General features: G+C 48.5%; 187 protein-coding genes, 5 tRNA genes, 1 other RNA gene, 1 pseudogene and 1 CRISPR repeat array (2 of these 195 running past the window's edge). Of the genes and pseudogenes, 73 read left to right on the top strand and 121 right to left on the bottom strand.

Going from position 1 to position 230,686, the window contains the following annotated elements; all coding sequences use genetic code 11:
- From J2S36_RS07055 to dacB, 10 genes are all read right to left on the bottom strand, one after another.
- Positions 1 to 26: the beginning of a PH domain-containing protein gene (locus tag J2S36_RS07055; protein ID WP_309956893.1), read on the bottom strand. It extends 472 nt beyond the left edge of the window; 26 of the gene's 498 nt are visible here — the first part of the coding sequence; the start codon lies at positions 24 to 26; its stop codon lies beyond the left edge, outside the window.
- Between the two features lie 143 nt (positions 27 to 169).
- Positions 170 to 718, bottom strand: coding sequence for a DUF3180 domain-containing protein (locus tag J2S36_RS07050; RefSeq protein ID WP_309956891.1), 549 nt, complete (start codon positions 716 to 718; stop codon positions 170 to 172).
- Entirely contained in the window at positions 711 to 1,727 is a 1,017-nt protein-coding gene (gene folK, locus J2S36_RS07045) for a 2-amino-4-hydroxy-6-hydroxymethyldihydropteridine diphosphokinase (protein ID WP_309956889.1), read from the bottom strand. The genes J2S36_RS07050 and folK overlap by 8 nt, the downstream gene beginning before the upstream one ends.
- 4 nt (positions 1,728 to 1,731) lie before the next feature.
- A complete protein-coding gene (folP, locus tag J2S36_RS07040; protein ID WP_309956888.1) occupies positions 1,732 to 2,559 on the bottom strand; it encodes a dihydropteroate synthase in 828 nt (275 codons plus the stop codon).
- Between the two features lie 85 nt (positions 2,560 to 2,644).
- The gene (gene folE, locus J2S36_RS07035) at positions 2,645 to 3,235 is read right to left on the bottom strand and encodes a GTP cyclohydrolase I FolE (protein WP_309956885.1); all 591 of its coding nucleotides are present in this window, start codon (positions 3,233 to 3,235) and stop codon (positions 2,645 to 2,647) included.
- A 103-nt stretch (positions 3,236 to 3,338) separates the two neighbouring features.
- Complete coding sequence (gene ftsH / locus J2S36_RS07030) at positions 3,339 to 5,327, bottom strand: ATP-dependent zinc metalloprotease FtsH (protein WP_374717347.1); 1,989 nt, start codon at positions 5,325 to 5,327, stop codon at positions 3,339 to 3,341.
- Positions 5,328 to 5,769: 442 nt separating this feature from the next.
- Positions 5,770 to 6,342: a hypoxanthine phosphoribosyltransferase gene (gene hpt, locus J2S36_RS07025; protein ID WP_309956884.1), complete on the bottom strand. Its 573-nt coding sequence runs from the start codon at positions 6,340 to 6,342 to the stop codon at positions 5,770 to 5,772.
- Between the two features lie 72 nt (positions 6,343 to 6,414).
- Entirely contained in the window at positions 6,415 to 7,551 is a 1,137-nt protein-coding gene (gene tilS / locus J2S36_RS07020; protein ID WP_309956882.1) for a tRNA lysidine(34) synthetase TilS, read from the bottom strand.
- A gap of 3 nt (positions 7,552 to 7,554) precedes the next feature.
- The gene (locus J2S36_RS07015; RefSeq protein WP_309956880.1) at positions 7,555 to 8,598 is read right to left on the bottom strand and encodes a zinc-dependent metalloprotease; all 1,044 of its coding nucleotides are present in this window, start codon (positions 8,596 to 8,598) and stop codon (positions 7,555 to 7,557) included.
- Between the two features lie 95 nt (positions 8,599 to 8,693).
- Entirely contained in the window at positions 8,694 to 10,076 is a 1,383-nt protein-coding gene (gene dacB / locus J2S36_RS07010; protein ID WP_309956878.1) for a D-alanyl-D-alanine carboxypeptidase/D-alanyl-D-alanine endopeptidase, read from the bottom strand.
- Positions 10,077 to 10,354: 278 nt separating this feature from the next.
- On the opposite strand from dacB, the gene J2S36_RS07005 reads away from it, so the two are divergent.
- Positions 10,355 to 10,861 carry an inorganic diphosphatase gene (locus J2S36_RS07005; protein ID WP_309956876.1) on the top strand — a complete coding sequence of 169 codons (507 nt, stop codon included), beginning with the start codon at positions 10,355 to 10,357 and terminating at the stop codon, positions 10,859 to 10,861.
- 349 nt (positions 10,862 to 11,210) lie between these two features.
- Here J2S36_RS07005 and J2S36_RS07000 read toward each other — a convergent pair whose 3' ends face one another.
- Positions 11,211 to 12,575: a C40 family peptidase gene (locus J2S36_RS07000; RefSeq protein ID WP_309956874.1), complete on the bottom strand. Its 1,365-nt coding sequence runs from the start codon at positions 12,573 to 12,575 to the stop codon at positions 11,211 to 11,213.
- Positions 12,576 to 12,781: 206 nt separating this feature from the next.
- On the opposite strand from J2S36_RS07000, the gene J2S36_RS06995 reads away from it, so the two are divergent.
- The gene (locus J2S36_RS06995; protein WP_309956872.1) at positions 12,782 to 13,930 is read left to right on the top strand and encodes an alpha/beta hydrolase; all 1,149 of its coding nucleotides are present in this window, start codon (positions 12,782 to 12,784) and stop codon (positions 13,928 to 13,930) included.
- Between the two features lie 166 nt (positions 13,931 to 14,096).
- Here the strand turns inward: J2S36_RS06995 and J2S36_RS06990 are convergent, their stop codons facing one another.
- Positions 14,097 to 14,486: a CsbD family protein gene (locus J2S36_RS06990; protein WP_309956871.1), complete on the bottom strand. Its 390-nt coding sequence runs from the start codon at positions 14,484 to 14,486 to the stop codon at positions 14,097 to 14,099.
- 174 nt (positions 14,487 to 14,660) lie between these two features.
- Positions 14,661 to 17,411 (bottom strand): pyruvate, phosphate dikinase, encoded by a 2,751-nt coding sequence (ppdK, locus tag J2S36_RS06985; protein ID WP_309956869.1) that lies wholly within the window; start codon positions 17,409 to 17,411, stop codon positions 14,661 to 14,663.
- A 326-nt stretch (positions 17,412 to 17,737) separates the two neighbouring features.
- On the opposite strand from ppdK, the gene J2S36_RS06980 reads away from it, so the two are divergent.
- Positions 17,738 to 18,922 (top strand): MFS transporter, encoded by a 1,185-nt coding sequence (locus J2S36_RS06980; RefSeq protein ID WP_309956868.1) that lies wholly within the window; start codon positions 17,738 to 17,740, stop codon positions 18,920 to 18,922.
- A gap of 104 nt (positions 18,923 to 19,026) precedes the next feature.
- Here J2S36_RS06980 and J2S36_RS06975 read toward each other — a convergent pair whose 3' ends face one another.
- From J2S36_RS06975 to J2S36_RS06960, 4 genes are all read right to left on the bottom strand, one after another.
- Positions 19,027 to 21,555 (bottom strand): ATP-dependent Clp protease ATP-binding subunit, encoded by a 2,529-nt coding sequence (locus tag J2S36_RS06975; protein WP_309956867.1) that lies wholly within the window; start codon positions 21,553 to 21,555, stop codon positions 19,027 to 19,029.
- A 127-nt stretch (positions 21,556 to 21,682) separates the two neighbouring features.
- A complete protein-coding gene (gene dtd / locus J2S36_RS06970) occupies positions 21,683 to 22,165 on the bottom strand; it encodes a D-aminoacyl-tRNA deacylase (protein WP_309956866.1) in 483 nt (160 codons plus the stop codon).
- Between the two features lie 135 nt (positions 22,166 to 22,300).
- Entirely contained in the window at positions 22,301 to 23,515 is a 1,215-nt protein-coding gene (gene ygfZ, locus J2S36_RS06965; protein ID WP_309956864.1) for a CAF17-like 4Fe-4S cluster assembly/insertion protein YgfZ, read from the bottom strand.
- Positions 23,516 to 23,579: 64 nt separating this feature from the next.
- Entirely contained in the window at positions 23,580 to 24,359 is a 780-nt protein-coding gene (locus J2S36_RS06960; RefSeq protein WP_309956863.1) for a hypothetical protein, read from the bottom strand.
- A gap of 216 nt (positions 24,360 to 24,575) precedes the next feature.
- On the opposite strand from J2S36_RS06960, the gene ispE reads away from it, so the two are divergent.
- The 3 genes from ispE to J2S36_RS06945 all read left to right on the top strand — a co-directional run bounded on the left by ispE (position 24,576) and on the right by J2S36_RS06945 (position 28,258).
- The gene (gene ispE / locus J2S36_RS06955; protein WP_309956861.1) at positions 24,576 to 25,571 is read left to right on the top strand and encodes a 4-(cytidine 5'-diphospho)-2-C-methyl-D-erythritol kinase; all 996 of its coding nucleotides are present in this window, start codon (positions 24,576 to 24,578) and stop codon (positions 25,569 to 25,571) included.
- A gap of 110 nt (positions 25,572 to 25,681) precedes the next feature.
- On the top strand, positions 25,682 to 27,568 hold the full coding sequence (locus J2S36_RS06950; protein WP_309956859.1) for an ABC-F family ATP-binding cassette domain-containing protein: 1,887 nt from the start codon (positions 25,682 to 25,684) through the stop codon (positions 27,566 to 27,568).
- A 129-nt stretch (positions 27,569 to 27,697) separates the two neighbouring features.
- Positions 27,698 to 28,258 (top strand): MarR family winged helix-turn-helix transcriptional regulator, encoded by a 561-nt coding sequence (locus J2S36_RS06945; protein WP_309956858.1) that lies wholly within the window; start codon positions 27,698 to 27,700, stop codon positions 28,256 to 28,258.
- Between the two features lie 144 nt (positions 28,259 to 28,402).
- Here J2S36_RS06945 and J2S36_RS06940 read toward each other — a convergent pair whose 3' ends face one another.
- Positions 28,403 to 29,614 (bottom strand): ABC transporter permease, encoded by a 1,212-nt coding sequence (locus J2S36_RS06940; protein ID WP_309956856.1) that lies wholly within the window; start codon positions 29,612 to 29,614, stop codon positions 28,403 to 28,405.
- 4 nt (positions 29,615 to 29,618) lie between these two features.
- Positions 29,619 to 30,602: an ABC transporter ATP-binding protein gene (locus J2S36_RS06935; protein WP_309956855.1), complete on the bottom strand. Its 984-nt coding sequence runs from the start codon at positions 30,600 to 30,602 to the stop codon at positions 29,619 to 29,621.
- 216 nt (positions 30,603 to 30,818) lie between these two features.
- Here J2S36_RS06935 and J2S36_RS06930 point away from each other — a divergent pair.
- The 4 genes from J2S36_RS06930 (at position 30,819) to J2S36_RS06915 (ending at position 33,255) form a co-directional block, all read left to right on the top strand.
- Positions 30,819 to 30,889, top strand: a tRNA-Gln gene (locus tag J2S36_RS06930).
- Between the two features lie 57 nt (positions 30,890 to 30,946).
- The gene (locus J2S36_RS06925; RefSeq protein ID WP_309956853.1) at positions 30,947 to 31,189 is read left to right on the top strand and encodes a hypothetical protein; all 243 of its coding nucleotides are present in this window, start codon (positions 30,947 to 30,949) and stop codon (positions 31,187 to 31,189) included.
- Between the two features lie 134 nt (positions 31,190 to 31,323).
- The gene (locus J2S36_RS06920) at positions 31,324 to 32,304 is read left to right on the top strand and encodes a ribose-phosphate diphosphokinase (protein WP_309956851.1); all 981 of its coding nucleotides are present in this window, start codon (positions 31,324 to 31,326) and stop codon (positions 32,302 to 32,304) included.
- Between the two features lie 375 nt (positions 32,305 to 32,679).
- The gene (locus tag J2S36_RS06915; RefSeq protein ID WP_309956850.1) at positions 32,680 to 33,255 is read left to right on the top strand and encodes a 50S ribosomal protein L25/general stress protein Ctc; all 576 of its coding nucleotides are present in this window, start codon (positions 32,680 to 32,682) and stop codon (positions 33,253 to 33,255) included.
- Between the two features lie 178 nt (positions 33,256 to 33,433).
- Here J2S36_RS06915 and rsmA read toward each other — a convergent pair whose 3' ends face one another.
- Positions 33,434 to 34,459 carry a 16S rRNA (adenine(1518)-N(6)/adenine(1519)-N(6))-dimethyltransferase RsmA gene (gene rsmA / locus J2S36_RS06910; protein ID WP_309956848.1) on the bottom strand — a complete coding sequence of 342 codons (1,026 nt, stop codon included), beginning with the start codon at positions 34,457 to 34,459 and terminating at the stop codon, positions 33,434 to 33,436.
- A 175-nt stretch (positions 34,460 to 34,634) separates the two neighbouring features.
- The gene (locus J2S36_RS06905; protein ID WP_309956846.1) at positions 34,635 to 35,897 is read right to left on the bottom strand and encodes a resuscitation-promoting factor; all 1,263 of its coding nucleotides are present in this window, start codon (positions 35,895 to 35,897) and stop codon (positions 34,635 to 34,637) included.
- 242 nt (positions 35,898 to 36,139) lie between these two features.
- Here J2S36_RS06905 and J2S36_RS06900 point away from each other — a divergent pair, with 242 nt between their 5' ends.
- The gene (locus J2S36_RS06900; protein WP_309956844.1) at positions 36,140 to 37,492 is read left to right on the top strand and encodes a citrate synthase; all 1,353 of its coding nucleotides are present in this window, start codon (positions 36,140 to 36,142) and stop codon (positions 37,490 to 37,492) included.
- 30 nt (positions 37,493 to 37,522) lie between these two features.
- Here the strand turns inward: J2S36_RS06900 and J2S36_RS06895 are convergent, their stop codons facing one another.
- Entirely contained in the window at positions 37,523 to 38,470 is a 948-nt protein-coding gene (locus J2S36_RS06895) for a TatD family hydrolase (protein ID WP_309956842.1), read from the bottom strand.
- Positions 38,471 to 38,609: 139 nt separating this feature from the next.
- Positions 38,610 to 40,412: a methionine--tRNA ligase gene (gene metG, locus J2S36_RS06890; protein ID WP_309956840.1), complete on the bottom strand. Its 1,803-nt coding sequence runs from the start codon at positions 40,410 to 40,412 to the stop codon at positions 38,610 to 38,612.
- A gap of 135 nt (positions 40,413 to 40,547) precedes the next feature.
- On the opposite strand from metG, the gene J2S36_RS06885 reads away from it, so the two are divergent.
- On the top strand, positions 40,548 to 41,699 hold the full coding sequence (locus J2S36_RS06885) for an isochorismatase family protein (protein WP_309956838.1): 1,152 nt from the start codon (positions 40,548 to 40,550) through the stop codon (positions 41,697 to 41,699).
- A gap of 85 nt (positions 41,700 to 41,784) precedes the next feature.
- On the opposite strand, the gene rsmI is transcribed toward J2S36_RS06885, so the two are convergent.
- Entirely contained in the window at positions 41,785 to 42,615 is an 831-nt protein-coding gene (gene rsmI / locus J2S36_RS06880; RefSeq protein WP_309956837.1) for a 16S rRNA (cytidine(1402)-2'-O)-methyltransferase, read from the bottom strand.
- Between the two features lie 234 nt (positions 42,616 to 42,849).
- Here rsmI and J2S36_RS06875 point away from each other — a divergent pair, with 234 nt between their 5' ends.
- From J2S36_RS06875 to J2S36_RS06860, 4 genes are all read left to right on the top strand, one after another.
- The gene (locus J2S36_RS06875) at positions 42,850 to 43,194 is read left to right on the top strand and encodes a DsrE family protein (protein WP_309956836.1); all 345 of its coding nucleotides are present in this window, start codon (positions 42,850 to 42,852) and stop codon (positions 43,192 to 43,194) included.
- A 159-nt stretch (positions 43,195 to 43,353) separates the two neighbouring features.
- Positions 43,354 to 44,769, top strand: a complete 1,416-nt coding sequence (locus tag J2S36_RS06870; RefSeq protein ID WP_309956834.1) for a L,D-transpeptidase — start codon at positions 43,354 to 43,356, stop codon at positions 44,767 to 44,769.
- 186 nt (positions 44,770 to 44,955) lie between these two features.
- On the top strand, positions 44,956 to 45,102 hold the full coding sequence (locus tag J2S36_RS06865) for a hypothetical protein (protein WP_309956832.1): 147 nt from the start codon (positions 44,956 to 44,958) through the stop codon (positions 45,100 to 45,102).
- A gap of 3 nt (positions 45,103 to 45,105) precedes the next feature.
- Positions 45,106 to 46,596 carry a DUF1846 domain-containing protein gene (locus J2S36_RS06860; protein WP_309956830.1) on the top strand — a complete coding sequence of 497 codons (1,491 nt, stop codon included), beginning with the start codon at positions 45,106 to 45,108 and terminating at the stop codon, positions 46,594 to 46,596.
- 35 nt (positions 46,597 to 46,631) lie between these two features.
- Here the strand turns inward: J2S36_RS06860 and J2S36_RS06855 are convergent, their stop codons facing one another.
- The 4 genes from J2S36_RS06855 to J2S36_RS06840 all read right to left on the bottom strand — a co-directional run bounded on the left by J2S36_RS06855 (position 46,632) and on the right by J2S36_RS06840 (position 51,586).
- On the bottom strand, positions 46,632 to 47,915 hold the full coding sequence (locus J2S36_RS06855) for a class I SAM-dependent methyltransferase (protein WP_309956828.1): 1,284 nt from the start codon (positions 47,913 to 47,915) through the stop codon (positions 46,632 to 46,634).
- An 83-nt stretch (positions 47,916 to 47,998) separates the two neighbouring features.
- On the bottom strand, positions 47,999 to 49,252 hold the full coding sequence (locus J2S36_RS06850) for an oligosaccharide MFS transporter (protein ID WP_309957510.1): 1,254 nt from the start codon (positions 49,250 to 49,252) through the stop codon (positions 47,999 to 48,001).
- Between the two features lie 86 nt (positions 49,253 to 49,338).
- On the bottom strand, positions 49,339 to 50,223 hold the full coding sequence (locus J2S36_RS06845; protein ID WP_309956826.1) for a hypothetical protein: 885 nt from the start codon (positions 50,221 to 50,223) through the stop codon (positions 49,339 to 49,341).
- A gap of 133 nt (positions 50,224 to 50,356) precedes the next feature.
- On the bottom strand, positions 50,357 to 51,586 hold the full coding sequence (locus tag J2S36_RS06840; RefSeq protein ID WP_309956824.1) for a molybdopterin molybdotransferase MoeA: 1,230 nt from the start codon (positions 51,584 to 51,586) through the stop codon (positions 50,357 to 50,359).
- A gap of 215 nt (positions 51,587 to 51,801) precedes the next feature.
- On the opposite strand from J2S36_RS06840, the gene J2S36_RS06835 reads away from it, so the two are divergent.
- The 3 genes from J2S36_RS06835 (at position 51,802) to mscL (ending at position 53,690) form a co-directional block, all read left to right on the top strand.
- Positions 51,802 to 52,419, top strand: coding sequence for a 5-formyltetrahydrofolate cyclo-ligase (locus J2S36_RS06835; protein ID WP_309956822.1), 618 nt, complete (start codon positions 51,802 to 51,804; stop codon positions 52,417 to 52,419).
- Positions 52,420 to 52,514: 95 nt separating this feature from the next.
- Positions 52,515 to 53,279: an SAF domain-containing protein gene (locus tag J2S36_RS06830; protein WP_309956820.1), complete on the top strand. Its 765-nt coding sequence runs from the start codon at positions 52,515 to 52,517 to the stop codon at positions 53,277 to 53,279.
- A 21-nt stretch (positions 53,280 to 53,300) separates the two neighbouring features.
- The gene (mscL, locus tag J2S36_RS06825) at positions 53,301 to 53,690 is read left to right on the top strand and encodes a large conductance mechanosensitive channel protein MscL (RefSeq protein WP_309956818.1); all 390 of its coding nucleotides are present in this window, start codon (positions 53,301 to 53,303) and stop codon (positions 53,688 to 53,690) included.
- Positions 53,691 to 53,788: 98 nt separating this feature from the next.
- Here the strand turns inward: mscL and J2S36_RS06820 are convergent, their stop codons facing one another.
- From J2S36_RS06820 to J2S36_RS06780, 9 genes are all read right to left on the bottom strand, one after another.
- Complete coding sequence (locus J2S36_RS06820; RefSeq protein WP_309956817.1) at positions 53,789 to 54,154, bottom strand: hypothetical protein; 366 nt, start codon at positions 54,152 to 54,154, stop codon at positions 53,789 to 53,791.
- Positions 54,147 to 58,751 (bottom strand): hypothetical protein, encoded by a 4,605-nt coding sequence (locus tag J2S36_RS06815; protein WP_309956815.1) that lies wholly within the window; start codon positions 58,749 to 58,751, stop codon positions 54,147 to 54,149. The genes J2S36_RS06820 and J2S36_RS06815 overlap by 8 nt, the downstream gene beginning before the upstream one ends.
- 272 nt (positions 58,752 to 59,023) lie before the next feature.
- A tRNA-Arg gene (locus J2S36_RS06810) sits at positions 59,024 to 59,096 on the bottom strand.
- Between the two features lie 199 nt (positions 59,097 to 59,295).
- Positions 59,296 to 60,219: a universal stress protein gene (locus tag J2S36_RS06805; protein WP_309956813.1), complete on the bottom strand. Its 924-nt coding sequence runs from the start codon at positions 60,217 to 60,219 to the stop codon at positions 59,296 to 59,298.
- A 252-nt stretch (positions 60,220 to 60,471) separates the two neighbouring features.
- Positions 60,472 to 61,224, bottom strand: a complete 753-nt coding sequence (locus J2S36_RS06800) for a C40 family peptidase (RefSeq protein WP_309956811.1) — start codon at positions 61,222 to 61,224, stop codon at positions 60,472 to 60,474.
- A gap of 162 nt (positions 61,225 to 61,386) precedes the next feature.
- A complete protein-coding gene (locus J2S36_RS06795; protein WP_309956809.1) occupies positions 61,387 to 62,136 on the bottom strand; it encodes a metal-dependent transcriptional regulator in 750 nt (249 codons plus the stop codon).
- 399 nt (positions 62,137 to 62,535) lie between these two features.
- A complete protein-coding gene (locus tag J2S36_RS06790; RefSeq protein WP_309957508.1) occupies positions 62,536 to 64,017 on the bottom strand; it encodes an NCS2 family permease in 1,482 nt (493 codons plus the stop codon).
- 112 nt (positions 64,018 to 64,129) lie between these two features.
- On the bottom strand, positions 64,130 to 64,924 hold the full coding sequence (locus tag J2S36_RS06785) for a DUF3027 domain-containing protein (RefSeq protein WP_309956807.1): 795 nt from the start codon (positions 64,922 to 64,924) through the stop codon (positions 64,130 to 64,132).
- Positions 64,917 to 65,432: a cold-shock protein gene (locus J2S36_RS06780; RefSeq protein WP_309956805.1), complete on the bottom strand. Its 516-nt coding sequence runs from the start codon at positions 65,430 to 65,432 to the stop codon at positions 64,917 to 64,919. Before J2S36_RS06780 ends, J2S36_RS06785 begins: the two co-directional genes overlap by 8 nt.
- 303 nt (positions 65,433 to 65,735) lie before the next feature.
- On the opposite strand from J2S36_RS06780, the gene J2S36_RS06775 reads away from it, so the two are divergent.
- From J2S36_RS06775 to J2S36_RS06755, 5 genes and pseudogenes are all read left to right on the top strand, one after another.
- Positions 65,736 to 67,625: a TPM domain-containing protein gene (locus tag J2S36_RS06775; RefSeq protein WP_309956803.1), complete on the top strand. Its 1,890-nt coding sequence runs from the start codon at positions 65,736 to 65,738 to the stop codon at positions 67,623 to 67,625.
- Positions 67,626 to 67,729: 104 nt separating this feature from the next.
- Complete coding sequence (locus tag J2S36_RS06770; protein ID WP_309956800.1) at positions 67,730 to 68,485, top strand: PspA/IM30 family protein; 756 nt, start codon at positions 67,730 to 67,732, stop codon at positions 68,483 to 68,485.
- Positions 68,486 to 68,647: 162 nt separating this feature from the next.
- Positions 68,648 to 68,761, top strand: a pseudogene (locus tag J2S36_RS06765) (NYN domain-containing protein); the annotation flags it as partial.
- Between the two features lie 863 nt (positions 68,762 to 69,624).
- Complete coding sequence (locus tag J2S36_RS06760; RefSeq protein ID WP_309956798.1) at positions 69,625 to 70,365, top strand: response regulator transcription factor; 741 nt, start codon at positions 69,625 to 69,627, stop codon at positions 70,363 to 70,365.
- 12 nt (positions 70,366 to 70,377) lie between these two features.
- Positions 70,378 to 71,988, top strand: coding sequence for a sensor histidine kinase (locus J2S36_RS06755; RefSeq protein WP_309956796.1), 1,611 nt, complete (start codon positions 70,378 to 70,380; stop codon positions 71,986 to 71,988).
- Between the two features lie 24 nt (positions 71,989 to 72,012).
- Here J2S36_RS06755 and J2S36_RS06750 read toward each other — a convergent pair whose 3' ends face one another.
- Positions 72,013 to 72,708 (bottom strand): lysophospholipid acyltransferase family protein, encoded by a 696-nt coding sequence (locus tag J2S36_RS06750; RefSeq protein WP_309956794.1) that lies wholly within the window; start codon positions 72,706 to 72,708, stop codon positions 72,013 to 72,015.
- Between the two features lie 11 nt (positions 72,709 to 72,719).
- Positions 72,720 to 73,538 (bottom strand): SDR family NAD(P)-dependent oxidoreductase, encoded by an 819-nt coding sequence (locus tag J2S36_RS06745; RefSeq protein ID WP_309956791.1) that lies wholly within the window; start codon positions 73,536 to 73,538, stop codon positions 72,720 to 72,722.
- Positions 73,539 to 73,799: 261 nt separating this feature from the next.
- On the opposite strand from J2S36_RS06745, the gene J2S36_RS06740 reads away from it, so the two are divergent.
- Positions 73,800 to 75,143 (top strand): HD domain-containing protein, encoded by a 1,344-nt coding sequence (locus J2S36_RS06740; protein WP_309956790.1) that lies wholly within the window; start codon positions 73,800 to 73,802, stop codon positions 75,141 to 75,143.
- A 116-nt stretch (positions 75,144 to 75,259) separates the two neighbouring features.
- On the opposite strand, the gene groL is transcribed toward J2S36_RS06740, so the two are convergent.
- From groL to J2S36_RS06725, 3 genes are all read right to left on the bottom strand, one after another.
- Complete coding sequence (gene groL, locus J2S36_RS06735; protein WP_309956788.1) at positions 75,260 to 76,882, bottom strand: chaperonin GroEL; 1,623 nt, start codon at positions 76,880 to 76,882, stop codon at positions 75,260 to 75,262.
- Positions 76,883 to 77,167: 285 nt separating this feature from the next.
- Positions 77,168 to 77,833: a LytR C-terminal domain-containing protein gene (locus J2S36_RS06730; RefSeq protein WP_309956787.1), complete on the bottom strand. Its 666-nt coding sequence runs from the start codon at positions 77,831 to 77,833 to the stop codon at positions 77,168 to 77,170.
- A gap of 14 nt (positions 77,834 to 77,847) precedes the next feature.
- Entirely contained in the window at positions 77,848 to 78,153 is a 306-nt protein-coding gene (locus J2S36_RS06725) for a DUF3263 domain-containing protein (RefSeq protein ID WP_309956785.1), read from the bottom strand.
- Between the two features lie 189 nt (positions 78,154 to 78,342).
- Here J2S36_RS06725 and J2S36_RS06720 point away from each other — a divergent pair, with 189 nt between their 5' ends.
- Positions 78,343 to 79,053: a uracil-DNA glycosylase gene (locus J2S36_RS06720; protein WP_309956783.1), complete on the top strand. Its 711-nt coding sequence runs from the start codon at positions 78,343 to 78,345 to the stop codon at positions 79,051 to 79,053.
- A gap of 258 nt (positions 79,054 to 79,311) precedes the next feature.
- On the opposite strand, the gene J2S36_RS06715 is transcribed toward J2S36_RS06720, so the two are convergent.
- A complete protein-coding gene (locus J2S36_RS06715) occupies positions 79,312 to 79,728 on the bottom strand; it encodes a YbaN family protein (RefSeq protein ID WP_309956781.1) in 417 nt (138 codons plus the stop codon).
- Between the two features lie 86 nt (positions 79,729 to 79,814).
- On the opposite strand from J2S36_RS06715, the gene J2S36_RS06710 reads away from it, so the two are divergent.
- The gene (locus tag J2S36_RS06710) at positions 79,815 to 80,105 is read left to right on the top strand and encodes a hypothetical protein (RefSeq protein ID WP_309956780.1); all 291 of its coding nucleotides are present in this window, start codon (positions 79,815 to 79,817) and stop codon (positions 80,103 to 80,105) included.
- Between the two features lie 2 nt (positions 80,106 to 80,107).
- Here J2S36_RS06710 and J2S36_RS06705 read toward each other — a convergent pair whose 3' ends face one another.
- Positions 80,108 to 83,584: a beta-N-acetylglucosaminidase domain-containing protein gene (locus J2S36_RS06705; RefSeq protein WP_309956778.1), complete on the bottom strand. Its 3,477-nt coding sequence runs from the start codon at positions 83,582 to 83,584 to the stop codon at positions 80,108 to 80,110.
- Between the two features lie 236 nt (positions 83,585 to 83,820).
- Here J2S36_RS06705 and J2S36_RS06700 point away from each other — a divergent pair, with 236 nt between their 5' ends.
- Positions 83,821 to 87,225, top strand: coding sequence for a leucine-rich repeat domain-containing protein (locus J2S36_RS06700; protein ID WP_309956775.1), 3,405 nt, complete (start codon positions 83,821 to 83,823; stop codon positions 87,223 to 87,225).
- A gap of 137 nt (positions 87,226 to 87,362) precedes the next feature.
- Here J2S36_RS06700 and J2S36_RS06695 read toward each other — a convergent pair.
- The 3 genes from J2S36_RS06695 to J2S36_RS06685 all read right to left on the bottom strand — a co-directional run bounded on the left by J2S36_RS06695 (position 87,363) and on the right by J2S36_RS06685 (position 90,793).
- A tRNA-Thr gene (locus J2S36_RS06695) sits at positions 87,363 to 87,435 on the bottom strand.
- A 179-nt stretch (positions 87,436 to 87,614) separates the two neighbouring features.
- Positions 87,615 to 88,454 carry a DsbA family protein gene (locus J2S36_RS06690; protein ID WP_309956773.1) on the bottom strand — a complete coding sequence of 280 codons (840 nt, stop codon included), beginning with the start codon at positions 88,452 to 88,454 and terminating at the stop codon, positions 87,615 to 87,617.
- 371 nt (positions 88,455 to 88,825) lie between these two features.
- Positions 88,826 to 90,793: a serine/threonine protein kinase gene (locus J2S36_RS06685; protein WP_309956771.1), complete on the bottom strand. Its 1,968-nt coding sequence runs from the start codon at positions 90,791 to 90,793 to the stop codon at positions 88,826 to 88,828.
- Positions 90,794 to 91,049: 256 nt separating this feature from the next.
- Here J2S36_RS06685 and J2S36_RS06680 point away from each other — a divergent pair, with 256 nt between their 5' ends.
- On the top strand, positions 91,050 to 92,174 hold the full coding sequence (locus tag J2S36_RS06680) for an ABC transporter ATP-binding protein (RefSeq protein WP_309956769.1): 1,125 nt from the start codon (positions 91,050 to 91,052) through the stop codon (positions 92,172 to 92,174).
- Positions 92,175 to 92,392: 218 nt separating this feature from the next.
- Positions 92,393 to 93,664: a DUF4032 domain-containing protein gene (locus J2S36_RS06675; protein WP_309956766.1), complete on the top strand. Its 1,272-nt coding sequence runs from the start codon at positions 92,393 to 92,395 to the stop codon at positions 93,662 to 93,664.
- A gap of 58 nt (positions 93,665 to 93,722) precedes the next feature.
- Here the strand turns inward: J2S36_RS06675 and recR are convergent, their stop codons facing one another.
- The 4 genes from recR to ffs all read right to left on the bottom strand — a co-directional run bounded on the left by recR (position 93,723) and on the right by ffs (position 98,467).
- Positions 93,723 to 94,340 carry a recombination mediator RecR gene (gene recR / locus J2S36_RS06670; protein WP_309956764.1) on the bottom strand — a complete coding sequence of 206 codons (618 nt, stop codon included), beginning with the start codon at positions 94,338 to 94,340 and terminating at the stop codon, positions 93,723 to 93,725.
- 12 nt (positions 94,341 to 94,352) lie between these two features.
- Positions 94,353 to 97,166 (bottom strand): DNA polymerase III subunit gamma and tau, encoded by a 2,814-nt coding sequence (locus J2S36_RS06665; protein ID WP_309956762.1) that lies wholly within the window; start codon positions 97,164 to 97,166, stop codon positions 94,353 to 94,355.
- A 95-nt stretch (positions 97,167 to 97,261) separates the two neighbouring features.
- On the bottom strand, positions 97,262 to 98,314 hold the full coding sequence (tsaD, locus tag J2S36_RS06660) for a tRNA (adenosine(37)-N6)-threonylcarbamoyltransferase complex transferase subunit TsaD (RefSeq protein ID WP_374717346.1): 1,053 nt from the start codon (positions 98,312 to 98,314) through the stop codon (positions 97,262 to 97,264).
- 58 nt (positions 98,315 to 98,372) lie between these two features.
- Positions 98,373 to 98,467, bottom strand: an RNA gene (gene ffs / locus J2S36_RS06655) — signal recognition particle sRNA small type.
- A gap of 186 nt (positions 98,468 to 98,653) precedes the next feature.
- Here ffs and J2S36_RS06650 point away from each other — a divergent pair.
- The 4 genes from J2S36_RS06650 to J2S36_RS06635 all read left to right on the top strand — a co-directional run bounded on the left by J2S36_RS06650 (position 98,654) and on the right by J2S36_RS06635 (position 100,127).
- Positions 98,654 to 98,741 (top strand) — tRNA-Ser (locus J2S36_RS06650).
- A 155-nt stretch (positions 98,742 to 98,896) separates the two neighbouring features.
- Positions 98,897 to 99,031 (top strand): hypothetical protein, encoded by a 135-nt coding sequence (locus J2S36_RS06645; RefSeq protein ID WP_309956758.1) that lies wholly within the window; start codon positions 98,897 to 98,899, stop codon positions 99,029 to 99,031.
- 108 nt (positions 99,032 to 99,139) lie between these two features.
- Positions 99,140 to 99,544 carry a DUF3644 domain-containing protein gene (locus tag J2S36_RS06640; RefSeq protein WP_309956756.1) on the top strand — a complete coding sequence of 135 codons (405 nt, stop codon included), beginning with the start codon at positions 99,140 to 99,142 and terminating at the stop codon, positions 99,542 to 99,544.
- Positions 99,545 to 99,551: 7 nt separating this feature from the next.
- Positions 99,552 to 100,127, top strand: a complete 576-nt coding sequence (locus J2S36_RS06635; protein ID WP_309956754.1) for a hypothetical protein — start codon at positions 99,552 to 99,554, stop codon at positions 100,125 to 100,127.
- 542 nt (positions 100,128 to 100,669) lie between these two features.
- On the opposite strand, the gene J2S36_RS06630 is transcribed toward J2S36_RS06635, so the two are convergent.
- Positions 100,670 to 102,685 (bottom strand): OPT family oligopeptide transporter, encoded by a 2,016-nt coding sequence (locus J2S36_RS06630; protein ID WP_309956752.1) that lies wholly within the window; start codon positions 102,683 to 102,685, stop codon positions 100,670 to 100,672.
- Between the two features lie 279 nt (positions 102,686 to 102,964).
- Between J2S36_RS06630 and J2S36_RS06625 the strand changes: the two genes are divergently transcribed.
- Entirely contained in the window at positions 102,965 to 103,420 is a 456-nt protein-coding gene (locus J2S36_RS06625) for a pyrimidine dimer DNA glycosylase/endonuclease V (RefSeq protein WP_309956750.1), read from the top strand.
- Here J2S36_RS06625 and J2S36_RS06620 read toward each other — a convergent pair.
- Complete coding sequence (locus J2S36_RS06620) at positions 103,413 to 104,486, bottom strand: phosphotransferase enzyme family protein (protein ID WP_309956749.1); 1,074 nt, start codon at positions 104,484 to 104,486, stop codon at positions 103,413 to 103,415. The two genes, J2S36_RS06625 and J2S36_RS06620, sit on opposite strands and share 8 nt — an antisense overlap.
- 401 nt (positions 104,487 to 104,887) lie before the next feature.
- On the opposite strand from J2S36_RS06620, the gene J2S36_RS06615 reads away from it, so the two are divergent.
- From J2S36_RS06615 to J2S36_RS06585, 7 genes are all read left to right on the top strand, one after another.
- Positions 104,888 to 105,895 carry a siderophore ABC transporter substrate-binding protein gene (locus tag J2S36_RS06615; protein WP_309956747.1) on the top strand — a complete coding sequence of 336 codons (1,008 nt, stop codon included), beginning with the start codon at positions 104,888 to 104,890 and terminating at the stop codon, positions 105,893 to 105,895.
- A gap of 138 nt (positions 105,896 to 106,033) precedes the next feature.
- Positions 106,034 to 107,035 carry an ABC transporter permease gene (locus J2S36_RS06610; RefSeq protein WP_309956745.1) on the top strand — a complete coding sequence of 334 codons (1,002 nt, stop codon included), beginning with the start codon at positions 106,034 to 106,036 and terminating at the stop codon, positions 107,033 to 107,035.
- Complete coding sequence (locus J2S36_RS06605; protein WP_309956743.1) at positions 107,025 to 108,119, top strand: iron chelate uptake ABC transporter family permease subunit; 1,095 nt, start codon at positions 107,025 to 107,027, stop codon at positions 108,117 to 108,119. The genes J2S36_RS06610 and J2S36_RS06605 overlap by 11 nt, the downstream gene beginning before the upstream one ends.
- Positions 108,116 to 108,871, top strand: a complete 756-nt coding sequence (locus tag J2S36_RS06600) for an iron ABC transporter ATP-binding protein (protein ID WP_309956741.1) — start codon at positions 108,116 to 108,118, stop codon at positions 108,869 to 108,871. Before J2S36_RS06605 ends, J2S36_RS06600 begins: the two co-directional genes overlap by 4 nt.
- Before the next feature lie 271 nt (positions 108,872 to 109,142).
- A complete protein-coding gene (ahpC, locus tag J2S36_RS06595) occupies positions 109,143 to 109,706 on the top strand; it encodes an alkyl hydroperoxide reductase subunit C (RefSeq protein WP_309956739.1) in 564 nt (187 codons plus the stop codon).
- 34 nt (positions 109,707 to 109,740) lie between these two features.
- Entirely contained in the window at positions 109,741 to 111,312 is a 1,572-nt protein-coding gene (gene ahpF, locus J2S36_RS06590) for an alkyl hydroperoxide reductase subunit F (RefSeq protein WP_309956737.1), read from the top strand.
- 358 nt (positions 111,313 to 111,670) lie between these two features.
- Positions 111,671 to 113,320: a BCCT family transporter gene (locus J2S36_RS06585; RefSeq protein WP_309956736.1), complete on the top strand. Its 1,650-nt coding sequence runs from the start codon at positions 111,671 to 111,673 to the stop codon at positions 113,318 to 113,320.
- A 179-nt stretch (positions 113,321 to 113,499) separates the two neighbouring features.
- Here J2S36_RS06585 and J2S36_RS06580 read toward each other — a convergent pair whose 3' ends face one another.
- The 7 genes from J2S36_RS06580 to J2S36_RS06550 all read right to left on the bottom strand — a co-directional run bounded on the left by J2S36_RS06580 (position 113,500) and on the right by J2S36_RS06550 (position 119,838).
- The gene (locus J2S36_RS06580; protein ID WP_309956734.1) at positions 113,500 to 113,952 is read right to left on the bottom strand and encodes a type III secretion system chaperone family protein; all 453 of its coding nucleotides are present in this window, start codon (positions 113,950 to 113,952) and stop codon (positions 113,500 to 113,502) included.
- Between the two features lie 43 nt (positions 113,953 to 113,995).
- The gene (locus J2S36_RS06575) at positions 113,996 to 114,436 is read right to left on the bottom strand and encodes a type III secretion system chaperone family protein (protein ID WP_309956731.1); all 441 of its coding nucleotides are present in this window, start codon (positions 114,434 to 114,436) and stop codon (positions 113,996 to 113,998) included.
- Between the two features lie 282 nt (positions 114,437 to 114,718).
- Entirely contained in the window at positions 114,719 to 116,401 is a 1,683-nt protein-coding gene (gene ptsP, locus J2S36_RS06570) for a phosphoenolpyruvate--protein phosphotransferase (protein WP_309956729.1), read from the bottom strand.
- Between the two features lie 6 nt (positions 116,402 to 116,407).
- Complete coding sequence (locus J2S36_RS06565; RefSeq protein WP_309956727.1) at positions 116,408 to 116,662, bottom strand: HPr family phosphocarrier protein; 255 nt, start codon at positions 116,660 to 116,662, stop codon at positions 116,408 to 116,410.
- Positions 116,663 to 116,798: 136 nt separating this feature from the next.
- Positions 116,799 to 117,257: a PTS sugar transporter subunit IIA gene (locus J2S36_RS06560; RefSeq protein ID WP_309956725.1), complete on the bottom strand. Its 459-nt coding sequence runs from the start codon at positions 117,255 to 117,257 to the stop codon at positions 116,799 to 116,801.
- A 151-nt stretch (positions 117,258 to 117,408) separates the two neighbouring features.
- Entirely contained in the window at positions 117,409 to 119,004 is a 1,596-nt protein-coding gene (gene nagE, locus J2S36_RS06555; RefSeq protein ID WP_309956723.1) for an N-acetylglucosamine-specific PTS transporter subunit IIBC, read from the bottom strand.
- A 3-nt stretch (positions 119,005 to 119,007) separates the two neighbouring features.
- Positions 119,008 to 119,838 (bottom strand): PRD domain-containing protein, encoded by an 831-nt coding sequence (locus tag J2S36_RS06550; RefSeq protein WP_309956721.1) that lies wholly within the window; start codon positions 119,836 to 119,838, stop codon positions 119,008 to 119,010.
- Positions 119,839 to 120,234: 396 nt separating this feature from the next.
- Between J2S36_RS06550 and J2S36_RS06545 the strand changes: the two genes are divergently transcribed.
- Together J2S36_RS06545 and J2S36_RS06540 are read left to right on the top strand one after the other, a co-directional pair.
- Positions 120,235 to 121,368 carry a zinc-binding dehydrogenase gene (locus J2S36_RS06545; protein WP_309956719.1) on the top strand — a complete coding sequence of 378 codons (1,134 nt, stop codon included), beginning with the start codon at positions 120,235 to 120,237 and terminating at the stop codon, positions 121,366 to 121,368.
- A gap of 423 nt (positions 121,369 to 121,791) precedes the next feature.
- Positions 121,792 to 123,459, top strand: coding sequence for an MFS transporter (locus tag J2S36_RS06540; RefSeq protein ID WP_309956717.1), 1,668 nt, complete (start codon positions 121,792 to 121,794; stop codon positions 123,457 to 123,459).
- Positions 123,460 to 123,530: 71 nt separating this feature from the next.
- Here J2S36_RS06540 and J2S36_RS06535 read toward each other — a convergent pair whose 3' ends face one another.
- The 5 genes from J2S36_RS06535 to J2S36_RS06515 form a co-directional block, all read right to left on the bottom strand.
- Complete coding sequence (locus J2S36_RS06535) at positions 123,531 to 123,830, bottom strand: hypothetical protein (RefSeq protein ID WP_309956715.1); 300 nt, start codon at positions 123,828 to 123,830, stop codon at positions 123,531 to 123,533.
- A 471-nt stretch (positions 123,831 to 124,301) separates the two neighbouring features.
- Positions 124,302 to 125,165, bottom strand: a complete 864-nt coding sequence (locus tag J2S36_RS06530) for a sugar phosphate isomerase/epimerase family protein (protein WP_309956713.1) — start codon at positions 125,163 to 125,165, stop codon at positions 124,302 to 124,304.
- Positions 125,166 to 125,232: 67 nt separating this feature from the next.
- Positions 125,233 to 126,219, bottom strand: coding sequence for an inositol 2-dehydrogenase (gene iolG / locus J2S36_RS06525; RefSeq protein WP_309956711.1), 987 nt, complete (start codon positions 126,217 to 126,219; stop codon positions 125,233 to 125,235).
- Between the two features lie 58 nt (positions 126,220 to 126,277).
- A complete protein-coding gene (locus tag J2S36_RS06520; RefSeq protein ID WP_309956709.1) occupies positions 126,278 to 127,357 on the bottom strand; it encodes a transaldolase family protein in 1,080 nt (359 codons plus the stop codon).
- 235 nt (positions 127,358 to 127,592) lie between these two features.
- A complete protein-coding gene (locus J2S36_RS06515) occupies positions 127,593 to 128,363 on the bottom strand; it encodes a GntR family transcriptional regulator (protein WP_309956707.1) in 771 nt (256 codons plus the stop codon).
- A gap of 245 nt (positions 128,364 to 128,608) precedes the next feature.
- On the opposite strand from J2S36_RS06515, the gene iolC reads away from it, so the two are divergent.
- From iolC to J2S36_RS06490, 5 genes are all read left to right on the top strand, one after another.
- Entirely contained in the window at positions 128,609 to 129,595 is a 987-nt protein-coding gene (iolC, locus tag J2S36_RS06510; protein ID WP_309956705.1) for a 5-dehydro-2-deoxygluconokinase, read from the top strand.
- Entirely contained in the window at positions 129,595 to 130,452 is an 858-nt protein-coding gene (locus J2S36_RS06505; RefSeq protein WP_309956703.1) for a Cgl0159 family (beta/alpha)8-fold protein, read from the top strand. Before iolC ends, J2S36_RS06505 begins: the two co-directional genes overlap by 1 nt.
- A complete protein-coding gene (iolB, locus tag J2S36_RS06500) occupies positions 130,449 to 131,345 on the top strand; it encodes a 5-deoxy-glucuronate isomerase (protein ID WP_309956701.1) in 897 nt (298 codons plus the stop codon). The genes J2S36_RS06505 and iolB overlap by 4 nt, the downstream gene beginning before the upstream one ends.
- A complete protein-coding gene (gene iolD / locus J2S36_RS06495) occupies positions 131,342 to 133,228 on the top strand; it encodes a 3D-(3,5/4)-trihydroxycyclohexane-1,2-dione acylhydrolase (decyclizing) (protein ID WP_309956700.1) in 1,887 nt (628 codons plus the stop codon). Before iolB ends, iolD begins: the two co-directional genes overlap by 4 nt.
- Before the next feature lie 288 nt (positions 133,229 to 133,516).
- The gene (locus J2S36_RS06490) at positions 133,517 to 135,010 is read left to right on the top strand and encodes a CoA-acylating methylmalonate-semialdehyde dehydrogenase (protein ID WP_309956698.1); all 1,494 of its coding nucleotides are present in this window, start codon (positions 133,517 to 133,519) and stop codon (positions 135,008 to 135,010) included.
- Positions 135,011 to 135,262: 252 nt separating this feature from the next.
- Here J2S36_RS06490 and J2S36_RS06485 read toward each other — a convergent pair whose 3' ends face one another.
- The 4 genes from J2S36_RS06485 to J2S36_RS06470 form a co-directional block, all read right to left on the bottom strand.
- A complete protein-coding gene (locus J2S36_RS06485) occupies positions 135,263 to 137,566 on the bottom strand; it encodes a LamG-like jellyroll fold domain-containing protein (RefSeq protein WP_309956696.1) in 2,304 nt (767 codons plus the stop codon).
- A 19-nt stretch (positions 137,567 to 137,585) separates the two neighbouring features.
- Entirely contained in the window at positions 137,586 to 138,434 is an 849-nt protein-coding gene (locus tag J2S36_RS06480; protein ID WP_309956695.1) for a carbohydrate ABC transporter permease, read from the bottom strand.
- A 1-nt stretch (position 138,435) separates the two neighbouring features.
- Complete coding sequence (locus J2S36_RS06475) at positions 138,436 to 139,071, bottom strand: carbohydrate ABC transporter permease (RefSeq protein ID WP_309956693.1); 636 nt, start codon at positions 139,069 to 139,071, stop codon at positions 138,436 to 138,438.
- Positions 139,072 to 139,504: 433 nt separating this feature from the next.
- Positions 139,505 to 140,869, bottom strand: a complete 1,365-nt coding sequence (locus tag J2S36_RS06470; RefSeq protein ID WP_309956692.1) for an ABC transporter substrate-binding protein — start codon at positions 140,867 to 140,869, stop codon at positions 139,505 to 139,507.
- A gap of 528 nt (positions 140,870 to 141,397) precedes the next feature.
- Here J2S36_RS06470 and J2S36_RS06465 point away from each other — a divergent pair.
- Positions 141,398 to 142,174 (top strand): FadR/GntR family transcriptional regulator, encoded by a 777-nt coding sequence (locus tag J2S36_RS06465; protein ID WP_309956690.1) that lies wholly within the window; start codon positions 141,398 to 141,400, stop codon positions 142,172 to 142,174.
- A gap of 92 nt (positions 142,175 to 142,266) precedes the next feature.
- Here the strand turns inward: J2S36_RS06465 and J2S36_RS06460 are convergent, their stop codons facing one another.
- From J2S36_RS06460 to J2S36_RS06410, 11 genes are all read right to left on the bottom strand, one after another.
- Entirely contained in the window at positions 142,267 to 143,052 is a 786-nt protein-coding gene (locus J2S36_RS06460; RefSeq protein ID WP_309956688.1) for an aldose epimerase family protein, read from the bottom strand.
- Positions 143,053 to 143,118: 66 nt separating this feature from the next.
- A complete protein-coding gene (locus J2S36_RS06455; RefSeq protein ID WP_309956686.1) occupies positions 143,119 to 144,654 on the bottom strand; it encodes an alpha/beta hydrolase fold domain-containing protein in 1,536 nt (511 codons plus the stop codon).
- A 385-nt stretch (positions 144,655 to 145,039) separates the two neighbouring features.
- A complete protein-coding gene (locus tag J2S36_RS06450) occupies positions 145,040 to 146,224 on the bottom strand; it encodes an N-acetylglucosamine-6-phosphate deacetylase (protein WP_309956685.1) in 1,185 nt (394 codons plus the stop codon).
- Between the two features lie 139 nt (positions 146,225 to 146,363).
- Positions 146,364 to 147,143 carry a glucosamine-6-phosphate deaminase gene (gene nagB / locus J2S36_RS06445; protein ID WP_309956682.1) on the bottom strand — a complete coding sequence of 260 codons (780 nt, stop codon included), beginning with the start codon at positions 147,141 to 147,143 and terminating at the stop codon, positions 146,364 to 146,366.
- Positions 147,144 to 147,293: 150 nt separating this feature from the next.
- Entirely contained in the window at positions 147,294 to 147,989 is a 696-nt protein-coding gene (locus J2S36_RS06440; RefSeq protein WP_309956679.1) for an N-acetylmannosamine-6-phosphate 2-epimerase, read from the bottom strand.
- An 81-nt stretch (positions 147,990 to 148,070) separates the two neighbouring features.
- Positions 148,071 to 149,051, bottom strand: coding sequence for an ROK family protein (locus tag J2S36_RS06435; RefSeq protein ID WP_309956677.1), 981 nt, complete (start codon positions 149,049 to 149,051; stop codon positions 148,071 to 148,073).
- Positions 149,044 to 149,961 (bottom strand): dihydrodipicolinate synthase family protein, encoded by a 918-nt coding sequence (locus J2S36_RS06430; protein ID WP_309956675.1) that lies wholly within the window; start codon positions 149,959 to 149,961, stop codon positions 149,044 to 149,046. The genes J2S36_RS06435 and J2S36_RS06430 overlap by 8 nt, the downstream gene beginning before the upstream one ends.
- A gap of 9 nt (positions 149,962 to 149,970) precedes the next feature.
- The gene (locus J2S36_RS06425) at positions 149,971 to 150,780 is read right to left on the bottom strand and encodes an ABC transporter ATP-binding protein (protein ID WP_309956673.1); all 810 of its coding nucleotides are present in this window, start codon (positions 150,778 to 150,780) and stop codon (positions 149,971 to 149,973) included.
- 2 nt (positions 150,781 to 150,782) lie between these two features.
- Positions 150,783 to 152,846: a dipeptide/oligopeptide/nickel ABC transporter permease/ATP-binding protein gene (locus J2S36_RS06420; RefSeq protein WP_309956671.1), complete on the bottom strand. Its 2,064-nt coding sequence runs from the start codon at positions 152,844 to 152,846 to the stop codon at positions 150,783 to 150,785.
- A 6-nt stretch (positions 152,847 to 152,852) separates the two neighbouring features.
- Positions 152,853 to 153,833 (bottom strand): ABC transporter permease, encoded by a 981-nt coding sequence (locus J2S36_RS06415; protein WP_309956669.1) that lies wholly within the window; start codon positions 153,831 to 153,833, stop codon positions 152,853 to 152,855.
- A 122-nt stretch (positions 153,834 to 153,955) separates the two neighbouring features.
- Positions 153,956 to 155,527, bottom strand: coding sequence for an ABC transporter substrate-binding protein (locus J2S36_RS06410; RefSeq protein ID WP_309956667.1), 1,572 nt, complete (start codon positions 155,525 to 155,527; stop codon positions 153,956 to 153,958).
- A gap of 70 nt (positions 155,528 to 155,597) precedes the next feature.
- Between J2S36_RS06410 and J2S36_RS06405 the strand changes: the two genes are divergently transcribed.
- A complete protein-coding gene (locus J2S36_RS06405) occupies positions 155,598 to 156,377 on the top strand; it encodes a FadR/GntR family transcriptional regulator (RefSeq protein WP_309956665.1) in 780 nt (259 codons plus the stop codon).
- A gap of 119 nt (positions 156,378 to 156,496) precedes the next feature.
- On the top strand, positions 156,497 to 157,666 hold the full coding sequence (locus J2S36_RS06400; RefSeq protein ID WP_309956663.1) for a sialidase family protein: 1,170 nt from the start codon (positions 156,497 to 156,499) through the stop codon (positions 157,664 to 157,666).
- On the opposite strand, the gene J2S36_RS06395 is transcribed toward J2S36_RS06400, so the two are convergent.
- Positions 157,663 to 158,145, bottom strand: coding sequence for a PaaI family thioesterase (locus J2S36_RS06395; protein WP_309956661.1), 483 nt, complete (start codon positions 158,143 to 158,145; stop codon positions 157,663 to 157,665). The two genes, J2S36_RS06400 and J2S36_RS06395, sit on opposite strands and share 4 nt — an antisense overlap.
- 73 nt (positions 158,146 to 158,218) lie before the next feature.
- The gene (gene aroD, locus J2S36_RS06390) at positions 158,219 to 158,965 is read right to left on the bottom strand and encodes a type I 3-dehydroquinate dehydratase (RefSeq protein WP_309956659.1); all 747 of its coding nucleotides are present in this window, start codon (positions 158,963 to 158,965) and stop codon (positions 158,219 to 158,221) included.
- 174 nt (positions 158,966 to 159,139) lie between these two features.
- On the opposite strand from aroD, the gene J2S36_RS06385 reads away from it, so the two are divergent.
- Positions 159,140 to 159,742, top strand: a complete 603-nt coding sequence (locus J2S36_RS06385; RefSeq protein WP_309956656.1) for a hypothetical protein — start codon at positions 159,140 to 159,142, stop codon at positions 159,740 to 159,742.
- Positions 159,743 to 159,759: 17 nt separating this feature from the next.
- Here the strand turns inward: J2S36_RS06385 and J2S36_RS06380 are convergent, their stop codons facing one another.
- Both J2S36_RS06380 and J2S36_RS06375 read right to left on the bottom strand, forming a co-directional pair.
- Entirely contained in the window at positions 159,760 to 160,452 is a 693-nt protein-coding gene (locus J2S36_RS06380) for a response regulator transcription factor (protein ID WP_309956654.1), read from the bottom strand.
- 37 nt (positions 160,453 to 160,489) lie between these two features.
- Complete coding sequence (locus tag J2S36_RS06375; protein ID WP_309956652.1) at positions 160,490 to 161,758, bottom strand: sensor histidine kinase; 1,269 nt, start codon at positions 161,756 to 161,758, stop codon at positions 160,490 to 160,492.
- 257 nt (positions 161,759 to 162,015) lie between these two features.
- On the opposite strand from J2S36_RS06375, the gene phoU reads away from it, so the two are divergent.
- The gene (phoU, locus tag J2S36_RS06370) at positions 162,016 to 162,702 is read left to right on the top strand and encodes a phosphate signaling complex protein PhoU (protein ID WP_309956650.1); all 687 of its coding nucleotides are present in this window, start codon (positions 162,016 to 162,018) and stop codon (positions 162,700 to 162,702) included.
- A 319-nt stretch (positions 162,703 to 163,021) separates the two neighbouring features.
- Here phoU and J2S36_RS06365 read toward each other — a convergent pair whose 3' ends face one another.
- On the bottom strand, positions 163,022 to 167,944 hold the full coding sequence (locus J2S36_RS06365) for a S8 family serine peptidase (protein WP_309956647.1): 4,923 nt from the start codon (positions 167,942 to 167,944) through the stop codon (positions 163,022 to 163,024).
- Positions 167,945 to 168,279: 335 nt separating this feature from the next.
- Positions 168,280 to 168,352 (bottom strand) — tRNA-Lys (locus J2S36_RS06360).
- Positions 168,353 to 168,620: 268 nt separating this feature from the next.
- Here J2S36_RS06360 and J2S36_RS06355 point away from each other — a divergent pair.
- Positions 168,621 to 169,364: a CDP-alcohol phosphatidyltransferase family protein gene (locus tag J2S36_RS06355; RefSeq protein ID WP_309956645.1), complete on the top strand. Its 744-nt coding sequence runs from the start codon at positions 168,621 to 168,623 to the stop codon at positions 169,362 to 169,364.
- A 137-nt stretch (positions 169,365 to 169,501) separates the two neighbouring features.
- Here J2S36_RS06355 and J2S36_RS06350 read toward each other — a convergent pair whose 3' ends face one another.
- On the bottom strand, positions 169,502 to 170,446 hold the full coding sequence (locus J2S36_RS06350; RefSeq protein ID WP_309956644.1) for a hypothetical protein: 945 nt from the start codon (positions 170,444 to 170,446) through the stop codon (positions 169,502 to 169,504).
- A 101-nt stretch (positions 170,447 to 170,547) separates the two neighbouring features.
- Between J2S36_RS06350 and murJ the strand changes: the two genes are divergently transcribed.
- The 4 genes from murJ (at position 170,548) to J2S36_RS06330 (ending at position 173,677) form a co-directional block, all read left to right on the top strand.
- Positions 170,548 to 172,236 carry a murein biosynthesis integral membrane protein MurJ gene (murJ, locus tag J2S36_RS06345; RefSeq protein WP_309956643.1) on the top strand — a complete coding sequence of 563 codons (1,689 nt, stop codon included), beginning with the start codon at positions 170,548 to 170,550 and terminating at the stop codon, positions 172,234 to 172,236.
- A gap of 125 nt (positions 172,237 to 172,361) precedes the next feature.
- Positions 172,362 to 172,799: a phage holin family protein gene (locus J2S36_RS06340; protein WP_309956640.1), complete on the top strand. Its 438-nt coding sequence runs from the start codon at positions 172,362 to 172,364 to the stop codon at positions 172,797 to 172,799.
- Positions 172,796 to 173,167, top strand: coding sequence for a DUF3618 domain-containing protein (locus J2S36_RS06335; RefSeq protein ID WP_309956638.1), 372 nt, complete (start codon positions 172,796 to 172,798; stop codon positions 173,165 to 173,167). Before J2S36_RS06340 ends, J2S36_RS06335 begins: the two co-directional genes overlap by 4 nt.
- Before the next feature lie 246 nt (positions 173,168 to 173,413).
- Entirely contained in the window at positions 173,414 to 173,677 is a 264-nt protein-coding gene (locus J2S36_RS06330; RefSeq protein WP_309956636.1) for a DUF3073 domain-containing protein, read from the top strand.
- 169 nt (positions 173,678 to 173,846) lie between these two features.
- Here J2S36_RS06330 and J2S36_RS06325 read toward each other — a convergent pair whose 3' ends face one another.
- The 4 genes from J2S36_RS06325 to J2S36_RS06310 form a co-directional block, all read right to left on the bottom strand.
- Positions 173,847 to 174,188, bottom strand: coding sequence for a sterol carrier family protein (locus tag J2S36_RS06325; protein WP_309956634.1), 342 nt, complete (start codon positions 174,186 to 174,188; stop codon positions 173,847 to 173,849).
- Between the two features lie 77 nt (positions 174,189 to 174,265).
- Entirely contained in the window at positions 174,266 to 175,603 is a 1,338-nt protein-coding gene (gdhA, locus tag J2S36_RS06320; protein ID WP_309956632.1) for an NADP-specific glutamate dehydrogenase, read from the bottom strand.
- Between the two features lie 149 nt (positions 175,604 to 175,752).
- A complete protein-coding gene (locus J2S36_RS06315) occupies positions 175,753 to 176,700 on the bottom strand; it encodes a phosphoribosylaminoimidazolesuccinocarboxamide synthase (protein ID WP_309956630.1) in 948 nt (315 codons plus the stop codon).
- Between the two features lie 287 nt (positions 176,701 to 176,987).
- Positions 176,988 to 178,838, bottom strand: a complete 1,851-nt coding sequence (locus J2S36_RS06310) for a phosphoenolpyruvate carboxykinase (GTP) (protein ID WP_309956629.1) — start codon at positions 178,836 to 178,838, stop codon at positions 176,988 to 176,990.
- Positions 178,839 to 179,374: 536 nt separating this feature from the next.
- Between J2S36_RS06310 and J2S36_RS06305 the strand changes: the two genes are divergently transcribed.
- Positions 179,375 to 180,376, top strand: a complete 1,002-nt coding sequence (locus tag J2S36_RS06305) for a hypothetical protein (RefSeq protein ID WP_309956628.1) — start codon at positions 179,375 to 179,377, stop codon at positions 180,374 to 180,376.
- Between the two features lie 170 nt (positions 180,377 to 180,546).
- Here the strand turns inward: J2S36_RS06305 and J2S36_RS06300 are convergent, their stop codons facing one another.
- The 8 genes from J2S36_RS06300 to J2S36_RS06265 form a co-directional block, all read right to left on the bottom strand.
- The gene (locus J2S36_RS06300) at positions 180,547 to 181,830 is read right to left on the bottom strand and encodes an adenylosuccinate synthase (RefSeq protein ID WP_309956627.1); all 1,284 of its coding nucleotides are present in this window, start codon (positions 181,828 to 181,830) and stop codon (positions 180,547 to 180,549) included.
- Positions 181,831 to 182,211: 381 nt separating this feature from the next.
- Positions 182,212 to 182,502, bottom strand: coding sequence for a sulfurtransferase TusA family protein (locus J2S36_RS06295; protein WP_309956626.1), 291 nt, complete (start codon positions 182,500 to 182,502; stop codon positions 182,212 to 182,214).
- Positions 182,503 to 182,689: 187 nt separating this feature from the next.
- Positions 182,690 to 183,733 carry a YeeE/YedE family protein gene (locus J2S36_RS06290; protein WP_309956624.1) on the bottom strand — a complete coding sequence of 348 codons (1,044 nt, stop codon included), beginning with the start codon at positions 183,731 to 183,733 and terminating at the stop codon, positions 182,690 to 182,692.
- Positions 183,734 to 184,632: 899 nt separating this feature from the next.
- A complete protein-coding gene (gene fbaA, locus J2S36_RS06285) occupies positions 184,633 to 185,676 on the bottom strand; it encodes a class II fructose-bisphosphate aldolase (protein ID WP_309957506.1) in 1,044 nt (347 codons plus the stop codon).
- 77 nt (positions 185,677 to 185,753) lie between these two features.
- Positions 185,754 to 186,515, bottom strand: a complete 762-nt coding sequence (locus tag J2S36_RS06280) for a TraX family protein (protein WP_309956622.1) — start codon at positions 186,513 to 186,515, stop codon at positions 185,754 to 185,756.
- Between the two features lie 69 nt (positions 186,516 to 186,584).
- Positions 186,585 to 187,448 (bottom strand): sugar ABC transporter permease, encoded by an 864-nt coding sequence (locus tag J2S36_RS06275; RefSeq protein ID WP_309956621.1) that lies wholly within the window; start codon positions 187,446 to 187,448, stop codon positions 186,585 to 186,587.
- On the bottom strand, positions 187,448 to 188,848 hold the full coding sequence (locus J2S36_RS06270; RefSeq protein WP_309956619.1) for a carbohydrate ABC transporter permease: 1,401 nt from the start codon (positions 188,846 to 188,848) through the stop codon (positions 187,448 to 187,450). Before J2S36_RS06270 ends, J2S36_RS06275 begins: the two co-directional genes overlap by 1 nt.
- A 168-nt stretch (positions 188,849 to 189,016) precedes the next feature.
- The gene (locus J2S36_RS06265) at positions 189,017 to 190,255 is read right to left on the bottom strand and encodes an extracellular solute-binding protein (RefSeq protein ID WP_309956617.1); all 1,239 of its coding nucleotides are present in this window, start codon (positions 190,253 to 190,255) and stop codon (positions 189,017 to 189,019) included.
- A 697-nt stretch (positions 190,256 to 190,952) separates the two neighbouring features.
- Here J2S36_RS06265 and J2S36_RS06260 point away from each other — a divergent pair.
- Positions 190,953 to 192,665, top strand: coding sequence for a glycoside hydrolase family 13 protein (locus J2S36_RS06260; protein WP_309956615.1), 1,713 nt, complete (start codon positions 190,953 to 190,955; stop codon positions 192,663 to 192,665).
- 13 nt (positions 192,666 to 192,678) lie between these two features.
- Here the strand turns inward: J2S36_RS06260 and J2S36_RS06255 are convergent, their stop codons facing one another.
- On the bottom strand, positions 192,679 to 193,155 hold the full coding sequence (locus J2S36_RS06255; protein ID WP_309957551.1) for a hypothetical protein: 477 nt from the start codon (positions 193,153 to 193,155) through the stop codon (positions 192,679 to 192,681).
- On the opposite strand from J2S36_RS06255, the gene J2S36_RS06250 reads away from it, so the two are divergent.
- Both J2S36_RS06250 and J2S36_RS06245 read left to right on the top strand, forming a co-directional pair.
- Positions 193,100 to 194,413 carry an FAD-dependent oxidoreductase gene (locus J2S36_RS06250; RefSeq protein WP_309957504.1) on the top strand — a complete coding sequence of 438 codons (1,314 nt, stop codon included), beginning with the start codon at positions 193,100 to 193,102 and terminating at the stop codon, positions 194,411 to 194,413. The two genes, J2S36_RS06255 and J2S36_RS06250, sit on opposite strands and share 56 nt — an antisense overlap.
- A gap of 123 nt (positions 194,414 to 194,536) precedes the next feature.
- A complete protein-coding gene (locus J2S36_RS06245; RefSeq protein WP_309956613.1) occupies positions 194,537 to 194,821 on the top strand; it encodes a ferredoxin family protein in 285 nt (94 codons plus the stop codon).
- Positions 194,822 to 194,879: 58 nt separating this feature from the next.
- On the opposite strand, the gene J2S36_RS06240 is transcribed toward J2S36_RS06245, so the two are convergent.
- Complete coding sequence (locus J2S36_RS06240; protein ID WP_309956611.1) at positions 194,880 to 195,602, bottom strand: TrmH family RNA methyltransferase; 723 nt, start codon at positions 195,600 to 195,602, stop codon at positions 194,880 to 194,882.
- Between the two features lie 32 nt (positions 195,603 to 195,634).
- Positions 195,635 to 196,402 (bottom strand): SDR family NAD(P)-dependent oxidoreductase, encoded by a 768-nt coding sequence (locus tag J2S36_RS06235; protein WP_309956608.1) that lies wholly within the window; start codon positions 196,400 to 196,402, stop codon positions 195,635 to 195,637.
- Positions 196,403 to 196,635: 233 nt separating this feature from the next.
- Here J2S36_RS06235 and J2S36_RS06230 point away from each other — a divergent pair, with 233 nt between their 5' ends.
- Positions 196,636 to 197,451 (top strand): exodeoxyribonuclease III, encoded by an 816-nt coding sequence (locus J2S36_RS06230; RefSeq protein WP_309956606.1) that lies wholly within the window; start codon positions 196,636 to 196,638, stop codon positions 197,449 to 197,451.
- A gap of 44 nt (positions 197,452 to 197,495) precedes the next feature.
- Here J2S36_RS06230 and J2S36_RS06225 read toward each other — a convergent pair whose 3' ends face one another.
- Positions 197,496 to 198,359 (bottom strand): serine hydrolase domain-containing protein, encoded by an 864-nt coding sequence (locus J2S36_RS06225; protein ID WP_309956603.1) that lies wholly within the window; start codon positions 198,357 to 198,359, stop codon positions 197,496 to 197,498.
- Between the two features lie 129 nt (positions 198,360 to 198,488).
- Between J2S36_RS06225 and J2S36_RS06220 the strand changes: the two genes are divergently transcribed.
- Entirely contained in the window at positions 198,489 to 198,854 is a 366-nt protein-coding gene (locus J2S36_RS06220; RefSeq protein WP_309956601.1) for a hypothetical protein, read from the top strand.
- Positions 198,855 to 198,893: 39 nt separating this feature from the next.
- Here the strand turns inward: J2S36_RS06220 and J2S36_RS06215 are convergent, their stop codons facing one another.
- The 5 genes from J2S36_RS06215 to J2S36_RS06195 all read right to left on the bottom strand — a co-directional run bounded on the left by J2S36_RS06215 (position 198,894) and on the right by J2S36_RS06195 (position 203,243).
- The gene (locus J2S36_RS06215; RefSeq protein WP_309956599.1) at positions 198,894 to 199,040 is read right to left on the bottom strand and encodes a hypothetical protein; all 147 of its coding nucleotides are present in this window, start codon (positions 199,038 to 199,040) and stop codon (positions 198,894 to 198,896) included.
- A 72-nt stretch (positions 199,041 to 199,112) separates the two neighbouring features.
- Positions 199,113 to 199,856: a type I-E CRISPR-associated protein Cas5/CasD gene (gene cas5e / locus J2S36_RS06210; RefSeq protein WP_309956597.1), complete on the bottom strand. Its 744-nt coding sequence runs from the start codon at positions 199,854 to 199,856 to the stop codon at positions 199,113 to 199,115.
- Positions 199,853 to 200,908, bottom strand: coding sequence for a type I-E CRISPR-associated protein Cas7/Cse4/CasC (cas7e, locus tag J2S36_RS06205; protein WP_309956595.1), 1,056 nt, complete (start codon positions 200,906 to 200,908; stop codon positions 199,853 to 199,855). Before cas7e ends, cas5e begins: the two co-directional genes overlap by 4 nt.
- Before the next feature lie 39 nt (positions 200,909 to 200,947).
- A complete protein-coding gene (casB, locus tag J2S36_RS06200) occupies positions 200,948 to 201,607 on the bottom strand; it encodes a type I-E CRISPR-associated protein Cse2/CasB (protein ID WP_309956591.1) in 660 nt (219 codons plus the stop codon).
- Positions 201,608 to 201,626: 19 nt separating this feature from the next.
- A complete protein-coding gene (locus J2S36_RS06195; protein ID WP_309956589.1) occupies positions 201,627 to 203,243 on the bottom strand; it encodes a type I-E CRISPR-associated protein Cse1/CasA in 1,617 nt (538 codons plus the stop codon).
- 257 nt (positions 203,244 to 203,500) lie between these two features.
- On the opposite strand from J2S36_RS06195, the gene J2S36_RS06190 reads away from it, so the two are divergent.
- Genes J2S36_RS06190 through cas2e form a run of 4 tightly spaced genes read left to right on the top strand, consistent with a single transcriptional unit; the run spans position 203,501 to position 208,181 of the window.
- On the top strand, positions 203,501 to 204,166 hold the full coding sequence (locus J2S36_RS06190) for a type I-E CRISPR-associated protein Cas6/Cse3/CasE (protein WP_309956587.1): 666 nt from the start codon (positions 203,501 to 203,503) through the stop codon (positions 204,164 to 204,166).
- Positions 204,167 to 204,223: 57 nt separating this feature from the next.
- The gene (cas3, locus tag J2S36_RS06185) at positions 204,224 to 206,869 is read left to right on the top strand and encodes a CRISPR-associated helicase Cas3' (RefSeq protein WP_309956585.1); all 2,646 of its coding nucleotides are present in this window, start codon (positions 204,224 to 204,226) and stop codon (positions 206,867 to 206,869) included.
- Positions 206,866 to 207,855, top strand: a complete 990-nt coding sequence (gene cas1e / locus J2S36_RS06180; RefSeq protein WP_309956583.1) for a type I-E CRISPR-associated endonuclease Cas1e — start codon at positions 206,866 to 206,868, stop codon at positions 207,853 to 207,855. The genes cas3 and cas1e overlap by 4 nt, the downstream gene beginning before the upstream one ends.
- Positions 207,855 to 208,181: a type I-E CRISPR-associated endoribonuclease Cas2e gene (cas2e, locus tag J2S36_RS06175; protein WP_309956581.1), complete on the top strand. Its 327-nt coding sequence runs from the start codon at positions 207,855 to 207,857 to the stop codon at positions 208,179 to 208,181. Before cas1e ends, cas2e begins: the two co-directional genes overlap by 1 nt.
- Positions 208,182 to 208,187: 6 nt before the next feature.
- Positions 208,188 to 209,193: a CRISPR direct-repeat array (repeat unit 29 nt; unit sequence CTCTTCCCCGCACACGCGGGGGTATTTCC).
- Between the two features lie 230 nt (positions 209,194 to 209,423).
- On the opposite strand, the gene J2S36_RS06170 is transcribed toward cas2e, so the two are convergent.
- Positions 209,424 to 210,614, bottom strand: coding sequence for a hypothetical protein (locus J2S36_RS06170; RefSeq protein WP_309956579.1), 1,191 nt, complete (start codon positions 210,612 to 210,614; stop codon positions 209,424 to 209,426).
- Between the two features lie 240 nt (positions 210,615 to 210,854).
- Between J2S36_RS06170 and J2S36_RS08625 the strand changes: the two genes are divergently transcribed.
- Positions 210,855 to 211,097, top strand: a complete 243-nt coding sequence (locus J2S36_RS08625) for a helix-turn-helix domain-containing protein (protein ID WP_374717333.1) — start codon at positions 210,855 to 210,857, stop codon at positions 211,095 to 211,097.
- A 46-nt stretch (positions 211,098 to 211,143) separates the two neighbouring features.
- On the top strand, positions 211,144 to 211,386 hold the full coding sequence (locus J2S36_RS06165; RefSeq protein WP_309956577.1) for a hypothetical protein: 243 nt from the start codon (positions 211,144 to 211,146) through the stop codon (positions 211,384 to 211,386).
- A gap of 214 nt (positions 211,387 to 211,600) precedes the next feature.
- On the opposite strand, the gene J2S36_RS06160 is transcribed toward J2S36_RS06165, so the two are convergent.
- The 4 genes from J2S36_RS06160 to clpB all read right to left on the bottom strand — a co-directional run bounded on the left by J2S36_RS06160 (position 211,601) and on the right by clpB (position 220,663).
- Complete coding sequence (locus J2S36_RS06160; RefSeq protein WP_309956575.1) at positions 211,601 to 212,551, bottom strand: class C sortase; 951 nt, start codon at positions 212,549 to 212,551, stop codon at positions 211,601 to 211,603.
- A 338-nt stretch (positions 212,552 to 212,889) separates the two neighbouring features.
- Positions 212,890 to 214,359, bottom strand: a complete 1,470-nt coding sequence (locus J2S36_RS06155; RefSeq protein WP_309956573.1) for a SpaH/EbpB family LPXTG-anchored major pilin — start codon at positions 214,357 to 214,359, stop codon at positions 212,890 to 212,892.
- A 59-nt stretch (positions 214,360 to 214,418) separates the two neighbouring features.
- On the bottom strand, positions 214,419 to 217,430 hold the full coding sequence (locus J2S36_RS06150) for a CshA/CshB family fibrillar adhesin-related protein (RefSeq protein WP_309956571.1): 3,012 nt from the start codon (positions 217,428 to 217,430) through the stop codon (positions 214,419 to 214,421).
- A gap of 536 nt (positions 217,431 to 217,966) precedes the next feature.
- Complete coding sequence (clpB, locus tag J2S36_RS06145; protein WP_309956569.1) at positions 217,967 to 220,663, bottom strand: ATP-dependent chaperone ClpB; 2,697 nt, start codon at positions 220,661 to 220,663, stop codon at positions 217,967 to 217,969.
- Positions 220,664 to 221,067: 404 nt separating this feature from the next.
- Here clpB and J2S36_RS06140 point away from each other — a divergent pair, with 404 nt between their 5' ends.
- Positions 221,068 to 223,248, top strand: coding sequence for a choice-of-anchor M domain-containing protein (locus J2S36_RS06140; protein WP_309956567.1), 2,181 nt, complete (start codon positions 221,068 to 221,070; stop codon positions 223,246 to 223,248).
- An 87-nt stretch (positions 223,249 to 223,335) separates the two neighbouring features.
- Here J2S36_RS06140 and gluQRS read toward each other — a convergent pair whose 3' ends face one another.
- Positions 223,336 to 224,328, bottom strand: coding sequence for a tRNA glutamyl-Q(34) synthetase GluQRS (gluQRS, locus tag J2S36_RS06135; RefSeq protein WP_309956565.1), 993 nt, complete (start codon positions 224,326 to 224,328; stop codon positions 223,336 to 223,338).
- 20 nt (positions 224,329 to 224,348) lie between these two features.
- Complete coding sequence (locus J2S36_RS06130) at positions 224,349 to 224,984, bottom strand: hypothetical protein (RefSeq protein ID WP_309956563.1); 636 nt, start codon at positions 224,982 to 224,984, stop codon at positions 224,349 to 224,351.
- 233 nt (positions 224,985 to 225,217) lie between these two features.
- Between J2S36_RS06130 and ybaK the strand changes: the two genes are divergently transcribed.
- Complete coding sequence (ybaK, locus tag J2S36_RS06125) at positions 225,218 to 225,733, top strand: Cys-tRNA(Pro) deacylase (RefSeq protein WP_309956561.1); 516 nt, start codon at positions 225,218 to 225,220, stop codon at positions 225,731 to 225,733.
- Positions 225,734 to 225,830: 97 nt separating this feature from the next.
- Here the strand turns inward: ybaK and J2S36_RS06120 are convergent, their stop codons facing one another.
- The 6 genes from J2S36_RS06120 to dnaK all read right to left on the bottom strand — a co-directional run.
- A complete protein-coding gene (locus J2S36_RS06120; RefSeq protein ID WP_309956559.1) occupies positions 225,831 to 226,460 on the bottom strand; it encodes a GNAT family N-acetyltransferase in 630 nt (209 codons plus the stop codon).
- The gene (locus tag J2S36_RS06115) at positions 226,420 to 226,695 is read right to left on the bottom strand and encodes a type II toxin-antitoxin system TacA family antitoxin (RefSeq protein ID WP_309956557.1); all 276 of its coding nucleotides are present in this window, start codon (positions 226,693 to 226,695) and stop codon (positions 226,420 to 226,422) included. Before J2S36_RS06115 ends, J2S36_RS06120 begins: the two co-directional genes overlap by 41 nt.
- Before the next feature lie 211 nt (positions 226,696 to 226,906).
- Positions 226,907 to 227,431, bottom strand: a complete 525-nt coding sequence (locus tag J2S36_RS06110; RefSeq protein WP_309956555.1) for a heat shock protein transcriptional repressor HspR — start codon at positions 227,429 to 227,431, stop codon at positions 226,907 to 226,909.
- Positions 227,432 to 227,499: 68 nt separating this feature from the next.
- On the bottom strand, positions 227,500 to 228,513 hold the full coding sequence (locus J2S36_RS06105) for a DnaJ C-terminal domain-containing protein (RefSeq protein ID WP_309956552.1): 1,014 nt from the start codon (positions 228,511 to 228,513) through the stop codon (positions 227,500 to 227,502).
- A gap of 6 nt (positions 228,514 to 228,519) precedes the next feature.
- Positions 228,520 to 229,161, bottom strand: coding sequence for a nucleotide exchange factor GrpE (locus J2S36_RS06100; protein WP_309956550.1), 642 nt, complete (start codon positions 229,159 to 229,161; stop codon positions 228,520 to 228,522).
- Between the two features lie 156 nt (positions 229,162 to 229,317).
- Positions 229,318 to 230,686 carry the 3' portion of a molecular chaperone DnaK gene (gene dnaK / locus J2S36_RS06095; RefSeq protein ID WP_309956548.1) on the bottom strand. Its footprint extends 512 nt past the window's final position, so 1,369 of the gene's 1,881 nt are visible here — the last part of the coding sequence; its start codon lies beyond the right edge, outside the window; the stop codon is at positions 229,318 to 229,320.

The raw sequence follows: 230,686 nt of genomic DNA, 5'->3' as shown, positions 1-230,686 counted from the left end.
ATTTGTGCCCCAAGCGGTGCGCGCATTTCTTTCCTCAGATCTTTCTTCACATTAAAGCATGGATAATCAATGCTTCTGAACCACTCTCAGTATACCCGAAGGCTCCCTCCAATTTTCTGTGCAAGCCCGACATCTCATTAAAATTCCTGCTCAACAGATTCAAAAAACTCTAAATCGGTGCCGATTCAGCTCGCAATCCTGACGAGCTGGCACCAGAATCATCATCCGAAAAATGCACAATACACCAACGTTCAGCCAGCCAACCAGAAAATAGCAGCAGCGCAGAACCAAATGATGCAAGTGAAAAATGTAAAATCTGGGTACTCAGAAAAGCCGTCGTCCCCTGCCTTGCATATGAACACACCACTCCGCACATTAAACCGAGCATCACTGCGCCAGTGCGCGAAGCAGCCTGACTCAACAACCAGATCCGACCAGCCCGCAGCGGATCAATTGCACGTTTCCGTGCCTGATATGCGCGCACAAGCCACCCTTGCCACAGTACAAATCCGGCAATACAAAGCGGTACTGCAAAACTCCAGATTGGAGTCATAAACGGCATATTGCCGGAAAGAATCCACGAATCCACAAAAAAGAAAGAGCTGATCAATGTGATCAGCACCAAAAGCAGCAAGAAAGATAAAGACGTCGGGCGTACTTTATTTTTCGGCTGCTTCCCATCTTTTTGCGGCAAATCATCTGCACGAAGATCAGACATATTCACTCATTTCACCAGAATTTTGCTGCGCATCATCAATCTGTGCATCACTTTTCGCACCAAGATAATATTCTTCGATCCAGTGCGCGAGATTCTCGATCCCACCAGGAACAAGAAAATCTTCAGTACGTTCGATCTCTTGCTGCGCAAGTAAGGGAAGCAACCGTGCCACAGACTCGTCTGCGATCATCGCATTTGGATTGATCTCATGCCAGGGTGCAAGTACAAAACGACGCATTTTCGCACGCGGATGCGGCAATATTAGTTCCGGATCGACAGCGGTAAAATCACTCGCAATCAAATCAAGATCAAGGGTCCGCGCACCCCATTTCTCATTCCGATCGCGCCCATGCGCTGCCTCGATCTCTTGCAGAGTATGCAATAGCCGCAAAGCTCCAAAATCATATTCCACTTCCATCACCGCATTATAATAATCCGGCTGCGGCGCCTGCCCCGGTGCAAGGATCGGTGCAGAACGATAAATTGCAGAAGCCCCAATTACATCTGCGCAATGCGAATATATTTCCAGAAATGCATCCTGCAAATGTTTTACCGGATCTTCCAGATTTGATCCAAGCGCAATCACATAACGCCGTTTTTTCTCCCGAATTATTTCACTTTCAAAACTGACGGTAGCACTCACATCAGCAAACTCATGCTTTATTGGCGCTGCCGGTTTATGCACCGTTACACTGGCTTTTCGAGCGCCTTTTGTGATTACCGCAGTTGCGATATCGGCAGCCAGAGTTTCAATCAATTGCGCATGTCCGCCTTTTATTCGTGCCACTACCAAGTCGGCTACATCGGCATAAGAGATCGTATCCGAAAGCTCATCGGCAGTACGTGAAGCATTTATTTGCCCAGGATCACGCAAATCTTGCGGATCAGGCAAGGCCACCACATATTCCACATCAGTCACAAAAGGCTGTGATTGCTGCTTTTCAAAATCCAAAACTCCATGCTTCCCAAGCGCACTCACACCTGTAAGCCGCAGTGTCACTTCATGCATGATTTCACCCCAGATCCGACGGCAAAACCGTTTGTAAATCCATCATTTTGATCGCATTGATCGCCTGCCGCGTCGCTTCCACATTATGTACCCGCACTGCCCAAACGCCAGCACCCGAGATCGCACCCCGAATCTGCGAAAGCACCCCAGAAACTGTGCCTGTCGCAAAATCACGTGCTGCAGCAGGTAAATCAGCTCCTGCAAGTGAAGCAAGAAAACGCTTCCGCGAATGCCCAATCAGGATCTTATGCCCTAAATCAAGATATCGTTCAGTTGCACGTAAAATCTGCCAATCCTGCATTCCCAGTTTTGCAAAACCAAGACCCGGATCAAGCACGATTCGCTCCGGAGAAATCCCTGCAGCAACTGCCAAATCACGGCGTGCCAGCAACTCTGAAATCACTACGTCGTTGATTTCGCCGTGATACTCTGCAAAAGAATTCATTTGCGCAAAGCTTCCGCGCGAGTGCTGCAAAATATATTTACAGTCAAGATTTGCAACAGTCGCAAACATTTGTGCATCAATTTGCCCGCCACTGACATCATTCACGATCGCAGCTCCCGCTTCCACTGCTTTCTGCGCAGTGTACGCATGGTACGTATCCACTGAAACTTCGCACAGCGGCGCGAGTGCACGCACTACCGGCGCAATCCGCTCCCATTCTTCATCCGCACTTAAAGCTTGCGCACCTGGACGAGTAGACTCGCCCCCAATATCAATGATTTGTGCTCCCTGCGCCAGTAATTCCTGGCCATGATCGATCGCGCACTGCGCATCTGCCCATTTCCCACCGTCAGAAAATGAATCCGGCGTAACATTCAAAATCCCCATAATTTTCATTTTTTGTTCCTACCTTCACTCTCACTGTGGAAAATTTTCTGATCCAACTGACGGCATTGCCATCGATCACAGCTACTCAGTGCCGCGCCATGATGAGACTCATCGCTTCTGCCCGAGTAGCTTGTTTGCGCAACACTCCACGCACAGCCGATGTGACGGTTCGTGCACCTGGTTTGCGCACTCCACGCATCGACATACACAAATGCTCCGCTTCGATCACTACGATCACTCCCTGAGCGTGTAGCCGTTCGGCAAGTGCATCGGCGATTTGGGTCGTAATCCGCTCCTGTACTTGCGGACGGCGTGCAAAACCGTCCACGAGCCGAGCAAGTTTTGAAAGTCCGGTAACTTTCCCATCACTGCCGGGAATATATCCGACGTGCGCCACCCCATGAAAAGGCAGTAAATGATGCTCACACATCGAAAAAACGGGAATATCCCGCACTAAGACGAGTTCTTGATGGTCGATATCGAATGTCTTTTCCAACACCTGCGCAGGATCCACAGATAAACCTGCAAAAATTTCGCGATAGGAACGCGCAATTCGTTCAGGTGTTTGCTGTAGACCGTCCCGGTCTGGGTCTTCCCCGATCGCGATCAGCAAACTACGAATCGCATCACGTACGCCTTGTGCATCATATTTTGATTTCGGATACTCGTCCATCATCGCCTCATTTCTGCCAGATCTCTTCCATCCTCTGCAATTCTTAGAATATTGTGCACGGCACTATCCGGTTGAGCGCCTACTGTGCCGAACACAATCAGTGAGATCACAGATCAATGCTCCCCGCATTGCCTGCGGTGTTGGCAGCATCATCACCCGTCTTCTCCTGCGCCAGCGCATCTGCAGAATCTTGCGGCAAATCCGAATGACGATGCTTCCCCCGCTGTGGATCTTCCGGAAGTGGAATCGGCGGACGTGTTGACACCGGGCGCGACTGCGCTGAAAGCCACTGTTCGCGGGCTGGAGCTTTTTTGATTTCTGTGAACAATTCAGCTAACTCATTTTCCAGCACAGTCTCTTTTTCGAGGAGCAAAGCAGCCAGTTTATCGAGCACATCACGATTCTCATTCATCAACTGCCAGGCCTCTTGCATCGCCACATCCAGCAAAGCCTGCACTTCATCATCAACCACTTTTGCGAGTTCATCTGAATGCATTCGCTGGCCGCCGCCACCCATCCGGGTCATTGGGTCAGAATCATCTGGAGTCAAACGGACGCTCCCCACACGAGCGCTCATACCGTATTCCATCACCATCTCGCGAGCAATCTTCGTTGCCTTTTGAATATCATTCGAAGCACCAGTGGTTGGATCGTGGAAAACGATTTCTTCTGCGATCCGTCCGCCCATCGCATACACCAACTGATCAAGCAGTTCATTGCGTGAAGTGGAGAATTTATCTTCTGTGGGCATCACCATCGTGTACCCGAGCGCACGACCACGCGGCAGGATCGTTACTTTCGTGACTGGATCAGTATGATTCAAAGCCGCTGCAGCTACTGCGTGCCCGCCTTCGTGATATGCCGTCATCCGCCGTTCAGCTGGATTCATCACTCTAGTACGGCGTTGTGGCCCAGCAATCACTCGATCAATTGCTTCATCTACATCATCTGCATCAATTCTTTCATGCCCGCGCCGAGCTGCCAAAAGCGCAGATTCATTCAGCAGATTCGCAAGATCCGCACCCGAGAATCCAGGTGTGCGGCGCGCGATTGATTCAAGCGAAACCTCTTTATCAAGTGGTTTACCATCTGCATGAACTTCCAAAATTCGCAAGCGCCCCTTCAAATCTGGCGCATCCACACCAATCTGCCGGTCAAAACGGCCCGGCCGTAAAAGTGCCGAATCAAGCACGTCCGGACGGTTCGTTGCCGCAATCACAATCACATTCGTGCGTTCATCGAAGCCATCCATCTCTACCAACAGCTGATTCAGCGTCTGCTCACGTTCATCGTTTCCGCCGCCGACACCAGTGCCGCGATTGCGCCCGACGGCATCAATCTCATCAACAAAGATAATTGCCGGGGCACTCTTCTTTGCCTTTTCAAATAAATCACGCACGCGCGATGCACCAACGCCAACAAACATTTCCACGAATTCAGATGCAGAAATATGGAAGAACGGCACGCCCGCCTCACCAGCTACCGCCTTCGCCAACAATGTTTTACCAGTACCTGGAGGGCCATAAAGCAATACACCGCGAGGGATCTTCGCTCCCATTTTGCGGAATTTCTCTGGTGTATCAATAAATTCTTTGATCTCCCGCAGTTCTTCAACAGCCTCATCCACGCCAGCTACATCTTTGAACTTCACCTTTGGACGGTCAGATTCAAAACCGTCCTTCTTTACCTTCCCAAATTCCGTCATCCGCCCTTGTAGCCGCGGGAATAAAATAAAGAATGCGCCAATCAACAGCAACACTGGCAAGAGCAGCGAAAATAAGGATCCCAGGAAAGACTGCTGCGGCACTACAGAATTGTAGCCATTTTTAGTATCAGCATCGCGTACAAGCTGCGCGATCTCTTCCGACTCCGGATCTACATATTGAAACTGTACGCGTTTCGTAGGAGTCAGCTTTTTCCCTTCCCCATCAGTGGGAGTGAAGGCTTTATCCAGCTGTATTTGCACGATCTGCGAACCGTCAGTGATTTCCAGACTATGAATTTTCTGCGAGGCGAGAATTTCTTTACCTTCAGAAGTTTTGATCGTAGTGAAAGCAAACGGATTAAAAAGCCAGTAAAGCACAAGGCTGATCATGAAAAGCAGACCGATAAAGCCAAAAATCCGGGAACGTTTGCGCGCCTTTATTTCAGCTTCCGTTGGCTGGCGTTTTTCATCATTATTTTGCGTCAGGAACGGCAGATGCTCGCCTTTCTTTGGCGGAGCAGCATTGCCCATCCGATTAAATTCTTCCAAACGCTTCCGCTTTTCATCACGACGGCGTGCACGGCGTTCTTTCCGAGTTTGTTTCGCCGGATCATTTTGCTCGTCAGCAGCACGATTTTGGCTTTGCTGTTCTTTTTCTTCGCTCAATTCTTCATTCTCCGTATTCGCCGCGCTTCTCGTACCCAGCTTCAGTTTTCCATGCTTTCCCTGCCAGACACTGAGTTCTGCGGAAAAGCTGGATCCTGGTACAGCCAGTTTCGCGGCGAAGCTAGCTATTTTCTGGAAATATTTCTTAGGCTGATTGACTATGCGCTCAATCGTTATTTACAGATTCAGGAGCATAAACATGCGGAGCAAGCACTCCAATAAAATCTAAATGACGGTAATCTTCGGCATAATCAAGCCCGTAACCCACCACAAATTCATTTGGAATATCAAAACCGACGTAATCTACATCCACATCCACTTTCAATGCGTCAGGTTTCCGCAAAGCAGTTGCGATTTTTACTGATGCAGCCCCGCGGGCTTCCAGATTCTCTTTCAGCCAGGCGAGTGTCAGACCAGAATCAATGATATCTTCCACAATCAGCACATTTCGCCCTTGCACATCCTCCCCAAGATCCTTCAAAATCCGTACTACACCCGAGGATTTTGTGGATGCACCGTAGGAAGAAACTGCCATCCAATCCATTTTTGCAGGTACTGAAATTTCGCGGGAAAGATCAGCCATCACCATGATCGCGCCTTTCAGCACACCCACCAGCAGCAAATCTTTGCCATCATAATCGCGGGAAATATCCGCCCCCATCTCGCCCAATCGTGCAGCTATTTCATCCTTTGTGTAGAGCACTTTTTCAATGGCATTGCGGGTGTCTTGCAATTGCATTTTTTGCCTCCGTTTGGCTTGAAAGGGATCTTGACATTCTTTGCAGCGTACTGATTTGCTTTTGCATCACAGCTAACTGCGCGGTATGAATTTCAAAATGTGCTGATTCTTCACCGCACATACACCGGGCAAATCAATCTTGAGATTGTTTTGACGGTTTCGCACAAGTCTATCAAGGCGATCGAGATGCCAGAAAACCAGTTCCCCACCTCTTCCGCCACTAGCCAAAAATGCGGTGCGCAATACCCTGGTACGGATTGCGCGTGGATAATTTTCCAGTTTGAGACATGAAATTTGAATCGTCCTTTTTTCTGGCACAGACGGGGATTGCTGCATCCTATCTTCAGTCTCCACCGTCTGTGCCCATGCCTGTTGCGCATATGCATCAAGAGCTGCACCATCATCTTGCAGGATCCGTGCAGTGCGCCCGAGTGCTTCCACTACACCTTCAGCAAGTACATCTTCCAGCAGCGGAATCACTTCGTGTCTGATTCGTGCCCGACGCAGTGGATCTCCGGCAGCCGTCCGCCACGGTCCATCAAGATGATTGCTCGGATCTTCCACATACGTGATCGCAAGTTCCTGGCAAATTGTCTGCAATTGTGAATGTGTAAAATCCAAAAGTGGCCGCAGCATGGGCACGTCCGGAAAAATTGGGAGCGCTCCAGCACGCGGCATCCCCGCAATCGAACGCCCGCCAGAGCCGCGCCCCAGCCCAAGCAGCACGCTCTCTGCCTGATCATTGCGATTGTGCCCAAGGAGCACTACTGCTGGGCGAGTATTTCCGCTGCGCGCCCCCAATTCACGAGCCACCTGGGCGAGCGCCTGATATCTTCCACGGCGGGCAGCACCTTCAGGACCTTCCCGATACTGTGCTGTTTCAGTTTGCAGCGTGGGCAAACTTGCGGCACCCAAAGCTGGATCCAACTGGCTAAGTGAAATCACTTGCGCCCTGATTCCCATCTGCGTCAGCCGTTGCTGTACTTCAGCTGCTTCCTGCGCCGATTCACTGCGAATCCCGTGATCTACCACGACGGAATGCAACTGGAGCAAATTCTCACGTGCTGCGTATTGTGCGCTTGCTGCCAGAGCCATCGAATCCGCACCGCCAGAGACGGCGAGCACCACTGGTGCACCAATAGCAAAAGCGGAAAACTCTGCGCGCAGTGCATTACGGGCAGCTGCGACAAGCGGATGCGGTCCAGCCATCGATTACGCTTCACTTCCGATTCGCGCAGTGTGTTTCATCCGCTCGATCCATAATTGCGGCTGCGCAAACTCATCGTTATCTGGCAGATTTGCTGCACCTTCCCAAATCTTGTTAAATACTTCCATTCCAGCATTCGCCACAACGTATTGCGTAAAATCTTCACCGCGCCGATATTGAGCTATTTTCCGCTCAAAACCAAGCACTTTCGTCAGCTTCCGCTGCAGCCATGAGCTACCTTTACGTTTCTCAGCCAATGCTTTGATGATCGCATCCCGGCTGGGGAGCACAGCGATTGGAAGAGCATTCATCACATACTGTGCATGCCCTTCCAAAATGCTCATGACATTCTGAATCTTTTCGATTTCTGCGCTTAGCAGCTCGTCTTCATCTGCTTCGCCAAGACTCAACGCGCATTGCATCCGCTCCAGCAAATACCCGCGCAACCATTTTGCATGAATAAATTGCACTGCGTGGGTCAGTTCGTGCACGCTCACCCAGAGCGCCAGATCGCGACGGTCAAGATCGTATTCATTGCGAAACTTTGCAATATTTGGTGCCACAAGCATCAATTTCGCTGCAGCATCAAGGCTTTCCGTTTTTGCAGATACACCAGAGTGTGCGGCATCTTTTGTAGCTACACTTGCAGCTAGATCCACACTCGCATCCGCTAGTATCGTTTGCCCAAGCAGATCAGCGAAGGGATCAAACTGACCAAGAACTTTCGTGGCAGCAAAACTGAGTACGCTCCCAATTGCTACTTGCCCTGCTCTCCGCACTTGCTGCTGCCCCGTCCATGCAATCAATGAATCAGTGAATCGCCCTACTTCAGATGCCCACTTTGCGCGATCTAAAACGAATACCGGCACCTGTTGCGCCAGCTCTGCAGCCTGCGCCAACCCGGTAATTTCAGCTACGAATCGCGGAGCTCGTTTGGCTTGTAGCTGCAGTTCGGCTACGGTAGCCGCAGCCTCATGCCGAGCCGCGTTCGGCCCAGGGCTGACGAGATATCTGGTAATACTTTGTGCAATCTGCGCGCTCGAATCCATATGGCTAGTCTACCGCCTTCCACGATGAATGATACGAAAAGTTCATGGCTGGAGAAATTCACCTGAAACATTCTTACTAAGACTCGCATGCAAGATCAGAGCGCAATAATCTGCGCAATTGCGTGATCCACCAGCGGACGCAATGCGTACGCACCCCCGTCAGGCACTGTATCGATCATGATTACAAAAGTTAATTGCCGCCCAGAATTTGTGTAAAGGAATCCCGCCATTGACGTTACGGAACCTAACGAACCCGTCTTCGCCCGTACTTTTCCGCCAATCGGCAAATTGGTAAAGCGCTCCCGGAGAGTACCGTCAAGTTTTGCGATGGGTAAAGCCGGAAGCAGTGCCGCGCAGCTTTGATCCGTGCATTTCGCAATGTACTGTAAGATTTCTTTTCCGAGTTGGGCGGTAATTCGATTTTCTTCCGATAGCCCTGAAGCATCCGCTAAGTGCACACCGTCAGTATTTAACCCTAACTGTGCCAACTCTTTGCGCACCGCCTGCGCACCATTGCGGAAACTTCCCTGCTGCCCTGTTTTCACCGCGATCATCTTCCCCAGCGTTTCTGCCAGCGTATTATCCGAATTTAGGAGAGTAAGATCCACAATTTCACGGATTGGTGCGGATTCTACCTTTGCCAGTAGCTTTGCTGTTTTGGGCGCAGGAGCAAAATTACTTGCAGCTACTTCAATCCCGTTATTGCGCAGCAGATTCGTAAATTGCCTTAAAACCTGTTGTTTGGGTGAGCCAAGATATTGCTCAGATTGCTGCAGATTCCGATTTATTGCAATCGGGCTTGCTTCCATGACCCATCGCTTTATATCTGCCTCTGCTCCAGCAAGATAAGTTTCGTCCGCAAAAATTGTGGTATCCAAAGCTAGATTTATTTTTTTGATGCCTTGCGCTTGCAATGCGCGCACCGTTTCTTGCGCGAGATCGCCTAAGCCGGCTCGCCCAATAACTTGCTGTTTCTGCCCTGATTCAGCTGCCAAGAGCACGTCACCACCGGCAACGAGGTACAAGGTACCATCAGCATATTTCGTTTCTGTCGCAAATTTATCGTTTGGATCAAATACGCTCAGCGCTGCGACGGCTGTGAGTAGTTTATTTACTGATGCTGGCGTAGTCGGACGTTTTGCCGAAATTTCAGCTAATGTTTCACCGCTTATTGTATCTGCCACGAGTGCTGAAATTTTTCCGGTCATTTTCTCGTTTGTTGCTAAATCGTGCAGAATCTGTGAAATTGCTTGTGAATCAGGAATCGGCGCATCAGGATCCATTTGCGGTACTGAAATATCTTTTTCTGGAAAATTCGAGTTCCCGTCATAATCCGGATAAGGCTGCGCCGCGTTTTGTGGTTCTTTCAGCGTGAAGAATCCGGGCACTAAATCTGCCACATCGCCACAAATATACACTCCAATCAGTGCGAAGAGCGTCACAATCAAGACGCGAAGTTTCTTCACTGGCCGTGTCATTTATCTAGCTCACATCCTTCAGATAACTTTTCTCCCCAATAAAAACAGTGAAAAACCGCGAAAAATAGCGAAATGCAAATATTCCCAGCGGAGAAAACTGCTTCCCGCACGCACGTGCATGTATCGGAAGCGATTCTCGTAACTGCTTTTCAGTTTCCAATGTAGACTGATACTAAATTACACTACTGCCAAGTTGAAATATTGGATTACGAAAACGCAACCCAAAAAAATCAGTTTCAAGGCAGATTCGTTCGCATCAAATTTTCCGAGGAGGCCGCATGGAGTTCGACGTCACCATCGAGATCCCAAAGGGTAACCGTAATAAATACGAGCTTGATCATCAGACCGGGCGGATCCGGCTTGATCGGATGCTTTTTACTTCTACTCGCTATCCCGATGATTATGGGTTTATTGACGGCACGCTTGGAGAGGACGGAGATCCGCTTGATGCACTCGTTCTTCTTGATGAATCCACTTTCCCTGGCTGTGTGATCCGTTGCCGTGCACTTGGAATGTTCCGCATGTCTGACGAAGCCGGTGGTGACGATAAGGTGATTTGCGTACCCGCTGGAGATCAGCGCGCATCCTGGCGCACCGAAATTGAAGATGTTTCGGAATTCCACCGGCTTGAAGTACAGCATTTCTTTGAAGTCTATAAGGATTTGGAACCAGGAAAGTCTGTGGAAGGCGCACACTGGGTTGGGCGTGAAGCAGCCGAAGAAGAAATTCGGCGTTCTTACCAGCGCGCAAAAGACACCGGCTACTACGATCAGCTACATGGTTAAAATTTCAGCTTTGGCAGTTGCAGCTGTGTTGGTGAAATAATTTACAGATCACGCCGCGCTTTGTGGTGCTTTGGTGAAATCAGCAGTTAAGTTGTGGGGGCAAGATCAGGTTTTTCTTGCCCCCACAATAATTTTTCGTATCGCTGCTCTCAGCTTCTGCAAGATACTCCTGCACTAAACCCGTCGTGAAGCAGCTAGCTTTTATTTTGTACACCGCGTATTTTTCGCTGCTCGTTTACTACTTCGCACCCAAATCAGCGTCACGATCACTACGAATCAGCGCAATCCGATCCAGTGTTAGCCCCGCGCATCAAAACTACACAATTAACACTGAACCCAGCGGTTAAAATCAATCAAGAATCCGGAGATATCTCGGGCTGCCATAATTTGATGAAACGGTAGTGCCAAGCGCCGGAGTATTTGCAGCCACATTCTTTCCGTTACCCACATAAATCCCTACGTGACCGGGCCACCACATCAAATCACCTGGCCGTGCCTGCGAAGCCGGCACTTCACGATGCTTAAATGCAGCATATTGCGCGCCCGAGGTACGCGGTAGGCTCACGCCAAAATGACGGAAAACGAAGCTGGTAAAACCTGAACAATCCCAGCCTTCAGGAGTGGTACCTCCCCACACATAAGGTCGCCCAGTATATTGCGTAGCAAATGCAACAATTTGTGCACCCGTACCTGAATTGCGCGGCGCAGGAACATCCTGTGGCTTTTGCTTTGCAGCAGCTTCCGCTGCACGGGCCGCCGCTGCTTTTCTTGCGGCTTCCGCCTCACGTGCCGCTTCCGCCTCACGTGCCGCTGCTGCTTGCTGTGCCGCTGCTGCAGCTTGCCGTGCAGCCTCGGCCTGCCGCGCAGCTTCCGCCCGCTGCTGCGCCTGATCAGCCAAATTCACTGCTGGTGCCGTGTTTTCTTGCGGAGTTTGCCCAATCTTCGCATTAGCAATCTGCACAGCATTTGCTTCAGCTTTTGCCACGACGGCTGCTGCCTGCGCATTTGCTTGCTGCGCCCGAGTAGCTTCCATTTGCTCAACACGTGCACGTTCAGCAGCAAGATCACTATTTCGCTGCTTCGCAAGTTCAGCTACGAGTTTTTCACGCTCTGCTTTCGCAGATGCAAGCTGTTTTTCTACATCTGCTGCTCTCTTTGCGACGTCCGCAGTAGCCTTATCCGCAGCACTGGCATGCTCAGCCTGCTCTGCAGCAGCTTTTTCAGCCTTCTGCTGCAGCGATTTTGCCACCGTCTGCATTGCCTGCAAACGCCCGATCTTCGCATCAGTTGAATCAGCTAACTGATTGAATGCATGCGAACGTGCCGTGGCTTCATGCAGATTGTCAGCTCCGAAAAGATAATACGTATTCGTCAGCGAGCCGGCACTATCCCGGTACATTGCCTGCGCGATACCGCCCAGATCCTGTTTCGCTGCATCAACCTGCGCAATCGCATCCTGATACTTTTCCTGTGTCGTAATTGCCAGATCAAGCGCAGCAATCATTTCTGCATTTGCGGTGATCTCTGCCGCACGTGCAGCCGCCAGCTCTGCTTGGATCTGCGAGCTTTGCGCAGCGAGATTCGTTAATTGGAGTTCGATTTGTGCCACGCTCATCTCTCCAGCGCCCGGCACAGAAGATGCGCTGGATTCCAGTGATAGTGCAAAAGCAAAGGCGCCAGTAAATGCGAGCAGTTTCTTCGTAACTTGCTTCACGAATCTCCTCCAGATTTTTCTTTCCCGTCACACATCCCACAAGCACAGAACGCCAGCGACACGCCGAGAATTAGCAGAATTTGAAAACCCTACAAAAGAGCGTACATCACAATTTTATAAATGTGAACACTTAAACCAAATTTCACATTTGTAACATCTGACTCATTATCCACGCAGAATAGCGAAAAAGCTGGCAGAATTGACTCATGTACCAGCACGACGCAAATCAACAAATACAATGGCAGCCCGACATCCTTGGACCAGGCTTTGAAATGACGCAATGCGAGCTGCACGCAGATTCCGAAGGGCGAAAAATCACCACTATCGTGCGCCACAATCCCGCCAATGATCCCCAAGCCGAATGCTTTGCACATAACGGCACCACAGCGCAAAATTACAATTCCATCAACCCCGCCCCCAACACGCTGAGCACAACGACGCAAAAACCACGATTTGCGTTCCTTGCAATTCACGGTTGGAACGATTACTTCTACCAAGTTGAGCTGGCGCGAGCAATCTCCGCTTTCGGCGGTAAATTTTACGCAGTTGATTTAGCAAAATACGGACGCTCACATCTACCGCATCAAATGTGGGGATACACTACAGATTTAAGCGATTACGACGAAGATATCCACGCAGCACGCGATGTGATCTACCGTGAACTGCCATCCGATACACCATTAATCCTCTACGGGCACTCCACCGGCGGACTCACTACAGCACTTTGGGCGCACCGCCACCCAGGCGCACTTACCGGGCTGCTCCTCAATTCTCCGTGGCTCGAAATTCAAGCCGCTACCGTCTTACGGCAAGCAGGGCAACCCGCAATTGAAATCATCTCCCGCCTCGATCCAACCACGATCATCCCCAGTAATGACGATGGCTGCTATCAGCGCTCACTCACTGGAAACCATTTATCCGACCCATCATCCGCATCGGAAATAGATCCAGAATCTGATCCGTTTTTCACCGACGGCTGGAAACCAGATCTCAACTATCGGCATTACCCTTCCTTCCCGGTACGTGCCGGGTGGCTGAATGCGATTTTGCGCGGTCACGAGCAAGTAGCGGCAGGACTCCAAATCACCGCACCGATACTTACACTCACCTCTGATAGTTCATACTTCGGCAATGGTGAATGGGATTCACGTTACCTCAGCACAGACGGCGTGCTCCGCGTAGATCAAATTTGGAAGCGATGCCTGAATCTTGGCAATTCACTCACCTTAGAAAAAATCCCTGACGCGATCCACGACGTCACATTTTCACGCTACGCTGCACGCGCACGCGCATTTAACGTGATTGCAAAATGGGTGAATGCGATTTTGCCACCACACCCCGTCAGCCAGCAATAAAATCCATTTCGCCAACTACAGCGAGGAAAAGCATTTTCGGATGAAAATAGTGTGGCAGCCACAGCGCACCAAAACGCCCCAACTGCCACACTAAAACTTTATCTGCAAATCACGTTTTTACGTTTTCAAACCGCGATTCAACAACGCAAAAATACGAAAGTACCAGTTACTTTTCGGCTTCGTCTTTTCCGCCAAAAATCCCCTTCACTTTTTCGATCCCTGCTTCCAAATTCGCCTGCACCTGTTCACCAGCATCAGCCAGGGCACCTTTTACCCCCTCCAGCTTCTCGCTTGCCTGATTCAAAAATTCCGCGCCTTTGGCTTCAAGCTTATCTGCCCGACCTTCAGCTTCAGTATCCGCATCGCCAGTAAACGCACCAAGCTTTTCCTTAGCACCGCCCAAAAATTCATTTGCTTTATTCTTCATCGTATCGTCGAAACCCATGAGATTTCCCCTTTCCTTGCGCCATTCCTGCACAATAAACAGATCATGACGGCATTCGCTTCGCTTTCTGCCAAGATCTAGCAAAACCCAGACCCTGGTAAATAACTTCATTTTTCATGATTCCAGATTGCAACCGGCGGTGAAGAAAATTCACCAGAGAGCAAAATTCGCTGCAAAATCACTGACGGGCAGCTCCTCCACATTCAGAAAAACTGCCCGTCAAATGATATGCCTTCAACTCCGCTCAAAGCTCACCGCTGCCCACAGCTGAGAGCCAGCGGGGAATCAAGCAGTAGTAGCACGATCACCGCCACTGCGCGCCAATGCAAGTTCAGATTCATTTGCAATCGCTGCACGCCCAGCTTCCAACCGGGCCACTGGCACCCGGTAAGGCGAACAAGAAACATAATCCAATCCGATCTCTGCAAAGAAATGGATCGAAGCCGGATCGCCGCCATGCTCACCGCATACCCCCAGCTTCAGCCCCGGCTTCGTCGAACGGCCTTTCTCCGCACCAATCTGCACCAGTGCGCCCACACCGTGAGTATCGATTGATTCAAACGGTGAAGTACCAAAGACGGAAAGGTCAAAGTACTCATTGAAGAAGGAGCTCTCCACATCATCGCGCGAAAAACCCCAACCCGTCTGCGTTAAATCATTCGTCCCAAAGGAGAAAAAGTCAGATTCATGCGCGATATCTTCAGCCGTCACAGCAGCACGCGGCAGCTCGATCATATTACCGATCGGAATATTGATCTCAATCCCCGCTTCTGCAGCCACTTCCGCAATGATCTGGGATGCCAGATCACGCACTACCTGCATCTCACGCACCGAACCAATCAACGGAACCATGATCTCCGGACGCGGATCCTTCCCCTGCTGCCGCAAAGCCACATACGCGTTCGCGATTGCACGCACTTGCAATTTGATCAAGCCTGGCAGCTTCAATCCCAGCCGGACACCGCGCAAGCCAAGCATTGGATTCTGTTCATGGTTTGCCTTCACAGCAGCTAAGAGATCCCTCTCAGCTGCAGTTACTGTTTCCCCACGCGCTTCCTTCACTGCCAACTTTACGGACAGCTCGGTCAAATCAGGGAGGAACTCATGCAGTGGAGGATCAATCAATCTTACCGTCACGGAATGCCCATCCATTGCCGCGAAAATCCCAATAAAATCGCCTTCTTGCAGTGGCACCAATGCTTTGAACGCGGTTTCCTGCTCAGCCTCATCTTTGGCGAGAATCACTTGCTCGATTAGCTTCCGGCGATCACCTAAGAACATATGCTCAGTACGGCAAAGCCCAATACCTTCTGCCCCGAAAGAACGTGCCAGTGCCGCATCTTCCGGATTATCAGCATTCGCACGCACCACCAGATCCCGTTTGGAATCAGCATGGGTGAGAATCTGATGTACTGCCTGTACAAGTTCCTGCGTATCAGCATCTTCGGCAGCCGCCAGACCCGCATCAAGCCCCTTGGAAATATAAGTCATTACCGGTGAATCCGTCACCGCTACCGCACCTGCAAAAATCTCGCCGGTAGTACCGTCGATCGCAATCACATCTCCTGCATGCAGTGTCCGATCCTGAGACTTCACATAAACCGTGCCAGCTGCCTCATCAATGAGTAAATCGTCAGCACCAACCACACAGCAGCGGCCCATGCCACGTGCCACTACTGCCGCATGTGAAGTCTTCCCACCGCGCGCCGTGAGCACACCAGAGGCAGCAACCATACCTTCCAGATCGTCCGGATTCGTCTCAGAACGGACGAGAATCACCTGCACCCCCTCAGCGGTACGCGCTACAGCCTGCTCGTTATTTAATACGATTTCACCGACGGCAGCACCAGGAGACGCTGGCATCCCCTTTGAAAGCTGCGTCTTTTCCGCTTTCTTATCGAATTGTGGGAAAAGCAGCGAAGTAAGCTGCTCACCCGTCACACGAGTAACGGCCTCATCGCGTGTGATCAGACGCTCCTGCACAAGCTGTTCGGCAATTCGGAAAGCCGCAGCAGCAGTACGCTTCCCTACACGAGTCTGCAGCATCCACAGCTTGCCCTGCTGAATCGTAAACTCGATATCGCACATATCACGGTAATGCGTCTGAAGCTTATCCATGATCCTGAGCAACTCGTCATAAGAATTTTTGTCTAGTTTTTCCAGATCTGCCAGCGAAAGCGTATTGCGGATTCCTGCCACCACATCTTCGCCTTGCGCATTCTCCAGGTAATCGCCATATACCCCAGAATGCCCAGTGGAAGGATCGCGGGTAAAGCACACACCCGTACCAGAACCTGCACCCATATTTCCAAAGACCATCGTCTGGCAGTTCACTGCCGTGCCAAGTGAGTTTGGAATGCGTTCACGGCGACGGTACAGCCGAGCACGATCAGTATTCCAGGAACGGAAAACTGCCTCAACTGCCAGATCCAACTGGGAGCGCGGATCTTGCGGAAAATCTACGCCAGTTTCCCGCTTCACGATTTCTTTATATTCAACCACGAGTTCTTGCAAATCTGCAGTGGTCATCTCCAAATCTCCGGTATACCCTTTCCGAGCCTGCAATCCATGCAGCGCATTCGCAAAAAGATCACCGTCAATATCCATTACCGTCTTGCCAAACATCTGAATCAAACGCCGGTAAGAATCCCACGCAAAGCGTGCATTTCCAGATTGCTCTTCCAAACCCTGCACTGAATTATCGTTCAAACCGATGTTTAGCACGGTTTCCATCATCCCCGGCATGGAGAATTTTGCGCCCGAGCGTACCGACATCAGCAGCGGATCAGCCGGATCACCAAGACGTTTCCCCATCATATTTTCCACATTGCGGATAGCTGCCGTCATTTCCACATCGAGAGTTTCTGGCACTTCCCCCTGCCCAAGATATGCCCGGCAAGCTTCAGTAGTAATCGTGAAGCCCGGAGGCACTGGCAGGCCAAGATTCGTCATTTCTGCAAGGTTTGCACCTTTACCACCAAGCAGATCCTTTTGATCCTTATCTCCTTCGGAGAATGCGTAGACATATTTCGTCATCAATATTCCCTTCGTTGGGCATAGCAGACGGCGCGATTTCGCCACTCTGCAACTTTATATTCTCACCGAAAGTGTACCGCGTTATTCAGCAAGTCACATAGTTAGGACTTAAGTCAATGCAAGAGCTACATCCAAAACTGTGTTTTAGACCCACGGCACCTGGGATTTTCACCGCACTTCCAGCTTTCGCGCGTGATCCCCAAATAAATCAAATAGACTTTCAATACAAGTATTTCCATGCCATAATCAACGCATCATTTGTATCCAATGCAAATTCAAAATTACTACATTGCAGATACCAACCTAGAAAGCGCTCGCACTTCACTATGACGATACTTCTCGCTGTTGTCTATGCTTCATTCATTTCACTTGGTTTGCCTGACGCAATCACAGGTGCTGCATGGCCGCAAATCGCGCAAGATCTCGGCATCGACGCCGCAGGTGCTGGGCTGCTTTCACTACTCATCTCCACCGGCACGATCATCGCCTCTTTCACATCCGGATTCCTCCTAAAGCGTTTCGGGACGGTAAAAGTTTCGATTTTTTCCGTTTTTCTCACGGCAATCACCTTGCTCGGTTTCGCCTTTGCGCCATCATTCATTTGGCTTGGGGTACTCTGTTTCCCGCTCGGACTCGGCGGAGGCGCAATCGATGCAGCAATAAATTCTTTTGCTTCACTGCACTATTCAGCCAAGCACACCAATTGGCTCCACGCATTTTGGGGAGTTGGCGCAGCGGCTGGTCCACTGATTGTGAGCTTTTGGCTCAACTGGCAGCGAATGTGGCGACCAGCTTATTTGAGCATCGCAATTTTGCAGTTTATTTTATTGATCACTTTGATTGCCACGCGTGGCACCTGGCAAATTGCTGACGAAGAAAGCATTGAACACCCACAAGTCAACGCGCCGCCGGCAAAAGATTTACCGTTGTGGAAACTGCCTTTACTTTTCCCGATCCTGATCGCATTTGCTGCTTATTGTGGCTTCGAACTGACAGCAGGTGTCTGGGCGGCTACTTTTCTGGTGCAGTATCACGGCTTGGATGTTTCACTGGCAGCAGCTGGCGCTTCAGCTTTTTACCTTGGGATCACTGGCGGGCGCTTCCTTTCTGGCTTCGCCACGCTGCGCATCAACAATGCTTATCTACTGCGAATTGGCTCAGTACTAATCACCGTGGGCACGCTGATTATTGCAATTACCCCGATCGCTCTGCTTGCAATCGCCGGACTCGTAGTCTTGGGCGTTGGCTGCGCACCAGTTTACCCGACGATTATCAAAGAAACTTCGCGGCGTTTCGGCGTTGAAAATACACAACGCGCGATGGGGCTGCAAATGGGGTTTGCGTATGTTGGCTCGCTGACGATGCCACCAATTACCGGATTATTGATGACGCATTTTTCGCCGCTTGCACTACCAATAGCGATTTTCAGTGGAATTGCGATAATGGTGAGCTGTAATGAATTTGTCGAACGCCAGGTGCGTACACGGGAAAACAAACTTTCAGCAAATTAAAGTTGCGATAAATAAATTTGCAGGCGTGCACACCAGAAATTTTCCTGGTCTGCACGCCTGCAAAATAGCGAACGAACTGTGGAGCGATTTACGCTGCACTACCCTTAAAGTGTTTCTTCAGACATTTCCTTCTTCGGTTTTACCGGAGCCACTCCTTCTGGCAGCTGATAATCCGAATCCTGCCCAGCGAAAGTGAAACTCATTGGAATATCGTCTTGATCAACATCAATCACGATCGTCTGCCCGGCCTTAAACTCACCATAAAGCAGCTTCTCCGAAAGCACATCTTCGATATCACGTTGGATCGCACGGCGCAGCGGACGCGCTCCCAGCACTGGATCAAAACCACGATCTGCCAGTAACTGCTTTGCATCTTGCGAAATTGCCAGGCTCATACCCTGATCTTGCAAACGTGCATCAAGCCGCGACATCATCAAATCTACGATCTGCAAAATTTCTTCCCGCTGTAGCTGTGGGAAGACGATAATATCATCTACACGATTCAAGAATTCTGGACGGAAGTGATTCTTCAACTCCTCGTTTACCCGATTCTTCATTCGCTCATAGGAGGTACCGGTATCAGCATCAAATTGGAATCCGGTACTTACCCCTCTCGCGATATCTTTCGCGCCAAGGTTGGTGGTCATGATAATAATCGTGTTCTTGAAATCAACGATACGCCCCTGCGAATCCGTCAACCGCCCCTCTTCAAGAATCTGCAACAGTGAATTGAAGAGATCTTGATGTGCCTTTTCTACTTCATCAAAGAGCACGACGGAGAACGGCTTCCGCCGCACCTTTTCGGTGAGCTGACCGCCTTCTTCAAATCCAACATACCCTGGAGGGGCACCAAAAAGCCGTGAAACCGTATGCTTTTCTTGATACTCAGACATATCAAGCGTAATCAAAGCGTCTTCATCGCCAAATAGGAATTCCGCAACAGCTTTCGCTAATTCCGTCTTACCCACACCAGTAGGACCAGCAAAAATGAAAGAGCCTCCCGGGCGATTTGGATCTTTCAACCCAGCCCGCCCACGTCGAATCGCTTGCGAAACTGCCTTCACTGCCTCTTCCTGCCCAATCACACGCTTGTGCAATTCTGCTTCCATACGCAGCAGCTTTGCAGATTCAGCTTCCGTCAACTTAAATACCGGGATGCCCGTGGTCATTGAAAGAACTTCCGCGATTAAATCTTCATCTACTACCGAGATGACGTCAAGATCGCCTTCTTTCCATGCACGTTCGCGCTCGGCACGCTGCTCAGAAAGCTGCTGCTCCTGATCACGCAAGCCGGCAGCTTTTTCAAAATCCTGCCCTTCAATCGCAGCTTCTTTCTCCGTGCGAACCTTCGCGATTTCTTCATCAAGTTCGCGCAATTCATCAGGAGCCGTCATCTTCTGGATCGCTAATCGCGCACCAGCTTCATCAATCAAATCAATGGCCTTATCCGGCAGAAAACGGTCGTTGATATAGCGATCAGCCATTGTGGCAGCAGCTTCCAGCGCTTCATCAGTGATCGTCACTCGATGGAATGCCTCATACCGATCACGCAAGCCTTCAAGGATCGCGATAGTTTCTTTCACTGTTGGCTGCTCAACTTGAATTGGCTGGAATCGCCGTTCAAGCGCTGCATCTTTTTCAATATACTTCCGATATTCATCAAGTGTGGTTGCACCGATCACCTGCAGTTCACCGCGTGCCATCATTGGCTTCAGCAAAGAAGCCGCATCAAGTGAGCCCTCTGCCGCTCCAGCCCCGACAAGTGTATGGATCTCGTCAATAAAGATAATAATATCGCCGCGGCTCGTGATCTCTTTCAGGATCTTCTTGATCCGATCTTCAAAATCTCCACGATAGCGGGAACCAGCCACAAGTGAGCCCATATCAAGAGAGTAAAGCTGTTTTTCCTTTAAGGTTTCCGGCACGTCTCCACCAGCGATCGCCTGCGCTAAACCTTCCACTACAGCCGTCTTGCCTACGCCTGGCTCACCAATCAATACCGGATTATTCTTGGTACGACGGGAAAGCACCTGCATTACGCGTTGCGTTTCAAGATGCCGCCCAATCACGGGATCCAATTTATTATCCCGGGCAAGCTGCGTAAGATTGCGCCCAAACTGATCAAGAATAGTGGAACCTGATTTCACACCTTCACGCTGCGATCCAGCACCCACGCCCACAGCTTCTTTTCCGCCCTGATATCCCGAAAGCAGATTCGTCACCTGTGTACGTACCTTGTTTACATCAGCCCCCAGCTTTGCGAGCACTTGCGCCGCTACGCCTTCCTGCTCACGGCACAAGCCAAGCAGCAGGTGTTCTGTACCAATATAAGAATGCCCCAGCTGCAGCCCTTCACGCATCGCATACTCAAGTACTTTCTTCGCACGCGGAGTAAACGGGATATGCCCGCTTGGCTGCTCCTGACCTTCACCGATGATCTCTACTACCTGCTCGCGAACTGCATCAAAAGTAACATCTAAAGATTCGAGTGCTTTAGCTGCTACCCCTTCACCTTCTTTGATCAAACCGAGCAACACATGCTCTGTACCCAGGTAATTATGCTTGAGCGAACGTGCCTCTTCTTGCGCCAGTACAATCACCCGCCGAGCGCGGTCAGTAAACCTCTCAAACAATCTTTGCTCCTCATATTTTTGCGTGGATCGAAGTAATCTGTCTTAAACAATAGCTATCTGCAACCGATGGTTGATAACCATTTCGCCACTGGCGTGATATCCCTGCGCTATCTCCTGTTTCGGATTGTCAGCATTCAAAAAGGATCGTGAACGGGCCGTCGTTGATCAACTGCACATCCATCATCGCCCCAAACTCGCCCGTCTCCACTTTTACACCGCGAGCGCGAATTGCAGCTGCTAACTGATCAAAAATTGGGCGAGCAAGCTCCCCTGGAGCTGCATGTGACCAGCTTGGTTTCTTCCCTTTCTTCACGTCAGCATAGAGCGTGAATTGGGATACTAAGAGCACTTCTGCCGCTGCATCCACCACGCTCCGCCGATTTGCCGGAATATCCTCATGATTTACATCCCGCAATAATTTCAGTTCACAAATTTTCCGGGCAATTTTTTCAATCTGCTCCACTCCGTCTTCATGAGTGACCCCTACCAGCACACACAATCCTGCAGCAATCTGCCCTACTATGCGCCCTGCTTTTTCGCTATCTTGCGGCATATTTTCATCCCAGACCGTGACGGAAGCCTGTTTCACCCGTTGGATTACGATTCGCATGATCTCCTATTTCCCAGATTGTGCAAACTCTTTGTTCGATCCTAGCGCTGGCGTGCGATCATTTACGTATTTTTCACTGCGTGAGATGAATTTTCACACCATTGCCATGCATCCTTGATTTCGTCAATCACCCGATCATGATTGGCGACGATGCCCCAGAAATTCATTTCCTGGACGCTGCGCTGGAGAAACGGAAGATTTCCCATTATGCGTCACAATTTCTACCTGGGTAGCCAAAATCGCGGGAGCTTGCGTAGTTTCGGCAAAGGACCCATCTGCCTCTGGCATTGCCGCACCAATCGTGAGGATCGCATGCGGATCCACTGCACGCTTGATCAGCGCCAGCCCAATCGGTCCTTCTTCAGAATCACGCACAATAGATGTGAGCGTGCCTACTTTGCGCTTCCCACAGAAAATCGGCGCTCCTGCTTCCGGTAGTGGATCTTCTGGGGCTTCGATATAAAGGTACGTCAGACGGCGCGGCGGCTTTCCGAGATTCACCAGCTTTGCTACCGTCTCTTGCCCGCGATAGCAGCCCTTTTCGAGATGCACAGCACTGCGCAGCAGATCTAATTCGTGCGGCAATACTCGCTCGCGCATCTCGTTGTTCGGACGCGGACGCCAAGCACGGATCCGCGCCGCTTCCCAGGCGATCAAACCGGCAGGCTGCCAGGCTTCACGCATCGCTGCGAGAAGATTTTGACGCAATTGTGAGCGATTGGAAAAAGCAAGCATCGTACGGCGCAGCTCTGCGCCAGGATGAGATTGTGCAGCTACCCCATAATGTGCTCCGCCAGGAATGACGGCTGGCCAAGGATCTTCCCAAGCAAATACTGATTGTGTGCGGAGATTTTCTGGCACTTGCGCAAATTGCGTACCAAATCCGATAACCGCAAAGTCGTGTATTTGAATTTCCACCCGCATCATGAATTTCATTTGCGCTAAAAACTCTGCCAATTCCGCTGCTCGCCCAGAATCGAGCAGCATCCAGACTCGTTCCCCATCATCAATCACCGCGGCAGCATGTTCGATGTGCCCATACGGGCTCAACACAAGCATTTCGGCACTTTGCCCAGTAGCTAATTGCGTGAAAGCGCAAGTGGTCAGGGCATGTAGCCATTTCTTCCGATCAGCCCCAGAAACACTGAGAACTTCCAGGAAGCTTAAATCTGTAAAGCCCTTTCCGGAAATCAATTCAGCTTCTTCCCGGAATGGATTTCCATAATGTGCCGGGACGGACGATCCATGATCTGCAACTCCGCCCGCGATCAACGGGGAGAATTCCAGCTCCGTCACGTCTGCAACCAGCTGTGCGCGATGCATCTGGTCAGTATTTTTCGTCAAATCCATACTTTAAGGTTAGCGAAGGATTTCCAACTCAGGAAAAGTTGCGCTAAAAGGATAAAACGTATTTTTAACCGAGGATCATCACTGTAGCTTGTGCAATAAAACCAATTGCAGCAGTCGGCAGCGCGATATAAGCAAGTACCGGGAGCGCTGCAGGAGTGCGATACACCGAATTAAAAGCCTCAAAAGAGAGACGATAAGCAACAGCCACCACGACACCTGCGATCGCTCCTACTGAAAGATACACATCTAAGAGGTAGGCGATCCCGATCCCGAATGTAAGCGCATTTATTAGGCTCACCACAAATACAGAGCGCGTAGTAAAAAGGCTGATCAAACTCACTACACCAATCACTGCCGAAAAAACGAGGACAACTTGTTTGCCAAATTCTGAGGTGACCGTTTGCGTCCAGAAAGTTGCACTTAAAATCAGAATCATGCCCAGATAGCTGCCTGAAATCTGTTCTAAGCGCCGCAATGCACTTTGCTTGCGAAACATTTCTTGCACAAAGGCGAGCAGTATCCCTATCCCAGCAATCAACGCGATCCAGTGTATGTCACGAAATATTGCCGCCAACACTCCCAGCAATGCAATCAGGATCATCCCCAATTGCGAAGTTTTTTGGCTCGGAAGCCCAATCAAACTTGCCCAGCCCAAGATCAGCAATCCAATCACCAGCAGGTTCAAGACAAGCACAGCCGGCCAGAAGAATGCCGCACCAAGGCCAAGCAGCAACGCAAAACACATCCCAGCAATAGCCAGCCAAATATTTGCGCGAAAAATCCAGACCTTTGCAGTGGTAATCGGCCACTCATCAGGCTGCTGAAATAAATTCTTTGGAGTCACGGCTCCATTTTGCCATGTTTTGCTCAGTTCCCGAAAGAACACAAGAATCTGGATCATCTGCGGATTGCGTGCAGATGTTTTTCCGCGCGCGTTTAGATATCTTGGTGCTTGTCTTGTAATTTCGCTTTTTAGCAAAACGCATTTATAGAATATAGGGAATCCCAAATATTTGATCGGCTCAAGCAGAAGTTCAGCAGAAACCAGAAAGCACGCCATATGAACTTAAAACTACATCAAAGCGTAAAAGCTTCCGCTCCGGCAAAAGTTAATCTCGCATTACGTGTCGGCGCTCTCCGCCCTGACGGCTTCCATCCACTAGACACCGTATTTGAGGCACTCGATATCTTTGATGATGTGGAAGCACAGCCCACCGAAAATGCTGAATTGACGATGGAGATCCACGGTATTGGAGAAAATCTTCCGATTGACGATACGAATCTGGTGATTCGCGCCGCGAAACTGCTGCAACAAAAAACATCTGTACATCATGGCGCACATTTGGTGGTGACGAAAAGGATCCCGGTGGCTGGCGGGATGGCTGGCGGATCAGCAGATGCTGCCGCTACACTGATCGCGCTCAATGCACTCTGGCAGCTCAAACTTTCGCAAAGCGAGTTGATCGAGATCGGCAAAGAGCTCGGCTCTGATATTCCTTTCGCACTGCTTGGCGGTATCGCACGAGGGATTTCACGTGGAGACGAGCTTACGCCGATTATCCCGAAAGCAATGCATGGATGGGTGATTCTCACCAATCCGGAAGGACTTTCCACCCCGCAAGTATTCCATAAATTCGATGAAATGTATCAAGATACCGCGCCCAGCTCTCCGCAGAGCACTGCACCTGTGATAGCTGCATTAGCTACTGGCTCAGTGAGCGCATTGATCAAAGTACTCGAAAATGATCTCTGGCATCCAGCAGCAGCACTTCGCCCTGATTTAGCCAAAATTGTCTGTAAAATAGATGCGATTTTCGCTCCCTCCGGAAACGACTCCACGGCTCCTGATCAGACGGAAAACCCCATCCAAGATGCCGCAGATAAATCCGCAGCGAGCCCCCGGATCGGCAGGATTCTTTCCGGCTCTGGCCCGTCAATCGCAATTTTGTGCGAAGTGGCGCAAGTAGCTGAAATTGCTGCACTAATGCGCACCACCTTCCCTGAACTGACGGTAGTGAGTGCAATGGGCCCGGCAGCCGGCGCACATCTGCGTTAAACTCCGTAATATGTAGTATCGTAAATTCCCGCACTACATTCCACTGCTCCGGCAGTTTCCGCAAATACGCATTTGCGGCAAATCTTCACAAACAAAAGAGCAACATCCAAATGGCACATATTCTTAATATTGAAGACGTCAGCATCACTCTTGGCTCACGCCCAATTCTTGGGCAAGTAAATCTTTCACTTGCAGACGGCTCACGAATTGGCGTTGTCGGGCCAAACGGTGGCGGAAAATCTACGCTGCTGAAACTCATGATGCGTCAGCTCACCCCAGAAAATGGGCGCGTTACAATGGCTCACGGCACGCGTTTTTCCTACCTCACGCAAGCCGATTCACTCGATCATGAAGATCCTGTTGAAATGGCGATTCACGGGGATGCGCAAGCTTTTGAGTGGGCTTCCCAAGCTGAGGTGCGTGAAATTCATGACGGCCTCATTCCAGACGTACCATTGACGAAAAAAGTTGGTGAACTTTCCGGCGGGCAGCGCCGAAGAGTCGCCTTAGCCGCCGCGCTATGTACGCCAGCAGAAGTACTGGTACTCGACGAGCCAACAAATCATCTCGATCTTGAAGGCGTTACTTATCTTGCAAAGTATTTGCAGCATCGTTTTGCACGCGGGCAAGGAGCACTCGTAGTTGTTACTCACGACCGTTGGTTCCTCGATGCCGTCTGCACACAGATGTGGGAAGTTGTACCGGGAGATGACGGACCTGGCGGAAAAGCTCCGCGTCCAGGGCATGTGGAAGTCTATGAAGGCGGTTATGCCGCATATATTTTGCAGCGCGCCGAACGCGCCCGATTGGCACAGCAAGCAGCCGAAAAGCGCGCTAATCTGCTGCGCAAAGAACTCGCCTGGCTCCGCCGTGGCGCCCCAGCCCGCACTTCCAAACCAAAATTCAGAATTGAAGCTGCCAATGAATTGATTGCTGCCGAGCCACCTCCGCGCGATTCACTAGAATTGGCGAAAATGGCAACGGCACGGCTGGGGAAAGATGTGATCGATTTGCTGAATATTGATTTTTCTTGGCCAAACGCCACTTCTCCCACACTCCAAGATGTCACGCTCCGCCTTGCACCTGGCGAGAGGATCGGTATACTCGGGCGAAATGGTGCTGGAAAATCGTCATTACTTGGTTTGCTCAACGGCACTTTAGAACCCAATCGCGGGAAGATCAAACACGGGCAAACGGTAAAGCTGGCAACGCTCTCGCAAGAAACAAAAGAACTCGATGAAATCGGGCATCGTCGCGTAGTTGAATCAGTGCAGGATATTGCCACGCATGTGATTGTGGGAAAGCATGAAGTAAGTGCCGGGCAACTTGTTGAGCGGCTTGGTTTCACTCGCGAGCGCGCCTGGACGCGTGTGGCTGAACTTTCCGGCGGAGAGCGCCGTCGGCTGCAGCTGCTGCGTCTGCTGGTGAGCGAACCGAATGTTTTGCTTTTAGACGAGCCAACAAATGATCTTGATACCGATACCCTTGCAGCGATTGAAGATTTGCTTGATTCCTGGCCTGGAACTTTAATCGTTGTCTCTCATGACCGCTATCTGCTTGAGCGCATCACTGATCACCAGATCGCCGTCATCAATGGAAGTATTCGCGATTTACCGCGTGGCGTCGATGAATATCTTGAGCTTTCTGCAGCGCTGGATTTAGCTGCCGCGAAACACGAGGATACAAAGCGGGAAGATCAAGCACAGCCGGCTATCGAAAACGATCCCGCAACGGACGCAAGGATTACTGGAGCAAGAACGAAAGATGCCGCGCGAGAGCGTCTTGCCCGCAAATCCCTTGCCCGCGCAGAGCGAAGAATCGCGAAACTGAACCAGCAAAAAGCACAACTTGGGGCAGCACAAACAGAGCTTGCGATGAGTGGAGATTATGAAAAACTTGCGGAAATTGGCCGTGAGATCGCACAGATCGATTCGCAAATTGCAGATCTCGAATCGGAATGGCTGGAGGCAGCTGAAGAAGTTGAGCACTGGAGTTAGCCAGATACTTTACGCATTGGCGCAGCTGCAAAAAAATACATGCACTATTGCATTTCATCTGCCACTAAAGCTATCTTGAGTATCAGGATATCTTTTCTCAACACTTAGAGAATCAGGAAGTTTCACGCGATGGCGCTCAATCACGAAGAAGTTCATGAAATAAATTCCACAAATCCTACTGCTGACGAAGTTGACCATATCGTTGCTGCTTGGGAACAGCAACGACCTGATTTTGATGCTCGCCCGCTTGCAGTTTTTTCGCGGCTGCTCCGCTTAGGACGCTTCGTCGAACAGATTCGCCGTTCCATTTTCGGAAAATACAGTCTGGAAACTTGGGAATTTGAAATGCTTGCCGCTTTGCGTCGGACAGGCGCCCCGCACCAGCTCACTGCAGGGCAATTGATGAATGAAACTCTTGTTACGTCAGGCACGATCACAAACCGCATAGATCAAATGGAGAAACACGGATATGTGGTGCGTAACCGCGACGAAAAAGACCGCCGTGTTGTGTACGTGAAAGCTACCGCAGCGGGAATCGCCGCGATCGATGCTGCGATGAGCGCACTCTTGGCTGTGCAGCATGAACTTTTAGCACATTTTTCTGCCGATGAAGAGGCAGAGCTGCGCGCAGGGATCAAAAAATTACTAGAAGTGGTGGAGCAAAACGAAGCTGGAAAAGCCAATAAATAACAGCTGTGCACAAGGATGAGAAACTTGCACGATGGAGCCGTCAGGTTTGGCTCATTCCCAGCCCTGACGGCTCCACCAGTATTTGTTAATTAGATTTTCACCTGCGTAAAGCAGAGCACTTCAGCTTTCTGCGCTGTGGATCAATTATTTCCCAGAAAGCGCCTGCCGGAGAGTAACTCGCTTCCCCATCCGGAGAATTGAATTCTCGTAAATCCTGCCAGCAACTGCAGCAAATAGCGGCACACTGACGAATGAAATCCCTGCCGCCAAAACGAGTTCCCAAATTTCTACGGATTCGTACGCCTGACGCACCGGCATAATGAAAGAAGAGAAGCCCGGAATCGTTGAAAACACTTTCGTCCAGATCGAATCAGGCGCAGCTGGCACAAGGAACATTCCCAGATAGAACGGGATTATCATCAGCAGCATCAATGGCGTAATAATCCCGCCCAAATCTTCCTGCCGTGAAACCATCGAAGACACACCACCAGCAAGTGTCGTGAAGGTGAAGAATCCGAGCAAGAGCCAGATGATCATCCAAATCAGAATCGTACCCACCTCAATACCATGCCAAAGACCAGCAATATTCAGCGAAACGAAGATTGCAACCAGATATAGAACGAGCTGGGTCAAGGCAAATAAGCCGATGCCAATAATTTTTCCGAGCAGCAGCGTGCGCGGGCGTACCGCGGAGAGCAAAATCTCGACCACGCGAGAGCTTTTCTCTTCCACAATTCCCACCGAAAGGGTCGAAAGGCTCGTCGTCACCGCAAAAAAGAGCAAAAATTGCGCGACCAAAGCAGTAAAGTAGCCCACCGGATTTTCGATCATTAAGTTCCCTGATCCGGTCACTGTCTGGACTGGAATATCCATTGCTGCAGCAAGATTTTCCGCTTGCTGCGGCGTGATTTCACCAGCGATCTGTTGCACCTGACTGAAGGTAACAGCCTGCCCGATCAGCTTGATTGCGCTACTGTCGATGAAATTTTCACCGTATCTGATTATTTTTGGCTCTTGCAAAGTGCCAGCAAGCACGAGAGATACTCCGTCCTCCTCGCGATCAGCAATTTCGGTGAGCCACTTACCGTAGTCGGGTTGTGATTCAATTACTTCACTGGCGATCAAACCGGTATCGTTGAGGACTTTTTCAAAGCTCTCCATCTCCGGCGCAAGTGCCACTTTCACAATGGCTGCTTTATCCGGCTGCGACGTAGCATCATCATTTTCCTGATCAAGGAAATATTTCCCAGCGAACCCACCGCCAAGAATCAGCAAAATCGTAATCAGCGTGCTGATCACCTGCGCCTTGGTGCGCATCAAAACTTTATATTCACGAGCGATAATATGCTTCAGCATCTTTTCACTTCCCTCCAAACAGCCCAGCGAAACCGCGCTTCCGCTTTTGCGTTTTCGCCAATTCGCGTGCATCTTCCGTATTTGGCACCGTCACCACATTGGAAAAGAGCTCCGTCAAATGAGGCCGATAATGATCGAAATTGCGTACTGGAGCAATATCAAGAACTGCCCGCAAGACTTGCTGTTCACTCATCCCAGCAGGCAATGTAACCCGCAAAATATTAGCTTTCTCAGGACGAACGGCGATTTGCGTGCCGAGCCTTTGCAGCACGGTTTCAATTGCCGGCACGTCTTGCGGATCGACGGTGATGTCATAAATCAAATCTTCGGTACGGCGCAATTCTTCGATTGTGCCTTCAGAAACTATTTTTCCAAGCGAACAGATTCCCACACGATCACAGATTCGCTCTACAAGATCGAGCTGATGCGAGGAGAAAAGCACGGTTGCTCCCTGCGCTACTTTTTCGCGCAGCACTCGGCTCATCGTATCTACAGCTACCGGATCAAGACCGGAGAAAGGTTCATCTAGTACCAGATAATCCGGATTATGGATCAGGGCTGCCGAAAGCTGCACCCGCTGCTGATTTCCCAGCGAAAGTGCTTGCACCTGATCGTTTCGACGGCTTGCTACACCGAGCCGTTCGGTCCAGTAAAGCGCAGCCTTCCGGGCATCTGCACTGCTCAATCCCTGCAGTTTACCAAGATATTCGAGCTGCTCTTGCACCTTCATCCGAGGATACAAACCGCGCTCTTCGGGCATGTAGCCAAAACGTTTCCGCGTGGCAAAATCAATTTCTTTGCCGTCGCAATATGCTTTGCCTGAATCTGCCTTCAATACCCCCAGCATGATCCGCATGGTAGTAGTTTTACCGGCACCATTTGAGCCTACAAAACCAAACATTTGCCCCGTATGCGCGGTAAAACTCATCCCATCTAATGCTTGTGTCTGCCCAAAAGTTTTATATAAAGAAGCTACTTGTAGGGTCATTCCTCCCCCTGAATGTAATTTGCGAAAACGGCTTTGCCACCAAACATCCTACTAGCTCTGATACGGCTAATAAAGTGTATAAATTAATTGTCCCCCCCCCCACATTGCTGTCAAGCATTGAAAGCGCAAAATCCCCCAGGGCACGCAGTTTAACATTTATCACAGCCGTGCCAATTGGAAATTTATGGTGGATAGCTGGCAGAATAGGTGCAGTGATCCCCCATGGTGTAATGGCAACACAGCGGTCTTTGGAACCGTTATTCGAGGTTCGAGTCCTTGTGGGGGAGCGAAAATGCAGGATTCACGGCATTCGATGTACGGCGCTTTTCCGTTTGGAGGATAGTGTGGCAGCTCTGATCGCTTCACTCTCGTTGCGGATGCGCCGTTTTTCTTTTCTCGCTCTCTCGCCGTATTTCGCACTCACACTCCGCAATGCGCGAATGCAGCAATCTCGGTTATTGCATGATTTATTTGTAAGCCCTGCGTTTGGCTCACAAAAATTCCACGAATTTCTTTCTTCACTCCAAATTCTGGAAAAATTGAAGATAAAAATGAAACTGCCGATGTTTCGGATCGGAAAGCAATAGGCTTAGTGTTAGCAGCCTGGAGCAATCCGATCTTCTGCTTTTGATTTTTCACAGATCATTGATTGTTCTCAGCTCTAACGCAAAGAAAATATTAATCAGAATCTAAAGATAATCGAAAGAATGGGAAGCACACGATGACGGGAATCCACACTTCCGGAGAGAAGCATCTTGTACTGGCTTCAGGCCGCGCACATCCAGAGCTCGCAAAAGCCGTCGCGAAAGAACTCGGCATCGATCTCCTGCCAATTACGGCATACGACTTTGCGAATACCGAAATTTACGTCCGCTTTGACGAATCAGTCCGCGGCACTGACGTGTTTATTATGCAGGCGATGGCATGCCCGATAAACAAGTGGATCATGGAAACTTTAATTATGGTGGACGCAGCAAAACGCGCTTCCGCGAAACGAATCACTGTGGTGATGCCGTCATTCCCGTATGCACGCCAGGATAAAAAGCATAAAGGGCGCGAACCGATCTCTGCACGGTTGATGGCTGATTTATTCAAAGCGGCTGGTGCTGAGCGGATCATGTCTGTTGATTTACACGCTTCGCAGACACAAGGTTTCTTTGACGGCCCGGTTGACCACTTATGGGCGATGCCAACTCTCGTTGAGTATGTGCGCACCCGTGTCGATCCTGCTAATTCTGTGATCGTCTCCCCTGATGCTGGCCGTATCAAAGTTGCAGAGCAATGGGGTAAGCGGCTTGGTGGTGTGCCGCTTGCGTTTGTGCACAAGACGCGCGATATTACACGTCCAAACCAAGCTGTGGCGAACCGCGTAGTTGGTGATGTTACTGGCCGCACGGCAATTATCGTTGACGATATGATCGATACGGCAGGCACAATTACCGGCGCTGTAAATGTGGCACTTGAAGCTGGCGCAAAGGACGTGATCGTAGCAGCTACGCATGGCGTACTTTCCGACCCAGCCGTGCAGCGGCTTTCCGAATCTGGGCTGCGTGAACTGGTAGTGACAGATACTCTTCCAATCGGCCCGGAAAAGCGTTTCGAGCAGCTCACTGTGCTTTCGATCGCCCCCGTGATTGCGCATGCGATCGAGGAAGTGTTCAACGACGGTTCCGTCACGTCACTCTTTGACGGCGCATACTGAGAATAATTCGATTTCCTTTTGCGCACAGCAGCGTTGCACACGCTACTGGCAACACATTTTTACAACCTGAGATCCAAGCCCGAGGAAGTTTGAAGTTTCTTGTGCGCAAATCTGTTATGCATTTGCGCACAAGAAACTTCTTCGGGCTTGGTTTTCTTTACACAGCGAGCTAGACCGAGCTAAACTTATCGAGTTGCCTCGGCGAGGGAACCGCAGAAATCTGAGAAATTTCCGTTTCGCACGGATCCAAATTGCTGCAAGTGCACGATCTGAAAAAAGGTTGGCATGTTCCGTTATCGACGCGGTTGTCTATATCTTTTCGGATGTAGCCTCCGTTCGAGGCCGTTCAATTAGATTCGAAAAGGAGATAACCAAATGGTAGATACTATTCAGGCGCAAGTTCGCAAAGCATTTGGGAAGGGCGCTTCCCGTCAGCTTCGTCGCGATAACCGCACCCCAGCCGTACTTTATGGTTCAGATCAAGCTCCACTGCACATCCATTTTGATGCACATGAGATTTTTATGCACGTGCGTTACAACGCGAACGCATTGCTGAAGATCGATGTTGCGGGCGCTACCGAACTTGCTTTGGTAAAGGATATTCAGCGTAACCCACTTTCCCGGATCATCGAGCACATCGATTTCTTGCGTGTGAAAGCAGATCAGAAGGTTGAAGTTAATATCCCAGTGATTCTTGAAGGCGAACCTGTAGGCAATGCAGTCGCTTCAGTTGAATTAATGACGATCGACGTTGCAGTGCCAGCTAATGAAATTCCTGAGCATATTGTAGTAAATGTGGCAGGTCTGGAAGACGGCACCACGGTTCGCGTAGCAGATTTGCAGCTCCCAGGAGATGTGGAAGCACTTTCTGATAGCGAAGAGCCGGTGGTAGTAGTTGCTGTACCACAGCTTGATGTACCTGAAGCTGAAGGCGAAGCAGCAGCCGAATAATCCTGCACCGCGCTTGGCGAAAAACATCTTTTATTTTGGGGTAGATCTGCACAATTGCGATCTACCCCAAAACTGATCTCAGTGAATCCAGCATTAACTACGGCTTTCGTGTTTTGTCAGTCTTTGTTTTCGATCTACGTTGAAACTATTTTCAACTTCTGCCACACCTATTTTGTTCCTACGAGCATTTCGCAATTTGCACAAATTCATCGATCGTGAGTGTCTCTCCCCGTCGCTTTGGATCAATTCCTGCAGCTACCAGGATCTCTTCGGCGCGCACTCCAGACCCTGCCCAACTACTCAAGGCAGCACGCAAAGTCTTCCGCCGCTGTGCAAACGCTGCATCGATCACTGCAAACACAGCCTCCCGCGCTACCCCCTCAGGATGCGCACCACGCACAAAGTGCACGAGAGCCGAATCCACATTCGGCACCGGCCAAAACACATTCCGCGAAATTTTCGCACCACGCCATAAGCGCCCATACCAGTTTGCCTTTACTGACGGCACACCATACGTCCGCGAACCTGGCTCAGCAGCAAGCCGGTCAGCCACTTCTGCTTGCACCATCACAGTAAAACTTTCGATACTCGGCAAAACTTCTAAAAGCGTAAGCAAAATCGGCACAGCTACGTTGTATGGCAGATTCGCGACCAGCTTTCCCGGGTGATACTTTTCGCTCGTGCAGGCAGCAGGCACAGCCAGGCTTTCTTCCCCTGACACTTCCAACGCATCAAGCAGGCGCACCGCAAAATTATTGGCAGCAGCCGGCATATTATTTTTGACGGTTGCTGCAATTTGCCCTGCAAGCAGTGGATCAATTTCCACGGCAGAAACCAAGGCTCCCGTTTCTAATAACGCAAGCGTGAGTGATCCGAGCCCTGGACCAATTTCGAGCACCAGATCACCTGCGCGCACCCCGGCATCACGAACGATCCGGCGGACGCTCGCAGCATCATGGACAAAATTTTGCCCGAGAGTTTTAGTTGGGTGTACGCCTAATTTTGCCGCCAATTCACGAATTTGCACTGGTCCAAGCAAAGTTCCGGAAATAGACTGCGAATTTGCCGCAGTTGCGACCTCGTGTGCGCGCCGCTCTGCAGCTTCGTTACCGGCAGAGTTTTGCTTTCCATCCCGATTGCGATTAATGCCAGTATTTTCCGTCAACCCATTACCGTCAGTGCCGATCATAATTCGCTTCATCATATGCAAAATCTTACCTGATCCAAAAGAAAAGAATCTGCCCGCTAGGCGTTGTCAGCAAAAGCGCAAATATTTGCGCTCCAACCAACATCACATAGCTGGCAGACTCCCACAGCTGCGCATCACTGCATCATCAAAGACGATCGGCATGGCAGATAAAAGCAGGATCGCAAGGTATTTAATACCAGCCACGCGCCTTTGAGTGCCCCCAGGCACCACACGGGCTGCCATAGCGTCCTTGAATATAACCGAGGCCCCAACGGATTTGCGTCTCCGGGTTCGTCTGCCAATCAGCACCTGCACTCGCCATCTTTGAGCCAGGAAGCGACTGCGGAATTCCATAAGCCCCAGAAGAACGATTCATCGCGTGTGCATTCCAGCCAGATTCCCGCTGCCAAAGCGCATCCAGGCACGAGAACTGCGCCGCATCCCAGCCGCGCGCATTCACCATCTGCTGCGCAATTGCCCGTGCTGAGCCAGGGCTTGGAGCTGGCCCTGATGGCGGAGCCGCAATTTCACGATCAGCACTCTGTGCTTCTTTCGTACCGATCTTCGTCACCTGATCCACACGCACAGCAGTGATTGCTTCAGCCACAATATCGCGGCTAATTTCCTTGCCATCACGGTATTTCACAGTGAAAGTGCGTGTGCCTTTCCCGTCCACTCCTGGCGTTACAATCTTTTTCTCACCCTTGGGCAAAGATGCATCTGCTTCATCTTTATTTACAAACTTATCGACGAATTCTTCGGTGAAGGTTTCATACTTGATCCGCGCAATTTTCACGATCATTCCCTCAGCAATTTTCGCGCTCAAAGGCAGTGAAACCGCATCATTTTTGCCAAGCTGCACCTCAGCATTTTCCAGCGCTTTCGCAATCGTCATTCCCGAGAAAGCGGAATGAGTCGTCGTTTTACCGTCAGCAACCACTTTGTATGAGATTTTCTCGACGGCACGCGTATTTGATAAATCCGGATTTACCGATGCAGAAACGGCAGCTTCCGACATCGCTGCATGATCAAATGAATAAGCAGCAGCTGCAATACTGAAAATTGAAGTGGCAGCAACAAGAGCCACTACGATTGCTCGCGCATTTTGAAACAACCCCGGCTTTACCAACATTTGCGTTTCAAATGCCTGCGAAGTTACCAGATTTTCGTTCATATATTCGGCGAAAACTTTATTCGTACTGAGAGCAGAATGAGTTGGATCGGTTACGCCTTGGGGTAGCACTTCCAGCATTGCAGTGCTGCTACCATCTGCCAAAGCAGCATTTTGCAGATTTTTCCTTGCGTGCTCCTGCGTCTTTGCGGCAGCACGTTCAGCTTCCCGCCGTGCGCGGCGTGAACCGGGCTTCACTTCCGCAGTTTGCATCGCGAGCCGAAGCTGGTTTGCAGCTTCATTCTGCGCTTCGCTATTCAGCTGTGCATTGTGTTTTCCCAAAATTTTCTCCATATACTCATGCTGATAAATCACTGAAATACAGCACCCGTTATGTTTCCTAGACTTATTGTAATCAAATCGTTACATACCTGTTAATCCAATGAGAGCGATCCCACTCTAAATTCGGATAATCATCAGTAGCTCCGCAATTAATCCCAACTATCCGGATCAAATTTAAAAATCAATTTCCCACCCATTGATAAGCACCCCAATTACCACACCGCAAGATTTAGACTGGAATCATGAGCAATATGCATCCAAAAGATTTTCTCGCAGAAACGTCAAATCTCCCACCAGCAAATCTACACGCTACCGAAACCGTTACTTTCAGCTATGCCGGCAACACCCACACGCTGCCAATAATCACTGGCACCGAAGGTGAACGCGCAATCGATATTTCTGCATTACGCCAAAAAACCGGGCTGATCACATTTGATGACGGTTACGGAAATACTGGCTCATGCCAATCAAAAATCACCTATATCGACGGTGAAAATGGGATCCTGCGCTATCGCGGGATCCCCATCGAGCAGCTTGCTGCGCATTCCTCTTTCATCGAAGTAGCAGAGCTACTGATTTTTGGCGAACTCCCAGATCCGGCAGACCGGGCACAATTTCGCGAACTCCTCACCGAAAATTCCTCATTGCATCGTGATATGCGGAAACTTTTTGACGGATTTCCAGCAGATGCGCATCCGATGGCGATCCTTTCTGCCGTCATCAACGGCCTGCAGGCATACGATTTGCCTGAAATTGGAATTGCTGACGATGCCGCCTTCCGCCGCGCTGCTGCACTCCTAATCTCAAAGGTGCGCACAATCGCAGCAGCAGCTTATAAAGCACACCTCGGCGAACCGCTCGTATATCCACGTTACGATTTAGCATATGCAGAAAACTTCCTGCACATGATGTTCACCCAACCGTATCGCGAATATGAGCCATCTGCCGAAGCAGCCCACGCATTAAATATGTTCCTGATTTTGCATGCAGACCACGAGCAAAACTGCTCTACCTCAACAGTGCGCATGGTTGCTTCTGGAGGGGCGAATCTCTACACCTCACTCTCTGCTGGTGTGGCAGCACTTTGGGGGCAGAAGCATGGCGGAGCAAATATGGCTGTCATTGATATGCTGCAACAAATTCATGACGGTGAATTCACGCCAGCAAAATACGTAGAAATGGCGAAAGCGAAAAATTCTACGGTGCGCTTGATGGGATTCGGGCATCGGGTTTATCGAAATTTCGATCCGCGCGCAAAAATTCTCAAGCAAGCTGCAGATGAGCTGCTCGAAAAAATGCAGATCACTGATCCGCTCTTAGACATCGCACGCGAAGTTGAAACCGCAGCACTCGCCGACGACTACTTTGCAGAGCGAAAACTCTATCCCAATGTAGATTTCTACTCGGGGATCATTTTGCGCGCACTCGGGATTCCACGCGATATGTACACAGTGATGTTTGCAATCGGGCGCACACCTGGCTGGATTGCAAACTGGAAAGAAGTAGCAGATCAGCCAAACCAACGGATTTACCGCCCCCGGCAAATTTATATTGGCGATCCGCAACGTGATTGGCAGCCGCGCGAATTACGCTGATTCCCGCTCCCGCATACACCTGGAAACAGCTTAAATTCCATATACTGCAAAAGTATTTCGATTTAAGATCTCACACCATTTTTCCAGCGGATACCCGCGCTGTTGCGCCATAAATCCGGCAGTATAAACACACCCCCAGACAGCATTTGGATGCCCCCGATACGGTACGGGGGTAAGATACGGAGCATCTGTTTCGATCAGGATTAACTCATCGGGTAGGGAATCGAAAGCGTGTTGCAACTGCGTATTTACCGGGTATGTGATTGGCCCGGCGAAGGATGCATACCAGCCATTTTCAGCACAGATTTCGGCAAGCTTTACATCACCTGAAAAACAATGGAAGACGGTTTTCTCCGGCGCTCCATCACGTTGCAAAATTTCCACAACATCAGCGTGCGCATCACGATCGTGGATCTGCATTGGTTTACCAAGCTCTTTCGCAAGCTGCAGGTGCGCCCGGAATGATTCTTTTTGCGCCGCTTTTCCGGCTTCTCCCGTGCGAAAATAATCAAGACCAGTTTCTCCAACCGCAACTACTTCCGGCTCCTGCGCGATCTGTGCCACTTGCGCAATCGCATCATCCAGCGAAAACTCGCGATGATGCACTGCAAACTCGTGCGTCAATCCGTCAGGTGATGCAGCCGAAATCCCAGCATGCATCGCAGCTTCATTCGGATGGATCGCAATTGCCGCCCAAATATTGGGCACACGTTTTGCCAGTTCTAAAGTATGCGCGAACTCAGGAATTTCGCAGCCTGACGTGATCGCGCCACGCACCCCGGCATCAGCCATCCTGGCAAGCAGTGTCCGCTCAAGTACCGGCATCAGAATTCGGCCTTCGGGATCATAGCGCTGCTGTAATTCACCGCCAGAAGCAGGCGCAGGATCAGCGCCGATATGCGTATGGTTATCAATGATCGGGACGGATAACGGACGCTCAGGGAGCAGCGGCAAATATCGTTTCTTATTCTTCCCCACTGTATTTCTCCTTTCACCCCAAACTGCCAACGCATTCCAGCACTGGCTCTCGCTTCGCCGCCCTCATTTCGCACTATCTGCGCAGATACCGCCCGCAAGCAGGATCTGCGCAAGTCGGTACGAGAATCGTGAACAGAATTTACAATCCCAAGCGGGCAAGCTCTTCGGCAATCACCGAATCATCAAGCTTCTGGAATGCCGGCTTTGGCTTCGTAATTGGCGTACCCGGCTGCACGATGCGCCGCTCCCATTTTCGTACATGTGCGTAATCACCAGTAATAATTGGGAATTTATGGCCCGAATCGAGATCTTCAGTCTCTACCAGTTGCGGCATCGGCGCAATCGTGCCGTCTCCCCCAAGAATCAAATCGATCGCATTTGCAGAGTGCGGTAAGAATACGCACATCATCGTATTCAAATCCGAGACTGCCTGAATCAGTGTATTTAACACGGTGCCAAGCCGTGCACGCAGCGCCTCGTCCTTCATCTTAAACGGCTCCGTCTTTGATACGTAACCATTTGCTTCACCCACTAAACGCATGATTTCAGTGAGTGCGGCACGCTGCTGATGATTCGCAATATAATTCCCGACGGTTACAAAGCCAGCATTGACCGCATCGAGAAGATCCTGATCAATCTTTTCAAGTTGCGCAGCAGGTGGAATTTCCCCAAAATTCTTTGCGATCATTGCCGCAGCACGATTTACAAGATTGCCCCAGCCAGCAACCAGCTCAGAATTATTACGGCGCACAAACTCTTCCCAGGTGAAATCAGCATCGGAAGTTTCTGGACCAGCAATGGAAATAAAATAACGCAACGCGTCTGGCTGATAACGCGAAAGCACATCACGTACATAAATCACCACAGACTTTGAAGAGGAAAATTTCTTCCCTTCCATCGTCAGAAATTCAGAAGCCACTACTTGCGTCGGCAAATTCAGCGCACCAAATTCGCCCGTCTTTCCACCTTGATTTCCTTTTCCGTTATATGCAAGCAACTCTGCCGGCCAAATCTGAGAATGGAAGACGATATTATCTTTGCCCATGAAATAGTACGTTAGGGCTTCTGGATTTTGCCACCATTGCTTCCAGTCTGCAGCAGATCCAGCACCTGCAAGCTCACGCCGCCGCGCCCATTCGATCGAAGCTGAAAGGTAGCCGATCACGGCATCAAACCAAACGTAAAGCCGCTTATTGGGTTGGTCTTCCCAACCTGGCACCGGAATCCCCCAGCTAATATCACGGCTCATCGCCCGCGGACGGACGTCCTCCAACAAATGCTTTGAGAAAGAAATTACATTCGGACGCCATTTTCCATCTTCTTCTACCTGATCCAGCCAATCGCGCAAAGCATCAGCAAGCGCAGGCAAATCAAGGAAATAATGCGCTGTGGTCTTAAATTCAGGCGGCAAACCGGAAACCTTCGAGAGCGGATTCAGCAAATCTTGTGGATCAAGCTGATTCCCACAGTTATCACACTGATCCCCTCGGGCACCATCAGCTTTACAAAGCGGGCAAGTGCCTTCGATATAGCGATCAGGCAATGTATTTCCCGTCTTCGGATCAATTGCGACAGGAGTTTCCTGCACCACCATATAACCGTTATCACGGCAGCCAACGAAGAGTTGCTGGACTACACGCTCGTGGTTCACCGTAGTGGTACGAGTGAATAAATCATACGAAAGCCCGAGATTCACCAAATCTTCAACGATGATCCGATTATTTTGATCAGCTAATTCTTGCGGACTGATCCCAGCTTTATCTGCAGCTACCATAATCGGCGTGCCGTGCTCGTCTGTACCCGATACCATCAACACATCGTGCCCAGCCATTCGCATATACCGGGAAAACACATCAGATGGCACGCCGAAACCTGCCACATGACCAATATGACGCGGGCCGTTCGCATACGGCCAAGCTACTGCAGAAAGAATTTTAGACATACTTCTAGAGTACGGCGTAACTTTCGATGAGGCGAATTTTTCCAGAAAAATAGCACACAAGAGCACAATCGTTACAATAGTGACTAGCACATTTTACAAGCTGCAGAAGCGGCAAGAACCAGAAAGGATCCCCCGATGAATCAAGAGAAACGCGCATTACTGATCGTGGATGTGCAGCCAACTTTCTGCGAAGGCGGTGCGCTTCCCATCATCGGCGGAAATGATGTAGCACGTAAAATTGCTGATTTTGTGACGGAAAATGCCAGTGAGTACGAACTGATTGTCACCACACAAGACTGGCATATCGATCCCGGTACACATTTTTCCGAGAACCCAGATTTTATTGATACTTGGCCGCCGCATGGGGTTGCAGGCACTCCAGAGGCAGATTTGCATGAGGAAATCGCCGCGCTGGCTTTCGATGACGCAGTGAAAAAAGGCGAGTACACTGCCGCTTATTCCGGCTTTGAAGGAAAGAATGAGAGTGGAGACACACTTGAGGAAATTCTGCGCACGCACGAGATTCAGGCAATTGATATTGCCGGGCTGGCAGAATCGCATTGTGTAAAAGATACTGCACTGGACGCGCTGCGGCTCGGTTGGCCGGTGCGGGTATTTTCGGATCTGACGGCACCTGTATCTGCCGAACTTGGGGTTGCTGCGCGTGCAGAGATGGATGAAGCTGGAATTGAACAGCTTTCCACCGCGGATGCATTTGGTTTTTACGAGGAAGGAGAAGATACTCCAATACCGGGTGACGATATTGCAGGAAGCTCTGCCGGTTTTACTTTTGGGAGCGTTGATTCCTGGAGCGATGACACCGATGATTCCTGGGATGATTTCTCCAATGATGATTCCGAAGATTTTTCCAATGATCCCGATCACCGCTGGAACGATGCAGATACGTGGAATGCGGACGATGCCGTCTGGGATGATCTAGACACAGATTGGGAGCAAGATCCGCTGTATGACCCCGATAGGGAAAATTTTGCGGAAGCTGAAGCTGATCCGTCAGTTGCTTCTGTCGCAGCAGAAATAGCGGCAGCTGTAGGCCGGCAGCCAATGCAATCTACCTCCTTGCAAAAGGAGCCGCAGCTTACGGAATCTGCGGCAGTGAGCTGGCCCGGGATGCCTGCAGAAGATCTTTCCGCACTCGACGATTTCGCCGATGCAGATTTTGATTTGACCGATTTTGATCTTGATTTTGATCAGCAGATCGATTTTTCTGCTGAAGTTTCAGATGACGATTTTGATTTTTCAAATATTGACTTTCGCCCAGGGCAGTAAATTTAACACACCTGAAAATATCCGCATCAGCTCATAAACTGATTTAAGAAGGCTATAGTGCAGCATGAAAAAATCTCATGCTGCACTATTCTTGCGCCAACGCTGCTTTGAAAAGTGCATTTTTCCGCACACCATTTTTCTGTGCAATGTATGCTGCAGCATCTTTTAATCGCAGCCCAAGCGCAGCCAGCTCATGCACCTGCGGCACCAAAGCCGAAAAATCTGCAGCTGCATTTGCCTCCGCTGGCGCACCTGCAATCACGAGGACGATTTCGCCGAGCACTTCTTTACTTTGCGCCCATTTTAGTAGTTTTGAAAGATCGCCACGAATTACTTCTTCATGTACTTTAGTTAATTCACGGCAAACTGCACCGTGGCGGGAGGTACCAAAAATATTTGCCATCGCCAGGAGCGTTGCTTCCAGTCGGCGTGGAGATTCAAAGAAAATCATTGTGCGCTGCTCATCTACCAGCGATTCCAAAGCTTGTTTGCGCTCGCCGTCTTTCCGAGGCAAAAATCCTTCAAAAGTAAATCGATCTGATGCAATTCCCGAGATCGCTAAAGCAGTAACTGGCGCAGACGGACCGGGGATCACAGTAAATTCTATTCCAGCTTCCGCGGCAAGTGCAGCCAGACGAAATCCCGGGTCAGAAATTGCAGGCATTCCCGCATCGCTTACCATCACTACATTTTTTCCAGCTTCCGCAGCGGAGATCAACTCCGGAGCTTTCACCGCTTCAATGTGATCATGATAAGCAATCACAGGCGCATGGATTTCTACTTCCAGCCGTCTTACCAGATTTAGCAGCCTGCGTGTATCTTCGGCAGCAATAAGATCCGCCGCCGCAAGCGCCTGCTTCAATCGCGGTGAGGCATCGGCATCATTTCCAAGTGGTGTACCGGCAAGAATGATCATGAATTTATCGTCTCATAATTTTGCAACATCACCCAGATTTTCCGCCCAAACCGTAACTATTACGTAAAGCAGGAAGTATTTCCTGGCAAGACGGATCCGCGATAATGCGCGAAAAAGGGAACTAGTTACAGCGTGTGTAAAATCTTTTGCAGCAATCAATATCAACTCAAGGCTTTGGTCCTAAACGTGTTATGATGGGCGTTATCGAATCATCAAGCAGCAAAGGAGCCGATGATGTCTGAGTTAAAACTGGTTTTTCACGTGAATGAAAACGACCGCTGGCCATTCACACTGCGTTCCGTGGGAAATTTGATCCATTCTGCCGCATCTGGGAAAGCCGTCGTAGTAGTAAATGGAAGCGCGGTACGTTCATTTTCACAACTTGAACTTGAACCAAAACTATTTGCAAAAATTGCCGCACTTGCAGCAGCAGGCGTGCGTTTTGCACTCTGCGAGGTGGCTTTGAATGAGCGGCAAATTAAGCGCGAACTGATCCCAGATTACGTGGAAACGGTCCCTGCAGGAATTGTGGAAATTGCAAAACTCCAGCAAAGTGGCTATGGATATGTGAAAGCTTAAGCACATATTTCTTGATCCTCTGTTTTCCGAAACAAAGCGCACAGCGAAAATACTGCAATATTTAACGAATTGGCGAATACCACACTCAGCGAGCTGAAATAAACTGCAAAATAAGGGAAAATTAACACTACACAACACACGCAGATTATTTGGAGCAGTATGTCGCGGCGAAAGATTGCAGTTATTTCCACAATTTCGGGATTCGCAATATTGATTTTCCTCCTTGCAGGTTATCTGCTTTATTTTTGGCTTGGCGGGCGCGCTCTTCCAGGAATGAAGGTTGGCAAAGTAGATGTCTCAGGAAAAACTGCATCGGAGATTTCCGCCGATCTCAATACGGCTGCTGCAACTGAAAAAATCAATTTCACAGGCGCGAATTTAGATGGCAATTCAGCTAAGTTAAACGAAATTGGGATCACTCTCCAAGCATCCGAGGTAGCAGCTGCAGCTCTCGCCCCAAATAGTTCTTTCAGCTCTTACTTCACGATCCCGTTTACTGGAAAAACGATTGAGCCAAAGCTTGAAATCGACAAAGAAAAACTTAATGCATCCGCTGTAGCACTCGCCGCAAAATCCACAGGCGCAAAAACCGTCGTAGAACCAAAAATTTTAGTTGCAGGCGAGGGATTCAAAATTCAAGCCGGAGAGTCTGGTGCTGGGATCGATCCGCAGATTTTCCATACAGCCGCCCAAGAACTTGTCGAAACTCAAAAATCTGTAGCTGCAAAAGTAAAACTCTCCGAGATCAAACCAAAATACACCGTTGCTGATCTTGAACGCACTAAGGCAGAAGCTGAAAAGCTGCTCGCCACCGAAGTGAGCGTAACTGCAGAAGGTAAAACCGTCAGTGCTGATACCAAAACTAAAATCGGCTTTATTACATTCAACGAGAATAAAGCCGAAGTAAACGAAGCCGCAATGAAAGAATGGCTCACCCAGGTAGCTGCGCCACACAACCAGGAAAAAATTACTGGTACCCGAAATGTAAACGCGGCTGGGCAAGTACTCGAAGTAGTAACTGCAGCACATGCTGAAAAGAATGTAACCAATTTCGATGCAGCGCTCAAAACTTTGCAAGCAGCCTTTAGCGCAAAGCAGCCGGCGAAAACCACACTTGATGTGCATATCAGCGAAGAAACCTGGACAGATCGCATTATTGCACGGGGCGCAGAACACCTCCCCTATAAGGCTACTGAAGGGGAAAAGTGGATCGATGTAAATCTTTCTACTTTCAAAATGACAGCTTATGAAGGCGCTACCCGTGTGCGTGGACCAATCACAGTAGTAACAGGCGAAAAGGGTGCCGAAACCATCACCGGCAAATTCAAGATTTGGCACAAAACCAAAACACAGTCGATGCGTGGAACCCATCAAGACGGATCAAAATACGACATCAAAAACGTTCCGGCAAATATGTTTTTCCACGGCGATTACGCAATCCACGGCGCTCCTTGGTGGGGGCCAAACGAGTGGGGTTTCCAAGGATCAAACGGTTGTGTGAATACTCCCGTACCTGATGCGAAATGGCTCTTTAACTGGGCACCTATCGGCACAGTGGTAGTCACACACTACTAAAACCGAGCTAACTTTCCCGGATTTTTCGCGCATTTCTGATACTTTATCAGCTCACCTCAGCAACAAGGGGTGACACGTGCAAAATTCTAGTTCATTTTTTCACTACTTCGTACACTGAAATCCGGTGATTATCCTCTCCGCGCCACGCCTTTCGTAATCGCAAATACTTCCGGCATACTTTATGGAATGAAGCGCGGGAATGCGCTGAATCGTGTATTTGATGCAGCAGAAAATCAGCATCAAATACACGATGCGCAAGGCAGGCCCGGCTTCCCAACAGGGCTCGCCTCTCTTAGTGTGAGCCATCAACTACTAGCTCAGAATTGGGAGTAATCAGTGCATCAAATCGGTTTCGATCGGGAAAAATATATCGCCATGCAATCTCAGCACATCAAAGCACGGAGAGATGAAATCGGCGGAAAGCTCTATCTTGAAATGGGTGGAAAGCTTTTCGACGATATGCATGCATCGCGTGTATTGCCAGGATTCACCCCAGACAATAAAATTGCGATGCTGGAGCAGCTGAAAGATGAAATCGAAATTCTTATTGCCGTCAATACAATGGATCTTGAGCGGCAAAAAATTCGCGCTGATCTTGGCATTTCCTATGAAGACGACGTACTTCGCCTGGTAGATGTATTCCGCGAGCGCGGTTTCCTCGTAGAAAATGTGGTCTTGACACGTGCAGATACGGATCCGCGAATTGCACGCGAATTCCGCGAGCGCTTAACTAAACTGGGCTTAAAAGTCACTTTCCACTACACGATTGCGGGATATCCTACCGACTCAAAGAAAATCGTCTCTGATGAAGGGTTTGGGAAAAACGAATACGCACACACTTCGCGTGATCTGGTGATCGTCACCGCGCCAGGCCCTGGCTCAGGCAAACTTGCAACTGCGCTCTCACAGGTTTATCACGAACATCAGCGTGGCGTAAATGCAGGGTATGCAAAATTTGAAACATTCCCAATTTGGAATCTGCCGCTCGACCATCCCGTCAATATTGCATATGAGGCAGCCACCGCAGATTTGGATGATGTAAATCTTATTGACCCATTCCATCTTGAAGCGTACGGCAAGAAATGCGTGAATTATAACCGCGACGTCGAAGCATTCCCATTGCTCGCCAAACTGCTGACGAAACTCACCGGATCTTCACCGTATCAAAGCCCAACAGATATGGGTGTGAATATGGCTGGCATGTGTATTTCGGATGATGAAGTATGCCGTGAAGCATCGAAACAGGAAATTATTCGTCGTTATTACAAGGCGCTCGTAGAAGAAAAAATCAATGATACAGCTCCCCTGCAGTCCACCCGGATTGCCGTGATTATGAGCAAACTTGGTCTTGAACCGGAATATCGCCACGTGGTAGAACCAGCATTGCAAATAGCACAAGCGACGGATGCGCCAGCTTCCGCGATCGAACTCGCTGACGGCACGATCATTACTGGGAAAACCTCCGCGCTGCTCGGCTGCTCAGCAGCGATGCTCCTCAATGCACTGAAGCATCTGGCAGGTATCGATGATGCGGCAAAACTGCTTTCACCTGATGCGATTGCGCCAATTCAGACTTTGAAAACAAAGCATCTCGGCTCACAAAATCCACGATTGCACACTGACGAAGTGCTCATTGCACTCTCTGTATCAGCAGAAAATTCACAGGATGCACGCGCAGCTCTCAGCAAGCTCGCTGAGCTGCGCGGCTGCGATGTACATACCACCACTGTGCTTGGCAGTGTAGATGAAGATATTTTCCGCAATCTTGGCTGTTTAGTCACTTCCGAGCCGAAGCGTTCCAAGAAAGGGCTCTACTGGAAACGCTAAGTTCAGTGCGCGTATCTGCGGCGAGCTGGAAGACCTTATTTCGCCGCGCGTAAGACTGTGAATTTCGAGTTCCGCGCTAACTCGACCACATTCACAAATCGCTTTTCCAGCTCTGGCCGATAACGCAAATGTGAATTGTGCACGAAATAGATTATTCCACCCTGGTGTAACTTTGCTTGCGCAGCATCAAGTAAATGTTGCACCAGGGTGGGATCTATTTCAGTGCCCTGATGGAAAGGCGGATTGAGAAGTACCACGTCGATCGAATCGTCTGTAATCGAATGTGCTGCATCATCCCAGGAAATAAATGCACGGCGATCAAGGATCTCACTCAACATTGTCAGATGCGTAGCAGTGATCGCATCAGCAGAAATATCTGTATCGTAAATTTTTACCCGTGAAAATACGTCAGCGAAAGCACGTGAAATCAGACCATTTCCACAGCCGAAATCAAGCATCGTAAATTCATGCTGCCGTGCCTGCTGCTCGCGTTTATTTGCTTTGACGGAGCTAGCTTTTCCAAAAAGCGCGAGTAAATCTGAGATCGCGTGAGTCGCAAGAAACTCGCCGCCGCGATCAGCCTTCGCACCTGAAAAAACTCCGCCAACTCCGAAAAGAACAGCATTTTGCGTGAAACCAGGGAGTGTAAATTCGCCTTTTAGCGGCTGATAAGCTGGCGCATCCGCTAAAATTTCACGCCCGATAAGGCAACGGAATTTCCCTTTCCCGCGCGAAGCATGTACATCTGCGAAAACCTCACCTAATACTCCATTTTGCTGCGGTGTCATATGCTTATTATTACCTCCAGCAATAAAAACTATCCCGCGCTGTTTCGGATCATTTTCCGGCTGTAAATTCTTTGTCGCAAAATTTGCTGCAGCAACGCTCCCCAGCTCTTCTCCGGCAGTATTTTCCCAAAGCGCCACCTCACGTAGCGAACGCACAAAATACCTCAGTTCTGCAAGCGATTTCGGTAATTCACTAAGCACGACATCAATCTCTGCTGGCATAATTCGACCATTAAAACCTGCACGCGCATCGGCAAAGAAAATATCGAGCTGGATTTCGGTTTCATACCCGGCAGCAAATACGCGGTCTTCCACGCCGGCTGCATCTGCGATATCGAGTGCAGCGAATGTTTGTAATACATCGCGCGAGCCAATAAACAATCGGGAAGCAGGATTTTTGCGTAAATGCTGCACTGCAAATTCCGTCAGTTCTCCGTGTGGATCAAGAAAAATGGCGATATCCCGCACCCCACTAAAATTAGCTGTTTCAGCCAATGCCACATCACAAATTAGTTTGCTTAAAGTATGCATTATTTCCTTCTGACTCTTTACTGCCGGCGATACGAAGTCATCATACTTCAGCAGTTATCTAAGCAAAAACGGAGCTGCGACCTTCATTTAGAGACTCGGCGCGGATCGTCAGCAAAAGCGAATAACGCCAAGAAAAATCCAAGCAGCATCGCGCAACCGAAAATTACGAAGACTCCTTGATAACCAATTGCATCCCGCAGCATCCCAAACGGCTGCGAAAGCAAGATATTGCCAATATACGAAGTTACGTAAAATCCCACCAGGTACACTGTCGCAGTGAGGCGCAAATCAAAATTATGCGTAATAAAATCCATTAACCCAAGCACGATGAGCGGCACCATTAAAGCATGGAAAATTTTCGTCAGCATAATTAGCGCCACAGAAGTTGCTGTAGCCGAACCGAAGACGATAAACGCCATCACCAATGCCGAAGCTAAAAGAGTACGTTTCGCACCAAATCGGGCAATCACAAAAGGCACGATCGACATCAGTAAGGCTTCGATTCCGGCTTGTACTCCAATAAAAATACCAAATATTTTCTGCCCAAGAGCTTCGTCCAAAAAATGATCCGTATAAAAATCTGGAAACATCTGTGATTCGTAAATTTGATAGACGCTCCAAGTGAGCAATGCGAATCCGACCACTGCCCAAAAATTTCGGTTGTAAATCAATTCCCGTATCGCTTCAGATGTAGCCGGGGGCGTCTGAGCAGGTGTTGCTGCCTGGATTTGATTCGGCAGCTCTTGCGGCGGAATTTCAACTTTCCAGAAAAGCTGCACGATCAGGAGTATCAACCCTAGTAGTGAGGATGCCCAAAAAACCATCAATGGATCAATCGTGAAGAGAAAGCCAGCACTGACCAATGCCACTGCATACCCCACCGAACCCCACATCCGCATGTGACCGTAAATTATTCCGGTGCGCACACAGAAACGACCAAAATATGCTTCAATGATCGCCATCGCTCCGGCAAATGCAATCGCAAAGAAAGCAGCACCCACAATCACCCCGGCGGCAAAATTGTATTGCAGCAGCGGCCGCAGGATCCAAGTAACGAACGGACCATTCAATGCTGCAAGAGCAGCTACAAAAATTAGAATCTGCCGCCGCAAACCGAGCCGATCCTGAAGCGCACCATAACCAAAAAGTACGCACACTGAAGCAATTGCATAAATTGAAAAGAAAATCCCAACTTGTGCGCCAGTGAGCATTATCCCGCCCGCTTTGGAAGTCAGCCAAAGTTGGAAAAATCCCCACCAAATCGCCCAGGAAGTGAAGAGCAGGAAGAAGCTCATCGCGCCATAAGCATACTTCATCTTTGCCGCCTGCGCTCTCATCACGACGCTTCCTTTCAAGTGTTCAGTTTTCAATTTTCAAATCAGTGGAAATTCGCAGATCCGGCTGCTGCCACAGATTCATTTGGCTAAGCGCGCCGACGGGCAAGGAGTGCATCAAGTGTGGTGCCACCACCGAGCAGATCCACGCGAGTTTGCTGTTCCTCCCGCAAGGCAGGTGCTTGCTCTGCTGCGGGCAACTGGGATTTGGCAAAACGTTCACCGATCCGTTTCGGACGATATGGTATTTGCGGATGATGTTGCGCTACCGAAATCGCTGCCGCCGCATACGGAGTAACTTTTCGCTTTTGGATCTTTTCTTTTACCGGGCGCTGATAAGTTTTCCGTACCGACTGCTGCACAAGTGAATTTTTTCTTTGCACCTCGTTAGCCGGAGAATCCATCACCATATTGCGAGAAGAACTTTCTGACTTCGCTTGCGATCGGATCACCCGATTTCCAGTTTTTTGCAGATCCGTTACGCTGTTTTGCCTCATCGGCTTGGGTCTGTGTGCTGTAGTAGCAGGGTTGCGTGTACCTGCCAGATCTTTCTCAGCCAAGGGGAAACTATTTCGCCCAGTATTGGGGCGCGCAATTTTCGGCTGCACTTTCCCATTTGGAAGCCCGGCAGTTTTTCTGCCAGCTGGCGGCAAGGTGCGCGTTCGCATTGAAGATCTCACTGCTTGCGCTGTTGCTTTTTGATGAATCTGCTTTTTCGCATCCGCGCTCATCAGTTTGCGTTCTGTGTAATAGATTTTTCCGCGTTCTGCGTGTGGCTGATGGTTTGCATTTAATCCCTGGAGATGTGAATTTCGCACTGCTCGCTGCGGCGTATCAAGCATCCGCAGCTCAGCCGAAAAACGTTCATCGATGACAGTTCGCGTAATAATTGCGCGACGGCGATTAAGCATTGGAATCACAGAAAGTAGCACAAAGCTGACTGCTATCGCAAATGCAATTCCTTCTCCACCCATACTCTTTAACGTATGCAATATACCGCGCAGTTGACATTACAAATCAAGGCGTGTTGCACCTATTTTGTGATTGTTTCCGAATCCCTATTACTCAATTTTCACATTATTCACATCAGCCCCACCGATGCGGTGATCACTGATCAATCACGATACAATCGACGCTCTCTCCCGCAGCTACCAGGCGTGTACTTGCAGAAAGCAAAATCAAACAATTTGCGCGTGCCATTCCCGTCAGCAAAGGACGACCCGGCTTCCCAATCGGTTCAACCGTGTATCCATGCCCCGGAGTACCAGTCACCCGCGCTTGCACATACTCTTCCTTCCCAAACGGAGATTCCCAGCCTTGCGCAATTTTTGCCCTCACAGTACGGCGTTCAAGATGCTGATATCCAGCCATTTGCCGCAGCGCAGGACGGATAAATACTTCAAATCCCGTCAGCGCAGCCGTAGGCGATCCAGGCAAACAAAAAATCGAAGTATGATCGATCCGCCCAACACCAAACTGCCGCCCCGGAAAAATGCCGACATGATCAAAACGTACTGTGCCTAAAGGCGCCAACACTTCCTTTAACGTATCTCCTCCACCATAGGAAAGCCCGCCAGTAGTAATCACAATATCTGCCCGCACAAGCTGATCTTCGATTGCTTCACGCAAGATCCGCGCATCATCAGGCACAGCCCCCACGCGGAAAACCTGCGCACCCGCGCCTGCAGCAGCACTGGCAAGCGCATGTGAATTTGCATCATAAACTTTCCCGCGCACTGCAGGCCGACCTGGCTCCTGCAGCTCATCACCGATCGCAAGCACTACTACTCGCGGCTTTGGACGCACCAATACCGTGGCATGCCCAGCCGAAGCAAGCACTGCTACCTGGCGCGAAGCGATCCGCACTCCTTGCCGTAAAATAACTTCTCCCGCAGCCAAATCTTCCGCATGCGTGCGCACATTTTCGCCAGCTTGCAATTCCACATTGATCTGCACCCGTGCCTCTCCGCCATCAGTATATTCAATTGGCACTACCGCATCTGCACCTTCAGGCAGCGGCGTACCCGATGCAACCTTGATTGCAGTTTTTTCCACGATCGAAACCGGCTCAGTATAATTCGCACGCACTTTTTCCAATACCGGTAAACTAAGCGGATTCACATCAGATGCACCACGCGTATCTTCTGCCTGCACAGCATACCCATCACGCCCTGCAAGATTCATTTGCGGCACATCGACTAAGGACACCACATCCTGCGCCAAAATGCAGCCAATTGCATCCGTAAGTGAAACTTCAAAGGCAGGAAGTACTTTTGCCGCCGCGAGGCACTCTTGCTTTTGCTCTGCCACCGTCTTCATTGAAATCCCCTTAAACATCGCCTTTTACTTGCGGCGATTTTACTTTTGCGTGATGACTTTTACCTGCTCTTTCTCCGCAAGCAGATCCACCGCATCTCCGATATTCATTTTCGTATTTACAGCATGAAATACCCTACCGTCAGTTTATGCGGGAAACTTTGCAACTTCCAAAGACGCATACCCTATTGGCGAAATATCTAATTTCTCTCCAAGGAGCGTGAGATGATTTTGCTATGTCAAATGATTTGCCGAATTTCTTAGATTTTACTGATCTCGAAGCGGAAGATGCAAAACAGGTGCTTCGCGCAAAGGTGCGCAAAGCACGCAATGAACGCAGCGAAACCGAAAAAACCATGTACGCTGAGCAATGGGTCGAGACGGTCCTTGAATACGTAAAAGACTACAAACAAGTAGCAGCATTTGTGTCAGTTGCAAACGAGCCGCCAACCCATGAACTCTGTAAAGCGATTGCCGATTCAGGAAAAACACTCCTCCTGCCGAAACTGGGGCCTGGACTCACCCGCGCATGGGGATATTTCCAAGGGCTGGACGATTTACATCAACTGGCTCCAGGGCGTCCGCCCGAACCATCTGGACCAGCTTTCGATAATGATGTACTGCAAAATGTGGAAGCAATGATTGTGCCGGCCCTACTTGTATCAAAATATGGCGAACGGTTAGGGCAAGGCGGAGGCTGGTACGATCGCGTATTGAAGCAAGTACGGGCAGGCACCCCGATTGGAGCATTGATCTTTCCAGAAGAGTTCGTTGATTTTCACCTGCCGCAAGATGAATATGATGTGCCAGTTTGTGACGCAATTTTACCGCAGGAGATCATTCCACTGCGATAAAATCTGTTCGTCCACAGCAGCAAATCATGCAAGCTGTTTCCACAAGTAGCTCTTTCAGCGTTTGAAAAAGATCTCAACCCAGCAAATATATAAGCATGTCGCGGAAGAAAAATATCAGCACATTGCCCAGAGCTGCCAAAATACAAAGTGAGCAAAACAGAAAAAATACGGTTGAGCAGAAGAAACTGCGGATGCTGCAGCTACGCGCACCCAATCTTCGCGCATATCGCGTTGCTTCACCACTACGCGCAATGATCTGGCGTTGGAAATATGTAGCGCTCATCCTCATCGCTGCTACCGCACTGCAAATGCTGATCGCAGTGATTTCAAGTGAAGGTATCGGAAATGTAAAAGTGCTCGTTGCCACGCGAAAAATTGAAATTGGAGACGCTTTCACGCCAGGCAACACTACTACACGTTTATTTCCACAAAATGCCGTCCCAGAAAATTCACTTCCCAAAATCGATGCAATATCAGGAAAAACGGCAAGTGCACAAATCCCACCAGGACTCCCAATCACCACCGGACAAATTCTCGACGATCAATACCTTGCCGACGCTCCAGCAGGATCCGTCATCACTTCCATTACGCTGCGCGATGATATCTCAGCACAATTACTCAAACCCGGAAACCATATTGAACTCTATGCACCCGCAAAAGAACAAGGAGAACCAGCCAAACTCCTTGCCCGAAATGCAATCGTGATCGGTAAACCTGAAGGAAAAGTGAAAGGATCAATCTTCGGTGATGTTACAAACACTACCGTGCTTTACGTAGCAATCGCGAAAAGTGACGCTAGTCTTATCCTTGGTCTACAAACAAATACACCACTGCAAGCAGTAATCACTAAGCACAACTAAAGCAGAAAGGAAAAGTTAAAAATGTTGCAAGGATTCAAAGAGTTTATTTCCCGCGGAAATGTGATCGACCTTGCCGTCGGCGTAATCATCGGCGGTGCTTTCGCTCCGATCGTTGCCGCACTCACCGATAAAATCATTATGCCGTTGATCGCGGCAATTTTCGGCAAACCAAGTTTTGATCAAGTGCTTGAATTTACAATCAACGGCTCATTGATTCAACCAGGAGTATTAATTACCGCAGTAGTGAACTTCTTAATCATTGCCGCTGCACTTTATTTTTGTATCGTCATGCCAATGAACAAACTCAACGAGCGCCGTGCAGCCAATAATCCCGCTGCAGAAGTAGCTGACGTTCCAGCTGATGACGTCGCACTGCTTACCGAAATCCGCGATCTACTTGCGCAAAAATAAAAACGCTTAAAAATAAACCAAATCTTAAAGCGGGAGGCTCCCAGCAGAAATATTTGACCACTTCTGCTCGGAGCCTCCCGCACCAGTTCGACCGGATCTCATAATTTCCCGAAATGCGGCGGCACCTGCGCCAGGATCTCTTTCTCACGCGCTGTAAGCGCCGGTTTCTTCGCCGCATCTAAGGCGTGCTGCGCCAGCTCAGCTTGTGCATATTTTTTCGGATACACCCCACGCGCATCAAGCAAATGCACCGCCTCTTCAGGCTGTGTGATTTCGCCACGCGCGAGACGTTCCTGATCTACTCGCGATAGCCGAACTATCCGCCGCCCACTGCGATACATCCCCGCCACTTTCCCTGACGGTGGCAACGCTTGCGCACCTTCCTGCCCAGAAAACTGCTTTCTCGATGTTTCACCTTTTCGATCACCAGATCGATGGTCAAGATCCGAATGCGAATTATTCATTATCTTCCAATCGCACAAACCCAGAACGCCGCACCACATTTCCCAGCACCGTCGAGATTTGTACACCATGACGGATAATCCCCAGCTCCGCGCGCAACTCCTGAATAAATTGCGCCTGCGTGCGGGCAATCCCATCACTGGCAATCCACGCTAACACTTCATCAAGCTGATCATCAGTATAAGCAGAAAGCTGTAAACCTGGAGTAAACTTCGGGCGCGCCGAGCGTTCACGTGGACCAGCAAATTGTGCTGTGCTATCTTCACCCACAATTGCCATTTCCGGATTACCCATAGCAGCCCTGCTGGTTTTCCGCTCCAGCACATCTGCAAAAATTGGCTCCTCAACCCAATTTTCACCATCCAAAATCGGCGGCACCAATTCCGGCTCAGCTTTTTGCGAATGCAATGCACGCAAATGTGCTCCGACCTCAGCCGCCTGACCTGCTGGATCAATAAAAAGCGAAGTGGAAAAAGTCTGGAATACGAGCCATCCACGATCAGCTACAGCTTGCGGCAAGAAACGATCTCGACGCCGCAAAGATTCCTCAGCAACATAATCCGCATTATCGATCAACACTGCCATTTCCCAAGCGTCACGAGAATCTGGCATCCCCACCACCATCGGCAATCTCCGCGAACCAGCAAAGCCATACTCGTATGCCACCGCAAAGCCCTGCTCACGAAGACGATCTCCGAAATCCGCTAATAACGGATCGGCAGTATCATGATCATAATCAACTAAATCTTGCCGCGCATTTCCTGCTTCAGCAATGATCTGTGCAAGCAATTTCGGCCCAGGTGTAGACAAGCGCCCCGTATCGATATCATCAACTCCAAGCGCAGAAACTACCGTCAAAGATTTCCGCGCCACTTCAAGAGCATCAATCAAATCAAGAAAACCATGCGATTCTTGCAATTGCCCAAAAGAATGCAACACACGCCCATGCACCGTCTTCCCAAATCCGGGCGAAAGAATCACATGATCCCGACGCATCCCACAAGTTTGCGAAATATCCACCACATGGAACGGCTCAGCCACATTTTGATTCATAAAACGCTGCAAAATCACTGACGAAGATTTTGCATTTTGCAATGCCTTCAAAATTTGCCTTGCATGCACCGGCGAAACCGTGATCACCGCCAGCGACTGCGGATTTTGATCAAGTGCATAATTCAAAATCAAATCCACTACTGCATCAACTTCCGCAGCTGTAGATTCAACCGCGCCATCACCATTAGCTGACGGGACACCTCGCCCATCAACTGAAATGAGCTGCGCCGAACGCTTCATTGGACTCTCCGGAATCGGCAAATACGCATCCTGATATCCATGTGCAAGTAATGCCCGCGCAGACTTCTCATCGTATTGAACCCGCAAAGTTGGCAGCTGCAATACCGGGAAAATTTTTGCAAAACTCGGAAAAGCACGTGCCTGACCAAGATCAGCCAAATCAATATCCCCCTCCGCCACCTGTGCCGCAGCTGGCACATCATGAGAATCAGCGGGCAAAGCATTCACATCAATAAGTTCATTACGGCGCTTATCACCGACAATAACAAGCTGCCGTCCACGCAATAACGACGGAATAATCGCCGCCAACTCAGTGCGTTCAGTCGTATCACAAAGTACCAAATCCACCCAATGCATCTGCGGGATATAATCGCGCGCAACAACCGGCGGAACAATCCAAATCGGGCGCGCCAACTGTACCAAACGCGGATAAGTAGCAATCACATCACGCAAAATCCCGACCCCATATTTTGCCAATAACTGGTCAAGACGGATCGTATCATTACGATGTGCACGCGCATACGCACGCATATTATTGATTGCAGCCAATTGCACTGGGCCAGAAAGTGAATTCACCTGCGCCAAATCCAGCTTTCGGAATTTCTCCACCAAAGCAAGCAAATCACGCGGACCAAGAGCCGCAAGCAACTTTGATTTACGCAACAACTGCTCAAATATTGATGATGTAACTGCAAGCTCAAACTCTTGGGAAAGCTGATCTCGTGTTACATTTCGCTCACGCAAATCTGCCACAAAATGTTCAATCCCCAGCCGCTTCAACTGCCCGCGTACCTCATTTAACGCAGGAAGCTGCACCATCTGCGCCGCATCCTTAACCAGCTCCTCCACGATTTTACTGGTCTTTACAAAATCAATATCAAGATAGCCAAAGCCACCAACTTCTGCTGCTAACTGTGTTAATTCACTTGCAAGCACTTTCCGACTTGCCTGAATTTGCAGCATTCCGCTAGGAAGAGTCGGCCAACCCGCATCTTTCGTATACCGCTTCCAAATTTCACGGCGCTCTTCCACCAGCACCAGTTCACGATGAATATCAGCCGGCACAGCCCCCGGGCGCAGCAAATCAGCAAGTTCACGACGATACATCCGCTTTTGTGACAAACTGAGTGAAATTTGATGTTCACTGCGCCACTCCTTAGAAGCTGTAAGCGCAATCAAATGCTCGACCGAAGACTCAAAAATCTTCGGCAAAAAGAAATCCAAACTCTGTGAGATCCCGTCAAACATATCGATTTGCTCAAACCACTGACTTGGTGTTTGCGCAGGATGAAGGCCTGTTTCACCAGCCGATCGAGCTACCTGCGCACGAACCGCTGGAAGAATCACTTCATGCAAACGCCGTGCACGCTCAACTGCACTTGCACCAACCTGCAAATCAGTGATCGACGAATTCGACCATGCAGATTTCGCCACTTCAGCACTGAAAATACCAATTTCTGCACCGCGATTTAAAAGCTGCAACACTTCATCCTCGCCCGCAATTTTAATCGCTGCCAAAGTATCGGCAGTGAAACGTACCCGCGTAGTTGGAGCATCTACTTGAGCGGTCAAACGAGCCAGCTTCTCCAACAAATCATGCACACTATAACCCCAATCAGGATTAACTTGATGCAAATCTGTAACGAAACTATCCAATTGTGCACGTGTAGCTGTCAGTTCATCACGTTGCGCTACTGCACTTGCAAAATCAAAATCCGGTTTCCGCAACCGTAATCCCGTCCGGATCTGATGTGGCACACTCTCAACATCAGAGAAATCCAGAACCATTTCCCCTAAACCAAGCTGCTCCAATTCTGCTCGCAATGCAGCACCCGAAAGAGCTCGTGACGGCACAAAAATAAGCGATTTCCCAGAAGCAGCCGCATCAGCCATAATCGACGCCAAAGTCTCCAAACGACGCGTCCCCGCCGGTGCATCAATCACAATTGAACGCCCAGAAGCAACAACTTCCACCACATCCAATTCAGCCGGATCTAAATCACCCACACCACGCTCAACCTCAGGAAGCCGATCAGCTTGCAAACCAGGAAGAATCGGGGCAGACGTAACTTTTCGCAATTGCAGATCACCGGCCAAGGCTGCCACCACGCCCGAATTTTGCACGTACGCGGCCATCCCCTCCAAATCGGCAAGGAGCATTTCTGCTGGCGCGTGGAAACACCCGATGATATTTTGATTTTCAAACTTAAACCCCGGTAAATACGCCCGAGATATTGCGGTGATCTGCGCTAACGGCGCATCGATCCCCGTTGAACGCTGCACATATTCACGCAGCTTCGCCACATGCTCCGGCTCAATTCCCGATAAACGCAAAGCATGAATCAATTCAGGATTAATCATCGCTTCCGCTGAAAGTTTCAGTTTCGCATCACCATCAGGCAAAAAAACAATCCGAATTGCGCGCAACAAAGCCGGGATCGTACGCTCAGTTGCAGTACGCAATGGCCGCTCCGCGGCACGTGCACTAACTGCCGCTGCAACCTCATGCGTAGCTAACACCCCCGCATCTTCGCTCTTTTGCGCATCATCAGCGCCCGCATCCTGCATCTGCGCGTGCGAAATATCAACTTTCTGCTGCTCCAAATACTCACCAAAATCAAGGCGCAACTCACCCGTAGCATCATAAGTCTGCCCAGTCCACTGCGGAATTTCGCGAGTATCAAGCTCAGGCAGTTCCGTCCACGTGATCCGCCCCGCCGCCAGCGACACCGGAGCATACCCATATTCATTTGAAATATCAGCAGTAAGTTCACGTAACTGTGCGAGCTGCTCCTTTGCCCGCGCAAACGCCTTCGGCTCACGAATCAAAGAACTCAGCCGAATCTCCATATGCGCATAAAACTGCGCCACACCCGTAGGATGAGCATGCGTAATATCAATCTGCCCAACATATTTCGCTGGCGCCTTCTGATCTTTCCGCATCGTCACTTGCTGCGTCAAATGCGCGTGCCAAGCCGTATAAGCACCTGCAGCAAGCTCCTCTTGACTCTTTTGACTCACCAAAGCAAGATTTGCAGCAACACCCTGAGCCCCCGCACTCTGCAGATCACCATCCGCATCTGCACGTAGACCCAAATCTGCCTGCGGCAAATCCAGGCTATCAGCGTCAGCTTTGATCAACTCCGGCTCAGAATCCGCTATCCCATGTACAGCATGTTCAGCTAGCTGAATTTCCGGACGCTGCACATTCTCCACACCAGATTCGCGGGCAGAAAACTTAACTACCGCATCACCCGCAGATTCCTGTGCTTGTTTCTTACTCTTACGACGAAATAAAGGACTCACACAACTATCCTAACTGGAAAACGAACAGCACTGAAAGAAGAATGACGATTCAATTTGCCGCCCCCGACAGCCAATTCCACTGAATCTGCAGAACCAAACCCCGTTGTGCCATGAAAACCCGCTCCGCACGTTTTCAGCACAACTTCGTCGCTTTTTGATCCCAAAACAACCAAACCCGTTGTGCCATGAAAACCCGCTCCGCACGTTTTCAGCACAACTTCGTCGCTTTTTGAACTCGAAAACAAGTTTTCGGATCAAAAAGCTCCTCGTTGTGCCCCCGATAGGAATCGAACCTACGACACCGGCTTTAGGAGAGCCGTGCTCTATCCACTGAGCTACGAGGGCAAAGACGGAAACACCGGACACAAAACAAGCCCGAATCCGCACAGGTACCTTTGGAATATATCAAATATACCGTTTACCTACTTTAGCCTAAGCCCTTGCCAGCAAGCTAACTCACGCCGAAATTCCATCCGCACAGTTCCTGCACACTCTCTGCAAACACAAGCAGCACGCTTATCAGAAACCGCTACAAAACAACCACTCACCACTGATTCAAATACTGCGGAGCCACGTCATCACCTTCACGCACCCTGCGCGGCACCAAAAATGCCGGGCATTGCGCAAGCTCCATAATTGCTTGCGAAGTGGAACCCAATAGCATTCCAATAAATCCGCCACGCCCACGCGTACCCAATACCAGCAAATCCACTTCCTTTGAAACATCCGCCAACACATTCACCGGATTACCTTGCGTGACATTGATCGAAATTTTTACATCACGCCCTTCGTCCACCTCAGAAATTTGCCGCTGGATTCCCGCATGCAAATCGTCATAAAACTCTTTCGACAACGTAAATTGCGGCACCCAACTCACCGAATCCACATTCACCGTGCTCACCACAAGCAATTCTGCGCCCCACCGGTCTGCTTCCCAGACGGCTCGCTGCAAAGCCATTTTCGCGCTCTCTGAGCCGTCCACACCAACAGCAATTTTCCGTACCGGCAAATGCCCAGTAAGCGTATCTGCGCCTACCACCACCGTCGGGCAACACGCATGAGCTGGCAGCATCGTAGAAACCGTATGCAAAATCCGATCCGAAATTCGCCCCTGCCGATTAACCCTTCCACCAACCACAAGTAGCGCCGCCTGCTTTGAAAGCTGTACTAACTCTTCAGTTGGATCACCTTCGATCAGCTTTGTAGATACCACCAAACCACGGTCTTTATATTTTGCAGCTAAATCATTGATCATTTTTTCTGCCGCCGCGCGAATCAGCGCACCCTCGTGGGAAACATCGGGTGCGCCAATTGGCAAATTATGCGCAGCATAATATGGTAAATCGTAAACGCATACGAGCTGTAGTTCTGCTTTCCGCCTCAGCGCCTGCTCAAATCCCCATTCCACCGCCGCGATTGACGGAACAGACCCATCGACACCCACAGCAACTAAGTTTTCGTGATTCACAATTATCTCCTACCACGCTCTTGCCACACATGACCGTCTGGCATAATCACATTTCACATCAAGCCAGCTCCTACATGCTGCAAAAACTCGCAGAATGTTTGGTGGTGCAAAATTCGCACGTTCCCCATCTTCTGTGAGCAGCTTCTGTGATGCTAGTTACAGATTAGCCTCTTGAATGGTTGAGTGCAAAAAAGCTGGGACGGTACATCGACCGTCCCAGCAAAGATTTTGAATTTGAGATTTAATAATTAATTACGGAACCCGAATAAAAGTAGGTTTCCCATACAATGGAGTTTCGCGCGTACCAAGAGCTGGAGTCTGCGCTGCAACATGCATTCCATTGCCGGTATAAATACCAACATGACCAGGCCACCATACAATATCTCCAGGCTGTGCCTGATCTGCAGAAACACGTACGCCAGCGGCTGCAAGAGCACCAGATGTACGCGGTACCCCAATACCAGCATTACCGTACACGTAGCTCACAAAACCAGAACAATCCCAACCAGCAGGAGTGGTACCACCACGCCGATAGGGAGCTCCCACGAACTGACGAGCGAAAGAAGCAATCGCTGCACCACGCCCAGAAGCCGGTACATTAGCATAAGCTTGCACCTGACGAGGCGCTGCCGCGCGAGCCGCACGAGATTCGCGAGCAGCAGGAGCATTCCGCTGCGCTACAGGAGCGTTCTGCCGCGCTGCAGGAGCCGCAACGGCTTCCACTTCAACATCAGCAAAATCCCAGCCCGAAGCAGCGTTTGCACCAGTTTCAACTTCTACAACAGGAGCAGCAAAAGCAGCCTGCTCAACACCCAGCTCTGCCGTAGCTGCCACAGCTTTCACCGGAACTTCAACATCCGACTTTGCATTATCTGGAGCAGCAAATGCGATAGGTGAAGCAAAACCGACGAACGTGCCTGCTACCGCTGCGGTAGCGAGCCCCTTCACACCATGCCGTGCAGCGAAATTGTTTACTGCTTCAACTTTCAGGTGACGACCTGCCATTAGTTATTTCTCCAACGAATCTCGGTGCCCACGATTTACCGCAAGCGCTTACTTCCGAACTGGAATAATCATAACAATGTGACAACGAATTATCACAACTTAATAACAATGGACTACATCACACGATTGTAACAATTTAATAACGAGGAAAAATGCGGCTAATTAATCAGTTTTCGGCGCATGCACGAAAATTTTCGCAGCCACAGAAAGCGGCAAGCCAAGTTTTTCGACTCGCTCACCGGAAACATTTTCGCCAGTTTCCCCCACACCTTGCCGGGCATCGATATCCACAAGGAGCTCGTCAGCCACCATGCCACGCAGGATAATATCTGCACCCGGAAGCATGCCCACACTTTCAAACAACTCGATTTGTTCCGCATCAAACTGCAATACTTCCGCAAATCGTGCCACCTGCACTGCCTGCGGCTCCCCATCAGTTAAAGGTACTTCCGAAAGCGCAATAAGACCACTTTCGCTCACTGCTGCCGGATCTGCATCAGCCGTACCATGCAAGGGGATCGGATTCCCAAAAGGATCAGATTCCGGACGCCCCAAATGCTCATAAATCCGTTTTGCCACATCATCAGAAAGCGCATGTTCCCAACGGCAAGCTTCCGCATGTACCTGCGGCAACGGCATCCCTAACACATCCTGCAATAAACGCTCTGACACGCGATGCCGGCGCATCACATCTGCGGCAAGTTCACGACCCCGCTCAGTAAATTCAATATGTTTCCCGTCAGGCATCACAAACAAGCCATCACGCTCCAAACGAGCAACCGTCTCTGAAACAGTTGGCCCAGATTGCCCCAAACGCTCAACGATCCGCGCCCGCAATGCCGGAACCCCCTCTTCCAAAAGCTCAAAGACCGTCTTCAAATACATCTCAGTAGTATCGATCAAATCTTTCATCGAATCCCCTTCTCCAGATGCACAATAAGCGCAGACCACCAATTCGCGAAGTACAGCTTTCCTGAAAGCGAGATTTTTTTGCCCGCACGAACAAAACTACAATCTCACCATAATCCATCTACCAGCTCTACGTTTCGCATATCTACATATTAGTCAAGTTCGATCACAATCGCGCGGGCACCGCAAAACACGCAGATTCCATTACCTAATTCTGCAAATCCCACCACTATTCAAGCGAACCAGCCAACCCGATCCAAAGCCACCCCGACCAGCACAAGCCAAACTTGCAGCTTAAAAAATAGTAGCAATGACGGTGCCAGCAACAAGCCAGCACCGTCATTTACAGATCAAATTTTCATCACGCAAGATCAAAATCCTGCGATATCGCGAAAAGGAAAATTATCCCAAAAGCATCCGCTGAATTGGCCCATTCAGGAAGTAGATCACGAAAAGTCCAGCGACAACCCACATCAACGGGTGTACTTTCCTGATTCTCCCCATCACCGACTCCATAATTACGTACACAATGAAGCCCACACCAATACCGACAGTGATCGAGTACCCAAACGGCATAAATGCGATCGTCAAGAAGGCCGGCACAGCAACGGAAAAATCATCCCATTTGATTTCTGCCACTTGCATCATCATGAGCACACCCACCGCAACAAGCGCCGGAGCAGCTGCTTCACTAGGCACAAGCGCCACTAGCGGTGCCAGGAAAGTTGCAAGCAAGAAAAAGATTCCAGTAAAGACGGACGCAAGACCAGTGCGCGCACCATCGGCTACACCTGAAGTGGATTCGACAAAGGAAGTATTGGAAGATACACCGCCAAGACCACCGGCGATCGCAGCCACAGAATCAATCATCAAGATCGAGCGGGTACGCGGCGGATTCCCTTCTGCGTCAAGCAATTTACCTTCAGCAGCGACAGCCACCATCGTCCCCATCGTGTCAAAGAAATCGGCCAACATCACTGTGAATGCAAGTACCACAACCGTGATCACACCCAACTTCTGGAACGGACCAACAAGCGAAAATTCGCCAAGCGTCTCAAAGTGCGGAGTCTGTACAAGCGGACCATTGATTGCCGGCACCGAGCTGATCCAACCGCCCGGATTCTCTTCACTAACTGCACCAAGATGCAGCACAGCTTCGAGAATGAATCCGAAAATCGTGGTGCTCGTCATCCCAATCAAAATTGCCCCTGGTACACGACGCGCCATGAGCAGGAAGGTCAGGAACAGACCAAGGATAAAGACGAATAGCGGCCACGTATCAATTGAGCCGGCATTACCAAAATTGAGGAGTGTCGGACCAGCCTTATTCCCTTTCACGAGCCCTGCGTTTGAAAAACCAATCAGGGAGATGAACATCCCGATACCCACAGAAATTGCGATGCGTAAGAATTTCGGCACCGCACGGAAAATCGCTTCACGCAAGCCCGTCAGCACGAGCAGTACGATCACGATACCTTCGATCACAATAATGCCCATACCGTCAGCCCAGGTCATTCCAGGGATTTGCACGAGCGCATATGCCACAACGGAATTTAGCCCTAAACCTGCTGCAAGCGCGAGTGGGAAGTTCGCGATTGCCCCCATCAGGAAGGTCATCACGCCTGCAACGAGGGCAGTTCCAGCCGCAATCGCGACGATATTCGGCTCAGCCCCACCGCCGAGATAAGCGCCAGTAGAGTCTTTCCCTGAAAGAATGATCGGATTCAACACAAGGATGTAAACCATCGAGAGGAAGGTGACAAAACCACCACGCAATTCACGCGCAATATTCGTACCACGAGCCGATAACTGGAATACCCGCTCAAGGAAACTTGCTGAGCTTTGCTGTTGCTTCTTCTGCTTTGCTGGAGCAGTACCGTTAATATTATTCACTCAACCAGTGTGAACAGCGGCGAACAACAACTCAAGAACCGCTCACAGTATGGACGCAATCGCGACACATCGCGAGATAGCCATCTGAAAAATGTGCGGAGACTTACTTTTCATCCGCAAAATATTCAACTTCCGCTTCATCAATGACGGGATTCGATTCCACCCACAATTGTGTAGTTTGTTTCACATCCGTCTCAGAATGTGCGCCGCAACCATGATCAAGCGAAACTGCCCGCCCATCAAATGGCGACCACTCATTAGCACACACCCCAAACATTTGCCGCGCACTACCTGCCATCTTCAACAGGTAGCCACAAGTCGAACAGGGTGCTTTCGCATCGCGAGTCGCTTGATTCCGCGGCCCAGCATCAGATCGATACCAACGCCTGAAAGCCGCCTTCCGCCCGTGATCAGAAAGGGTCCGCGCACGCCCCAATCCCAGCTCCCACTGCTCAGCCGCATCAAGATCAAGCCCAGTTTCTTCATATCCGTGCAGCAACTCAGCATCATAGCGTGCCAGATTTTCATCATCAGGCTGATACGGCAGCCGATCCGACGGGCCGATATCTTGCGGTGTAAGCCGTTGCGCCCAGGGGATCCACTGTGGAGCAAGCAGTGCTTCTTCCCCTGGACGAATCGAAACTTCATTCACCGTAACTTTTGTTTTCCGTGCCGCCCGGGCCAAAGTGACCGTCCAATACCAGCCACGATATCCAGGCAATAAGCATACAAATGCGTGTGTCACTACACGCTCAGCTTCCTGCACTAATCCTGCGTGAGCACCTACATTCTCCATTGCCGTCACATCACTAAGCGCTTCACGTGCGACATCAACAGCTGCAGCAAGTACTTTTTCTTTCGCAAGCTTCTGCTTCGGCGAAATCCGAATTTCAGACATCAAAATCCTTCGCTAATTCACGCAGAGCTTGCGCAATTGGCCCACCGTGCTCTGGATACCGCCCACGCCGGAGCTGATCAGTAGAAGCGTCAAGCACTTTGATCAAATCTTCGATCAACGGTAGGATCTCTTCAGGCTTCCGACGCGCCTGCTCAGCAAGCGACTTTTCCTTTGCGATCACAGAAAGCTGCAGGGCTGCCGGCCCACGACGCGTATCACCAACGCCGTACTCCACACGCATCCCTGGACGCAAGCGCACCCCAAGGGGCACTGCACTCTTGGGCAAATAAACTTGTTCGCCGTCATCGCCCGCGATAAAACCAAAGCCCTTAGCATCATCAAAGAACTTCACTTTTCCTGTAGGCACTTCAACTCTCCGTTTCGTAGATTTATCTGCAGCATTCCAGCTTTCGTACTCGCATTTTGCGATCTTCCAGCTGGAATCATTGCTATTTACATTTTCTTTATCAGGAAATCGCAATCTTGTGCGTTCACTAAAGATACTCAATATTTGGCATTTTGCCTACCTGGCTCGCCAACTTTGAGCTTTTCTCTGCTGCACACACTTATCAAAAGCTAATCTTTCCTTTTCTATCACGTTTCTTTGCCATTGTCTCACCTTTTCGGGCGCTTCCCTAGTCCCAATAAATTATTGATCCTTTTCCAGGCGTAATTTCACACTACTTCGCTCTTGGCATGAACTTTTCAGATCCAAGACTTTCACCCGTCAGCATTGGTAGATTTAAGACAGTTCAAAAACTTCCATGATGCAAATGCCCTGCATCTTTCATCCACTTAAAGGAGCCGCTACATGACGCGCAGACTCTCTCGTATTTTTACTGGTGTTGCAGCGCTAAGCACTTTGTTTTTCACGTCTTTGCCAGCCTTTGCCGAAGAACCCTTTGCACTATCGAGTAATTTTATCGACTCAGCAAAAGCAGTAAAAGACGACTCTGCATTATTGGCAAAAATCACGGAAGTGCCCGGCGCTGATTTATGGGTGGTTCTCGTCAAGGACTTTTCAGGAATGGATGCCCAAGACTGGGTGAAGCAAACATTCAATCTTACCGGTTTGCAAAAATACGACGGTCTTGTCGCGATTTCCACTACTACCCGTGAACTTGGCTTCTACGCGCATAAAAAAGAAGGAATCACCCAGAAAAAGTTAGACGAAGCGCTAAATCCCGAAGTACTTGGTCTGCTAAAAGCCGAAAAATGGGATGCAGGCATTACCAAATTAGCTGAAAATGTATCCACCCTCGTTAACGGCGGTTCGCTCAAATCCCCTAGTAGCGGTGGAATGATCGGATTAGTTGGCGGCGCGGTAGTAATCGGAGGCTGCCTTTGGATATTTTCCAGACGCAAGAAAAAACAGCGCGCAGCAGCCGCTGCAAAAGATTTGCAAACTCTTTCCGAAGAAGCTTCCAGCGCATTGCTGAAAACTGACGACGCAGTGCGTTCAGCAGCAGCGGAAGTAGAGTTTGCGCGCGCCGAATTTGGCTTGCAAGCCACGCAAGAGTTTGCGAAAACTTTACAGGAAGCCAAAGACGCCCTCGACCACGGTTTTGCCATCCGTCGCCTGCTTGATGATCCAGATCCAGAAACGCCAGCGCAACAACGGCAAATGAACCAGGAAATTTTAGCCCTCGTACAACAAGCCGATGACGCCCTAAAAGCACAACAGGAAGATTTTCAGAAACTACGTGATCTCGCTGCACGAGTACCGGAAAAAACTGCTGAATTAAGCACACGTGTAAGCGAACTTCGCACACAAATTCCGCTTTTAGCCGCAAAAATCGACCACCTGAAGCTGAAATTCCCAGCTGCAATGCTGCAATCTTTGCAAACCTATCCGGCACAAATTGAGTCGCTTCTTACAGCCGTCGAAAATTCATTACAACAAGCCCAGACACACCTTGCTACCAATGATCGTAATTCAGCAGTGCCATACGCAAAGATGGCAGAAGAAACCCTGAGTCAAGCTGCAACTTTATTTACGCGAATCGATGCTGCGCCACAAGAACTCGGCGCAGCAAAAGAGCGTTTCGCTGCAAATATTGCATCACTGACGGCAGATATCTCCGATGCAAACAAACTCGGTCACCAAAATCCGTTGATTAGCGAAGCGAAAACTGTCGCCGAAGCATTGATTTCGCGGGCGAAATCAACCACTAATCCCGATTATCTTGCATTAAATGCAGAACTGAAAGAAACTGAAGCAAAACTAGATGCCCTGCTCGCTCCCGTCCGCGAAGCAGCTGAGGTGCATCAGCGGCTGCAGGAGAATGTAAAAATCGTAATGCACACCGCCCAAGATACGATTACGGCAGCTGATGAGTTTATCCATCGCTACAGATCAGGCGTAGGAGCAAATTCACGAACTTTATTGGCCCGCGCAAAAGCGCATTATCAACGCGCCGCAACCGCTCCACTCGCACAACAAATCACAATCTATCAAGAGGCAATTTCTGCCGCTCAGCAAAGTATACACACCGCCGAACGCGCACTTTCGCAAGAAAAAATGCGTGTGGGAAGTAACTCCGGTGGAGATTTTCTTGCCGGCATGATTGTCTCTTCCGTCTTAAATGGAATCTTCAACGATCATGATCGCGGCAGCAGTTTCAGCGATTTTGGCGGCGGGTTCACCGGATTTGGTGGCGGCAGCGAGAGCGGATTCGGCGGCGGACGCAAAGGCTTCTAGGCGCGCAATACGCCATCCGCCAAATATTCGCTTCACAGCGTGAGCACAGGCACTTTTTCGATACTATATTTTTGTACGGATTTCACTCAGAAAGGGAAAATCTTATGGCTGAAAAGCAATCGATCCTGGGTCGGATCGGTCAACTCGCACGAGCAAATATCAACGCACTCCTAGATCGTGCTGAAGATCCACAAAAAATGCTCGACCAAATGGTTCGTGATTACACCAATTCAATTGCCGAAGCAGAAGACGCTGTGGCTGTCACTGTTGGCAATCTCCGTTTAGCTGAAGCTGATTATCGCGAAGATATCGAATCGGCTCGCGAATGGGGGCAAAAGGCCGCAGCAGCCGTGCGCAAGGCAAAAGAACTGACGGAAGCAGGTAATCCAGAAGGAGCCGAGAAGTTCAATAACCTCGCCAAAGTGGCTCTCGACCGTCAGATCTCAGCTGAAAAAGAAGCAAAAGATGCCGAACCGCTGATTGCCTCACAAGAAGAAGTAGTGGCAAAATTGAAGGACGGATTGGCACAAATGCGCGGAAAGCTGACCGAACTGCGCAATACTCGCGATCAGCTAGTAGCGCGCCAGAAATCTGTTGCAGCACAAAATCAGGTGCATCAGGCAATGGCAGCAATCAATGTGCTTGACCCAACTTCCGAACTGGGCCGCTTTGAAGATAAGATCCGCCGCGAAGAAGCACTTGCTGCCGGGCGTGCAGAAATCTCAGCCGCTGCATTCGCAGATCCATTTGCTGAACTCGAAGTTTCCAGCATGGATGCAGAAATCGAAGCTCGTTTGGCGGCACTCAACGCTGGTGAAGAGCCAAAAGCAATTGAGAGCCGTGATTTCACCGCTTACTAAACTAAATTGTATTTATTCAAAGAAGAAAAATGAATAAATATACCTCAGGGTGCGCTTCATCGTGAAGTGCACCCTGTATATATTCAGAGAAAACTTTTCGCTAAATTTGAAACATCTCGGTTTCACCGGGATAATGATCGTGTTTCCGGGTACGATGCACTTATGGATACGATTTATTTTCTTATTGATGGTGAAAACATTGACGCAACTCTCGGCGTAAACATTTTGAAGCGTTTTCCGCGAGGCGAAGAGCGCCCCCGCTGGGATCGCGTATTGCATTACAACCCGTGGCAGCCCCAGCGCGACTATCCGCAATCAGCAGGAGCTGCACTTGCACATCATGATCCCGAAAGCATTGCACATATCAGCGAAGATGATTCCGCGTCGGTACCCCCCTCACACGTAACACCAGCAATCTTCAATCACAGCTTTCATCGCGATGCTTCCCCCACACAGTCAAATAGCAATTCCACTGTTGTATCGCCTCCTTCATCTGCTGAAATAGTTGCAGAACTGATGTCCGAAGAGCAGACAAATGCGGATCCTCGCTCAAGTGCACAAGGTCTTTTCTTCCTGAATGCATCACAACGCGTGGCGACCAGCTTCGTACAAGCATTGCTGGCAATTGGATGGCAGCCGATTTTGCTCACTTCGCAAGATCCGGAATTAAAAATTGTTGATATCGGGATCCAGAAAACGATTGAAGCAATCGTCCAGGATAAGCCTGGCGCGAAAGTAGTGATCGCATCGCATGATGTAGATTATCTTCCGCAAATCGAGATGCTCCTTGATGCCGGGCATGAAGTAGCAGTACTTTGCTTCCGCGAATATCTTTCGCTGTCTCTTGCAGAACTGGAAGATCGCGGATTAAAGATCATCGATCTTGAATATGATGTAAATGCTTTTACGATTCCACTTTCACGGGTCACCACAATCGACATTGCAGATTTCAACCCACACGAATTTATTTGATTTACCTGCTACTTTGCAATTAGCAATTTCCGGCTATCGGATCAAGCAGTGATCGCCCTGATCGTCTCATAAATTTCGCACCAATATGTGTAGTTGTGAGACGACCAGCAGCAATGTAACCGCACCAAAGTACAGGAAAATTTCAGGAAAGAACTAAAATGGCTCCTATGGACGAAAAGAAAGCACTCGAAGCAAAAATTCTCGTCGTTGATGATGAACCAAATATTCGTGAGCTCCTCTCCGTCTCTTTGAAATTTGCAGGTTTTGCAGTGGAGACGGCGCAAAATGGTCAAGAGGCTCTCGAAATCGAACGTAAATTTGGCGCTGACCTCGTAGTACTCGACGTAATGCTGCCAGATATGGACGGCTTCACTGTCCTCCAGCAATTGCGCGAACACGAACATACACTTCCGGTACTTTTCCTTACCGCGAAGGACGATGTACAAGACAGGATCCAAGGCTTAACGGTAGGCGGAGACGATTACATCACGAAACCCTTCTCATTAGAAGAAGTAGTAGCCCGAATTCGCGCCGTGCTTCGCCGCACCCAGCCAGCTACGAATGAAGCATCGATCATTCGCTATCTTGACCTTGAATTGAATGAAGATTCCTATGAGGTGACCCGCGCCGGACGGCAGATCGATTTATCACCAACGGAATTTAAGCTGCTGCGCTATCTGCTGGAAAATCAAGAACGAGTAGTTTCCAAAATTCAGATTCTCGATCATGTTTGGGATTATGCGTGGAATGGTGAAGTCTCAATCGTCGAATCATATATTTCCTATCTCCGGAGAAAGATTGATTCCCCAGAATCACTTGGCATCACAGATCCGGATGAGGCAGCAAAACTAATACCGTTGATCCACACGAAGCGTGGAATCGGTTATGTGCTCAGAGCAAATCGTTAAAGTGTCACGACAATGCATCCCACACCTGCACAAAGAGTAAAAAAGCCAAAGTTCTACCAAACGCTTTCTTGGAAACTCGTATTGGTATTCATCGGAATGCTTTCAGTGGTACTCATCGGTTTGCTCACATTGGTAGCGATTACGCTGAGATCGTATTTAATGAGCGAACTCGATAAATCTCTCACCTCTTCCGGAAAACTATTCGCATCACAAACTATTGATCAGCTGATTACCGGATCGCAAACCCAGATTCTACCTTCAGATTTTTATTTTTATGTCGATCTGAACGGTACTGATCCAGTACAAGTTGCACACCCTGCCGTCATCAAAAACTACGGCACTCCGCAAGCGCCCGAAGTACTTGCAGCCACGATTGACCCAAATCCGCGCACAGTGATGGGGACACATAAAGATATTGCTTGGCGCGTGATCACCGTCAATCTCACTTCACAAATCACTGGAAATACAGTCGGAACCGTGGCGATTGCACACCATCTCAAAAGCGTACAGGATATGGTGCTGAATGTAGTGCGGATCATGGTTTTTCTTTCCGCGATCATTGTGCTCTTTGGAGCTTTCTCAGCGTTTATTTCGATCCAGCTTTCTTTGCGCCGCCTACGCGATATCGAGCAAGTGACACATGCCGTTGCGGACGGTGATTATTCAGTGCGTGTACCAAATTTCCGGCAAGACGAATCTGAAATTTCACTGCTTGGCAGGTCAGTGAATGAGATGCTGCGCGCAATCGAAAAATCTTTTGAAGCGAAAAAAGTATCAGAACAAAATATGCGCCGGTTCGTCTCTGATGCTTCCCATGAATTACGCACGCCATTGGCAACTGTCCGCGGATATGCCGAACTCTACCGCATCGGCGGAGTACCAGCCGATCAAGTAGCACACGCATTTGAGCGGGTGGAATCCGAAGCCTCACGAATGGCGCATTTGGTAGAAGATCTACTACAGCTTGCCCGGCTTGACGAAGGTCGCCAGCTCCGTTTTACACAGGTTGAATTGGTTTCTACCGCGATGAATGCGGTAGCTGATTTCCTTGTCCGCTCGCCCAATAGCCCTGCCGCAGTGATCTCACTTTCTGGGCATGAACTGGAACCGATCGTAATCAATGCTGATCAGGATCGGATCACCCAATTGATCACCAATCTGCTTACGAACGTAATTACGCATACTCCAGAAGGCACAGCCGTAGAAGTTGCCATCGGGATCAAAGATCAAGACGGAAATGATCTTGCGCCACATGCGAACCTCACCCAGTTGCAGAACGGAGTAGCAGTAATTGAAGTGCGCGATCATGGGCCCGGCATTAAAGACGATGACAGTGAGCGAATTTTTGAACGCTTCTATCGTGCGGACGCATCCCGTTCGCGCGATTCTGGCGGAAGCGGGCTCGGACTTGCAATCGTAGCTGCGATCTGCGCAGCTCACGGAGGTTCCGCAAAAATTCTACATACGCCCGGTGGCGGGCTGACAGTACAGCTAAGATTCCCGTCATTACTTCTCAAAGCAACCACAAAAGCGCGCTGTATCGCAGAATCAGAAGGTACGATCCCAACTCATCTGCCATCTCAGGTACAAGCTACGATCACTGGGGATTACACCGTGGAATGAGATTTCCGATGTGGCAGGGGAAATTTATGGGTTTGCGCTTTGCTGCTCGATCATTGCTGCGATTTGCCCGCGAATCCTGCTGGTAAATTCTTCAGCAGTTTCATTTTTTTCCGCCCACATTGGTTTGCCAATATACATTGCCACTTCTGGGTGATTCAGCTTCGGAAAACTTGCCCCCACCGGCATCGCTTCGCCGCCACCGGTCATCGCCAACGGAAGTATCGGCACGTTGAACTTGATCGCAAGCGCCGCCGCACCTGGCTTGAACTGCCCCAGATGCCCATCACGTGAACGCGTACCTTCTGGAAAAAGCAAAATCGGGATCCCGTCACGCAAGAGGCGTCCGGTCATTCCAACGGCTGCGCCGGGTTGTTTCGTTGCTTTACCAGATCGTTCTACTGGATAAGTGTTGAAAAATAACGAAGTAAGTTTTGATATGCCACGCCGGCGATAGAAATAATCAGCAGCAGCGCCCGTAGCTAAATTTGCCGTTATCTGGTCTGGGAGCAGTGAAAATACCATCGGCGCATCAAGATGCGAAGAATGATTTCCGACCACGATAAAAGCGCCCGTCAAGCCGTCCGCATTTTCTTTGCCTTCCACTTTCGTCTGCAGCAAAGTTTTAATCGCCGGACGGGTAAGCGCAGATCTTACCAGTTTGCGTATTTTCCGCTTCACTGGATTGTGATAATCATCCAGTGGATGCAATTGCTGATTCATTCACGTATTCCTTAACGTCGGCCTTTATTCAATTTTTGCCCGACTTTCCGCAGCACGCATGCTGGAAGATGTTTCGCGAAAAATGCGAGAACTCGAATCTTTCGCCCTGGGATCGCTGTCGGTTTGCCTGCTTGCGCAGCCGCAATCGCTTCTGCCACTACCTCCTGCGGGTTCATCCAAATCCAGTCCGGCAAGGAGCTATTTGAAACTCCCGTCCGCGCATGAAATTCAGTGCGCACCCAGCTTGGTAAGAAGGAAACTACATGCACACCCGTCCCCAATAACTCTGTGTACAGTGAGTCCGACCAAAATTTTAGCATTGCTTTAATCGCCGAATATGCTCCCATCGGCACAAGTGCCGCAACCGAAATAGTTGAGATAATCAGCCCGTATCCGCGTTCTTTCATCGCAACCGCAGCAGCACCGCCAAGCTCCATTGGTGCCAGCGCCATCAGTTCAGCGCTCTTCCGGATCCCAGCATAATCTTTCGAGGTAAGACGGTCATAACATCCGGCTCCAGCGTTATTAATAAAGACGGTAATTGGTTTCTGGGAAGCTAAAAGCCGCTCTTTTACGCTGGTAAGACCGGTATTTTGCAGTAAATCAGCTGGCAGAACTTCTACATCTACCTGATATTTTGCCTTGATCTTTGCAGCCGTCTGGGAAAGTCTATTTTCATCTCGTGCCACGAGTACCAAATCTAATCCACGCTGGGCTAATTGCTGTGCAAATTCAAATCCGATCCCGGAAGTTCCACCCGTTATCAGGGCACGCCCCTTGATCTCAAAGACACGTGTTGCCGGAAGCAGCCGTACTTGAGTTTTTTTCATGCTCGCACTACTCTTTTCTCGCATTTCATTGCACCCCTATATTTGAAGCGAAATAATGTACTGCGGGAAAAGGCAGGTACCGGATCCACTTCAACGCATTGAAAGCTTTTCTTCACCCTACTAACTTAAAACAGATTCATTGGAAAAGGAATTATTACACTGCGAAATTCCTTTTCCAAGAATGCGAGAAAGTACACCAGATTCGCCGATACGGCTATTTCAGTATAGGATGTGTTTCGTCTTTGCCTTTTTGGAGGATTGATGGAATCAAAAGACGTCCCACAGTGGGTCGCACAAAGCTTTCTGCGCGCAATGGTCAATGCTGGCGCGAGTGCTACACGTGAAGAAATTATCAGCTGCTGTAATGAGTTGATTTCGCAATGGCGGGCCCCAGGAAGATCTGAGCACGGTTTCCAACATTTACTCGATATGCTTTCGCGAGTCGATACGCTTGCGCCAGAAACACCAAATGCTGATTTAGTGCGGTTAGCCACCTGGTTTCACGGAATCGTCTTTTCTACCGCGGATCTCGACGTCTATACCCGTAATGGTGGTGAAGATGAACGTGCTTCTGCTTTGATGGCAGAAGCGAAGTTGAGCGAACTGGGGCTCCCCACAGAAAAAATTAAAACGGTCAAGAAACTCATCATCGGGTTAAAAAAGCGCGGAACGGAACGTTGCGACTCAGCATCTGTGACCGCAGAACCAGCAAAAACCGATGCTTTTCACTGCTGTGAATTTAGCCCAGGCTCTCCCACAGCGGCGGGCACAGTAGTACTTGCTGAGACTGGCGGATTTGAATCAATCGATATGGATCAACATGCGCTTTGTGATGCACACCTTGGATCATTAGCTGTCGAACCGCAAAGATACAGGAAATACGCATTACGGATTCGTGAAGAATATGCGCATATCCCACTCACACATTTTCTCGCAGCACGAATCAGAATTGTGCAACGCTTACTCTCACGGAAAAAACTTTATATCTCTCCGTTAGCTACCACATGGGAAAGCGGTGCACGGCAGAATTTATCGGCAGAGCTTGACTGGCTTACTGCGGAGCTTGCTGAAGCACGCGAATCTGAAAATTTCACGCAACAAATGACGCGTGAAACCATCCACTCAGTGCCGGCAACCAGTAAAGATAACAGCGCTGAAGAAGGGGAAGAAAAGATTGATCCAGCAGCTACCAGCGCGCTCCCTTCCACTGCGGCAAACGAAACTGAACTTTCTGCAGCTGTAGCGGCAGGCGCAGGTGCAGCTGCTGAAATTTTCGCAAATCCCGATTTAGAAACACAATCTTTCGCAAATACACCCGCCAAAATTGCGGATCAAATTAGTGAAGCAGAAGAAAAAAGAACATCACAGACCACTGCTGACTATGAATTAGTCACAACTGTCGGTGGAGATACCGTGATCCGGAAAGCGACGCGAGCTCCACTTTCCTCGCTCGAAATAATTGATGACGTTTTTGAGCCGAAACGTCTGGCGAAAATTGTTCAAGTACCGTCTAAAGATCGGGCAAAAATTTCGATTTCAGCAGCAACACCAGCTGAAATCGAAGCGGAAATCAAGCATGGGATGGAAGCTGCGCCGGATTATTAAAATCAGTTTTGTTTTATCACAATTAGTACATAAAGAATTAAGAGAGTTCTCGGCTTGCGAAAATTGCGAGCCGAGAACTCTCTTAACTTAAATTTGCTTTAACGCCGGGATACGGATCAGTACATTCCGCCCATATCATCGCCGCCAGCTGCAGGAGCTGCTGGTGGTTCTGGCTTATCCACTACTACTGCTTCAGTGGTGAGGAATAGCCCAGCGATCGATGCTGCGTTCTGCAATGCGGAACGCGTTACCTTAACTGGATCGTTCACGCCTGCTGCAAGCAGATCTTCGTAATCGCCGGTAGCAGCATTCAGACCATGACCAGATGGGAGCGAACGTACCTTTTCAGCTACTACGCCGCCTTCAAGGCCCGCATTTTCTGCAATCTGCTTCAATGGAGCAGATACTGCCACGCGCACAATGTTTGCGCCGGTTGCTTCGTCACCTTCAAGGTCAAGCTTTTCAAAAGCAGCTGCAGCAGCCTGGATCAACGCAACACCGCCGCCAGCAACGATACCTTCTTCAACAGCAGCCTTTGCATTACGTACAGCGTCTTCAATGCGATGCTTACGTTCCTTGAGCTCAGTTTCAGTAGCTGCGCCAGACTTGATCACAGCCACGCCACCAGCGAGCTTTGCAAGACGCTCTTGCAGCTTCTCACGATCATAATCGGAAGTGCTCTTTTCGATCTGTGACTTGATCGTAGCTACTCTAGCCGCAATATCTTCTGCAGCACCAGCACCTTCCACGATGGTGGTGGAATCCTTCGTCAGTACGATCTTGCGTGCCTGACCGAGCAGATCAAGGTCAGCCGTCTCAAGCTTCAAGCCGACAGTCTCAGAAATTACCTGACCGCCGGTAAGAATAGCCATATCCTGCAAGGTTTCCTTGCGACGATCACCAAAGCCTGGAGCTTTCACAGCAGCAGACTTGAAGGTACCGCGAATCTTATTCACAACGAGAGTTGCAAGTGCTTCGCCTTCAACATCTTCGGCGATGATTGCCAACGGCTTGCCAGTCTGCATTACCTTTTCAAGCAGTGGCAAAAGTTCTTTCACATTAGCGATCTTCGATTCAACAAGCAGCACGTATGCGTCTTCCAGCACTGCTTCTTGCCGCTCTGCATCTGTTACGAAATATGGTGAGAGGTAGCCCTTATCAAAAGACATACCTTCAGTGAGTTCAAGCTGGGTGCCGAAGGTGTTCGATTCTTCAACCGTCACTACGCCTTCTTTGCCCACCTTATCCAGAGCTTCCGCAATCAATTCACCGATTTCTGGATCAGCAGCGGAAATAGCTGCAGTAGCAGCAATCTCATCCTTTGTTTCAATTTCCTTGGCGTTTTCGAGCAGCTGCGCGACAACTGCCGTTACAGCCAAATCAATCCCGCGACGCAAAGCAATTGGATTCGCGCCAGCAACCACGTTACGCAGGCCTTCCTTCACGAGAGCCTGTGCGAGTACGGTAGCAGTGGTAGTACCGTCACCTGCGACGTCATCCGTCTTCTTGGCAACTTCTTTTACCAGCTCTGCACCGATCTTCTCGAACGGATCTTCAAGATCGATTTCCTTTGCAATCGAAACGCCGTCGTTAGTGATCGTTGGGGAACCCCACTTCTTTTCGAGCACTACATTCCGGCCTTTCGGGCCAAGCGTTACTTTCACGACGTTTGCGAGAGTATCGAGCCCTCGCTCCATTCCGCGCCGTGCTTCTTCATCAAATGCAATCAGCTTGCTCATGCTTTTCTTTCCTCCTGTTGGAGATTGCCACTTAGCCGATGCCCGCGACGGACGAAGTGCGCAGAAACGTTCATATCTCGCAACTACGCAATTCTCATCGACAAAAATTTTCACTCACCCACTGCGAGTGCTAATTAAATTCTGGCACTCTCAGGCTATGAGTGCAAGATAGATTGCAAAGGATGCAGGTATTTTCACTGCCAGCTAATTGCACGAAACTCCAGCAAATCGATCTGCTCACCACCGCCTGCAAGCTACCGAAAGTTTCATGCAAGCCAAAGATTCTTAGCGTGAAGCCAAGATTGCCGTAATACTTCCTGCCCGCGCAATCTGCGCATTCTGCGCAATATTCACGATTCCCAAGTCAGCAGCTACTTTCTTTGCCGTGTCTGCAAGTGCAGCATCACTGTAATACACAGTAGATTGCGCGATCCGCCGACCACGATAATTATCAACTACCAACTTTGTAAAACCTGCATTGCGCAGCAGTTGTGACTTTTCTCGCGCCAACCCCTGAATCCCTGAAGCATTCAGCACAGACACTGAAGTTGCAAATTTAATCTCCGGCTTCGGCTCCGGAGCAGGCGGCTTTACTTCCGCTGACGGATCATGATTTTCACCATTTGCACCCGCAGCTGCTTTGGGATCAGCTGCTTTATCTGGAGTATCAGACCCTGCCACTTGTGATTCTTCCGCTGCGCCTTTTTCGCTTGCCGAATCATCTTCCGCTTTCTTTTCCTGCACTTTCAGCGCAGCCTCTTTCGCTGCGCCCGTACTGGAAAGCCACTCGCCAGCCAGCACGCCCGCAATCGGTGCCAGTACAAGAATCGCAGCCAATGCGATTACCCAACCGTATTTCCGACGATATCCACGATGCGCTCCATACGTTTGCCGTTTGGCAGCAAGTTCATCAAATTCATCTAATGCGTACTGATTCTTAATCTCTACCACGGACTCAGCCTACCTTAGTTTGTACCTTCTGGGTATATTCTACGCTCAGCTAACTTTTGATCGCGTAAGCGTCGTAATCGATCCACGAGTGGCGGATCTAGTTTCCAAAAATCGGGAGAATCAAGCAAAGTACCCAAAATCAGGTAGTAACGCGTTTCTGAAAATCCTAATAGCTGTTTTATTGCATCAGAGCGGCTTTCAGCAATTTTCCACCAACCACTTTCAATTTGTAAGATCTTCCGCTGCAGATCTGCAAGCTCTTGCTCGCTGTGCAGTTTCTGCACAGAATTCTGACGCAGTTGCACATCCCCTTCAGCCATTACCAGCTCCTCTCTCCATGCGCATCCCCAGTGGCACAAAAGCGCACTCTCCCCATTTCACTATCACTGTAAAATCACTGCGCTTGCAGACATCTCCAAAGTTCGCATTCTACCCCTGCCAAGATCCTCACAATCAGGATGCGTATCGCCTCACATCCCCTTGCGCTATCATTTCGCTAAAATACTATTATGACGCAAGAAAATACATCCCAAGGATCTACGCTACCCGATTCCAGCCTAAGCGAAATCATGGCTCCAGACTGGGCTAATGCGCTCAGTGCGATTGCTCCGCAAATTCATCAAATGGGTAATTTTCTTCGTCGTGAGATAAGCCTTGGCAGGAATTACCTCCCTGCAGGAAAGGATGTTTTTCACGCTTTCCGTTATCCACTTGCAGATGTGCGGGTGTTGATCGTCGGGCAAGATCCATATCCCACGCCAGGGCACCCGATCGGGCTATCTTTTTCGGTTGCACGCGATGTTGCTCCGCTCCCGCGTTCACTTACAAATATCTATCGCGAACTACAAACTGATTTACAAATTTCGCCAGCCCGCCATGGTGATTTAACGGCATGGTGCGAACGCGGTGTGATGCTCCTCAATCGAGTCCTTACCGTCCACCCCGGATCACCAGCATCGCATCGCGGAAAGGGGTGGGAAGAAATCACCGAATTTGCGATCAAAACTCTTGTGCAGCGAGAAAAACCATTAGTCGCAATTCTTTGGGGCAGACAAGCTCAAGAACTCACTCCGCTACTCGGTGATACTCCGATCATCGCTTCCGCACATCCTTCTCCACTTTCTGCAAGTCGCGGCTTCTTTGGCTCAAAACCATTTTCGCGCGCAAACCAGTTACTTCAGGCGCAAGGCGCAGCACCGATCGACTGGCAATTGGATTAATTTGCTGCTTTCGTCTTTCAGATTCACGCCCGTAGTGATTCATCACAACCACCTGCCATTAGTGTGCCGACTTTTTGAAACTCGATCAATCACTCCGCATTTCTCTCAACTCATGATCTGAATAATTTTGCGATCCCAAGAGCGGTCGCATATCAGATTCGTGCTGCGCACAAAGTTTTCTGCGTGGAGAATTTTTCCAAATTTATTTTTTATATTCGGCAAAGTAGATGAGTAAGTATTTTTCGATGAAAAATACTTTCACTCACTACCAGAATGTGAATATTTCTGACGGTTCTGCCATCGCCTTCTTCGTGGTTTCCTGAGCGATAAAAGATGAATCGTGACGCCCGTACCAATCACGAAAAGCGTGATCACTGCAGCTAAATTAAACTTTGCAAGCCACGCGCTGAGAAACATCCCAGACCACATCAAAATCATCGTGAATGTTTTATTTCCGGTGGTCATTTCATGATTTTGATAATCACGCAGATACTGACCAAAAACTTGATGATTCAACACATACGCATGTAATTTTTCCGATGAACGAGCAAAGCAGAATACTGCAAGCAATAGGAATGGCGTGGTTGGGAGTAATGGCAAAATTACACCAAGCGTAGCTAAACCAAGCGCGATAAACCCACATAGCAGGTAGATAATTCGCATGTGTCGCTTCACCTCCGCGCTCCACTACTATTCATAAAGACTGATCAACGATGCGCTAACCGATGCATTCATGCGGTTAAACACTAGTGCAGTCTACCGTGAAGAAAATTAACCCCTCAATACTCGCGACGTCTTGTCGCAAAAATGAAATTCAACCGTCGGCAATTATTTCCGCCGGTGTATTGCTTGCAAGGATGCAGGCAGTGCTTTTCCGCTCGCGCATGAGAAATAATTTCCATTTGCGCAGTCTTCTGAAAAAATCGGAAGAATACCTCAGATATTTACAAACACTGGAGAAAATAAAAATTAAATATTCGCGGGATGAAGATCGGGCGGAGCTTACTTTTCGCAAACTCCGCCCAACCTTTTCAATTTCGCTTACGCTGTGAGATTACCGGATCCCCCTGCGAGTTAGCCGAACACCAGCTATGCCGACCAATACTGCTACTACAAGCAACCCAGCAAGCCCTGAACCGGTCTTCGCGAGTTTCGAGATCACTTCAGTTTCCTGCGGATCTGCAATCGTGACAGCTTGTTTGAGCACTACCGACTTTCCATTGAGCATAAACTTAGCGAATAAATCATGCTCACCAGCGCTGACACTACTTGGGATAGCCGCGCGCAACCGCGCAACTCCAGAATTGTCCGCAGTGACCTTGCCAAGTACAATCGGCGTCGAATGCAGCTCAAATACAACCTGCGTCCCAACCGGCAGAGAATCAACCAACAGCTCGATATTTTCTCCGCGCACTAACTGCAATTTTCCGCTGACTCCATTTACTTTTAAGGTCTGCGCCACTTTCTCGTGATCCAATTTTGGCTCTTCCGGAGCTGTTTGCTTTTCCGCTGGATCAGGCTGAGCGGGCTTTACCGGCTTTACCGGATCAACCGGATTTTCTGGTGCGCTCGGCTGCACCGGCTTTTCATCAGGATTTGGGACGGGAGCTGGGTCTAGACCAGGAGCCGGTTGTGGTTCTGGCGCAGGCTGCGGATCAGGAGCTGGCGCCGCAACCGCTGCATACGCATTAAATTCTGCTACCTGCCACCAAATTGGATACTGCTTATCTGGTCGGACCCGCACTGCTTTCGCCAGCACTGCCGGGAAATCAAATTTTTGCTTTACTGCATTTGATACATCAGCAAGCTTCTTCCATTCATTCGTCCCGTCAGCTGAATATTCTAAAGTACCTGCACCAATCCGATCTTTCGGTCCTTGCATCAACAGCACCCGATCGATCTTTGTCTGCTCAGCGAAGGTAAGTACGAGCGGATTCGTTTCATTTACGTAATTTCCGCCAGAATTATGGAACCAGTAAAGCGATTCCTCGTCACCATCATTGGCTTGCCGAGCTGCATTATTCTGATACACAACTGTGCTCGGAGAACTAATCACACCTGGCACTGGCGCTACCGGCTTTTCCGGATTAATCACAATTTCTGCAATTGTTGGCCATGCATCCTGCGTATTTGCAGACTTTGCAATCAGCCGCACACCATACACATTCTTTTCTGCAAGATCATAGACTGCTACTGTTGCGCCAGTGAGATTATCCTGCTTCGCTACATCCACCCATTGTTTACCATCAAATACCTGCAATTTGGCAAATTCGATAAAATCTTTTCCACCTTTATTGCCTTGCACGAATTTCACAGACGTCAAATCAAAAGGTTTGCTTTTCAAAAGCCCAAAATAAGTACCTGCATCAAGTTTATTTGGACTCTTGTAGATCAGCTTTGTCGCAACAGAACCATCATAAGCAGCAGTAGCCGATGCGCCCCCGTCCGGAGCATCTGATCTCGAAGTGATATATGCTGTCAGATCCGCTTCAGGACCAGCAGCAAGCACAACTTTCTCAGCAAGTTTATTTGCCAGTACATCCAGCATTGGGGCAAGATACATCTTCCCCACCTTCGCGTACTGAGTTTCTTTGATATAGCTAAAACCATGCTTCCCATAAGCGTCCATTGCATTTTTCGCAGCACTATATTCAGCCACCATTGCACGCTCATCAGAGCTCAGCATCGCCTGGTATGCCTTCAGGAAATGAGCTGCTGCCGTAGTGAAATCATCCCAAGCATCGATCCACGGCTGAATTTGTGCAAGCATCCGTGGCGTACCTGCTTGTGCCCGATAAGTTTGCGCATCTTTCGCCAGGGCAGCAAAAATTTTGGCAATCGCCGCAACTTCTTCAGAAGTAGCTGTACCAGCTACAGCCTTCGTTTGAAATTCGAGAATCTGATCTTTTACTGAAGCAGATTCATTATTTTCAAAAACAACACCGCCGCCAAAAATTCGCCGCATATGCTCTGAGAGATTCCGCAAAGCTTTTGCAGATTCGGAAGCGATTGGCGAATTATGATCAACATAAGAAAAAGAATCTTCCCAAGCTTGATCCGCGTGGGTAATTTGCTTCCCTTGATCACGCTCAGAACTCCAAAGGTTCCAAGTGAAATCAGCATTCATAAAAATTGCGTGTTTGCTTGGTTCTGATTGTTGCATCGGATTTAAGACGACGCCTTCAACTGATCCTGGGCGCACGTCTGAGCCAAGGAACGAATTGTGCCCGCCCATATGCAAAGCATTCTTATCATTATCTGAGCAAGGCCAGTTAATCCACATGAATGGCGATCGTCCGCGAGACATCTGCTGGAATCGTGTCACAAATTTATTGTCTACTTTGCCCCAAACGCGCCCGCCAGTATTTACTACCTGCACATTTGCCGGAAGATCTTTATACCAAGGTTCTCCAAAACCATAGTAAGCTACCGGGCAGAAAATCAGCGTCTTCTTCAATCCTGGATATTTTACTGTTCCATCAGGATTTTGCTCTGCCTGCTTCTGCTCCAGCCATTTAGTCATATCTGAAAGCAATCGTGTATAAAGCGCAGCGCCCTGGCTAGGTGCATCATCTGCGAGGATCGCGATCTGCCGCACCCCATGATCCATAACTTGCGTAAACTTCTGTTTTAGGATTTCCACGGATTCATCATAGTTTTTTGCGGTAATCGGCTTATTCATGAACGGATGCAAAGCGTACACAAAACGTACTTTTGAATCATTTCCCGCTTTTGCAAGCGGATCAATTTTGTTCGTTAATTCTTCAGGAGTATAGAGCGTACGCCATTGCGCATTATGTTTCGGATCGTCTTTTGGAGCATACACATATGCGTTCAACTTCTGATATCCGCCCCAGCGCATTAACTCTACTCGATCTTCCGTACTCCACGGTTCGCCATAATATCCTTCAATAAAACCGCGAGTGATCACATCTGCATAATCTTCGATTGTCAGTACACGCACTTGCATCTGTGGCATTTGCTGGAAAATCCGATAGAGCGTCGTCAACCCATAAAATGCCGCATCGGTATCTTTACCGAGGATCACAATCGTATTTGGACGCGCATTCTCGCCGGGTATTGTTGCAAGGAAATAGGCATCCTGATGATGTGCGCCTGAGAAGAGCTCCGGAGAAAAGCTAACACCCGCTTCGCGCTTGAGCGTTTTCACATATTCATCCACAGCTTTGCCAGAATCTTTTATTCCCACGAGGATCTGAGTTTTCCCCGGCTCTTTAATGAGCTGATTTCCGGCCTTCTTGATATTTTTCAGCTTTAATACTTCATCGAGTCGGGCTTGTGTTTGTGGATCAATGCCGTCTTCAACAACCACATTCGCACTGGTATCGAGCGTGAACACGCCTTCACCATATTTCACATCCTGTGGCGTCGGATAAAGCTGATAAACATTTTCAGCGGCAACAGCACCCACTGGAGCTTGTATTGTGCTGAAAATAAATGCAAATACCGTCATAACTGCGAAAATATGACCAAATTTGCGCATTCTTTGGGATCTCATTAGGTTCTCCATTTTCTTCTTCCTTGAAGACTAACTTCTCCAGTTTATAACTGGAGAGATTTTCGCGAAAATCATCATTCCAGATAAAAAATTTTATTTTTGCACTTTTACGTGCGAATTTACTACGCAGCTCATGCATTAGCGCGCTCAAAAACTGCCTTAGGTGCAATGAACCACAATTTCACACTACATAGTTAGGTTAGGCTAACCTAACTAATGCATTTGTAATCTAGCTCAAAAGGAGAGATATGCACATCAAAAAGCGCAGGCGCTTGCAAAGTATCAGCACCGCCTTCCTCATGCTACTCAGTACAGCCGCTTTTACCCTCACCACTCCTGCCATCGCGGCAGAAAATTCTGCGAATCCGACGGTAAACGAACAGCTGGCACAATGTATCGCTGATGCAGTAAAAGAAGCACAAGGCGAAGATCAAGTTACCTCACTGAACTGCAGAAGTTTTGGGAAGATCAATGATTTGAGCCAGCTGACAAAGCTTACAAACCTTACAGAGCTGAATCTCTCGATGGCAGAAATTGTTTCTCTCACAGGTATTGAAAAACTAAGCAATCTCCAACAGATCAGCTTGCATGTCACTAAGCTGAAGAGTTTGGACGGAATCGAGAAACTCACTAAACTCACCAAAGTTGATGTTGAGAAGAACGATATTTCGGATATTTCTCCACTTGCAAAAATTACATCTCTCAAAACGGCAATACTTTCCAAGAATCAAATTTGGGATCTATCTCCCCTAAAAGATTCCAAAGTAAAAATCACGGCAAAACTCCAGCGCCCGATTTTGACCCGCTACGTCGGAGATCCAGCACCCGTCGTGAAAAATGAGAAAGGGGAAATACTTAAAGCAAATAAGCAATCACCAAATTTTGCTGAAACCTTTACCACTGAAGGCAAATATACCGCGCAATACGGCACTGCCGCTGGTTTCCTAGTTAACCTCGAAGTGAATGTACTTTCTGCAGCGGAAAGACCACAAACACCGCCTGCGTCCGATACTGCTACTTCAAGCCCAAGCACCCCCGAGGAAGGAACCGGTGATTCTGCAAACACAGGAAATACCCAACCTTTCCCAGCGCCACCTGCCGGAAAAGTTGATCAGGATCAGTCCCCAATCAAAGACAGCCAACTCCGCGCATGTATTCGCCGAGTTCCCGGGAATCGGATTGGCGGCGCAGGTGAAGTAACGCTCGCCCATGTCCAAGCGCTAACCAAACTTGAATGTGTGGGAACAAATATCACCAGCTTAGAAGGCCTCCAGCACGCAACAAATCTGAAAGAGCTAAACCTTACACAAACAAAGATCAGCAGCGTGCAGCCGTTGAACAAACTCCCGAATCTTGAGATTCTGCGCCTCGATCAAACTAAAGTGAAAGATTTTAGCTCACTCACATCACTTCCAAAACTTAAAGAACTATACCTCTTTAGAGCAGGACTCACCTCGATCAGCGATTTCGGAGACTTTCCAAATCTGACACATCTTTCACTGCTCCAAAACGACATTCAGGATATCTCACGAGTTTCTGCATACACTAATCTCGAATTCTTGAATGCCTCACAAAATCAGATCAACTCCTTTGCGCCAATCGCAAAACTCACCAAGCTAAAAGATTTGCAGCTGCATCACAACAAAATTACGGCAATTGACGGCATTGATGCACTCACAAAACTTACAAAACTCTCGCTTGGCACAAATAAGATCAAAGATATTACCCCAATCGGAAAACTTACTCAGCTATTGGATCTTTCGGTACGAGATAACCAAATCAACGATGTATCTGCACTGAAATCATTAGTAAAAGCAACGCGAATTGATATTTCAGAAAATCCCGTCACCAACGCAAATACACTCGCTGGGATGCCAATAATCAACAACAATCCGAAACCAAATCTCAAACCAATCGATCTTGACCCAGCAAAGGTTCCTGCTCCCGAAGCACCAAAAGATGCTATTTTGCACTGGTATGGAATGCCTGGCGCAGCCACAGGTGCAGCAATCGCTCCCAAATCTTGCGATTTCACTGGAGATGGCAAAGACGACATCATTATCGGCGCATGGGCACATCAAGAAAAAGAAACCGGAATGGTTGGTCTTGCATACGTACTGCCCAATGGGGCAGCTCCTGGCGATCTCGACAATCCAGATACTGGAGCAATCAAGATTTATGGTCCACGAGCAGGTTCCCTCACCGGATTTAATGTATCCTGCGTCGGAGATATCAATCAGGACGGAAAAGAAGATATCGGCATTTCCAGCCATAACGCTGATCGCGGCTACATTGTATTCGGCACTGATTCACGTGCACCAATTAAACTCTCGGATCTCGGCGAGAAAGGGATCGTCTTGGCTGCCAATGCCACTAAAGTAGGTGCTGGCTGGATGGTTACCAGCGCTGGCGATCTGGATGGCGATAGCGTTCCCGATGTAGCTGTAGTAACCCAAGCAAGCCCAAAGAATAAGCGTGGCGGTGAAATTGTAGTACTTTCCGGCGCAGCTACGAAAGGGATGATCACGCTTGAAGATTCTCCGCATACCTTAGTTCGCATCGTTGGCACACCGGATATGCCAGTATTTAACTTTACCCAAGCCGGTGATGTAGATGGTGACGGAGTTAATGATCTCCTCGTCGGCGGATACTACGGCACAGCATTCGGCGCAAAAGCTGAGAAGACCGGGATGGCTTGGGTGATCTCTGGTAAATCACGTGGTCTGGTAAATGTTGCTGGCGTATTCGACGGATTTATTATCAATGGACCGCTTCGCGGTGGCGATCGTTTGGGAATCGCAGCCACCCCACTTGGCGATATTAATAATGATGGTTACGCCGATATTGCAGTTGCCGCCAATCCGACGAAAGCCAACGGGGCAATTGCAGTAGTCCTTGGCGCGCCTCGTCATGACACAATAATGATTGACCCAGATCAGGAATACCCTATTAGCGATGCGCAAGGCACACGCGGATGGTGGATTTATGATTCACGTCCTTCACATTATCTCGGTTACGGCTTAAGTGCCGTACCAGCGCGAAATGGCATGAGCGGAACGATTGTAATCGGGATTTCAGAATCATCGCGTGCTATCGCCTTTGATACTTCAATTCTCACAGGCAGCGTTGATACAAAGCCGGCAGCAACCGGAAAGGTTGATCTTGCGCTAATTGATCCAAAATTCAAAGTGGAGCTAAATGGTGCTCATCGTCTCGGGCGATCCGTGGGCATCGTGCGCGGATTCAATGAACACAAAGGGATGCTCATGGTCGTTGGTGCAGATAATGCCACCAATCCAACTGGACGCGGAAGCGTGATCCTTGCAGCAATGCCAGCATTGCACCGTTTATCTGAAGCAACCGCTCCGGATCAGGAAAAAGAAAAAGAAGTGGCTCAGCCAAATCATAAAAAGCTTAACGCGGCTTCAGAAAAACCAGCTGCGGCACTAAAGCCCAGCATCAGCAAAGCCGAAGCAGGGATCGTTAAACCAGAGATTGGAAAACTTGCTCCCGCTCCGATTGCGCCAAAAGACGGGTTAAATGCCAGCTCTTTAGCTAGTACCGGAAGCAATAGTGCAATTGCTCTGTACATCTCATTGATGCTGGTTCTTGCTGGCGGATTCATTTTCCGCAGAATGCAAAAACAAAACTGAGAACTAAGTACCTTTGGTTGATTTCACCTAGCTTTGAGTTAAATCAACCAAAGGTATCCCAAAGATCTACAATAAATAAATACGTGGTGTGCATTATGCTTTGCAATGCACACCACGTATTTATTTTCTCTGATCGGAGCCCCCTGTCAGACTCGAACTGACGACCTTCGCTTTACAAGAGCGGCGCTCTACCAACTGAGCTAAGGAGGCTTTGTGCCATGATTTACTTTCAAAAATCGTAGCTGAATATATCTTGCCAGAAAAAGGGGGTATTGCGCCAATCGAAGCGCAAATACCCCCAATCTCACATTTTCCAGATTCCCGCATCCACGAAAAATCAGTCAGCAGCAAGCTCTGTTAAATCGATTGCAATGCGATGCGGTTCGCTTTTACTTTGCGGCACCTAAAGCTTCTGCAAAAACAGCCTTCATCCCGCCATTACCCCAAGCATTCGTCTCTGTTCCGTTTACCGTCACCGTCGGAGTACCTTTCCAGCCAGCTTCACGGAACTTTTCGGTAGCAGCTTGCACATGCTTTTGCCATGCTTCAGAAGTGATCGAAGCTGGTAAATCATTCACGATATCTGCAGGTACACCAGCTGCTTTTGCCATATCTGCAATTTTTGCTGCCGTCGGCATCTGTGCAGAACGTTCCACAATGATCTTGTATGCGTAATCGAACAGCTCTGTATGGAACTTGGTATAGCTTTCAGGCGCATAGGTCGCCACATATAATAACGCTGCAGTGCCATATTTTGCATAATCCGTATTCATGATTTCAACTGGATAATGCACCACGCCAACTTTCCCGGTAGGCATAAACTTTTCATAAGCATCCTTTGAGTCATGCTCAAGCTGGACACAATGCGGACACATCAAATCAGCATACACTCCCACCTGCGGCACATCTGCCACGGGAGCCGCGAGCGCTGCTCCGTCTTTTCCAACGGCAATCCCAAAATCAGCTTGTACATTCTGCAATTCCGCGCTACGAGCCTTTCCGTCATAGCTACCGGTATCATTTGCATTTCCTGAGCTGACGATTTTGAAAATAACAAGCCCAACCAGCAAAAGTGCAGCAAGAACTCCGAAGATCAGCAAAATCCGGTTTCGCCTTGCACGCTTTTCTTCCTGCTCACGCAGTAGGCGTGCTTTTTCTCGCGCTGCACTTCGACGTTCTTCCTTCGTCAATTTATTACCAGTCATTCCCGGGGTCTGTTTCGCTCCCATTTATTCCTCTTTTTAAGTCTGTGCACTTTAGTTTCACTAATCGGATCACAAGCGGAATTTCCGCTTCCCGTCAGGAGAAACTAGTATGCAGCGGCATTTCAAAATCCAACTTGAATTCTAGATATTATCAATGCCGATACCACACTCATTGCCATACCTTCATGCCATCGGCGAAATTATCATCAACGACGGCATACTTTCATGCGCGGAAAAATATTCTCCCCTGCGCGTGCATCCCAGTAATAAATACTGCTACCACGTAAAAATGCAGTGATAGTTTTCCCAATACAAAACATATCTCGGGCGATAACCTCAATCGGCTTGCGATAAACAGTTAATAAACTTTTGTGGACGCGAATCTCAAACTCGATTTACCACAGCGGCCACGAATTTCCAGAACTGGAAAATAATCCGGAGAGAAAGACAAAGAATATTGCAAGCAGCATCAGCAAGAGCCCGTAGAAATAATATCTGCGTGCTGGAATCAAACGCTCCAAGGCTACTCGCAGCCCAGTTCGCATTGGTTGCGAAGTTGGGAAAAACCAGTAAATCACTATCGCAATTGCAAACGCAAACAATGTGGGCACACCATTAAACTGCGTAAAAGCTGCCACGATCCGTCCAAACCAAGCAAGACCGGCTGCAGCTACCTCATCAGCAGTTCCACCTGCCCCCAAATTCCTGCCGCCAACCAGCAATAACAAACCTCCACTCAACACCCCCAGACTGCCTGCAAAAACACTCCGCAAGATCCCAGAGAGGAAAGCAATCGGGAAATAAGCAAGCAAGATCCCAGAATCTGAATTCGCAGCCATCCCGCGCCGAATTCTGCGCGCAATAAGTTTTTCACGCAGAATCCCAACAGTACCCAAGATCGCCCCCACACAGATCACACCACCCATAGTTAGCAAAGGCAGATGTGCCCCAATCAGTGCCACAAATACGCCGATGCAGAGCGTGATCATGCGGTAGTGTTTCAAGGGTTTAATCGTGTACCCGGCAAGAAAATTTTCACTCACATCAGTTACCCCGCTGCCCGCATCCGCTTGCGCAAGCAGCGGATTTTGCGCCGTCAGCGCAGCTGCACTAACCATCTGCGGAGCTGGCATTTGATTCACACCTTGCGGTAAAGAGTTTGGCGCGGGATACTTTCGGGTTTGCGCTAAGGGCGGTGTGCGCATTTGTGCCACTGGTTCGGTTAGCGGTATTTGCATCTGGGAAGATTCCAGAAATTCATTTTGCACAGCTGCGAGAGAAAAAGTTTCCTGCCACGAGTTCACTGCAGTTTCTTGAGTTGTTTGCAAGGTTGGCAAATCGATTTCGCCAGATACCAATGCAATCGTTTCTGCCTCCATTTCGGCATCAAGCACGCGAGTTTGCACATTTTGTTCGACCGCTTCCGGTCTGAAAGTCAAAGTTCCCTGATCCACGAGGTCAGGCATAATCTGCGGATCTGCCAGCGCGATCAGTAGCTGCGAATAGGTGAGGCGCTGCGTCAAATCAGGCACAAGCGCAGCCCTAAAAAGGGCAGCAATCCGGTGATCTAAATGTGGTAAATCTGGGGTTTCATGCAGCACGCGATGCATCACCGCAGCCGGCAAGCCACCCCCAAAAGGCCGCACTCCGGTAGCAGCATACGCAAGGACGGCACTCAATGCCCACCAATCCGCGGCTTCGTCAGGCTCACATCCTTGAATCACACGCGGATCACAAAACCCTGGCGTATGCGTCAAGAATCCAGTTTGCGTCAATCGCGTATCGGCACCACCCTGCGAAATCCCAAAATCAATCAATACTGGAGTTTCACCCCGCAGCATCACATTTGAAGGTTTCAAATCTCGATGCAATATCCCTGCATCATGCACTGCAGAAAGCGCTATTGCAAGTTGCTCGCCAAGCCGTACCAAATCTTCTTCAGTATAGCGCCCCTCACGCTGCACATCCGCCTCAAGCGTGAGCCCTTCAATCAGTTCTGTGACGATAAACAGGTTTTCTCCAGCAAGCTCAGCATCAAGAATCTGCGCCACATGATCTCCATGCAAACGCTGTAACATTGCCACTTCACGGCGCAGTCTGGAGCGCGCATTGGCTGTATCACCAAATGATGGATGCAGCAGCTTCAGGGCGACGGCTGTGCCGTCAGGACTGATTGCCTCAAACACGGTGGACATCCCACCTGCGCCAATTTTCCTGATCAACTGGTACCCATCAAGCATCCGCGGTAAATCTGTGGCAGCAGCTGAAAGTGCGGGCAAGAAATTCGCTGCATCTGCGTTATCTGATCTCGCTGCAGTTTTTATTTTTGGCGCAGTTACACTATTTTCTTCACACATTGGCATTCTCACTCCCCTCTTACACGGCTTGACTACCCGAGTTTATTTCCACATTTAGCGCACCGGCACACGATGCACTCGCTACAACGATAGCTTAAACATTTTCTGAGTCGCAGCTCACTTCTTGGAAGTTCAGGGGAAATTCAGGGTGAGTTATGTAATAATGTTATGCAGTGAACACACCGACGTGTTCACCGTGCTTTTAAAGCACCTTTCACTATGGATCGTCCGGCACGTACCTGCCGGTGAAGGGAAATGAGTAATGGCAACCGTTACTTTTAAGGACGCTACGCGCGTCTATCCAGGCGCTGATAAGCCTGCAGTAGATAAATTAAACCTCCAGATCGAGGATGGAGAATTCCTTGTTCTTGTTGGTCCGTCAGGGTGTGGTAAATCCACTTCGCTGCGGATGCTAGCAGGTTTGGAGGATGTAAATTCCGGTCGCATTTTCATCGGGGATCGTGACGTCACTGACGTAACTCCAAAGGATCGCGATATCGCAATGGTTTTCCAAAACTATGCGCTATATCCGCATATGACGGTCGCAGACAATATGGGCTTTGCACTGAAAATTGCCGGTGTAGATAAGGCGGAGATCCGCACTCGCGTCGAAGAAGCTGCAAAGATTCTTGACCTGACCGAATATCTTGACCGGAAACCAAAGGCTCTTTCCGGTGGCCAACGCCAGCGTGTGGCAATGGGCCGTGCAATTGTGCGCAAGCCAAAGGTCTTCTTGATGGATGAGCCACTTTCAAACTTAGATGCAAAATTGCGGGTCCAAACCCGCACCCAGATTGCTTCTCTGCAGCGCAAACTTGGCGTCACCACCCTTTATGTGACCCACGATCAGACTGAAGCTCTCACCATGGGGGATCGAATTGCGGTAATCAAGGATGGCATTTTGCAGCAAGTCGCTTCACCAGAGGAAATGTTTACCAAACCGGCAAATGCTTTCGTAGCAGGCTTTATCGGTTCACCAGCGATGAACCTTGGTTTATGGCGCGTAGATGGCAATGATGCAGTATTTGGCGATGCCCGCTTCACACTTCCGAGTGAAGTTCTTGCTGCCTTGAAGGCTGAAGGCGCTACTACAGTAACGATTGGCGTGCGCCCAGAAAGCTTTGATTCCGTTGACGGTTTAGGCAATTCGATCCCATTGCAAGTGACCTTCATCGAAAATCTTGGCTCCGATTCATACGTTTACGGCACAATCGTTGGCGCTGAACGCGAATCTGAACGCTTTGGTTCCGGCGATAATTCTGAAACAATGACGGTGCGCGTACCACCGGAGCGCCGCGTACATCCAGGCGATGTACTACACCTGCACCCACGTGCTGGATATGTACATTACTTCTCCCCAACTACGGGTGAACGCCTCGGAGCATAAAGGTTTCAATAAGCTACACATCAGGGGGAGTTGGCTGCAAAAGTGCAAGCCAACTCCCCCTGCGCTTTTGCATCTGCGGCATACAGCGCAAACGCTCTCAACGCAAAAGCGCAGAAGGAGCACGAATCAAATCAGGTACTACTAAATCTGCAGCTGAAATCTCCTGCTGCCCGTACATAAAATTCGCAAAATCAGCACAAGGGCATTAGGGTAATGGTATGAAGACAGCATTGGAGATCACGTCTGCCCAGGTGGAACCATCCCTCATTGACCTGCCCTGGGATCTGCCGCTACGCGAATGGCCAGAAAATATTATCGCCGCACTTCCACGCGGTATTTCGCGGCACGTGGTGCGATTCGTGAAGCTGAACGGCCAGATTATTGCCGTGAAAGAAATCAGCAGCGAGGTTGCGCATTCTGAATACGCGACGCTCCGCGATCTAAATCGCCTTGATGCTCCCTGCGTAGAGCCGCTTGCCGTCATTACTAATCGTTTTAACAGTGCAGGCGAACCACTCAATGCGGCTCTGATCACTCGGCATCTTTCATTCTCGCTGCCGTATCGTGCCGTCTTCGGTCATGGCGGGATGCGCACCGATACCGTTAATCGCCTTATTGACGCGCTTACCGTGCTGATGGTGCGGCTCCACTTGCTTGGCTTTTTCTGGGGGGATGTCTCACTTTCAAATACACTTTTTCGACGTGACGCAAGTGAGTTTGCCGCATATCTTGTAGATGCCGAAACTGGCGAAAAGTTTGAAAAACTTTCCGAGAAAAAACGTCTTTACGATATTGATGTGGCGCGCACGAATATCATTGGCGAACTATTCGATCTGCAAGCCGGAGGGATCCTCTCTGAAGAATATGATGCAATCGAGATCGGAAACCGTTTCGAAGAACGCTACTGCCAACTTTGGCACGAGCTCACAAGCGAAGAAAGCTTCTCAATCGATGAACGCTGGCATGTAGATAATCGTGTCCGACGCTTAAATGAACTCGGTTTCGATGTGAGTGAACTCGTAATGCAGAAAGATACTGACGGCACCCAGTTGCGGATCCGCCCAAAAGTCGTGGATGCAGGGCATTACTCGCGCCTCTTAATGAAGCTCACCGGTTTAGATGCGCAAGAGCAGCAAGCCCGCCGGATGATCAACGACATTCAGCAATTTCAGACTCTCCGCGGAAATTCAGATCAACCGATTTCGTTGATTGCGCATGAGTGGATGTCAGATGTGTATGAACCAACGATTCGCGCAGTACCACGCGAATTGCGTGAAAAACTCGAACCCGCACAAATTTTCCATGAGATCCTTGACCACCGTTGGTATATGTCAGAGCAGGCAGGCTACGAAATCATGATGCCGGAAGCCACCCAGTCTTATATCAATCAGATTCTCGCATCACGTCCTGACGAAAAAGCACTCCTTGGTCGTGACGAAATTGAAGACGCTGATTTTATTGACGAAGATTGGTCTGGATATATGGCTTGAGCCGTTCTAATTTCTTGCGCAAGCTAAATCACAATGCATCCAGATCATAATTTAGCTGTTAAAGCCCTGGCGCGTGGACCCGCTGGCGCCCTTCAAGCGCACGGGAAATTGTGATTTCGTCAGCGTATTCAAGATCTCCACCGACCGGAAGACCAGATGCAAGCCTGGAAACTGCCACACCCAATTGTGCAAGATTCACCGCAAGATAGGTGGCTGTAGCCTCCCCTTCCACATTTGGATTCATCGCGAGAATCACCTCTTGCACCTGCCCATTTGCAAGCCGAGCATAAAGCTCGCGGATCCGTAAATCTTCCGGCCCTACGCCACCAATCGGGTCGATCACTCCACCAAGCACATGGTAGCGTCCGCGATATTCACGTGCCCGCTCAATCGCGACGATATCGCGTGATTCTTCAACTACACAAATAACTGATTCAAGACGCCGTGGATCATTGCAGATCCTACAGATTTCATCTTCGGTCACATTGCCGCAAATCTCGCAGTACTTAACTTTTTCTTTCACTGCCATCAATGCGTCAATAAGTGCTTTCACTTCTAAATCATCTGCTTCGAGCAGGTGGAATGCGATCCGCTGCGCACTCTTTGGTCCAATACCTGGCAACCGCCCAAGTTCGTCGATTAATTCTTGTACTGCACCGTCGTATACGCCTGCCATATCCTGCCTTTTCTATTTATTCCGAGGAATTTCTTCAATTATTTTTCCACTCAGCTGCTCAAGTACTACATTCACGCCAACGAAAGTAGATTCTGCCACAGACGGATCATCAACTGAAACTTCATCCCATTCGTCGCCAGAAAATTCTTCCGCATCGATTGGGCCTTGCATATTCAGTGCCGCAAAAGGGTCTGCTGTGGGCATTGTACCGTCAGTATGCGCAGCAAGACGTTCCGTAATCGATGGAGCGCTACTTCCTTTCGCCGCCATCGGATCAGAATTTTGTGCCGTAAGGGAGGTGAAGGCTGCTGTATTGAAATGTGCGGCAGCTACTGATGACGGCTGAGAGTTTATCCCGAAACGTTCGACGCTAGATCTTGGATCGAGTGGTACTTGACCGTTCGTCGGCAGAATCTCCACTGGCGGGATATCTGGATGAGGGATCTCCGCCGGGGGGATTTTTGGTAATTCCTGACGATAAAATGGCTGCTCTTGCGAAACGGCAGCAATATTTTCCGCAGGTACTGCCTGATCTGTGTGAAAATTCCGCTCCGGTGCTTGGATCCCCGCCTGTACCGGCGCAGCGGTTTCAGCTTCAATCAAAGTTTGCGCATTGATATCTGCCTCTTCTTGACCGGAAAGAGCTAACTGATCCGTATCCGCTTTTCTTGAATCTGCATCGGCAGGATCCAGACCTGCCAGTTTTCCACGAACTTCATCAAGCAAGGGGCGCAGCACACCAACTGGATCTTTCGCCGCACTCTTCGCGTCCTGCGCACTTACCGTGGATCTTGCAGCTGCAGCTGATCTTTCAGCTACTGCCGCATCAGCCAGAATTGCTAAATCATGGCCCGCACCGAGATGCTCCGCTCGATTTTGCGGAGCATCAACTTTTGGGCGTGGGACATCACCCCGCCCTGCTTCTTGATTTAGTTGATCTTTGCTCGTTGCCGTTTGTGTGTGCATCCGATTTTCTGTTTTTACAGAATTTCCCGGATCATCCACATCACGCTTGCGCACACCCTGTACCCGCGTTTTTAAGCCTGTTTTTGCATAAACTGCCCGTGCTACCACATCGAGAGCCGGGATCGTTTGATTGAAATTCGCCGCCCATTTCTCGGAATCAAAATAAATCGAGAGCACATTTCGCTCAAGCGCAGCCGCCCCTGCCGAATGCTCCATGATCGCTGCAACCGCGCTGGATTTACTTTCTGATATTTGTAAAATATCTGGCCATTGATCGACGATCTTCGCAAATTCTGGTGATCCCAATTTTTCCGAAATTGCAGCATTTTCCGCAGCTTGCACACGCACTTGCGGCCCAGAGCCAGAGTTTGGATGGATCCTTTTCGGATCCATCTTGTTGCTTGGCACGGCAGCCGAATCAGACATTGCCGATGCCTTAATTCCAGTGGTTGCAGAGATTTTCATGCCATTGTTTGCAAGATCCACACTCTGCTCTTGCCGCTGCCCAAGATGAGGCTTTGCCGTTTCAATACCACCTTGCGGCATTGGAGCTGCCAGCGGATTCACCACACCTGGCATCGGCGCCGATAACGGATTTACAACCTGCGGTTTTTCCGCTGTTTTTGGCTGCTGCGCACTATCAGCGAAATTTTTCACTGCATTCATTCCAGATCGGTTCAAAGCATCTGCACCAGCACTTTCCAAAGAAGCTGCTTCTCCAGAAGAGTGCGCCACCGTGTGCAAACGTCCAGTATCTGGCAATGTTTGCATGAGCAGACGTGCGCATAAAAGTTCCAGCTGTAAACGCGGCGCCGTCGCTCCTACCATTGTCGAAAGCGTCTGATTCGCAAAATCGGCGCAAAGAGATGCACGCTTCGCTCCGATCATTTTTGCCTGCTCTACCATCGCAGCAAACTGATCATCTGGCACTTGTATAAATACTTCACGTGTCGATTCGCCGGCGAGTGAAAGAATCACTAAATCACGCAATCGCTGGAGTAAATCTTCCACGAATCTTCGTGGATCATGCCCGGACGTAACAATTGCATCTACCACCTTAAATAGCGCGAGCCCGGCATTATTTGAGATCGCCATTATTGCTTCGTCAAGCAAATGCGCTGAGGTATAGCCAAGCAAGGCAACAGCTCGTTCATAATCCAAACTTACCCCGTCTGATCCGCCAATGATCTGATCTAAAACGGAAAGCGTATCACGCACTGAACCAGTGCCCGCACGTACTACCAACGAAAGTACTTCTCGCGGAGAATCAATATTTTCATCTCGGCAAATTTCACTCAGATAATCCTCAAGTACCGGCGGAGGCACAAGACGGAAGGGATAATGATGTGTACGAGAGCGAATCGTACCAATCACTTTTTCTGGCTCGGTAGTGGCAAAAATAAATTTTACGTGCGGCGGCGGCTCTTCTACCAGCTTCAACAACGCGTTAAAACCCTGCGTAGTAACCATATGTGCTTCGTCGATAATGAAAATTTTGAAACGATCCCGCACTGGGGCGAAACTTGCCTGCTCACGTAGTTCACGCGCATCATCAACACCACCGTGCGAAGCCGCATCAAGTTCTACAACATCAAGCGAACCTGAACCTTCACGCGCAAGCTCCTGACAAGATTCACACTCACCGCATGGAGTGGGGGTGGGATATTCAATGCAGTTCAAACAACGCGCAAGAATCCGAGCAGAAGTAGTTTTCCCGCAACCACGCGGACCAGAAAAAAGATAGGCATGAGTAGTGCGCCCAGCTTCTAAGGCCGCCATAATTGGCTCGATCACATGGTCTTGACCGATTACTTCTTCAAAAATCTCTGGCCGATAACGGCGATATAAAGCGATACTCACAGGCTCAAGTCTACGCAATTTACCGGCGAGAATCGAAGTTTACAAGAAGCTGTGGATTATCTGTACCTTGTGATGCACAACCGTAACTATCACACTCAGCGGACGATTGTAATTTCCCGCGGAAGCGCTGTGTTTACCGAGATATCAAATGGCGACGGCGCTACCCCATTACGCACCATCTCCCATCCGAGCGCTGCGATCATTGCGCCATTATCAGTACAGTAACGAATCGGCGGAATCCGCACTTTTAGCCCAGATCGTGCAGCCTCCGCTTCTGCCAATGCGCGCAAACGCGAATTTGCTGAAAACCCGCCGCCGATCACAAGCGTATCGCAATCATTTTCGTGGCAAGCCATGATCGCCTTTTCCATCAAGGCCCCCACAACTGCTTCCTGGAAACCAGCAGCAATATCAGCTCTCGGAATTTCCTCACCGCGAGCTTGCAAACCTTCAATATGCCGCGCAACAGCCGTCTTTAAACCGGAGAATGAATAATCATACTTATGCTCAGCTTTATTTTTGCCAGAACGGAGCGCACGCGGGAAACGAATCGCCTGCGCATCACCTTCACGCGCCAACCGATCGAGATGCGGTCCACCCGGATAAGGTAAATCGAGTAGCCGTCCGACTTTATCAAAGGCTTCGCCTGCCGCATCATCTAAAGTTCCGCCTAGCTCCTCGATATCGGTGGCAATATTCCGAATCAACATCAGGTGAGAATGCCCTCCCGATACAGCTAAACCAATGAATTTCTCTGGAAAATCGCCGTGCACGAGCTGATCGACAGCAATATGACCGACGATGTGATTCACTCCGTAAAATGGTTTACCAAGCGCAAGTGCAAGTGCTTTCGCTGCTGAAACTCCGACAATCAGCGGCCCAACTAAACCTGGCCCTGCAGTTGCTGCAACCGCAGCTACATCTGACAGCGCCACACCAGCCTGCTCAAGAGCGGCATCCAAAGTGGGCACAAATGATTCAAGATGCGCACGTGATGCAATTTCTGGGATGATCCCGCCATAACGCGCATATTCTTCCATTGAGGTAGCAGTTACGTCAGCGAGAAGCTCGCCGTCACGCACGAGTGCTACGCCCGTTTCATCGCAGGAAGTTTCAATACCAAGGATTAGTTCATTCACGTCTGTAATTGTAGTCTCGCAAACGCTAGCAGCCAAAGGCTACGCGCGTGGGATATGTAGCAGCAGAAAATAGGACTCTCCACGCACCCGCCAGAGCTTCGTACCCTTGCTGCATTCCTGCCCTGGGGGAGTTCCGAAGATGACGCCACGTGGAGAGCCATGCTCAATACTACGTGATATTTCGTATTTTGGAAAGCAAAATTTAATACACGATGATGGTGAGATGAAAGCCACCTTTAGCTCTTTCACGAATGGTTTTCGTTTTCTGACGGTTTGCAGATAGAATAACTTACTGTGTTCACACTTGTGGCTACGATTATGTGATCGCGGTTAGTGAATCCAATTAATGGAGATATCGCCTAGTGGCCTATGGCGCACGCTTGGAAAGCGTGTTGGGTGCAAGCCCTCGGGGGTTCGAATCCCCCTATCTCCGCCAAAGTTTTTGCCACGTAGCTTGTCTGCTTGGCAAAAACTTTTTTTATATCCTAGGGATTCAAACCCGTAAGGGCTAAGCCGTGAAGAAAACGCGGTTAAGCGTTTTCAGGCTTAGTGCTACTGGTATAACTGGTAGCACGGCAAGAATTTTTGTGGGTGCAAGGCAACGCAAAAAATTTTGGAATCCCCGAAACCGTTATTACAGAGTTTGAGGATTTATACGCCGCGTTGGAAGTGAAAGCACTTAACATTCTGCGTCAGGCGGAAGATGCTCTAGCCCAAACCTCATAAGTCCCAGAATTATCACTGCCCCTACCCGATGCTTTCATCAACCAGATACAACAAGATCTCACAGCCGAGAAATACGCCTTAGCATCACAACACCACGAACCAGACCCTTTGGATAGTCTTGGTGAAGAATCTCAAATCCCGCCAGAATGGGATGAAAAAATAGCAAAGACAAGGCACGACATGAATACTTCAGAACAAAAAGCTCTTTATGAGCGACTCCTCAATAAATCTCAAGAGCTATTTACGCTTGCTGTTGAACTCTACAACCGTCCAACAATCCGTTACCATGCGGAAGGCTGCGCAATATTTTTGTGTTCAGCTTGGGAACTCATGTTAAAAGCAACAATTTTGCAACGTGACGGTAATGCGGCTCTCTATTACAAAAACTCCTCTCGAACATTGTCTCTTGAAGATTGCCTGAAAAAAGTTTTTACTAACGAGAAAGACCCACTGCGCAAAAACATGGATAAGATTGTCGACTTGCGCAACACGTCTACACAGGAGAAATATTAGCGATGTAATGCCTGAGAATTATCTCAATTTAAGCGTGACGCGCACAGATATTGATGGTGACCTCGTAAGAGCTAAATATCCGCCCGAAGTAGCACAGCGGATGCTCGAAAAATATAACGAGATTGCTTTCGATGTTGATGACGGCAATGAAAGATATGCGTCTTATTACCGAACAGAATTAGTAGTTGTGAAGAATCCGAAAAAAGCAGATCTCGCTGTCCGACACACTCCAGAAGCTCAAGCCGGTCTTGCTATAGCAAAGCAGTTAATAGACCCAAGAGAGAAATATATTTACACATACAAGCGTGCATGTGAAGCTATCAATAAGCGAGCTAAAAGAGATGGAATAATTTTTAGGTATCGCGGAGCCGCGAAAGAAAAATTTACTACGCACGATTTTAATTTATTTGTTAGCCAATACGACATGAAAAATAACGAACAATACGCGTTTAATCGGGCTGTGGGACAGGAGCACCCAAGTTATACGTATTCGCAGCAGGCAATAGATTTTGTTGTGGATTCATTAAGGCGAGACGCTGATGTTTTAGACCGTCTTAAGGCTGCAGCTGGTAAGAGAAAATAGGAAAAGGAACATACCCCAGGAGCAAAGGATTCTCAGTCCATATTAAGACCTACCCCCATTCGGGGACCCAGCTTTACCCATCACAAGCAGTTCCTTCTCGCCTGCTATTCTATGTGATCTGCATTAGGCAGGTCAATCTGGGGTATCTAACTTTACCCAGTCAGATCCTGTTGCCCAAACGGGAGCTATTAACTAAAGGGCTACTGCGCACCCGCAAGGGCTTAGTGCTACCGGTACAACTGTTAGCACGGCAAGAATTTTTGTGGGTGCAAGGCAGCGCAAAAAATTTTGGAATCCCCTATTCTCCGCAAGTGCCCTGTCAGATCTTTGTTTGGCGGGATTTTCCTTCCCGAAATCAGGCAAACCCCGAAATGAAATAAATTTACTACCGGAACAAACCGCACAATAAACAATAAATTGCCAACATCGCCAAAATAAGCAAGAAGCTCGCAGCCAATTCCGAAGAACTAGCCGCGAGCTACCCCAGCTTGCGTGCACTCTTTATGCACTCAATTTACGCCGATAGCGCTTTCATTACGCGCTCACTTCGCGTCCGCTTTGATTCCTTGCGCCAGATGCTGCACCCACTTGTAGCTGAGTACAATCATCGCAATAAAGACGACTACGCCAGTGAGCTGATCCCATCCAGCAAACCCGTCAGGCATAATTGCCAACGGCGATTCACTACCAGAACCAGCAATAATTCCTGCGTTTAGCACACCATACAATGATTCACCCACGATCAAACCAGTCGCCAACAATACGCCAAGACGCTTCTTCGCTTCCGCATTACGCTTCCGTGCAGCCCACTTATCATAGGCCAACCCAATGAATGCACCAACGGAAATCAGCACAGTCAACGACATTGGAAGATACATTCCCATTCCGACCGCGAGCGGCGGCAAGCTTAGCTTGCGCGCAGAATTTCTGGTATTCATAATCAGTACTTCGTTCACAACGCAGATCACGATACCGATAATTGCACCAATACCGACCAGGTCCCAACGCAAATCACCAGAAAGCACACCTTTCGCAATCGAAGAAAGCAGTTGCGCTTGCGGAGCAGCCAATGCATTTTCACCTGCGCCCGGCGCGCCAGCAAAGCCAAATGCAGCATGCATCAATTGCAGCACTGGTGGAATGATCAACGAACCGAAAACAACCCCAATAATCAGCGCTACTTGCTGTTTCCACGGAGTTGCTCCCACGAGCTGCCCCGTCTTCAAATCTTGCAGATTATCATTTGAAATCGTGGCGATTCCGAAAACGACGGACGCAGTAAAGAGCGTATAGGCGATCAACGCATCAGCATTTGAATCAGCTTCGCTGCCTGTCACTACTTTTATCAGCAGCGCCGCAGCAAGCACTACGATCACACCGACTCCAGAAATCGGGCTATTCGAAGCGCCGATCAAACCAGCCATATAACCGCAGATCGAAGCCACAATCAGCCCGATAAGCAGGACAAAGATAATCGATAGGGCGATCAAAGCGCCTGTGTGATGCGAAATTGGCGTATCTTTCACGAAGAGCCAGAGCAAAATCCCCACCGGAATCATTGAAGCAAGAGTTACACCAGCTACTACAGAAAATGGAATATCGCGCTCGGTGAGATCAACTTCTTCGCCAGCATTTCGTTTCTGGGAAGAAGCAATTGATTCTTTAATCCCTTTGATGATTGGCAAAATAATTTTCAGCAGCGTCCAGACGGCTGCAACAGCCATTGCCCCGGCACCAACGAAACGCACATTGTTTGCAAAAACGGTATCTACCAGGCTTGGCAAATCTGCAACTACATCAGCTGATAATCCAGCCACATTTTGTGTGAATACCGGTAAAAGCACGCCAAAAGAAATGAGCACACCAACGATCATCGCAATACCGACGGCTACGCCGACAAGATGCCCTACGCCAATGAGGGCAAGCGAAAGGCTGCTGGCCACCATCGTACCACCGGCGCCCACATGGAAATATTTAGCTATCGAACCAGCCGCAACCTTTAGCGAAACGAGCAACTGATATCCGGCTGAAACGAGTGAACCGCCAATAATTACTTTCAGACCGCGCTTGTTTTCTTCAGCCGACCCATGCGTATCACCCACTTTCAGCACTTCCGCAGCCGCAACGCCTTCCGGATAAGGCAAATCTGAGCCAGTCACGAGTGCCCGGCGCAGCGGAATCGAATACGTCACGCCAAGGATCCCGCCAATTGCGCAAACAAGTGCCGTCTCCCAGTAATTAAAACCCGTCCAGTAACCAATCATGATCAAACCGGGAAGCACGAAAATGATTGCCGAAAGTGTACCGGCAGCAGATGCAATTGTCTGCACAATATTGTTTTCAATAACGGTATGGTCTGCAAATTTCCGCAAAATCGCCATTGAAATAACAGCTGCTGGAATCGAGGTGGCGAAAGTAAGTCCAACTTTCAGCCCGAGATAAACGTTTGCAGCAGTAAATACGAGGGTGATCAAACCGCCGAGAATCACTCCGCGGATTGTGAGCTCTTTAATCGGGCTCTTTTCTTTACTTGCCTGCATGGATGCATGTGAAGACATAAGTATTTTCTCCATTAGAGTGCGGAAAATGACATAAAACTGAGTGCTACCAACGCCTTATCGGCGCATGCGAAAAAAGAAATGTCACTTTACTTACTGGCATAGTCTCTCACTTTTGGTTTAAAAATTGAACATTTCACCGCAAAAATTCCTGAAAAGGTGACGAGATAGCCATTTATCACACCACACTTCGTAACTGCACAGCCACCCTCGCGCCGCACAGTATTTTTATTCCGCCCGTTCCAAACGATCACGCATTTTCTCCGCTAGAATCTCCACATGCGCATTTGGAGTATTCACCCTGCCTATCTTGACCGTGCTGGTTTACTCGCGTGTTGGCGCGAAACACTGCTCGCACAGAAAGTATTACAAGGGCTAACAAAAGGTTACAAACACCACCCACAACTGCAGCGATTTCGCGAGCACGCCACCCCATTAGCAGCCATCGGCACCTACCTGCATACGATTCATCGCGAAGCATCCACGCGTGGTTACAATTTCGATGCCACTAAAATCCGGGTCCCCCAAGCGGTAGCAAACGAGTTATTGCTGACGGGAAAAATCACCGTCAGCAATGGACAACTCGCATACGAGCACAATTGGCTCTGGAAAAAGCTTTCCCAGCGTTCACCAGCAACACTGCAGGAAAAATTGTGGCAAAATCAAGACATCTTGCCAAACCCCTTATTTCATGTGGTTGACGGCGGAATCGCAGATTGGGAAAAACTCAGCTAGCTGCAATCAGTTCACGCGTTTGCGCCAGGCTCTGCGCCTCGTGCGCAGCCATTTCCTGTGCAAGCGCGATCTGAGTGCGTGCGCGCACCAGATTATGTTCTGGATATTTAGTCGCGAAATAAACGTCGCCATCAAGATAATCAGCAAGGAAACGCATTCCGCACTCAACCGTCATTAACCATGCCGAGAATGGTAACAGCTCGATTTCGCGTTCAGTCAATGAAGCTGCAGTTTGCGTAAGAAAACCACGCGCGTAGGCGAGATATAGCTCTGGCACAAAATGCACTTTGGACACATCGGGTTCATCTTCTAATGCAGACGATGCGCCAAAGCGGAGCGAATCGCCAAAATCAAAAAGTAACGATCCGGGCATTACCGTATCCAAATCGATTATTGCGCGCACTTCAGCACTTTCCGCATCGATTAGCACATTATTCAGTTTTGTGTCGTTATGAGTTACCCGCAGGGGCACTTCTCCGGCGCGGATCGCCTGCATCACAATGTCATATTTATCGGCGTGCTCCATAAAAAACGCAATTTCTTCGCGGCAAGTTTCCACCCGCCCAGCCGTATCACGCGCAACGGCTGCCTGGAAATCACGGAAACGCTTTGGCGTATCGTGGAATTGTGGAATCGTTTCCGTCAATTTACTCGCATCAAAATCGGCGAGTGTTTTTTGGAAAGCACCAAATGCTTCACCAGTTTTTTCAAAAATCGCCGCATCAGATACGAGATTATACGAGAGCGCCCCTTCGATCATTTCGTAAATCCTGAAAACTTTTCCTTCAGGGGTTTCCAAATAATACTTTCCGGTAGCTAAAACGGGCTGAAAATGTAGAGTTTCTTCACCTTTTTCGCGTAAAAATTTCGTCACTAATACGATGTTTCGCATCAAATTTTCGATATCTTTGAAAGTTGAGGTGGAAATTTGTTGCAAAATATAGTTTTTTTGTGTCGTCTCTACTTTATAGGTGCGATTAATATGACCGTCACCATAAGGTTCGATTTCTACCGGATCACCTTGTACGCGAAATTGACGCACAACATCGAACAGTTCATCAGACATTTATGACTCTCTTTTCTTCCGACGAATAATCAGCAGCCCGCCGTCAAGCACGATTTCCAGATCTGCTTCTGCTCTTGTGCACATTTCGCGTCACTGCGAAAGACTACTTGATTATTTAAGAATTGCTAACCCTTTTAAGATACCACTTCTGTTTCTGTTTCCATACGAAAGACAAACACTTCAGATAGTTTTCCAAATCTGCATTTCCTTAACCTATCAGCAGATTTACAGAGTGACTGCAGCCACTTTCAACTTCAGTTCTTTCATTTAGATTTTAATTAGGATAACCTAAGCTAGTAATTACATCACATACATATTGCGTAAATACTTTATGGATCCATGAGTTCACAGCTAATAAAGCGCAATAAACATCTATACGACACTATCTACACGGAGAGACAATGAAATCCTTCGCGAAACTTGCCGCGTCCACCCTTGCTGCCGCACTTTTCCTCAGCGGCTGCTCCACAAGCACTAACACCACAAAAGATGCGCCGGCAAAAGATGCTAAAACCGCTGAAAGTAAGCAAGAAGCTAACACCTTCCCAGTGAAAGTAAAACACAGCTCTGGGGAAACTGAAATCAAAGCCGAACCAAAACGCATCGTCGTACTGGATATGGGCGTACTCGACACCATTGATGCCATCGGCGCAGGCGATAAAGTGGTCGGCGTGCCAACCAAATCTGTTCCCACCTGGCTCAAGGATAACGAAGGCATAGATTATTCCAAGGCAGAAAATGTCGGCACGTTGAAAGAGCCAGATTTTGAAGCAATCGCAAAGCTAAAGCCAGACCTAGTGCTCATCGGCGGACGCACCGCAAAACTTTACGACGAAGTTGCAAAGAACTTCCCAACCGTCAATATCAAGGCAGACTGGAACGCTGACACCTACGTAGCAGATGTAGTAAATAACGTCAAAGTTGTCGGGCAAGCCCTGGGCAAGAATGAAGCTGCTAAAGCAGCCGCAAAGAAGATCGACGACGCCGTCGCAAAGTATCAGAATGCCGCAAAAGATAAAGGCTCGGCAATGGTTTTGATGACGAACGCTGGCGAAGTTTCAATGCACGGGGTGAAGTCACGTTGGGCACCAATCTGGTCCGTCTTCGGCTTCTCAGAATTGCGGGATACAAACGCTGACGAAGGCCACAAGGGTGCAAAGATTTCCTTCGAGACAATCAAGGAACTCAATCCAGATTACATTTTTGCCGTTGATCGCGATGCCGCAGTAGGCAAGGTAGACCCAGGGGTTACCGCCGAAAAAGTACTCGATAACGAGTTTGTGAACGCCACCCCGGCAGCGAAAAACAAGCACATCACTTATCTCACACCAGAACGCTGGTACATCGTCATGACGGGCGCAAACAACTTCCTCGCAATGCTTGATGAGGTCAACGCGGCACTGAAGTAAATTTGCCGCACGGAAAACCAACAAGCTCAGCATTTCGGAAAAAATAAGCTGAAATACAAAGATTTTGGTGGGAGCAAGCTAGAAGTGCTCCCACCAAAATCTGCAACAGTTAATTGAGCACAGCAAAGAAAATAATTTATGCCACACCCCACCGCAACAGCACGTTATTCCCGCAGCATTCTCGCTACTGGTCTGGGCGTGCTGATCCTTTTCTCACTCGCAATCTGGTCAATTTTCACCGGATCCAGCGAACTTACAGTACTTGATCTGATTTCCGGTAACGCCAACAGCGATCAATTAATGGTCTTTTTCGGTTCACGAATTCCCCGCACCGCAGCCGCCGCTCTTGCCGGATCCGCAATGGCTGTTGCCGGCCTCCTAATGCAGATGCTAGTGCAAAATCGTTTCGTCGAGCCTTCCACTACTGGCGTTACTGAATCAGCAATTTTCGGGGTCCTCATCGTCACCATCCTTGCCCCGGGCGCTGAAATATTTACGAAGATGCTCGTAGCAATCATCTTTGCGCTCATCGGCTCGATGCTCTTAATAGCGCTCATCAACGCTACCCCGAAGCGCGATCTGATCGTCGTTCCACTACTTGGCATCGTGCTTTCAGGGATCATTGGCGCGGGCGCTACTTTACTCGCATGGGAATTTAGCCTCCAAGGCACCGTCGCTGCATGGGAACTCGGTGATTTTTCCGGCATCATTTCAGGACGCTACGAGCTGCTGTGGATCGTCGCCGGAGTGGCAATCGTAATCTATTTATACGCAGACCGGTTTACCGTCATCGGCCTGGGAAAAGAACTTGCCACAAACCTTGGTGTCAACCACAACCGCACCACCCTCCTTGGACTTATTCTCGTAGCAATCACCACCGGAATCACAACAGTGATCGCCGGAGCTCTCCCCTTCCTCGGACTCGTGATCCCGAATCTCGTCTCACTCATCATGGGCGATTATCTGCGCCGCTCCCTACCATTGGTCGCGATTGGCGGAGCCTGCTTTGTACTTTTAGCAGACACCCTTGGACGCACCCTGATTGCTCCTGCCGAAATTGCCGTCGGCACCGTAATGGGTGTGATTGGCGCACTTTTATTTCTCGTATTCCTCTTGCGGAGTTTTGCTCATGCCCACTAAACACACTGAATCACAAACCGTCACTGAAGAATCGAAAATCACTCAGCCCACCATCACAAATTCCATCATGACGCAAACATCTTCCCATGAACTGACAAATTCACTGCTCATTCATCAGACACTAACTGCAAGAAAACGAAAAGTGCGGTTTCGCGTCCTCCTCCTGGCATTTCTCGCGATAGCTTTCTCTAGCTTCTTCGCCACTTATGACGCGCTGGCATATTGGGAGATTATCGGCCCGCTGCGCTTACCTCGCTTATTGGGATTGATCGTGGTGGCGACGGCATTATCTGCATCGACAGTAGTTTTCCAGGTAGTGACACAAAATCGGATCCTCAGCCCGTCGATCATGGGATTCGATTCGCTTTATCGGCTCATTGCCACCCTATTGATTTTTTGCTTCACTTCTGAAGTAGTTGAGCTCTGGAACCCCACAGCAGTATTTGCGATCCAGGCAGGTTTAATGATGCTTGGCGCCGTCATCCTTTTTACTTCGATGATCCGCCGCGGCTCAGATCGGATCCACGTACTGGTGCTGGTAGGTATCGTTTTCGGCACACTGCTGCGTTCGATCACCGCAATGCTTTCGGCGATCATGGATCCAAACGAATTTCAAAATGTACAAGATCTCGGGATGGCTTCGTTTGCAACAATCAATCAGCCCGCCCTGCTCATTACCAGCTTGATCACGATTGCCGCATTATGCGTAATCATGTGGCAGGCGCACGATTGGAATGTGCTTGCACTTGGCCGCACAATTGCCATCCCGCTCGGACTAAACTACACCCGAGCAGTAAAAATCGCTCTTGGAATCTCAAGTCTGCTGGTAGCTTGTGCAACAGCGCTTGTCGGCCCGCTAATGTTTTTCGGACTGCTCGTAGTAAATATTGCAGTCTATATTTTGCGTAGCGACGCCCTTGAATACCTGATTCCCGGTTCAATTTTCATCGGAATTTGCGTATTGGTCGGCGGTCAGGCAGTACTCGAATTTGTGCTTGACCAATCCACTGTACTTCCCGTCGTACTTGAATTTGTGGGCGGCGTATTGCTGCTGACGTTAATTTTGAAAGAGGTGCGCTCATGATCGAGCTACAAAATGTGACGATGAGTTATGGGCAAGAACCAGTAGTTGATAACGTCTCCTTAACCCTCCCGGATCACGGTCTGACGGCATTGATCGGGCCAAATGGTGCCGGTAAATCTACATTGCTTTCTGGGATCGGACGGCTGCAGGAGCTGCAGCATGGCACCGTCGCAATCGATGGGGTCGCGCTGGCAGATTGGCACACTGCAGAGCTTGCCAAAAGTCTTGCCGTATTGCGGCAAGAAAATCACATGACGGTGCGGCTGACGGTCACCGAATTAGTGATGCTTGGCCGTCATCCACATAATCATGGCCGAATTCGCCCGGAAGATGAAGAAATCGCGGCGCGTGTGCTGGAATGGGCGAATCTCACCAAATACTCCGGGCGTTTTTTGGATCAGCTTTCTGGCGGGCAACGGCAGCGCGCATTTATTGCAATGACACTCGCTCAGGGGGCAAAGCACATTCTTCTCGATGAGCCACTTTCCAGTCTTGACCTGCGTAATTCACGCGATCTGATGCGGCACCTGTGGGAAATTTGCCAAAATGACGTCTCCATTGTGATGGTGATCCACGATATCAATATTGCTGCCGCATATGCAGATAGGCTTATTGCGATGAAGAATGGGCGTGTAGTGGCTGACGGGACACCGCTTGAGGTGATGCAACCACAAGTATTAGAAGAAGTTTTTGAAGTGGAAACACATATTACGATGGCCGGGAGCCGCCCGGTAGCAGTACCCGTGCCATAAGCGCAGTTAATATGAGGCGAGGATCGACTCGATATTTTCATACCGCATCTGCGCCATCGGCGAACGAGTGAAAAATCGCACCCATTTCAAAAACTGCTGAAAATTCTTTTGACTTTCGCGAGAAATAGCCGATAAATCATCAATTCAATTGCATTTGAGCTGATTTCAAGCTTATCGGAACCAGCTCTTTTCTGGAATTATTCCAAAAAAGAAGTAATAATAGAACTACAATTAGAAAATAAAAGTAAACAAACCAACCGAAAGGAACATTATGTCTTTGATCAACACCAAAGCTGCTGATTGGAGCGGCCACGCATACCTGAACGGCGATTTTACGAAAGTTTCCGCACAAGATTATGCCGGGAAGTGGGCGATCCTCTTCTTCTACCCAGCCGATTTCACTTTCGTGTGCCCCACCGAACTCGAAGATATGGCTGAGCATTATGACGAATTCCAGAAACTTGGTGTAGAAGTTTACTCCGTCTCCACCGATAAGCATTTCTCACACAAAGCCTGGCATGATTCTTCCGAGCGTATCGGCAAGATCAAGTTCGCAATGGTTGGGGATCCAACATGCGAAATCTCAGCAGCATTTGAAACCCTCCGCCCAGGTGAAGGCGCGGCAGATCGCTCCACGATCGTCATTGATCCAGAAGGCGTGATCCAGTACGTTGAAACCACTTCTGAAGGCGTTGGCCGCAACGCTTCCGAACTCTTACGGAAAGTCAAGGCAGCTCAATACATCTACACCCATCCAGGGGAAGTCTGCCCAGCAAAGTGGGAAGAGGGCGAGGAAACTCTCGCGCCTTCCTTCGATCTTTCCGGCAAGCTCTAAGTCACTGCTCATCAGCCTCTGATAAGGATTATTCATGTTTCTCGATCAGTCTACGTTGAGCCAACTCGGCTCAGTGATGACGAATATCAAGCTACCGATCCGTTTGGAAGCTACTCTCGACGATTCAAAGCGCAGCACCCAGATGCGGGAAATGCTACAGCAAACAGCCGCGCTTTCCGATCTCGTCACTTTTACTGAAGTGCTTGGTAAGGGTGCGAATGACGGTGAAAGCACAGTGCGTACACCGTCATTCGCAATTGTGCGAGAAGGTGCGCCAGAAGTAGCTGTACGTTTTGCCGGTTTGCCGATGGGAGAGGAATTTACAAGCTTCGTGCTTGCTCTGGTACAGGTCGGCGGGCATCCAGTGCGCGCAGATCAGGAAGTACTTGATGCGGCGGCAGCGATTGATCAACCGCACGAATTCGTCACATACATGTCGCTTACTTGCCAGAATTGCCCGACGGTGGTGCAAGCACTGAATGCGCTTGCGGTACTGAATTCCGGAATTACTCATACCGCTGTGGAAGGCGGTGCAAATCAAGCCGAAATTCAGAAGCTTGGGATCAAATCAGTGCCAACTATTTTCATGGACGGCAAGCTCTTCGGGCAAGGTCGGATGGATCTGGCGCAAATCATCTCCAAACTCGATACTTCCTCAGACGCGAAAAGAGCGGAGCGGCTGAACCAGCTTGCCCCGTTTGATGTGCTTGTAGTTGGTGGCGGTCCAGCTGGCGCTACTGCTGCGATTTATTCAGCACGTAAGGGATTGCGTGTAGCGATGGCTGGAGAACGCGTGGGCGGGCAGGTGCTCGATACTGCAACGATTGAAAACCTGGCTGTCACTAAGTCTGTAACTGGCCCTGGGCTGGCTGGCGAGCTTGAAGTATCGATGCGGCATTATGGCGTAGAGATTCTCAGCGGCTTAATTGCTACCAAGCTCCATGAGCAGGATTCGAGCGGCTTATTCGCAGTCGATTTTGGTGATGCCACACTACGTGCAAAGCAAGTGATCATTGCCACGGGCGCACGTTATCGCACTACTGGCGTTCCCGGTGAAGATGACTATCGTAATCGTGGCGTTTCGTTCTGCCCGCATTGCGATGGTCCGCTCTTTAAGGGCAAACCGGTGGCCGTCATTGGTGGCGGGAACTCAGCAATTGAAGCCGCAATTGATTTGGCAGGCTTAGCTACGCATGTCACTGTCGTGGAAATGATGCCCGAGCTGAAGGCTGACGATGTGCTGCAGAAGAAGCTAAATTCGCTGCCGAATACTACTGTGATCACTTCTGCAAAAGTGTCAGCAGTAAAAGGTGATGGTACGGAAGTAACGGCTTTGGAATACACAGATGCAGACGGGAAAACTCAGTCTGTAAACGTAAACGGAATTTTCGTGCAAATTGGGCTGATCCCAAATTCTGAATGGGTATCTGATATCCTGCACCTCAATCGTGGCGGGATCGTGGTGGATGAGCAGTTGATGACTTCGCTTCCAGGAGTATTCGCGGCAGGCGATGTCACTGATACACCATTCAAGCAGGTCGTGGTGGCACTTGGCGCTGGCGCAAAAGCCGCAATCAGTGCTTTCGATTATTCGATTCGCTTGTAATCCAGTCAGGCAGTTACGCATTGCGGCAAAGCATGCTATTGCGATTCGTAATTCTGATTGATTCGCCGCATGCGATATGCCACATCAGCGATAATTAAAATTTCAGCCGGTAGGTTCTGTTTTATCAGAGTCTACCGGCTGGATTTTACTTTTCTTCCCAAAATTTGCTCCTCCGAAAACTCACGATGTTCCATTGCACTTCCTAAATACAAGTTAAAGCGAATATTGCCGATACAGCACGTAACTAGATAATTGCCATCCGGTAGACTGGCATTATTCTCGTTCCAACGCGTATTTGCGTACTACTTACGCTGATGCGCGGTTATCAACTATTTAGCTTTCCGTTTGAGGAGCATTCATGCCAAAAACACTGCGCAAGAAAGTTTTCGCAAGTGCAGGATCCATTATCATTGCAATCGCGCTCTGGACGCTGATCAGCCCCACCAGTGCCGCAAACGTACTTGGTACCACAACTGCTTGGATCGGTAAATGGTTTGGCTGGTTTTATATCTTGCTCGGCACGCTCGTAGTGGTATTTATCTATCTCGTGGCATTCTCCAAATATGGACGGCTCCGTTTTGGTCCGGCAACTGCGCAGCCCGAATATTCAAATCTTGCCTGGGCATCAATGCTTTTTGCGGCGGGGATCGGCACAGATTTAATGTTCTTTGCCGTCGCCGAGCCAGTGGCGCAATATCTCCATCCTCCGCTCATTTCTGGAGGTACCGACATCGCCGCGAAGCAAGCTCCAATCTGGGCAATTTTCCATTATGGCCTGACTGGTTGGGCCATGTATGCCCTGGTAGGAATGGTTTTAGGGTATTACACGTATCGCCGTCATCGTCCAATTGCTGCACGGACGATGCTTGAACCAATTTTTGGGAAGCAGCGAATGTCTGGAATTATTGGCGATATTGTGGACGGTGCTGCCATTATTGGAGCCGTCTTTGGTGTTGCAGCCACGCTCGGGATCGGGGTGGTACAGATAAATGTCGGTTTGAATTTGATCCTGGGGATCCAAAAAGGGTTACCTGCACAAATCCTGCTTATTTCGCTCGCAATCATCATGGCTACTATTTCAGCTACTGTCGGGATCACGAAAGGAATGAAATTCCTTTCGCTGCTCAACGTGTATGGAGCCTTATTCCTGTTACTGTGGGTATTGGTTTATTCCCGCACAGATCTGCTCCTAAATGCACTCGTGATGAATATTGGCGATTTAGCTGCCGCTTTCCCATCCATGACGATGGACACTATGGCTTGGGCAGATGCAGATCTCTGGAAGAATTCCTGGACACTTTTCTTTTGGGCTTGGTGGGTCGCCTGGGCTTCATTTGTGGGAATGTTTTTAGCACGGATTTCCTATGGACGAACGATTCGGCAATTTGTGCTTGGAGCTACTTCGATCCCACTGTTTTATATTGTGTTTTGGATTTCTATTTTCGGAAATGCCTCGATTGATCACATCCGAAATAGTGCTGCCGGGAAAGCTTTTGGCGAAGCCACACTAAAATCTCCCGAACTGGGGCTTTATCAACTTTTAACACAACTTCCACTTGCTCCGATCATTATCGTTTTAGCCACATTGGTGGGTTTGCTTTTTTACGTTACTTCAGCTGATTCGGGCGCTTTAGTGATGGCAAATTTATGCACAGAATGCAGTGATCCAGCCGAAGATGCAGCTGGCTGGCTCAGAATATTCTGGGCATTAGTGACGGGTTTGCTCACGGTTGGGATGCTTGTAGTTGGCGGTATTCCGGCTTTACAATCAGCTGCTGTGATCATGGGCTTGCCTTTTGCTGTGGTGCTTGCGCTGGCAATGTATGGTTTCTATAAAGAGTTGCAGCATACCGACCATGAACTTGCTGAGGAAGAAATCCGCCCCACGATTCACAAAGATAATCTTCCGCAATATCGGGCACGACGGCGTAAATTATTTAAGCGCCGACTGCCGCACAAGCCACGCTCACACCGTGTTAAGCATCTGATCACTGCAAAATACAAATAAATTCAATATCCACATCAGCTCCATAAATGAGCTAATAATTGTATTTATTAAGTGGTGCTGACGCATCACACCAGCAGCTGTGATGAGATTAAAGGCTTATTGAACAACTAGTATGCAAATTATTTGCTTTGCCGATCTAGCCGTGCAATGCACGCGAGAAATTATCCTTGCAGCGGAATTTAGTTTTTCGTCCCAAGAGATTCGAAAAATTCATCGCGAAATGCTAATGCAGCAAAAATGAAATTCCGCAATGCATGATCAAGCTGCGCATCCGTCGCTCCAAAAGCTATCTGCTGCGAATCTGAAAAGATCAAAATCTGCTCAAGCTGCAGGATCTTTTCACCTTCCGCATTTTCATGCAAATAAGCTTTCGGAACAACTTTAGTGCGATGCCATTCTTCAATAAAATCAAGGATCGCATTCTCTTCCCGATTCAGAGATTCAGCAACAATAGTCGCAGTAAAATCGAGCCGATCATGCTCGGGAAAATACGTCACTACCAATGGCATTCCGCGAAAACCGGTTTGGATCTGCGAACCTGCTAATTCATACCCCCAACCTTCTGTATCAAAAATTCGCCGAATCCGCTCAATCGATATCGGCGTAGTAATTTCACCGTATTCTAAGTTCATTTCATGCACCCTTCTTTTTTTATCAGCGCGGAGCTTCGCGCAATCACTGCCAGTTATTCTTCCGCTTTGCATCAAGCTGTTGATAAAAATCGCGCAAGGTTGAGAAAAATACGAAGAGATTTGCTTCAATCTGCGCATCCGTCACGCCTTCAACACAATCCAATGCATAATCACAACGAGCCCGCACGATGCCGTCATCATTGATTGACGGATACACACGCGGCCAGAACGTCTTTGCATTCCAGTGATTTATAAACCGCCGGAATTGCGCAAGCTCTGCGATCGGAATATCACGGAATGGATCAGCCTGGAGCAATAAAATCCCGTCATCAGCCCCGTGGAAACTAAACCACACCACGCACTCATTGATAAACATTCCCAAATCTCCAGCCGAATCAATGAAATAAATCAGATCCATGCGCTTGAGAATTTCCACCACACGCTCTTGTGAGAGCGGCGCTACTGCTTGATATCCTGCCCCCATCTAAGACCCTCACTATTCTTTCTGGTGCACCAAGACGTGCAATTCGCAAATATCTTTCTTCACCACAACTCTACATTGCGCCACCCCGAAAATTTCTTTGCCTTTTCAATATTGCGCACATTCTCGCGGAATAATCGCTTAAATCAGAATTATTGCAAATGACGGAGCGGCAGTACGCATAAAATCGCACTCCCGCTCCGTCATTTTCCGTATTTGATTATTACACTTCGGATTTTCCCGCACTAAAGTAGCTCACACTTTAGTAACGCACCCCAAAGAGAATCACCCGCAAAGCGCTACAGTTTCTGCAATCTGCGCAGAAACACTAGCTTTCGCCTCAGATGCTGAATCTGCGGCAAGCGCGATCCGGGCAAGCTCTTGGCACTGTGCCAAAGTATGCCGTGCCAACGCTGCACGCACCGCCGGTACTTTCGCCGCCGACATTGACAAGGAATATACTCCCAAGCCCACAAGAACCAAGGCAAGAATTGGATCGCCCGCCGCTTCTCCACATACGCCAATATGTGTATCGGTAGCTTGACCCGCTTCACAAATTCCACGAATCAATTCAAGTACTGCCACTTGCCACGGATCATTCAATTCAGTAAGTGCTGGATGCAGCCTGTCAGCTGCCATCACATACTGCGTGAGGTCATTTGTACCAATCGATACGAAATCAAGATCAGCGCGTTCCATTAACCGCCGTGCCTGGATCGCTGCAGCTGGAGTCTCGATCATGATTCCAACATTTGCAATTCCTTTCGCACGAGCTAACTCAGCAAACCACTTTGCCTCCGCAACCGTAGCAACCATTGGCGCCATCACACGTGTATTCTCTTTTGCTACATTTCCCAATGCGCTCAGCTGCACGTCCAAGAGCTCCTGATTTGCCTGGCACAAACGAATCCCGCGCTGTCCGAGAGCTGGATTCTCTTCTCCGCTTTGGTCAATAAAAGGCACTGGCTTATCTGCACCAATATCAAGAGTCCGCACAGTGACGGGCTTCCCGGCAAAAGCCTCTAAAATTCCACGGAAATTTGATTCCTGCGCGTCAATTGAAGGCGCTTGCGCCCCAGTGAGAAACATAAATTCTGTGCGTAGCAACCCCACGCCTTGCACATCAGCTTCATGCAGTTTTTGCGCATCGGCAAGCGTGCCGATATTTACCTTCAACGCTACGGGCATACCGTCAGCCGTCTGCCCGTCCCCGGTAGTGGATGCCAAAAACTCTTCGCGTTTTTGGGCAGCAACAAGTTGTGCTTGGACAAATTCGGGATCCGGATCAGCCCAGACGCTTCCCGTCCGCCCGTCCACGAGCACACCACTTCCGGCAGCGATTTTCGTTACCTCTGGCGCTGCCACAACGGCAGGAATCCCCAGCGTTGCCGCTAAAATCGCAGTATGCGAAGTCGGGCCGCCAAATTCAGTCACAATCGCTAAAACTTTAGATAAATCAAAATCGGCTGTTTGCGCAGGAGAAAGATCTTTTGCAACCACCACCCCAGGCTCAGCGAAATGCGCCACGCCAGGAGCTGGCACACCGCGCAGTTTTGCAATTACGCGATCACGAATAGACTGCAAATCAGTAACTCGCTCAGCCATATATCCACCGATGCTTTCCAGCATCAGCGCGTATTCCGCAACCGCGTTATACACCGCTGCCGTCACGCCTTTGCCCAGTTCAAGCTGCTTCAAAGTGGATTTCAATAAGCCTTTATCGCGCGCAAGATCAGCGGTCATCGCAAGGATCTCGGCAAATTCGCCCTCACGCCGGGCAGCCAGCTCATCCAGCTCAGCTGCAACATCTTGATATGCTTGCGCTACTTTTGGCGCGTCAGCGGCACTGCCTGCAGGTTCAGCAGCATCTACGCCAATCGGTTCTGCCACTAAGTAGGCTGGTCCAAATACAGTGCCCGGAGACACGCCAATACCGCGAAAATCTGGTGCCGCTTCCTCACCACTCATTATTTTTCACTCCTGGTTTTCGATAAAATCTACAAGTTCGTCGATTGCTGCGATCGCATCTTCTGCACCACTCAGCGTGACGACATCGCCACAATTTGCCCCGAGCGTCATTACCTCAAGTAGACTTGCAGCATCAGCAGAATTTTCACCAAGACTGATCGTAATATCTTTCCCGGTCTGTGCAGCGGCACGAGAGAATGCTGCTGCCGGGCGTGCATGCAATCCGAGTTTTGCTGCCACAGTTGCCTGCTTTGAATACATTGTTTCCCCTTATTTTTTAGATCCACCAAAATCATCCGTGAATCGTGACACGACTGCACCAGAGCCGCACTAAAATTTAACTTCAGATCTTAATCCGGCTGGTGCTGAAAGTTTAAGTTTTTCAAATTACCTTTAATTAATTTAGAGTTACCTGCGCACCCTCAGAGTTAATCGCAATACTCTTTACCTGCGCTTGATTTGTGAGAACTACTGGAGTAACGAGATTGTATCCGGCAGCTTTTACTTTTGCTCCGTCTACATGTACGACGGGAGTACCTGCTGCAACGTGCTCTCCAGTGTGTGCCAGTTCAGTAAAACCTGCACCCTTTAGTTCAACTGTCTCTAGCCCGATGTGTACTAAAATTTCCAGCCCTTCATCGCTCTTCATCGCAAAAGCATGAAGCGAGCTGAACACTTTCAATAAAGTGCCCGAAATTGGAGCCACCACATCAAATGAATCTGCACTTGGCTCTACCGCAAAACCGTCACCAAGCATTTTTTGTGCAAACATTTCATCTGGCACCTCACTCAACCCCACGATCTTGCCCGCAAAAGGCTGGATCAACTGGACTTTCTTGCTACGCCCAAAGAACATCGTCGTTATTCCTTTCGAATTTAGTTTTCATTTTTCAGGCTGGGCTAGCTGCTGAGAGCCGACCCAGCTCAATCTAACCCAGCCTGAAAATTATGAGTGATAGCGAGTATCAATGCATGATCACGCTTAAATGCAGCGGTGATTCAGCAACTTAAAAAGCCTGCTCACCGTTTAGCTGTGCGTCACTGGCGCGAAGCTGATCAGCCACTTCATCGTATACAAACTGGACTTTCGGACCAATCACAACCTGCACTGCCTTCTGAGATGGACGAATCACACCAGCCACGCCAGCTTCCTTGATCGTATTTTCGTTCACCTTCGTGTAATCCTTCACGATTGTGCGCAGACGGGTAGCACAGTAATCGAGTGTGTCAACATTTTCGATACCGCCAAGACCAGCAATAATCTTCGTAGCCACATCGGAAAGCGGAGCATCAGACTTCAATTGTGCATTTGCATCGTCGTCATCACCACGACCTGGGGTCTTAAGATTGAGCGCGCCAATCAAGAAGTAGAAGATCACGAAGTAAATTACGGCGAAAACAATGCCTTGCAGCAGTAACATGTACCACTGGTTTGCGATCGGGTTCTGCGAAGAAAGCAGCATATCTACAAAACCTGCGGAGAAGCCAAAGCCTGCAGTCCACTTGAAAGTTGCTGCAATGAATACTGCAAGACCGGTAAGAATTGCGTGTACACCATAAAGCAGTGGAGCTACGAACATGAAGGAGAATTCGAGTGGTTCGGTCACGCCAGTGAAGATCGAAGCAAGTGCACCAGCTGCCATCAGCGAACCAATTGCCTTCTTCTTGCTCTTATCAGCACGCAGGTAAATTGCAAGCGCAGCGGCTGGCAAACCAAACATCATTACTGGGAAGAAGCCACCCTGGTATCGACCAACTTCGCCAATAACGGTACATACACCGTCAGTCCAGACGCCAGGGCAAGTGGCAGCATCAGTAGCAGCCTTAGCTGCTTCGATGGTTTCGCCACCCTTGAGGAATTTACCAATATCGTTGATCCCGATAACGTCAAACCAGAAGATCTGGTTCAGAGCGTGATGCAAACCAGTTGGGATCAAAAGACGATTAGCCACACCATAAAGACCTGCACCAATAGCGCCTAAACCATAGAGCCACTGACCGAAGGAGAACAACACACCGTAAACAATCGGCCAAACCAAGTAGAGGATCCCTGCAAGAGCGATTGCAAAAATCGAGGTGAGGATCGGCACGAGCCGACGACCAGAGAAGAATGCCAAGAAATCTGGCAACTTTGCGCGATGGAAACGATTGTAAACCCAAGCTGCAAGAATCCCGACAAGAATCCCGATCAGCACATTCTTATCGTTGATTGCAGCCCAACCATGCGAATTCCAGTCGAGCAGCGCTTGACCGCCCTCTTCCTTCAGCTTTGCAAGATCTACTCCTTGATAGCCAGCTACGGTTCCTTCGGCAAGCAGAAGCTTGATCGTACCGTAACCAAGGAAACCAGAAAGCGCTGCTGCACCATTGGAATCTTTTGCAAGCCCGAATGAAATTGCGATTGCAAAAATCCAGCCAAGATTATCGAGAACAGCGCCACCAGCCTTGATCAATATCGCAGCTGCAACATTATTTGCACCCCAGCCTGTTGGATCAAGCCAGTAACCAATACCCATCAGGATTGCAGCCACTGGCATCACTGCCACTGCACCCATGAGCGCCTTACCGAGCCGTTGGAGGCTCTCCATAAATGAACCTTTCACGATTCAATTCCTTTCATTGTGTGTATCGAGCCAGCCGTGAAGTTTCATTGCAAAGTAAGCCACCTCTCCTTCGGCTTTCTTTGGGATTTCTCCACCAGCTAGTTTTTTGATTATTTGTCTTGCAACGCTCGTCTCACGTGGAATCGCCAACGAAATACATTTCGAGGCATCGTTGCGTCGAAACTCTTCGTTTCGCACACGCCGAGATAGCCGTAATAGACTTGTAATCATGTCATCATCAGCAGCTCCATGAGCTATCTGAAGTTCATCTTCGAGAAATTCCACGAGTGACGAAAGAATATTCGCCTTACTCAGCGGAGCTTTCACCGTTTTTCCTGTGATTGCCGCATTCAGATGCAGCGCAATAAAAGCCGCTTCATCCAGCGGCAGTTCTGTATCAAGATTCGAGTTAAGATAGCGCACCATTAATTCAGCCGCTGAAAATTCGGCTGGAAAAGCAGCTTTGACCTCTCCAAAAACTTTAGATTCGATCAATTCGCCTGCATTTTGGCGTTGCACTGCAAAGGCGAGATGATCAGCTAACACCAAATATACTGACGGGTGCAGTTCACCCAGTAAATCTCCGGCTAAATCAAGCGCGGCATTAATGGTTGTCAGAATGATGGGCGAAAGATTAGATGCTGACTGCATAAAAGCAGCACGGTCAGGACTGACTTCCACAAATCGATGCTGAATACTTTCGGTGTCGATAAAATCTCCGACTGATCTTGAAAATCCAATGCCCCGCCCAACGAGAACCAGCTCAGCACCGTGCAGGCACGCCAAAACTGCGTTGTTGGACAACACCCGAACGACGCGAGGTAAATTTGGCACGACTCAGCTCCCCTTTGAGCACACAGATACGCAACTTACGTATCCTATCCTACTGAGATAAACTTATTATCTTTCGTCATGCCTGCCGAACAGTAACACCTAAGATATTTACTCATCAACTACTTTAGAACAGATCCTCACTGATGACAATACCTGCTGTGTATTTTCACAGAATTACTCACGAGTGTGACTCACAACTGATCGTGAACAATTCACATTACCTCAGCCCGCGATGCAAAGCCCCCGAATCTTAAAAGATGCAAATGTTAAGCATATGTAATAATTAATAAATACTTAAGCAAACATTTTAGAATATTAAGTGACAAATGTATGTAACAAAGATAAACTAAGAACGATAACACCTGTTGTTACAGCTCTATTCCAATGGAGGAAGAAATGTCCAAAGAAATCCCTGAAACAATGCGCGCAGCCGTACTACGCGATCCAGAAATCGGATTGCAAGTTGAAACGATTCGCACCCCACACCCGAATGACGGTGAAGTACTGATCAAAGTGACAGCGTGCGGCATGTGCCATTCCGATTTACACGTTATCGGCGGCAAAATCGCTTTCCCGCTCCCCGCAGTACTCGGGCATGAAGTAACTGGAGAAATCGTTGAGATTGGACCAAATACCGAACACTTCAACTTTGCAGTCGGGCAACACGTATCTGGCGCCTTTTTAATGCCTTGCGGGCAATGCGAATTTTGCGCCGCAGGCCGCGATGACCTCTGCGCCCCGTTCTTTGATTTGAATCGCCTAAAAGGGCAGCTTTACGATGGCCACACGCGCCTCTTTGGTGTGGACGGTGAACCAATTGCAATGTATTCAATGGGGGCACTCGCTGAATATTGCGTCATCCCAGCCACCTCAATCGCAGTACTTGAACACGGAATGGATTTGACGGCTAGCGCAATTTTAGGCTGCGCTGCACTCACCGGATACGGCGCCGTACGGCGCGGAGCAAATCTCCATTACGGAGAAACGGTAGCAGTAGTTGCAACTGGTGGAATCGGTTCAAATATTATCCAGGTAGCAAAAGCATTTGGCGCAGCACAAATAATCGCGATCGATGTAGCCGACGAAAAGCTACAAGCCGCGAAAGAACTTGGCGCTACTCACACAATCAATTCAACTCAGGAGGATGTCCGCACAGCCGTCTTTGAAATCACTCACGGGCGTGGCGTAGATGTAGCCTTTGAAGCGCTTGGGCGCCCAGAAACATGGACTTCCGCGCTTGACGCATTGCGCGACGGCGGCAGAATGGTACCGATCGGGCTGGGCGCAGGAGTGCAGACAGCGGCTGTTGAAATCAACCGCACCGTTCGGCGTTCACAGTCGATTCTTGGCTCCTACGGAGCCCGCACCCGCCAAGATTTACCAGTAGTAGTCAAGATGGCTGCCGCAGGGAAAATCGATTACCAACACATCGTAACGCAAAAATTCGCACTCGAAGATGCAGGAAAAGGGTACAGCCTGCTTGCTCAGGGAAAGATTCAAGGGCGCGCCGTAGTTGAGATGTCTCTTTGATGAAGATCGCATCTCGCACGATGCTTTGATACACGGCATCACGATCCATATTCACCTCAGAAACATTGCAAGAAAAAACAATTAAGTACCGTCAATGATTTACTGCTTATTGACGGTACTTAACGCGCTCAGCCTATTTTCATCATCGGCACGACTTACCGCATGGCTATACATGATCAGCTCTGCAAGATTACGATTAAATAAATTTGACAAAATTTTACAATAAAGAAAATGTCATAAATATTTTTTGTATTGTATAGACAAATTAAAATTTGTAACTTACAATCTTAGATATCCGAGACAAGGGTGTTTCGACTGAAACGGGAAACACCAAAATACTCAGATTTTCAAAATCGTATCAACAGCTTTTTGCGCACTAAAAAACAATGAGCGAAAAGCTAAACCATCATCAAAGGAGATTAGATGGACGATAAAATATGCAAAACCTCAGTTCAAGGACTCTCTAGAGCGCAACTTGGCGCAATGGTTGAAGAAACTCCAGCTTCCGGAAAGCACCGCGGAATTATTGCAATTGCTGGAGTAGCCACACTCGGGTCGCTTTTATTTGGTTATGATACAGGCGTGATTTCAGGCGCATTACCCTATATGCACATGCCTGCAGGCGCCGGCGGATTGGGCTTAACCGCTGGCGAAGAAGGCGCAATCGGCGGCATCCTCACTCTCGGCGCAGCATTTGGCGCATTGTTTGGAGGCCGCCTTTCCGATCGCTATGGACGCCGCCACAACATTATCATGCTTGCGATCCTCTTCTTTATTGGCGCAATTGGAAATACATTCGCCCCAAATGTCTGGGTCATGTATCCGTTCCGGTTGATTCTTGGTATCGCCGTCGGTGGCGCTTCCGCAACCGTGCCGGTTTACCTCGCTGAAACTGCACCAAAACAAATTCGTGGCACGATCGTCGCCCTCGATCAGTTAATGATTGTCACTGGGCAGCTTCTCGCATTCGCAATGAATGCTGGGATCAACGCGATGCATGGCGGTCCACAACTTACCGTCCTTTCAGATCCAAGCGGGAAAATTGCTCCCGGATCATATACTTGGGATACATTACAACACACAATTGAGCAATCGATTCATTCCACGGATATGAATGTCATCCGTGATTTCGCAACACAATTAGCAATCCAAGACGGATCAGGCAACGGTGCTGCTTGGCGTTGGATGATTGTGCTTTGCTCCATCCCGGCGATACTGCTCTGGATTGGCATGCATCTGATGCCCGAATCTTCTCGCTGGTATGTACTGCGTGCTGAAATTTACGGCGCAATTGGCGCACTCAAAACTGTGCGTGAGGGCGTTTCAAACTCTGCAATCACTGACGAACTCTCCGAAATGGTGGAAAAGCGAAAGAGCGATCTCGAAAAATCGAGCCAGACAAGAGGATTACGAGAAGTATGGAACACTCCTTGGCTGCGTAAGCTCCTGCTAGTGGGAATCTTCTTAGCAATCGTAAATCAAACCACTGGTGTAAATACGGTAATGTATTACGCACCAAAGGTACTCGGCTACGCCGGAATGGGTACTTCTGCGGCAATCAGCGCGCAAGTAGCTAACGGTGTTATGTCAGTAATCGGTGCCGCATTTGGTTTAGTGCTGATGACAAAATTTACGCGCCGCCAAATTCTAATTTGGGACGTTTCATTAGTCGGCGTAATCCTACTTACAATTGCAGGTCTTTTCCACTTTATGATCGCCCCATATATGCATGCTGGAGAGATTCCACCAATCTGGGCAGCATATGTAATCCTTGCTTTGATGTCAGTATTCATGCTGGTAGTACAGTCTTCGAACGGCACCGTGGTATGGACAATGCTTGGTGAAATGTTCCCAGCATCAGCACGCGGCGTCATGAATGGCACTGCAATATTCTGCATGTGGATTGTAAACGCCACGATTACCTGGACTTTCCCAACAATGATGAATACGCTTGGCGGCGGAATCACCTACAGCATCTATGGCGTACTTAATCTGATTATCGCCGTGATCTTGTGGAAGATTATGCCAGAAACTTCCAATAAGTCACTTGAAGAAATCGAGATCTATCTGGAAGAAAAATATTCCAAGTAGGAATTTGCAGATATGAAAATGGGATGATTTCGGAGTACATCTGAAATCATCCCATTTGCATTACGTATTAATTACATTTCCTGATGCAAATACACATAAAGGCTCAGGAAGGCGAAGAGCGATGCCGTCACCGCGGCGCAGACACCAGCAGCAAATGCGATTACGGGAACTTGTGCAATCACACCAATTATTGCAAGTGCAAAAAACATGCCCAGCACAAAAATAGCTGGCGTAATTTTCAGTTGCGCTTCGTGATGATCAGCCATCAAGGCAGAAGTGCGATCAACTAACACAAAACGAAAAGTAGTGCCAGTATGATTTACACGCATACGAGTTTTCTTTACATGATTCATTTCAGCAGTAAGTGCCATTATTTTCTTTTCTCTCACTTTTCTCGTTTTCGCCACTTACTTTAGTTTGTCATTCACATTTGCTCAAGTTTTCAGACTATATGTCATATCACGTCTAAACTTTGTTATAACGTCCGGTAAACCGCTATTTTCGTGACTCATGGAGCCCAATTTCCCATTAATAGCTGCGCAAATATCTAATTTCAGACAACATAAAAAATCTCTTTACTTCTTTATAAACATAATAAAATCCGGAGAATATGCTACCTTTCACACCTCTTTTAATTGCATTTATACAGATCAGATTCACATATCAATAAAATTTCTCATTAATCCACATGCGAACTAGGCACGGAAATTGAAAATCCACTTCACACCGAATTTGCACCGCCAATAAAAATTGGTGCTTTGCCAGCATCACTGCTGACAAACCACCAATTTTCTGAGAATCTACTTTGCCCTACTGCCTACGCAAGAGAAAGATGCGAAATCTTATTTCGCAAGCGCCCTCAATGCTGCAAACGACTTCTTCGCATCAATGATCGGCCCTTCACCCGGCGCCGGTTCGCCATCGATCATAATATCCTGCTCTAACACGTAGTAGCCGTCAAACCCGACCCGATCGAGTTCTGCAACAATCGCAGCGAAATCAATATCGCCTTCACCGATTGGCGCGAACATCCCCGCTTTCACACCCTGCCCCCAGGTAATCGTGCCGGGAAGCAGCTGATCCGTCAGCTCCTTGTGAATATCCTTCGCGTGCACGATCTTTACACGATCAGCATACTTCTTCACAAGCGCCACCACATCAGCGCCGCCACAAGCCAGATGCCCGGTATCAAGGCATAAACCGACGGAAGAGTGATCCAAAACGCGCTCAACTTCGTCCACATTTTGCACCATCGTCCCCCAATGCGGATGCAGTGATGCCGTCACTCCGCGTGCAGCAGCTACTTCCGTAATCCGTGACAAGTTAGTAAATAACATCTCCCAACCAGCCTCATCGAGAACTGGGCGCGAATCATATCCGTCACGCCCTGAATCAGCAGCCAAAATCAGATTCGTCCCACCAGCAACTGCAAAAGCGTCCAGCTCAGCCTGCACTGCCGGAATTGGATCCACAGCCGGATCATGCATGATTGCCAGGAAAAACGCCCCCACTGGTGCAAGCCCATATCCAGAAACTGCTGCTGCACGCGCCTGCGGCTCCTGCGGCAGCCAGCCCTGCGGCCCAAACTCAGTAGCCGTCAAACCCATTTCTTTCATCTCAGTAAGTACCCGCTCAGGGGAAAGTTGATATCCCCAATCTGGCACTTCACAAACACCCCAACTGATCGGTGCACCTGCAATTTTCATCGAAAGTCTCCTTTGATTTTCGCTCTTTTTGATACTTGGTTTTATTTTGTTTATTTACAATTTTTATTTAGAGATATACGACCTTGCCGGTACGGGCAGACTCCTCGGCAGCTTCTGCAATCCGCAGCGCCTTCGCACCGTCTTCGATTGAAGTAGCTGGTTTCCGATTTTCGGAAATTGCCGCAAAGAATTCATTCAGCTCTACCGCATAAGCTGCTTCATAACGCTCCAGGAAGAAATCAAGATATACATCTTTTGCATCCGTAAATTCACCATTCGAGATGCGAACTTGGTTTGCACGAATATTATCGGCGTTAATCGTCGCCTGATCACCAAAGATTTCCAGCCGCTGATCATAGCCCGAAGTGCAATGCCGTGAATTAGTAATTGTGGCAGTAGCGCCTGTGGCATTGGTCAAAGTAATGACGGCACCATCAAAATCTCCCGTATCTTTCAGTTCCGGATCGAGATTCTGCCCGATGGCATACACAGAAGTGATATCCCCGAGGAAGAAACGGGCAGTGTCAAAATCGTGAATCGTCATATCTTTGAAAATACCGCCGGAAACAGCAATATATTCTTTCGGCGGAGCAGCAGGATCACGTGAAATAATCGTCACCTGCTCGACTTTGCCTACTACGCCGTCTTCAACCATCTTGTGCATGCGCGCAAAAGTTGGATCAAAGCGACGATTAAATCCGAGCATCGTAGTATGCTCAATTCCAGAAAGCTCTGCCACCAGCTTTTCTACTGCTGCCGTTTCCATCGCCACTGGCTTTTCACATAGTGCAGGTTTTCCGGCTTTTGCTGCTTGTAAAATGTGTTCCACGTGGAGTGGGGTGGGTGAACAGATAATTACCGCATCTACTTCATCGTCAGTAAATACATCATTAGGATCGAGCGAATAGCGTGCCTGATATTTCTCAGCAAGCTGCTTTACTGCTTGCTCGTAGGGGTCTGCTACTAGTACGAGCTGAGCGTTTGGATGTGCGTCAATTGTCCGTGCGTGTACATTCGCAATCCGACCTGCACCTACTAAACCAATACGAATCATGGAATTTCTCCTACATCTTTGTGGGGATTTTTTATCTTTTAAGGGTGATTAATGGAACTTATTGCGCTGGAATTAAAATATCGCGAATGAGTACATCGAGATCGTTATCCGCTGCGAGGAATTGCCGTAAAGTACGTGCAGTTGGGCCAAAACCTTCAAACTCTTCGATACTCATCCCGTCAACTTCGTATGCCCGGTTGAAATCTGGGATTCGCCGTAACTGCTCGATATAATGCGGGTCAACTTCCACGCTCATTCGTGCAACTGGCTCATAATCTGAATTATGAATAATTTGCTGCCATGCAAACGGCGGAGAAACCACAATATTTCCGCCTTGAAATTCACTCCATTGATACACATTACGGAATGCTGCTACAAGCACGCGCGCCCGATAACCACGCTCGTTAAAAATCTTGTATGCCCGCTTTACCGCAGCGATACCAGCCCATTCGAGAGCTGATGCATCGACGAAGATCTTATCGCGTTTGACGACATTCTTTAACCAATCATCAAGACGACCAACCATAATCGTCACTACTGGACTCATCTGCGAAGTATCAAATCCGGCAGCTTCCCGCTTTTCAAGCCCGCGCTGAATCGCTGCCGCAGCTTCCACTGCTTGCGCGACCGAAATTGAAACCGTCACATTCACTGAAACTCCGCGCTCAGTAGCTATTTCAATCGCTTCAATTCCAGTCTTTGTGGCAGGAATTTTGACAATAATATTTTTTGCGAGATTGTGGAATTCTTCGGCTTGATCTGCCAATGCGGCTGCGTTCCGATGGAGCCGCGGATCTGTTTGTACTGACAAACGCCCGTCATGCCCATTTGTCTTGTCGAAAATATCTGCTAAAAGCTTCGCTGCTTCAACAGACATATCTTCCACGGCTTGCCAGCCAATCTCAGATTCACTCCAGGTTGGATGCGCAATTGCAATATTCCGAATCCGATCTGCCCAGATTTCTGGACGTTTTGCAATCGTGGTATATGCAATTACCGGATTGCAGGTAGCCCCGACAGCACCATAGGAAATTGATTGACGAAGTTCTTCCAGATCTGACGAATCATTCCAGAGAGCTGTCTCAAATTTCTTAGCCGCAGTTAGCAAAGGGCCAGGAACATATACATTTTCATTCATTTTTTGGCTACTCCTCAAACTATTGCGAAAATTCACGCAAATTGAGTTCACTCACGGCCACCTTCGTTGGTGCATCCCGTGTGAGATAAAGAGTACTAACATGAAAATGATATGTCAAGAACAATTTAACTATTTGTTAGATATTTGTAATGCTTCAAAAATGCTCACAATGCAGAAAAACCCGCAAAAACTGCAAAAATGTGTACGAATCGGCGCAATCACACTTTCAGAATTATCATTTCATCGGTGATACAAGTGGAAATGTCATCTTATATTGCTGCGCATCATACAAATGATTTCCATGCTCAATCACTTTTCCGTCAGCATCATAAACCGTCCGTTGCATCGTAAATAGCGCAGCGTTCGGCTCCATTTGCAAAATCTCAGCCTCCACTTTCGAGGCATTCTTCGCACCCAGCGTTTGGATCGCAGAAATGGGGAAAATATTATGCCTCCCAAAAGATTCATAGAGCCCATACTGTGAAAGCTCAGTAAGACTCGGCGCCACACGGCTTGGCACGATATTATTCAGCAAGGCCAGCGGTTGCTCGTCGATCCAGCGCAGTCGCTGGATTGTCACCAATTCTTCGTCCTGCTCACAATGCAAAAACTCGACTTCCTCCGCTGTCGCCAGATGAATTTCATATTTCAATACCTCTGTACGCGTAGCGTGCCCCGCTTTGATCAAATCGTCATTGAGTGAAGTAAGTGCCAACCGGCGATGAATATGCGAAGGAGTGACGCGCGTCCCCACACCGCGCCGCCGTACAAGCAAACCAGAATCAACAAGCTCCTGCAGTGCCCGCCGTGCCGTCGGACGGGAAATATTTAACCGATTTGCCATCGAAATCTCATCTTCGAGAAGCTGATTCGGTTGCAGCGTACCATTTTTAATCAGTTGCGAAATCGGCTCAAGAATTTGTTGATAGAGCGGTACTACAGAATTGCGATCCAAAGAAACTTCCAATATGTATGGAACGTCTGTTGCGATATTTTTCTCTGCCACGATAAATTCCCTCACATGATAATCACATGGCTCAATATTTAAATTTAAAATATTGAACTTACCTATGAATACTACTCTACTTACAGCAATTCAGCGTTGGCACACCAAAAAATCAGCAATTAAACATTGCTTACTTCACAAATACCCACCCGTAATAAAATATTTGTAACTAACAAATACTCTCAAATAGTTGACAAATGCCTACTTGATACGAGAACATACTTTTGTACGAAAGGAAGTGCGCAATGGTGCGTAAAACACAATATCCAGAAGTAATCACAATGGGACGCTCAGGCGTAGATATCTATCCGCTACAAGCCGGCGTAAATCTCGAAGCAGTAGAAACATTCGGAAAATTTCTTGGCGGTTCACCTACTAACGTAGCAGTCGCAGCAGCCAAAATGGGGCATACTTGTGCCACCATTACTGGCGTAGGCGATGATCCTTTCGGAAAGTTTGTCCGAAATGAAATGCAGCGTCTTGGGGTGTCTAATGCATACGTAGTAATCAACAAAGCATATAAAACACCCGTCACATTCTGTGAAATCTTCCCACCAGATTCTTTCCCACTTTACTTCTACCGAGAACCATCTGCCCCCGATCTGCAGCTAAATATCCAAGATTTACCTGCAGCCGCAGTAAAAAATGCAAAAGTATTCCTCATTTCCGGCACTGGACTTTCAACAGAACCATCCCGATCCACACATTGGGAAGCTCTCAAAATGCGTCAAAACCAACCCGGCTGGACGATTGCTGATCTTGATTATCGCCCGATGTTTTGGGATCACGAAGAAACTGCCACCCGAGAAATCGGCGGACTCCTCGAATACGTAAATGTAGCCGTAGGAAATAAAGAAGAATGCCGAATCGCCGTTGGCGAAACCGATCCAGACCGCGCCGCAGATGCGCTCTTAGAACGTGGTGTAAAACTCGCAATCGTAAAGCAAGGCCCAAAGGGCACGCTTGCCAAAACACGTGAAGCACGAATTGAAGTCCCCGTAACGAAAGTCGCCACACTCAACGGTCTCGGTGCTGGCGATTCATTCGGCGGAGCATTATGCCACGCCCTGATTTCCGGCTGGGAGATTCCCAAAGCAATCCACTTTGCTTCCACCGCTGGAGCAATCGTCTGCTCACGGCTCGAATGCTCAACAGCAATGCCAACTGAAGCAGAAGTATTTGCACTCATGGAAAACCACCCGGAAACAACCCCGAAAGTTGAGGCACGCTGATGGTCAACTACGCAGAAATCCGCTTTCGCCACCCTGAACAGATCAAAGCCGCATTAGCAAACCGCACTCCCGGAAAAATCCCGGCAGACGGAAGCAAACTAATGATCATCGCCTGCGACCATCCAGCACGCGGAGCGCTCGGTGCGGGCGCAGATCCAATGGCTATGGCGAACCGGCAGGAACTGCTCGAACGTTGCATCCGCGCACTCTCGCGCCCCGGTGTTAACGGCTTCCTCGGCACAGCTGATTTGATTGAAGATCTCACCCTTGCCGGAGCGCTCGAAGGCAAACTCGTATTCGGATCAATGAACCGTACTGGTCTGCAAGGAGCAACATTTGAAATCGATGACCGCTTCGGCTGCTACACCCCAGAAATGATCAAGAAAGCAAATCTCGCCGGCGGGAAAACACTCACTCGGATCTGCTTCAGCGATCCAAACACTCCCCGCACACTCCACGCAACCGCAAATATCATCAACGAGCTGCACGCGGAACAGAAAATTGCGATGATTGAGCCTTTCATCTCCCGCTGGGAAAACGGGCAGCTAATCAATGACCTCACCCCTGATGCAGTAATTAAATCAATTACGATCGCATCAGCTCTCGGAGCAAGCAGCGCTTATACCTGGCTGAAGCTTCCATGCGTCGCTGAAATGGAAAGAGTTATGAGCAGCACGACCCTTCCCGCTCTGATTCTTGGCGGGGAAGTACCCAAAGACCCCGAAGCAGCATTAAACGGATGGGCAAAAGCAATGCAGCTCCCAAATGTATGTGGCCTTGTGATCGGCAGATCACTCCTCTTCCCGCCAGACGGGAACATCGAAGCAGCAGTAGATAACGCAGTGGAGTTATTATGAACGATAATGAAAAATATTTCTTCCCAGCTGGAAGTACCGCACAAAAACAATTCGATACACAGATCACCGCAAAAGATGCCGGTTGGGAATTTTCCAGCTTGCGGATCGCAAAGCTTGCGGCAGGCGAAGCATTAAACTTCGATACAGGTGCAGCAGAAATTCTCGTACTGCCACTATGCGGAAGCGCAATAGTCGCGGTAGACGGTACGGTATATTCCCTCGACGGACGCGAGAGTGTATTCACTTCCGTCAGTGATTATATCTATCTCCCACGCGGCAAAAAGATCACGCTCACCGCAACCAAAGCCGGCAGATTCGCATTACCTGGAGCAAAATCGACAAAAGATTTACCAGTCCGGTATTGCCCAGCCAGTGAGGTCAATTCCGGAATTCGTGGCACCGGCAGCTGCTCACGGCAGGTAAATAATTACGCACTGGGTAATACCGTCGAGACATCCCATCTGCTCGTTACAGAAGTACTCACACCTGGCGGAAACTGGTCTTCATATCCGCCACATAAGCATGATGCACATTCTGAAAATGAGCGCATCCTTGAAGAAATTTATTACTACGAATTGCGCAACGGTGGCCCACAAGCAGCCACTGCCGGGTTTGGTTTGCAACGCGTTTATTCTTCACCAGGGAAAGAAATTGACGTCTGCACCGAAGTGCGATCAGGCGATACCGTAGTGGTGCCGCATGGCTACCATGGCCCCTCCGTCGCAGCTCCTGGGCACGATATGTATTATCTCAACGTAATGGCTGGGCCTGCCGAAGATGCTAGCTGGATGATGAGAGACGATCCAGCTCATACCTGGCAACGCCAATCTTGGGAAAATGAAGAAATTGATCCGCGCCTCCCCTTCATGCCGCTAACCAAGGAGAACCTATGAAAACTATCCGTTTAACAGTTGCGCAAGCAGCAATCCGCTTCCTAATCAATCAATATTCGGAGTCCGACGGCGTAGAAGAACGCCTAATTGCTGGCGCTTTCGGTATTTTCGGACACGGAAATGTGGCTGGCATCGGTCAAGCATTATTGCAAAATGAAATTGACCCCACTCCTGATGGTGGCGTGATGCCCTATTATATGCCGCGCAACGAACAAGGCATGGTAAACGCAGCTGCAGCATTTGCGAAAGCTAAGAATCGCACACAGACTTTCCTCTGCACTTCTTCGATTGGTCCAGGCGCACTGAATATGGTGACGGGTGCAGCACTTGCCACCACAAACCGCCTTCCCGTACTGCTTTTTCCTGCAGATCAATTTGCCAACCGAAAACCAGATCCAGTATTGCAGCAAATCGAAAATGCACAAACCTTGGATACTTCAGTAAATGACGCATTCCGTCCGGTGTCCGTATTTTTTGATCGAATCAACCGACCAGAGCAATTGCTTCCGTCATTAATGCAGGCAATGCGCGCACTTACAGATCCTGCCGATACTGGTGCCGTCACCATTGCGATGCCACAGGATGTGCAAGCAGAGGCATACGATTTCCCAGCGGAAGCTTTCAATAAACGGGTATGGCATATTCGCCGCCCGCCAGCAGAGGTATCTCAGCTGAAGCAAGCAGCGCAAATGATTCGCGAAGCGAAAAAGCCGCTCGTAATTGCTGGTGGCGGCGTGATTTATGCAAAAGCCGCAAAGGAGTTGCGGGATTTTGCCCAAGTGACGGGAATTCCGGTTTCCGATACGCAAGCTGGAAAGGGCGCAATCAACTGCGATCATCCGCAATCTGTCGGCGGAGTTGGCTCCACCGGCGGAGATAGCGCAAACCATCTTGCTGATGCAGCCGATTTGGTAATTGGTATCGGTACTCGCTATTCAGATTTCACTACGGCTTCACGTACACAGTTTAAGAATAAAGACGTGAAGTTTATTAACATCAATATTAAACCATTTGATGCAGTTAAGAATGGCGCGAAAATGGTGGTAGCTGATGCTCGTGAAGCGCTCATTGCGCTCACTGAGATGCTTTCCGATTACCACGTATCAGCTGAATACGCCCAGAAAGTAGCGGCAGAACGCGAAGCCTGGCTGGCAAAAGTTGCGCAGCTGTATCATCTCGGGCACGGGCCGCTTCCAGCGCAAATCGAAGTATTTGGCGCATTGAATGAACTCATGGGTGAAAATGATGTATTGATTAATGCTGCTGGTTCAATGCCAGGAGATTTGCAGGCATTGTGGCAAGCGAAAACTCCCGTGCAATATCACGTCGAGTACGCTTTCTCTACAATGGGCTACGAGATCCCGGCGGGAATGGGGGTAAAAATTGCACTTCCAGATTCGGAAGTCGTGGCGATTGTAGGTGATGGGACTTATCAAATGCTCCCAATGGAACTCGCCACCGTCTGCCAGGAAGGTTTGAAAGTAATATACGTGTTGCTTGAAAATCATGGCTTCGCTTCGATTGGGGCGCTTTCTGAATCGCGTGGGTCGCAGCGTTTTGGCACCCGTTATCGTATGGGTGGCGGAAATGCGCATCACCAAGAGGGTGAATTAGTGCCGGTGGATATTGCAAAAAATGCAGAATCTTGGGGTTTGACGGTGCTGAAAGTAAAGACGATTGCAGAATTTAAGGAAGCCTACCGGCAAGCGACCAAGATGGACAAAGCCGTGATGATTTTCATTGAAACCGATCTTTACGGCCCAAACCCGCCATCGTCTTCGTATTGGGATGTGCCCGTATCGCAAGTTTCCCGGATTGAGTCTACGCAAAAGGCGTATGCCGAATATCAGCAGGGAATTGCCCCGCAACGGCATTATTTCTGATCCGTTTTCATAAAGCTATTTTTCTCCCGCAAAAGGTCCGTCATTGAATGTGCTTCGCAATCAATGACGGACCTTGTTTATCGTAGGAGATGCAGCATTTTCAGCTACCGTCCAGATCCACACAAAACACATTATGGGACAAACGTCCAATTGTTCTAACATTTACAATATTTTATGTTATATTTGTAATGTCGAAACGTGGAGATTTTATGCATCCGCAATCTTTCATTCTCCATCGGCTGTAACTATCCCCATACACATCGCCAGACCAGTAACAAAGGAGTTCTGATGGAAACAATCTACCAATGGATCAACGGCAAAGAATATCAGGGCAATCCCGAATCATATAAAGACGTAGAAAACCCAGCCTTAGGCAGGGTAACCAAAAAACTCGCCGTCGCCTCAGCAGCCGATCTTGATCACGCGGTAACAATCGCCGAAAAAGCACAAAAGGAATGGGCAAACACCTCTCTCGCCAAACGCACCGCGATCATGTTCAAAATGCGCGAGCTAGTACTCGCAAATCAGGACGAAATTGCCCACGCAATCGTGGAAGAACACGGCAAAGATTATTCTGACGCAATCGGCGAAATTCAACGCGGGCGCGAAACTCTCGATTTCGCCTGCAATATCAATACCGCACTGAAAGGCGAATACTCATTTGACGTATCACACGGAGTGGACGTACACACGATCCGCCAGCCAATCGGTATAGTCGCCGGCATCTGCCCATTCAATTTCCCAGTAATGGTACCAATGTGGATGCACCCGATCGCACTCGCCACCGGAAACGCATTCATCCTCAAGCCAGCATCCAGCACCCCTACCGCTTCCCTGATTATCGCCCGTCTTTACCAGGAAGCCGGTTTGCCTGACGGATTATTCAATGTTGTTTCCGGTGGACGAAATCTCGTCACGAACATCCTTGAACATCCCAGAATCAATGCAATTTCTTTCGTCGGATCCACACCAGTAGCACACATCATTCAGCGCACCGGCATCGCACACGGCAAACGCGTACAAGCACTCGGCGGAGCAAATAATCATGCAATAGTGCTGCCAGATACTGATCTCGACTTTGCTGCCCAGCATATTTCTGCAGCTGCTTTCGGCGCAGCTGGCGAACGCTGTATGGCATTACCAGCAGTAGTTGCAGTAGGCGGGATCGGCGAAGCTCTGGCAGCAAAAGTAAAATCTTACGCTGAAAAAATTCACGTCGGGATGGGGCTGGATCAGGGCGTGCAGATGGGGCCAGTGATCAACGCAAAAGCGAAAGCACGCATTATCAAACAAATTGATGCAGCTGAAGCAGCCGGCGCAAAAGTGATCCTCGACGGTCGCGATATTAAAGTCCCAGGGTATGAAGACGGTCACTTCATTGGTCCAACAATCCTTACTGACGTTACTTTCGAGATGGATATTTACGCTGAAGAAACTTTCGGCCCGGTACTCACCATCATGGAAGTAGCCAGTTACGAAGAAGCAATCGAGATCGTAAATGCGCAGCCCTTCGGCAATGGTTCGGCAATTTTCACAAATGACGGCGGGATGGCTCGCCGCTTCCAACTCGATGTTGCAGCAGGCATGGTTGGAGTAAACGTACCAATCCCAACACCAGTTGCATACTATTCATTTGGCGGCTGGAAAGAATCATTACTTGGCGATCACCATATTCACGGCCCAGAAGGCGTGAACTTCTACACCAACACAAAGGTAATCACCAGCCGTTGGCCGTCTGAAAACACTTATGCAGCAACGATGTCATTCCAGCGTGAAGAATAAAGAAAACAGAGCACTAAAATATCAAATTAACATCAGAAAATTTTTCAGTACCTTTTAGCTGATGTTATAAAAAATTTCAGAACAACACCTAATAGTGTGCTGCACCTGCAATTAACAGCAAGGTGCAGCACACTACGAAAATGCGGTTCATAAAAAGAGCACAAAAATGATAATCAGACACACCGCATCTCTAAATCACCAAAATCCCAGATTTACTACAGCCACATTCTCAAGCAAAGGCGAATCATGCAATTAAGCAAGTGCATGATCCAGCTCGGAAACAAAATCAGTTTCTCCAAACCAAGATAATGGAATTTCAGTATAGTAAAGCCCCTGCGTCTCACGTTCCCACAGCAAACCAACCCGATTTTCATCAATCCGCGTCAAACACTGATAAACGTAATGATAGGGGTTGAAAGTCCGCGAAATACTCCAGCTCTCACCGCCATCAAGCGAAATACGAAGCACACCTCGCCCTCGATAAGGAAGTAGCTGCGCAGCATTCGCAAACAAAACACGATCCGGATATCTTTTACTAGGAATCGCAATCATATGCGGCTGACAAAATATTTCTGGCACACCCTGAGCAAAACTAATCTCCCCCCAAGATTCTCCTCCGTCAGTACTAACCGCATACTCAACCAACCGATGTGGATCTTGATTTCGCAGCATTACCAGTATCGACCCATCTGCACGTTCTACAATCGTAGACTCATGTGTAGCAGCTAATCTATTGTTAAACTCCTGCACCTGCAGCACCTCACCATCAAATATCCGATTATCATTCGGAGACTTTCCACGATGCCAAGTGAGCCCATGATCATCGGAATAGATTACTGCAGATGAAAATGACTGCTGGTGCTTTGTATTGAAATAAACTGGAATGACTAGCCGCCCCTGATACTTCCCGTGACGAATTTGAATCCCGCTACCTGGCGAAGTCCCCAAAAACGCCATCCACTCTTCTTTCACCAGATGATTAATATTGATTGGCGGCGCCCACGTTTCACCGTCATCATCAGAATATGTATAGATCAGAAAAGACGTGCGGTGAATTAGTAAACTTTGCTGGGGATCTTCACCGTTGCAAAGAAAAACATTTCCTCGCGCTTCGCCACCTGAAAACACATCACCATTAGCTGAAATCTGATATTCGGTAGTTTCTCCTTCAAGAGTCGTCACAGACCCGTCAGCTTTCCAGATAAAATCCTGACCATTATTGTCCTTTAGCAAATATTCACCCTGATCAGTCACCCCTTTGCCGAGCCCACCATTCGGCTGCCCAACTCCGCCCGGATACTGGTCAATAAAAACGAATATCCTCCCAGTATCACGATCTTGCACAAGACAAGAATCAATTACCGAAGCTCCCGTAATCCCCTCTCCTGGATACTGCAAAATGGTTTCTAAATCTTTCCAGCTTTTCCCGCCATCAAGCGAGCGCCTGATCGTGAAATTGATAGAATTTGGAGCATCATTCGGATTTACTTCCCGCTGATCAGCCCCCGCAATCAGCACGCCATTTTGTGTCATCAACAGCGAAGGAATCCGGTACGAAGCCGCACCATGATATCCGTAGTCGAATAAACATTGCGTAGAAAGTGGTTTCACGCCAGAAAGACGCTGAATTTGCCCATCGGTCAAAGGAAAATCATAGATCGACGCATTTCTTACTTCACCGAACAATTTCCACCCTGAAAAATCTTGCCCGATAATCACCGAATCAAGCGAATCCACATCGGCAAAAAATGTTTGTCCTGGAATATGCGCTTCCTGATATCCGTCAACATAAATATCTACAGCACCGCGAGCAACTCGCAAAACCACATCATGCCACTCACCATCATTCCACTTACCAGCAGCAAAGAATTGACGCCTCTGCCCATTGGAAACCAGAACCGAATACTCCAAACCAGCATCACTAAGCACCAACTGCAATTGTTGTTTCCCGCCACCGGAAGCAGCTAAAATCGGCCCCTCCTGCCCTGGCCCGCGCACACGATAACGCAAAAAAACTGAGCCACTGCGGTATTTCTTCAACAAACACGCATCGTATGCAGACAATTCCGTAGCAGCAAAATCAATTAGTGACTGTGGTGGCAAAGCACGTGCAATAATTTCCTCTACCGCAAGCTCTTCCCCAAATAATTCAAGATTTTCTACAGAAATCCCAGCACTCTTTTCAATCTGCAGCTGTACATCTGCATCCGCAGCAGAGTTCATCAGCATTTCTCCAAATGCGAGGGAAGCAGTACCAGAAAAACACTGATAACCGTCGATAAAAATCTTACTCCCGTACGCTCCACACATAATCGCGATAGAATGCCAGGTTCCGTCAGTCAAGGCAACTGCATCTTCAATATCTAAACGAATTTCCTGCACTGTACCGCCATAAATATAAGGACTTCCGCCGCGCAGTTCCAGTACCCACAAAGGCGTATTGCCAGCTACTGCACGCAGTAATTGCCCATCTGCGCTTGCTCGAAAGTCAGCAGTAAGTGCAAACTTGCTCGAATTACACAAATCGGAATCAATCTTCATAATTTCAATTGTCATTTTCAACTCTTTCCACAGCTTATTTAATCGATCCTTCAGATAATCCAGCTGCGATATATTTTTGAATCAGCATAAAGAACAGCACTGACGGGATAATCACCAAAGCCGAAGCTGCCATCATTGCTCCCCAATTCAACACTTCCGATCCGGTCAGTGAATAAAGTGCAACCGCCACCGGCATCCGATCGCTTGAATTAATAAACAACAAGGCATACAAAAACTCATTAAATGTATTAATAAATGTATAAACGGCAGTTGCAACAATCCCTGGTAAAATCAACGGACACGCGATTCGGAAAAATATGTTAAAAGGGCCCAACCCGTCCATTGCGGCAGCTTCTTCAATCTCCACTGGCACAGTTTGGAAAAAGCCAATCAACATCCAAATTGCGTAAGGAATAGAGAAAGAAAGATACGCAATCACAAGTCCGACATAACTATTAATCAGACCAAGTGAAACCATCGTAATCGTATAAGGAACAGCTAACAGAATCGGCGGAAACATATACGTGGTAATCAGCAATCTCGTCAGATGCTTGCCCACTTTCGGGAAAAATCGCACAATACCGTAAGCACCGAATAACGAAACAACAATTGTGATCACAGTGGAGGAAAAGGAAATAATCAAAGAATTCTTCATATTAGTAAGAAATCCAAGATCATAAATCACAGTTTTGTAATGTTCCCAAGTGAATTGTTCAGGGAAAAAACTAAGCGGATTTGCCGCAAGCTCTCCAGAGCTTTTGACCGAAGAAAGCATAATCCAAAACAGTGGGAATACTGCAATCACAGCAAATATTGTCAAAAATATGTAAGTCAGCCAAGTCCAAACTGGCTTCACCCCAACTTTAGTAGCTTTATCTGCCATATCATTCACGCTCCTTTTCCCATTTACTTAGCAGTTTGAAACACAGCCCAGTAACAATTAGCAGGAAGATCAACAGCAAGACAGTAATTGCCGAAGCACTTCCCAATAAACGTAGATTCCACCCTGTTTGATATGCATAAATAGGTAATGTAGTGGTCATATTTCCAGGACCACCGCCAGTGAGCAGATATAACATATCGAAATTATTGAAGACCCAAATCGTCCGCAGAATCACAAGCAAGCCGATAACTTCCCGAATGTGGTTTACCGTAATGAATAAAAACTGCTGAATCCCAGTTGCCCCATCGACGCGGGCAGCCTCATACTGTTCTTGCGGAATAGTTTTCAATGCCGAAAGGATATTTACCATAAACAACGGCGCACCGAACCAAATATTGATTCCCAATACTACCCAAAACGCCAACTGCGGATCAGCTAACGGCGCAGCATTAGTTTCAGTAATTCCCAGCACCGTCAGCAATGAAGGTAAAAACCCATAAACGTCGTTAAAAATCCATTTCCACGCGAAAGCCAAAATAATCGGCGGAAAAGCCCAAGGCACAATCAGCAAAGTGCGATACAAACCAGCAAAACGCCGAATCGAATTCAATGCCAAAGCAAGAATTAATCCAATCAAAAGCTGACCTACGATAGAGAATAAAGTCCACTTAATCGATGTAAAAAATGATGCCCAGTATTCTGGCGAGGTCAGAAGAAGCGTAAAATTATCAAATAACACAAAATCCCAGCTTTGCCGGATTAAATTTTTATTCGTAAACGAAAAGAATATCGAAGAAAGCACAGGATAGATCAGCAGCAAAACAACTAAAAGTATTGCTGGCGCAACAAACAATAATCCGGTTATTTTTCGTCTGTTTTTCAGCATTAAAGTACTCCTATGAGGATTACCAAGAGGGGCGGATGCCCGGCGGCGGGAAGTTCGACTTTGGAGAGGAATTTCCTTGAATGGATCAATCTTGGGCAGAAATCCCGCCCCCAGTGATTCACCCTAAGGAAGTCCAACTTCCACCGTCATCTTTCTGATCTTTCCGCCCCTCTGGAAACTGTTTTCACTTAATTACTGCACCAGCAGCTTTGAAGAGTTCGTTGTACTTGTTTTCTGCTTCTTTGGCAGCTTTCTCAACGTCTTTACCGTCTAGGACTATAGATTGAAGCATCCGCTCAATTACGCCTTGCGAAATTAAGACTCCTGCCTGTACTTTTGGTCCGTTTTCCATGCCAATCGCTGATCCAACTGCTACTTGTTTCGCAATTACATCAATTGAATCCTGATACTTACGCATAGTTTCGTTATCGTTATAGGCTGGATCTTTATTAATATCCTGCAGGCTTGGAAGCATACCTCCTGGTACAGCATGAAGGAACTTAATATACTCATCCTTTTCATAAAGGCTAGCTAAGAATGCTTTCGCCACATCCTGATGTTTCGATGCCTGCCATACAACCATTGCAATATTTGAAACTTCGCTCGGATAAATTTCCGGATCGCCTGCAGCGGCACGCGGCATTGGCGCAGCTGCTATCTTTCCATCCAAGTCAGGACGATCTGCTAAAGTACCGCTGATCTGGAAACCAGAGTTGAAATCAAATACCGTCTTTCCTTGATAGAAAAGCTTTGCGTGATCAAGAATCTTATAGTTTATCGACCCTTCCGGAGAATATTTCCGATACATATCCGCCCAGTAATTAATCGCTTCAATAGCTGCAGGAGAGGTAACGTTAGCACTGCCGTCTTCATTCAGTAAGGTTTCACCCTTGGAACGAAGGTAAAAATTAATGTATCGGGTTGCCAGCATATCGTTTGCACCCATCGGAACCGAAAGTGGATACAAATTCTCAGACTTCCCGATTTTGGCGCAAGCAGCTGCAAGCTCTTCCCAAGTCTTTGGAACTTCAATTCCGTATTGATCGAGAATATCTTTCCGATACCACATTACTTGAGCGTGAGAATAAATCGGCACAGAGTAATGGCTTCCGCTTTGTTCACCCTCTTTTAGGGTCGGCGCATTAAAACGTTCCTTGCCAACACGCTCAATTACATCATCTAGCGGAACAATTGCTTCAGCGTTCAGCATATCGATTACTTGGTTTGGCTGAGCCGTGGCAATGTCAGGAACTTGCCCGGCGTTCAAACCAGTAGTCCACTTGGTATTAAATTCATCCCAAGAGAACTCTTCGATTTTCACTTTCGTTTTTGGATTTTTTTCCATAAATTTATCAGCCATATGCCGCATCCACTCGGCACGCGGACCTTGAGTAAATGATGACCACATTGTAATTTCGCCAGATAGCTCCTGCCCTTCCGCAGGCAAAGATTGTTCATTTGATGCCGATTTTCCCCCGCACGCTGCAAGAGAAAGTGAAATTGCAGCCGCACTTAACGCGACCAGTACTTTGTTGCTCCGAATAGACATGATTAAACCTTTCAGATTTGCCGCTTAGCACTTAAGCGGTTTGTCACCGTTGACATCAGCGCTCCGACGTAGGAACACTTCTCTTATCTGAACTCTTTACGAGTTATCAGACATCGTATCTCTACGGCATAATATGCGTCAAGCGTTTTTTGAAAAGTTTTGAAATTTTCTTCTTATACGTCATTTATACGTGTTAAATAAAGCTATTTTCAGCTTCAAAATTACATCCCGGAAGCAATTTAAGCAGTAGAGTCATCCTACATCTCTACGGTGAGGAGTTCTGAATTTCTGCTGCACACAGCAGACTTCTCTGCATCCACTGCGTAGACAGTTAATTTCATACATACGCGGCGCGGGAAGTGCAGCATATGCCAAGATTAATTTTTAATAAATAATTACCGCACTTTGAATAGAAATAAACTTTCCAATTTCAATACAATTGAGCTAGATTGTTATATCACTGTGCAATAATCAGAATTCAGATAAATACATAAAACTCTGCAGCACAACAGAAAATAAGGCAGCCAAATGAACATGCGAACCCGAGACAGAACGACGGGCACCGAGCAATCGCGCTTACATTCAGCTTCTGATTTAATAAAGGAATTCATCCTTTCCCACCAATTACAAACTGGCGACTCACTTCCATCAGAAGCTAGATTATGTGAAGCACTCGGCATTTCACGTTCATCTTTACGCGAAGGAATCAAGCGTCTCGAAGCCTTAGACATTGTTGAAGTTCAGCATGGAAATGGCACATTCGTCGGCAAAATGTCACTCTCCCCTTTAGTTGAGGCGCTCTCGTTCCGTGCGGGAGTAGTTGCAAAACACAATCGACTGCGGCTGCCGGAAATGGTACAAACCCGCTATTACCTCGAACTTGGGCTTGCAGAGACAGTGTGTGCACGCCTAGACGGAACCGAACAAGCCGGTTTAGAGGCATTAGTTGAAGAAATGCTCGAAAAAGCTGAACGAGAGGAAGACTTTTCCCGAAATGATTTCGCTTTTCATGACGGAATTTTAGCGCTAGTAGACAATGATGTTACTCGGCAGGTAATCTCATCTTTCTGGGCGGTTCACCGCGCTGCCGCATTCCATTTACCAGCCGCGACCAAGCAGCAAGAAATTGATACCGCACTTGCACACCGTCTAATCCTTAACTCTGCACAAGACGGAGACGTTACCGCATATCGAAACGCAATAAAACTCCATTACAAACCGCTATTCACTCGGATCAACCAAGCGAAGCTGCAAGAGTTCGGCAATGAAGCACACTCTGCACTTCACACGCTAGAAAATATCTAGCTTGCCACGCCTCCGCCCGAGAGATAAGCATTTTTCGCGAAATTTCTGCATACTTCAACCAAACAGATCATTCGCTTTCTCCAAGCTCTCGATCACTCTTTCACCGCGAGCGCAATTTCCACACTGATCTCTGCCGTCTCACCAGCACACAAATTCAATGCATGATCTTGCACCGCACCAGTTTCTACGCACACGAATTGCTGCCATTCACCAGGTGCAATCCGTTCATCATTGCGCCCTGGATTCCACACCACCACATCAGGAGCAGATGAAGTAATCGTAAATACCCGGTCGCCCCCGCGCAGCAAAATTGGCTCACTACCACCGTCAAGAAATACTGAATCACGCGTACCAGCTACGGGAAACACTCCCGCAAACCGTCCTTCAGTACCGGCTACATAATCACGCTGAGTAGCTTGCGCGATTTGCACTTCAGCCGGCAGCGGCACGGAAAAATAGGTATGGAAAGCTGCATCCACACTCACTTCTTGCGTAGCTATAAACTCTAGGCGAAGCTTCAGCGTCTGACCAGCTGTTACAAACAAGCGATAAGCTAAACCCTCATAACCAGCAAACCCCGGCAGTTCAGCCACAGCAGAAGCAGCTAAAGCTAACTCAAGTTCAATCTCAGCAGCAGTAACACGCTCAGAAACGATCTCCCACTCAGCGTGCTTTACCAGCCCGTGAGTGCGCGGATGCACGGAGCCAATCTGACCTTTTCCAAACCAAGGAGCACACAAAGGAATCCCCGAATGATCTGCACTGAGCGCAGATTGGAAAAGGAATTCCCCCGCAGCCGTCTGGAAAGAATGCACACGCCCGCCAAGCGTATCAATCACAAGTTTGGATTTATCACAGGTATACGTACGTAAACTCATAAAAACATTATGTACACGCAAATAATGATTGCGCAAAAAATGTGGATCTCTCAGCCAAATCTGGAATCAGCCCAGAAACTTAAATTCTGCCAAACATTCAGCCACAAATGGGCGCATTGCGCGCTTTACTAGCTCCCAAGTCTTTGTGCCCACACCTGCCAACGATCCATGATAAGTGCCAGGAATCGTCACCAGCTGCACTTTTACGCCCGCATCCATCAGCCGATATGCCCAAGCAGTACCCTCGTCACGCAACGTATCTGCAGGATTAACTATTACCAGCACTGGCGGAAATGCTGGATCAAGTTCGCCGCCAATCGGCGGGTATATTTCGTATACGGGAGCATTTCCCTGACGGTAATAATCCCATGCGGCAGCAGCGACTCCCCGATTCCACGTTGGACCCCAAGCATAGTTAAATGAAGAAACTGTAGCTAACTGCGGATCCAAACATGGCTCTAACGCGATCACACCAGCAATCCGTGCAAGCTCTGCGTGCGAAAGCTGCGAAAGCACCTGATATGCCATTCCAGACCCAGCTGAATCCCCATAAATCAGCACTGGCACTTCTGGATACTGTGCAAAAACCCATCGCAACGAGGAAAGCGTATCTTCACGTCCGATTGGGTGCGGAAATTCGGGAGCTAAACGATAATCTGGAATTACGACGGAAATTTCTGGATTATCAAATTTTGTTAAGTGTAATTCTGGATGCTCCACCCCAAGAAAAGCATGGAAATCCTGCATCATATCTAATGCGCGATCATCTTCAAATCTTGCCGCACCCGCCACATATCCACCGCCGTGGATCAAAAACAATACTGCCTGCGGCACAGTATTTGCACTACCATCAAGCACACGATCAGTAGCATCACTAGCATTTGCCCCAATAGACTCACGCACAATCACACGGGTAGGTATTTCACCCAGAGCTTCTGGCACCTGCGGATTAGCTACATTCACCGTTAGGTTGCGTACTGTAAATCCTTGCGGCATTGGGAATGGCGGATGCAAACGCTCACCGTTTTCACGCTGTTCTTGAACCGTCGGATTTAGATTGGGCACATTTACCTTCAACATTTCCGCAAGTGCAGGATCAATCCACGGATTTGCTGCCGGAAACTCTGGGCAAGCAAGATTCAAAAATTCTTGTACTTTTTCAAAAGTACCGCCGTCGGCAAGGGACGGCACCCACAGCTGTGGCAAATCTGTCGGCATCTTTTTTACCAGTTTTTTGATTACGCCCGGCTTCTCAATTAACCGTCCAATCACAGCAGCACCATTCACGATTTGCGGTACTCGCTGCGCAACTTTCAACGCAATCCGCGCCCCGCGATTTATCCCGAGAAGTACCACCCCAATCCCTGGTGTTTCTCGTTCAATCTGCGTCACGAAATCTGTAGCTGCGTCGTAAAGTGAATATTCCGTTTCGTCAGTCTCCACACCAAGATCTGTGCAGATAACCACACGCCATTGCGCACTGAAAGCGTCTTGAATTTGCTTAATTAAACCATGTGGGCGCGTCTTTTTATTCCCAGGGAAACAAATCATCGTGCCACGAACAGGCTTCCCAATAACCTCATAATGCAAATTCTGATTCATCTCAATGCACCTTTTCTGCTGTCTGTTTTTAGTTTACGCTCAAATTTTCATATTTTTCTGCATTTTTTGGCGGAAGATGAATTTACACTCATCCTACTTTCCTTGTAATTTTCTACCGCGCCGCAGCGAAGAGAACTCCGATTCCGGTAGTTGCGCGAGTGGAAAGTGGTGTTTTTGCAGAGATCAAGCCTGACCGCTATGCAAAAACACCACTTAGAACCAGCTAAAATCGATCCAACTAAAAGAGCTGCACACATTCCAGCAGCAATATAAAAATTAAGCGCGTATTTCTTCCCACCAGTATCAGCCTGACACAGACAACGGCAGGTGCCTGTGAAACACAAGTACCTGCCGTTAAAGTCAGGGCGATATCAAAAACTCTCAATCACAAATCAGACGTTAGCGCTTCACCTTCGCGCACTACGCGCTGTACCGCAAACTCGCTGTCAAGAACAATCAAGTTCGGCTTTTCGCCAACTTTGAACTCAATAGTCACACCAGGATCGTCTTCAGTTGCGCCAATTGCAGCTGCTGGTGCCGCCACACAAGCATTGATTGCCCGCGGTAAACTCAACATCCCGCCTTCAACGGTATATTTGATTTCTTCAACGAGCCGCGCCGTACCGCCAGCAATATTGTTGTCCCCACCAGCTAAACGAGCTACACCATCGACAATCTTTACTGGCAGTGAGCCCAGCACGTAATCTCCGTCAGGCATCCCCGCACCTGCCATCGCATCAGTCACAAAAACGACACCATTTGGGTTTGCATCAGCCACATAATTTGCCACGTCGCCAACCAGATCAAGATTCACGTGTACCGCGTCGGCAATAAGTTCCACCACACATTCGCCACGCCGCGCAGCCTGAATTAATTCACGCACTGGCCCTGGTTCACGGTGCGCAAGCGAAGGCATCGCGTTGAAAAGATGCGTAGCCGTTTGCGGCACTTTCTGCATTCCAATTTCTTGCGCGTGAATAGTAGTGGCAGAAATTTGTTGGGATGTTTGTGCACTCAGCCCAGAAGTATGCCCCCAAGATGGTACTGCACCATATTCATGCAAGAGCTTTGCAGCTCCGATCGCATCTTCCACTTCAGGAGCAATCGTCATGGTTTTAATCCAGCCCTTACCAGCTTCCAGCCAGGAACGCAGCTCATCAAGATCAGGATTACGGACAGCTGCCGGGTTTTGCGCCCCACACTTGTGTGGAGAAATATAAGGACCTTCCATATGGATTCCCAATAATTCACCACGCTCACAAAATGGAACCAAAGCTGTAATTACCGGAATCGGATCAACCATCGAAACAAGTGAAGCAAGCATCGCTGTAGTACCCTTTTCACGATGCGCTGCGATCGCCTTCTCGATTGCCTCCGGATCAGTACCGTCAGGGAAAGATGCACCACCGCCGCCGTGACAGTGAATATCAATCACTCCTGGGATCACATAACCTGTGACATTTTTGTCAATTGGTAAAATCTCAGCGATAGTTCCATCTGCTGCGAGTTGCAAGCCGCTTCCAACAAGTTCACCACGACCATTGTAAAGCTGCCCTACATATGTAGTCATTTTTCAAACGCCTCTTCTTAGCATTGAGAGAATTTCTGAATTGTTAAATTGCTACCTGCATTATTCACAAAAGATCAATGAAAGCAGCTACTTTGAAAATTAAGTGCACTCAAAAATTCTTGAGTGCACTTTGCAAAATTTACTTATGTGCTGCTTCCCAGCGACCACGGTAAAAATCGGCAAGCTTCAGTTTTGCTGCAGCAGCCTCATCTACCAGCACAGTTGCTTTCGGATGCAGCTGCAAAATTGAAGCTGGCCAAAGTGCCGAGATGCCACCTTCAACAAGCTCTTTCACCGCATCAGCTTTATTTGCGCCAGTCGCAATCAACAACACCTGCGCAGCATCCATGATCGTGCCTAATCCTTGCGTCACACACCCGGCAGGAACTTTTTCAATATCATCGTCAAAGAAACGCATATTGTCTTTCCGGGTCTGCTCAGTGAGCACATCTGTGTGTGTCCGTGAAACAAGTGAAATTCCCGGCTCATTAAAGCCAATATGCCCATCTGCACCAATTCCCAGGATCTGCAATGCGATCGGACCATGTTCGCGGATCTGCGCATCGTAAGCATCCGCCGCCGCATCCGGGTCTGCAGCATTTCCGTCTGGAGTAAACAGATTTTCATCACACAAACCAGTTTTGTCCGTTCCGACGAGTTCCGCACGCAGCACATTGCGGTAACGCTCTGGATGCTCCGGATCGATTCCAACATATTCATCGAGTGCGAAGGCCTTAAATTCAGCAAGTGAAAACTCGCCAGCCGCATAAGCTGCCCGCATCCGCTCATAGAGTGGAAGCGGAGTGGAACCAGTAGCTACACCCAACACTTTCTGCTCTGCAGCTGCAAGCACTGTAAAGAGATGTTTAGCCGCTGCGTCTGCGACTTCTGCTTCTGTTGCGAAGATTCCAACTTCCATTTTTCTACCTTTTCCTTGTGTTGATGATTGAAAATAATTGCGGATCATTTCTGCTGCTGTTACTTCCAGCATTGGGATTTCCGCGCCTCACGGCTTTGTATTTTGATACTTCTACTTTACCGCTTCAAAACTGCCATAAGACCCAACAGATTATGCATTTGCACCTTTTACAGCCAGATTAAACCAACCAGTGATCGATGTCGGATGAGTGATTGCGGTACCCACTACCACAGCAAAAGCGCCTGCCTGCATTACCTCTGCTGCTTGCTGCGGGGTATGTACTCGCCCTTCGCAAATCACCGGCACATCTGCAAACGCTGCCACCATCTCCGTGAGTAATTCAAGATCAGGCCCGTCCGTCTTTTCCCGCTCACCGGTATACCCTGCAAGCGTAGTGGAGATAATATCGGTACCTGCTTCTACAGCACGTTGCGCATCCGCAAATGAACCGCAGTCAGCCATCACGATAATTCCTGCTTCGTGGAGCTTCGCCACCGTCTGCGCATAGGTTAAACCATCTGGACGAGGACGCCCAGTCGCATCAATTGCCACAATATCTGCACCTGCCATCGCACAAGCGCGCGCATGCCGAAGCGTTGGCGTAATATATACGCCTTCATCTCCTTCTTTCCACAAACCGATCACCGGCACTTTTACGCGCCCTTTAATCGCAGAAATATCAGCCAGACCTTGACACCTGATTGCAGCCGCACCACCAATTTCGGCAGCACGCGCCATTTGTGCCATCGTCTCTGGATGACGCAGCGGCTCGCCCGGATACGCCTGTGCCGAAACAATCAATTTGCCACGTAATTTCTGCAGCAATTCTTCCTTCATCGGATCCATGCATTCCTCTTTTCAGAATTTGCCTGAAACTTCTGCATGATCATTTCCGCAAAAATTTCAGGCATCTTTTCCAATCCCATCCTACTCCGCTTCAGCTAAAGGGTGGTGTTGAAAGAAATTAATACTTGCACCAAGCAATGGCGCATCCCCTGCGAGTTCACCAAGCTTTATCGGCACTTGCGCCACACCGTTCATTGCACTTGCCGCATAACCCTTTTGGAGCGCTTTCCACCATCTCTTTCCGGAACGAGTCATTGAACCAGAGATAACGATGATTGCCGGATCCACGCAATTAGCCAGCGAACCGAGCACTTCCCCAAGAGCATAAGCCGACTCTTTGAAACACTTTTTGGCAAGCTTATTGCCGCTATCTGCAAGATCTTGCAATTCACGCCCGTTGTTCACAGTTGGATTGGACAGTGAATCCAGATTTTTTTGCGCCCGCGCGTTGTACCATGCAGTGATCCCTGAGCCAGAACTGATTGCTTCAATATGTCCGGTTCGCCCACAAGAACATGCCATTCCGACCGCATAACGGTGATGCACATGCCCATAGTGACCAGCCAGGAAATTGTTGCCAAAAACAATCTGCCCATGATCAATGAGCGCTCCACCGATCCCCGTGCCTACTGCAAGTGAAAGCACCCGCGCAGATTCTTTTCCAGCACCAAGTTTTGCTTCGCCAAGACCATGCGCATGCACGTCATTAATCACTTCAACCGGCAGATCAGTAACTTGCGCAATACTTTCCCCAAGCAAGCTTCCACCCCAGCCTGGCATCGTATCCGTAGCAGAGATGATCGCCCCCGTATTCGGATCAACCACTCCTGCACTGGCAATGCTGACACCCGAAATTTGTGGATGCGCTGAATGTACTTCCACCGCAAGTGCATTCAGCCGCGCGAGTACCGCACTGCCTCCTTCCAGAGCACAGGTAGGTATGGCACCATCAGCAACGATCTCAAAATCGAACTTCGGATCAGAGCCGCCAGCGCCAAGATAACGCACGACGGCCCAGCCGATTTTTGTACCACCAATATCTAGCGCAAGAATTTCAGCCACAAAGCAAACCCGTCTTTTGCAGAATATGCTCAACCCACGCTACATTCTCGCCTTCCAGCGGAAGCACCGGCTTTGGCATTTCGTTGGTTTCAAACACACCAAGCAGCTGCAGTGCGGTCTTGAACGCACCAATCCCAGCACCAAACCCTTGCACGCCCTGCACTAAAACGATCCGCATCAAATCAGCAAGACGGTCTTGCTCTTTACGCACGGTTTCCCAGTCTCCAGCTTGGTAAGCATTCCACATCCGCATATAACCATGCGGATCCACATTGCCCAAACCAGGTACGCAGCCATCAGCACCACTCATATAAGCGCCATCAACTACTACTTCATGCCCAGTAAGCAATTGCAGCGGATGCCCGGCTTCCGCATTTGCCTGTGCCAGCCAACGGAATGACACATCATCACCGGAAGAATCCTTCACACCTGCAAGTACGCCTTCTTTCGCCAATGTCACAAGCAGATTTGGAGAAAGCTTGGTATGCACACAAACTGGAATGTCATAAGCCCAGATCGGTAATTCAGTAGCTTCATGAAGCAAACGGAAATGCCGATAAATTTCGGCTTCTCCCTGCAGCGCGTAGAACGGAGCAGTAGCTACTACCGCATCCACCCCAATTTCTTCCGCCTGCCGAATATGCTCGATCACACGCTCAGTTTCCGTATCGATCACACCAGCCATTACTGGAATTCGACCAGCTACGATCCGCACAGTATTTTCTAAAATTTCCTTCCGGCGTGCAGAAGTGGAAAATACTACTTCGCCACTTGAACCGAGTACGAAAATTGCATGAATCCCTGCATCAATCATGCGGTTTAGATGCTTTTCAAGAGAGGGCACATCGAGGGCACCATTCTTAGTTGGAATTACTAGCGGGGGCACAACACCACTAATTGGCGTAGTCATTTTTTCTCCTTAAATTACTGGGTGCAGCAATGATGGAGCTGCCCCCAAAAGTTTCTTCGTGTACGGATCTTGTGGATTTTCAAGTAATTGTGCTGCTGGTCCTTCTTCCACAACGAGCCCTTTGTTCATCACGGCAATACGATCCGAAACGTAACGCACCGTCTGAATATCGTGTGAAATAAAAACCATTGCCAGATTTAGCTCACGCTTCAAATCCGTAAGCAGATTCAAAATCTGCGCACGCACTGAAACATCAAGCGCGGACGTAGGCTCGTCGGCAATAATCGCCTTTGGATTAAGCGAAAGTGCACGGGCAATCGCGACGCGCTGACGTTGCCCACCCGAAAGCTGACCAGGCAAAGCATCAAGTGCGGAAGCTGGTAATCCGACCATCGAAATCAATTCGTGCACCCGCTTTTGTTGTTCTTGTGCCGTGCCGATTTTATGCACGCGGAGCGGATCAGCGAGCTGTTCTGCTACTACCATTCGCGGGTTCAATGCCGTCGCCGGATCTTGAAATACTACTGAAACCACACGCCCGATCCGCCGCCGGGCATCCGCTGATCTCTTCGTTACTTCCTCGCCATTAAAGAACACTCGCCCAGAAGTGGCAGCCTGCAACCCGCACATCACATTTGCCGTGGTTGATTTGCCACATCCAGATTCGCCAACGATGCCGAGTACCTGCCCTGGCATCACTCGCATATTCACGCCCCGCACAGCGTGCACCTTATTTGGCTTGAAGAGCGAACCAGTGCGAGTATTGAAGGTCACTTTCACATCTTGTAAATAAATAATTGGAGTTACTTTTTCGCTCATGATCAGGCTTCCCCTCCAGTAGCAGCATTAGCTTCCACATATCGCGGAGCTCGTTTATAGACGCCTTCCTTATCAGGAAGTGCAGCATAGACGTGGTTCGGACCGACCGTCTCAAATTCAAGCCGGATATCAGTACCGTAATCTGGATGCGAAGAGCGCGGAGCGAAACGATCACCGCTTGGGAAATCCTTCGGTGAAGGCACCACGCCCGGCACTTGATGCAAACGCCCGGAACCGGATTCAATCGAAAGCACTGCTCCAAGCAAGCCCTGCGTGTATTCGTGAGTTGGATTCGTGAGGAGTTCTGAGGTTGGAGCCTGCTCTACGACCTGCCCTGCATACATTACAGTGATCGAATGGGCGACTTCAGCTACAAGCGCTAAATCGTGCGAAACGAAAACCATTGCAAAACCAAGCTTTTCCCGCAGTGTATTTAGTAATTCGATAACCTGCTTCTGTACCGTCACATCCAGCGCGGTAGTTGGCTCATCTGCAATCACTAACTTCGGATCGCGAGTTAACGCCATCGCAATCAGCACACGCTGGCGCTGCCCACCAGAAAGCTCATGCGGATACGATTCAAGAGTCCGCTTTGGATCGAGGCCAACAAGCTCAAGTAACTCTTCCGCAGAACGCGTACCGCCACGCGAAGTCAGCTGCTTCATCTGTGATTTGATCAGCATTGCTGGATTCAGCGAGGAAAGCGCATCCTGATAAATCATCGCCATTTCGTGTCCAAGCAAGGAACGTCGTTCTTCTGCTTTCATCTTCAGCAAATCACGACCAGCGTAAAGAATTTCGCCGGAAATCTCAGCAGCCGGATCGATCAAGCCCATAATCGTGAGGGCCGTAATCGATTTACCACAACCAGATTCGCCTACTAGCCCCATCGTCTCACCCTTATTTACGGTGTATGAAACATGATCGACCACATTCACATCACCATGACGCGGGAACTTGATACACAGATTCTTTACTTCAAGGAGCGGCTCTCCCTTACCGGCAGCAACGAACCGATCATTGCGCTGTGTTTCGACAGCTTCAAGTGCATCCAGCCGTCCGCGCAAAGACTCTGCCTGCGCCGCATACGCCTGACGCGGATCAAGTAAGAGCCGATCTGCTTCACGCATACTTTTTGCATCCACTTGCGCCACTGCAACGCTCTTTGGTGCAGCCACCATTGCGTCCGTGATTCCTTCAGAAATAATATTCAAACAAAGCACCGTAATCATAATGAATAGGCCGGGGAAGAATGCTACCCACCATTTTCCAGTGAGAATGCCGCCAGAAGTATTTGCTTCCGAAAGCACATTGCCCCATGTTGGCACCATTGATGGCTGCAATCCAGAACCGATGAAAGTCAACGAAGCTTCCAGAATAATTGCATCTGCCACCAGCACTGTTGCAAATACCAGCACAGGTGCAAGAGTATTGCGCATCACGTGCTTGATCAGGATCCATGGAGCACGTGCGCCGGAAACGATCACTGCCCGCACATAATCTTCACCATATGCAGCCATCACATTAGCACGCACCACACGCGCAAGCTGCGGCGTGTAAACAAATGCAATCGAGCAAATAATCACGATCAGCAAGCCGATCTTGTTTCCAGCATCGAGCAATTGGGAAAATACCAGTACCGTAACTGCTGCCATTGCAATTCCTGGTACCGCCATCACCACGTCAAGCACGCGCATGATCACTTCCGAAATCGATTTGCGCACGACAGCAGCGACTGAGCCGATGATCGCACCAAAAACTAATGCAATCAATGCCGACATTAGACCAATGACGATCGAGTAACGCCCGCCGTACATCAAACGAGAGAATACATCTCGACCTACCTGATCAGTACCAAACCAGTGTTCTGCACTGGGAGCTTGAAAAATCGCACCCGAGGAAACAAAATCTGGAGCATGTTTCGTGATTAATGGTGCACATATTGCCAATAGCACCATCAATGCAATCATGATCGCCGAGAGCCGCGAACCAAGAGACATATTGCGCCAACGCGTAAACTTCGCGCCTTTTGCCGTCACTTTTGCGAGTTTAGCTTTCTTATCCATTCCGACTCACACTGCCCTAATCCGCGGATTGATCAGCAAATACAGCATGTCAACGATGATATTGACGATAATAAATGAAAGTGCCACTACGAGTGCTGCGCCCTGTACAACTTCCACCCAGTTTTGCTGAATCCCTTTCAGTAAGACTTGCCCCATACCATTGAGGTTAAAAATAATTTCAATCACGACGGCACCGCCCATCAAATACCCGACACGCAAACCGAGCACCGTCACTGGGGTGATCAGCGCATTACGCAATACATTGCGACCAATCACAACTCGTTTCGGGATGCCTGCGCCAAGCGCTGTCCGCACATAATCTCGATCAAGTTCTTCCACCATTGAAGTTCGCACCACGCGCGTCATCTGCCCGATCACGGGGATCGCGAGCGTAAGCGCCGGTAAAAACATGCGCATCAGCCAAGTGCCAAAATCTGCACCTGCTCCGAATAGTACTGGCTGCGCACCAGTAACCATTCCGGGATAAACTTTCAAACCAATCAGCACCAGCATTGCGCCAAGCCAGAAAGATGGAGTACCGATCGACATCACCGAAAGCACACGGATGACTTGATCCGGCCAACGATCACGATAAATCGCTGCCAATACCCCAAGTGGGAACGAAATCAGCACGGCAATGATCAAGCCAAAGAAAGTCAATTGTAAGGTGACGGGAAGAGCTTGCCCAATCCACTCACCTACAGAAGCCTGTGCTTGCCCATAAGAACCAAAATCACCTGCCAGTAATCCCAGCAGATAATTCCAGTAACGCACGAACAACGGCACTGGCGCACCGTCAGGATATGCATATCCGTTTGCAATGCGGAATTGCAGCATCGCTTCTGGTGTAGCACTTTCGCCTAATGCCGCGCGTGCTGGATCCACTGGCGACATTGCCATAATGAAGAAGACTAGGATTGTAACTCCGATTGCCATGATCGGTAGCGCAATCAATCTTCGCCCAACAAGACGAAGTAGATTATTCACGATTTCTCCCTAACTATCACTGAGCTATAACTGGTTTTCAAGCTGCAGAAAGCGGAGGGATGGAGACGGTATCCCCGCCCCTCCGCTTTCTGTGGAGCATTATTTACTCAGATTAATTTGTGTTATTTTGCAGCTACACCCACAAGCTCAAGACCTGTTGTGGCAATGGACTTTACACCATCAAGTTTTGCTGGATTCCAGCCGGTGATCATGGTGCGGTGGAAGAGCGGGTAAATCACAGCCTTTTCGGCGATGATGTCTTGTACTTCGCCCCACTTAGCTTTTGCTTCTGCTGCTGGAAGCTTTGAAGCTTCAGTGATCTTCTCGGAAATCGTCTTAAATCCTTCTGGATCAGATACTTGCAGAGCACCGCGCTTCTTGGTCCAGACGTTATCGCCGTACCACCAGTTGATGATGATTCCTGGATCAGAACCGAATACGGATGGATCACCAGGTGCAAGCACTACATCGAAATCAGCAGCACCCTCTTTATCTGTCTGCTCATATACTGCAGCAGATGCTACAGACTGAACGTTTACCTTCAAACCAGCAGCTTCCAGATTCTGCTTGATTTGTGGTACGAGCTGAGTAATCCACGGGTGATCAGTGGTCAGCAAGGTGAATGTTGCACCTGCTGCACCGCCTTTAGCAAGAAGTTCCTTTGCTTTTTCAGTATTGAATTCATACTGTGTAGCAGCCTTCTTGTATGCTGCATTTGCTTCTGGAAGGAAGGAAGTAGCCTTGATTGCCTTTCCGCCCATTACTGAATCGATTAGCGTCTGAGTATCGATTGCGTAATGGAATGCTTGACGCACTTCTGGCTTATCGAATGGCGCCTTGGTGGTGTTGAACATGATGAATGGATTGTTGTATCCCGGAACTTCATCAATCTTCCAGCCAGCGCCCTTGAGCTGATCGATGAACTGGAATGGAACCGTTTCCATTACGTCGATCGTGCCACCGAGAGCTGCCGTTAGACGAGCATTGTCATCCTTGATTGCCTGCCAGTTCATCGTCTCAACCTTTGCCGGGAACTTTCCGTTGTAGTGCGGATTAGCCGACATCTTGATTTCAGTCTGGGTAATTGAATCGTACTTGAATGGACCAGTGCCGACTGGCATCTTGGTGAGATCTTCGTCAGTTGCCTTTGCTGGCACGATCTTTACGTCTACCAAACGCTCTTTGAGATTGCCGAATGGGTACTTGAGCTTCAAGCTCACGGTGTGCTCATCTTTAGCTGTTACCGAATCGACAAAATCGAAGAACTGCGCGTAAATATTGCCTTTCTTTGCAGTGCGGGCATATGAAGCAGCTACGTCTTCAGCTTTCACTTCGCTGCCATCAGAGAATTTTGCACCGTCACGAAGCGTGATTTCGTATTCGGTATCGGATATCTTCTTCGGCTCATCCTTGGCAAGTGCGGCATAAACCGAGTAATCAGCCATATCAAACTCATAGAGCCCTTCAACCACATGCCAGTTGGTGCCCATGGCAAGTGCCGAGGAAGTAGTTGACGGATGATAGTTGGTGGTTTCATACGCAGCACCTAAACTGATCGATCCCTTCGGACCGCCTCCTGCTTCTGGCTTTGCATCTGAACCTTTATCGGCGGCACCGCCACCGCATGCTGAGAGGGCAAGTGCTGCTGCAGCCACAACGGCTGCACCCTTTGCCCAACGCTTAAATGAACGCATTTGTAATTCCTCTCCTTTGAGTCATGTCAAGCAGTAGACCTGAATCAATTCCGCTTGTAAAATACATCGTATGTTGTCTGACAAATATTTGCAAGAAGTTTTCACGGAAATGTCGCAGGGAAAAATCCAAACTATCGATCCCGTCCCACCAAATTATGAGCATCGCTCAAAATCAACGATGAATGCGGTGAAATCATACATTTTAGAAAACGGTCTTAAATCTGGCGATCCACTCCCGACTGAAGCAAAACTCTGCGAAACTTTAGGCGTTTCCCGTTCATCTGTACGCGAAGCATTGCGCAAACTGGAAGCCCTGGATATTGTCACCACCCGACAAGGGTGCGGATCTTTTGTCGGCGAAATGTCAATGCAGCCAATGGTCGAAACGCTGATCATCCGCACCGCACTCCAGCATTCAACCGGAGATACATCACTTTCCGAAGTAGTGGCGATCCGTCGTGCGCTTGATCTTGGAATCGCAAGCGAAATCGTGACGGCAATGAAAGGCACGGAAAATCCGCAAATCTGGGCAATCGTGGAAACAATGACCGCGAAAGCAAAAGCCGGCGAAACATACTTTCGCGAAGACATCGAATTTCACTCAGAAATGCTTCGCTGCTTGGGAAATAATCTGATCCAACAGCTAATGTCTGCAATGTGGCTAATCCACCAAACCACAATTCCAAAAATGAAATCTAATATCGATCGCGAATTGAAAAATACTGCCGGAGCACACCGAAAAATGCTTGTAGCCGCAGAAGCTGGAGATTTAGCTTCCTATATCGAAGCGATCGAGCAGCATTACGCACCTCTGGAACAATTACTCAAAGTAAATCAGCAACAGCACTAAGGCAAACTAAGGCAACTAGCATCTCCAATTCACGATTTGCATTCACATTTATCCACAATCACACACAAAGCAATATCTCAAACAGATAGCGCGTTATCCGTCACTTTACAGGCACTCATATGAATAAATTTCTCCCAAAAATCACGCCTTTTCTTGCCCCAGCAAATATTGCCGAAATTGAAAGTGCGCAGCAAAAATCGTATCCCGCACGCAAACTGCCAGAAATTGGTGAAATTAGGATCCCCGCAATCGCAGAAATAAATCACACACTTTACGCTTTCTTTGACGTCCGCCCAAAACCTAAAGGAAGCTTAAATGGGAATGAATTTAACGGCAAAACACTCGCTTCTGATTTACCCAATCCAAACCAAATCTATTATTGCCCACTAACCGCACCACTGCATTCTCAGCCGCTACACACACTTTGCCCACAGATGCCACAGATTTCCAGTGATACTGCAATCGCAACAGATCCCTTTTCTGGCGAAATCCACATTGCCTTTGCGAGTATTCCAGAAAATTCACAAACCGGGTATTTTGATTCCAGGTATGACGGTGAGCATTTGCTCCCTGGCTTACTTTTCGGCACAGACTTAAACACATTGACATACCGTCCGCTAACAGAACTCTATGAAATTCTGCCAGCGCCTGACGGAGAGCCACTACACCCCGATGCGATTTTCGCTACTTCAGGCTCGTCGATCACACACAACGGCGCAGCATTATTGCCATATATCGCGCGCAAGGGAAAAACTACTTTCAGTTATGTCATACATTTTCGTGCAGGTGAGATCGCAGCTATTTCTGATCCAATCACCACACCAAATACACTCTTGGACGAAAGTACACTCGCAAAAATTGATGGAAAAATCTGGATCAATTCGCGTGTGCAAGGATTCGTAGGCGTCGGTTCTGGGCAACGTTACCTCGCCAACAGCACTGACGGAATCCATTTCACACGGCCAGTCCAGTGGCTTTTACCTGATCCCGGTTGTAACGCGAAACAAATTGGAAAATATTTCATCCACCCGCATTGCACAATAGCACGGAAAAATGGAGCAATTATTAATCTCCCCGAAGAATTTTTGCATGCTCCAAATCTGCGTATTTCCGACGCTACACCTGCCACATCTCAACCGATCGTCAATTTTGGCTCCGGTAGCTTTGGATACTGTGATGCCGCAATCTCCGAAGGAAAATTAGCCGTACTTTTTGAGTATGATCACGGATTATCCTTGGCTGAACTCCCCGACTTTACCTCAGATCCAGATCCGTCTTCACAAATCTAGATTGATTCGACTTGCCGCACAAAAGTACATGAATGCGATCCGGAAGCTGTACGCTGCCCATCGCTGCGATAAAAGTCGAGCCGATAGTTCACTATGCGCCCCTCATTGAGTCTTGTAGCTAAACAATATACTCGTCCTTCACGCGCTGGAAGCAAATGCCGCACACTGATTTCAATACCGACAGCCATCGTCCCTTCACGCGCCAGCAAATTGGCAGCAATCGAAGCGGTAGTCTCACCCAATAATGCAGCCGCCCCGCCATTAAACAACCCATAGTATTGCGCATTCCCTGCCACCGGAAGCGAACAAAGCATGTATTCAGCTCCCACGATATGCGCTTGAAAACCCTGCTTAAATACGTCATTTCCACGTACGAAACCATATTCGCCACTCAGATTTGGCAAACCGGCAAGAAATTCGGCACGCGCCCGCTCTGAGGTCTGTGGTGAAGTAAAATTCTCAATTGCTGCTTTCAGCATTTCTGCTCCTTCGCACTTGGTTCGCCAATATTGACTTAAATCGCCTTCGTAATCCGCGAAATTTGCACCTAGCTCACCGTCCAAGCGCCAGCTTTAATTCGCTCATCTGTGGCTGCCCGGGCGCTGAAGCAGCTCCAACCGCCACAAAAGTAGCAATTGACCCGTATTTCCATCCTTCGAGCCGCGAGCGCTTCCCAGCTTCACCCATTGCCAAAGCGATCAGCGGACGATGATGATCCGTTGCTACTTCTTTCGTTACCCGTAAAAGCCGCGATGTATCTTCTTCCGAATTTGCAGTGACGGCTAACTTCGCTACTATGCCTGGAATTTCAAGCATTTCCTCAAATATCAACCGCAGCATTAAATCATCTGGAGTCTCGTTCCAATCATGGTGTGAAACTACGACTGTATATCCAGCCTTCAGTGCTTTTTCTGCGAACACTGCTGCCCCAGCAAAACGCGACTCAAGATCCACCCCGATTCGTTTTGCGGGAGCAGCTAGATGCCCTAGCGTATCAAGCATCTCGGCAAAGAGTAGCCGATATCGTCCGTCACTGATCTTAGCTTGCCCACCTTGTTCAAGAGTGCGTAAAGTCAGCAAAATCGGCACTGACGTCTGTTCCAAGATTGGCGACAGTACTTCTCGCCCGATTTCAGCAAAGCTCAAATTTTGATGTGTCCCGAAAAGAAAATCGATTCTCCATTCGATTACGTCAGCGCCTGCAAGCTGTGCTTCAATTGCCTCTTCCACCAATTTCGCGCTGGTAGTGCCGGTGATCGGGACGATCAAACAGGGAGGAGTAGCTCCTGTAAAAATCATCTTTCCTCCTTCCATCTGAGCCTGAGTGTGCTACGTTTTGAATCCGATCTGTAATCTATTCATCGTCGCATCGTCTGATGTAATAGTATTGTACTAATTCAATCGGTTACGCGATGTCTTAAAAATCGCACTTCGCCTTTAGGATAATCAAAACACTTCTACACAAGGAATCTGATGGGTCGGAAGAATATGAACCTGACGGGCACGATTTCGGTGCCGGTCATCGCCGTGATTACGAGTATACTGTGCGCAGTAGCATTAATTCTTGCTTTTACTTTCCTCTTCCGCACCAATGCGGAAATCGTACACGGAAAAAATACGAACGAGGTTGTCACTTTCAACCAAGAAGATGAATCCGAAAATTCCTCCAGCAAGGCCAAAGCACAAGAAACAACGCAAGAGAAAGCAGCAAAAGCTGAGCTAGAGCTCACGCGTCCCGCTCCAGAAAACGCCATCGCTGGAAGTGAATTTAAGGCGCCATCAGGAAATATCTCCTGCGCATTTGGCGACGGCGTATCCTGCACTATTTATAAATACACGTTCAAAGCTCCTGAAGGCTGTAAAGGCGCACCGATCACTTTTAACGTGACCGAAGATAGCACGAGTGCGAATTGCGGGCGTACAATCAGTTCCGATAAAGAACTCGCATATGGAACGTCGATGCAGCATAACGGCTATGCTTGCACCGTGACCGAAACGCAAGTTGATTGCTGGCATGAAAAGACCGGAAATGGTTTTACCGTCGCTCGCGAAACGGCATCTTATTCCCAAAACTAAAAATTAAACGTGCCTAATCAAGGTACGACGATTTTGTATCCGAGTCCGCGCACCGTTACCAGTAGTTTCGGATTTGCCGGATCAGTCTCGATTTTTCCACGGATCCGCTTCACATGCACATCGAGAGTTTTGGAATCGCCAATATAGTCGATCCCCCAAATTCGATCAAGAATCTGCGAACGCGTCAGCACTCTACCTGGATTTTCCATCAGATATTCGAGTAGTTCATATTCCCGCAACGGCATCGAAATTGGCGTACCATTCAAGCGTACTTCGTGCGCGCTCGGATCAAGCTGCAATGCTCCAATCGTCAGCACCTCTCGCTCCGGTTCGTTATTTTGAGCCAATACATGGCTGCTGCGCCGAAGCAATGCCCGCACTCGTGCCAATAATTCACGATACGAATACGGCTTGGTGAGATAATCGTCGGCACCGATCTCTAAGCCGACCACCTTATCTATTTCCGAATCTTTCGCCGTCACCATAATAATTGGCACCTGCGATACTTGCCGCAGCCTGCGGCACACTTCAGTGCCAGAGACTTTCGGCAACATCACATCAAGTAAAATCAGATCAATGCTCGGGCTGAATTTATCAAGTGCTTGTGCACCATCAGATGCTTGCACTACAGCAAAACCTTCGCGTTCGAGATTAAACGCGAGAGTTTCACGGAGTGTTGGTTCATCTTCTACAAGCATGAGTGTCGTCATTTTCTGTTCTTCCTCTTAGTGCTCTATTTACTTCGCTTCACTTGCGATTTACCTCAATGGCTACATTCTGAGCGGATCGATCCTGGCGTGATGCCTCAGTTTGCGTCAAACTGATTGTGACCATTCCTTCCGTTATATCAGACTGCGAAATCGCTGCTGAGGGCTGTGCTTTTTGATTTTGTTCGTAGATCTTTGGCAGTTCAATTGTGAAAGTCGAGCCGCGCCCTTCCTGACTCCACAAATGCACCTTCCCGCCATGATCTTGCACCACATGTTTCACAATGCTTAAACCCAACCCGCTACCGCCTGTTTCGCGCGAACGTGCACTATCACCGCGAAAGAAACGTTCAAAAACGCGATCATGCAGCTCTTGTGGGATTCCTTGCCCAGCGTCTACCACAGCAATCGATACTGCATTACGAGTGCTTGAAATCCCCACTGAAACTCTTGAGTAAGCTTTTGAATAGCGCACTGCATTATCAAGGAGATTCCGCACAGCCGTCATGAGGAGTGAATAATCTCCATAGACTTCAAGACCATGCTCACCGCCACGAGAAAGTGTGATCTGCCGTGATTTTGCCACTACTTCGATCCGCGCCAGCGCTTCATCCACAACTCCGTCAATCGAAACAACCTGCGGGTCTGAAAGTGCATCTGTCTCCTGCAACCGCGAAAGTTGAATAATTTCCTGCACCAGCTCAGCCAGGCGTGCCGATTCGACCTCCAGATTTCGCGCAAATTTTTGCACGAGTTGTGGCTCTTCCGATACTTGCGTGATCGTCTCGGCAAGCAGCTTAATCCCCCCAATCGGGGTTTTTAATTCGTGCGAAATATTCGCGATAAAATCACGACGGGTTTCATCAAGACGACGTTTTTCTGTTTGATCTTCAAAGAAAATTATCACTCGTTCAGCATTCACCCGCGTAATCCGCGCCCAGATTCGCCGGGAACGCCGCTCCCGTTTCAGCGTTTCAACTAAATCAAATTCGACATCGCGTGTTTTCCCCGTCGAAAACACTTCACGCACCATTTCCGCAATATTTGGCCGCAGCACATCTTCGATAATGAAACCAAAAGCTTTTGCCAGCTGGGCGGCACGGAGGATTTCACCGTCCGCATCCACCACGATATATCCTTGCGGAAGCGCATCTAACATTAACATTACGTGTTCTTGCGCCTGCTCTTTTTGCGCTTCAATTTCACGGCGCGCCTTGGCATGCCGAATCCAATATTCGGTGTACCAGATACCGGCAATAGTAGCAGTACCGATAAATAAACCGAGGAAGAACACAAACGCAGGGTGCATAAAATCAGCCTATCCTTGCTCTCATCTGAATACCTACTCGCTTGGGAAATCGTATACTCATTGTTAACCTTTGGGTAGGAATTAATTTAAATAAAGATGTTTGAATTAGTTCTGAAAATGTGTCAATCGTGGCATCAGCAGCTGTGGCATTCCGTCCGCTACGAGATGCGTAGCAGCTCATGTGATTGTTGACGGCTCTAATTCTACTTTCAAAATCAATTCAATAAGGCGAAACACTACTTCATAAAGGAGCGCAAATGCGTGAACAATTCAAGGCTCAAATGGGGCAGCTCAACGAAACCCTCATTGCTGAAGCCAAAGCAGCAGCAAAAGCAATGAGCCGCGCAGCAACCGCATTGGCTGACGCAAACCTTTCAAAAGCTGAAAAAGTAATCGATGCGGATAAGCATATCGATCTCTTGGAACGCGCAATTGACGAAATGGGTGTATCACTGCTTGCACGCCAGACTCCTGTGGCTACCGATTTGCGCGTAGTCGTCTCTGGCTTGCGCCTCTCTGCCACACTTGAGCGAATGGGAGATTTGGCACGGCACGTAGCATACGTAGCTCGCGGACGCTATCCAGAGCCAGTAGTTTCTGGAGAGGTACGTGATTTACTGCTGCAAATGGCTGAACATGCGAAAATCGCAGGCGAGAAGATGGCAAAACTGATTGAAACAGAAGATCTTGCGCTTGCACACGAAATTGAAGCTGAAGACGATTTGCTTGACGAGTTACACTTGCGCACCTTCGATTATGTACTTGATGAAAATAATTCCTACACCCGGCAGGAAATCATCGATATCGTACTCCTTGGCCGATATCTTGAACGTTATGGCGATCATGCCGTCGCCGTCGCTCGCCGAATGCAGTATGTAGTACAAGGGCTCCACCAAACCACTGATCCATTTGCCAAAGTTGATTTGACGGAAGTTGCAAACTAACCTCTGCCGTGCTCCACTTTCCCGTGACGGCAGTTTGCAGGAATGTTTCATGATCGGAACTTACCTGGAACGAAAATGTAATCTCCAATCACCTGAATCATAACTGAGTATGTACAAAGGTTTGGGGCGCATCTGATCCTGGATGCACCCCAAACCTTGCATCAATTTGCCGACGAAAACAGCTCACTGTCTGCTGAACTTTTTCACAAAGCCGCTTATAACGCTTCAGACCCGGTTGCTGTAATCTTTGCCATTGTGTATTTTCCTTGGATAAACCTCCACAATTGGCTTTTTGACTTCACATGAAATCAACTGATCATCACCGATTGTTTACCTGCGCAAAGTTCACCTTGCGCAGGTAAACAATGGTAAAACCAAGCAGGAATACCAATAGTGCACCTGCAAGCAGTGGAGATACTGTTGCACCAGTCGAAGACAAACGGGCTTTCGCTCCAGACGACTTCATTTCTGTAGCATTTTGATCCTTTGCAGATTGATCAGCACCTGGCTGATCAGCTTTATCTACAATGGCACTCTTGCCTGGAATCAATGAATCTGCTTTTTCCTTATTTTCCGGAGTCTCCATCGCCGAATCTGGTTTCTTCTCTTTGCCTGGAACTGGTGCGACTGGATCTACCGGCTGCTCCTCTTTACCCGGAGCTGGCACAATCGGATCTACCGGCTTTTCCGCACCACCCGGAACTGGTGCGACTGGATCTGGCTTCTTTACCAACTTAGTTTGCGCAGCCCGCAGTGCAGTAACAGCAGCAGTAACCTCCTTTTGAGACTGCGGAGCAGCCAATACATCACGCGCATTAGCCAATGCAGCAGCAAAAACCTGCCAAGTCTCAGGAGTATAATCGCTTTCTTGCAAAGCGGCCCCAGCTGCTACCGCAGTTCTCAAGTCATCAGTATTCACACTAGGTGCCGGCACGACCGCGCTAAATGAAGCAACCCGAGCATTGATCATGAATTGCCCTTTTTCATCTGGAGTGCCCCATGCGCCATTGATCAACTTAAAGCTGCGATCCGTGCCGTCAGCTTTCGCATCAATACCAAGAGAAATTCGCTCTTTGCCGTCAGTGAGCTGAGTATAAGACACATAGTAGGAGCCATTGACGGCAACTGGATATGGCATCGCTACTTCGATCCACTCACCTCCGCTGCCAGCTGCAACATGCGCCTTAACTGGGCCAACAAGCATTTTACCTGGAAGACCATCAATATCGTCAGCGTCCCACAACGTCCACTCGAAATCTTGCGCAACAGAAGTCCGATAAACAAAGAATCGAGCTGATGTGACATAATCGCCCTTACCAGCGTCAAACATTACTGCAGCAGTCTTGCCTGCAGCCATCGTGATCAAAGCCGAATCTGTATTACCGGAATCATAAGCGATCCACTTTGGGGCACCATGCGGCACAGCAGCGGCAAGCTGAATCTCAAGTGGGCTGTTTGCTCCATCCAAAACCTCGAAAGAGCGATTTGTTTCAAGATAACCAGGAGCTCCAACTCGCACAAAATACATTCCAGGTAGCAATTTAGCTGTTACCGCTTTTTCCACCTCGAAAGTCGATACTGGCTTTGAATCGTCTTTCTTGTAGACGGTAAGACGCGCATCAGGCACCGACTTACCAGCATGATCCTTGACTGTAAATGTGATTGTTTGTTCCTTTGCCTGCTCCAAATGGAAATCACGTTTCACGATCTCACCATCGACCAGTTCAACAACGACCGATGCAGGTTTATACCCCGGAGCTTGTGCCAACACGGTAACCTTGCCGGTGCTTCCACGGAGCAGATAAGCGCCAGATCCTGCTTCGGTTGAAACCTTTGCCCCACGTTCAAGAAGCTCGACAGTACCTTCACGGACAGGAACCCAGGAATCACTGACACTGGCATCATGCGCAGACATCCGACTGCTTACTGATGCGAGCGCTCCAAGATGCGGGAGCGGCAAATCTTCCCCACCTTGCACGGCAAGATGCGCTTGAGCCGTACCCGGTTTTGGATCCGGAATCTGCGCATCAGCAGTATCGGCAAAGATTACGTCATCAATATACCAACCACCGCTGAAATCAGTGATTTCACTGCCGGTATTGAGCACAAAACGAACCTGCGTCTTTTTCCCCAGACTCTCTTGGGGAAGCTTTACCCCATCAACATGCCAAGCATTTCCGATCCGTAATTGCGTCTTTTTGTCTGCCGGATCCTTTTCGTCGATTTTCTTTTCGTCAAGGGTAAAGATTTCTTTCCATGCACCACCGTTGGAGCGAACATAGACATGAGCGATGTCATCATCGTAGCTGTTCCATTCATCAAACCCGTTCCGCCCGCGAGTATTGAACCACTGCTGCCAGTACATCGTAACGTCTGTGTAGCCCGATAAATCCATTTCAGGTGAAATAAGCGTATATGTGCTCTTACTCTTGCGATAGTCATTCAGAACGGTGGCAAAAACATTCGGACTATCCGGGTTCTTACCCGCCATTTGAGTACTCATCGGTGCTTTACCATTATTTTGTGCATCAGGCACATTCGGAACACCACGTTCAAATACGTTATTTTTGCTATCTGGCTCGCTCTTCCACCCTTGCTCATCCGATTCAAAATTGAAGGATTTAATTTCTTTACCTTGCGTAAATGTGCGTTGCAGCGTTTCGGAGGGGTCAGACTCAGTAGCGCCTGCAACAGCAGTCACGTAATAGGTGTATGTGCCTTTTTGCGGAGTAGGGTAATCGTTGAATCTAATTGCATATTTTTGAATTTCCGTTCCCGTGAGCTCTTTCACCTTCGCAAAGGTTCCGTTATCGTGAGCTCGATATAAACGGTAAGCACTCACGTTCTGATCCTTCAGCGGCAGGAAGCTAATGAGCGTACGCCCGTTCGGGAATTTATCGATTGTGAGATCATTGTCAATCTTTGACGGCTTGGATTCTTGCGCTTTTTCAACAGCAATATCGTCAATGAACCATCCGCTAGTATCATGTTCAGCTTTCCACACCCCGCGCACACCAAACATGACGCGAATTGTCTTGCCTTGATACTTCAAAAGATCCAACTGGGCGCGTTCCCAATCAGCAACCCGATTCTTGTAAACGCGCTGTGGTTTTTCTTCCCACGTGACCTCCCCTGTTTTACCATTCACTTCACCAATCCACACTTCAGCAGTGTCATAGGTGGCGTACTCGTAATTATCAAGATCGAACCAATGCTTGAAGCTGAGAGCCGCACGATCAGTTTTCCCCAGAGAAATCGGAGGAGTAATCAGCACGGAATCTTTCATGCCTTTATAGCCATTTCCATCAAGCCCAACAGCAACGATTTTTTCGCCCGATGCCGCAGGTTTCAGAGAATCTGCCGGCTTCCCCCACATCCACATGGGAGTTTCGCCGCCCATCTCAAAACCGTCCGTCCCCGCTTCGAAATCTTCTTTCCAACCAATTTGCACTGCCGACTTTTGCTCAAAAGCATATTCCTGCGTACAAGCTTCTTTCTTCGTCCGGTCTACAGCACAAATCTGATATGCAGCGTCATCGCCTTGTAGCGTTTGCGGTGAAATCACAAACTCGTATGTGCCCGAGATCTTGTTGCCTGCAATTAATTTCATTGCATGAGAACGTGATCCATTTGCTTTGTTCATGATCTTGAGTGTCACATTTTCGTTCCCACTATCGTCAGTAACCCGCGCAGTCAGATCCGTAGTTGTTGCCTGATAAAAAACACGAACAGGTGAGTGAGCTATCTTCGGCGCATCCGCATCCACGCCTCGCACATAAACATTCCCCTGAATTGACCCAATTTTCTGCCCAGGCAATGCCATCTCAACAGCGAGCGCAGCGTTCACCTTACCGACACCGTATGCATGGTTCGGTGTATCAACATGTGTGAGATCCGTAAGTGCGGTAGCAGAGTTCTTCAGAATTTCTTCGAGCTCGGTCAGCTTAAGCTTTGGATTGGCACTCAAAACAAGCGCTGCCACACCTGTCACATGTGGTGCAGCCATAGAGGTACCAGACAAAATCTTCATCTTATGCTGCAGATGCGAGGAACGGATATTCACGCCAGGAGCGACAATATCCGGTTTCGGGTTGCTCGTAAACCGCGATGGGCCACGCAAAGAAAACTTCGCAACAAGATCATCACTGCGCAGTGCACCTACCGCAAAAGCTTCCGGGAAGGATGCCGGCTGAGTAATTGACCCTTTCCCTCCAGGAGTGTTTTCGCCAACATTACCAGCAGAGAAAACCGGAAGAATCCCAGCATCACGCCACTGCTTGAGGGCATCACGGAGAAGCTCGTTAGTGGAAGAAGTACCCCATGAATTATTCACAATGCGTGGAGCAAGTTCAGGATGCGCCTTCCCGTTGCGATCAACTGGTGCCAGCATCCACTGCATTGCTTTCAGCAAACGAGTGTCGTTTGTTTCGCCGTTCTGATCAAATACACGAGCAGCAATGAAGTTTGCATTCGGCGCTATCCCGATCAGGCTGGCTTCATTTGGATCAGAGCCGAGAATAGTGCCGATCACATGGGTGCCGTGCCCGCTTGAATCTACTGGATCAGGAGAATTACCAACCGGATCAAACCAGCTCAGCGATTTATCTCCCGTATTTCCACGCCATTTTGCTTTTAGCCCCGGATGGCTTACATCAACTCCAGAGTCGATGATCCCCACCGTGATTCCTGTGCCGTTATATTTTCCTTGCAGATCTTCCGAAACACCTATTTGCTGCAGATTCCACGGCACGTGCTTTGCTGCTGAACGCTCACCGAAGCTGGATAAACGCGCTCCAGAATCTTCAATGACGGGATCAGCTGCGATTTTATGGTCAACTTTCACTTCAGCAACGCCAGGAGTTTTCGCAAGCGAAAGAGCTACTTCTTTCGTGACAGTTGCAGAAACAGCATTGACGACATAGAGTGATTCAACCTCCCGCGCCCTGTTTCTTTCCGTTTCATACGCGAGCTGATCTAAAACATTCTGTTGGCTATTTTTCGCGGTATCGATCAGCCCTTCGACATGCTCGATTTTTTCTTCCGCAGTAACAGCGGGGCGATCGCCGCTTTCCTCCTGATCTTGCATCACAACAATGACAGAGTGCCAGGAATTATCAGCAGACTCAGATATTTCTCCTGCAATATTTGCGGCTACTGCGATTTGCGCAGTGCTCACAAAAGACGTGGCAGCCACTGCCCATAAAGAAAGTGCCATTAAGGCACGTTTTGCGTGTCTGTACACGAAACCTCCTGATCGACGATGACAAGAGCATATTTATACCTTGCTTTTACTGGTCGGCGCATCGTCATATATCTCTATTCCGTCCCAGAAAAGCCAGAACTTAGGATACCCTAAGTTCCAAATATGCGACGGAATATGCAATCAGAGTTTCGTAAATTTCATTCACCCAAATTTGCAATAAAAGTATGCCTATCCCTGCACAATTTCCAATGGCTCTCGTATTGCCAAACACTAATAAACAAGCGGGATAAAGCAATAACACAAGGCAAAATAAGGGTCGGGAAAAGAAAAATCCCTGATATCGAAATTACGACGATATCAGGGATGTAAAATAGTAGGCCCCGTGGGACTCGAACCCACAACCTACGGATTAAAAGTCCGCAGCTCTGCCAATTGAGCTAGAGGCCCGCTGATGAGAATTAATTTTAATTCCAACAGTCGATTATTTAGTTTAATACTTTCTCGCGCATAACGGAAATCGTCATCCAAAATCACATTTTTACCCCTCGCTCAGGAAAATATAAACTTACAATCTCTGTGCGTGCCACTCGCCCACACATCCACACCCCACTACACTGAAACGTTACCTACATAAACAAAAATAAAACTCGTAAAATTAGTGTTCTCACACTACGGACCACCCAAGATCCAAAATTTCTCACGTACTATAGCTACTATGAATATCAATACTCCAAAGACACCACATTCCAGCTCCGCAATAATCAAAGCATGGGGCGTGCATGCCTTCACCCTTTCTGGCCTGTTCTTCGCTTGCCTCGCAGTACTCGCAATGAGCGCGCACGAATTTAAGGCAATGTGGCTTTGGCTCGGTATTGCAATGATCATCGACGCTCTGGACGGCACTTTTGCCCGCAAGGCACGCGTACAAGAAGTAATCCCCTGGTTTGACGGCAGTATTGTAGACATCGCCGTCGATTACCTTACCTGGACATTCATTCCAGCCGTATTCATGTATATCGCCTTACCGATGGGTTCAAAACCGCTCGCAATGATCATGATGATCACTATCGTGGTTTCGTCAATGTTCTGCTATGCAAATAAAAACTGGAAATCTACCGACTATTACTTCGTCGGATTTCCTGCAGCATGGAATATCGTGGCAGCAATTTTATGGGTGCTGCAGCTCGGAGCAGTCGCAAATATCATCGTCGTAATTGCGCTTGCAATCCTGACTCTCGTCCCTACCTACTACACGCATCCGTTCCGTGTAAAGAAATATATGGCAATCAATATTGCTGCTGTGTTCGGGTGGATTATTTCAATCGGAGTAATGATCACGATTTTCCCAAACACCTCGATTTTCGCAAGCATCGCATTTTGGATCACGGGCGGCTGGTTCCTCGCAACTGGTATTATCCGCACGATCGCGAATCGCCCAGACAAAGATGTATTACAGTAATAGCTGTGCGCCATAGCCCGCCGAGCAGCAATCGCTTGTAATATCAATACTTCACGCAATGATCGAGCGATCTCTTCCCGCAGCAGCCGTCGCTCACACTCATTTCACGATTTTACATTAGAATCGCAGCAGTGTATTCAAGCCTGCGGTGCCTCATGCGTCAACACGGCTTTTGCCAACACTTTGCGCACTTCCTTATCGCGTTGCCAACGATACAGCTCAATCAAAATCGCTCCCAGGATCATTCCTGCCACGATCAAATTCACTGATGCTGGATAATGCCGTCCGTGCATCCAAAAATAAATGTACGGAGCCATAAACGTCACGATCGTTACCACTAGCCCAGCCACTCGCCGCAACCAGGTACGCCCACGGAAAATCTCAATCAGCCCCCACGTGTACGGAATTGCAGAGATCACATCGATTCCCCAAAGCACCCAAATATTCCCTTGAAAATGCGGCACAAATACGACCGGCAATGCGCGCAAAGAAGAATAGATAAACACTACCGCATAGGCAATAAAAGTGGGCGAGTACATCGCCCGATGCAATAGCGACCGGACGATAATATTTACCTGTGCGTCAATTAAAATTTTGAAGTTCGCAGATGAGATCGCTTTTGAATCGATCCCATCGAGATGCTTCCGCACCCACGCCAACTCCTCCGGCGTACCATTCACCAGCCGCCGCAACAACTTTGCCGGATTCACAGCCACTGGCACTACATCCCGCACATCGCCATAACGCCGGATCGTGCCATGCTCAGGCGCGCATATCGCACCAGCACGCACTACTACGTCTGCACCAAAAAATTCTTGTGCCTTCGCAAACTGCTGCACATCAATCAAATCAAGCCAGAGAAAAATCCGTCGCTCAATCGCCTGACGGAGCTCCGCGCCAAGTAGATTTCCGGCATCACTTTCCAAATCACCGCGAAAACCGCTCAGTGCGTTAACATCCCACACGCGTGATGCCGTCAGCGCACCTACCCGATCCACATTCGCTTCTTGCGCAACCACCTGCGGGTCGAAGCTCACTTGACGGGTCAGCGGAATTTCAGTTACTGAATATAGTGAAAACACCTCTCTAGCTTGCCACACAGCGGGAGTAGATGTTCAATACTGAGGTGTGAGATTATCAAAAATGAGCAATAATCCTTGACGCGAAAGCGAGAATAAACCATATGGCGCCCCAAAAAAACAGTCCGCAAAAGGCTTCAGTGGCAAAATCATCGCTGATCATGGCCCTTGGCACGTTTGTTTCACGCATTCTCGGCATGATTCGCTCACCGATTTTGCTCACTCTCGTAGTAGGCTTAAATTCTCCGATTGCAAGCTCATTCGATGTCGCTAATCAGCTTCCGAATATCGTCTTTAACATTATCGCTGGCGGGCTGATCAACGCCGTCCTTGTACCTGCGATCGTGCAAGCTGCACAGCGCGAGCGCGGAGATGCTTCCCAATTCATCAATAAGCTTATTACGCTTTCAATCGTAACCCTGGGGCTGATCACCCTCGTGATCACATTGTGTGCACCTTTTATCGTGACGGCTTTTGCTTCCACAATGGATCAACAGTGGTATCAAATCACCGTGATTTTCGCATACTGGTGTTTGCCGCAAATATTTTTCTACGGGCTTTATTCGGTATTTGGGCAAATTCTGAATGCACGCGAAAGCTTTGGCCCATACACTTGGGCTCCCGTACTGAATAATGTGGTGGCAATTATCGGATTTCTGATCATCTTGATCGTATTTGGCTCCCCTACACTCCCGCAAACGCAAGATGTGGCAGTATGGACCGGTTCACGTTCACTAGCGCTGGCAATTTTTTCGACTTTTGGCGTAGCAATGCAAGCCTTGATTCTTTTCCTGCCAATGCGCTGGGCTGGGATCCGCTACCGCCCTGATTTTAATTGGCGCGGTACTGGACTTGGCAACGTCGGGAAAACTTCCTTCTGGGTGCTTCTGACCACGTTGGCGGGAATCATCCCCACGATGATTCAAACAAACGTTTTCGCTGGCACGCTACCGCGCGCCAAAGCGCTGGGCTTAGATCTCGACACTGTTGCCGGAAACGCCGCTCACACTGTCACTAACTCGATATATTACCTACCGATTTCACTCGTGGCAGTTTCGATTACAACCGCTACGTTCACGAAGGTTTCCCGTGCTGCGGCAGCGCAAAAATTCCGGCAAGTAAGTGCCATCTCAGCGCGGACGGCGAATACGCTTGCCAGTTTTTCTTTCCTTGCGACCACGCTGATGATTGTTTTAGCCTATCCGATAGCGCGAGTGTTCGTACCTGGCGGGAGCAACGGTGAAATCAATTCACTCGCATGGTTGATCATGGTCAGCTCGGTGGCCGTCACTCCGGGCGGATTGATATTGGTATTCAAAAATATCTGCTATGCATGCAATGCCACTCGGGCTGCTTTTTTTGCGATTTTTCCGGCACAAATTACGGTGGCTGGCGGGATTCTGCTCTGTGGTCTGTTCCCGCCGCAATATACTGTGCTTGCTGGTGAGGCACTCTTCATCTTCACAAATAGTCTCAGTGCCTTTGCATTGATGTGGTATTCACGCAAACTTATCGGGCATATCGGCGGTTGGTACATGCTTCGTACGCATCTGGCACTCATGTTGGTGACGGCAATATGCGTGACTCTGGGTTTATTTACGATGCATAAAATTGGTTTTGCGGTAATTTCAGCAAATATATTCATCGCCATGCTCACAATTATTTGTGCAAGCATTATCATCACTGCACTTTATTTCGCATTTGGGAAGCTGTTCCGGATTTCTCAAATTGATCAGATGCTTGATTTCTTGCGGAAAACCTTGCGGAAATTCACTTCCCGCAGTACATACTGAGCTTGCGTTAAGAATATTAATAAATATCTCTGAGTGCGAAAATCAAAATATCGGTAGAATCCAGGTAGAAGGCAACTCAAATCCTCAGTAGAGTTGGTTTTAATCGACTTTCAAAGGAGTTTCCGATGGCATCATATGAACACTTAAATGAATTAAAGGGTAGTGAATCGAAACTTGGTGCCAGCTCTACTTCAATTGGTGAGCTGGTAGCAAAGATTACCGCACAGATTTCAGCAATTGTCCGGAATGAGATTAAATTCGCTGCCATGCAAGGTAAAGCGAAGGTCGCTAAGCTCGGGATTGGTGGTGCGCTCTTTGCGCTTGCTGGTTTGCTTGGGCTTTATCTTCTCGGCGGGCTACTGCTCACTGCCGTTTTTGCATTCGCATTGATCGTACCGCTGTGGGCAGCATTCTTGATTGTTTCCGGGATTATTTTCCTGATTATGGCGATATTAATTGGTGTGGGCGTGGCAATGTTTCAGGCTTCCGCAAAACATCAGCCTAGTCCTGCACCTGGTTTCAAAAAAGATTTGCAGGCCGTAAAGAAAGGAATTGGCAAGTGAACGAGCAACTTAAAGCAAAAGAAGCTGCAGAAATTGCAAAAGCACGGCTGGCGGCACAAATGAAGCGTCCAGCAGATTACGATCTGGCTAGCGAAGATGATCGTAGCATTTCCGAAGTTGAAGCTGATTTGGCGCGGTTGCGCCTTGAGCTCACAGCTACTGTAGATGAGCTTGCCGGACGGCTTTCGCCAAAAGCTTTAGGTGCGAATCTGAAAACGGGAGCGAAAAATTCAGCAACGCATCTTGGTGTAAAGACGAAGGAGTTCGGAAATAACGTAATTAACGGAGATCCAGCTGCTTTGAAAAAAATTGGGATTGCTGTGGCGGCAGTAATTTCGCTAGTTTTATTGCGTAAATTCGGTAAATAGTATTTAGATTCTTATCTGGCATACAACGGCTTGCTCTGCAAAATACAAATTTTGGCAATTCCACGAGATTCAAAATAGCGCAGTAAAACGGCTATTTTGCAAGTGTTTTTGCAGATGGATCTAAATTCATGTGTGGCCCTATCTGGAAAGCGCACGAATTTCAAGGTATCCTATTCTCACGGAAGTAATTAATGGTTGTGGGTTGATTTTTCAGCCCAATTCGAGATACAAGGGGAGGTCGACCCAATGGGGCGCGGCCGTCAACGAGCAAAACAGCGCAAAGTCGCACGCGATTTGAAGTACTTTAGCCCAGATACCGATTACGCCGCACTTGAACGCGAGCTAACGGGGCACGGCAACACTTCATACTCTGATTACGAAAAGTATGATCAGTACGATTCGGATGAAGATTACGACGCATACGCAGAGTATGCGGCAAAGTATGATATCGACGACGATGAAGAAAACGATCATCTTGGCGCCGATTCGTACAAATCGTGGGACGATTGACGATTAAAATCAAATCCATAAATATCAGTGCTTTAACAGGTGGTGTTTGGATAAAACAGCAACCTGTTAAAGCACTTTTCGTATTTTGCCCTCACGCTTGCATGGCTTTTCGAGTATTGCGGATTCAGTGTTGTTAAATTTATTTTCTGAAAATTGTGCTTGGTAAAAGTTACAGCATTGGAAAATAGCGTGAAAGATTCGCTCGCGTACCTGAATAAGTGATTTTATCTGGATTGACGGCTTGACCCGTTGTGACAAGTTCAAGCCATGTTTCTCCATCCATTTCGACTACGTTCGGTGGAGTACCCCGCCGATGCTGAAGCCCCGCAATCGCTTGCACGGCTCCGATCCACGGAATTCTAATTTCTACAGCACCACCAGGATGCCGTGCGGCGAATTCTTCAAGCGTATACCGTACAGCAGTCCGGATTTCGCTTGTAGTCAGCTGCTCGCCTTCCAGATAGCGCGAAAGCGCCGCTCTGCCTGCATCAATATCTGTCCGTCTTTTCATACCAGACATTCTATCGATACCCTCAGCAAAGCGGCACTTTCTACTTGCGTTATACTGGGCGATAAAGGGGAGCTGAATTAAATGATCCCTTGATCGAGCATGGCGTCCGCAACCTTCTTAAAGCCTGCTACATTCGCACCCACCATATAATCACCAGGCTTTCCTATTTCTGCGGCAGTTTCGAGGCAAGTGTGGTGAATATCGAGCATAATTTGATCAAGCTTATTTGCAACGGTATCAAAATCCCAGCGCTGCAACATCGCGTTTTGTTGCATCTCCAAAGCAGATGTGGCCACGCCACCGGCATTTGCTGCCTTCCCTGGCGCATAAAGTATGCCTGACTGCTGTGCGATTTCAATTGCACCTGGCGTAAGCGGCATATTTGCGCCTTCCGCAATCAGTTTTACACCGTTGTGATACATCGTGCGTACATCGTCAGCGTCTACTTCATTTTGTGTCGCACATGGCAGTGCAATATCACCAGGAATGCTCCAAACTTTTTCATTCTTCCTAAATTGTGCATTTGGCCGACGCTCAGCGTAATCAGAAACTCGCCCACGCTCGACTTCTTTTACTTGCTTCAATAGCGCTACATCAATCCCATCAGGATCATATACTGCGCCCGAAGAATCAGAGATCGAAACTGGCTTTGCACCAAGCTTGATTGCGCGCTCGATTGCGTAGATTGCCACATTTCCAGAGCCTGATACGAGCACTGTCTTGCCGTCAAAGGAATCGCTCTTTTCAGCCAACATCGCCTGCGCAAATGCCACTAGCCCATATCCGGTAGCTTCTGTACGTGCGAGCGATCCGCCCCAGCCAAGCCCTTTACCAGTCAGCACTCCAGCTTCGTTACGATTCGTGAGCCGCTTATATTGACCGTAAAGATAGCCGATCTCACGGCCGCCTACGCCAATATCTCCCGCAGGTACATCACAATCAGCGCCAATATGCCGTGAAAGTTCCATCATGAAAGCCTGGCAGAAACGCATTACCTCATTATCGGACTTTCCGTGAGGATCGAAATCTGATCCGCCTTTTCCGCCGCCGATACCTTGGTTCGTCAAAGCGTTCTTAAAAATCTGCTCGAATCCGAGGAATTTGATTACCGATAGTGTAACGGAAGGGTGGAATCGCAAACCACCCTTATAAGGCCCGAGTGCAGAGTTAAACTGTACCCGGTATCCGCGATTTACTCGCACTTCATTGTTATCGTCTTGCCAGGCTACACGGAACATCAGCTGGCGTTCTGGTTCAATGATCCGCGCAAGGATTGACGCATCAGCATAATCTTTGCGTGCAAGGAGCAACGGCTCCACTGATTCAATTACTTCGCAAACGGCTTGTTGAAATTCTGGTTGCGTCGGATTTCGGCGTAACGATTCTTCATAGATTTTTTCAAGTCTAGAATCCATTTGATACCTCCAATTTAGGAATGACCATGCAAAAACAATAGTAAAGGAAAGTTAAAGGCAAGCTAAAAGTGTGCCCATTTTCTGGGACATGAGAATTTGCGTTTGCCAATCCCAAATCTTGCAGAAACTGAAATCGCATCAGCGCTGCCTCAATCTATGCCGAAAAGTTTGCTCCCGGTAATCGTTTTCACAGCGAGAATGTAGCGTTTTTGTGTTTCGGCAATAATTTCTTTCGGCAATGCTGGAGGCGTCGTATTTGCAGACGGATCCCAATCGCTTTGAGATATCAGCCAGGAACTAATAAGTTCTTTATCCAAGCTCACTGATTTTTCCCCTGGCTGGTAATCTGCAGTAAGCCAATAATGCGAGCTATCTGGCGTGAGTACTTCATCACCGAGCACCACTGATTCTTCGCCGCTATCTGAAGCAGCACCAAATTCCAGTTTCGTATCGGCAAGGATCAGCCCATGCTCTCCAGAAATCTGCGCACCGTGATTGTAAACATCGAAAGCGTACTGACGCATTTGCACTGCATTGTCCGCTCCTACCTGCTGCACTAATGTATCGAATGTAATATTTTCATCATGTTTCCCGATACGTGCTTTCTTTGCCGGACAAAAAATAGGTTCCGGTAATTGCTCGCAAATTTCTATCCCTGACGGTAAAGGATTGCCGCATACCGCGCCAGTCTCTGCGTATTCCTGCCAAATGGCTTCGGAAAGATATCCCCGCACTGTACATTCGATTGGATACATTTGTAGACGTGCTGCCAGCATCGCGTGCCCTGATACTGCTGCTGGCACATCGTTTGAAAGGTAGTGATGCGGTACGATCCCAGCAAGCTGATGAAACCACCATTCGCTGAGATACGTTAAATATTTTCCTTTTCCGGGGATTTTATCCTGCAATACATAATCAAATGCAGAAATTCGATCTGAGGCAACGATCAGTACAATTTCGCGACCATAAGGTGACTGGTAGGTGGTGGGCACAAATATATCGCGAACCTTACCTGAATAGATGTGGGTCCAACCGGGGATCTGAAGGATTGAGCGATTAATTTCCCTACTCCCGCCTCTTCGCAGAAATACAACCAACCCGCGCTGATCAGTTCGAATTGTTGTAACTTATCTTGATTCTACTCACAGGACACCCATCTTGCCTAGGCTTTAAGTGCAGGTATTAATTTTATAAGTCTGATGCAAAGAAATAAATGAAGTGTTTTCCTGCAATCTTGATCAAATCCGTGCAGAATCGGAAAAAGAAAAGTAAAAATAAAAGTGTGGAAGCCAGGACGAAAGCCCTGACCTCCACACTTAAGATTCAAAGGAGTAGCTAGTGCCGTGCAAAACCAATGCACTGCACACTCTGAATTCCTTCGGCTTTACTTTGCTGCTGCGATCCGCTCACGGAACTTTGCAAGCTGTTCAGTGATTGCAGCTGGCAGCTTGTCGCCAAACTGCTTGAAGTATTCTTCAGTATCATCCATTTCAGCAGCCCATGCTTCAGGATTGATCTCAAAGAGCTTAGCCCACTTAGCTTCGTCGATATCAAGACCGTCAAGGTTGAAATCTTCGAACTTCGGGTAACGACCGGTAACACCGTCGATTGCTTCTACTTCACCAGCTGCGCGGCGAACGATCCAATCAAGCACACGGGAGTTATCGCCGTATCCTGGCCACATGAACTTACCGTCTTCATCCTTGCGGAACCAGTTCACCTGGTAGACCTTCGGGAAGTTTTCGCCAAGTTCTTGCTGCATTTCAAGCCAGTGACCCCAGTAATCAGCCATGTTGTAGCCGCAGAATGGGAGCATTGCAAATGGATCGTGACGCAAGGAACCAGCCTTCACGTCGGTAGCTGCAGCGGTAACTTCAGATGCCACCGAAGCGCCAATGAATACACCATGAGCACCTTCGTACTGCTCAGCTACGAGCGGCACGTTTGTCGCACGACGACCACCGAAGAGGATCGCATCAATCGGCACACCTTGTGGAGCTTCCCAATCTTCACAGATGATTGGGCACTGAGCTGCTGGAACGGTGAAGCGGCTGTTTGGATGTGCTGCCTTTTCGCCAGACTCTGGGGTCCAATCGTTTCCATGCCAGTCGATGAGGTGTGCTGGGGTTTCGCCGTCGATACCCTCCCACCAAACATCGCCGTCATCCGTCAATGCTACGTTGGTGAAGATGGAGTTAGCCTTCATCGTTTCCATTGCCATTGGGTTCGTATCATAAGAAGTGCCTGGAGCAACGCCGAAGAAGCCTGCTTCTGGGTTGATTGCGTAAAGCCGGCCATCTGGACCTGGACGCATCCATGCAATATCGTCACCAACGGTTTCGACCTTGTATCCTGGGATCGTTGGCTGGAGCATTGCGAGGTTCGTCTTGCCACATGCTGATGGGAATGCAGCTGTTACGTGATACTGCTTGCCAGACTTTTCATCGGTGAGACGAAGCACGAGCATATGCTCTGCCATCCAGCCATCACGGCGAGCCATTGTTGAAGCAATCCGCAATGCGTAGCACTTCTTACCAAGCAGTGCATTGCCGCCGTAACCGGAACCGAAGGACCAGATTTCGTTGGTTTCTGGGAAGTGAGTGATGTACTTTTCATCATTGCATGGCCAAGTAACATCAGCTTCACCTTCAGCAAGTGGAGCACCTACGGAGTGTACAGCTGGTACCCATGGCTTACCTTCAGCGATCAGCTGCAACGCACCTTCGCCCATGCGGGTCATGATGCGCATATTTACTACTACGTATGGGGAATCGGTAAGCTCAATACCGAGCTGGGAAATCGGACCGCCCAATGGCCCCATGGAGAATGGGATCACGTACATTGTACGACCAGCCATTGCACCGCGGAATACACCCTTTTCACCAATCAGGGTTTCTTTCATTTCCTTTGGATCTGCCCAGTGGTTTGTTGGACCTGCATCTTCTTCCTTTTCAGAGCAGATGAAGGTCCGGGATTCCACGCGAGCCACATCTGACGGAAGGGAACGAGCCAGGAAGGAGTTCGGACGCTTCTCTGGATTCAAACGCGTAAACATACCCGATTCAACCATTTGAGTTGTCAGGGTATCCCATTCTTCTTGGGAGCCATCAGCCCAGTAAATATCCTTTGGCTGAGTGAGATTAGCAATCTCAGCAACCCATTCTACGAGATCTGCTGGTGCGATTTCTGGTGCACCTGCACGTACTTCTTCGACGGTGAACGTCTTTTCTGCCATCGCATTTCCTCCTAGAGATTGGCGACGTGTTTCTGGAATTCTTCCGTATCCAATTATGCTACTTTAGGCGGCAAAAATCATGGGACTATGGACTGGGAAATTCGCTATTTTGCAAGGAATTAACCACCTCAAGAAGCCTTAAGTGAGGCACTTCACTTGCACTTTTTGCAAACTCTCAAATATCATTTCAAGATTTGCACACCTATGCGATTATTATTGCAAAGTTCGCCCACCCGAACAAAACTTTGGAGATATTTTCACCTTCAAAGAAAAGAACTCTGTTAGCATGGCAGTAGCGAAAATATTAGCTTACACTTTCGCTCGGCAAGGATGTGTATTAAATCAGCAGTGGTTCAGAAATAAGATCCTCGCTTTACGTCACATCCGCCGAAATTCTTCTTTTTGATTTTCATTTATTCCACTCCTCACGAACAGGTCTGAAAATTATGCAAAAACCGCACAAACTCAAAAAGCTTTTAGTCTGCCTTCTTCCAGCACTGCTTTTCCTCACAGCCTGCGATTCACACAATAAAATCGTGATCGAAGAAGGCGGCAGTGCAGCGATCGAAATGCAAATCAAAGATGATTCAGGAACACTTGGCGCAACTGGGGTCACATGCGATTCTTTCAAGGATGAAATTGGCGCCGATAAGCTCGCATCCATGAACGATGGCGAAATTGAAATCAAGGATAACTCCAAAGACGGCAATCTCGATTGCATGATCATCGCGAAATCTACAGGATCAAAAGTTGACGGTAAAACCCTTATTGAGCAGGGGGATAACTACATCTTCACGATTCCCGGCGGCACAGCCGGCGAGCTCGGCGAAGACGATCTGAAGATGCTCAGCTTCATCGACTTTGATTTCTCCCTCACCGTGCAAATGCCAGGCACTGTGGTCCGCGCAGACGGAGCTGAAATTTCGGGAAATACTGCCGTCTTCACTGATATCGCCGCAGTTATCAAAGGGATCGAAGTAGAAGGCAAGAAAGTTGCTGACGGCTCAAGCGCGGCAGCGGCTCCGAAGAAAGATCCAAAATCAGAAAACTCATCTGCTGCTGCAAACAAAGCTGCTACCTCAGGCAGCTTCCCGTGGATGACCGTGGGTGTGATCGGGATCATCTTTGTACTGGCAGTGATCGTGCTGATTGCAGTGATTGCGATTTTCGCAAAGCGTAACAAAAACAACTCCAGCGTTAATCCATATGCAGGCAATTACCCTGGAGCAAATACTTTCCAAAACGGCTACCAGCCACAAGGAGGGTATCAGCCCGGTGCCGTCAATCAAGGTACTTACGGGCAAGGCACCGCAGCTCAAACCGCTTTTGGACAGCAAACTCCAATGCCTTCTCAAGGCGGATTTGCACAAGGCGCAGCAGCTCAGGAATTCTTCTCTGCACCGGCCCCCGCACCTGCAGCTGGTGGGCAATATCAAACGCCGCAAACTCCACAAGCTCAGCCAGCGCAGCCCAGCCAGGGAGCAGTACCGCCGCCAGCAAATGGAATGCATAATTCAGCATTTGGCAGTGAGCAATAAGTACTGATCGCGATACTGGCAGCAGTTTGGATAAAACAAATCCGGCAATACTGCATTAAAATTACCCGCGCGAATTATTCGCTGGAAAATTCGGTGCCCAGGCCTTCCGACACGGAATCGCCTGGGCACCTTTATCTCGAAAATTAGCGTGGAATTATTTTACACAAAGCTTAGTCAAGCAGCGGTGTGCGGACAATTGTCTGCTCACGCCCCGGCCCGACACCGATCGAAGAAATCCGGCAGCCGGAAAGCCGTTCGAGCTGCAAAATATATTGCTGCGCATTTTCTGGCAGATCCGCAAAGGTCTTGCACTCGGAAATGTCTTCCTCCCAGCCAGGGAAGTATTCATAAATTGGCTTTGCATGATGCATTGCGGTCTGTGAATCCGGCATATCTTCGACCCGCTGCCCGTCAATATCGTAAGCTACACAAACCGGAATCTGCGCTAGACCAGTAAGCACATCAAGCTTTGTAATCACGATATCGGTAAGCGAATTAACCATCGTGGCATAGCGTGCTACGACGGAATCGTACCAGCCACAACGCCGTGGGCGCCCGGTGGTCACGCCATATTCTCCGCCAACTTCGCGCAGGCGTTCACCGTCTGCATCGAAGAGTTCGGTAGGGAATGGACCTTCGCCAACACGCGTAATATATGCCTTTGCCACACCCACAACACGATCAATTCGCCGCGGCCCTACACCTGAGCCAGTACAAGCACCAGCGGCAGTACACGAAGATGATGTAACGAACGGATAGGTGCCATGATCGATATCGAGCATTGTCGCCTGACCCGCCTCGAAAGCTATCATTTTGCCAGCATCAAGCGCATGGTTCAGCTCTGCCGTGGCATTCATCAGCATCGGTTTTACCCGGTCTGCATACGAGAGTAGATCATTGGTGATCGCATCAACATCGAATTGTTCGTCGAGCAGCGATTCAAGCATTACGTTCTTTTGCGCAAGTGCACCTTCCACCTTTTGCCGCAAAATTGACGGATCAAAAAGGTCTTGAATCCGGATCCCAATGCGGTTCATCTTATCTGCATACGTTGGACCGATCCCACGCCCAGTGGTGCCGAGTTTGCGTTTACCCAGCATCCGCTCATTTACCGCATCCATTTTCTTGTTGTATGACGGAATTACGTGCGCATTACCTGAAATACGCAGGCGCGATGGATCCATTCCGCGTGCCTCAAGATCTGCGATTTCAGCAAAAAGCACTTCCAGATCCACTACTACACCGTTACCGATCACCGGGATACAATTCGGCGTGAGAATCCCGGCTGGAAGTAAATGCAAGGCAAATTTTTCGCCATCAACCACTACAGTGTGGCCGGCATTATTCCCGCCATTAAACTTAACCACATAATCTACTTTAGTGCCCAGCTGATCTGAAGCCTTACCTTTACCTTCATCGCCCCATTGTGCACCGACGATAACTACTGCTGGCATTTACTTGCATCCTTTAGTTTTGGCGCTCTCGCGCTTACTGAATTGGTTAATTTGCAAGATGCACATACGCACGTCTTACTGCCCAAGTCTAATATGCGAGATGAAAAAAAGCAGCCTTTTTCATATTCCGAAATAAATTAATGCATATTTTAGATTTCTTAACAGATTGTGGTGATCGGATTTTGGTTGCAAAATCCGATCACCACAAGTACTTCAAATCATGCAGTAATCCTGGCATTGTTCTGCTTTACCGCATCAGCCACAAGCATTTGCAGCTACTATTACAGCAAATTCACGAATATCAATGATCTGCTTCACTTCCAAGAGTGGAATCGCCCAATATTCACCGTCGCGAAATAATTTAATCAACGCAGTACGCTTTTAACTTTTCGCGATCGTAATACTCCATTGAGCTTCCCCAACTTGCCGGAAATCGACTACTGGATATCCTGCCTGCGCAGCCCAGGCAGGAATTGAATCCGTTGCTTGAGTGCAGTCAAAATCAATCTGCAGTAAATCTCCCGCATTCAGCCCGGCAATCGCATTTTTCGCTTCAACTAATGGAAATGGGCAAACCTGCCCGAGTGTATCAAGCCGATAGGTATTACCATTTCCACCCGCAGCTATCGGAGTTACTTCTTGTTTTTTCCGTTTTAATTTTAAAAATCCCATTACTGCCTCACTATTTTTCACTGGATTTTTCAATGATTCTTTGATTCTTTTCAATAAATTCGATTTTTCAGTCAAATAACTTAACTGTGTTTCTTCAAATGTATCCGCACACGCATAAGTGCTCAGACAGCAGCCGCAAATGCAGCCGCAAATGCAACCGCAAATGCAGCCGCACTGCAGTAAAAATCTAACTTTGCACTACTAATTTCACTTGTGCAGTTTTCTGCGGCTGAATCAATAATTTTGCGCCAATCCCTACTCCGATAAAGGTAAACAACAGTGCAGCCCAGCCTTGCCACGAAAACAGTGCAGTGTAAACCAGCGAATTCCCAATCGAGCATCCGCCAGCAATTGCAGCGCCTATTCCCATCAGGCTTCCGCCCCAAATTGCCCGCACGACGGTTTTCGCATCAGGCACGCGGATTTTGAATTCGCCCGAAAGTTTTGCCGCCAGATACGAGCCGGGAATTATTCCGAGCACAAAAAGCATCCCCCAGTCAATCAGCTGCGTATTTCCTGTTGTTAGAAATGCAATGATATTTGCCGACGGTGTTGTGACCCCGAGTCCAGCGGCTCTTCCCGTGGCTTCCGAGAGCGGATAAGCTATTGCAGCTATTATTCCAACCGCGAGCGCAGTGGCGTTTGGACTCCATCTCTTTTCAAAAAGCAGATGTGCGATACCGCTTCTTTTTGCTGGCAATGCGGCAATTTTCGCCGTCTGCTGATGTTGGCGGTAAAACAGGTAACTCACGAAAATAGCGAATGCAATTACGAGCACCCACGGCGAGATTCCGAATGTGCCGTAAATAGTATTTTCGGAAAGTTCGTAGCTGCGCGCTGAGTGCTCAAGAGGCTGCCCGATTCCGTGTTTCATTACCGCACTTGAAAAAGCGTAGAAACCGAGTGCCACCCAAGACCCAACAAGCCCTTCGCCGCTGCGATAATAAGTACCGGTGGCGCATCCGCCAGCGGCCACGATTCCAATACCGAAAATCAGTGAACCGCCTGCTACTGCGAGCGGGGCGAAAGCTTCCAGTGCGGGATGAATTAAATCCAAACTTACGAGAATCTGCACGATTACTGCTTGCACTGCAATTGCCAGGAGAAATGCTTTCAGCCAGCGGGTTGCACCGGAAAGCCAGACGTCACGAAAAGCGCCAGTTACGCAAAAGCGTCCGCGCTGAAAAATAAAACCGAGAATAAGCCCAATAATTAAGCCGGAAAGTAACATTTTTAACCTTTGAATCTTTGAAATTTACGTTTCAAAATGCACTGAGATGCATTTTGCGAATTGTGATCTGCCAGGAAACGGATAACGGCTGCAGCGCACCGCATCTGATTTGCCGGATCCGTATTTTGTAATGATTACGCCGAGCTGGAATCTGAAGTAGTTTGCAGTGAAACACTTAAAACACTAATCGCACAGTTATTTGCCTGAGACGTATTTGCTTGACTCGTATTTGCCTGACATGTATTTACATGACTTGTGAAAACTAAAATCTGCAAAATCAAGCCGAAATATTCGATACTTCCGCGATGAAAGCGGTAATTTCTACAAAGCTATAAGTTTGAGCACGATTTCGGACGAGCAATTAACTGCTTTCCGCAAATAGCAGCGAGTGCATTATGGCGAAGCTGCTGCTTAGATCGCCAAGCTCGGCATGGTACAGCTATCAAAACAGCAACAACACATCAATACGCCGAAGCTAGCGGCGGATGCATGCTGTGCGAAGATAGCCATTCGATACCCTTTCAAGATTCGGGCTTCAGCTGGCTGCAAATTAGTCTGCTGTGCAGTATATGCACATTTTTCTGCATGTATTTCGATTTATTCATTTGCATATTGCATACATGCCTAGGCTGAAGCGCTTTGGATGAGAATGATGGTAGCAGAGAAAAAGTTGAATAAAAAGTTGACGATTTTTGCTTATGTAAGCCAAAGCAAATCCTGCTGCCAGTTACGTTGGTTTCTGATCAGATTCGGGATTGTGCAGTGGTTTCGGTATTTTCGGCAAAAATAAAATTAGTTGCGGAGTGGACTTAAACCCACTCCGCAACTAATAGTTTTAAATTATTTCAGCAGAATCTGAAATCTGGAATGCGGAACGTAAAAACGCTGCGCAGAAAACCTTACTTCATCTTCTTACCGATGGAACCGAGACGTTCGCAAGCTTCTACCACGCGGGCAGCCATGCCAGCTTCTGCAGCCTTGCCCCATGCGCGCGGATCGTACTTCTTCTTGTTGCCAACTTCGCCGTCAACCTTCAACACGCCTTCGTAGTTGGTAAGCATCCAGTCAACTACCGGACGGGTGAATGCATACTGTGTGTCGGTATCAACGTTCATCTTGATTACGCCGTTTGCCACTGCGGTTGCGATTTCTTCGTCAGTAGAACCAGAGCCGCCGTGCATCACGAGATCGAATGGACGCTTGTCGAGACCGAAGTGAGCTGCAACTTCTTCCTGAATCGTGCCGAGGATTTCTGGACGCAGCTTCACATGCCCTGGCTTGTAAACGCCGTGTACATTTCCGAAAGTAAGAGCGGTGATGTAGCGGCCGTTTTCTCCCAGACCAAGTGCTTCCACGGTCTTAATACCGTCTTCGGTGGAGGTGTAAAGCTTTTCGTTGATTTCGCCGACTACGCCGTCTTCTTCACCGCCGACAACACCGATTTCAACTTCGAGAACCGTCTTTGCAGCTGCCGCCTTTGGCAGGAGACGCTTTGCAACTTCGAGATTTTCTTCGAGAGGAATTGCAGAGCCGTCGAACATATGAGACTGGAAGAATGGAAGACGACCAGCCTTGACTTCTTCAATTTCCAGATCGATGAGTGCTTCGGTCCAGGTTGGAAGATTATCCTTGGTGCAGTGATCGGTGTGAAGTGCGACGGTTACGTCGTAATTCTTTGCAATTTCACGCGCGTAAGCAGCCATTGCAAGCGAACCTGCAACACGATCTTTCACAGTGGAACCTGACCAGTATTCAGCGCCACCTACGGAAACCTGAATAATACCGTCAGACTCTGCTTCTGCAAAGCCTTGAATTGCTGCGGTGAGCGTCTGGGAAGACGTCACGTTAATTGCTGGGTATGCAAACTTGCCCTCGCGTGCGCGATTAAGCATTTCGTTATAAACCTCAGGGGTTGCAATAGCCACGGAAAAACTCCTTTGAATGGATTTTTAGAACAGTACAATTATTTCACTATTTTGCGTTTCGTTCTAGGTCTTAAGCAATGTGCCGGCACGAATTTTCACACCTGGAAACCGGCGATCAGTTTTGTACAGATACCTGCAATCCACAAAATCGTTGGATAGTAAAATATATTCACCCATCCAGGAATCGGTGCATCTGTATCAAAACGTGGTGCACGATAATGCAAAATTGCCACACCGATTGCCGGGGTCAAGAAAAGTATCGCCCCCATAAAACCAGCCGAAAACATCATTCGATTTTCCATTCCCCACATCAAGTAGAAGACACCAATGAAAGCACCAAGCACCACTCCAAGCGGCGCAACTGAAAAGCGTGTACCCACGTTAAACAAAAGCAGCCAAAGTAAAGCAGCCACAAGTAATACAGCCGTCAAAAAATAACGTATAACATGTTTCTGATTATCAAAATGGCGCAAAGCATAGATTACAATCAGGCTAACGACCAAAGCCCACAACGGATTTTGCCTAGAAAAATCGAAATAAGTATGCGAATAAACCAAATCATAAGGAATCTCACTAAGCACACTCATACTTAAACTCAAGCCAATCATTTTTGGTAGCGAAGCACCGTGCTTAATTGTAAGAACAGTCAGAAATGCAACAATGGGTAATGCCGCCCATGATATAAGCTCAGCCAGAATCGCAATTGTCAGACGCGCAAATGAAACATTCTCCATCGATTCCTGAGTGGGAAGTACGAGAAAAGAAGATACTATAGACAAACTAAGGAAGAAGTAGACTACGCGAATCAAAGAATCTGTAGTCCACCCCTTCCCTAGTGGTGATTTTTGCTGAATCAATCGGCTGATTCCTTTACTTTAATTTGCTTTATTCCGTGCTAAATTGCGCTTCTTTAACCACAACTTAGCTTATCCTTTGACGGAACCAGACATCGATTCCTGGTAAAAACGCTGCATCACGATAAACAAGATTGCAATCGGAATCGACACGCATACAGCACCCGCAGCAAAGCGGGCAAACCAATCAAAAATGTACTCTTTTTCAAGCATCTTCCATAAGCCCAATGCGACAGTGTAGTTTTCTTGCGTACGAGCAATTGCTTTTGCCATTACAAAGTCCAGCCACGGAGTGAGGAAAGAGATAATTGCTTGGTAGACAATCATCGGCTTTGTCAGCGGCAAAATAATCTTTGTAAAAATCTGAAAACGTGTACATCCATCAAGCAAAGCTGCTTCATCGAGCGAATATGGAATGGTATCCATATACCCTTTCATTACATAGAATCCTGCACCAGAACCTGCAGAATAAACGATAATTAGTGCCAGATTTGTAGTCCAACCAGCTGTCAGCCCCATTGTTTTCAGAATAAAATATATTGCTACAACGGCCATGATCCCTGGAAACATCCCTAAAATAAGTGCAACATTCATATACACTTTTCGGAATTGGAAACGTAAGCGTGAAAGCGCATAAGACACAATCAGCACAAAGGTAACCGAAATAATGCATGTAAATACTGCAACAATTAGCGTATTCATGAACATTCGCGGAAAATCAAGTACTGATCGATCACTAAAAAGCTGAATATAGTTATCGAAAGTCCACTCTGTTGGAAAGAACGTGGTGTTAAATGGTGCCGTATTCTTGTTGAAAGACTCTGCCAAAACCCACAAAATTGGTATCACCCAAATAATCGCCAAGGTTGCAAGGAACGTATGTACTAGCGCATCTGTGGCTTGGCGGGCACGATTCTTTGATTTTATAATAGCCATCACTGGAATCCTTCTTCATTCCTATAAGATCCACTACGACGGTAGGTAAGTAAACCAACCATAGCAAGCGCGATAAAGGTCAAAATACCAATTACTGCGCCGATGTTATAATCTCCACGATCTACCGTGAGTTTATACAACCAAGTGATAAGTAAATCCGTTTTCCCAGCAGAGGAACCAACCGGAGTTGGATCACCTCCAGAGAGCAAATAAATCACATTGAAATTGTTTACATTTGCGGTGAAAGTAGTAATTAGATATGGGGTCATCACAAAAAGCATATATGGCATCGTTACATTTCTAAATGTCTGCCACCAGCTCGCTCCATCTAGTTTTGCAGCTTCATAAAGCTCAGCTGGAATATTTTGTAAAATTCCCGTGACCTGCATAATCGTGTACGGAATACCAATCCAGAGATTGATAATAATTACAGTAACGCGAGCCCAATTGGCATCTGTAAAAAATGGTAACGCCGAATCAATCCACCCATAATCTTGCAACAAACGATTAATAATACCTTCTTGTTGCAACATTGAGCGAAGAACTAGCAGAGAGACGAATTGCGGAACGGCAACAGAAAGTGAGAATACCGCACGCCAGAAAGCTTTACCGTGAGTAGTCTTGCGATTAATAATCATTGCCATAAACATTCCAAGAAAATAATTCAAGAATGTGGCAAAAAAAGCCCATACAATCGTCCAGGTCAAGACCGAAAAGAAGAGCTGAGCATTCACATTTCCACCATTGCCAAAGACAACGGCAAAATTATCCAATCCAACCCAATCAAATTTCTTTGAGTGCTCTGAATCATACGATGTAAACGCCATCGAAATCATGAATACTAAAGGCAACACCGTAAAAATTAGAATTCCGAGCGTTGGCAAACTCATAAATAGCCATGCCGAATTCGAATCGGTGAGCTCATGCAAATCTTCCCAAATGGTATGTGCTTTTCCGCTTCTTACAATTTGCTGTTGGGCTTTAAATGCTGAACGCATTGCAGTCTGCGCAAACCAAAGTGCTGCAAATATAAGAAATACTGTGGCTACCCCATTAAGTAATATCTCAACTGAGGGTTTAGCCGTCTCGTAAACCCAGAACCCGTCTACCTTCACACGAGTTTCTTCACCAGTACCCAAACCTGGTACTTCTGCAAGATGATATACGCCGCTTGCTGCTATGAATACGAAAAAGCCAATTTCTGCGGATAGAAATAAAACACCTTTGACAATTTGTTTACGTGCAATATTTCCTAGACCCCAAATTAAAAGTGAGAGCTTTGTGAGTAAATCTCCATAAATCCATGCAAGTTTAAAGGAATACTGCGAGGGCTCATCAGAACGTTTTTGTGTCCTCTTCTTTTTCTTCTTCACATGGTTCAGATTGCTTTCTGCAATCATACTAGGATCCGCAGAAGTTGATTCGTTAAGCGCAGAAAGCGTACTAGGGTTGGTAGTTGTGTTCATCCCCTACCTCCTTAACTTTCTAATTCTTTGATCTTTAACTTCATTGTTAAATATAAGCCACTGGACAGTAGGAAAATCCGCCCAGTGGCTTATTGTCAATTCTTACTTGTTGAACGCCTCTTGCAAAGCGGTTGTCTTCTCTGCTGCGTTAGACTCAGTAATTTCACCGTTCACAATTGCTTTCGCGAAGTTTTCACCTGGTTCCCAGAAGGTACCCATTTCTTTAATAGTAGGCTGAAGTATGGAATTGTTAGCAATCACTTCAAACAGCGCTACTGCCACTGGATCCTTCGAAATAGTTGAATCAGCTGCAAGTGTCTTTGCTACTGGAATCGTGCCACGAATCTCATAATGAGCCTTTTGTGCTTCATCCGATGCAAGGAATGCTGCGAACTGGGAAGCAATCTTTGTATTCTTTGAGTTTGGATTGTATGCAGCCGCTTTCGAACCCGAGAAAGAACGAAGTTGCACCTGTTCACCGCCGAGGTTATACATTGGCAATGCTGCTACTGCATAGTTATCGCCAAGAGCTTCCTGCACATTCTTTGCATCCCATGCACCACTAAAGATTGCATCTACTGTGCCGGATTTTAAGCCGCCTAAACCAGCCCCTTCCACATCATTTACAAAATTTGCATTTTTTGCAAGATTTACCAGATATTTTGTAACTTCTTCTTGCTTTGGACCATAGTTGATGCCCGCCTTTGCATCAAGACCATTTTCACCGAAGAATGTACCGCCTGCACCAACATAGAATGATGGGTAATACCACGCGTTTGAAAGAGGGAAGGCAACTTTACCCTTTGCAAGCATCGTATCAAGGCTCTTTACATCTTCAGCAGAGAATTTTGCCTTATTGTAGTACATAAACCAAGTATTTGGTTCGGTTGGCAGACCATATGCCTTGCCATCCTTATCAGAAACGGACGCAATCATCGTCTCTGAATTTTGCTTCTTTAACTGCTCCATACCTTCGTCGGAAAGTTCGCCGATGGCAGTAGCTTCAAGTAATGAACCAAGTTGGTCATTTGCAAATAGATACACATCAGCTGCAGCTGCAGGATCTGCATTTACCGTTTTCGCTGCGTCTCCTTCAGATACAACAGCATTCTTCCAAGTAATCTTGTATTCTGGATGTGCTTTCTCGAAAGCAGCCTCCATCTTCGGCAACCACGCATTAGAGTCAGTTTGGTCTTCCTGCGGAGCCCAAACTGTCAAATTTGCTTCACTTGCGGCACCTTTACCATCAGCTTTTTTACCAGCATCACTGCCTGAGCACGCGCTAAGAGATAATGCAAGTACTCCTGCAGCTGCTACAGCTATCCTCATGGACTTCTTCATACCATGTCACCACCTTTGGTTTTGAATGTTTATTGTGTGTCATTTGCATAATTCAAATCGAATGCACGAGTTGAATTTATTAATGAAAATTTTGTAGACGCTCAGCACAATCGCTTCAGCGACCTTGCCTTATGTCACTTGAGATTGATTATAGACGGCTTATAAATGCTTTCAACGAGAAAATTGCTTATGCAAGAATTCTGTATAAATCATAAAATTTCTCGACTCTTAGCAATCTTCAAAGCAATCAAAAAACGGCATATTTTCAGGATTTTACAGAAAATATTGAAATGCGCCGTACTCTGCGAAGGAAATATTCTTGCAAGAAATCTTTCCTGCACAGCACATTCAAGCACACGTCCTTAAAATATCTTCGTCAGCTTTCATAGGCGAGAGAGTATTTATTATTAGGAAGCTTTTTCTGATGACGACAATTACTTATGCAGTTCACGTTCACTAGCGAAGTCCGCATAAATTTTCAAAAATCAATCACCGCATTAGAAAAAATCGCTTTTCCACGCAAATTTTCATAATAGTTTTTGCAGGTTTCCAACGAAACTAATTTCATCCATGCAACCCTACGGGAAAATTATGTAAATTAAGCTCACATGGCAGGATTTCTAGATCAAGCCCATATAGTAGCTCTCACAGCTTGAAACCAAAGAAAGACACTCACTCCAAACGTTAGGTACACAAATTGCAATTAATTCACGATTCACTCCCGCACCAAGAATGGTGGAAAGACGCAGTGATCTATCAGGTTTATCCAAAGTCCTTCGCATCGAGCAAAGGACCCGTCGGCGATTTGCGCGGGATCACGAACCGGCTTGAGCATATTGCCCGTCTTGGCGTTGATGCTCTCTGGCTTTCCCCGTTCTACACTTCACCGCAAAAAGATGGCGGATACGATGTAGCCGACTACCGGCAAGTAGATCCAATGTTTGGCACAAACGAAGATGCCTTTGCTTTGATTGCACGCGCTAATGAACTCGGTTTACGCGTGATTGTAGATCTCGTGCCAAACCATACTTCCGATCAGCATGGATGGTTTCAGGCAGCATTACGCGGCGGAAAAGACGCCCCCGAACGGGCATCCTACTGGTTCCGTGACGGCAGTGGAGCAGATGGAGAAAACCCACCCAATGACTGGCTCTCAATTTTTGGCGGCTCGGCATGGACGCGGATTTGTGATCGCGCCGATGCGCCCGGATCCCCGTGGGAAAATGACCGGCAATGGTATTTGCATCTCTTCGACGAGAGCCAACCTGATTTGAATTGGGAAAATCCTGCCGTCCGCGAAGAATTCTGCGATATTCTTCGTTTCTGGCTCGATCATGGAGTAGCAGGATTCCGAGTTGATGTAGCGCACGGATTAGTGAAAGATCCGGAATTGCCAAACTGGCAATTCCATTGGGAAATGGTCAATGGCGGAAGCGAACTTGCCGAAAATGTGCCGCACCCGCCAATGTGGAATCTGCCTGCCGTACACGAAATCTACCGGCAATGGCGCAAAGTACTTGACGAATACGGCACTGACCGGATGCTTGTAGCAGAAGCATGGGTTGATCCGCTCTCCGAAATGGCAAAGTATGTGCGTGCAGACGAAATGAGCCAGAGTTTCAATTTCCCATTCCTCTGCGCCCCATTTGCAGCATCCGCATATCATCAAGTGATTTCCGAATCATTCACCGAGCTGGATCTTGTTGGCGCACCTGCTACCTGGGTACTTTCAAATCATGACGTAGTTCGTGCCGTATCACGCTTTGGTCTATCGGATACCGGGAAAAGTAGTAATGGAATTTTTGCTCATGCGGAACAGCCGAATCTGATTCTCGGAAAACAGCGTGCTCTTGCTGCACACATGCTCCAAAGCGCACTTCCCGGATCTTGCTATATTTATCAGGGTGAAGAACTAAATCTTCCCGAACATACCACTCTTCCAAATGAATACCGGCAAGATCCCGCATTTTTCCGGACGAACGGGAACGAAGCCGGTCGCGACGGGCAGCGTGTGCCAATGCCTTGGGAAGCTAGCCTCCCCGCATTCGGTTTTTCGCCAAACGGAACTTCCTGGCTTCCACAACCAGCAGAATGGGCAGAAATAGCTGTCGATAAGCAAAATAGCGATTCCGCCTCGGCACTTTCTTTCTTCCAAAAAATGTATGCCTTGCGCAAAAAATTAAAACTCGGGCAGGCTGCTTTGTTTGATGCCCTCACACCTGCTGATGAAAGCGAAATAAACCATCTGCATTATGTTTCCCGGATTGACGGGAGATCTGATGTACATATCCTGATAGCTTTTCATGAGCCCGTGACAATTCCGGAAAATGCGCAGATCCTGCTCGCTTCCACAGCGATCGATACAGTACTGCCGGCAAACTCAGCCGTCTGGTATCTGCTCAAGGAATAAATCTCAGCAGTTTCTATATTGCAAATTTTATTTTCGGTGGTGTTTTGCGTATTTCACGCCTGACACCACCGAAAATTTTTCTCCCTGATATTATCAAGAGCAGGACGAATACGATTTGCAAATATTTTGTGAACAGCTCGCAATGCTCATCGGGAATTTCTGATAAAGAAAGGTAAAGGCGATATAAAGTGCATGCCAAAAAAGAAAAGCATGACGTCAATTTTTTGCAACGGCTTTCTGCCAAAGCAGCAGATTTTCCGCACAACACAGCCAAAACGTCCTGCAATTTAGGCAAAATCGCTAAGAAAATCGGCACAAGATTTGCCATAACCGCCGCTGGAAAATCCCCCGCAAGCTCATCTACTGCCGCTGCCGCTTTCAGCAAACCTGCAAATTTCAGCAAGCCCGCTGATTTCACTCCCGATTTTGATGTAATCATCGTCGGCGCTGGCGTAGCTGGTTCCGTTGCAGCAATCGATCTTGCGCGCAAAGGCCATAATGTGGCATTGATTGAACGCGGGCAGACGCCGGGTGAAAAAAATCTTTCAGGCGGAATTTTCTATTCGCGCATCATGGAGCAGATTTTCCCCAATTTTCTCACAGCAGCTCCAATCGAGCGCAAAATTACTCGCAACATAATTTCTTTCCTCAACAACGATTCACATGTAAATATCGACTATTGGGATAATCGGCTCGCAGATCCAGTTAATGCCGTCAGTGTACTGCGCGGAAAACTTGATGCCTGGCTTGCTGATCAAGCTGAAGCAGCCGGCGTAATGCTGATGCCCGGCGTGAAAGTTGATCAGCTGCTTCACACTGAAGCCGGGGAAGTCTGCGGAATTATTGCAGGCGAAGAGGAGCTTACCGCGAATATCGTGATTGCAGCCGACGGCGTAAATTCCTTTCTTGCCCAAGAAGCAGGAATCCGCGAAAAACAGCCTGATCAGAATCTTGCCGTCGGCGTGAAATCAGTGTACAAACTGCCGGCAGAAAAAATTACGGAACGATTCAACCTTGGGCGAAATACTCACGACGGCGCCGATACTCCCAACAGCATCCCCGCAGACGGTGCAGCATTCGCTTTTGTCGGTGATGCGACACAAGGCGTTGCCGGCGGCGGATTCCTTTACACGAATCATGACACAATTTCAGTTGGAGTGGTGCTTCGGCTTGATGATCTCCAAGCAAAAGGGCTCAGCTCAGCCGAAATTCACGACCATTTTCTAAATCATCCTGCAATCATCCCGTATTTGAAAGACGCACAGCCAATTGAATACGGCTGCCATTTGACGATCGAAAACGGACCCGCAATGGTCGCGCAACCAATTAGCGCACCTGGCTTCTTGATCATTGGCGATGCGGCTGGTTTTACAATCAACAATGGTTTCACAATCCGGGGAATGGATTTGGCTGCGCAAAGTGCTCTCTGTGCAGCCAAAACAGCCGATAATGCGCTTACTGCCAACAATTTTTCGGCAGCAGCAATGAGCCAGTATCGCGCAGAAATTTCAGCTTCTTGGCTCGGCGCAGATTTAGATCATGCGAGACATCTTCCCGAATTTCTCGAAAATCCGCGAATTTTTGAAAATTATGGGCAAATGCTTGCCGATACGTTATACGGGATTTACAACATTGATTTACAACCGCGCAAACCGCTTCGAAAAATTGCGTTTACCGCTCTGCAAAATACGGGCGTGAAGTTGACGCAGGCAGCACGTGATGGAATCGCAGCACTGCGTGCTTTTTGAGCGGAAAATTCACGCCCGCTCCAGAGCGCAAAACACGCGTTACAATTAACCGTATCAATGCCGTAACGAGTAACGCAGCAACAGACACAAGTATTAATTTCGCAAAAGATTTGGATTTTTACGATGGCACGATCTGCTTCACACCAACATTTGGCACATACAAATTTTGAAACTGACGAGATTGGGCATATCCAGATAAATCAACAACTCGTTCAGCTCGCCGGTATCGGCGAGACGTTGATCAAAGTTTGCCCAGCCGGTGTGTATTCACGTGATTCACATGGCGAAATCCAAGCCGAATACGCTGCATGTTTAGAATGCGGCACTTGCCGGCAAATCGCTCCCGAGGGCGCACTTAGCTGGCATTATCCGCGCGGTGCATATGGGGTAATGTATACCCAAGGTTAAAACTCAAACATCGGCTGAAAACATGTGACCAGACGAATAATTCTCGGCAGAGTTTCGTTCAGACGCGATATTGCGCAACCCACCAGTGCATTGCAATTGCAGCCGCAGCTGCCACGTTCATTGAACGCGTCGAACCAAACTGCGGAATATACACGGCTTTATCGCATTGCTCCAGCAAATGCGGGGTAAGCCCATTTGACTCCTGCCCAAATACGAGCAGGCAGCGTTTTGGCAGTTCCGTCTTTTCCAGCTGCGTTGATCCCGGCAGATTATCTACCGCTACCAGCACATAGTTGTTATCACGCGCCCATGCGGCAAGATGATTCGGATCTGGATGGGAATATACTTCCATGTATCTGTCGGTCATTACCGTACCGCGCCGATTCCACTTATTCCGCCCAACAATATGTACTCCGCTAACATTGAAAGCGTTTCCGGTGCGCACGATTGACCCAATGTTCAAATCATGTTCCAGATTCTCGATTGCAATCTGCAGTTCGGAACGTGTTTTTGCAAGATCTTCCCGGATTGCTTCAATTGACCAGTAGCGGTATTTATCAACCACATTGCGATGATCTCCCTCACGCAGCAACTGTAAATCTAATCGGGGATCATCTGGGAATTCGCCTTCCCAAGGGCCAACGCCGTCGATTTGGGTTTGATAATCCGGACTATTTTGGTCAAGCACCGTCTTTTTACTCTTCCGTTCCCCTAATTTAAGTTTTTCATACGGGATTTCTAATGACGGTAATTCTTGCCTGCGCTGTTTTCCATCTTCCATACGTTTAAGTCTACAATCAGCGCACGATCACCTTACAACCGACCCGACATTTTCGGACCAGCCACCTTCCGCACTAAAGCACGCGGAGCAATTTTCAACGCACAATATGCTGCTTTGTAAAGTAAAGACGGCACAACGATCACTTTTTTCCGACGAGCACCTTCGATTGCAGCATTTGCTACATCATGCACATTCAGAAACATCCATTCAGCCCACTGCCCGGCATCAACCTGCGCATTTTGATGGAAATTCGTGTGCATCAATCCTGGAAGGACTGCCGTCACATTCACACCTGTGCCCTCCAGATCGCACGCAAGCCCTTCAGTGAAAGTTTTCATCCATGCCTTCGCTGCAGAATAAGTTCCTTGCGCAGTGAGCGCAGTAATTGAAGAAATATTGATGACGGTACCGCGCCCACGCGCAGTCATCGTACCGAGCGCTGCATGAGTTAGCAGCATTACCGCATTGATCATCACATTCGCCGCACCGAGTTCTTTTGCGATCGACCCAGCAATAAATTCTTGCCCTAACCCCATTCCAGCATTGTTTACGAGCAACGTAATTGGCATACTCTGTGATTTGAGCCGTTTTGCTACTCGTTCCACGCCGTCAGCACGCGACAAATCCGCAGGCAGTACTTCTACCGCCACGTTCGCTTTCTGCCGCAGCTCCTCAGCTAATTCCTGCAATCGCGCTTCATTGCGCGCTACGAGTACAAGATCATTTCCTTCAGCTGCGAGAATCCAGGCAAATTCAGTGCCTAACCCAGAACTCGCACCAGTAATAAGTGCATTCCCCATACATCTAAGCGTAATTTATTTTTCTACTTCTTACATATTTTCTGACATATTTATCATCACCAGAGACGGTTTCCCACCCGTTCAGATACACGTCAGCAGCCTGAAATCACGCATATTTCAGCACTTTGCTTTGCTCCAATTCGCTCCTGAGAGCCTCCTTGATAAAACCGGAAAATCTAATTGCGGATCTGCTCAAGAACGAAAATAATTTCAAATGCACTAGAATAACCGCTATGAAACTAGCTACCTGGAACATCAACTCTGCCCGCGCTCGCGTAGAGCGTATTCTTGACGTATTGGAACGTCACGATTTAGATGTATTAGCATTGCAGGAAATCAAATGTAAGACGGAACAGTTTCCAGGCAGCGAATTTACCGATCGCGGCTATCAGGTGGCAGCTCACGGTGTAAACCAGTGGAATGGGGTTGCACTGATTTCTCGTCTTGAAATGACGGATGTGCGCCTTGAATTTCCGCACCAACCGGGGTTTACTAAAGGAATACCCGCGCCAGATAGTGCGCTGAAGTATTTGCCCGGGATCCCAGAAGCACGCGCAATCGGTGCAAAAATCACCGGCGTTGATATTTGGAGCCTCTACGTGCCTAATGGGCGCGCCGTAAACGATCCGCACTATTTTTACAAACTTGATTTTCTCGCTCATTTGCAGAATTTTGCTGATGCACAATTAGCAGCAGACCCGCAGGCAAAATTTGCTTTCGTCGGAGATTGGAATGTGATTCCAACCGATCAAGATGTTTGGGATCCTGCCGCAATGCCTGACGGGCTATATCTCAGCGATTCTGAGCGGGCAGCATTCGATGCTTTTCACAAATCAGGAATGCGTGAAGTCTCCCGCGATTTTGCTGCCGGATACACTTTTTGGGATTATCAAAAGTTGCGTTTTCCAAAGAATGAGGGGATGCGCATTGACTATGTTTATGCTTCTCCCGCTTTAGCTGATTGTGCACAAAATGCATTTATCGATCGGGATGAACGGAAAGGGCAGGGCGCTTCCGATCACGTGCCCGTCATTGTTGATTTCAAATAAATTTTTCAACACTTTTGCGTGATGTAAGTTTTCACACTGCCAGTTCACAGCGCACGCATCTGCGCGGTAAGCTCCGGCCAGAGCGCGAGATGCGTTTGGCCAAATCGTTGCGCCCCTAAAAATACACCAGCTTTCCCGATTTGCGGATCGACCCACAAGAATGAGCCCGATTGCCCAAAATGCCCAAATGTATCCGGGGAAAATTCTGGCGCCAGCCAATGCGGAGTTTTCTTGGAGCGGATTTCAAACCCGAGCCCCCAAGTGTTATTTTTCTGCCTTCCGTATCCGGGCAGGATCCCGGGGATTCCGTCAAAAGCCGGAATCGTAGCAGTGCTCATCAGTTCTCTGGAAATCAATGTGGGCGCAAGCAGTTCGCCCGCAAAGCGCAGCAGCGAATCGAGCGTTGAACGACCAGAATCGGCGATCGAACCAGAAATTTCGGTAGTATCCATCCCTAAAGGTTGCAATACCCTGCGTTTGATATAGTGTGCAGCTGTTTCTCCCGTGCGTTCTTCGACCCACTGCGCAAGCACATCAAAACCGTAATTCGAGTAGATCCGCCGTTTACCTGGCTGCGCGATTGCAGCTCCCGGAGTGGACGGTAGTCCAGATGCGTGGGCAAGCAAATGCAAAAGTGTAGATTTTTCCGGCCCAGCTGCTTCGTCAAGCTGAAAATCACCGTTTTCAATTCCAGTTAAGACGGCATAAGCAGCAATTGGTTTCGTCACTGAAGCCAGGGCAAAAGTCTCATCTGGATCACCAACGAGTAGCTGCAACTCGGGTAGCGCAGACTCTGCCCGATCTTCAGACGACGCTGCAGCAGCAAGCGGCTTTCTCGCATTTGATTTCAGTACGGCGTATGTGACGGCAAATGGAAAATTATCGGCAACAAGCGGGGTAGTTCTCATATTTTCTAGCTTAGCGGGGATTTTCTATTTTGCGGCAGATCCAAATCATTTAACTCTGGTTCTTGCGCGTACCGCTCAAAAATTAATCCAAAATTCGCTTTTCCAAGATCTTAGGATACACTATGTGACATGAGCAACACTGCGGATTGGTGGTATAAAGCTACGGATGGCAAAGCAGCCGAAAAAATCTTTCGCGCCGCTCCAGATCCGCTGCTTGATGTAAAGTCACGCTTCCCATTTCTCAATCTTTATCAAGCTGGTTCGATTTTTCCACACAAGCGCACAGATCTTGCCACGCAAAGAAAAACACAACACGAACTGGCGTCCACTAATCCCAGTTTTGCTGCAGCATGGAAAGCTCACCCTTCACAGTATTTACGCCGTGCACGCAATTTCAACAGTGCCGATGCATATACGGGGAATATTTTTCACGAGCGTGCTGCTTCCGCCCAAGAAAATCTCCCCGAAACCCCAGAATGGAACGGCGAAGAATAGGGAAAAGTCTTTCACTACCTCATCACCAGCGCTACACAATCACTGCGGCAATTTCGCATCGAAAAGCAGAGAGAGATAATTTGTATTGATAAAAAGAACACTCTTCCCTATTTTTACCTGCTCTACGATCCCAAGCGCTACAAGCTGCTGTGCATATTTTCCTGCAGTTGGTCGACTTACACCCATGATGCCATAAACTTCAGTTCACCCAGATCAAGTTCAGCCACATCCACAATCGCGCCTTCCCCGCGCAGCCGCTCACGGCGCTGGCAAAAAATCTCCCCGCCTGCGAATATTTAAATTTGCTTTGACGAATGCCCACTGCTCTGCTCGCGAATCCACTACTGGAACAGATTCTTGAATGCGCCTCCCCTCACGAGGATGATACGGACCATACACACGCTGAACAACTGGGCGGCGAGTAGATAGCGTTCGCTGCAAATCTTTCCCAGGAGCAGATAACGTCGGAATCTGGCGAATCATATCTGCAGCACCACAACCAAGATAGAACGGGAATTCTGGAGCGAATGCCTTACGCCCGAGATAGGTAGTAAAGCCCGGAGATCCAAGTGCGTCCTCCAATTCATCGGCATGCTCTTCACAAGTAATCCGCACGATAAACTCGCCGTCTGCGAGATAGGTTCGATTCACTACCGACGTGCCGCCTTGGGCGTCCGGAGTGAAGACCAGAGCCTTTTTCCCACGAGCTTTCCCACGCTCAGCTATTAATAGACGACGGCGAAATTCGTCAGCTTCCGGACGATAGTTGATTGTGTGAAAATCATCGGTGAAATACGGTGCCCGATCTTCACGAACCACAAATTCAACATCATCCAGCCAGTTCGGAAATTCCCCTCGCTTTGCGCCTAAAGCTGCGGCTAACAGCCCAATCAGCCCTGAACGCGTCGGAAACCTCTCAGTGCGCACAATATTTCCCGTAACAGCGGGCCCAGCCCAAGATTGCAATGGTGCAGCGAGCCTAATATACAGCGACTCATTCACTGGAGCATCCAATCCACCACGGCATCAATCAGCTCATCAAGGTTCGCGCGGCGCACACCAGCAAAAGCATCGTCCGAAATCTCACCCACACCTGCAACTATTTCAAGCGGGCCAAAATTACCCGGATCAAAAGCGCGCGCTTGGTTGAACTGCTTTGACAGCTCTTTCACCGTCGGTTCATCGTATCCGCCTGCTCCTCCCACACGCACTGGCTTTTCAAAGCTATAGGCAGCACGGTAACGCTGCTCTTCCGCCAATACAAGAACCGGCAAAGTATAAGGAGCCGTGGAGTTTTCTTTACCGCGCGGCAGACCATACACAGCGGCACGCACAAATTCGCGTAAGTTGTTACGGCCAGATTCGAGGCGATAACCAGTCCAACTACGTTTCAACTGTGCTTTATCAATCGATACCGTGCGATAAAAAGTACCATTTACGTAGCGAGAAACACCGAGATACGTAGCACCAGATTCGTGCTTCCGCTCGCGAATATCGTCTACCGTGGAAAAATAGTCTGTTTCAATCGTTACGGCGTGAGTGGTAACACCAGGTGAGACGGCAATAGCAGCTTCTGTATTTTTTGCTGGAGCATTGGCGAACATCCGCCCGAAAGCTGCAATTGCGAGCGAACCTGTACGCCCGTCGGCAATAAATTGCGCCTTACTATCACCCGCAAGCAGGCTTGTTGCCAAAGTAGTAATTTCTTCCGTACTCATCCATGACGAACGATCCGGCCCGCCTGCACTGCTTTCACCCTTGGTGAGCTCACCGATACGAGCCGCTGCGGCTTTTTTGAACGCGTCTATATCAGCATCCGGTTTGAGTTCTCGTAGAACATCGAGCACCTCATCAACGAGTTTCCCCGAGCGCACGGACGTATCCAAGCTGGCTTCCTCATATTTTGTGCGAATACCGCGCTTGACACTTTGCGATGAATGCAGCGCACGGAGCGCACCGCCCTGCATTAAGCGCTTCGGTGTGCCAGCATCATCCCTGTTCAAATTGGAATAAGGGATATTAGTGACGATGTGCAGAGTAAGGTTCTTTGCCATAATGGTGCTTCTTTCATCTAATTTTTATTGTTGTTAGGTTTAGTTTTGAGAGATCTTGGCAGGAAAATCCGAGACGAATGCATTATCGATGTTGCCGTAATAATCTTGCAGCACACGCATGCGGAGGCTTCGTGATTCATCACTGATTCCGTTACCCCACCTGCCAAGCAGCCGATACACGGCAATATAATCACAAGCAGGTACAGATTTCAGCGACTGCGCAATCTGCATGAGCCTCCATACTGAACGGAATGCTTCTTCAAAATCTTGCGTATGCAAAAATGCGAGACGCTGCGCTACAACGTCCGGCTTATCTGGGTTGAACAGCGATATTTCGCCGTCACGCCGCATCGCCAATGCTGCGCTCACCTCACTGCACCAACGGCCGAAAGATTTGCCCTTCTCCTCTTTCGGCACTGGAGGAACATCGACAAATTCGGCAGTCAGAGCTGCCATCCGCACGAGTGTTGTACGCTGTTTCTTTGTCGCATGAGGCCCAAGAATAGGCATCACGTATGGGTAAGCATAATGCTCTGTGGTTTCATCAATTCCGCGCCGCAAATTTGCGCGTTGTTTGCGGAAGTTTCCGCTGCGCCCCCTACCGTCTTCGGCGGTAGATTCCTGCTCGCCACCGCGCCGTTCTAGAATCTCATACAAGAATCTAATATCGTTTACCGTTTCATCATTTTCGACGTTCATCGCTCAGTTTCCTCGCTTCTCATTCGTTACCGTAGCCCCGTTGCTTTTTAATACTGCTTCGCATAATTCTCACGATTTCACTCCGCACGGAGTAAATCTGCTCAGGATATTGGGCAAGATATGGAGAAGTGACCGCGTCATACGCTTCAATGCCAGCTTTATAAACGCCAATATACAATTCATCACTACGATCCACACCTTCCCTTAAACCTGCAATATAGCTTTCATACACAGGAGTGAGACGTCGCCAGAAAGCATTGCCTGCATCTACAGCCACTGTTTCGAGCGCATCCAGCACCCGAATCCGTTCGCCAGCTTTTATGCGTTCCTCATCTTTTTTATTTTTCCGGCGGAAACAACTTGTAATCGTTTTATAAATTGACCAAACGAACGCTGCTTCTTCAGAAATATGCACTTGATCCTCGTAGTCAAGGTCGAATCCCCAGAGCTGCGGATCAGGTATAAATACCTCAGACGCTCGAATTGTGGGCGACGAAGCAGTGCCTTCGATTTGGTGCCGGTAAAACACTGGCGTGCGCGTCTCGCCGCCGTAAGGGTAAACGTTTCCGCTGCCCGCCTGAATCAGGGCTGCAATCTTGCCCTCTTTCGCCCACTCAACAGCTAAATCGGCACCATCACGCCCAAAATCAATGCGCTGAACTTTTAGTTCACCCTCTTTGTTTGGGATATGAAGGTACATTGGATCGTGTTGGTTGCGCGCGTCCCAAAATTCCTTGAGCTGCGTTTCGCCTTCTTTATTGGTGACGGCAAACGGGAGCCACTCTGGGGGCACGCCACCAACACGCACACCCGTGAGAACCATTTCACCATCCTTTGATTCCCAAAAACCGACAGCAGTATTGGAACTCCACGTAGAAACCCATAACGGATGAATCCCACCGCTCTTCAGGCGCGATGTACGGAGTTGCCGGTCTGCCCATGCCGGCAGACCTGCGCCTTCCACCCATGATTGCGGAAGCGCAGCAAGCAAGGATCCCAAAAGGGAATGATCTTCATAACGCCAGATAAACTCCGTTGCGGCATTACCTTTCCCGAGGAAACGAATACCTGGAGCACCCATGCGTGTTTTATCGCCATCATAGTTGTTATTACCAGCCATCGAGTAATAGTGGTAGGTGACGAGCTTCAAAACCGCTTCGCCAAGCGGCAGCTCACCCGGAAAAGCCACAATTAAATTCCAGTAGTCTTCTCCTTGTGCAGACGGCATTGACGGCGACAGCTTCTTGACTTCCAAATTAGCACGCCCAATCCGCCGAGAGGCGTCTTTTGCTGATGTTGGCGCAAGCGCCGGGCGCTGCATAAACGGCATCTTTGAATCGAATACATCTGCTGCCGTGCCCAAATCAGCAATCGCCGCATCAACCGCAGCACTTGAAAGCCCTTCCGTGAGTAGTTTTTCTGGACGGTAAAGCGTCACTCGTCCATTGGCTATTTCATGACGAACAGCGAGTGCTGTAACCGACAACAAGAAACGAAACTGAGTAGTAATCTCGTATGCTGGCAAACTCTGGTCAAGATCGAGATTAGCGTTGTGCGCTCTCAGAAGAACTTCACGCGGTGTAAGAACCCCAATATTAGTTTTTACCCAAGCGATATCAGTTAATGCGTGAGCCACTGCAAAAACCCCACTTTCTTAACGACTTTCAACATATTATGAAGTGAATCATAAATAAATCAAGAAGTCAATTAAAACTAAAATGTCTGCTATTTTCAAAGATATGTTACGCTAAGACAAAGTGGGGGTGCCGCCGTCCGACGCCACCCCATTCCCCCGCAGCGGCGGGGACTTATAAAAACAAAAATAGAAATACCCCCGACCGGCGAGGAACAGCTACATCCTAGCATTCGCCTCGGATTACTCAAGGAGACGCCATGCCATCTGTTTACCTTATCAAGTATCCGATCCATGTGGCACTAGCTCAACGTGCAAAGAACAAGCCAGCTAACGGATGGGATATGGTCAATCCAAATTTCAGACACCGTGCCGTGATGGCGCTATTTGACCAGATAGATAGCAGCACTCCGCGAAGCGAAGCGGGAATCTTATTCCGCACAGAATATCTCGCTGGTCAAGCACCATTTTTCCTCATTCAGTCCCTGATTGCTCCAGTGAATCTGCCAGACGGAGCCGAAATGAAACAGATTGAATTGCCTACATACCCGCAAGGAACCCAAATCCACTTCCAAGCCAGCATCAACGCAATTCGGCGAGATTCAAAGCATGGATCAAACAGGTATAAGGCGATTCCTGTCCCGTTCGACGGGTCAGATGAAGCAAATACTTATTCAAGCATGACACCCTGGCTACAGCAAAAACTTGCACCGGCACTAAGCGAAGTAACGATTACAAACCATCGACGCGAATTACTCGGTGCGGATAGAACTGGACGCACCGCTAATGCTTTCACCGTTCAAGTAGATACCGTCGCAGGCGTCGCCGTCGTTGCAAATGAAGATGCGCTTAACGCACTCATGCTTAACGGAGTTGGACGCGCCAAATCGTATGGGTGCGGGCTGATTACCGTCCAAGCAATATAAGCAATCTCTACTAAATTTGCTCCAAAAATCCTGAAACAAACGGAATTGGCAAAACCTATGGATACACGGACTGAGCTTTGGGCCAAGCATAATGGCTTTCACGATGCTTATCCCCTGCTTGCACACCTCCTTGATACGGCGACAGTCGCTGGCGCGCTGTACAACCTTTGGCTTCGCCAAGGTTTACGCGATCTTTTCACTGAATTTCTCGGGCCGCAGGCGCGCGATATTGTGCAATGCGTGGTCGGATTACATGATGTTGGTAAAGCTATACCGATGTTTCAACTACGCCCACACGATGAAGATTCATGCTGGAAAAGTATTCGAGAAGCAATTAATGCGACCGGAAAATACCACCCCACCCGTAAGGACTCCTCGCTTACGAAATATCAGAACGAAATCGCGAGACGGCACGAGCGTTGGTCTGCATTAGAGATCCAAGGCTCGTTCCCGGTACCCGGAAGTTATTCGCAAGAATATTGGCTCAGCCTTGTATTGAACGGGCATCATGGACGCTTCACATATTTTCCAGGGGACAATAAACGAGCAGCAGGAATCATTCGCAATTTAGACACCGCAGGCTGGGCCGCGGCTCAGCACGATCTCACCGAATGCGTTCTTTCAGCTTGTAAGCTGACGCGTGAAGATTTACCCACAACCTTAGATCCCACCATTACGATTCTGCTCTCTGGAATAACGATTTTGGCAGATCGAATTGCCTCAGGTGAGCCGTTCGTCGAAGGCGGACTGGCATTGCTTAAAACATCTCCGAATATTCTTCACAATCCGATAGCGTGGATTGCAAAGCGCACCAAAGAAGCAGAAATACGCATTCGCTCCACGGTAGGCGTTTATTCACCATGGAGCAGCCACGAATCTGCGCGATACGCTATACTTGGCTCCCACAAACCACGGCCAATCCAACAAGCAGCACTTAAAGCAGCTGACGGCTTATGGTCGCTTATGGCTACCACCGGAAGTGGAAAAACCGAAGCAGCTCTGCTTCGCCATTCAACACGGAATGAACGTCTCATTTTCTTGCTGCCCACGCAAGCAACCTCGAATGCAATCATGAAGCGCGTACAAAAAGCATACGAAGATACAACTAATGTTGCTTCTCTTGCCCACAGTCTCGCTTCAATCGAAGATTTCTACCAGCAGCCGCTTTCGATATACGACGACGAAGCAAGCGGAGAAACAGCCGTCGATACACCAAGCGGCCTTTACCCGTCGTCATTCGTACGCGCTGGGGCTGCCCGTTTGTTCGCACCAGTGTGTGTCGGCACAGTAGACCAAGCATTAGCAGCAGCACTCCCCGGTAAATGGCTTCATTTCAGGCTGCTCGCGCTAGCCAATGCTCATATTGTGATAGACGAAGTACACACCTTGGACTCATATCAAACAAAGCTTCTCGAAGAATTGCTCCCTTGGCTTGCGCATACACGCACCCGCGTCACATTCCTCACAGCAACCATGCCAAGTGCGCAGAGAGAACTATTAATGAATGCTTATGCTCAGCGAGAGTTAACACTTACCGCTCCAGCATTTCCCGCGATTGACGCAATTGAAGAAAATACCCTGACTTCATCTGTGCTTGCGACCCCGCCTGTTGTTACGAATCTTGAACTAATTGATGCACCTTATGATGAGCTAATATCTTCACATGTTGAATGGTGGCAACGGACTAGAAACCACTACCCTAAAGCCCGAATTGGCATTATTTGCAACACAGTCAGACGCACACAAGACCTTGCACAAAAAATTGCTCGCACGGGTGAGGAAGTAGTCGTCTTACATTCGCGTATGACGGCAGAGCATCGACGAATTGCTTCCGAAAAATTACTGTCGCTTATTGGTCCGCACGGAACTGGTGCAGCGGTAACAGTCATCGGCACTCAGACGATAGAAGCATCGCTCGACATTGACCTCGACTTCCTAAATAGTGAAATCTGCCCTGCACCGTCACTTATCCAACGTGCTGGAAGACTATGGCGACGAACAGATGCTAAACGATATACGCGCTGCGGAGATCTTGAAAACAAACAATTAACCGTCACATGGATTACTGCTCGAAATCCGTGGCAACACCGGCCATACCTCTCAGCCGAGCTAAGGAGAACGCACGAGTGGCTGTGCCGTCACTCCGCGTTAGTCATTCCACACAATGCACAAGATTTTATCGACTCGTCATATGTGAGCTTTGAAGATGCCAACTCTGATGAAGATTTTGCAGCACTAGGCGAACGGACACTAGATATTATGAAAGGTGAACTCAATCGTGCGCCGATTACAAAAGCGCTCTTCCCAGAATCAAAAGTAGGCGACTTTAGTGCATTAACGACGGATGACGCCGCAAACGAGGCACGCACACGTCTCATAGATGACGATTACCAGTATCGCCTCATTCTCGGTAGCCATAATCGTGCAACAGTTCCTGGTGCATGGAGCGGTAATGCCGAGCAGTTAATTGCGCTTCACTCCCATGACCGAGCTTCTATTCGCGTTGCCATGAAAGCATCTATGCCTGTATCGCTTTCTGCAAAAGCGCGAGAAATCTTAGAAGCTGCGGGCATGGAGAGTTTAAAAGCAGCTCATTCTCTACTCGCAGGATATTTTTTCTTACCCAATGCCGAACGCTTTTACGATTCGACAGCAGGATTTACATTACCTAGAACTACTAGCACAGATGGTGCACATACATGAGTTATTCACAAGACGCTCTCACATTCAGCACGATCCCGCCAAGCTACCAGATTCGTATCGAAGATCGTGTATCTTTTCTATATTTAGATTATTGCCTCGTACGCCAAGACCGCACTGGAGTTATCGCTATTCGCAACTCTCATAATGACGATAACGATAATGGCGCTGACCCACATGACGATACTCCGATGCAGGGGGTTGATAGTGCGCAGATTCAGCGTCTCCAGTTACCAGTTGCTGGATTAGGTGTGCTGTGTCTCGGACCAGGAACAAGCATTTCCAATGCGGCAATTACATCATGCACACGCTCGGGATGTACTGTTGTTTTCAGCGGAGGCGGAGGCATTAATGCATATTCTCACGCCACACCTCTGACGTCATCAGCTCGTTGGGCGATTGCCCAGGCACGAATGTTTGCATCGGATGAGTATCTGAAAGAAGCAGCCGTCAAACTTTACAGTAAGCAATTTGGCGCCCAGAAAATGCCGACGGCACGGATTGCGGTCATGCGAGGCGTTGAGGGCAGGATGATGCGTAACCTCTATCGCGAGGAAGCGAAAAAAGCGAAGATTCGCGGATTTAAGCGAGATACAAAAGCTACAGACCCTGTTAATACTGGACTTAATGTTGCCAACTCAATAATGTATGGACTTGCTGCGACAGCATGTGCCGCAATCGGCGTGAACCCTGCACTTGGAATTATCCATCGCGGCGACATTCGAGCCTTACTATTCGACCTTGCAGATTTATATAAAGCATGCATCGTGATCCCACTCGTTTTTCGACATGCACACGACCAAAATCCGATCGAATCAATCAGGAAAGAGCTCCGCCAAGAAATCTTCAAAAGAAAGCTGATGGAAGATCTGTTAGAGACTCTAATGATGGTCCTCAAACCACATCTTCCCGATCGTCATGACGATCGTTTGATCGATGATGAGGGTGAAGTCGCTGGACATATACGATACGACAAGGATGAAGAATAGTGTTTTCCGTGATTTCCGTGACGGCTGCTCCTGAACATGTGCACGGGTATGTTACACGTTTCCTAATCGAGGCAGACACTGGTTTGTATGTTGGAAATATATCTCCAACAGTATGCAAAAGACTATGGGAGCGCGTAAGTTCCACCATTGAAGATGGTCATGCCATTATGATTTATAGTGATTCATCGCGAGAGCAGGGATTTGCAGTGAGAACTGCTGGAAATAATTCAAACCAGATTTTCGATTACGAAGGACTCTTCGTGATCTCTGCACGTCCTGGACGTGCACAGCAAAAATTGCTAAGCACCCAGCAAAACCGCAGGTGAGTTAGTCTCTTCCCCGCACACGCGGGGGTATTTCTATCTCTAATTTCTTCTACGCAATCATTCCGATCTCTTCCCCGCACACGCGGGGGTATTTCGAAAAGCAGTCAAGCCCAAAAACGTGACCTGCGCTCTTCCCCGCACACGCGGGGGTATTTCCACATACACACACCACGCATTACACACCATGCACTCTTCCCCGCACACGCGGGGGTATTTCCGGTCAATGATATTATTATCCACGATAAACACTCTCTTCCCCGCACACGCGGGGGTATTTCCGTGAGAATGAAGATTGCGTGCGGTATCTGCTACTCTTCCCCGCACACGCGGGGGTATTTCCTGTCGTTTTATCACTGATTCTCACGGCGATTACTCTTCCCCGCACACGCGGGGGTATTTCCAAGCTCGCAAAAGAGCTGAAAAAAGCTTTTCAGCTCTTCCCCGCACACGCGGGGGTATTTCCCCCTTTTTTCGTGGAAACATTCCCCGGCTGACCTCTTCCCCGCACACGCGGGGGTATTTCCGTATTGGTGACTGCTGAGCCTATATATACTTGCTCTTCCCCGCACACGCGGGGGTATTTCCGATGCTTTTCAAGAAGTAGCTGACACAGCAACCTCTTCCCCGCACACGCGGGGGTATTTCTTGGATTTAAGCGAAGAGCAGCGGCGTGAAATGCTCTTCCCCGCACACGCGGGGGTATTTCCGTGCACTAGGAGGATTCGCAGGAATCGCAGCACTCTTCCCCGCACACGCGGGGGTATTTCCACGCAGGGTATGCGCGCCAAACCCCCGCAGAACTCTTCCCCGCACACGCGGGGGTATTTCCAGTTGACCTTTGGGGATAACAAGCCGGCGCCGCTCTTCCCCGCACACGCGGGGGTATTTCCGTGGCTCACGCGCAATTCCACGTTGCAGGGAGCTCTTCCCCGCACACGCGGGGGTATTTCCGGATTTTGTGACGTCCCCGGTAAGCATAATCTCTCTTCCCCGCACACGCGGGGATAATCACGGTAGTTATAAATTGTTTGTGCCGTGTTTGCTTCTCTTGTGAGTGCAGGTATGTATATTACTGCGAATATCGGAATGCATGAATCAGCTATCAGAGTACGTTACAGCGAGAAAAGACAACTTACTCTGATTTCAAACAGCACACAAGCACTCTTATCTTTCATTTCTATATTTTTGAGTTGCTTTGGCGCAGCACGCATAGTATTTACTTCGTCACTCAGGAGTAAGCTCCTATTTTTTTGTTTGTTCACATTTCGTGATGTGTTTGTTTACTTGTTCTATTTGCCTGTTAATACCTGTGATGATTTTTTCGATACGGGCTTGGGACATGTTGGGATTTAGTCCAAGCAGTGCTTCTACTTCGTTTGCGAATCCGTTTAGCTTGTCTGGATGAAACCAAGAGAAATCAGATAAGAAATCTAATTGCCGTGACGGAGCAAGACCACTACGCCCAAACGGTTTTGCAATGTATTCATAGTCTTTGTGAGTATCTAAAGATTCCGTGTTACACCACAGACTGTTGCCTGTGTCAAAGATCGGAGCAAAACGTGTATATTCAAGCGTTTCCACATTCCTTATCACTCCAAAGTTTTGATAGTGCCTGTCGAAGTTACCCACTATGAAGTCACAGACAAACATTTTAGATAAGTATGTTTGCACGTCTTTTAATCCCAAACTTTCAAAGCACGAAACAAGAAATTGATAATCGTTTTGCGAGTTCGGTTTTTTCCGATTTTGAATAATGTGCAGTGCAGGTATCAGTTCTTCATCTTCTTTGAGCATATTAGGGCATACGCAGTAGGTGCGGTGTCCTTCGTGATAGAACGTGTAGGGAACATACTCATCTTCTGATAACAGTTGTTGGTGAAGACGTGTAGCGATAACTTCGTTATAGACTTCTTGATTAGCAAAACCGCTTCCACTTTTAACAAGCAGTCTTTGCCCGTCAACAAGCGTCCATTTTTTACTTAAATCTCCACCTACTGTTGAGTTAGGAGACATCAGGTTCGGGTCTTGAGTTGAGGAATCTTGTCCAAGTGTGAGGATGCCAAGATCATCGGTAAAGGCATTATCAAAGAAGTTGATAGTGCTCCACTCTTGAGGATGGCTAGGGTCGTTTATCCAGTATCTATCAGAGAGAGATAGACCGAAGCTTTTCTCTGCAAGGGCAAGCGTAGTATTAATATCCAGCGTCTCCATAAGCTGTTTAAGTTGAGCACGCGATGCAGGAATAGCACGATGCTGCCACCAACTATCCAGTGCTGCCCTTGTAATGTTTCCTTTCACGTCGATCACGGCTGGAGGTGCATAGCTACTTTCGTGCAGATTGAGAATCTTTACAACATGATGTGTCTCTATGTCATATAAAAAGTCAAGTATCACACGATTTTTATTCATCAACACATATTTCACATTACTCATACACAACAGCTCCCTTCTGTAACACTAGTAAGCCCCGCACACGCGGAAATTATCCTGCCTTTCCCCATTTTATGTCATAATTCATATGTGTCGTAAGCCCCGCATACGCGAGGGGATTTCCGCAAAATGAACTGAAAAGAAAATTTCAATATGGAAAACTAAAGCTATGAATATACAAGGAAAACCCCGAGTCAATGTGACTGAGCACACTAAAGCTTTAGTGTTGATAATGGCTGAAAAATGCAAAAACTCGGGATTACCCAAAAAGAGCTTTCAGAAAAAACCGGCATTTCAGAGCCCACGCTAAGCCGAGTTTTCAAATTTTCCCGCGTGCCAGATCTGAACGAGGTAGAGCAAATCTGCTCCACGCTAAACCTGCGCTTATCAAGGCTGGCTAGACAGGCAGAGGATGCTCTAACCCAAACCCCGCAAACCCCTAAAACTATCCCAGCCTCACCGCGACCCGACGCTTTCATCAACTAACTACAAATACCTCACAGTCAGAAAATACGCGCTAGCAGCACAACTTGTGTCCGCGCCGATGCTCGGTTACTTCTATGCGCGCACACCTCAGGAGATGCAGGGCCGCTCAGCTGGGATGGGAATCGGCGCTTTCGCACCTTTAGTATCCGCCTGGCTGGTCGCCGCAAACCAGCAGATTTCCGGCTTCATCGGCGGAGGTGTACTGATGGGGATTTGCGCAGTTATCTTCCTTGTCTCGCATAAAGTGCGCGGAATTGGCTTGCCCGAAACTTGGGCTGTCGAAGCCTAAAACCTGGCAAAGCTTCGAAAATCTTGGAAACCGGCTCATCTAATCCTTGTATTCACGGCTAAAACTGCTATCGTTTCCGTGTTGTTTCATCTCCGCCGTTTGACTTTGCCGATATTGTTTCCAGAAAATGAATGCTCCCAAGATAATCAGCACAGCGAGCCGATTCCAACTGCCCGGTTTCCAACTGCCCCCTGAGTCACCCGGATTCCAAAACTTATTCCGGCTCAGAAACTCGCTCGGATTCCAAATCTTTCTCCGGGATGCGCGAGTACCAAACAAACCAGTTACTTGCAATAAATACTGTAATCCAAATAATCAGCCACCACGGAAAGTGCGGCAACTCGGAAACAGCGGTCGCCTTGTCAGCAGCGTCGCTTGGCGTAGGGAATACCCGTTCGCCAGTGACGACGATTCGATGCGTATTGATCCCCAGCGGGGTGCAGGTGATTAATGTGGCAAGATCCGCATCGGCTTCGGCGCGGATTGACTCGGTATCTTCCGGGGCTACTACCTGAATATCTTTAATCCGGTAGACAAGTGTCTGGTCAAAGATCTGTAAAATAAACTCATCGCCCATCTTGGCGCGGTCGAGATGCGTAAACATTGCCGCATCAGCTAACCCGCGATGAGCTGTAATTACGGTGCGCGTGCCTTTCCCGCCGACGGGCAGCGCTGTGCCTTGTAAATGCCCGGCTCCTTTCAGCAGTGTTGCGTCCGATGTGCCGTGATAAATCGGAATATCAATATCGGCGCTTGGCACCAAAATTCTTCCCATTAAACCAGTGTTATTTGCCCGCAGCTGTTCCTCGTAAGGTGCAATTCCCTGCTGTTCGGGGGTGAGCTGTGATTCCCTGATTGTCGGCACATGCCCGGCAATATCGACGAGCTGTTTGCCTGCCAGCAGCTGATTGTATTGGCGTGCCCGCGATACTTGGACTGCTTCACTCGGTTCAGAAGTTCTCGCAATTTTTTCATAATCGCTCACGATTCGTGATTGGCGCATTTGACTAAACCATTGTGCCGCTTGCGGATAGAGAATCACGGTAGTGCCGAGCAGTAAGAGGATCGCAGCAATCACTGCACTTTTGCTGAAGCGCTTTTTTACCCGTTTTCTTCGCGGCAAAACGGTCTGCGCGGCAGGTAAAATCGGCATTCTTTGGTTCATGCGGTTTTCTGTTTCTGATCTTGGTTTTAGCACTGAATTTATCGTCGATAATCAATAATGACGGCGCCCGAACGGTGAAATGTGTTGGAATTAAGCTGTTTTGAGTTGAGCCGCACTCCATACTTTGTACTGGGAGTTTCTGCTTGGCTGGAGGCGCTGCTCCTGCGTTTGGCTCTTGCTTTTGGCAGCTAAATAATCCCTGCCTGGGGTTAAACTTTCCGTGTTTGCGGTTAAACGCCGGAATTTCGGCTGCTGTGACCCAAAATTCCGGCGTTCCCGATATCTCTTGCTAGCTCATGTCTAGAGCTGCAGATATTTTTTGCTTTCTGCGCCTGCGGTTACTGCCCTTGGTGATTGCGGCGGCGCATTGCAATAATCACGAATCCAGCACCGGCAGCGAGAATCATTCCGCCGAGAACTGTCAGGATTACAACTCCAGCAGCACCGGTGAGCGGCAGGTTCGGCAGCATTCCGCCCTCGCCATCATTTGCCCGGAGGTTGATTACTTCCAGCGCAGTTCCGGTGTGGTCGGAAACAGTAACAACGATTCCACTCTTATAGAATGGATCAATTTCGTATCCAAGCGGGGCTTTAGTTTCTTTCACACAATAGTCACCAGCAGCAACCCGCAATGAGGCAGTGCCGTCCTGATTACTTGTGGTGAGCTCACGGAAAGACGTCGGCTTTGCTTCACACTTTCCATCCTTCGCCGGCGAAATCTGGAACCTTGCATCTCCAAGAGCTTGATGGTCATTGTTAATCTTCGTGATGTTTAGCGTACCAAAAACCGTCTCGGTCGGGTTCTCATCACCAGGTGAATCCGGCGCGCTGCTGGACTTGAAATCTACACCATTAATATTCGTGGTGGACTGATTTTCCAATGAACCGTCAATACCTAATGAAACTACAGCTGAAATAAATACATTAACTTTCCAGCCGCTCTTAAGCTTCGCTAAATCACCATTTTCGAATGTGACGGTCACCTTTCTTTGATTTGTGACCTCAACTTTAGGATCAAATCCAGACTTAGTGAATCCTTGATCGTCTTTCACTTGCACCACAATATCGCTCTTAGCAACAGGGTTAACATCTTTTGGCAGCTGATCAGTAATCTTGAAAGACTTCAGAGTTTCGTCCACGCCCAAAGCCGGAATCGGCTGGCTAATCTGCCAAATGATTGTGTCGCCAGGGAAATGTACAGCGTCCGCATTGGCAACGGTCTTCACCGGCTTATCACTATCGGTTAAAACTGTATTCTTCGGATAAACGTGGATATCATAAAGCCAGCCAGCGTCCTTACTCGGGAATGGAATCGTTACCAGGAATGGCGCAGACTTTGTAGTCACATTCTCGGGAGCAGAAACTTCTTTTACTAGGTAGACGCCAAGGTCAAGCTGGTCAGCTTTTGCTTTTCCGTTATAATCTGTGGCTTCCATCCGACGTGCCTGTTCAGTACTGTACGACCTGCTCACACCTCTACGCGTAATCTGCCCATCAGCTGAAACCTGAAGCTCCTTAACTTCCTCCCAACCACTTGGTTCTTTCAGATTTACTTCGTTTACTTTCGCATACTCGAAGACCACATCTGCCAGTGGAATCATCCCATTAATATTGTCCTGTTTCTTGCCATCACCAGGAATGCCGGTACCCGGGTTCTCATACTTATGAATCGTGATTGAACCCTGCCGATTAGTGTCAATATTTCCCTCGGCTGCGCGCGCGAACGGGGTCAGCCCAATGAGCACTAAGCCCATCAGCATTACCGCTAGCAGCGCAATCCCTTTTTTACTCATACGCAGTGCGTACATTCTTGTTTCTCCTTAATTATTAAATACGTCTTGAAATCTGGGTGGAAATGGCGGTTGAATTAATGCGTGGCTCCACCCCTTTCGCGGCGTTTAACACTAATTACTCCCGTTACCGCAGCAGCGACTATCGCCGATGCACCAATGAGGAGGAAAATCGTGGTGCTGAGACCGCCGGTGATTGGCAGGGTCGGTAAAAACTCGGCAGTGATGCGCGTGTTCACCACTTCGCCAACGTCTTTTCCGGAGGTTAAATCTGCAGGCTCCACAGTGCCTTTTACTGGCTGGGTAAGTTTTGCGAATCCAGCAGGAGCTGCAGTTTCGGTAAGTTCCCACTTTCCTGCTGGCACGTTTTCGACCTTGTATTTACCAGCTTCCGGATCTTTATCGGAGCCTTCGCATTTCCCTGCACTATCAGCCACGCAGTCGGTAATATCGGCAACCGTCTGCTCGGTATTCTTTGCGTCAGTAGTCTTTAGCGAGAACACTGCACCTGTGAGCAGCTTGTGCTTTTCATCCACTTTCGTCCAGCGCAGGGTGGTGTTCGGGGCGAGTTCAACTTTATTCACTGCAGTGACCATATTTACTTGTTCACCGATGAGCCCCGCAGCAGCAGTAATTGTATTTGTAGTTTGATATTCGACTGGATTCTTCCAGCTGTACGCTGCAGATCCTGCCACTGGCTTGGCTGGATTTGCGCCACCCTGTGATGTAGATGTGATTGCAGTTTGGGTAATCGTACACGAAGCACCGGCTGGAATCAGATCTTTCTTCGGATCAGATGTCCAAACGTTGTCAGCTTTCACTGGACCCCAGGTTCCATCAACCTTTGCAGCGCCTTTGAAAGGTCCGACTGTTGGAGCTGTACAGCTGTACGTTCCCGCGAACTGCAACTCACTATCAATTTGCATAGGCGGATTAACCTCGGAAGTATCGACGGTCGGTTTGACTGAAATCTGCCCGTACGGCTGATTTGATACCGTGCAGTTCATTACCGAAACCGGCGAGAGCTCCACCGAAAAAGCATTCTTTTTGCTAGAAGTAACATTTGGCGAGATTTCTTCCGGCCAAGCATAAGTATCAGCTTGGTCCATATACACTGGCTTCCGTTGATTCATCGACGCAGCAACGTTATAGGCTTTTACTGTGGTGAACTTCTGATTCTTTTCCGCAACTTCACATCTTGTGTTCGGCACCATTTGATATCCGGTTTTTGGCGTCTCCGAAACCGTTGCATTAACTATCGGTGCGGTCTGCCCCGCATCGGTAAGCTCTGGCTTTAGATTATTAAAAGCTAACGGCCACGAAGCAGTACCAGCTTTCGCTGCCGCACTCTGTGTTCCAGATGTGGTTTGCTGCGCCACGATGTCAATCAACTTTTGAGGTGTGAGCGGCACTTGCGGGAAAGTCGTGTTCGGCACGTTGGCAGTGAACCCAAAACCAGCACGGTCGGCATCGTTTTTCGGCTGCCCGTTAGAGCTGAGAATCTGCTTCGTAACTGTAAGCGTTGGGCGCACCAAAGTGACTGCGTGATCTTCTACTTCACCGTCCGGCAGCAGTGAGTTGAAAGAATATTTGGCTGTCGGCTCGGTAGTCGCCATCAGGCGCAGCATACTCTTTTCGATGGTTTTCCCAGCTCCTGGGAGCATTTCCGGCGTTACATTCCAGCTTAAAGTAGCTTGGTTATTGTTCCCGCAGACGGTAACACTTCGCTCACTATTCGTGAAGTGCCCGTCTGCATTCCAATCGAGCCAACCTGACACATTCGTTTGCTTCTCGCCCGGTGCAGGTTTACACTTTATTGTTTTCTTAAAAGTACCTGGCTGTGCCGTCACCAACAACGGCTTCGTAATAGCATCTTCATCATCAAATACTGCTCTTGAGTAAGCATCACCGTTGGAAGTGGAATTATACAAATCGTCGTTTAATAGAGTATTCCAATAATTTTTACTAAAGAACTGGGCTTCCAAATCGGGGCCATTCACGCCAAGAAAAGGCGGGGCACCTGCAGAAACTACCGCTTTGGGAGCGTCCTTCAAGTTTTCGATAGTGTGAGTAATTTTTTGTCCAGATATTTGCGGCTGGACTATCGCCCCAGCTTTACCATAACTCGCTGGCCCATCACTAGAATCACCACCAAGCACTACACCAATTGCAAAATAATTTCCCCCCTTGACTTCCATATCAACGTACGCACCATTAGCATTGCTCGCATAAAGAACGGAAACGGGCTGGAATACCTGATCAGTTTCACTTTGCCCAATAAATTTTATTGCATTATTCCGATCAAGGAGATTAGCAAGACTCGAGTATTCCCATAAATATTGGTGCTTCTGTGGATTAAATGCATAAAACAAAGAGTTATCCGGTCTATCACTGCCATTATTGGGACCATACTCTAATTTGATTTTAGTGTTATCACCAGGCACTCGGTTATAGTCAAGTTGACGCCATTCCACACTTCTGCTTCGATCAATTTTCGCAGGAATAATGTAACTCGTTTCGTTCCCGCTTGTAACTTCAGCATCAGCGAAGACTAAACCTTGAATTGGGATTTCTCTTCTTTCATTATTTTCATTATCGGTAACCAGAAATGCCTCGCAAGAAACATCAAAGCGTGCGCGTCCACCATTAGCACGCCCAATCCCAGCAGCGATACCCGTCCGAGTGCCTTTATCAAAACGTTGGTAAACATTATCCCAGCCATCTTTTTTATAAGAACCAGGAATATGAATATACAGCGGTGCTTTTCCATCTATTGGATAAGACCCATAAGCATTTTGTCTAAATTCAGAAATCGAACAGAAAGTCGTTACCTTGGCATTTTCACCTAACTGAGTCTCACTCCTAACCCGATACGATCCACCATCCCGAAGATCTTTTGAGAATAAAGTTCCCGCATCTTCTCTATCCCAATTCAACTCTCCAGTTTGGCTGGTATAACTTTTTGAAAGCTTTCTACAGTTATCTGGTCCATCACATTTCGACCAGTCCACCCAGTCAATCAAACCCAAATAGCGAGAAGTTTCGCCGGAATTATAACCGCCCTCGCCATAAGCAGCTTGAGCTTTCAAATGCGCGGCTGGCGAGAATGTAAAAGAGAGCGCGAGAGCTATCGTAAAAAATAAAATCCAAAAAGTATGCGAAATTCTATCCGTAATAGTCTGCTTCTGGTACGACGCCACAATGCCCTGCAATTCATAAATATCTAAATTTATTTTTATTGTGTGAACGCAAAGTGAGTTAATTTAACTTTTAACATTACCCCCTTTGCTTTGTCGATTATTCCACCCCCCCCCCCCGAAATTTTCAAGTCGGAAAGGAAACGCCCGCATCCTTGCGCTAACGCAAAACCAAAAATAAATCCGCACAGAAAAATCCGTCAGGATCAGCGCCAAAACTCAAACTGCAAAATATTGATCAGAAAAGTGCCGGCAGCTGAACTTGAAAAATCCATCTGCCGGCATGCCTACGCTACTTCGTATCGTCTTCCGATTTCTGACGTTTCTCTCGCTTCTTTCCACCTGCAAAGTTTGGAGTAAAAATTGCTTCAAGTATCCCGCAGAAAAATTCTAGAATCACTCCCATACTTCGATTCTCTCAACCTGTTTCACGCTTGCACTTTCAGCACCAAACGATATGGCTGCCCATCCGAAATTCTCCCATACCCACGTTCTGGACTTCCATCTAAACCAGCATCCACACCATAAACTTTCAGTTCTTCCGGATCCGGTTCAGCAACATACACAATCAGCGCATCACCATCATGCACTTTGCCAGCAAGCAGCATCCGCGCAAGCTGATCGCCTATTTCACGTTGAATCAAGCGCCGTAACGGACGGGCACCATATACCGGATCGTATCCGTTTACAGTAAGCACATCTTTCGCTGCCGTCGTCAATGTAAAATGAATCCGCCGCTGAGCTAGGCGCTCCTGCAATTTTGCGAGCTGTAATTCAACAATCTTCCCAATCTGCTCGATTGAAAGCGGCTCAAACATCACCACATCATCGAGTCGATTCAAAAACTCTGGTTTGAAATGCGCCCGCAATGCCGCATACACTGCCTCATGCTGCGCTTTCGGATCAAGTTCAGAGTTAGAAAGAAATTGCGAACCAAGATTGGAAGTCAGGATTAATATCGTATTCCGGAAATCCACCGTCCGCCCTTGCCCATCAGTCAAGCGCCCATCATCAAGCACTTGCAATAAGATATCAAAAACCTCTGGGTGCGCTTTCTCAACTTCATCAAGAAGTATCACACCATAAGGACGGCGCCGCACTGCCTCCGTCAGCTGGCCACCCTCCTCATATCCAACATATCCCGGAGGTGCACCAATCAGCCGCGCTACTGAATGCTTCTCACTATACTCAGACATATCTATTCGCATCATTGAACGCTCATCCTCAAAGAGCAATTCCGCCAATGATTTCGCCAGCTCCGTCTTTCCCACCCCTGTAGGGCCAAGGAAAAGGAAGGAACCAGTGGGACGATTTGGATCAGCTACTCCTGCACGCGAGCGCCGCACCGCATCCGATACTGCCGCCACAGCCTGTTTCTGCCCAATCAAACGCCGCCCAAGATAAGCCTCCATTTCTAACAGCTTTTCCGTTTCCCCTTGCATTAGCCTGCCAACTGGGATTCCCGTCCACGAAGCAACTACTTCTGCAATTCCGTCTGCATCCACTTTTTCCGCAATCATTGGTTCATCCGCTTGCGCAGAATCAGTTCGCTGTCTTTCCGCTGCTTCTGCTGCTGCGATTTTCTGCTCTACGCTAGGAATATCTCCGTTTTGGATCCGTCCAGCATCTTCATATCGGCCTTCTCTGATTGCTTTTTCTAATTCTGTCCGCAGAGCATCAAGCTGCACCCGCAGGTTGCCGATTTCATTGCGGTCGGCTTTTTCCAATTCCCAACGCGCATTCAATGCGGCCAGCTCCTCCGCCCGATCAGCAAGTTCAGCCTCCAGCTTTTCGAGGCGTTCTGCCGCAGCAGCATCATCGTCATTTTCCGTTTCCTGCAAGTACGCTTGTTCCATCTTTAAGCGATTGACCTGCCGCTGTAGCACATCAATTTCCTCTGGTGAGGAATCAAGTTCCATTCGCAGCCGTGATGCAGCTTCATCGATCAGATCGATTGCTTTATCTGGAAGCTGGCGTCCAGAAATATAGCGGTCAGAGAGAGTTGCTGCTGCCACTAAGGCACCGTCAGAAATCGTTACTTTATGGTGTGCTTCGTATTTTGGCGCAATTCCGCGCAAAATTGCCACAGTATCTGCAACTGACGGTTCTCCTACATAGACTTGTTGGAATCGCCGCTCAAGGGCAGGATCTTTTTCAATGTGTTCACGATATTCATCAAGCGTAGTTGCACCCACTAGGCGCAGTTCGCCGCGGGCAAGCATTGGTTTGAGCATATTTCCCGCGTCCATCGCGCCTTCACTGCCGCCACCAGCACCAACAACGGTATGCAGTTCATCAATGAAAGTGACTACTTCACCTTCTGCATCTTTGATTTCTTGCAGGACGGCTTTTAGTCGCTCCTCAAATTCGCCGCGATATTTTGCGCCTGCCACCATACTTGCTAAATCCAGCGAAATCAGTCGCTTGCTTTGCAGTGATTGTGGCACATCGCCGTCTACGATGCGTTGTGCCAGCCCTTCAACAACAGCCGTTTTACCGACTCCCGGCTCACCGATTAATACGGGATTGTTTTTTGTCCGGCGCGAAAGCACTTGTACTACGCGACGGATCTCTAAATCTCTGCCGATTACCGGATCGAGTTTTCCTGCACGGGCCAAAGCCGTAAGATCACTGCCATATTTTTCGAGTGCTTTGAAAGTACCTTCCGGATCTGGATTGTCAACTTTCTTTGCACCGCGCACATTTGGCAATGCTGCTGTTAGTAGTTCATGCGTAGCACCCGCGGAGCGTAAAATCTCGCCTGCCGAGTGAGCACTTTCAGATAACGCAAGCAGCAGATGCTCAGTGGAAATATAGGAATCCCCGAGTGCCGTCGCCTCTTTGCCTGCGCCTGAGAGTACGAGAGATAGGTTGCGTGAGGGCTGCGGTTGTGCAAGGGCCGAGCCAGATGCTGCTGGAAGCGTAGTAAGTGTTCCGTTTACGCGGTTTTCAATATCGCCACGGTTTACACCGGCTGCTTCGAGTAGCGCATTTGCAACTCCTCCTACTTGTGCAAGCAGTGCTGCAAGTAAGTGGATTGGTTCAAGATGCGGATTGCCTGCCGTTGTTGCTTTTTCAATCGCAACGGCGAGTGCTTCCTGTGATTTTGTTGTTAATTTGTCCATTTTTACCTCTGGATGTTGCTGAGTTTAAGTTTCTTAATTCCACTCACGCATGCAGTTTTCGCGTGTTTTGAAATATTTTCACACGCGGTGATGAAACGGCAGTGCATGAGCATAATTCTTACATCACTTCATGTAACGCACTTAAAGTTGAGTCTATTCCACTCAAGTTTACGACGGACGCGCAACACGCAAAAGCGCAAAATCCCGTCACTATGACAGTGAGGTGAAAAACATTTCCCGCGAAACACACAACAACTCTTTTTAATGGGAACGATTCCCATTACTATTGAGGGTGTAAAGAAAATTCACGACGGCAGCTAGTGCACCCCACCGCAAATACGCAAAACGCATCATGCTTGCACTTCCCACCGTCCAAGCAGAAACAAAATAGTAACGAGGAAAAATTGCAGCAACAAAAATCACGAATCCCGCTGATTGCACTCGTCAGCGCAATCATCATCGCACTTGGCTTTCCAATTGCCAGTGCACTCAACTCATCTCAAATCAGCGAGGGGAAACATGCGCTATACGTCAGCGGTGACGCCACTAAACTAGAACTTAGCAGCACCACTATTGACTACACACAGAAAGTAAACCCCTCCACACTATCCGGGAAAAGCTTTATTCTTGCAGAAGATGCAAAAGATAGTGACGGAAAGTTCACTCTCGGAAACGAACAAGTAAGCGGCTACACCTCAAATAACTGGGAAGCAACTAATTGGCTGACTCTTGGTTTCAAAAGCGCAGACGATCTCGCACAAAACTACGACTCGCTGAAAATTAATTTCACAAAAGTATCCACCCCAACAGACGGCAAAGACCGCATCGCACTTTTCGCACTTGACGAGGAAAATCAAGCACAATCAGTACTGGATGACGGCACCTTCTTCATCAAATCTGGATCCACAATCGATTTACTCAGCGAAAATTTCAAAAAAATCAACCAAGACAATCTAAAATGGCTCTTAACCAATGCTGGCACCTACGAGATCACCGCAAGCGTCACCGGCAGCAAAGCTGGCAAAGAAGTAACTTCCAAAGCAGAAACCTTCACCTGGGTAACACAAGGAACGCCAAATTCTGCAGACTCGGCAGCCAATGAAAATGAGAGCACCACAGCACCAACAGAAGATCCAGCAGGCTCAAGCCCGGGCGATACATCCAACACCGAGGGCGCCGAAACAGAATCACCAAATTTAGATCCGCATGATTCCCATGCCGATTCAGAAGCTGACGCATCCACTGAAAACAATCCAGCAGCAGAATCCTCCACGGGCGCACACACTGATGCGATCACTCTCAATGACGGCCACGTAGATATGTTCTACATTTACGGCGAACCTGGAAAACTCCATCTTTTGCTAAAAGAAGATGTAACGGGCCACGGCGTATTCCGCTCACCAAATGCAGTTACGAACGAGCTTGGCAAAAAATACTATTCAGACAAAATAGCAGAGATGAAACTGCCAAATGGTGAGAAAGAAGGATACACCACTTGGGGTTCATACTTCTCTCCCGGATTAGGTGCGAATGCGTATGCTGATTATGGAATGCAGGATGTGAAAATCAATTTCACTGAGATCACCGGCCCAGGTTCCGTCGCTCTCTTTAAGCAATCAATCAGTGGCGAGCCGATAGCAATTTTGAATGATGACCGGATCTACCTCGAAACGGGCACTTCATTAGATATCAATTCACCTGATCATCGTCATTTCCAGTGGGTATTTAGCAAGCCTGGAAAATATGTATTCACTGCACATGCAGAAGCAACAAGTACCGACGGCGGTGTAATTACCTCACCAGAAGTAAAGTACACGTGGCTCATTGGCGAGATACCCGCAGCGTCTGCGGAAGATAACGCAAGCGCTACTGCACCTGACACATCGCAGCCAGATACCACTGACGACACCAAACCAGCAACACCTCAACCAAGCAAGCCAGAAACTTCCACTAAGCCTGACACCGGAAAATCCAAGAAAGATCCAGACACAGGGAAAAAGGAAAATACTGAAAAAAATAAGCAAAATGCGAAAGTCTTGCCAATCGTCGTCAATCAAAACGAGGTCCCACAAGGCGGCAAAATCACATTCACTGCCAGCGGTTTCACACCAGGAGAGCAGGTTGCTTTCACTGTACATTCAACACCGGTGAAACTAATGCCCGTAACCGCGAATAAGCAAGGATCAGCTACAGCCACCTGGAAGATTCCAGCCGATTTTGAGCTTGGTAAGCACAGCGTGACAGCAGTTGGCTTAACTTCAAAAAAGGAAGCGAAGTTAAATGGTGTATTCACCGTTACTAAACTTACGCAAAATGCTGATCTCAACAGAAAAACAGCACCAAATAATGATGCTGGCAAGAAAAATAATACGAGCAAACAAAACGGCACCGAAAAGCAAAACAATACCGGCAAACAAAACGGTGCCGATGCGCAAAATGCTAACGGTAACCAAAATACCAAAGGCGGAAATCTTGCCCAAACAGGTATGAACCAAAATATTTTGCTGATCATCGTCGGCTTGCTGTGCTTCAACGGATTCCTAATGTACCGCAATTCTCGCGAGTATGCAGCAGACCAGGCGTGACGAATAAATCTCTCCCGGCACGCGCAAACTCAAAAGAGGAAAAGTACCCGTAGTTTCATCAGAAACGCCGTAAGACGAGCGAAAAAACTACAAAGAGATTGGCGGGTGAAAACGCCACGGAGTGCGCCCAAGATTTTCTGGAGAAAAAACCTCCCGGAAATCTTGGGCGTTTCTCACGCCTGGAAACCCTAGTGAAATCGACATTTGCGCAAGCAAATCTCCCACACTCAAGCCAAGCTGCAAAAGCTGGCGCAAAGTAACTGCACCGTCACGCTTCGCCAAACGAATCCCATCCTGATTCAATACGAGCGGCACATGCGCATATTCAGGCTGTGGATAACCGAGCATCTGTTGCAGATAAATTTGCCGTGGCACCGACGGGAGTAAATCATCCCCGCGCACGATCTGCCCCACACCCATCAGTGCATCATCCACTACCGACACGAAATTGTATGAAAATACGCCGTCGCCACGAAGAATCACAAGATCATCGATTGCACCACGATACGCACCATAATTTCGATCGACTATGGTCATTTCATGAATATCCGTCTTTAAGCGCCATGCGGGTTTGCGATTTTGCAATCTTGCAGCCCGCTCTTTTCGCTCGTCTCGCGAAAGATTCCGGCATGTGCCCGGATATGATCCGGGCGGACGGTGTGGTGCTGATGCCACATCGTTCAAATCTTTGCGCGTGCAGTAACATTCATAAAGCAAACCCTGCGCTTGGAGCGTCTGGAAAATTTCCTGATAAATTTCCAGACGTTCAGACTGACGTACTGGCGTGCCATCCCAATCAATACCCAAAGCTTCCAAATCGCGTAATTGACTGGCTTCATGCTCTGGCCGCGAACGCGCATCAAGATCTTCGATCCGTAAGAAAAACTTCCTGCCGTCATAACGCGCAAAAGCCCACGCCAAAAGCGCAGTACGCAAATTTCCCAAATGCAAATCTCCCGACGGGGAAGGAGCATACCGCCCTGCCGCACGATAAACGGGAAGATTTACCGGCATATTTTTCCCCTCAGTAACTGCGGCAGATGTGCACAATTTTTCTGTAGCTGCATTAACTTTTGCCATATTCGATGTAACACTTTCCCTTATCGGATAAATACCTGCCCCCATAACACGTGCGCGCCAAGCATATTGGCGAGTTGTTTCCGCACCAAGAGCGTTACGCTGCCGCCATTTTCAACTCGTTCCCCAGATTCCGCCAACTCTGCCGATTCTCCTAATTCCGCAGATTCTCCTGATGTTCCCGCTGTTATTTCCGGCGCAAAACCTGCAGCAAGCAGCGCTTTTGAAATAAGTGCAAGCGCTGGCAACGGTGCAAGCATTGAAGTTTCCTGCAATCCATCCAGTTCTTGCGAATCTCGCGGGTACTGTGCTTCGTTAACGACGGCGAAAGCCGGAATATCACCAAGCGCCCGCGCAAGCAGCATCGTTACTACTTCAAGTGCGGAGATGTCTTTTGCGCAAGTTTGCAATGCTGGAGCAAATACGATTTGATCGACGGCAATACTCCGTGAAAATCCAGCGCCAAGCGCAGACGCACGAAGCACACCAAGAAGCAGACCATCGCGGGCAGCAACCCAGTAAGTAGCACTTCGAGTACCCATAATCTCTGCAGTCAGTGCTTCGAGTGTGCCGTCAAAAATATTAGCGTTCACAAGCAGCTGGAAAATATCTTCAGCCTCTGCAAGATTAGCTGGGCGAATAGCAAACTTAAAACTCATATCCCCATTTTCATACACCTGTGAACTCCAGGCAAAGTAACCGTAAATTAAAGTAAGCAAAATCTGTGAATGACGGGGATGGCAGAGCTGGTGTACAAAAATCAGATCAGAGTGGCAAGATCAGGAATAACACATCCAATGTAATGCTTTAACACGGGTAAATAAATCAACTCATTTTAATACGCCTGCAATATTCTGCACAGCATAGTTAGTACAGCTATTAGAATATCCACATGGCGAAGAAAAAGAAGCACGACGGCGACGGAGCTGGGCAGGGCGCTACTCCCGCATTGCAAGTATTGAATAATCTCGGTATACCTTACGAGCTGATCGAGTATGAGCATAGCGATACGATGGATCAGGGTTTTGCGCTCGACACCGCCGGCGTGCTCGGGGTCGATCCGCATACGGTTTTTAAGACGTTAATGGTAGAGACGGATTCAGGGAAAGCAGCCGTCAGCGTGGTTCCGGCCTCGGAGAAATTGAATTTGAAGTCGATTGCAAAAGCGCTCGGGGCAAAAAGCGCAGCAATGATGGATCCAATGAAAGCCGAACGAATCACGGGTTACATCAGAGGCGGGATTTCCCCAATCGGGCAAAAGCGCTTGTTTCCAACGATAATTCATGAAAGTGCGCTTAGCTACGATACGATCCTAGTTTCTGGCGGGAAACGTTCACTTTCACTGCGGATATCAGCAAAAGACCTATCGCAAGCAATCCAAGGAAAATTCGCAAATATTACGCTGTAATTTTCAAATTAAACAATGCAATAATTTACATCTGATTTGCGCCTTCCATCCAAATTTACGATTTAGCACGAATTGGTAAATAGCGTTCAGTTTAGACTTAATTCCCTTGATTCAGCGATTTTTCAATATTAGAAATTTTTTGCACTAATCGAAAGGTTTTCGGAATTTGCACGAAGCCGTATTTTTTATAAAAGTCAATAACACCATCATTAATCGCATCTACAACTACAGCTCTTATTGCGATGATTTTTGCGGCGGCAACAATCCGCACCAAAGCATCAGATAAAAGTTCCTCGCCTAAACCACAGCCTTGAAGCGACAAATCTAATGCCAGCTTTCCGATTAACGCAGCAGGAATTTCAGCAGGAGCACCATGAGCTACTTTCAGCGGTAGTCCTTCTCGTGAAAGTTTATGTGCAGAAATTGAATAATAACCCAAAACTTCGGTTCGATGATTTTCTTGGTAGGGATAATTCGAGTCTAAATAATTGCAGTCGCGCTGCATATTTTCACGAACTAAGACCCAAGTTTGCGCAGTACGCATTCTAGATGCATGCACAGATTCATTTTTCAGCCATGTATCTAACTCTGAAACGCCACAAGAAAAACTTGCTAACTTATGTTTCTCTAAATTTAGTTTTTCTGAGATATATCGTCTGTGCGGAAGAAGACGATTGTTGCTGTTACTATCTTTGCACAATATGCTCTCGCATTCGTCTTGCCGCAAGTGCAAGGTTTTTATTCACCGCTGCCGGTTCGTCTAAGGCATTAAACAACTGGTCAAAAAACTCATTTGGAACATAAGTTACTTGCTCATATTCACGCAGTACATCATCTGCTTTTTCTTCAGCTGCATTGCGCGCGAATACCGTAAGCGGAACCCCTTTAATCTCAGCAGCAAATTCAATCCGTTCTCTACTTTCTGGGGTAAGACGATATTCAAGCCGAGATGTTGCCCCCATTAAAATCACTCACTCTCAATAAATCGTACGGACATTTGTACGATAATTTTAGCAATGGATAGTATCCTTTGTCGCACCATATTTTTCACTGTGAATTAAAGAGACAAGATTTGAAAATGTGGACAAACGTCAATAAACAGCATCACCATCTCATTTGACACCATTTTGGGGGGGGAGCTGATTTGAGTTCATCCCTGCAACATAAAATACGTTACCGCTGGAAAATAGTGATATTGCGCGGATTCCACAGCACCATCCCGCCAGCAGATTCAGCCGCCAAAGCTTCTTCACGCAAATCAGCTTCATGCAATGCTGCCCGCAGCTGATGAAAACGCTGCGCCACCGTCACATCACCCGTCGCTGAAGCCGCAAAAACCCGATGTTCCCGCGAAGTAAACCGCTCCAACTCAGAACGCATAAACTCGCCCACAAGCTGCATTTTCTCAATCTTCCGCTGCAGCTTTGCGTTACGTAACCGAAGTTTTTCAACCTCATTCTCAAGCTCTACGATCCGCGCAATTCCCGCAAGATTAATCCCTTCTTCTTGCGAGAGCGCCTGAATCTGCAACAGTTTATCGACGTCATTCAAGGAGTAACGACGCCCACCGCCGCGAGTGCGCTGCGCTACTACCAGCCCAAGCCGATCATATTGCCGCACCGTCTGCGGATGCATTCTGGCCAACTCTGCCGCTACTGAGACTGTGAGAATCGGTGCACTGCGTGATACTTTCGCCATCACTCCCCTCCTTCCATTACGCGATTAACGCTGATCTGTTTACAGCCTTAGGATCCGCACAAAACTAACTATAGCTTTGCCATGCTCCGAAATTCCTGCCGCGGATCTGCACCCTCGGCAGCTTCACGGAATGCTTCAACTGCTGCACGTGCTGCTTCCGAAAGCGATTTCGGTACCACCACTTTCAAGCGCACGTACATATCCGAACGCTCACCTTTTGCGTTTTCAATCCCCTTCTCTCGTAACCGCAATGTTTTATCAGTAGATGACCCCTCTGGTACTTTCACCCGCACAGTTTCACCAGCGATTGACGGCACCTCAATTGTGGCTCCAAGTACGGCTTCATCGAAGGAAATCGGCACATTCACATACACATCCTTACCTCGTAACTCATATACAGGATGCGGTTCAACATTGATTTTCACGAGAATATCGCCCGGCTCACCACCATTCACACCTGGTTTTCCTTTTTTCGAGATCCGGATTTTTTGCCCGTTTGTTACGCCTTTTGGCACCCGTGCACTTACCGCCCCGCTTGGTGCATTCACTTTCACCGTCGTACCATTCACCGCATCATTAAGCGGGATAGAGACGGAGGCATGAATATCTCCACCACGTTCTGGGCGGCGCCGCGAACCAAATCCACCAAAGCCAAAACCGCCGCGCCCGTCTGCCTGCGGAGCACCCGCCCCGAACATTGACGAAAGAATATCTTCAAAACCAGGCGGAGTCTGCCCACCAGCAGTGGAGAACGCTGCATGCGCATTTCCATTTCCGCCAAATGCGGAGAAAATATCTTCAAATCCGCCAGCTCCTGGCCCTCCGGCTGAAAAGCGCGCACCTCCTGCTCCCATCGCCCGAATCGCATCGTATTGCCGACGGTCTTCTTCGTCAGAAAGTACCTGGTATGCTTCAGAGACTTGCTTAAACTTTTCTTCAGCCGCCTTATTTCCCTGATTCTGATCGGGATGATACTTTCGTGCAAGCTTCCGATAAGCCTTCTTGATCTCATCTTTCGATGCTGTTTTTGCCACGCCAAGGTCTTGATAAAAATCCTTGGTGATCCAATCTTGACTAGCCATCACACCTCACTCTGGTGAAACTACCCCAACTCGCGCTGGGCGCAATACTTTTTCGCCTTGTTTGTAACCAGCTTGAATCAGTACCGAGATTTCTTCTTTTTCTGCGTCAGGAGAAGTTTGATGCATCAACGCTTCATGTATTTGCGGATCAAATTCATCTCCGACCGCACCAAAACGTTCGAGCATGAAGTTGGTGCGTAATGTATTTTCGAGCTCTTCAACTACTTTCCCGGCTGGCCCGGTAAGTTCCCCATGCTCGCGTGCAAGTGCAGCATTATCCAGCACTCCAAGAAGCACTTCAATTACTTTTTGTATCCCACTTTCTTTGTGGCTCTGCGCTTCTAGCTTTGTGCGCTTCACATAGTTTGCGTACTCCTGCTGCACGTTATAAACATCAGCATTCCGACGAGCGAGCTGTTCTTTCAATTCAGCCACTTCAAGCAAAGCCTGATCCAGTTCAGAAAGTTCTCCAGTTGCTTCCGGTTCTTCTGCCCGATTATTTTGCGTAGCACTATCAGCTTTGGATGCTGCTGCTTCGCTTGCATTTTCAGCAATGCCCGCACTCGCATCTGCTGCGTGTAAAGTTTCGGCAGCTTGATTCTCCGTTGCTGCTTCGATCCGCTCTTCTTGATTCATTTCTTCTGCCATTACTCCACTCTCCTTGCATTTAGCTCCCTGCTTGCAAGCGGCGAAATTCACTGCCGTTGCTTATTTGAGCTGGTGGGGGCTGGCAGCTTGTGTTGCTCACCAGCCCCCACTCATATTTCAGGGCGTGCCCAGATTCCTGTAAATCGTTGTGATGATTTATTTCTTTTCGTTTTCGTCATCTACGATTTCAGCATCAACCACGTCTTCGTCAGACTTTCCTGCATTTGCAGCATCCGTCCAACCATCAGCGTCTGATGCTCCCCCGTTTTCAGCCGCTGCCTGCGCCTGCGCATAGAGTGCTTCGCCGATCTTCTGCGACTTCTCATTCAGCGCTTCTTGTGCAGCCTTGATTGCTGCAAGATCTTCACCTTCGAGAGCTGTGCGCAGCGCGTCGTTTGCTTCCTTTACTTCGGTTACGACGGAATCTTCAAGCTTCTCGGCGTTGTCTTTCAACAGTTTATCGATCGCATACACCTGCTGTTCAGCAGAATTGCGTACTTCAGCTTCTTCCTTCCGCTTTTCATCCTCAGCAGCATGTTCTTCGGCTTCTTTCACCATCCGCTCGATGTCTTCCTTTGAAAGCGCTGAACCACCGGTGATTGTTACCGACTGTTCTTGACCAGTGCCGCGATCCTTTGCAGAAACATGCACGATCCCGTTTGCGTCGATATCGAAGGTTACTTCGATCTGTGGAATACCGCGTGGAGCCGGAGCGATCCCGCTCAATTCAAAGGTGCCCAGCAGCTTGTTATCGCGAGCGAAAGAGCGTTCGCCCTGGTAAACCTGAATTAATACCGACGGCTGGTTGTCTTCAGCCGTGGAGAACACTTCGCTGCGCTTGGTTGGGATCGCGGTATTGCGTTCGATGAGCTTCGTCATCATCCCACCCTTGGTTTCGATACCGAGCGAGAGCGGGGTGACATCAATCAAGAGCACATCCTTGCGGTCACCGGTAATCACACCAGCTTGCAACGCAGCACCAACTGCCACCACTTCATCTGGGTTTACCCCCTTATTCGGTTCCCGCCCGCCAGTCAATTCCTTCACCACTTCGGTGACGGCCGGCATTCGGGTCGAACCGCCGACGAGCACCACGTGATCAATTTCGGAAAGCTTGATTTCAGCATCTTCAATCACTTTCTGGAATGGGATCTTCGTGCGTTCGAGCAGATCTTTCGTCATTTCTTCAAACTTTGCACGGGTCAGCTTCTCATCCAGATGAATCGGACCATTTTCGCTCATCGAGAGGTACTGCAAGGTGATGTTTGTGGAGGTAGCCGAGGAGAGTTCCTTCTTTGCCTGCTCAGCTGCTTCCTTCAAACGCTGCAAGGCAATCTTATCTTTCGACAAATCAGCACCATAGTTGTTCTTTACCTGGGCAACAAGCCAATCAACGATGCGCTGATCCCAATCGTCACCACCGAGCTTGTTATCACCAGAGGTTGCGCGCACCTGAATCGTTGAGAAATCGTCCTCATCCTTGCCAACTTCAAGAAGTGAAACATCGAAGGTACCACCACCGAGA

It is taken from the genome of Arcanobacterium hippocoleae (assembly GCF_031456295.1).
Taxonomy (GTDB): domain Bacteria; phylum Actinomycetota; class Actinomycetes; order Actinomycetales; family Actinomycetaceae; genus Arcanobacterium_A; species Arcanobacterium_A hippocoleae.
Note: the sequence above shows the minus strand (reverse complement) of the source record. Positions and strands in the feature narration are given on the sequence as shown.

Excerpts from the sequence above, each read along its gene's own strand:
- clpB (WP_309956569.1), bottom strand. The coding sequence starts at position 220,663 with ATGGACAAATTAACAACAAAATCACAGGAAGCACTCGCCGTTGCGATT.
- J2S36_RS06775 (WP_309956803.1), top strand. The coding sequence starts at position 65,736 with ATGACGCGCAGACTCTCTCGTATTTTTACTGGTGTTGCAGCGCTAAGC.
- J2S36_RS06410 (WP_309956667.1), bottom strand. The coding sequence starts at position 155,527 with ATGCGTTCATTTAAGCGTTGGGCAAAGGGTGCAGCCGTTGTGGCTGCA.
- folE (WP_309956885.1), bottom strand. The coding sequence starts at position 3,235 with ATGATGGACGAGTATCCGAAATCAAAATATGATGCACAAGGCGTACGT.
- J2S36_RS06795 (WP_309956809.1), bottom strand. The coding sequence starts at position 62,136 with ATGAAAGATTTGATCGATACTACTGAGATGTATTTGAAGACGGTCTTT.
- J2S36_RS06295 (WP_309956626.1), bottom strand. The coding sequence starts at position 182,502 with ATGGGATTTTTAAAATTAAAACGGAAAAAACAAGAAGTAACTCCGATA.
- J2S36_RS06585 (WP_309956736.1), top strand. The coding sequence starts at position 111,671 with ATGCCAAAAACACTGCGCAAGAAAGTTTTCGCAAGTGCAGGATCCATT.
- J2S36_RS06105 (WP_309956552.1), bottom strand. The coding sequence starts at position 228,513 with ATGGCTAGTCAAGATTGGATCACCAAGGATTTTTATCAAGACCTTGGC.
- J2S36_RS06630 (WP_309956752.1), bottom strand. The coding sequence starts at position 102,685 with ATGTCTTCACATGCATCCATGCAGGCAAGTAAAGAAAAGAGCCCGATT.
- iolD (WP_309956700.1), top strand. The coding sequence starts at position 131,342 with ATGAAAACTATCCGTTTAACAGTTGCGCAAGCAGCAATCCGCTTCCTA.
- J2S36_RS06995 (WP_309956872.1), top strand. The coding sequence starts at position 12,782 with ATGTACCAGCACGACGCAAATCAACAAATACAATGGCAGCCCGACATC.
- gdhA (WP_309956632.1), bottom strand. The coding sequence starts at position 175,603 with ATGGATTCTAGACTTGAAAAAATCTATGAAGAATCGTTACGCCGAAAT.
- J2S36_RS06220 (WP_309956601.1), top strand. The coding sequence starts at position 198,489 with ATGAGCAACACTGCGGATTGGTGGTATAAAGCTACGGATGGCAAAGCA.
- J2S36_RS06270 (WP_309956619.1), bottom strand. The coding sequence starts at position 188,848 with ATGATTGCAGAAAGCAATCTGAACCATGTGAAGAAGAAAAAGAAGAGG.
- J2S36_RS06605 (WP_309956743.1), top strand. The coding sequence starts at position 107,025 with ATGCCCACTAAACACACTGAATCACAAACCGTCACTGAAGAATCGAAA.
- J2S36_RS06505 (WP_309956703.1), top strand. The coding sequence starts at position 129,595 with ATGGTCAACTACGCAGAAATCCGCTTTCGCCACCCTGAACAGATCAAA.
- dtd (WP_309956866.1), bottom strand. The coding sequence starts at position 22,165 with ATGCGAATCGTAATCCAACGGGTGAAACAGGCTTCCGTCACGGTCTGG.
- J2S36_RS06240 (WP_309956611.1), bottom strand. The coding sequence starts at position 195,602 with ATGGAAGATGGAAAACAGCGCAGGCAAGAATTACCGTCATTAGAAATC.
- metG (WP_309956840.1), bottom strand. The coding sequence starts at position 40,412 with ATGTCTAAAATTCTTTCTGCAGTAGCTTGGCCGTATGCGAACGGCCCG.
- J2S36_RS06690 (WP_309956773.1), bottom strand. The coding sequence starts at position 88,454 with ATGGGAGCGAAACAGACCCCGGGAATGACTGGTAATAAATTGACGAAG.
- J2S36_RS06740 (WP_309956790.1), top strand. The coding sequence starts at position 73,800 with ATGGAATCAAAAGACGTCCCACAGTGGGTCGCACAAAGCTTTCTGCGC.
- J2S36_RS06575 (WP_309956731.1), bottom strand. The coding sequence starts at position 114,436 with ATGGGGGCAGGATATCAAGCAGTAGCGCCGCTCTCACAAGAGCGTGTG.
- J2S36_RS06920 (WP_309956851.1), top strand. The coding sequence starts at position 31,324 with ATGACGGGAATCCACACTTCCGGAGAGAAGCATCTTGTACTGGCTTCA.
- J2S36_RS06545 (WP_309956719.1), top strand. The coding sequence starts at position 120,235 with ATGTCCAAAGAAATCCCTGAAACAATGCGCGCAGCCGTACTACGCGAT.
- J2S36_RS06405 (WP_309956665.1), top strand. The coding sequence starts at position 155,598 with ATGTTGTCTGACAAATATTTGCAAGAAGTTTTCACGGAAATGTCGCAG.
- J2S36_RS06400 (WP_309956663.1), top strand. The coding sequence starts at position 156,497 with ATGAATAAATTTCTCCCAAAAATCACGCCTTTTCTTGCCCCAGCAAAT.
- J2S36_RS06990 (WP_309956871.1), bottom strand. The coding sequence starts at position 14,486 with ATGAAGTTATTTACCAGGGTCTGGGTTTTGCTAGATCTTGGCAGAAAG.
- J2S36_RS06425 (WP_309956673.1), bottom strand. The coding sequence starts at position 150,780 with ATGAGCGAAAAAGTAACTCCAATTATTTATTTACAAGATGTGAAAGTG.
- J2S36_RS06720 (WP_309956783.1), top strand. The coding sequence starts at position 78,343 with ATGACGCAAGAAAATACATCCCAAGGATCTACGCTACCCGATTCCAGC.
- J2S36_RS06610 (WP_309956745.1), top strand. The coding sequence starts at position 106,034 with ATGCCACACCCCACCGCAACAGCACGTTATTCCCGCAGCATTCTCGCT.
- J2S36_RS06940 (WP_309956856.1), bottom strand. The coding sequence starts at position 29,614 with ATGCTGAAGCATATTATCGCTCGTGAATATAAAGTTTTGATGCGCACC.
- J2S36_RS06755 (WP_309956796.1), top strand. The coding sequence starts at position 70,378 with ATGCATCCCACACCTGCACAAAGAGTAAAAAAGCCAAAGTTCTACCAA.
- J2S36_RS06225 (WP_309956603.1), bottom strand. The coding sequence starts at position 198,359 with ATGAGAACTACCCCGCTTGTTGCCGATAATTTTCCATTTGCCGTCACA.
- J2S36_RS06160 (WP_309956575.1), bottom strand. The coding sequence starts at position 212,551 with ATGAACCAAAGAATGCCGATTTTACCTGCCGCGCAGACCGTTTTGCCG.
- ispE (WP_309956861.1), top strand. The coding sequence starts at position 24,576 with ATGAACTTAAAACTACATCAAAGCGTAAAAGCTTCCGCTCCGGCAAAA.
- casB (WP_309956591.1), bottom strand. The coding sequence starts at position 201,607 with ATGAACGTCGAAAATGATGAAACGGTAAACGATATTAGATTCTTGTAT.
- J2S36_RS06675 (WP_309956766.1), top strand. The coding sequence starts at position 92,393 with ATGAAGACAGCATTGGAGATCACGTCTGCCCAGGTGGAACCATCCCTC.
- J2S36_RS06190 (WP_309956587.1), top strand. The coding sequence starts at position 203,501 with ATGCCATCTGTTTACCTTATCAAGTATCCGATCCATGTGGCACTAGCT.
- J2S36_RS06300 (WP_309956627.1), bottom strand. The coding sequence starts at position 181,830 with ATGCCAGCAGTAGTTATCGTCGGTGCACAATGGGGCGATGAAGGTAAA.
- J2S36_RS06725 (WP_309956785.1), bottom strand. The coding sequence starts at position 78,153 with ATGGCTGAAGGGGATGTGCAACTGCGTCAGAATTCTGTGCAGAAACTG.
- J2S36_RS06110 (WP_309956555.1), bottom strand. The coding sequence starts at position 227,431 with ATGGCGAAAGTATCACGCAGTGCACCGATTCTCACAGTCTCAGTAGCG.
- iolG (WP_309956711.1), bottom strand. The coding sequence starts at position 126,219 with ATGATTCGTATTGGTTTAGTAGGTGCAGGTCGGATTGCGAATGTACAC.
- murJ (WP_309956643.1), top strand. The coding sequence starts at position 170,548 with ATGGCGCCCCAAAAAAACAGTCCGCAAAAGGCTTCAGTGGCAAAATCA.
- cas1e (WP_309956583.1), top strand. The coding sequence starts at position 206,866 with ATGAGTTATTCACAAGACGCTCTCACATTCAGCACGATCCCGCCAAGC.
- J2S36_RS06945 (WP_309956858.1), top strand. The coding sequence starts at position 27,698 with ATGGCGCTCAATCACGAAGAAGTTCATGAAATAAATTCCACAAATCCT.
- J2S36_RS06455 (WP_309956686.1), bottom strand. The coding sequence starts at position 144,654 with ATGAATCAGAATTTGCATTATGAGGTTATTGGGAAGCCTGTTCGTGGC.
- rsmI (WP_309956837.1), bottom strand. The coding sequence starts at position 42,615 with ATGATCATTCTTGCCGGTACACCACTTGGAAATGATGCCGATGCCTCA.
- J2S36_RS06580 (WP_309956734.1), bottom strand. The coding sequence starts at position 113,952 with ATGAACTTAGAATACGGTGAAATTACTACGCCGATATCGATTGAGCGG.
- J2S36_RS06615 (WP_309956747.1), top strand. The coding sequence starts at position 104,888 with ATGAAATCCTTCGCGAAACTTGCCGCGTCCACCCTTGCTGCCGCACTT.
- J2S36_RS06470 (WP_309956692.1), bottom strand. The coding sequence starts at position 140,869 with ATGTCTATTCGGAGCAACAAAGTACTGGTCGCGTTAAGTGCGGCTGCA.
- J2S36_RS06375 (WP_309956652.1), bottom strand. The coding sequence starts at position 161,758 with ATGCACCCTGCGTTTGTGTTCTTCCTCGGTTTATTTATCGGTACTGCT.
- J2S36_RS06465 (WP_309956690.1), top strand. The coding sequence starts at position 141,398 with ATGAACATGCGAACCCGAGACAGAACGACGGGCACCGAGCAATCGCGC.
- cas7e (WP_309956595.1), bottom strand. The coding sequence starts at position 200,908 with ATGGCAAAGAACCTTACTCTGCACATCGTCACTAATATCCCTTATTCC.
- J2S36_RS06215 (WP_309956599.1), bottom strand. The coding sequence starts at position 199,040 with ATGGGTGTAAGTCGACCAACTGCAGGAAAATATGCACAGCAGCTTGTA.
- J2S36_RS06115 (WP_309956557.1), bottom strand. The coding sequence starts at position 226,695 with ATGGGGGCAACATCTCGGCTTGAATATCGTCTTACCCCAGAAAGTAGA.
- J2S36_RS06830 (WP_309956820.1), top strand. The coding sequence starts at position 52,515 with ATGTCGCGGAAGAAAAATATCAGCACATTGCCCAGAGCTGCCAAAATA.
- J2S36_RS06800 (WP_309956811.1), bottom strand. The coding sequence starts at position 61,224 with ATGGCAGGTCGTCACCTGAAAGTTGAAGCAGTAAACAATTTCGCTGCA.
- aroD (WP_309956659.1), bottom strand. The coding sequence starts at position 158,965 with ATGATTTTTACAGGAGCTACTCCTCCCTGTTTGATCGTCCCGATCACC.
- J2S36_RS06770 (WP_309956800.1), top strand. The coding sequence starts at position 67,730 with ATGGCTGAAAAGCAATCGATCCTGGGTCGGATCGGTCAACTCGCACGA.
- hpt (WP_309956884.1), bottom strand. The coding sequence starts at position 6,342 with ATGCAATTGCAAGACACCCGCAATGCCATTGAAAAAGTGCTCTACACA.
- J2S36_RS06870 (WP_309956834.1), top strand. The coding sequence starts at position 43,354 with ATGTCGCGGCGAAAGATTGCAGTTATTTCCACAATTTCGGGATTCGCA.
- J2S36_RS06325 (WP_309956634.1), bottom strand. The coding sequence starts at position 174,188 with ATGAAAAGACGGACAGATATTGATGCAGGCAGAGCGGCGCTTTCGCGC.
- J2S36_RS07015 (WP_309956880.1), bottom strand. The coding sequence starts at position 8,598 with ATGGATTCGAGCGCGCAGATTGCACAAAGTATTACCAGATATCTCGTC.
- J2S36_RS06460 (WP_309956688.1), bottom strand. The coding sequence starts at position 143,052 with ATGAGTTTACGTACGTATACCTGTGATAAATCCAAACTTGTGATTGAT.
- J2S36_RS06745 (WP_309956791.1), bottom strand. The coding sequence starts at position 73,538 with ATGAAAAAAACTCAAGTACGGCTGCTTCCGGCAACACGTGTCTTTGAG.
- ybaK (WP_309956561.1), top strand. The coding sequence starts at position 225,218 with ATGGCGAAGAAAAAGAAGCACGACGGCGACGGAGCTGGGCAGGGCGCT.
- J2S36_RS06875 (WP_309956836.1), top strand. The coding sequence starts at position 42,850 with ATGTCTGAGTTAAAACTGGTTTTTCACGTGAATGAAAACGACCGCTGG.
- groL (WP_309956788.1), bottom strand. The coding sequence starts at position 76,882 with ATGAGCAAGCTGATTGCATTTGATGAAGAAGCACGGCGCGGAATGGAG.
- J2S36_RS06625 (WP_309956750.1), top strand. The coding sequence starts at position 102,965 with ATGCGCATTTGGAGTATTCACCCTGCCTATCTTGACCGTGCTGGTTTA.
- ahpC (WP_309956739.1), top strand. The coding sequence starts at position 109,143 with ATGTCTTTGATCAACACCAAAGCTGCTGATTGGAGCGGCCACGCATAC.
- J2S36_RS07005 (WP_309956876.1), top strand. The coding sequence starts at position 10,355 with ATGGAGTTCGACGTCACCATCGAGATCCCAAAGGGTAACCGTAATAAA.
- J2S36_RS06705 (WP_309956778.1), bottom strand. The coding sequence starts at position 83,584 with ATGGAGAACCTAATGAGATCCCAAAGAATGCGCAAATTTGGTCATATT.
- recR (WP_309956764.1), bottom strand. The coding sequence starts at position 94,340 with ATGGCAGGCGTATACGACGGTGCAGTACAAGAATTAATCGACGAACTT.
- J2S36_RS06845 (WP_309956826.1), bottom strand. The coding sequence starts at position 50,223 with ATGGGTGGAGAAGGAATTGCATTTGCGATAGCAGTCAGCTTTGTGCTA.
- ahpF (WP_309956737.1), top strand. The coding sequence starts at position 109,741 with ATGTTTCTCGATCAGTCTACGTTGAGCCAACTCGGCTCAGTGATGACG.
- J2S36_RS06490 (WP_309956698.1), top strand. The coding sequence starts at position 133,517 with ATGGAAACAATCTACCAATGGATCAACGGCAAAGAATATCAGGGCAAT.
- J2S36_RS06750 (WP_309956794.1), bottom strand. The coding sequence starts at position 72,708 with ATGAATCAGCAATTGCATCCACTGGATGATTATCACAATCCAGTGAAG.
- nagB (WP_309956682.1), bottom strand. The coding sequence starts at position 147,143 with ATGGAAGTTGGAATCTTCGCAACAGAAGCAGAAGTCGCAGACGCAGCG.
- J2S36_RS06530 (WP_309956713.1), bottom strand. The coding sequence starts at position 125,165 with ATGAAAATTGCAGGTGCACCGATCAGTTGGGGTGTTTGTGAAGTGCCA.
- J2S36_RS06310 (WP_309956629.1), bottom strand. The coding sequence starts at position 178,838 with ATGGCAGAAAAGACGTTCACCGTCGAAGAAGTACGTGCAGGTGCACCA.
- ppdK (WP_309956869.1), bottom strand. The coding sequence starts at position 17,411 with ATGACGAAATATGTCTACGCATTCTCCGAAGGAGATAAGGATCAAAAG.
- J2S36_RS06290 (WP_309956624.1), bottom strand. The coding sequence starts at position 183,733 with ATGTTACTTTCCGGCTTAATTATTGGGCTTATTCTCGGTTTTATTTTT.
- rsmA (WP_309956848.1), bottom strand. The coding sequence starts at position 34,459 with ATGATGAAGCGAATTATGATCGGCACTGACGGTAATGGGTTGACGGAA.
- J2S36_RS06620 (WP_309956749.1), bottom strand. The coding sequence starts at position 104,486 with ATGTCTGATGAACTGTTCGATGTTGTGCGTCAATTTCGCGTACAAGGT.
- J2S36_RS06565 (WP_309956727.1), bottom strand. The coding sequence starts at position 116,662 with ATGTATTCAAAGCAGGCAACTGTGGCAGCAAAACTCGGATTGCATGCA.
- J2S36_RS06865 (WP_309956832.1), top strand. The coding sequence starts at position 44,956 with ATGAAGCGCGGGAATGCGCTGAATCGTGTATTTGATGCAGCAGAAAAT.
- J2S36_RS06100 (WP_309956550.1), bottom strand. The coding sequence starts at position 229,161 with ATGGCAGAAGAAATGAATCAAGAAGAGCGGATCGAAGCAGCAACGGAG.
- dacB (WP_309956878.1), bottom strand. The coding sequence starts at position 10,076 with ATGACACGGCCAGTGAAGAAACTTCGCGTCTTGATTGTGACGCTCTTC.
- J2S36_RS06420 (WP_309956671.1), bottom strand. The coding sequence starts at position 152,846 with ATGGATAAGAAAGCTAAACTCGCAAAAGTGACGGCAAAAGGCGCGAAG.
- iolB (WP_309956701.1), top strand. The coding sequence starts at position 130,449 with ATGAACGATAATGAAAAATATTTCTTCCCAGCTGGAAGTACCGCACAA.
- J2S36_RS08625 (WP_374717333.1), top strand. The coding sequence starts at position 210,855 with ATGCAAAAACTCGGGATTACCCAAAAAGAGCTTTCAGAAAAAACCGGC.
- J2S36_RS06450 (WP_309956685.1), bottom strand. The coding sequence starts at position 146,224 with ATGACTACATATGTAGGGCAGCTTTACAATGGTCGTGGTGAACTTGTT.
- phoU (WP_309956650.1), top strand. The coding sequence starts at position 162,016 with ATGCGTGAACAATTCAAGGCTCAAATGGGGCAGCTCAACGAAACCCTC.
- J2S36_RS06340 (WP_309956640.1), top strand. The coding sequence starts at position 172,362 with ATGGCATCATATGAACACTTAAATGAATTAAAGGGTAGTGAATCGAAA.
- J2S36_RS06275 (WP_309956621.1), bottom strand. The coding sequence starts at position 187,448 with ATGGCTATTATAAAATCAAAGAATCGTGCCCGCCAAGCCACAGATGCG.
- J2S36_RS06485 (WP_309956696.1), bottom strand. The coding sequence starts at position 137,566 with ATGACAATTGAAATTATGAAGATTGATTCCGATTTGTGTAATTCGAGC.
- J2S36_RS06265 (WP_309956617.1), bottom strand. The coding sequence starts at position 190,255 with ATGAAGAAGTCCATGAGGATAGCTGTAGCAGCTGCAGGAGTACTTGCA.
- J2S36_RS06950 (WP_309956859.1), top strand. The coding sequence starts at position 25,682 with ATGGCACATATTCTTAATATTGAAGACGTCAGCATCACTCTTGGCTCA.
- J2S36_RS06835 (WP_309956822.1), top strand. The coding sequence starts at position 51,802 with ATGTCAAATGATTTGCCGAATTTCTTAGATTTTACTGATCTCGAAGCG.
- tilS (WP_309956882.1), bottom strand. The coding sequence starts at position 7,551 with ATGGCTGGACCGCATCCGCTTGTCGCAGCTGCCCGTAATGCACTGCGC.
- J2S36_RS06245 (WP_309956613.1), top strand. The coding sequence starts at position 194,537 with ATGGCACGATCTGCTTCACACCAACATTTGGCACATACAAATTTTGAA.
- J2S36_RS06840 (WP_309956824.1), bottom strand. The coding sequence starts at position 51,586 with ATGTTTAAGGGGATTTCAATGAAGACGGTGGCAGAGCAAAAGCAAGAG.
- J2S36_RS06480 (WP_309956695.1), bottom strand. The coding sequence starts at position 138,434 with ATGGCAGATAAAGCTACTAAAGTTGGGGTGAAGCCAGTTTGGACTTGG.
- J2S36_RS06785 (WP_309956807.1), bottom strand. The coding sequence starts at position 64,924 with ATGTCTGAAATTCGGATTTCGCCGAAGCAGAAGCTTGCGAAAGAAAAA.
- J2S36_RS06535 (WP_309956715.1), bottom strand. The coding sequence starts at position 123,830 with ATGGCACTTACTGCTGAAATGAATCATGTAAAGAAAACTCGTATGCGT.
- J2S36_RS06235 (WP_309956608.1), bottom strand. The coding sequence starts at position 196,402 with ATGGGGAATGCACTTATTACTGGTGCGAGTTCTGGGTTAGGCACTGAA.
- J2S36_RS06130 (WP_309956563.1), bottom strand. The coding sequence starts at position 224,984 with ATGAGTTTTAAGTTTGCTATTCGCCCAGCTAATCTTGCAGAGGCTGAA.
- J2S36_RS06440 (WP_309956679.1), bottom strand. The coding sequence starts at position 147,989 with ATGGATCCGATGAAGGAAGAATTGCTGCAGAAATTACGTGGCAAATTG.
- cas3 (WP_309956585.1), top strand. The coding sequence starts at position 204,224 with ATGGATACACGGACTGAGCTTTGGGCCAAGCATAATGGCTTTCACGAT.
- J2S36_RS06430 (WP_309956675.1), bottom strand. The coding sequence starts at position 149,961 with ATGACTACGCCAATTAGTGGTGTTGTGCCCCCGCTAGTAATTCCAACT.
- J2S36_RS06850 (WP_309957510.1), bottom strand. The coding sequence starts at position 49,252 with ATGAGAGCGCAGGCGGCAAAGATGAAGTATGCTTATGGCGCGATGAGC.
- J2S36_RS06355 (WP_309956645.1), top strand. The coding sequence starts at position 168,621 with ATGAATATCAATACTCCAAAGACACCACATTCCAGCTCCGCAATAATC.
- gluQRS (WP_309956565.1), bottom strand. The coding sequence starts at position 224,328 with ATGGCAAAAGTTAATGCAGCTACAGAAAAATTGTGCACATCTGCCGCA.
- J2S36_RS06155 (WP_309956573.1), bottom strand. The coding sequence starts at position 214,359 with ATGTACGCACTGCGTATGAGTAAAAAAGGGATTGCGCTGCTAGCGGTA.
- J2S36_RS06855 (WP_309956828.1), bottom strand. The coding sequence starts at position 47,915 with ATGCATACTTTAAGCAAACTAATTTGTGATGTGGCATTGGCTGAAACA.
- J2S36_RS06230 (WP_309956606.1), top strand. The coding sequence starts at position 196,636 with ATGAAACTAGCTACCTGGAACATCAACTCTGCCCGCGCTCGCGTAGAG.
- J2S36_RS06560 (WP_309956725.1), bottom strand. The coding sequence starts at position 117,257 with ATGTTCTTTGGGCGTAGCAAGAAAGTCCAGTTGATCCAGCCTTTTGCG.
- J2S36_RS06540 (WP_309956717.1), top strand. The coding sequence starts at position 121,792 with ATGGACGATAAAATATGCAAAACCTCAGTTCAAGGACTCTCTAGAGCG.
- J2S36_RS06380 (WP_309956654.1), bottom strand. The coding sequence starts at position 160,452 with ATGACGACACTCATGCTTGTAGAAGATGAACCAACACTCCGTGAAACT.
- J2S36_RS06635 (WP_309956754.1), top strand. The coding sequence starts at position 99,552 with ATGCCTGAGAATTATCTCAATTTAAGCGTGACGCGCACAGATATTGAT.
- J2S36_RS06330 (WP_309956636.1), top strand. The coding sequence starts at position 173,414 with ATGGGGCGCGGCCGTCAACGAGCAAAACAGCGCAAAGTCGCACGCGAT.
- J2S36_RS06385 (WP_309956656.1), top strand. The coding sequence starts at position 159,140 with ATGGGTCGGAAGAATATGAACCTGACGGGCACGATTTCGGTGCCGGTC.
- J2S36_RS06820 (WP_309956817.1), bottom strand. The coding sequence starts at position 54,154 with ATGAATAATTCGCATTCGGATCTTGACCATCGATCTGGTGATCGAAAA.
- J2S36_RS06885 (WP_309956838.1), top strand. The coding sequence starts at position 40,548 with ATGAATCAAGAGAAACGCGCATTACTGATCGTGGATGTGCAGCCAACT.
- J2S36_RS06700 (WP_309956775.1), top strand. The coding sequence starts at position 83,821 with ATGCACATCAAAAAGCGCAGGCGCTTGCAAAGTATCAGCACCGCCTTC.
- J2S36_RS06170 (WP_309956579.1), bottom strand. The coding sequence starts at position 210,614 with ATGAGTAATGTGAAATATGTGTTGATGAATAAAAATCGTGTGATACTT.
- J2S36_RS06935 (WP_309956855.1), bottom strand. The coding sequence starts at position 30,602 with ATGACCCTACAAGTAGCTTCTTTATATAAAACTTTTGGGCAGACACAA.
- ptsP (WP_309956729.1), bottom strand. The coding sequence starts at position 116,401 with ATGAGTGGTGAGGAAGCGGCACCAGATTTTCGCGGTATTGGCGTGTCT.
- ftsH (WP_374717347.1), bottom strand. The coding sequence starts at position 5,327 with ATGATCAGCCTTGTGCTTTACTGGCTTTTTAATCCGTTTGCTTTCACT.
- ygfZ (WP_309956864.1), bottom strand. The coding sequence starts at position 23,515 with ATGGATTTGACGAAAAATACTGACCAGATGCATCGCGCACAGCTGGTT.
- J2S36_RS06900 (WP_309956844.1), top strand. The coding sequence starts at position 36,140 with ATGAGCAATATGCATCCAAAAGATTTTCTCGCAGAAACGTCAAATCTC.
- iolC (WP_309956705.1), top strand. The coding sequence starts at position 128,609 with ATGGTGCGTAAAACACAATATCCAGAAGTAATCACAATGGGACGCTCA.
- folP (WP_309956888.1), bottom strand. The coding sequence starts at position 2,559 with ATGGGGATTTTGAATGTTACGCCGGATTCATTTTCTGACGGTGGGAAA.
- J2S36_RS06395 (WP_309956661.1), bottom strand. The coding sequence starts at position 158,145 with ATGCTGAAAGCAGCAATTGAGAATTTTACTTCACCACAGACCTCAGAG.
- J2S36_RS06915 (WP_309956850.1), top strand. The coding sequence starts at position 32,680 with ATGGTAGATACTATTCAGGCGCAAGTTCGCAAAGCATTTGGGAAGGGC.
- folK (WP_309956889.1), bottom strand. The coding sequence starts at position 1,727 with ATGCATGAAGTGACACTGCGGCTTACAGGTGTGAGTGCGCTTGGGAAG.
- J2S36_RS06520 (WP_309956709.1), bottom strand. The coding sequence starts at position 127,357 with ATGAATGAAAATGTATATGTTCCTGGCCCTTTGCTAACTGCGGCTAAG.
- J2S36_RS06685 (WP_309956771.1), bottom strand. The coding sequence starts at position 90,793 with ATGCCAATGTGTGAAGAAAATAGTGTAACTGCGCCAAAAATAAAAACT.
- J2S36_RS07050 (WP_309956891.1), bottom strand. The coding sequence starts at position 718 with ATGTCTGATCTTCGTGCAGATGATTTGCCGCAAAAAGATGGGAAGCAG.
- J2S36_RS06680 (WP_309956769.1), top strand. The coding sequence starts at position 91,050 with ATGGCAACCGTTACTTTTAAGGACGCTACGCGCGTCTATCCAGGCGCT.
- J2S36_RS06600 (WP_309956741.1), top strand. The coding sequence starts at position 108,116 with ATGATCGAGCTACAAAATGTGACGATGAGTTATGGGCAAGAACCAGTA.
- J2S36_RS06980 (WP_309956868.1), top strand. The coding sequence starts at position 17,738 with ATGACGATACTTCTCGCTGTTGTCTATGCTTCATTCATTTCACTTGGT.
- mscL (WP_309956818.1), top strand. The coding sequence starts at position 53,301 with ATGTTGCAAGGATTCAAAGAGTTTATTTCCCGCGGAAATGTGATCGAC.
- J2S36_RS06760 (WP_309956798.1), top strand. The coding sequence starts at position 69,625 with ATGGACGAAAAGAAAGCACTCGAAGCAAAAATTCTCGTCGTTGATGAT.